General features: G+C 71.1%; 167 protein-coding genes and 3 tRNA genes. 64 read left to right on the forward strand and 106 right to left on the reverse strand.

The features are described 5' to 3' along the window. Nucleotides 1-124 precede the first annotated feature (124 nt). The 3 genes from JTN19_RS00835 to JTN19_RS00845 are packed head-to-tail and all read left to right on the forward strand — an operon-like array spanning nucleotide 125 to nucleotide 4,317. A complete protein-coding gene (locus JTN19_RS00835) occupies nucleotides 125-1,465 on the forward strand; it encodes an NAD(P)H-dependent oxidoreductase (RefSeq protein ID WP_206929116.1) in 1,341 nt (446 codons plus the stop codon). A 24-nt stretch (nucleotides 1,466-1,489) separates the two neighbouring features. After that, entirely contained in the window at nucleotides 1,490-3,472 is a 1,983-nt protein-coding gene (locus JTN19_RS00840) for a methyl-accepting chemotaxis protein (protein ID WP_206929118.1), read from the forward strand. Between the two features lie 59 nt (nucleotides 3,473-3,531). After that, nucleotides 3,532-4,317: an SDR family NAD(P)-dependent oxidoreductase gene (locus JTN19_RS00845; RefSeq protein WP_191084280.1), complete on the forward strand. Its 786-nt coding sequence runs from the start codon at nucleotides 3,532-3,534 to the stop codon at nucleotides 4,315-4,317. Nucleotides 4,318-4,399: 82 nt separating this feature from the next. On the opposite strand, the gene JTN19_RS00850 is transcribed toward JTN19_RS00845, so the two are convergent. From JTN19_RS00850 to JTN19_RS00895, 10 genes are all read right to left on the reverse strand, one after another. Next, nucleotides 4,400-5,992, reverse strand: coding sequence for an ABC transporter substrate-binding protein (locus JTN19_RS00850; protein WP_408901839.1), 1,593 nt, complete (start codon nucleotides 5,990-5,992; stop codon nucleotides 4,400-4,402). 369 nt (nucleotides 5,993-6,361) lie between these two features. Further along, nucleotides 6,362-7,228: a polyamine aminopropyltransferase gene (gene speE / locus JTN19_RS00855; RefSeq protein ID WP_206929123.1), complete on the reverse strand. Its 867-nt coding sequence runs from the start codon at nucleotides 7,226-7,228 to the stop codon at nucleotides 6,362-6,364. A 76-nt stretch (nucleotides 7,229-7,304) separates the two neighbouring features. Next, nucleotides 7,305-7,778, reverse strand: coding sequence for an adenosylmethionine decarboxylase (gene speD / locus JTN19_RS00860; RefSeq protein WP_184384730.1), 474 nt, complete (start codon nucleotides 7,776-7,778; stop codon nucleotides 7,305-7,307). Nucleotides 7,779-7,962: 184 nt separating this feature from the next. After that, nucleotides 7,963-11,073: a hypothetical protein gene (locus tag JTN19_RS00865; RefSeq protein WP_206929125.1), complete on the reverse strand. Its 3,111-nt coding sequence runs from the start codon at nucleotides 11,071-11,073 to the stop codon at nucleotides 7,963-7,965. Further along, nucleotides 11,073-11,660, reverse strand: coding sequence for a protein phosphatase CheZ (locus JTN19_RS00870; RefSeq protein ID WP_206929127.1), 588 nt, complete (start codon nucleotides 11,658-11,660; stop codon nucleotides 11,073-11,075). The genes JTN19_RS00865 and JTN19_RS00870 overlap by 1 nt, the downstream gene beginning before the upstream one ends. Continuing rightward, entirely contained in the window at nucleotides 11,653-12,039 is a 387-nt protein-coding gene (locus tag JTN19_RS00875; RefSeq protein WP_206929129.1) for a chemotaxis response regulator CheY, read from the reverse strand. Before JTN19_RS00875 ends, JTN19_RS00870 begins: the two co-directional genes overlap by 8 nt. A gap of 21 nt (nucleotides 12,040-12,060) precedes the next feature. Continuing rightward, nucleotides 12,061-12,669, reverse strand: coding sequence for a MotE family protein (locus JTN19_RS00880; protein WP_206929130.1), 609 nt, complete (start codon nucleotides 12,667-12,669; stop codon nucleotides 12,061-12,063). Further along, nucleotides 12,666-13,082, reverse strand: a complete 417-nt coding sequence (locus tag JTN19_RS00885) for a DUF6468 domain-containing protein (protein ID WP_206929132.1) — start codon at nucleotides 13,080-13,082, stop codon at nucleotides 12,666-12,668. The genes JTN19_RS00880 and JTN19_RS00885 overlap by 4 nt, the downstream gene beginning before the upstream one ends. Beyond that, nucleotides 13,079-14,149: a flagellar motor switch protein FliM gene (gene fliM / locus JTN19_RS00890; protein ID WP_206929134.1), complete on the reverse strand. Its 1,071-nt coding sequence runs from the start codon at nucleotides 14,147-14,149 to the stop codon at nucleotides 13,079-13,081. Before fliM ends, JTN19_RS00885 begins: the two co-directional genes overlap by 4 nt. Continuing rightward, nucleotides 14,146-14,682 (reverse strand): flagellar basal body-associated FliL family protein, encoded by a 537-nt coding sequence (locus tag JTN19_RS00895; RefSeq protein ID WP_206929136.1) that lies wholly within the window; start codon nucleotides 14,680-14,682, stop codon nucleotides 14,146-14,148. Before JTN19_RS00895 ends, fliM begins: the two co-directional genes overlap by 4 nt. Nucleotides 14,683-14,892: 210 nt before the next feature. Here JTN19_RS00895 and flgF point away from each other — a divergent pair, with 210 nt between their 5' ends. Genes flgF through flgH form a run of 4 tightly spaced genes read left to right on the forward strand, consistent with a single transcriptional unit; the run spans nucleotide 14,893 to nucleotide 18,135 of the window. Continuing rightward, nucleotides 14,893-15,636 carry a flagellar basal-body rod protein FlgF gene (flgF, locus tag JTN19_RS00900; RefSeq protein ID WP_206929138.1) on the forward strand — a complete coding sequence of 248 codons (744 nt, stop codon included), beginning with the start codon at nucleotides 14,893-14,895 and terminating at the stop codon, nucleotides 15,634-15,636. A gap of 11 nt (nucleotides 15,637-15,647) precedes the next feature. Further along, nucleotides 15,648-16,433: a flagellar basal-body rod protein FlgG gene (gene flgG, locus JTN19_RS00905; protein WP_184384748.1), complete on the forward strand. Its 786-nt coding sequence runs from the start codon at nucleotides 15,648-15,650 to the stop codon at nucleotides 16,431-16,433. After that, nucleotides 16,433-17,386, forward strand: a complete 954-nt coding sequence (gene flgA / locus JTN19_RS00910) for a flagellar basal body P-ring formation chaperone FlgA (protein ID WP_206929140.1) — start codon at nucleotides 16,433-16,435, stop codon at nucleotides 17,384-17,386. The genes flgG and flgA overlap by 1 nt, the downstream gene beginning before the upstream one ends. An 11-nt stretch (nucleotides 17,387-17,397) precedes the next feature. Beyond that, complete coding sequence (gene flgH, locus JTN19_RS00915; RefSeq protein WP_242530749.1) at nucleotides 17,398-18,135, forward strand: flagellar basal body L-ring protein FlgH; 738 nt, start codon at nucleotides 17,398-17,400, stop codon at nucleotides 18,133-18,135. A 157-nt stretch (nucleotides 18,136-18,292) separates the two neighbouring features. On the opposite strand, the gene JTN19_RS00920 is transcribed toward flgH, so the two are convergent. Beyond that, entirely contained in the window at nucleotides 18,293-18,892 is a 600-nt protein-coding gene (locus JTN19_RS00920) for a class I SAM-dependent methyltransferase (protein ID WP_206929144.1), read from the reverse strand. A 216-nt stretch (nucleotides 18,893-19,108) separates the two neighbouring features. On the opposite strand from JTN19_RS00920, the gene JTN19_RS00925 reads away from it, so the two are divergent. Further along, nucleotides 19,109-20,740 carry a GMC family oxidoreductase gene (locus JTN19_RS00925; protein ID WP_206929146.1) on the forward strand — a complete coding sequence of 544 codons (1,632 nt, stop codon included), beginning with the start codon at nucleotides 19,109-19,111 and terminating at the stop codon, nucleotides 20,738-20,740. A gap of 96 nt (nucleotides 20,741-20,836) precedes the next feature. On the opposite strand, the gene dksA is transcribed toward JTN19_RS00925, so the two are convergent. Together dksA and JTN19_RS00935 are read right to left on the reverse strand one after the other, a co-directional pair. Then, the gene (dksA, locus tag JTN19_RS00930; protein ID WP_206929154.1) at nucleotides 20,837-21,253 is read right to left on the reverse strand and encodes an RNA polymerase-binding protein DksA; all 417 of its coding nucleotides are present in this window, start codon (nucleotides 21,251-21,253) and stop codon (nucleotides 20,837-20,839) included. Nucleotides 21,254-21,402: 149 nt separating this feature from the next. Then, on the reverse strand, nucleotides 21,403-21,780 hold the full coding sequence (locus JTN19_RS00935) for a flagellar assembly protein FliX (RefSeq protein WP_206929155.1): 378 nt from the start codon (nucleotides 21,778-21,780) through the stop codon (nucleotides 21,403-21,405). Nucleotides 21,781-21,981: 201 nt separating this feature from the next. Between JTN19_RS00935 and JTN19_RS00940 the strand changes: the two genes are divergently transcribed. The 19 genes from JTN19_RS00940 to JTN19_RS01030 all read left to right on the forward strand — a co-directional run bounded on the left by JTN19_RS00940 (nucleotide 21,982) and on the right by JTN19_RS01030 (nucleotide 35,899). Further along, nucleotides 21,982-23,082: a flagellar basal body P-ring protein FlgI gene (locus JTN19_RS00940; protein ID WP_206929157.1), complete on the forward strand. Its 1,101-nt coding sequence runs from the start codon at nucleotides 21,982-21,984 to the stop codon at nucleotides 23,080-23,082. Continuing rightward, the gene (locus tag JTN19_RS00945; protein WP_206929159.1) at nucleotides 23,082-23,375 is read left to right on the forward strand and encodes a rod-binding protein; all 294 of its coding nucleotides are present in this window, start codon (nucleotides 23,082-23,084) and stop codon (nucleotides 23,373-23,375) included. The genes JTN19_RS00940 and JTN19_RS00945 overlap by 1 nt, the downstream gene beginning before the upstream one ends. After that, on the forward strand, nucleotides 23,372-23,773 hold the full coding sequence (locus tag JTN19_RS00950; protein ID WP_206929161.1) for a hypothetical protein: 402 nt from the start codon (nucleotides 23,372-23,374) through the stop codon (nucleotides 23,771-23,773). The genes JTN19_RS00945 and JTN19_RS00950 overlap by 4 nt, the downstream gene beginning before the upstream one ends. A 14-nt stretch (nucleotides 23,774-23,787) precedes the next feature. Further along, entirely contained in the window at nucleotides 23,788-24,552 is a 765-nt protein-coding gene (locus JTN19_RS00955; protein WP_206929163.1) for a RibD family protein, read from the forward strand. Continuing rightward, entirely contained in the window at nucleotides 24,549-25,517 is a 969-nt protein-coding gene (locus tag JTN19_RS00960; protein ID WP_206929165.1) for a zinc-dependent alcohol dehydrogenase, read from the forward strand. The genes JTN19_RS00955 and JTN19_RS00960 overlap by 4 nt, the downstream gene beginning before the upstream one ends. An 11-nt stretch (nucleotides 25,518-25,528) precedes the next feature. Then, the gene (locus JTN19_RS00965) at nucleotides 25,529-25,933 is read left to right on the forward strand and encodes a 6-pyruvoyl trahydropterin synthase family protein (protein ID WP_206929168.1); all 405 of its coding nucleotides are present in this window, start codon (nucleotides 25,529-25,531) and stop codon (nucleotides 25,931-25,933) included. A gap of 6 nt (nucleotides 25,934-25,939) precedes the next feature. Beyond that, nucleotides 25,940-26,971 (forward strand): glycosyltransferase family 4 protein, encoded by a 1,032-nt coding sequence (locus JTN19_RS00970; RefSeq protein ID WP_206929170.1) that lies wholly within the window; start codon nucleotides 25,940-25,942, stop codon nucleotides 26,969-26,971. Continuing rightward, on the forward strand, nucleotides 26,964-27,842 hold the full coding sequence (locus JTN19_RS00975; RefSeq protein ID WP_206929172.1) for a class I SAM-dependent methyltransferase: 879 nt from the start codon (nucleotides 26,964-26,966) through the stop codon (nucleotides 27,840-27,842). Before JTN19_RS00970 ends, JTN19_RS00975 begins: the two co-directional genes overlap by 8 nt. An 81-nt stretch (nucleotides 27,843-27,923) precedes the next feature. Further along, a complete protein-coding gene (locus tag JTN19_RS00980) occupies nucleotides 27,924-28,697 on the forward strand; it encodes a class II aldolase/adducin family protein (protein WP_206929182.1) in 774 nt (257 codons plus the stop codon). Nucleotides 28,698-28,788: 91 nt separating this feature from the next. Then, nucleotides 28,789-29,265 (forward strand): putative adhesin, encoded by a 477-nt coding sequence (locus JTN19_RS00985; protein ID WP_340643249.1) that lies wholly within the window; start codon nucleotides 28,789-28,791, stop codon nucleotides 29,263-29,265. A gap of 340 nt (nucleotides 29,266-29,605) precedes the next feature. Beyond that, entirely contained in the window at nucleotides 29,606-30,160 is a 555-nt protein-coding gene (gene dcd / locus JTN19_RS00990) for a dCTP deaminase (RefSeq protein WP_206929186.1), read from the forward strand. 12 nt (nucleotides 30,161-30,172) lie between these two features. Then, entirely contained in the window at nucleotides 30,173-31,435 is a 1,263-nt protein-coding gene (murA, locus tag JTN19_RS00995; protein ID WP_206929202.1) for a UDP-N-acetylglucosamine 1-carboxyvinyltransferase, read from the forward strand. Further along, nucleotides 31,435-32,127: an ATP phosphoribosyltransferase gene (gene hisG / locus JTN19_RS01000; RefSeq protein WP_206929224.1), complete on the forward strand. Its 693-nt coding sequence runs from the start codon at nucleotides 31,435-31,437 to the stop codon at nucleotides 32,125-32,127. The genes murA and hisG overlap by 1 nt, the downstream gene beginning before the upstream one ends. 52 nt (nucleotides 32,128-32,179) lie before the next feature. After that, a complete protein-coding gene (gene hisD / locus JTN19_RS01005; protein WP_206929226.1) occupies nucleotides 32,180-33,499 on the forward strand; it encodes a histidinol dehydrogenase in 1,320 nt (439 codons plus the stop codon). 96 nt (nucleotides 33,500-33,595) lie between these two features. Continuing rightward, nucleotides 33,596-33,814, forward strand: a complete 219-nt coding sequence (gene infA, locus JTN19_RS01010) for a translation initiation factor IF-1 (RefSeq protein ID WP_007003972.1) — start codon at nucleotides 33,596-33,598, stop codon at nucleotides 33,812-33,814. A 162-nt stretch (nucleotides 33,815-33,976) separates the two neighbouring features. Further along, complete coding sequence (locus tag JTN19_RS01015) at nucleotides 33,977-34,552, forward strand: Maf family protein (RefSeq protein ID WP_206929227.1); 576 nt, start codon at nucleotides 33,977-33,979, stop codon at nucleotides 34,550-34,552. Beyond that, entirely contained in the window at nucleotides 34,537-35,601 is a 1,065-nt protein-coding gene (locus JTN19_RS01020) for a ribonuclease E/G (RefSeq protein WP_206929228.1), read from the forward strand. The genes JTN19_RS01015 and JTN19_RS01020 overlap by 16 nt, the downstream gene beginning before the upstream one ends. Then, nucleotides 35,594-35,776 (forward strand): DNA gyrase inhibitor YacG, encoded by a 183-nt coding sequence (locus JTN19_RS01025; protein WP_206929237.1) that lies wholly within the window; start codon nucleotides 35,594-35,596, stop codon nucleotides 35,774-35,776. The genes JTN19_RS01020 and JTN19_RS01025 overlap by 8 nt, the downstream gene beginning before the upstream one ends. A gap of 47 nt (nucleotides 35,777-35,823) precedes the next feature. Next, a tRNA-Phe gene (locus tag JTN19_RS01030) sits at nucleotides 35,824-35,899 on the forward strand. A gap of 287 nt (nucleotides 35,900-36,186) precedes the next feature. On the opposite strand, the gene JTN19_RS01035 is transcribed toward JTN19_RS01030, so the two are convergent. The 5 genes from JTN19_RS01035 to JTN19_RS01055 all read right to left on the reverse strand — a co-directional run bounded on the left by JTN19_RS01035 (nucleotide 36,187) and on the right by JTN19_RS01055 (nucleotide 39,092). Further along, the gene (locus JTN19_RS01035; RefSeq protein WP_242530751.1) at nucleotides 36,187-36,657 is read right to left on the reverse strand and encodes an SRPBCC family protein; all 471 of its coding nucleotides are present in this window, start codon (nucleotides 36,655-36,657) and stop codon (nucleotides 36,187-36,189) included. Beyond that, complete coding sequence (locus JTN19_RS01040; RefSeq protein WP_206929239.1) at nucleotides 36,644-36,982, reverse strand: ArsR/SmtB family transcription factor; 339 nt, start codon at nucleotides 36,980-36,982, stop codon at nucleotides 36,644-36,646. The genes JTN19_RS01035 and JTN19_RS01040 overlap by 14 nt, the downstream gene beginning before the upstream one ends. A 254-nt stretch (nucleotides 36,983-37,236) precedes the next feature. Beyond that, nucleotides 37,237-37,665 (reverse strand): VOC family protein, encoded by a 429-nt coding sequence (locus JTN19_RS01045; RefSeq protein ID WP_206929249.1) that lies wholly within the window; start codon nucleotides 37,663-37,665, stop codon nucleotides 37,237-37,239. Nucleotides 37,666-37,733: 68 nt separating this feature from the next. Further along, nucleotides 37,734-38,588, reverse strand: a complete 855-nt coding sequence (locus JTN19_RS01050; protein ID WP_206929251.1) for a helix-turn-helix domain-containing protein — start codon at nucleotides 38,586-38,588, stop codon at nucleotides 37,734-37,736. Between the two features lie 60 nt (nucleotides 38,589-38,648). Next, nucleotides 38,649-39,092, reverse strand: coding sequence for a MarR family winged helix-turn-helix transcriptional regulator (locus JTN19_RS01055; RefSeq protein ID WP_206929254.1), 444 nt, complete (start codon nucleotides 39,090-39,092; stop codon nucleotides 38,649-38,651). Nucleotides 39,093-39,170: 78 nt separating this feature from the next. On the opposite strand from JTN19_RS01055, the gene JTN19_RS01060 reads away from it, so the two are divergent. From JTN19_RS01060 to JTN19_RS01080, 5 genes are all read left to right on the forward strand, one after another. Continuing rightward, nucleotides 39,171-39,587: a VOC family protein gene (locus tag JTN19_RS01060; RefSeq protein ID WP_206929256.1), complete on the forward strand. Its 417-nt coding sequence runs from the start codon at nucleotides 39,171-39,173 to the stop codon at nucleotides 39,585-39,587. Next, nucleotides 39,584-40,060 (forward strand): VOC family protein, encoded by a 477-nt coding sequence (locus JTN19_RS01065; protein WP_206929258.1) that lies wholly within the window; start codon nucleotides 39,584-39,586, stop codon nucleotides 40,058-40,060. Before JTN19_RS01060 ends, JTN19_RS01065 begins: the two co-directional genes overlap by 4 nt. A gap of 195 nt (nucleotides 40,061-40,255) precedes the next feature. Continuing rightward, nucleotides 40,256-40,648, forward strand: coding sequence for a DUF4260 domain-containing protein (locus JTN19_RS01070; RefSeq protein ID WP_206929260.1), 393 nt, complete (start codon nucleotides 40,256-40,258; stop codon nucleotides 40,646-40,648). Between the two features lie 374 nt (nucleotides 40,649-41,022). Further along, nucleotides 41,023-41,619, forward strand: coding sequence for a hydrolase (locus JTN19_RS01075; RefSeq protein WP_242530757.1), 597 nt, complete (start codon nucleotides 41,023-41,025; stop codon nucleotides 41,617-41,619). A gap of 96 nt (nucleotides 41,620-41,715) precedes the next feature. Continuing rightward, entirely contained in the window at nucleotides 41,716-42,453 is a 738-nt protein-coding gene (locus JTN19_RS01080; protein ID WP_206929264.1) for a nuclear transport factor 2 family protein, read from the forward strand. A gap of 89 nt (nucleotides 42,454-42,542) precedes the next feature. Here JTN19_RS01080 and JTN19_RS01085 read toward each other — a convergent pair whose 3' ends face one another. The 13 genes from JTN19_RS01085 to JTN19_RS01145 form a co-directional block, all read right to left on the reverse strand. Next, nucleotides 42,543-44,282, reverse strand: a complete 1,740-nt coding sequence (locus JTN19_RS01085; RefSeq protein ID WP_206929273.1) for a monovalent cation:proton antiporter-2 (CPA2) family protein — start codon at nucleotides 44,280-44,282, stop codon at nucleotides 42,543-42,545. Continuing rightward, nucleotides 44,275-45,816, reverse strand: coding sequence for a VOC family protein (locus JTN19_RS01090; RefSeq protein WP_206929283.1), 1,542 nt, complete (start codon nucleotides 45,814-45,816; stop codon nucleotides 44,275-44,277). The genes JTN19_RS01085 and JTN19_RS01090 overlap by 8 nt, the downstream gene beginning before the upstream one ends. Further along, nucleotides 45,813-46,433 carry a glutathione S-transferase family protein gene (locus JTN19_RS01095; protein ID WP_206929285.1) on the reverse strand — a complete coding sequence of 207 codons (621 nt, stop codon included), beginning with the start codon at nucleotides 46,431-46,433 and terminating at the stop codon, nucleotides 45,813-45,815. The genes JTN19_RS01090 and JTN19_RS01095 overlap by 4 nt, the downstream gene beginning before the upstream one ends. A 99-nt stretch (nucleotides 46,434-46,532) precedes the next feature. Further along, the gene (locus tag JTN19_RS01100) at nucleotides 46,533-47,495 is read right to left on the reverse strand and encodes a ring-cleaving dioxygenase (RefSeq protein ID WP_242530752.1); all 963 of its coding nucleotides are present in this window, start codon (nucleotides 47,493-47,495) and stop codon (nucleotides 46,533-46,535) included. Between the two features lie 19 nt (nucleotides 47,496-47,514). After that, entirely contained in the window at nucleotides 47,515-49,104 is a 1,590-nt protein-coding gene (locus tag JTN19_RS01105; protein WP_206929287.1) for an MFS transporter, read from the reverse strand. A 1-nt stretch (nucleotide 49,105) separates the two neighbouring features. Beyond that, nucleotides 49,106-50,989 carry an amidohydrolase family protein gene (locus JTN19_RS01110; protein WP_206929290.1) on the reverse strand — a complete coding sequence of 628 codons (1,884 nt, stop codon included), beginning with the start codon at nucleotides 50,987-50,989 and terminating at the stop codon, nucleotides 49,106-49,108. 161 nt (nucleotides 50,990-51,150) lie between these two features. Then, on the reverse strand, nucleotides 51,151-51,837 hold the full coding sequence (locus JTN19_RS01115) for a type 1 glutamine amidotransferase domain-containing protein (RefSeq protein ID WP_206929292.1): 687 nt from the start codon (nucleotides 51,835-51,837) through the stop codon (nucleotides 51,151-51,153). 54 nt (nucleotides 51,838-51,891) lie between these two features. Then, nucleotides 51,892-52,170, reverse strand: coding sequence for a XapX domain-containing protein (locus JTN19_RS01120; RefSeq protein ID WP_206929294.1), 279 nt, complete (start codon nucleotides 52,168-52,170; stop codon nucleotides 51,892-51,894). 176 nt (nucleotides 52,171-52,346) lie between these two features. Beyond that, nucleotides 52,347-53,189 (reverse strand): alpha/beta fold hydrolase, encoded by an 843-nt coding sequence (locus JTN19_RS01125; RefSeq protein ID WP_206929296.1) that lies wholly within the window; start codon nucleotides 53,187-53,189, stop codon nucleotides 52,347-52,349. A gap of 112 nt (nucleotides 53,190-53,301) precedes the next feature. After that, nucleotides 53,302-53,964 (reverse strand): hydrolase, encoded by a 663-nt coding sequence (locus JTN19_RS01130; RefSeq protein ID WP_242530753.1) that lies wholly within the window; start codon nucleotides 53,962-53,964, stop codon nucleotides 53,302-53,304. 183 nt (nucleotides 53,965-54,147) lie between these two features. After that, nucleotides 54,148-54,522 carry a response regulator transcription factor gene (locus JTN19_RS01135; protein ID WP_206929298.1) on the reverse strand — a complete coding sequence of 125 codons (375 nt, stop codon included), beginning with the start codon at nucleotides 54,520-54,522 and terminating at the stop codon, nucleotides 54,148-54,150. Nucleotides 54,523-54,681: 159 nt separating this feature from the next. Beyond that, complete coding sequence (locus JTN19_RS01140; RefSeq protein ID WP_206929307.1) at nucleotides 54,682-55,305, reverse strand: response regulator transcription factor; 624 nt, start codon at nucleotides 55,303-55,305, stop codon at nucleotides 54,682-54,684. Then, nucleotides 55,302-56,876 (reverse strand): ATP-binding protein, encoded by a 1,575-nt coding sequence (locus JTN19_RS01145; RefSeq protein ID WP_206929315.1) that lies wholly within the window; start codon nucleotides 56,874-56,876, stop codon nucleotides 55,302-55,304. The genes JTN19_RS01140 and JTN19_RS01145 overlap by 4 nt, the downstream gene beginning before the upstream one ends. A gap of 521 nt (nucleotides 56,877-57,397) precedes the next feature. Here JTN19_RS01145 and JTN19_RS01150 point away from each other — a divergent pair. After that, on the forward strand, nucleotides 57,398-57,988 hold the full coding sequence (locus JTN19_RS01150; RefSeq protein WP_206929317.1) for an NADPH-dependent FMN reductase: 591 nt from the start codon (nucleotides 57,398-57,400) through the stop codon (nucleotides 57,986-57,988). Between the two features lie 60 nt (nucleotides 57,989-58,048). Here the strand turns inward: JTN19_RS01150 and JTN19_RS01155 are convergent, their stop codons facing one another. Genes JTN19_RS01155 through JTN19_RS01165 form a run of 3 tightly spaced genes read right to left on the reverse strand, consistent with a single transcriptional unit; the run spans nucleotide 58,049 to nucleotide 60,817 of the window. Further along, nucleotides 58,049-58,771: a class I SAM-dependent methyltransferase gene (locus tag JTN19_RS01155; protein ID WP_206929319.1), complete on the reverse strand. Its 723-nt coding sequence runs from the start codon at nucleotides 58,769-58,771 to the stop codon at nucleotides 58,049-58,051. Next, entirely contained in the window at nucleotides 58,768-60,096 is a 1,329-nt protein-coding gene (locus tag JTN19_RS20475; protein ID WP_206929321.1) for an ATP-binding protein, read from the reverse strand. Before JTN19_RS20475 ends, JTN19_RS01155 begins: the two co-directional genes overlap by 4 nt. A 10-nt stretch (nucleotides 60,097-60,106) precedes the next feature. Continuing rightward, nucleotides 60,107-60,817: a response regulator gene (locus tag JTN19_RS01165; RefSeq protein ID WP_206929323.1), complete on the reverse strand. Its 711-nt coding sequence runs from the start codon at nucleotides 60,815-60,817 to the stop codon at nucleotides 60,107-60,109. Nucleotides 60,818-60,989: 172 nt separating this feature from the next. Between JTN19_RS01165 and JTN19_RS01170 the strand changes: the two genes are divergently transcribed. Beyond that, the gene (locus tag JTN19_RS01170) at nucleotides 60,990-61,616 is read left to right on the forward strand and encodes a class I SAM-dependent methyltransferase (protein ID WP_206929330.1); all 627 of its coding nucleotides are present in this window, start codon (nucleotides 60,990-60,992) and stop codon (nucleotides 61,614-61,616) included. Beyond that, nucleotides 61,613-62,218: a VTT domain-containing protein gene (locus JTN19_RS01175; protein WP_206929332.1), complete on the forward strand. Its 606-nt coding sequence runs from the start codon at nucleotides 61,613-61,615 to the stop codon at nucleotides 62,216-62,218. The genes JTN19_RS01170 and JTN19_RS01175 overlap by 4 nt, the downstream gene beginning before the upstream one ends. Before the next feature lie 54 nt (nucleotides 62,219-62,272). Here JTN19_RS01175 and JTN19_RS01180 read toward each other — a convergent pair whose 3' ends face one another. The 4 genes from JTN19_RS01180 to JTN19_RS01195 all read right to left on the reverse strand — a co-directional run bounded on the left by JTN19_RS01180 (nucleotide 62,273) and on the right by JTN19_RS01195 (nucleotide 66,922). Continuing rightward, a complete protein-coding gene (locus tag JTN19_RS01180) occupies nucleotides 62,273-63,250 on the reverse strand; it encodes an SDR family oxidoreductase (protein WP_206929334.1) in 978 nt (325 codons plus the stop codon). A 43-nt stretch (nucleotides 63,251-63,293) separates the two neighbouring features. Further along, a complete protein-coding gene (locus JTN19_RS01185) occupies nucleotides 63,294-65,624 on the reverse strand; it encodes a xanthine dehydrogenase family protein molybdopterin-binding subunit (RefSeq protein ID WP_206929336.1) in 2,331 nt (776 codons plus the stop codon). Between the two features lie 10 nt (nucleotides 65,625-65,634). Next, nucleotides 65,635-66,093, reverse strand: a complete 459-nt coding sequence (locus tag JTN19_RS01190; protein ID WP_206929337.1) for a (2Fe-2S)-binding protein — start codon at nucleotides 66,091-66,093, stop codon at nucleotides 65,635-65,637. 241 nt (nucleotides 66,094-66,334) lie between these two features. After that, the gene (locus JTN19_RS01195) at nucleotides 66,335-66,922 is read right to left on the reverse strand and encodes a TetR/AcrR family transcriptional regulator (RefSeq protein ID WP_206929339.1); all 588 of its coding nucleotides are present in this window, start codon (nucleotides 66,920-66,922) and stop codon (nucleotides 66,335-66,337) included. A gap of 112 nt (nucleotides 66,923-67,034) precedes the next feature. Here JTN19_RS01195 and JTN19_RS01200 point away from each other — a divergent pair, with 112 nt between their 5' ends. From JTN19_RS01200 to JTN19_RS01220, 5 genes are all read left to right on the forward strand, one after another. After that, the gene (locus JTN19_RS01200) at nucleotides 67,035-68,213 is read left to right on the forward strand and encodes an efflux RND transporter periplasmic adaptor subunit (RefSeq protein ID WP_242530754.1); all 1,179 of its coding nucleotides are present in this window, start codon (nucleotides 67,035-67,037) and stop codon (nucleotides 68,211-68,213) included. 75 nt (nucleotides 68,214-68,288) lie between these two features. Further along, nucleotides 68,289-71,468, forward strand: a complete 3,180-nt coding sequence (locus JTN19_RS01205; RefSeq protein ID WP_206929341.1) for an efflux RND transporter permease subunit — start codon at nucleotides 68,289-68,291, stop codon at nucleotides 71,466-71,468. Nucleotides 71,469-71,540: 72 nt separating this feature from the next. After that, entirely contained in the window at nucleotides 71,541-71,942 is a 402-nt protein-coding gene (locus JTN19_RS01210) for a RidA family protein (RefSeq protein WP_206929344.1), read from the forward strand. A gap of 97 nt (nucleotides 71,943-72,039) precedes the next feature. Further along, nucleotides 72,040-72,975 carry a pirin family protein gene (locus JTN19_RS01215; protein ID WP_206929346.1) on the forward strand — a complete coding sequence of 312 codons (936 nt, stop codon included), beginning with the start codon at nucleotides 72,040-72,042 and terminating at the stop codon, nucleotides 72,973-72,975. Nucleotides 72,976-73,027: 52 nt separating this feature from the next. Beyond that, entirely contained in the window at nucleotides 73,028-74,029 is a 1,002-nt protein-coding gene (locus JTN19_RS01220) for an LLM class flavin-dependent oxidoreductase (protein ID WP_206929348.1), read from the forward strand. A 6-nt stretch (nucleotides 74,030-74,035) separates the two neighbouring features. Here the strand turns inward: JTN19_RS01220 and JTN19_RS01225 are convergent, their stop codons facing one another. Beyond that, entirely contained in the window at nucleotides 74,036-74,659 is a 624-nt protein-coding gene (locus tag JTN19_RS01225; RefSeq protein WP_206929350.1) for a histidine phosphatase family protein, read from the reverse strand. A 182-nt stretch (nucleotides 74,660-74,841) separates the two neighbouring features. Here JTN19_RS01225 and JTN19_RS01230 point away from each other — a divergent pair, with 182 nt between their 5' ends. Then, on the forward strand, nucleotides 74,842-75,528 hold the full coding sequence (locus JTN19_RS01230; RefSeq protein ID WP_206929358.1) for a haloacid dehalogenase type II: 687 nt from the start codon (nucleotides 74,842-74,844) through the stop codon (nucleotides 75,526-75,528). Nucleotides 75,529-75,537: 9 nt separating this feature from the next. Here the strand turns inward: JTN19_RS01230 and JTN19_RS01235 are convergent. The 4 genes from JTN19_RS01235 to trxB form a co-directional block, all read right to left on the reverse strand. After that, a tRNA-Pro gene (locus JTN19_RS01235) sits at nucleotides 75,538-75,614 on the reverse strand. A gap of 33 nt (nucleotides 75,615-75,647) precedes the next feature. Next, entirely contained in the window at nucleotides 75,648-77,792 is a 2,145-nt protein-coding gene (locus JTN19_RS01240) for a putative bifunctional diguanylate cyclase/phosphodiesterase (RefSeq protein WP_206929360.1), read from the reverse strand. Between the two features lie 565 nt (nucleotides 77,793-78,357). Continuing rightward, complete coding sequence (locus tag JTN19_RS01245; RefSeq protein WP_206929362.1) at nucleotides 78,358-79,251, reverse strand: LysR family transcriptional regulator; 894 nt, start codon at nucleotides 79,249-79,251, stop codon at nucleotides 78,358-78,360. Continuing rightward, a complete protein-coding gene (gene trxB, locus JTN19_RS01250) occupies nucleotides 79,251-80,258 on the reverse strand; it encodes a thioredoxin-disulfide reductase (RefSeq protein ID WP_206929364.1) in 1,008 nt (335 codons plus the stop codon). The genes JTN19_RS01245 and trxB overlap by 1 nt, the downstream gene beginning before the upstream one ends. 72 nt (nucleotides 80,259-80,330) lie before the next feature. Between trxB and JTN19_RS01255 the strand changes: the two genes are divergently transcribed. Continuing rightward, nucleotides 80,331-80,840, forward strand: a complete 510-nt coding sequence (locus tag JTN19_RS01255; RefSeq protein ID WP_206929366.1) for an Lrp/AsnC family transcriptional regulator — start codon at nucleotides 80,331-80,333, stop codon at nucleotides 80,838-80,840. A 189-nt stretch (nucleotides 80,841-81,029) separates the two neighbouring features. After that, entirely contained in the window at nucleotides 81,030-82,112 is a 1,083-nt protein-coding gene (locus JTN19_RS01260) for an OmpA family protein (RefSeq protein WP_206929367.1), read from the forward strand. 581 nt (nucleotides 82,113-82,693) lie between these two features. Here JTN19_RS01260 and JTN19_RS01265 read toward each other — a convergent pair. The 10 genes from JTN19_RS01265 to carA form a co-directional block, all read right to left on the reverse strand. Beyond that, nucleotides 82,694-83,932, reverse strand: a complete 1,239-nt coding sequence (locus JTN19_RS01265; protein WP_206929369.1) for a threonine ammonia-lyase — start codon at nucleotides 83,930-83,932, stop codon at nucleotides 82,694-82,696. 11 nt (nucleotides 83,933-83,943) lie between these two features. Next, nucleotides 83,944-84,417, reverse strand: a complete 474-nt coding sequence (gene greA, locus JTN19_RS01270) for a transcription elongation factor GreA (protein ID WP_206929370.1) — start codon at nucleotides 84,415-84,417, stop codon at nucleotides 83,944-83,946. A gap of 105 nt (nucleotides 84,418-84,522) precedes the next feature. Next, on the reverse strand, nucleotides 84,523-87,780 hold the full coding sequence (gene carB, locus JTN19_RS01275) for a carbamoyl-phosphate synthase large subunit (protein WP_206929379.1): 3,258 nt from the start codon (nucleotides 87,778-87,780) through the stop codon (nucleotides 84,523-84,525). Nucleotides 87,781-87,782: 2 nt separating this feature from the next. After that, the gene (locus tag JTN19_RS01280) at nucleotides 87,783-88,043 is read right to left on the reverse strand and encodes a hypothetical protein (protein WP_206929381.1); all 261 of its coding nucleotides are present in this window, start codon (nucleotides 88,041-88,043) and stop codon (nucleotides 87,783-87,785) included. Next, the gene (locus JTN19_RS01285; protein WP_206929383.1) at nucleotides 88,040-88,309 is read right to left on the reverse strand and encodes a hypothetical protein; all 270 of its coding nucleotides are present in this window, start codon (nucleotides 88,307-88,309) and stop codon (nucleotides 88,040-88,042) included. The genes JTN19_RS01280 and JTN19_RS01285 overlap by 4 nt, the downstream gene beginning before the upstream one ends. Continuing rightward, a complete protein-coding gene (locus tag JTN19_RS01290; protein ID WP_206929385.1) occupies nucleotides 88,306-88,572 on the reverse strand; it encodes a hypothetical protein in 267 nt (88 codons plus the stop codon). Before JTN19_RS01290 ends, JTN19_RS01285 begins: the two co-directional genes overlap by 4 nt. Continuing rightward, nucleotides 88,572-89,210, reverse strand: coding sequence for a LysE family translocator (locus JTN19_RS01295; protein ID WP_206929387.1), 639 nt, complete (start codon nucleotides 89,208-89,210; stop codon nucleotides 88,572-88,574). Before JTN19_RS01295 ends, JTN19_RS01290 begins: the two co-directional genes overlap by 1 nt. Before the next feature lie 4 nt (nucleotides 89,211-89,214). After that, a complete protein-coding gene (locus JTN19_RS01300) occupies nucleotides 89,215-89,589 on the reverse strand; it encodes a hypothetical protein (protein ID WP_206929389.1) in 375 nt (124 codons plus the stop codon). A 2-nt stretch (nucleotides 89,590-89,591) separates the two neighbouring features. Continuing rightward, nucleotides 89,592-90,350, reverse strand: a complete 759-nt coding sequence (locus tag JTN19_RS01305; RefSeq protein ID WP_206929391.1) for an SDR family NAD(P)-dependent oxidoreductase — start codon at nucleotides 90,348-90,350, stop codon at nucleotides 89,592-89,594. A 22-nt stretch (nucleotides 90,351-90,372) separates the two neighbouring features. Continuing rightward, complete coding sequence (gene carA / locus JTN19_RS01310) at nucleotides 90,373-91,746, reverse strand: glutamine-hydrolyzing carbamoyl-phosphate synthase small subunit (protein ID WP_206929393.1); 1,374 nt, start codon at nucleotides 91,744-91,746, stop codon at nucleotides 90,373-90,375. 86 nt (nucleotides 91,747-91,832) lie between these two features. Between carA and JTN19_RS01315 the strand changes: the two genes are divergently transcribed. Beyond that, complete coding sequence (locus tag JTN19_RS01315; RefSeq protein ID WP_206929394.1) at nucleotides 91,833-92,285, forward strand: GatB/YqeY domain-containing protein; 453 nt, start codon at nucleotides 91,833-91,835, stop codon at nucleotides 92,283-92,285. Nucleotides 92,286-92,529: 244 nt separating this feature from the next. Here JTN19_RS01315 and JTN19_RS01320 read toward each other — a convergent pair whose 3' ends face one another. Beyond that, a complete protein-coding gene (locus JTN19_RS01320) occupies nucleotides 92,530-93,408 on the reverse strand; it encodes a methyltransferase domain-containing protein (RefSeq protein ID WP_206929396.1) in 879 nt (292 codons plus the stop codon). Nucleotides 93,409-93,475: 67 nt separating this feature from the next. Between JTN19_RS01320 and JTN19_RS01325 the strand changes: the two genes are divergently transcribed. From JTN19_RS01325 to JTN19_RS01335, 3 genes are read left to right on the forward strand one after another with little or no spacing between them, the layout of a single operon-like run. Continuing rightward, nucleotides 93,476-94,090 carry a cysteine dioxygenase family protein gene (locus tag JTN19_RS01325; RefSeq protein ID WP_206929398.1) on the forward strand — a complete coding sequence of 205 codons (615 nt, stop codon included), beginning with the start codon at nucleotides 93,476-93,478 and terminating at the stop codon, nucleotides 94,088-94,090. Beyond that, complete coding sequence (locus tag JTN19_RS01330) at nucleotides 94,090-95,625, forward strand: rhodanese-like domain-containing protein (RefSeq protein WP_206929399.1); 1,536 nt, start codon at nucleotides 94,090-94,092, stop codon at nucleotides 95,623-95,625. The genes JTN19_RS01325 and JTN19_RS01330 overlap by 1 nt, the downstream gene beginning before the upstream one ends. Further along, nucleotides 95,619-96,386: a ComF family protein gene (locus JTN19_RS01335; RefSeq protein ID WP_206929401.1), complete on the forward strand. Its 768-nt coding sequence runs from the start codon at nucleotides 95,619-95,621 to the stop codon at nucleotides 96,384-96,386. Before JTN19_RS01330 ends, JTN19_RS01335 begins: the two co-directional genes overlap by 7 nt. 39 nt (nucleotides 96,387-96,425) lie before the next feature. On the opposite strand, the gene JTN19_RS01340 is transcribed toward JTN19_RS01335, so the two are convergent. The 16 genes from JTN19_RS01340 to JTN19_RS01415 form a co-directional block, all read right to left on the reverse strand. Beyond that, the gene (locus JTN19_RS01340) at nucleotides 96,426-96,821 is read right to left on the reverse strand and encodes a carboxymuconolactone decarboxylase family protein (protein WP_206929402.1); all 396 of its coding nucleotides are present in this window, start codon (nucleotides 96,819-96,821) and stop codon (nucleotides 96,426-96,428) included. Between the two features lie 84 nt (nucleotides 96,822-96,905). Next, a complete protein-coding gene (locus tag JTN19_RS01345) occupies nucleotides 96,906-97,304 on the reverse strand; it encodes a carboxymuconolactone decarboxylase family protein (RefSeq protein ID WP_206929404.1) in 399 nt (132 codons plus the stop codon). Then, a complete protein-coding gene (locus tag JTN19_RS01350) occupies nucleotides 97,294-98,106 on the reverse strand; it encodes an RNA methyltransferase (protein ID WP_408901842.1) in 813 nt (270 codons plus the stop codon). The genes JTN19_RS01345 and JTN19_RS01350 overlap by 11 nt, the downstream gene beginning before the upstream one ends. Nucleotides 98,107-98,238: 132 nt before the next feature. Next, nucleotides 98,239-99,651, reverse strand: coding sequence for a cysteine--tRNA ligase (cysS, locus tag JTN19_RS01355; protein ID WP_206929406.1), 1,413 nt, complete (start codon nucleotides 99,649-99,651; stop codon nucleotides 98,239-98,241). A gap of 115 nt (nucleotides 99,652-99,766) precedes the next feature. Continuing rightward, nucleotides 99,767-101,101: a glutamate--tRNA ligase gene (gene gltX, locus JTN19_RS01360; RefSeq protein WP_206929408.1), complete on the reverse strand. Its 1,335-nt coding sequence runs from the start codon at nucleotides 101,099-101,101 to the stop codon at nucleotides 99,767-99,769. 7 nt (nucleotides 101,102-101,108) lie between these two features. After that, nucleotides 101,109-101,483, reverse strand: a complete 375-nt coding sequence (locus JTN19_RS01365) for a hypothetical protein (protein ID WP_206929410.1) — start codon at nucleotides 101,481-101,483, stop codon at nucleotides 101,109-101,111. Continuing rightward, nucleotides 101,480-103,144, reverse strand: coding sequence for an NAD+ synthase (locus JTN19_RS01370; RefSeq protein WP_206929412.1), 1,665 nt, complete (start codon nucleotides 103,142-103,144; stop codon nucleotides 101,480-101,482). The genes JTN19_RS01365 and JTN19_RS01370 overlap by 4 nt, the downstream gene beginning before the upstream one ends. Nucleotides 103,145-103,180: 36 nt before the next feature. Beyond that, entirely contained in the window at nucleotides 103,181-104,311 is a 1,131-nt protein-coding gene (locus JTN19_RS01375; RefSeq protein ID WP_206929414.1) for a beta/alpha barrel domain-containing protein, read from the reverse strand. Between the two features lie 5 nt (nucleotides 104,312-104,316). After that, nucleotides 104,317-105,699: a class II 3-deoxy-7-phosphoheptulonate synthase gene (locus JTN19_RS01380; protein ID WP_206929416.1), complete on the reverse strand. Its 1,383-nt coding sequence runs from the start codon at nucleotides 105,697-105,699 to the stop codon at nucleotides 104,317-104,319. Between the two features lie 68 nt (nucleotides 105,700-105,767). Continuing rightward, nucleotides 105,768-107,150 carry a glutathione-disulfide reductase gene (gene gorA, locus JTN19_RS01385; protein WP_206929425.1) on the reverse strand — a complete coding sequence of 461 codons (1,383 nt, stop codon included), beginning with the start codon at nucleotides 107,148-107,150 and terminating at the stop codon, nucleotides 105,768-105,770. 69 nt (nucleotides 107,151-107,219) lie between these two features. Further along, nucleotides 107,220-108,545, reverse strand: coding sequence for a TRAP transporter large permease (locus JTN19_RS01390; protein ID WP_206929427.1), 1,326 nt, complete (start codon nucleotides 108,543-108,545; stop codon nucleotides 107,220-107,222). 15 nt (nucleotides 108,546-108,560) lie between these two features. Next, entirely contained in the window at nucleotides 108,561-109,052 is a 492-nt protein-coding gene (locus JTN19_RS01395) for a TRAP transporter small permease subunit (RefSeq protein ID WP_206929429.1), read from the reverse strand. Continuing rightward, the gene (locus tag JTN19_RS01400; RefSeq protein ID WP_206929431.1) at nucleotides 109,049-110,134 is read right to left on the reverse strand and encodes a TRAP transporter substrate-binding protein; all 1,086 of its coding nucleotides are present in this window, start codon (nucleotides 110,132-110,134) and stop codon (nucleotides 109,049-109,051) included. Before JTN19_RS01400 ends, JTN19_RS01395 begins: the two co-directional genes overlap by 4 nt. 133 nt (nucleotides 110,135-110,267) lie before the next feature. Continuing rightward, nucleotides 110,268-112,091: a glutamine--fructose-6-phosphate transaminase (isomerizing) gene (gene glmS, locus JTN19_RS01405; RefSeq protein ID WP_206929433.1), complete on the reverse strand. Its 1,824-nt coding sequence runs from the start codon at nucleotides 112,089-112,091 to the stop codon at nucleotides 110,268-110,270. A 12-nt stretch (nucleotides 112,092-112,103) separates the two neighbouring features. Then, the gene (glmU, locus tag JTN19_RS01410) at nucleotides 112,104-113,408 is read right to left on the reverse strand and encodes a bifunctional UDP-N-acetylglucosamine diphosphorylase/glucosamine-1-phosphate N-acetyltransferase GlmU (RefSeq protein WP_206929442.1); all 1,305 of its coding nucleotides are present in this window, start codon (nucleotides 113,406-113,408) and stop codon (nucleotides 112,104-112,106) included. Between the two features lie 93 nt (nucleotides 113,409-113,501). Then, nucleotides 113,502-113,804 carry a TM2 domain-containing protein gene (locus tag JTN19_RS01415; RefSeq protein WP_206929444.1) on the reverse strand — a complete coding sequence of 101 codons (303 nt, stop codon included), beginning with the start codon at nucleotides 113,802-113,804 and terminating at the stop codon, nucleotides 113,502-113,504. 74 nt (nucleotides 113,805-113,878) lie between these two features. Here JTN19_RS01415 and JTN19_RS01420 point away from each other — a divergent pair, with 74 nt between their 5' ends. The 4 genes from JTN19_RS01420 to JTN19_RS01435 all read left to right on the forward strand — a co-directional run bounded on the left by JTN19_RS01420 (nucleotide 113,879) and on the right by JTN19_RS01435 (nucleotide 115,503). Beyond that, on the forward strand, nucleotides 113,879-114,511 hold the full coding sequence (locus JTN19_RS01420; RefSeq protein ID WP_184386648.1) for a glutathione S-transferase family protein: 633 nt from the start codon (nucleotides 113,879-113,881) through the stop codon (nucleotides 114,509-114,511). Nucleotides 114,512-114,616: 105 nt separating this feature from the next. Beyond that, a tRNA-Ser gene (locus JTN19_RS01425) sits at nucleotides 114,617-114,709 on the forward strand. Nucleotides 114,710-114,977: 268 nt separating this feature from the next. Beyond that, nucleotides 114,978-115,208 (forward strand): hypothetical protein, encoded by a 231-nt coding sequence (locus JTN19_RS01430; protein ID WP_206929446.1) that lies wholly within the window; start codon nucleotides 114,978-114,980, stop codon nucleotides 115,206-115,208. Between the two features lies 1 nt (nucleotide 115,209). Beyond that, the gene (locus JTN19_RS01435; RefSeq protein ID WP_206929448.1) at nucleotides 115,210-115,503 is read left to right on the forward strand and encodes a hypothetical protein; all 294 of its coding nucleotides are present in this window, start codon (nucleotides 115,210-115,212) and stop codon (nucleotides 115,501-115,503) included. Here JTN19_RS01435 and JTN19_RS01440 read toward each other — a convergent pair. From JTN19_RS01440 to JTN19_RS01515, 16 genes are all read right to left on the reverse strand, one after another. Continuing rightward, complete coding sequence (locus JTN19_RS01440; protein ID WP_206929451.1) at nucleotides 115,500-116,666, reverse strand: PDDEXK family nuclease; 1,167 nt, start codon at nucleotides 116,664-116,666, stop codon at nucleotides 115,500-115,502. The two genes, JTN19_RS01435 and JTN19_RS01440, sit on opposite strands and share 4 nt — an antisense overlap. A 2-nt stretch (nucleotides 116,667-116,668) precedes the next feature. Then, nucleotides 116,669-117,883 carry a DNA (cytosine-5-)-methyltransferase gene (locus tag JTN19_RS01445; RefSeq protein WP_206929453.1) on the reverse strand — a complete coding sequence of 405 codons (1,215 nt, stop codon included), beginning with the start codon at nucleotides 117,881-117,883 and terminating at the stop codon, nucleotides 116,669-116,671. 272 nt (nucleotides 117,884-118,155) lie between these two features. After that, complete coding sequence (locus JTN19_RS01450) at nucleotides 118,156-118,842, reverse strand: hypothetical protein (protein ID WP_206929455.1); 687 nt, start codon at nucleotides 118,840-118,842, stop codon at nucleotides 118,156-118,158. A 531-nt stretch (nucleotides 118,843-119,373) separates the two neighbouring features. After that, nucleotides 119,374-120,054 (reverse strand): hypothetical protein, encoded by a 681-nt coding sequence (locus tag JTN19_RS01455; protein WP_206929457.1) that lies wholly within the window; start codon nucleotides 120,052-120,054, stop codon nucleotides 119,374-119,376. Further along, complete coding sequence (locus JTN19_RS01460) at nucleotides 120,051-120,707, reverse strand: hypothetical protein (protein WP_206929460.1); 657 nt, start codon at nucleotides 120,705-120,707, stop codon at nucleotides 120,051-120,053. Before JTN19_RS01460 ends, JTN19_RS01455 begins: the two co-directional genes overlap by 4 nt. Beyond that, nucleotides 120,704-121,132 carry a hypothetical protein gene (locus JTN19_RS01465; RefSeq protein WP_206929462.1) on the reverse strand — a complete coding sequence of 143 codons (429 nt, stop codon included), beginning with the start codon at nucleotides 121,130-121,132 and terminating at the stop codon, nucleotides 120,704-120,706. Before JTN19_RS01465 ends, JTN19_RS01460 begins: the two co-directional genes overlap by 4 nt. Nucleotides 121,133-121,537: 405 nt before the next feature. Continuing rightward, a complete protein-coding gene (locus tag JTN19_RS01470; protein WP_206929465.1) occupies nucleotides 121,538-123,877 on the reverse strand; it encodes a phage/plasmid primase, P4 family in 2,340 nt (779 codons plus the stop codon). A 127-nt stretch (nucleotides 123,878-124,004) separates the two neighbouring features. After that, nucleotides 124,005-124,226 (reverse strand): helix-turn-helix domain-containing protein, encoded by a 222-nt coding sequence (locus JTN19_RS01475; RefSeq protein WP_206929467.1) that lies wholly within the window; start codon nucleotides 124,224-124,226, stop codon nucleotides 124,005-124,007. A gap of 95 nt (nucleotides 124,227-124,321) precedes the next feature. Beyond that, nucleotides 124,322-124,924, reverse strand: a complete 603-nt coding sequence (locus tag JTN19_RS01480; RefSeq protein WP_206929469.1) for a hypothetical protein — start codon at nucleotides 124,922-124,924, stop codon at nucleotides 124,322-124,324. Continuing rightward, nucleotides 124,921-126,339 carry a tyrosine-type recombinase/integrase gene (locus JTN19_RS01485; protein ID WP_206929480.1) on the reverse strand — a complete coding sequence of 473 codons (1,419 nt, stop codon included), beginning with the start codon at nucleotides 126,337-126,339 and terminating at the stop codon, nucleotides 124,921-124,923. Before JTN19_RS01485 ends, JTN19_RS01480 begins: the two co-directional genes overlap by 4 nt. A gap of 406 nt (nucleotides 126,340-126,745) precedes the next feature. Next, the gene (locus tag JTN19_RS01490; protein WP_206929489.1) at nucleotides 126,746-129,109 is read right to left on the reverse strand and encodes an ATP-binding protein; all 2,364 of its coding nucleotides are present in this window, start codon (nucleotides 129,107-129,109) and stop codon (nucleotides 126,746-126,748) included. Between the two features lie 359 nt (nucleotides 129,110-129,468). Next, nucleotides 129,469-130,677 (reverse strand): ABC transporter substrate-binding protein, encoded by a 1,209-nt coding sequence (locus tag JTN19_RS01495; RefSeq protein ID WP_206929491.1) that lies wholly within the window; start codon nucleotides 130,675-130,677, stop codon nucleotides 129,469-129,471. 29 nt (nucleotides 130,678-130,706) lie between these two features. Beyond that, nucleotides 130,707-131,723 (reverse strand): branched-chain amino acid ABC transporter permease, encoded by a 1,017-nt coding sequence (locus JTN19_RS01500; protein WP_206929493.1) that lies wholly within the window; start codon nucleotides 131,721-131,723, stop codon nucleotides 130,707-130,709. A 3-nt stretch (nucleotides 131,724-131,726) separates the two neighbouring features. Next, nucleotides 131,727-132,599 carry a branched-chain amino acid ABC transporter permease gene (locus JTN19_RS01505; protein ID WP_206929495.1) on the reverse strand — a complete coding sequence of 291 codons (873 nt, stop codon included), beginning with the start codon at nucleotides 132,597-132,599 and terminating at the stop codon, nucleotides 131,727-131,729. Between the two features lie 3 nt (nucleotides 132,600-132,602). Further along, on the reverse strand, nucleotides 132,603-133,307 hold the full coding sequence (locus tag JTN19_RS01510) for an ABC transporter ATP-binding protein (RefSeq protein WP_206929497.1): 705 nt from the start codon (nucleotides 133,305-133,307) through the stop codon (nucleotides 132,603-132,605). Then, nucleotides 133,297-134,082 carry an ABC transporter ATP-binding protein gene (locus JTN19_RS01515; protein ID WP_340643251.1) on the reverse strand — a complete coding sequence of 262 codons (786 nt, stop codon included), beginning with the start codon at nucleotides 134,080-134,082 and terminating at the stop codon, nucleotides 133,297-133,299. The genes JTN19_RS01510 and JTN19_RS01515 overlap by 11 nt, the downstream gene beginning before the upstream one ends. Nucleotides 134,083-134,352: 270 nt before the next feature. Between JTN19_RS01515 and JTN19_RS01520 the strand changes: the two genes are divergently transcribed. Next, complete coding sequence (locus tag JTN19_RS01520; RefSeq protein ID WP_206929499.1) at nucleotides 134,353-135,987, forward strand: flavin-containing monooxygenase; 1,635 nt, start codon at nucleotides 134,353-134,355, stop codon at nucleotides 135,985-135,987. A 3-nt stretch (nucleotides 135,988-135,990) separates the two neighbouring features. On the opposite strand, the gene JTN19_RS01525 is transcribed toward JTN19_RS01520, so the two are convergent. The 6 genes from JTN19_RS01525 to JTN19_RS01550 form a co-directional block, all read right to left on the reverse strand. Beyond that, nucleotides 135,991-136,740 carry an SDR family NAD(P)-dependent oxidoreductase gene (locus JTN19_RS01525; RefSeq protein ID WP_206929501.1) on the reverse strand — a complete coding sequence of 250 codons (750 nt, stop codon included), beginning with the start codon at nucleotides 136,738-136,740 and terminating at the stop codon, nucleotides 135,991-135,993. A gap of 71 nt (nucleotides 136,741-136,811) precedes the next feature. Next, complete coding sequence (locus JTN19_RS01530) at nucleotides 136,812-137,780, reverse strand: Bug family tripartite tricarboxylate transporter substrate binding protein (RefSeq protein ID WP_206929503.1); 969 nt, start codon at nucleotides 137,778-137,780, stop codon at nucleotides 136,812-136,814. A 22-nt stretch (nucleotides 137,781-137,802) separates the two neighbouring features. Beyond that, nucleotides 137,803-138,759, reverse strand: coding sequence for a Bug family tripartite tricarboxylate transporter substrate binding protein (locus JTN19_RS01535; protein WP_206929505.1), 957 nt, complete (start codon nucleotides 138,757-138,759; stop codon nucleotides 137,803-137,805). A 29-nt stretch (nucleotides 138,760-138,788) separates the two neighbouring features. Further along, complete coding sequence (locus tag JTN19_RS01540; protein WP_206929506.1) at nucleotides 138,789-140,390, reverse strand: acyl-CoA carboxylase subunit beta; 1,602 nt, start codon at nucleotides 140,388-140,390, stop codon at nucleotides 138,789-138,791. 17 nt (nucleotides 140,391-140,407) lie between these two features. Beyond that, complete coding sequence (locus JTN19_RS01545; RefSeq protein WP_340643252.1) at nucleotides 140,408-141,787, reverse strand: acetyl-CoA carboxylase biotin carboxylase subunit; 1,380 nt, start codon at nucleotides 141,785-141,787, stop codon at nucleotides 140,408-140,410. A 1-nt stretch (nucleotide 141,788) separates the two neighbouring features. Then, entirely contained in the window at nucleotides 141,789-142,010 is a 222-nt protein-coding gene (locus JTN19_RS01550) for a biotin/lipoyl-binding carrier protein (protein WP_206929511.1), read from the reverse strand. An 89-nt stretch (nucleotides 142,011-142,099) separates the two neighbouring features. Between JTN19_RS01550 and JTN19_RS01555 the strand changes: the two genes are divergently transcribed. Together JTN19_RS01555 and JTN19_RS01560 are read left to right on the forward strand one after the other, a co-directional pair. Then, entirely contained in the window at nucleotides 142,100-142,792 is a 693-nt protein-coding gene (locus tag JTN19_RS01555) for a GntR family transcriptional regulator (RefSeq protein ID WP_206929513.1), read from the forward strand. 78 nt (nucleotides 142,793-142,870) lie between these two features. Continuing rightward, complete coding sequence (locus tag JTN19_RS01560) at nucleotides 142,871-145,252, forward strand: CaiB/BaiF CoA-transferase family protein (protein ID WP_206929515.1); 2,382 nt, start codon at nucleotides 142,871-142,873, stop codon at nucleotides 145,250-145,252. Nucleotides 145,253-145,259: 7 nt separating this feature from the next. On the opposite strand, the gene JTN19_RS01565 is transcribed toward JTN19_RS01560, so the two are convergent. Further along, nucleotides 145,260-146,246 (reverse strand): glycosyltransferase, encoded by a 987-nt coding sequence (locus JTN19_RS01565; protein WP_206929517.1) that lies wholly within the window; start codon nucleotides 146,244-146,246, stop codon nucleotides 145,260-145,262. A gap of 318 nt (nucleotides 146,247-146,564) precedes the next feature. Here JTN19_RS01565 and JTN19_RS01570 point away from each other — a divergent pair, with 318 nt between their 5' ends. Next, nucleotides 146,565-151,124: a glycoside hydrolase family 99-like domain-containing protein gene (locus tag JTN19_RS01570; RefSeq protein WP_340643253.1), complete on the forward strand. Its 4,560-nt coding sequence runs from the start codon at nucleotides 146,565-146,567 to the stop codon at nucleotides 151,122-151,124. 3 nt (nucleotides 151,125-151,127) lie between these two features. Here JTN19_RS01570 and mnhG read toward each other — a convergent pair whose 3' ends face one another. From mnhG to JTN19_RS01605, 7 genes are read right to left on the reverse strand one after another with little or no spacing between them, the layout of a single operon-like run. Beyond that, nucleotides 151,128-151,484, reverse strand: a complete 357-nt coding sequence (gene mnhG / locus JTN19_RS01575; RefSeq protein ID WP_206929526.1) for a monovalent cation/H(+) antiporter subunit G — start codon at nucleotides 151,482-151,484, stop codon at nucleotides 151,128-151,130. Then, complete coding sequence (locus JTN19_RS01580; RefSeq protein WP_206929528.1) at nucleotides 151,481-151,762, reverse strand: K+/H+ antiporter subunit F; 282 nt, start codon at nucleotides 151,760-151,762, stop codon at nucleotides 151,481-151,483. Before JTN19_RS01580 ends, mnhG begins: the two co-directional genes overlap by 4 nt. After that, complete coding sequence (locus tag JTN19_RS01585; RefSeq protein WP_206929530.1) at nucleotides 151,759-152,247, reverse strand: Na+/H+ antiporter subunit E; 489 nt, start codon at nucleotides 152,245-152,247, stop codon at nucleotides 151,759-151,761. The genes JTN19_RS01580 and JTN19_RS01585 overlap by 4 nt, the downstream gene beginning before the upstream one ends. Continuing rightward, on the reverse strand, nucleotides 152,244-153,821 hold the full coding sequence (locus JTN19_RS01590) for a monovalent cation/H+ antiporter subunit D (protein WP_206929532.1): 1,578 nt from the start codon (nucleotides 153,819-153,821) through the stop codon (nucleotides 152,244-152,246). Before JTN19_RS01590 ends, JTN19_RS01585 begins: the two co-directional genes overlap by 4 nt. Further along, nucleotides 153,818-154,162, reverse strand: a complete 345-nt coding sequence (locus JTN19_RS01595) for a Na+/H+ antiporter subunit C (RefSeq protein WP_191084196.1) — start codon at nucleotides 154,160-154,162, stop codon at nucleotides 153,818-153,820. The genes JTN19_RS01590 and JTN19_RS01595 overlap by 4 nt, the downstream gene beginning before the upstream one ends. Next, complete coding sequence (locus JTN19_RS01600) at nucleotides 154,162-157,080, reverse strand: monovalent cation/H+ antiporter subunit A (protein ID WP_206929534.1); 2,919 nt, start codon at nucleotides 157,078-157,080, stop codon at nucleotides 154,162-154,164. Before JTN19_RS01600 ends, JTN19_RS01595 begins: the two co-directional genes overlap by 1 nt. Nucleotides 157,081-157,086: 6 nt before the next feature. After that, nucleotides 157,087-157,560 carry a PTS sugar transporter subunit IIA gene (locus JTN19_RS01605; RefSeq protein WP_206929536.1) on the reverse strand — a complete coding sequence of 158 codons (474 nt, stop codon included), beginning with the start codon at nucleotides 157,558-157,560 and terminating at the stop codon, nucleotides 157,087-157,089. A gap of 90 nt (nucleotides 157,561-157,650) precedes the next feature. On the opposite strand from JTN19_RS01605, the gene JTN19_RS01610 reads away from it, so the two are divergent. The 3 genes from JTN19_RS01610 to JTN19_RS01620 are packed head-to-tail and all read left to right on the forward strand — an operon-like array spanning nucleotide 157,651 to nucleotide 160,464. Further along, complete coding sequence (locus JTN19_RS01610) at nucleotides 157,651-158,772, forward strand: NAD(P)/FAD-dependent oxidoreductase (protein ID WP_206929538.1); 1,122 nt, start codon at nucleotides 157,651-157,653, stop codon at nucleotides 158,770-158,772. Next, the gene (locus JTN19_RS01615) at nucleotides 158,753-159,046 is read left to right on the forward strand and encodes a (2Fe-2S)-binding protein (RefSeq protein ID WP_206929540.1); all 294 of its coding nucleotides are present in this window, start codon (nucleotides 158,753-158,755) and stop codon (nucleotides 159,044-159,046) included. Before JTN19_RS01610 ends, JTN19_RS01615 begins: the two co-directional genes overlap by 20 nt. Then, the gene (locus tag JTN19_RS01620) at nucleotides 159,043-160,464 is read left to right on the forward strand and encodes an FAD/NAD(P)-dependent oxidoreductase (RefSeq protein WP_206929543.1); all 1,422 of its coding nucleotides are present in this window, start codon (nucleotides 159,043-159,045) and stop codon (nucleotides 160,462-160,464) included. The genes JTN19_RS01615 and JTN19_RS01620 overlap by 4 nt, the downstream gene beginning before the upstream one ends. Nucleotides 160,465-160,523: 59 nt before the next feature. Here the strand turns inward: JTN19_RS01620 and JTN19_RS01625 are convergent, their stop codons facing one another. The 6 genes from JTN19_RS01625 to JTN19_RS01650 all read right to left on the reverse strand — a co-directional run bounded on the left by JTN19_RS01625 (nucleotide 160,524) and on the right by JTN19_RS01650 (nucleotide 166,204). Beyond that, on the reverse strand, nucleotides 160,524-161,171 hold the full coding sequence (locus JTN19_RS01625) for a hypothetical protein (protein WP_206929545.1): 648 nt from the start codon (nucleotides 161,169-161,171) through the stop codon (nucleotides 160,524-160,526). Nucleotides 161,172-161,316: 145 nt separating this feature from the next. Continuing rightward, nucleotides 161,317-161,538, reverse strand: a complete 222-nt coding sequence (locus JTN19_RS01630; protein WP_206929547.1) for a DUF2934 domain-containing protein — start codon at nucleotides 161,536-161,538, stop codon at nucleotides 161,317-161,319. 57 nt (nucleotides 161,539-161,595) lie between these two features. Next, nucleotides 161,596-161,784 carry a DUF3008 family protein gene (locus JTN19_RS01635; protein ID WP_206929549.1) on the reverse strand — a complete coding sequence of 63 codons (189 nt, stop codon included), beginning with the start codon at nucleotides 161,782-161,784 and terminating at the stop codon, nucleotides 161,596-161,598. A gap of 44 nt (nucleotides 161,785-161,828) precedes the next feature. Next, nucleotides 161,829-163,145, reverse strand: a complete 1,317-nt coding sequence (locus tag JTN19_RS01640; RefSeq protein ID WP_206929558.1) for an NtaA/DmoA family FMN-dependent monooxygenase — start codon at nucleotides 163,143-163,145, stop codon at nucleotides 161,829-161,831. 13 nt (nucleotides 163,146-163,158) lie between these two features. Then, nucleotides 163,159-164,463: an NtaA/DmoA family FMN-dependent monooxygenase gene (locus JTN19_RS01645; RefSeq protein WP_206929567.1), complete on the reverse strand. Its 1,305-nt coding sequence runs from the start codon at nucleotides 164,461-164,463 to the stop codon at nucleotides 163,159-163,161. A gap of 121 nt (nucleotides 164,464-164,584) precedes the next feature. After that, nucleotides 164,585-166,204 (reverse strand): amidohydrolase, encoded by a 1,620-nt coding sequence (locus JTN19_RS01650; RefSeq protein WP_242530755.1) that lies wholly within the window; start codon nucleotides 166,202-166,204, stop codon nucleotides 164,585-164,587. 198 nt (nucleotides 166,205-166,402) lie between these two features. Here JTN19_RS01650 and JTN19_RS01655 point away from each other — a divergent pair, with 198 nt between their 5' ends. From JTN19_RS01655 to JTN19_RS01680, 6 genes are read left to right on the forward strand one after another with little or no spacing between them, the layout of a single operon-like run. Next, nucleotides 166,403-167,509, forward strand: coding sequence for an extracellular solute-binding protein (locus JTN19_RS01655; protein ID WP_206929570.1), 1,107 nt, complete (start codon nucleotides 166,403-166,405; stop codon nucleotides 167,507-167,509). 15 nt (nucleotides 167,510-167,524) lie between these two features. Beyond that, nucleotides 167,525-168,463 (forward strand): 2-hydroxyacid dehydrogenase, encoded by a 939-nt coding sequence (locus tag JTN19_RS01660; protein ID WP_340643254.1) that lies wholly within the window; start codon nucleotides 167,525-167,527, stop codon nucleotides 168,461-168,463. Further along, nucleotides 168,463-169,233: a class II aldolase/adducin family protein gene (locus tag JTN19_RS01665; RefSeq protein ID WP_206929571.1), complete on the forward strand. Its 771-nt coding sequence runs from the start codon at nucleotides 168,463-168,465 to the stop codon at nucleotides 169,231-169,233. Before JTN19_RS01660 ends, JTN19_RS01665 begins: the two co-directional genes overlap by 1 nt. Further along, nucleotides 169,230-170,324: an ATP-binding cassette domain-containing protein gene (locus tag JTN19_RS01670; protein ID WP_206929573.1), complete on the forward strand. Its 1,095-nt coding sequence runs from the start codon at nucleotides 169,230-169,232 to the stop codon at nucleotides 170,322-170,324. The genes JTN19_RS01665 and JTN19_RS01670 overlap by 4 nt, the downstream gene beginning before the upstream one ends. Continuing rightward, the gene (locus JTN19_RS01675; protein ID WP_206929575.1) at nucleotides 170,321-171,169 is read left to right on the forward strand and encodes an ABC transporter permease; all 849 of its coding nucleotides are present in this window, start codon (nucleotides 170,321-170,323) and stop codon (nucleotides 171,167-171,169) included. Before JTN19_RS01670 ends, JTN19_RS01675 begins: the two co-directional genes overlap by 4 nt. A 3-nt stretch (nucleotides 171,170-171,172) precedes the next feature. Then, the gene (locus JTN19_RS01680; RefSeq protein ID WP_206929577.1) at nucleotides 171,173-171,958 is read left to right on the forward strand and encodes an ABC transporter permease; all 786 of its coding nucleotides are present in this window, start codon (nucleotides 171,173-171,175) and stop codon (nucleotides 171,956-171,958) included. Nucleotides 171,959-171,995: the final 37 nt, after the last annotated feature.

Below are 171,995 nucleotides of genomic sequence, written 5' to 3' on the forward strand. Positions count from 1 at the left end.
AAAGCTGACGCCTCTTCGCCGCGCACCAGCGCAGGAAGGCGTGGGTATGTTGCCCTCATATTTCCCTGCCGAAAAGCAAGAACCCATGGCTGGCCACCCGGCCCCCAGGCGCTACCCTCCCCCCATGAACCTCTCCCGCCTCCTCGCCGCCCGTGCCGCGGCGCAAAAGCCCATCACCGTCGGCGTCATCGGCGCCGGCAAGTTCGGCGCCATGTTCCTCGCCATGGCGGCGCAGTCGCCGGGCATCCATGTGGCCGTCATCGCCGATCTCTCGCCCGCCCGCGCGCGGGAGAACCTGGCCCGCATCGGCTGGAGCGCCGAGCAATCCGCCGCCCCCAACCTCGATGACGCGCTGCGCACCCGCGCCACCCACCTCACCGAGAACGCCGCCCTGGTGAACGATCCGCGCATCGAGGTGGTGGTGGAGAGCACCGGCAACCCCGCCGCCGGCATCGCGCACGCGCTGGCCGCCATCGCCGCCCGCCAGCACATCGTCATGGTGAATGTCGAGGCCGATGTGCTGGCCGGCCCCTTGCTCGCGCGCAAGGCGGCGGCCGCCGGCTGCGTCTATTCCATGGCCTATGGCGACCAGCCCGCCCTGGTCTGCGAGATGGTGGACACGCTGCGCGCCATGGGCATGCCCGTCATCGCCGCCGGCAAGGGCACCAAGTACCTGCCCGCCTTCCACGAATCCACGCCCGAGACCGTCTGGGGCTATTACGGCCTGACGCCGGAACAGGCGGCCGCGGGGGGGATGAACCCGCAGATGTTCAACTCCTTCCTGGACGGCACCAAGAGCGGCATCGAGATGGCGGCCATCGCCAATGCCACCGGCCTGACCCCGCCGGAGGATGGCCTGGCCTTCCCGCCCGTGGGCGTGCAGGACCTGCCGCATGTGTTCCGCCCGCGCGGGGTGGGCGGGCACTTGGCCCGAAAGGGCGTGGTGGAGGTGATCTCCAGCCTGGAGCGCGACGCGCGGCCGGTGGTGGGGGATTTGCGCTGGGGCGTCTATGCGGTGTTCGAGGGCGAGACGGACTATATCCGCCGCTGCTTCTCCGAATATGGCGTGCACACCGACAGCACGGGCCACTACGCGGCGCTGTGGCGGCCCTACCACCTGATCGGCCTGGAACTGGGCGTGAGCGTCGCCTCCGCCGCCCTGCGGCGCGAACCCACCGGCTGCGGCGATGCCTGGCGCGGCGATGTGGCCGCCACCGCCAAGCGCGACCTGCGCGCGGGCGAAATCCTGGATGGCGAGGGCGGGTCCATGGCCTGGGGCAAATGCGTCCCCGCCGCGCGCAGCCTGGCCGAGGGGCTGCTGCCCATCGGCCTCGCCCATGGGGTGAAGCTGCTGCGCGACGTGCCGTGCGGGGCCATGCTGCGGCAGGCCGACGTGGCGCTGGAGGATGGCGCGCTGGCGGTGCGGGTTCGGCGGGAAATGGAAACGACCTTCACGGATTCTTGAGGCACTTCCGGTTGAGTGGGGGGCATGCGACGCCTCACCGCCCCCCTCGCCCGCCTCAGCCTCGCCGCCCGTGTCACGGTCGTGGGGCTCCTTGCCATCACCGTCTCCGTCCTGGCCGTCGAAGGCTGGTCGGCGTGGCGCCACCACCGCGCGGACCACGCCGCGCTGGACGCGCAGCTCGAGCGGGACCTGGTCCTGCTGGACAGCCTCACCGCCCGGGTGGCCGGCGGCGGCGCCTGGCGGCTGACCGAGGCGGGGCGGCTCGCCAGGGGCGATGTCGTGTTGGAAGGCGCCAATGACCTGGTGGACATGGTGCGCGCCGCGACCGGCGCGCGCACCGCGATCTTCCGCGGCGACGAGGTGGTGGCGGGCACGGGCCGGCCCGATGGCTCGCGCCTCACGGGCCAGCGCACGGCCACCGGCCCGCACCGCGACACCGCCCTGGGCGAGGGGCGCGTCTATCGCGGCCCCACGCGGATCGAGGGTGCGCCGCATATCGCGATCTACAGCCCCATCCGTGACGCGGGCGGCAAGGTGATCGGGATGCTCTTCGTGGGCCAATCCCGCGCCACGATGGACGCGGCGCTGATGGACAGGCTGTGGCACGCGCTGGTGGCCAAGCTGCTGCTGGTGGCCCTGGCGGGCGGGCTGCTCTGGGTGGGGCTGCGCCGGTCGCTGCGCCCGCTGGAGGAGCTGCGGCAATGGGTCGCGGCCGGGGTGGCGGAACAGCCCGTGCCGCATCTCGCCCGGCGGGATGAGCTGGGCTCCCTGGCCCGCGCCCTGGAGGAGAACCGCACCGCCGCGCAGGAGAAGGCCCGGCTGGAAGCCGCCCTGCGCGCGGCCGAGGAAGGGCGTAAGCGCCGCAGCGCCGCCATGGAGCGCAGCGCGGAGGAGTTCGGCAGCAATGTCGGCTCGGTCATGGCGGGCTTCGAGGATTCCGCCAGCACCATGCTGACCGCCACGACGCGGCTGTCGGACGCGATGGGCCGCACCTCCGCCCAGGTGACCGAGACGGCGGGGCATTCGGCCGAAAGCAACGCGAACCTGCAGGCCGTGGCCTCCGCCGTGGAGGAGCTGGCCGCGAGCGTGAGCGAGATCAGCAACCAGGTCAGCCGCGCCGCCGTCGTCGCGGCCGAGGCGGTGACCGAGGCGCAGCGCGGCGATACGCGCATAGAGGCCCTGACCAGGAGCGCGGACCGCATCGGCGACATCCTGAACGTGATCTCCGACGTGGCCTCGCGCACCAACCTGCTGGCGCTCAACGCGACCATCGAGGCGGCGCGGGCGGGCGAGGCGGGCAAGGGCTTCGCGGTGGTGGCGTCGGAGGTAAAGAACCTCGCCACCCAGACCGCCGGCGCCACCCAGGACGTGGCGGCGCAGATCGCGGCCATCCGCCAGGCGACGGCCGAGGCCGCGCAGGGCATGCGCGCCATCTCCGCCGCCATCGGCCGGATGGACGAGGTGGCGGGCGGCATCGCGGCCGCCGTCGAGGAACAGGGGGCCGCCACGCGCGAGATCACGGGTCGGCTGCAACTGGTGGCGCGCGGCAATGCCCAGGTGGCCGACACCATGGCCGAGGTGGCGCGCATGGCCGAGGCCGCGGCCGACGCCACGCTGGAGGTGGAGAGCAGCGCCGCCACCGTGCAGGGCGAGGCCGGGGTGCTGCGCGCCGAGGTGGATGGCTTCCTCGCCACCCTGCACGAGCAGATGGAGGAACGCCGCCGCTTCGACCGCCTGGCGGTGGAGGGCCGCGACGCCACGCTGGTGGTGGAGGGTGCGACGGAGCGGCTGCGCCTGCTCGACATCTCGCTGGGCGGGGCGGCTCTGCGCCGGGGTGAACCCCTGCCCCCGGACGCGGCGCTGTCCATCGCCCTGCCTGGCGCCGGCGGGCCTGTCACGGGGCGCGTGGTGCGCTGGGAGGAGGGCGTGCTGGCCATCAGCTTCGACCAGCCCATCGGCACCGCGGTGATGGAGGCCGTGACGCGCGAACTGGGCATCGCGGCCTGAGGCGTTCCCAAACGCGCCGCTTTCTGTAGGCTTCCCCCAACCCATTGAGGAGGAAGCCGATGCCCACATTGTTCGACCTGACCGGAAAGGTCGCCATCGTCACCGGCGGCAGCCGCGGCATCGGGCGCGCCATCTGCGAGCGCCTGGCGGAACATGGCGCCAAGGTCGTCGTCTCCTCGCGCAAGCTCGATGCCTGCCAGGAGGTGGTGGACGCCATCACGGCCAAGGGCGGCACGGCCATGGCGGTGGCCTGCAACATCGGCCGCAAGGAGGAATTGCAGAAGCTGGTGGACGCCACGCGCGCGGCCTATGGCCCGGTGGATGTGCTGGTCTGCAACGCCGCGGTGAACCCCTATTTCGGCCCGTCCCAGGACATTCCGGACGAGGCCTATGACCGCATCATGAACTCCAATGTCCGCTCCAACCTCTGGCTCTGCCAGATGGCGATTCCGGAGATGGCGGCGCGGGGTTCGGGCTCGGTCATCATCGTCTCCTCCATCGGCGGGTTCCGGGGGTCGCCGCGGCTGGGCATCTACGGCGTCAGCAAGGCGGCCGACATGCAGCTGGCCCGCGCGCTGGCCACCGAGTGGGGGCCTTCAGGCGTGCGTGTGAACGCCATCGCGCCCGGCCTGGTCCGCACCGATTTCGCCCGCGCGCTGTGGGAGGACCCGGTAAACCTGAAGAAGCGCACGCGCGACACGCCCCTGCTGCGCATCGGCGAGCCGGACGAGATCGCCGGCGCCGCGGTGTTCCTGGCCTCCCCCGCCTCGGGCTTCATGACGGGGCAGAGCATGGTGATCGATGGCGGCGTGCTGGCCGGCCCGCCGCTGGTGAGCGAGGACTGAGGGCGCGGGGGGCGCCCTGGCGCCCCCTTTCGCCGCGCGGCCGATTCACGCCCCCGGCTGCGCCGGGGACGATCGGACGCGGCTACCCCTTCTTCACATTCCAGAACAGCGGCATGCCGCTCAGCATGTCGGTCACGTTGCGGCGGTGCGCCGTGGCCAGGAAGTACTGGCCGAGCGGGATCATCGGCACATCCTGCATGGCCTGCGCCTGGATGCGCCGGCCGATGGCCTGCTGCGCGGCCAGGTCGGGCGCCGTGAACCATTCCTGCCGCAGCGCCTCCAGCGCCGGGCTGTCGGGCCAGCCGATCCAGCCATTGGTGCCATTGCCGCGCAGGCCGAGATGCCCGGCGGGCGAAGCGAAGTCCAACCCCCCGCCAAAGGTGAAAAAGGCGCTCCAGCCCCCGCGCTCCACCGGCTCGCGGCTGGTGCGGCGTTGCAGCACCGTGCCCCAGTCCAGCGCCTGGTAATCGAGGTTCAGGCCGATGCGGCGGAAGACGTCGGCGCCCACCTCGCTCATCGCGCGCAGGAAGGGCAGGTCGCTGGGGACGATCAGGGCCACGCGCTCATTGTTGTAGCCCGCGGCGGCCAGCGCGCGGCGCACCGCGTCGAGATCACGCGGGCCGGTCAGCGGCGCCAGCCCCTCATTGGAGGCCAGCGGCGTGCCGGGCGTGAAGACGCCCACATCGCCGCGCCAGAGGTCGGGGTTGTTGCCCACGATGGCCTGCATGAAGTCCGACTGGTTGATGGCGCCCAGCACCGCCCGCCGCACGGCCGGGTTGTTGAAGGGCGGCTGGAGGTGGTTGAAGCGCAGGAAGCCGATGAAGCCCGTGGTCTCCAGCGTCTTCACCTCCACCTGGCGGTGGCGGCGCAGCACGGGCAGCAGGTCGGTTACCGCCTGTTCCCACCAATCCACCTCGCCCGCCTGGAGTGCGGCGGCCGCCGTCGCGCCATCGGGCATCACCACCCATTCCACGCGGTCCAGATGCGCCACCTTGGGGCCGGCGGTGAAGGAGGGGGTGCCGCCCTCGCGCGGCACATAGCCGTCGAACTTCGCATAGACGGTGCGCGCGCCCGCCACCCGCTCATTCGCCACGAAGCGGTAGGGGCCGGAGCCCACCATCTCGCTCACCTGCGTCGCCGCATCGGTGCGGGCCAGCCGCTCGGGCATGATGAAGGGGACGGTGACCGTGGTCTTGCCGAGGGCCGCCGGCAGCAGCGGGAAAGGCGCCTTCAGGCGGAAGCGCAGGCGCCGGTCGTCCAGCGCCGCGAGTTCATCCGTCACGGCGAAGAGCGCCTGGCCGAAGGGGTCGCGCGCGCCCCAGCGGCGCAGGCTCGCCACCGCGTCGGCCGCGCGCACCGGTTCGCCATCATGGAAGCGCAGGCCCGGGCGGAGGGTGATGGTCCAGCTGCGGCCGTCATCCTCGACCACATGGCCCTCGGCCATCTGCGGCTGGGCGCGGAATTCGGCGTCGGTGGCGTAGAGCGTGTCAAAGACCAGATAGGCGTGGTTGCGGCTGACGAAGGCGGTGGACCAGAGCGGGTCCAGCACCGTCACGTCGGATTGCGGCACGAAGCGCATCACGCGCGCGGCCTGGGCGGTGGCGGGCGCGGCGAGCGCCCCGGCGAGGGGCGTGGCAAGAAGCGCGCGGCGCGGCAGGCGGGGCATCCGGATCATCCCAAGGTTGGCGGGACGCATCCTGGGGGTGCGGCGCGGCGCGGCGCAACAGCTTTGACAGGGGGGGAAACCGGCCGCTGTCGGCGGCGACGTGAGCGGGCCCATGGACCCCCTTGCGGGGGGTCGGTCCAGGCGAGGAACCGTCCGCACGCCCGCTGTTGGGCGGGACGCCCTCCGCCACGGCCCGCGAGCCGGAACGGAGGTGGCGGGACCGGCGCCCCCCTATTCGAGGAAGGGCACCGGACAAGGCTCTCGCCGCGAAACACGCGCGCGGCACCGGCAGCGGCCGGAAAGACGGCGGAGATAGGGTGCCCATCCCCGCTTTTGAAGTGCGATGCGCGCGGGTGGCCCCGCGCGCACCGCATGGCGTCAGCGCGCCAGGTTTTCCGCGATATAGGGCGGCAGGGCGAAGGCGCCGGCGTGGATCTCGGGCGTCCAGTAGCGCGTCTGGCCCAGGATGCCCGCGGCCTCGGCGCGCGCGCGGAGGGTGGCCACGTCCACTTCGCGCAGGCTGGCGTCCTTGGCCGCCCAGCCCAGCGTCATGAAGCCGCCCACATAGGTCGGCACCGCGGCCACATAGGCCCAGGTGTCGGGGAAGGATTTGGCGCGGCGGAGGTTCGTCTCGCGCAGTTCGTCGGCCTGCATGAAGGGCACGCCGCACTGGTTCACGATCAGCCCGCGGTCGCTCAGCAGGCGGGCGGCGTTGGCGTAGAACTCGTCGGTGAAGAGCACCTCGCCCACGCCGATGGGGTCCGTGCTGTCCACGATCACCACGTCGAAGCTGCCGGAAGCCGCCTGGCGGACGTAGTCAATGCCGTCGCCCACGATGACCTCGGCGCGGGGGTCGTTCCACGCATCACCCGCGATGCCGGGCATGAATTCCTTGGCAAGGCGGATCACCTCGCCGTCGATCTCGACCATCACGGCGCGCTCGACGTTGCGGTGCTGCAGCACGCGCCGCAGCACGCCGCCATCGCCCGCGCCGATGATGAGCACGCGCTTCGCCGCGCCATGCGCCAGCAGGGGCACATGGGTCAGCATTTCCTGATAGACGAACTCATCGCGCTCGGTGATCTGCACCACCCCGTCCAGCAGCATGACGCGGCCATGGCTGGTGCTCTCGAACACCATGATGTCCTGGAAATCGCTCTGCACGCGGGCGAGCTCGCGCTTCACCAGGAAGCGCTGGCCCCAATCGGGGTAGAGGGTCTCGTTCACCCAGGAATCGGTCGCCATCGTCATCGTCTCCTGCACGTAAGAAGGGCCGGGTGTCGCCACCCGGCCCCGATCAGTCACCACATGCGGCCGGCGTTCAGCCGATCAGGCCGCGCTTGTGCTCGGCGAGCTGCACGCGCTCGGCCAGGAAGCCGCGCTTCAGGAACGGGATCGCCTTGTAGGGGTCGCAATCGCCGCACACGAAGATGTCCAGCGCCGCGTAGTCGCGCTCCGGCCAGGTGTGGATGGACACATGGCTCTCGGCCAGCACCAGCACGCCCGACACCCCGCCATTGGGCGAGAAGTGGTGGAAATGCCCGTGCAGGATGGTGGCCCCCGTGGCGATCGCGGCCTCGCGCAGCACGGCGTCGATGTGGCCGGGGTCGTCGAGGTTGGTCGCGCCCCACAGATCAATGATCAGGTGCGTGCCGGCGTAGCGCACGCCGTTGCGCTCAACGAAGTAATCCTTCGCCTCGCTGACCGAGCCGTGACCGGCGTCACCGTGAGAGACAGTCTGGGCGTTGCTCGGGAGCGTGTCCGAGTTCATCCCCAGTCGGACGAGAGAGTCCATGGCGGTTCCCTTTCCTACCAGCAGATGACCAGGTGTATCGGCTGTGCGGCCACCGTGGCCGTCGGTTCGATCATGGTCAGTGGGGGCGCGTTCTGGGGCATGGGGGCCCGGGGGTCAAATGAAATCGGGACCTTGCGCCGTGATCCCTGTGCAAGGCGGCACGCCCTCAGCGCAAGGCTCCTTTTCAACCGCGTCCCTCGGGCAGGCTGCGGAAGAGATCGAGTTCGCGGGCAAGACGCGGCAGGTCCGCGAGGCCCCGCACGGGGTCGCTCGTCAGCGCGTCGAAACCGGCCTTGAACGGCGCTTCCGTCATGCGCGCGGCATAGCGGGCGCGCAGCGCGGGCAGCTGGTCCTCCTCGCCGGCCAGGATGCGGAGGGCCGCAAGCCGCAGCACCTCGCGCTGCGCCTCGGCGGGCAGCGGCGCCGTATCGTCGGTGCGGTCCAGGTGGCGGGCCAGGGCGATGGCTGCCCCCGCATGGTCGCGCGCGGCGGCGAGAATGCCCGAGAGCGGCAAGTCGCCCTCGGCGCCCAGCGCGGTGAGCGATTCGATGGCACGCTCCGTCTGGCCGCGCAGCGCCTCGGCGCGGGCGGCGAGGATGGCGCGGCGGCGGGCCAGGGCGACGGGCAGGTTGCGCGCGGAGGTGGCGGTGAGCGCCTCCAGCGCCGCATCGGCATCACGCGCATCGAGGCGCAGCTCCGCCAGGCGCGCGCCCAGCGCCGCCCGCCCCTCGCCCGCCGGCGTGCGTTCCAGCGCGCGGGTCAGCAGCGCCGCGGCGCGGTCGTTCAGGTCCAGCGCGGCGAGGCGCCCGGCCAGCCCCTCCAGCACCGCGGCCGCCGCATCGCCGGTGGGCATGAGGTCCGGCTGGGCGTCATGCATCGCGACGGCGGAGAGCGGCGCGTCCGTCTCCAGCGCCTGGAGGAAGGCCTGTTGCAGGCGCGGACGGATCGCGGCCGCCTGCTCGGGGAAGAGCGAGGCCGTCTCGCGCAGCAGGGCCATGGCGGCGCGCGCATCGCCCGCCTCGCGCCGGAGGTCGGCGATGCGCAGCCGCGTCACCACCTCCTGCGCGTCGCCGCGCCAGGCGAAGAGCGTCTGTTCCAGCCCCCGCGCCGCCTCGGCCGGCGTGACGCGGCCGAGTTCCAGGCGCCGTTCCAGCGCGTGGCGCAGCGCGCGGGCGCGCATCAGCCGGTCGCGCGAACGGGCGGCGGCGTCGAAGAGTTCGAGCGCCTCCTCCGTGCGGCCCCGCGCGTTCTCGGTGAGCGCGCGGGCCAAGGCGAGGCTCGGGTCGGGGCCCGCCTGTTCCAGCACACGGGCCGCGGCGGCACCCTCGCCGCCGGCGGCCAGCGTTTCGGCCAGCACGGGCAGCAGCCGGCGGCGCAGCCCCTCGGGATAGGACATCAGCAGCGGCGCGGTGGCGGCGAGTGCCGCCGCGGCGGTGCGCGTCTCGCCACGGGCGGCGTCGCGCAGGGCGCGCCACAGCATCACCTCGTCGCTGGGCGGGACCTCGGCCTCCAATGCGCCGGCGGGCGGGGCGCGGCCGGCCAGCAGCGCGGCGGCGCCGGAGAGGAAGCGGTGGCGGGGGTCGCGCGCGGCGGCGGGCGTCTCCTCGGCCGCCATGCGGAGCATGGCCTGCGCCTCCTGCGGCAGGCCGAGCGAGAGCAGCGTCTCGGCCACCGCGAAGCGCAGCGGCGCGCGCTGCAAGGGGGCGGCGCTGGCCACGGCCGCCTGCTGCGCGCGCAGCCTTTCCATCAGCGCGGGCACGGGCGCGGCGGGAAAGTCGAAGCTGCGGGTCATGGCGCCCGCGCCCTCCGTGAGCGGGCTGACCTCGGGCGCCGGCGCGGCACCGGTCAGCACGAAGCGCCCCGCGCCCGCGCGCAGGGCGATGCGGTCGGAACGCGCGAGGATGGCCGCGCCGTGGAAGGTCTCGGGCAGCTCCATCTCGGGCAGGCGGCGCGTGACGGGCTGGCGCGCGAGCGGTTCGCGCAGGGTGCCCACCAGCAGGGGCAGGCCCGTCTCGGCATCGGTCAGCGCGACCACCTGCGCGGCGCCGGGCGCGGCGAGGAGCAGGGATTCCGCCTCCGGCACCGCGCGCAGATGCGCCACATCGGGCCCGCCCGGCGCGCGGGGGCCGGGGATGAGCAGCCAGTCGGCGCCATCGCGCTCCACCACCAGGCGCTGGTCGGGGGCGAGCGGGAAGGTCAGCACACTGGCGCCGGGCAGGCGCTGCACCTGCGCGGCGGCGAAGGCGCGATCGGCCCGGACGGCGCCGAGTTCGAGGGGCCGTTCGGAGGCCAGCACCACCAGCGCCACATCCCCCCGGCGCAGCGCGGCCAGGCCGAGGCCCGCGGCCTGGGGCAGGCGCAGGGCGCTGGGCTGGTTGGCGCGCAGCACGGCGCGCGCGCGGATGGGCGGCGGGCCGGCCAGGCTGTTCAGCGGCGGGTTGGCGGTGGGCGCGGGCTCGGCCACCGGCGGGACCAGGGGCGTGGGGCGCGGGGCCGGAGCGGCGGGCACGGCTGCGGCCGGGCTTGCGGGCGCGGGCGCGACGGGGGCCGCGGGCGCGGGGCGCGTCGGCGCGGGCGGCGGCGCGGCCGCCACCGGCGCGGACGGCTCGACGGCGGGCGGCGGAGGCTGAACGAAGGCGCCGCTGGGAATGGTGGAGGTGGGCTCGGCCGGAGCGGCTGCGACAGGGGCGGCCGGAGCGACTGCGACAGGGGTGGCGGGCGCGGCTGCGACAGGGGCGGCGGGCGCGGCCGCGACAGGGGCGGCGGGCGCGGGCACGGCAGTGGGCGCGGGCGCAGGCGCGTCGGGGCCCGGCGCGGCGGCGTTCGGCACGAGCCGGGGCGCTGGCGGCGCCGTGGCGACGGGCGTGGCCGCTCTCGGCGCGGCGGGACGCGGGGCGGCGGACGGGACCGCGGCGGGCGTCGGCGCGGCCTCGGGCGCAACCGCGTCCATCACATCCACCGCCACCTTGGGGCCGTTGCGGAAATGCCGCACGCGGCTGCCCTCGGCGACCAGCAGCTCGATGCCGCCTTCGACGCGGTTCGCGGCGGTGATGTTGCGTGGCAGGCGGCCGCGCCCGGGCAGGACCACGGCATCGGGGTTGGGAAAACGCAGCAGCACGCGGCCCGGCGTGGTTTCGACCGTGTAGGCGGGTGGCGCCGTCCAGTCGAAGACGATGCGCCCGAAGCCGGGATGGTTCCCGGTGCGGACGCCCACACGCTCCTGCGCCGCCGCCAGCGGGGCGAACCCCACCAGCAGCAGCGCCAGCAGCGCGACAAGCCGGGCCATGCGGCGCATCAGTCGAAGCTCGCCAACAGGCGGTCAATGTCGGCCTGGCTGCTGGCGGCGGTGGGCAGCTGCGGGCCATTGGCCAGCGCGCGGCCCTCGGTCTCGGGCGTGATGGCCACCTCGGGCTCCGGCGCGGGCTGGCTTTCGGTCGTGCCGAAGCGGCGCGTCACATCGGAGACGCGCTGCTCGATCACCTTCAGCGCGCTCACCACCTTGGTGATGCGCTGGCCGGTGATGTCCTGGAAGCTGCACGCCTCGTAGATGCGCGTGACGGCGACACCCAGCGCATCGGCGTGCTCGGCCGGCAGCTTGGTCTGCAGCTTCTCCAGCCCCTCGCACACGTCCAGGATCTCGTTGGTGGCGGTGGCGGTGTGTTCCACCACCGCGTCCAGCTCATCCGTCGCGGTCGGGATGTGGCGGTCGTTGATGTCGTCCACCCGCAGCGCCGCGATCTCGGACTTGGCGCGCGCGACCTCGCGGCCCAGCGCCTCCAGCTCCCCCAGCAGGGAGATCTCGGTCGTCGTCAGGTCGCCGGAGAGGCTGCCCAGCACCTCCCGCACGGCACGCTCGATCTGTTCGGGGTTTTGATCAGGCATGGACCAGCACCTTCTCGATCTTCTCCTTCAGCGTCTCGGCATTGAAGGGCTTGACGATGTAGTTGGAGACGCCGGCCTGCTTGGCGGCGACCACGTTCTCGGTCTTGCTCTCGGCCGTGATCATGATGAAGGGGAGGTTCTTCAGCCGGCTGTCGGCGCGCACCTCCTTCAGCAGGTCCAGGCCCGTCATCGGCTCCATGTTCCAGTCGCTGATGACCAGGCCGAAATTGCCGGCGCGCAGCTTGGCCAGCGCCTCGGCGCCGTCCGTCGCCTCCTCCACATTGTCGAATTCGAGCTGCTTGAGCAGGTTGCGGATGATGCGCAGCATGGTCTTGTAGTCATCCACGATGAGCACGTTCATGTTCTTGTCGATGGCCATCGGCGGGGTCTTCTCCGGGGTTCAGGGTGACGGGGCGAGGCGGGCGCGCAGCCGCGCCAGCTCGGTGGTGGCCTGCCGCGCGCGGTCAGGCTGCATGGCGGCAAGGATGGGGGCTGCGCGGGCTTCGCGCATGCGGGCGAGGACGGGCAGCAGCACCTCCATGTCCAGGTCGTTGAAGATCGCGGAGGCGTCGCGCGGGCGCATCGCCTCATAGAGGCGCACCAATTGGCGCAGACGCTGTTCGGTGCGTTCGTCCTGGGCGGCGGTCTCGCTTTCCAGGCGCTGCTGGAGCGTGCCGAGCTGCTCGATGCGCTGCGCGAGGCGCCGCTCGGCGGCGGCCAGCAGCATCTCGCGCTGCGCGGCCTCGGCCTCCCGCGCCTCGATCGCCAGGCGGCGTTCGCGCAGGGATTCGAGCAGGGCGCGCTCGGCGGCCTGGATTTCGTCGGGCGGGGCTTCCGCCGCGGGGGCTTCGGCCGCCGGCGCCTCGGGCGCGGGGGCGGCCGGCGCCGCGGGGGCCTGGGCGGCGGCGGGCGTGCCGAAACCCTCGTGCAGCATCAGGCCGCGCGTCAGCAGCAGCCCCGCCATGGCGAGGATGGCCAGCGGCAGCAGTCGGGGGCGCCAAAGCCTCATGCCACGCGCCCCAGGGCACGGAGCAATTCCCGTTCGGCCTCGCTGCGGGGCGCGGGCGTGCCGGGCGCGGCGGGGGTTGCGGCCAGCGGGCGGCCGGCCTGCACCGCGGCCTCCAGCCGGTCGGCGATGGTCTCGGCGCGTTCCAGCAGATAGCGCAGGTCATCCTGCGCGAGGCCCGCCGCCTTCAGCCTTTCGCCGAATTGGCGGTCGGCCTGCTCGGTCGCGGCGCGCAGCCGGGTCAGCACGGCATCGGCCTCGCGCGTCGCGTCGGCCAGCCCGTCGGCGCCGCTGGCCAGCGCCTCGCGGTCCGCGCGGAGCGCGCGCAGCATGCGGTCCAGCCGCCAGGCCATGGGTAGGGTCAGCGCCAGCAGCAGGATCACCGCGATGTCGAGGAGGAAGGCAAGCTGACTCATGTGCCGAGCACCTCCGAGGGGGCGCGCAGCACCTGCGAAATCCGCACCGCCCGCCGCGTCTCGCGCCGGCCGTATTCCGCCTCGAACAGGGCGACGGGGCCGCATTGCAGCTTCACCGGCGCCTGTGGCTGGGCGTTGAGGGTGATGCGGTCCCCGGGCTTGAGCGCGATGATGGCGGAGAGCGGCATCACCTGCTGGTCCAGCACCACGTCCAGCGAGACGGCGGTGTCGCGCAATTCACGCGCCAGGTGGGTTTCCCAGATGCTGTCGCGGCCGAACTTCTCGCCCATGAATTGCTGCAGCAGCAGCTCACGCACCGGCTCCAGCGTGGCATAGGGCAGCAGCAGGTCCAGCGCCCCGCCGCGATCCTCCATGTCAATGCGCAGCTTGGTCAGCACGCAGGCATTGGACAGGCGCGAGATGGTGGCGAAGCGCGGGTTCACCTCCAGCCGCTCGAAGCGGAATTCCACCTCGGTCAGCGGGCCGAAGGCGTCGCACAGATCCTTCAGCACCACGCAGATCAGCCGTTCGACCAGGGTGCGCTCGATGGTGGTGTAGGGGCGGCCTTCCACGCGCATGGCGGCCGTGCCGCGCCGCCCGCCCAGCAGCACGTCCACCACCGAGTAGATCATGGCGCTGTCCACCACGATCAGCCCGTAATTGTCCCATTCCTCGACCTTGAACACCGCGATCATCGCCGGCAGCGGCACGCTGTTCAGGTAGTCGCCGAAACGCTGGCTCGCGATGCTGTCAATGCTCACCTCGACGTTGTCGGAGGTGAAGTTGCGCAAGGACGTGGAGAGGATGCGCACGAGACGGTCGAAGATGATCTCGAGCATGGGCAGGCGCTCATACGAGACCAGCCCGGAATGGATCATCCGCTCGATGCCGGACTTGCCGACCTCGCCCTCGCCCGCCTGTTCGAAGCCCAGAAGGCTGTCGATCTCGGCCTGGTTCAGGACGCGCGTGGCGTCGGGCGTGGGGGCGGGCGCGGGCGTGCCGCTGTCCTCCTCCGCGTCCAGCGCCGCACCCCAGGCCGCGGCGAGATCGTCTTCCTCCGTGCTCATTGCACGAGGATCTCGGTGAAGAGCACGTCGGTCACGCGCACGGGGGTGGCGGCGATGTTGGCGCGCGCGATCAGTTCCTCGCGCAGGCGGTGGGTGCCCGCGCTGCCGCGCAGCTCCTCCGGGCGCACCTCGCGCAGGTAGGTGGTGAAGAGGTCCAGCAGGCGGGGCATGGCGGCTTGCAAGGCGGCGGCATCGGCCTGGCCCCGCACCTCGATCTGGCTGCGGAGCCGGATGAAGACGGGCCGGCGGTTGCCGACATTGAGGTTGGCGACGATGTCCGGCATGGCCACGAAGACGGCGGGTTCGGGTGGGCGGGGGCCGGTGTCCACCTCCTCGGCGGCGACCTCCTCGACGGGCGGGGCCGCATTCATGCCGAGCAGCCCGGGCAGCACGCCCGAGAACCACAGCCCCGCGCCCGCGCCCAGCAGCAGAAGCGGCAGGGCGAGCAGGACGAGTTTCTTCTTCGAGCGGCGCGGGGCATCACCCTCGCCCCCCGCCTCGCCAACCGTCTCGGCCTTCGCTGCCGCGGCCATCGGGCCCACCCTTGTTGCGTGAGGCGGCAGGATGGGGGGAAGGGCGTTAAGGAAGCGTTGCGCGGCGCACCGCCCTCTTCATGCCGCCACCCGGCAGGGCTTGCCGCCGCCATGCGGCAAAGCCTGCCCCGGACCCTGGCCGCGGGCTGGCACGCGGCTTGCCCCCAGGGCGGCACCTGGCCCCATCGGCCGGGGCCCGAGGACCGCGCCATGGACAGCCCGAGCTACATCATCCTCTCCCGCCTCACCTCGCAACTCCGCGCGAGCCAGGTGACGGCGCACAACCTCGCCAATGCCGACACGCCGGGCTTTCGCGCCGCGCGGCCCATCTTCGCCGAGCACCTGGCCCGGCAGGGCCGGGTGGAGGGCCCGCGCGAGGGGCGCGAGGTGGCCTATGCCTGGGACCGCGCGACCTGGCGCGACAACCAGGCCGGCGCCATCACCCGCACCGGCAATTCACTTGATGTCGCCATCCAGGGCGAGGGATTCTTCACCGTGGAGACCTCGCGCGGCGAGCGCTTCACCCGCGCCGGCCGCTTCGCCATGGGCGCCAATGGGCAGCTGGTGGACCATCACGGCCATGCCGTGCTGAACGCGAATGGCCAGCCGATTGCCATCGCGCCGAACGACACGCAGATCGAGATCTCGGGCGATGGCACCATCCGCAGCGAGAACGGCGTGCTGGGCCGCATCCGCCTGGTGCGCTTCGACAATGAGCAGGGTTTGCAGGCCGAAGGCGACCGCCTCTTCGCCGCCGCGGGCCAGGAGCCGCAGGAGGTGCCCCAGCCCCGCATGGTCCAGGGGGCGGTGGAGGGCAGCAACGTCGTCTCCGTGCTGGAAATGACGCGGATGATGGCCGAGCTGCGCGAATTCCAGATGGCCACGCAATTCCTCGAACGCGAATCCGACCGCCAGCAGAGCGCGATTGACCGCCTGCTCCGCCGCCGCGCCTAAGGAGAACTTCCATGCGCTCATTGCACATCGCCGCGACCGGAATGCTGGCCCAGCAGACCAATGTGGAGGTCATCTCCAACAACCTCGCGAACATGAACACCACCGGCTACAAGCGCCGGCGGGCCGAGTTCCAGGACCTGATCTACCAGAACCTGCGCCGCGTGGGCTCGCAGAGCTCGGATGCCGGCACGGTGCTGCCCTCGGGCGCGCAGGTGGGCCTCGGTGTGCGCACCGCGGCCATCTACCGCATCAGCGAGCAGGGGAACCTGCAGCAGACCGAGAACCGCTTCGACCTGGCCATCCGCGGCAATGGCTACTTCCAGGTGCAGCTTCCCACCGGCGAGGTGGCCTATACCCGTGACGGCACCTTCAGCCTGAGCCCCGAGGGCGTGATCGTCACCGCCGAGGGCTTCGTGGTGAACCCCGGCATCAACGTCCCCGCCGCCGCGCGCGACGTCACCATCAACGCCTCGGGCGAGGTGCTGGTCTCGCTCGACGGGCAGGTCGCGCCGCAGAATGTGGGGCAGATCCAGACGGCCATCTTCGCCAATGAGGGCGGGTTGGTCGCCATGGGCGACAACCTCTTCCTCGCCACCCCCGCCTCGGGCGAGGCCCAGGCCGCCGCCCCCGGCCAGCCAGGCCATGGCTCCCTGATGCAGGGCTTCATCGAGACCTCCAACGTGAACACGGTGCAGGAGATCACGTCGCTCATCACCGCCCAGCGGGCCTATGAGATGAACAGCCGCATCATCACCGCCTCCGACGAGATGCTCTCCACGCTGACGAGGCTGCGCTGATGTCGCGCCGGGCCTTCCTCGCGGCGCTTCTCGCCGCCCCGGCCGTGGCGCGCGCCGAGGCGCCGCCCGCTTTGCTGCGCCCGCATGTGCTGCTGGAGGGGGACACGCTGCGCGTCTCCGACCTCTTCGACCAGGCCGGGCCGCGCGGCGCCACGCCGCTCGCCGCCGCCCCCCTGCCCGGAAGGCGCATGGTGCTGGAGGCGCAGAATCTGTGGAACATCGCCCGCGCCCATGGCGTGCCCTGGCGGCCGCTGACGGGGCAGGAGCGCGCGGTGATCGAACGCCCCGGCCGCCCCGTCCCCCGCGCCGAGATCGAGGCGCTGCTGCGCGCCGAACTGGTCCGCCACGGCATGGAAGAGGAGATGGAGATGGACCTGCCCGGCCTGATCCCGCCTATGATCCCGGGTGCGGCCTTCTACGAAATGGCGCTGGAGGGGGTGGTGCTGGAACAGCCGTCCTTGCGCTTCGCCGCCACCCTGCTGGTGCTGGCCGATGGCATGCCCGCCCAGCGCATGCGCCTGGTGGGCCGCGCGGCCCCCACGACGCCCGTGGTCGTGGCCACCCGGCGCCTCGCCCTGAACGAGATCATCGCGCCCGAGGATGCGCGCCTCATCCGCCTGCGCGCCGAGCGTGTGCGGCCAGGCCAGGCGCAGCAGCTCGAACAGGTCGTGGGGCAGGAGCTGCGCCGCCCCATGGCGGTGGAACAGAGCTTCGCGCTGGTGGATCTGGGCCCGCCCTCCGTCGTGCAGCGCAACGCCCTCGTCACCCTTCTGCTGGAGGCGCCGGGCCTGCAACTCGCTGTGCAGGGCCGCGCCATGCGCGCCGCCGCCCGTGGCGAGGCCGTGACGGTGATGAACCTCACCAGCCGCAACGTGGTGGAGGGCATCGCCATCGCCCCCGGCCGCGTGCGCGTCGCCATGGGCAGCGTGCCCGTTTCCACTGCCGCCCGATGAGGAAGCCCGCCATGAAGCGCGCCGCCCCTGCCCTTCTTGCCCTCCTGATGCTGGCCGGCTGCGGCCAGGCCGAGCGCCTCTCGCGCGTCGGCCGCGCGCCGGACTTCACACCGGTGACGGACCCCACTTCCGACCCACGCTGGCGCCCCGTCTCCATGCCCATGCCCGCGCCGCAGGAGGCGCCGGCCATGGCCAATTCGCTCTGGCGCCCGGGCAGCCGCACCTTCCTGCGCGACCAGCGCGCGGCGCAGGTGGGGGATCTCATCACCATCCTCGTCTCCATCCAGGACCAGGCGCAGCTGCAGAACCGCACCCAGGCGACGCGCGGCGGCACGCAGGAAATGGGCATGCCCGCCCTCTTCGGCCTGGAGAGCGCGGTGCCGCGCGTGCTGCCCAACACGGTGGACCCCGCGCGCCTCGTCGGCACCAACAGCACCGGCACCGCCGATGGCACGGGCAGCGTGCGCCGCACCGAGCAGATCACGCTGCGGCTGGCGGGCGTGATTACCCAGTCCCTGCCCAACGGCAACATGGTGGTGATGGGCCGGCAGGAGGTGCGGGTGAACAATGAGATGCGCGAGCTGACGGTGCAGGGCATCGTCCGCCCGCAGGATATCGGCAGCGACAACACGGTGCGGCATGACCGGCTGGCGGAGGCGCGCATCGCCTATGGGGGGCGGGGTTCGCTCAGCGACATCCAGCAGCCCAGGCTGGGGCAGCAGCTGCTCGACATCCTGCTGCCGTTCTGAGTTCCCCACGAAATCGCTTCGCGCTTTCGCGGGGGCCCCAGACGACACCCCACGAAATCGCTTCGCGCTTTCGCGGGGGCCCCGTCTTGGCGCACATCCTTCGCGGACTGCCCAGTTGCCGCGGCGAAGCCGCGGCGCCGACCGGGGGCCACGCCTCCTATTCGGGGCGCACCACATGGCGCGCCAGGTCGAAGGCGATGGCGGCCGCATCCACCGCCTCCGGCACCGAGAACACCGCGCACCGGCCCATGGTCGAGGCAGGCGCCAAATGCCGCTCCACGACATGATAGTCGTGGGGACGATCCATGTAGTCGTCGAAGAGGATCAGCGTGCCCGGCACCGCCTTCAGCAGGCAGGCCAGGAAGCAGGCCACCCGGAAACGGCCGTCAATCAGGATCAGGTCCGGCGCGTGCGCGCGCCGCTCGATCTCGTGCCAGATCTGCAGCGGGTAGCCCGGCCATTGGCGGCACGCCTGGGTGTTGGCCGGACGCCCCCATTCGGCGGTCTCGCCCAAATGGGCCAGCATCAGCCAGAAGCCTGTGCCCGGCCGGCGCACCTGCGCGGCGGCACGCTGGACGCGCTCCGCGAAGGGCCGGTCGGATTCGACGGAATAGACCCGAGGCACGCCAAGCCGCAGCGCCAGCAGCGTGCTGCCCCCCGTGCCATATTCGAGATAGCAGCTGGCGGCCTTCATCCGCCCCTCCAGGAAGGCGCGCGCCTCGGGCGGCATCTGCGGTTCGTCCGGCACGTCGTGCATGGGGGCGGTCCTCCTGGGCCATGGCGTCGCGGCCGGGTGCGCGGCACCCCGGTCCGGCCGCGAGGGGCGCGGCAGCCGGGCCGAGCAAGCCCCGGGCCAGGCGCCCCCCGCACAGGGCGAAGCCAAGCCCGCCACGAATCCGACGCAGCGCCGCCTTCCCCCGCCCGCCCCGGCGGGATTAGGCTCATGCCCGCGAAGCAATCCCGGGGAAGCGCCATGGATGACGAATTCGACTATGTGATCGTGGGCTGTGGCGCCGCGGGCTCGCTCCTCGCCGCGCGGCTTTCCGAGGACAGCGCCGTGCGCGTCTGCGTGCTGGAAGCGGGGCCCAAGGACCGCAACCCCTTCATCCATATCCCCGCCGGCTTCATCAAGACGCTGAAGGACCCTTCCGTCACTTGGCAGTTCCGCACGGCGCCGACCGAGCGCACGGGCGGGCGGCCCATCGCCACGGTGCAGGGGCGGACGCTCGGCGGCTCCTCCTCCGTGAACGGGATGATCTACAATCGCGGCCAGCCCGGCGACCTCGATTCCTGGGCGCAGCGCGGCAATCGCGGCTGGGGCTATGCCGACAGCCTGCCCTATTACCGCCGCACCGAACGCCGCCTCGGTTATGGCGAGGCGGACAAGCGCGGGCGCGAACAGGGCATCCCCGTCACCGACATGGACTGGATCAACCCGCTCAGCGAGGCCTTCATCAAGGCCTGCGAGGGGGCGGGCATTCCGCGCAACCCCGACTACAATTCCGGTGACCAGGCGGGGGTGGGCTATTTCCAGCGGGCCATCCTGAACGGCAAGCGCGTCTCGGCCTACCGCGCCTTCCTGCACGGGGCGCTGGCGCGGCCCAACCTGGACCTGCGGACCGAGGCGCGGGCCAATGCCATCCTGATGGAGGGCAAGCGCGCCGTCGGTGTCAGCTACCAGCGCAAGCAGGGCGGGCCTTCGACCACGGTGCGCGCGCGGCGCGAGGTGATCCTCTGCGGCGGCACGGTCAACACCGCGCGGCTGCTGCAGGTCAGCGGCATCGGCCCCGCGCCGCTGCTGCAATCATTGGGCGTGGAGGTGCGGCACGAACTCCGCGGCGTGGGCGAGAATTTCCGCGACCACTATGCGTCCCGCGTGGTCTGGCGCGCCAAGCCGGGCGTCACCACGCTGAACGAACTCGCGCGCGGCCTGCGCCTGGGTGGGCAGGTGGCGCGCTGGGGCATGGGGCAGCCCAGCATCCTCGCGACCGCGCCCAGCCATGTCTATGTCTTCTGGAAGAGCTTCGAGGGGCTGGACCAGCCGGACCTGCAATGCGTCTTCACCCCCGGCAGCTACAAGGAGGGCCAGGTCTATGTGCTGGACGACTACCCCGGCGTGACCGCCGGCGCCTGGCAGCACCGGCCGGAGAGCACCGGCTGGGTGCGCGCGAAAAGCCGCGACGTGTTCGAGGACCCCGAGATCCAGCCCAACTACCTGAAGGACGAGAATGACCGCCGGGTGCATCTGGGCGGCATCCGCCTCATCCGCCGCCTGCTGAACCGGCCGGAGATGGCGCCCTTCCTGGAGACGGAGACCCTGCCCGGCCTCGACGCGCAGTCGGATGACGAGCTGCTGGACTTCGCCTACCGCAATGGCAGCACGACCTACCACCTCATCGGCACGGCGCGGATGGGCCCGGCCACCGACCCGACGGCGGTGGTGGATGACCGACTGCGCGTGCACGGGATGGAGGGGCTCAGGGTGGTGGACGCCTCGATCATGCCCAGCATGACCAGCGCGAACACCTATGCGACCACGCTGATGATCGCGGAGAAGGCCAGCGACTTTATCCGCGGGCGGGCGCTGGAGAGCGAGGCGGCCTAGCGTCTGATCCGCGGAGGCGGAGCCGAGGCGGTGAATCAGCCGCGCGTAAAGCGTCCGACCCGCCTCATCCCACCTGTCCGGACGTGACCGCGACGTTCAGTCGTCGCGGTGGACCTTCTCCATCCGCTCATGCCGCTCCTGCGCTTCGATGGAGAGGGTGGCGATGGGGCGGGCTTCGAGGCGGCGCAGCCCGATGGGCTCGTCGGTTTCCTCGCAATAGCCGTAGGTGCCGTTGGCGATGCGCTCCAGCGCCTGATCTATCTTGGAGATCAGCTTGCGGGCGCGGTCGCGGGTGCGAAGTTCCAGGGCGCGGTCGGTCTCGACACTGGCCCGGTCGGTCAAATCGGCCTCGGCGATGCCGCCGGCGGAGAGGGAATTCAGCGTGACCCCCGCCTCACGCAGCAACTCGTGGCGCCATCTGAGCAACTTCTGTCGGAAATACTCCTGCTGGAGGGCGTTCATGAATTCTTCGTCCTCTGAAGGACGATAGTCGGGCGGCAGCGTCACGACCATTCTTCTTGCCTCCCCTACACGGTGCGGCAAGCCCGGCGCCTGCCGCCCTCCCAGGGCGGGCGGACCATAGGCGGGAGCATTCGTCACAACAAGGGGTCAATCGCGACAAGTGCATGACCCTGTTCGGCTTCGACCGGACAAATCCGGTGTCAGCGGCCCAGCCGGGCCAATGTGACGCGCGCGCGCAGGGCGATTCCCTCCACCAATTCGCGCAGGGCGGGGTCGTGGCCGGCCTCGCCCTCGGCCAGGGCGGCCATGCGCCGCAGGGCCGATTCGGGCAGCCGGCCGGCGAGCAGCCCGGCCTGCAGCCCCGCCAGTTCCTGCAACAGGGCCTGGCCGCGGCGGGCGGCGGTGGCGTCCCGCTCCTCGGGCGTCAGGGCGGGGGGCGCGACGCCCACGCCCAGCCCCACCATGGGGGCGATGGCGGCCGCATGGGTGGGCGCCTCGCTCTCGGCCAGGCGAAAGCCGGCCGGCCCGCGCGCGGCGCGCCGCGCCGTCACCCCATAGCCCCGGATCGGCTCGACCATGCTGGCCCTCTCCTTTCGCCCGCTGCTGCCGCCCCCCGGCAAGGTTTCACGCGCCCCGGCAGGCTTTGCCGGCCGAGAAGGGCCCCAGGGCTGGCATGCCGGTTGCGAAGCGCCTGGGGCCCCACACCGGGGCGCCTGGAAGGTGGAGGTATTGTGTTGCCAGCGGATGAACGCGCCGCCCGCAAGGGAGCATGGTCGGCCATGCGGCGGATGGGGGGGCTGCTCGCGCTGCTCCTGCTGCTGCCGGGCCTGGCGCTGGCCCAGCCCGTCCGCATCAAGGACATCGCGGACATCGAGGGCGTGCGCGACAACCAGCTGGTGGGCTATGGCCTGGTGGTGGGCCTGCCCGGCACCGGCGACAGGCTCCGCACCGCCATCTTCACCCGGCAATCCCTGGTGGGGATGCTGGAACGGCTGGGCGTGAACACCCGCGACAATGAGGCGCGCCTCGACACGCGCAACATCGCGGCCGTGATGGTGACGGCCAACCTGCCCGCCTTCGCCCAGCCGGGTTCGCGGATTGACGTCGCCATCTCCTCGCTGGGCGACGCGCAGAACCTCACGGGCGGCATGCTCGTGGTCACCCCCCTGCTGGGCGCGGATGGCGAGGTCTATGCGGTGGCGCAGGGCGCCGTGGCGACGGGCGCCATCGCGGCGCGGGGTGCCGGCGGCAGCGTGCAGCGCGGCGTGCCGACCTCGGCGCGGATTTCGGCGGGCGCGATCGTGGAGCGCGCGGTGCCCTTCACCCTGGCCAACCGGCCCACCCTGCGGCTGGCGCTGCGCAACCCCGACTTCACCACGGCGCGGCGCATCGCGGCCGCCATCAACCGCGCCCAAGGCCAGGGCGTGGCGCGGGCCACCGACCCGCGCACCGTGCTGCTGAACATTAATGGCCGCGACCCGGTGGCCTTCATCACCGACATCGAGCAGCTGCGGATCACGCCCGACCAGGTGGCCCGCGTCGTCATCGAGGAGGCGTCGGGCACCATCGTCATGGGCGCCAATGTGCGCGTCTCCACGGTGGCGATCGCGCAGGGCAACCTCACCATCCGCATCACGGAGACGCCGCAGGTGGTGCAGCCCAACCCGCTGGCGGGCGGCGAGACGGCGGTGGTGCCGCGCACCCAGATCGAGGTGGATGACCAGCGCGAACGCCGCGTGGGCGTGCTGGATGGCGGCGTCACGCTGGAGGAGCTGGTGCGCGGGCTGAACAGCCTGGGCGTCGGGCCCCGCGACCTGATCACCATCCTGCAGACCATCCGCGCGGCGGGTGCGCTGCAGGCGGAATTGGAGGTGCGCTGATGATCACGCCCATTCCCGCCGGAGCCGCCGCCCAGGTGCCCCCACGCATGCGGCAGGCCGCCCAGGCCTTCGAGGCGCAGGTGCTGGCCCAGCTGCTGCAACCCGCCTTCGCCGCCGCCAGCAACCCGCGCTCCGCCTTCGGCGGCGGGTCGGCCGAGGCGCAGTGGCGGCCCATGCTCGTCGAGGCCTTCGCCACCTCCGCCGCGCGCGGCGGGCGGGGCATCGGGCTCGCCGACATGGTCCTCGCCCACATGATCCGCACCCAAGCCCAATCACAGGAGAACCGCCCATGATGGATGCCGTCATCGCCGCCGGGGAGCGCCTCGCCGAGGCCCTTCGCGCCGAGAACGAGGCGCTGGCCGCGCTCGACCTCACCCGCGCCGCCGCCATGGCCACGCGCAAGGTGCAGGCCACCGATGCCTTCGCCGCCGCCACCGCCGCCGCGACGCGCGTGGGCGCCCGCGCCGAGGGCACGCTGCGCCAGGCGGCGGAGCGGCTGGCGACCGACCTCGGCTCGCTCGGCCAGCAGAACCGGAAGTTGCTGGAGGAGGCGATCGCGCTGCAATCCCGCGTGATCGAGACCATCGCCCATGCCTCGCGCCCCGCTTCCCACGCGCCGGGCTATGGCCGCCAGGGCCGCCACCGGCCAGGTGCCCAGGCCGCGGCCCTTGCGGTGGTGACGCGGGCCTGACAGAACCGGGCCGCATGGATGGCCCGGGGCATGAAGCAGAATGGCAGGCGCTGCTGGCCGGTGAACCCGGCCGCGCGGGCGCCATGGCGGGGCTGTTCGGGCCCCTCTTCCGCCCGACCGCACCCGATGGCTGCGTCGTGGTGGGGCGGCTCGCGCAGACGCTCGACGGGCGCATCGCCACCCGCAGCGGCCACAGCCAATGGATCGGCGGCGAGGGCGATCTGCGCCACACCCACCGGCTGCGCGCCCTGTGCCACGCCGTGCTGGTGGGCGCGGCCACGGTGCGCGAGGATGACCCGCGCCTGACCACGCGGCGGGTGGAAGGCCCCTCGCCCGTGCGGGTGGTGCTGGATGCATCCCGCCGGCTATCCACTGATTACGGCGTGTTCCGCGAAGGCCCGCCCACCCTGCTGGTCGCGGCCGAGGACGGGCCGGCGACCCACGGCACGGCCGAGGTGCTGCGCGTGGCGCGCGGCGCGGATGGCGGCCTCGATCTGCCCGCCTTGCTGCGGGCGCTGGCCGCGCGGGGGCTGACGCGCATCTTCGTGGAGGGCGGCGGGCAGACCGTCTCGCGCTTCCTGGCGGCGGGGTGCCTGGACCGGCTGCATGTGACGGTGGCGCCCATGATCCTGGGCTCCGGCCGCCCGGCCTTCGCCCTGCCGGAGGTGAACCGCATCGAACAGGGGATGCGCTTCGGCTGGACGGTGCATGACATCGCGCCCGACGTGCTGTTCGACATCGCGCTGGATCGGCGCGCACCCCCCTGGCAGGCGCCATGAGCCAGGCGCTGTGGCATGTGGCGCCGGGCCGGGCCGAGCTGCGCCCCGCCCCCTGCCCCGAGCCCGGGCCGGACGAAAACCTGGTCCGCGCCCTCGCCTCGGGCCTTTCGCGCGGGACCGAGCGCCTGGTGCATTTCGGCCGCGTCCCGCCCGAGGCCGCCACCCAGATGCGCGGCCCCATGCAGGAGGGCGATTTCCCCTTCCCGGTAAAATACGGCTACTGCCTGGTGGGCGAGGTCGAGGCCGGGCCGCACGCGGGACAGCGCGTCTTCTGCCTGCACCCGCACCAGTCGCGCCTCGTCATTCCCGCCGGCCTCTGCGCGCCGCTGCCGGAGGCACTGCCAACCCGCCGCGCCGTGCTGGGCGCCAACATGGAAACCGCGCTGAACGCCATCTGGGACGCGGCCCCGCTGCCAGGGGAACGCGTCATGGTGATCGGCGCGGGGGTGGTGGGGCTGCTCATCGCCTCGCTGCTGGCGCGCATCCCTGGCGTGGACGTGACGGTGGTGGACCGTGACCCGGCGCGCGCCGCCCTGGCCGAGAGCCTGGGCGCCCGCTTCGCCCTGCCCGAGGACGCACCGGCCGAGCAGGAACTGATCTTCCACGCGACGGCCAGCGAGGCGGGCCTCTGCCTCGCGCTCAACCGCGCGGGCTTCGAGGCGCGCATCATCGAGGCCTCCTGGTTCGGCGCCGCCACGCCGGCCCTGCCGCTGGGCGCGGATTTCCACCACAAGCGGCTGCGGCTGGTCTCCACCCAGGTCGGCCATGTCAGCCCCGCCATGCGCGGCCGGCGCAGCCATGGGCAGCGCATGGCGCTGGCGCTGGACCTGCTGGCGGCGGATGCGCGGCTGGACGCGCTGCTCGGCCCCGAGACACCCTTCGCCGAATTGCCCGCCCGCATCACCGCCTTGCTTGACCCCACACCGGGCGCGCCACAGCCGCTCTGCCCCCTCGTCATCTACTGAAAGGCCTGCCGATGTTCAGCCTGACCGTCGTGGACCACATCATGATCGCGCACAGCTTCCGCGGCGCGGAGTTCGGCCCCGCGCAACGCCTGCACGGCGCCACCTTCGTGGTGGAGGCGGAATTCCGCGCGCCGAAGCTCGACCACCTGCACCTGCTGATCGACATCGGCCTGGCGAAAGATGAGCTGCGAAAGATCCTCTCCGCGCTGGACTACCGCAACCTCGATGAGGAGCAGGTCTTCGCCGGCAAGAACACCACCACGGAATATCTCTGCCTGCACATCCACGGGCTGCTGGCGGCCGCCTGCCGCGACGGGCGGATGGGGCCGGGCGGGGATGGGGTCACGGGCATCAAGGTGCTGCTGCGCGAGAGCCACATCGCCTGGGCCGCCTTCGAGGGTCCGGTGGAAGGCTGACCCCCCATGGACATCGCGCTGATCGTCCCCGCCCCCTTCGACACCATCTCGGGCGGCTATCTCTATGACCGCCGCATGGTGGCGGGGCTGCGCGCGCGGGGCCATGCCGTGCGGGTGGTCGAACTGGCCGGCACGCACCCGATGGCCGATGCCGCCGCGCGGGACGCCGCCGGCGTGGCGCTAGCCGGGCTGCGCGCGGGCGAGGTCGCGCTGGTGGACGGCCTCGGCCTGCCCGCCTTCGCGCCGCACCGCGAGGCGCTGGCGGCGCGCGGCGCGGTGGGGCTGATCCATCACCCCGTCAGCCTGGAGCAGGGGCTGGACCGCGCGGCGCTGGAACCCCTCGAACGCGACCTCTTCGCCGCCTGCGCGCGGCTGGTCGTGACCTCGCCCATGACGGCCACCACCCTCGGGCAATTCGGCGCCGACCCCGCGCGCGTTTCGGTGGTGGAGCCGGGGACGGACCCGGCGCTGCGCAGCAAGGGTTCGGGCGGGCCGGGCTGCCGGATTCTCGCGGTCGGCTCCATCATTCCGCGCAAGGGGCATGACGTGCTGCTGCGCGCGCTGGAGCGGCTGACGGACCTCGACTGGACCCTTCGCATCGTGGGCGCGGCCCATGACCCCGTGCATCTGCACAGCCTGCAGGCGCTGGTGGAGGAGCTGGGCCTCGGCGCGCGGGTGGCATTCCTGGGCGGGCTCGACACCGCCAGCCTGGAGGCGGAATACGCCGCCGCCGACTTCTTCGCGCTCGCCACCCATTACGAGGGCTATGGCATGGTGGTGGCCGAGGCCCAGGCGCGCGGCCTGCCCATGGCGCTCTGCACCGGGGGCGCGGTGGCGGACCTGGTCGCCCCCGGCTCGGCCATCCTGGCGCCGCCGGGGGATTTCAACTCCCTCTCGCGGGGCATGCGCCGGCCCATCCTGGACACCACGCTGCGGGCACAGATGGCGGACGCCGCCTGGCGCGCCGGGCAGGCCCTGCCGCGTTGGGAGGACCAGGCGGCCCGCCTCGCCGCCATTCTGGAGAACGCCCATGGCTGAGAGCTTCGACGGCGACTGGCTCTCCCTGCGCGAGGGCTTCGACGCCGAATCGCGCAGCATGGAACTGGCGGAAGCCCTGCTGGAGCACCTGGACGAGGTGGCCCGCCCGCGCTTCCTCGACCTCGGCGCCGGCACCGGCAGCCTGACGCGCTGGCTGGGCCATGTGCCGCAGCGCCCCCATGCCTGGGTGCTGGCGGATGCCGATGCGGAACTCATGTCCCGCGCCTTCGACACCATGATGGAGGCCGCCCATGAATGGGGCTGGCGCGCCACCTGGCCGCAGAAGAAGGCGCTGCTGCTGCATTCGCCCCAGGGCGCCTGGCGGATCGAGGGCATCCTGACGGACCTCGCCCGCGCGCCGGAGGGGCTGCCGCTGGACCGCGTGGACGCCGTGACCTGTTCCGCCCTGTGCGACCTGGTGTCGGAGCGCTGGGTGGAGGCGCTGGCCGCCGCCCTGGCCCGCCACCGCCTGCCCTTCTACGCCGCGCTGAACGTCTCGGGGCGGGAGAGATTCATGCCCCCCCATCCGGATGATGCCTGGGTGGCGCGCGGCTTCGGCCGCGACCAGCGGCGGGTGAAGGGCTTCGGCGGGCCGGCGCTGGGGGTGGAGGCGCCGGCCGCCCTCGCCCGCGCCTTCGCGCGCCACGGCTATGAGGTGCTGACGGCGCCGACCGACTGGCGCATTCCGCGCCAGGCCGGGGCCATGGCGCGCGAATTGGCGCTGGGCCATGCCGAGGCCGCCATGCGCCACGAAACCCGCGAGGCCGCGCGCATCGAGGCCTGGGCCGAAACCCGCGCCACCCAGGCCGAGGCGGGGCGGCTTTCCGTGCGGGTGCCGCACCGCGACGTGCTGTGCCTCCCGCCCGCCTGAAGCCTGACCCCGTCTGATGCCTTGCATCCGCCGGTCCGACATGGGTTGATGGGCCCGCCCCCACCGGACCGGAGACCCCCCATGTCGAGCGTCAAGGACCCCGCGGCCGAGGTCCATGTCGAGCAGCGCCGCCAGGCCCGCATCGACATGGCCGCCGCCCATCGCCTGGCCGTGCTGCATGACTTCCACGAGGCCATCGACAACCACTTCACCCTGATGGTGCCGGGCCGGCCGGGTCGGTTCTACCTCAACGCCTATGGGCTGCACTGGTCGGAGGTGACGGCCAGCAACCTGATCGAGGTGGCGTTCGACGGCACGGTGCTGGAAGGCACGGGGCCGGCCGACCGCAGCGCCATCTGCATCCATGCGCCCATCCATGAAGCCACGGGCGCGGCCTGCGTGCTGCACACCCACATGCCCTATTGCACCGCCATCTCGCAGCTGGAGGACATGACCATCGAGATGACGGGGCAGAGCGCCCTGCAGTTCCACAACCGCATCGCCTATGACTATGACTACAACGGCTTCGCCCATGAGCATGAGGAAGGGGCGCGCATGGCCGCCCTCATGGACGGCAAGCCCATCCTGATGCTGGCCAACCACGGCGTGGTGGTGACGGGAAATTCCGTCGCCCAGGCCTATCACCGCCTCTATTACCTGGAACGCGCCTGCCGGACGCAGCTGTTCTCCATGTGGACCGGCCACCGCCGCCGCTTCGTCAAGGAGGAGGTGCTGGAGAAGATGCGCGCCCAGGCCGCCTGGAAGGACCCGACGATGGCGATGAGCGGCCCCGAATACCACTTCGCGGCGCTGAAGCGGCTGCTGGACCGCAGCGACCCGAGCTACGCGGATTGATGAGAGGCACAGGACAGGAGAGGTTGCGCGTTGCAAGCGCCGCCACCACTCCCAACTTCCCGTAGGCGACCGCACAGGGGCACATGAAGCCATGCCGCAGCCAAATTGGATCATTTCGTGTCACGGTTACTCGGACGTGAAGTCAGGCTCCAGGTTCGCCATCACGAAGCGGCAGAGCTACGAGAATTTCAGCATCCCGCGCGGCGTGGAACTGGTCACCTATACCGAGCAGGGGGTGAACCTGAGCATGGCCCAAGGCTGGGACCTGTGGAACAAGCTGACGGGCAACCAGGAGGGCGCGGCCTACGCCCAGCGGCACAAGGGCAAGACATGGCCGACATCCGTCATCGACTACGGGCTGAGCGGACCGCACGACGCCGCGGATTTCGCGGACTGGATCAGCCCCGCGGGGCATAACGCGTGCGGGCTGTTCGAAGTGGGGAACCCTGTCTCCTTCCACCCCTTTCCCATCGCGACGCAGGTGACGACCCTGAAAGCCGTCGTGATGGCGGCGAAGAAGCAGAACGTTGCGCGTGTGTACTATCTGGCCTGCCAGGAACTCGGTTAGGCCCCTTGCGCAATCCGCCCATGCCAGCTTGCCACATGCCGTGCCCGGCGGGATGGTCGGCGGGGAGGGAGGCGTGTTCCCGGTGACCCACGCCACGCCCGGCGCCATCCCGCGCTGCCGCGCCGCCGCCGCCCCATGACCGACGACAAGGAGGCCCGGCTGGCCGCCGCCCTGCGGGCCAACCTGCGCCGGCGGAAGGCGCAAGCCCGGGCGCGCGAGGCGCTGGCGCATACGCCCCCCGCACCCCCGGCGGATGGACGCGACCCGCCCGAAGCGGGTAATCCACCGCCTCCGGGGAGTGACGCGCCGCCCCGGGAGTAACCTTCGGGGATCCCCAGCCATGTCCATCATGCCCGACCACTGGATCCGCCGCATGGCGGCCGAACACGGCATGATCGAGCCCTTCGTCGAGGCGCAGAAGCGCGAGGGCGTGATCAGCTACGGGCTTTCCTCCTTCGGCTATGACGCGCGGGCGGCCGATGAGTTCAAGGTGTTCACCAATGTGGACAATGCGGTGGTGGACCCGAAATCCTTCAACGAGACGGGCTTCGTCACCCGCACCGGGCCGGTCTGCATCATCCCGCCCAATTCCTTCGTGCTGACGCATACTGTGGAATACTTCCGCATCCCGCGCGACGTGCTGGTGATCTGCCTCGGCAAATCCACCTATGCGCGCTGCGGGCTGATCGTGAACGTGACGCCGCTGGAACCCGAATGGGAAGGCCAGGTGACCATCGAGATCAGCAACACCACGCCCCTGCCGGCCAAGGTCTATGCCCATGAGGGCATCTGCCAGTTTCTCTTCCTGAAGGGCGAGAGCGCGCCCGAGGTCAGCTATGCCGACCGCAAGGGCAAATACATGGGGCAGCGCGGCGTCGCGCTTCCGCGGTTGTAAGGGGCGCTGACCATGGACCGCATTCGCATCCGCGGGGGCCGGGCGCTCAACGGCGCCGTCCCCATTTCCGGCGCCAAGAACGCCACCCTGCCGCTGATGGCCGCCGCCCTGCTGGCCGATGGGCCGCTGACGCTGACCAACGCGCCGGACCTGGCCGACATCGCCACCATGCGCGCCCTGCTGGTGCAGCACGGGCTGACGGTGGAGCATGACAAGGCGGCGCGCACGCTGACCCTGTCGGGTTCGGCAAGCAACCTCGAAGCGCCTTACGACATCGTGCGGAAGATGCGCGCCTCGGTGCTGGTGCTGGGGCCGCTGGTGGCGCGGCATGGGCGCGCGCGTGTCTCGTTGCCCGGGGGCTGCGCCATCGGCACGCGGCCCGTGGACCTGCACATCAAGGGCCTGCAGGAGATGGGCGCCGAGATCGAGATCACGGCCGGCTACATTGAGGCCAAGGCCCCGCCAGGCGGCTTGCGCGGCGCGCGCATCCTCTTCCCGCAGGTGAGCGTGGGGGCGACCGAGAACCTGCTCATGGCCGCCTGCCTCGCCCAGGGCGAGACGGAGCTGGTGAACGCGGCGCGCGAGCCCGAGATCACGGACCTCGCCATGTGCCTCATGCGGATGGGCGCGCGGATCGAGGGCATCGGCACCGACCGGCTGCGGGTGGAAGGGGGTGCGACGCTGCTCCCCGCCACGCACCCCATCGTGCCCGACCGCATCGAGGCCGGCACCTATGCCTGCGCCGCTGCCATCACTGGCGGCACGCTGCACCTGGAGGGCGCGCGCCTCGAACATCTGGGCTCCGTGGCGCGCGTGCTGCGCGAGGCGGGCGTGGACGTGGCCGAGACGCATACGGGCCTGACCGTCTCCCGCATGAACGGGCTGCGCGGGGCGGATGTGATGACCGAGCCCTTCCCCGGCTTCGCCACCGACATGCAGGCGCAGTTCATGGCGCTGATGTGCGTGGCCGAGGGGGCCTCCATGATCACGGAGACCATCTTCGAGAACCGCTTCATGCATGTGCCGGAACTCACGCGCATGGGCGCGCGCATCAACTTCCATGGCAGCAGCGCCATCGTGCGCGGGGTGCCGAAGCTCTCCGGCGCGCCGGTGATGGCGACCGACCTGCGCGCCTCGGTCAGCCTCGTGCTGGCGGGCCTGGCCGCCGAGGGCGAGACCATCGTCAACCGCGTCTATCACCTCGACCGCGGCTATGAGCGGGTGGAAGCCAAGCTCGCCGCCGTGGGTGCCGAGATCGAAAGGCTGCCCAATTGATGGACATGCCCATGACCACGAACTTCGCCGACAGCGCCACGGGCCTGGTGCTGGCGCTGCCCAAGGGGCGCATCCTGAAGGAACTGGCGCCCTTCCTGGCGCGGGCCGGCATCATCCCCGCGCCCGACTTCACGGACGAGGACAGCCGGCGCCTGCGCTTCCCCACGAACGACGCCGCGCTCGACGTGGTGCGGGTGCGGCCCTTCGACGTCGCCACCTTCGTCGCGCATGGCGCGGCCCAGATCGGCGTCTGCGGCGCCGATGTGCTGATGGAATACGACACGGACCAGATCTACGCGCCGCTCGACCTCGGCATCGGGCGCTGCCGCGTCTCGGTAGCGGAACAGGTGGTCACGGCGGGGCGCGAGGATTGGCGCGCCTGGTCGCGCATCGCGGTGGCGACGAAGTACCCGAACATCGCCCGCCGCCACTTCGCCGCGCGCGGCATCCAGGCCGAGGTGGTGCATCTGAACGGGGCGATGGAACTCGCACCTTCGCTGGGGCTTTCGCGCGTGATCGTGGACCTGGTGCAGACGGGCTCCACGCTGAAGGCCAATGGGCTGGTGGAGACGGAGGTGATCGCGCATGTCACCTCGCGCCTCATCGTCAACCGCACCGCGCTGAAGACGCGGCCGGAAGAGATCACCGCCTTCGTGGACCGTTTCCGGGCCGCCATGGACCAGAGCGCATGATGGCCACCGATTCACGCCTCCCGGCCGAGACCCTCCGGCGATCGGAGGCGGCATGAAGCGCCTCTCCACCACGGAAGCCGGCTTCGAGGCCGCCTTCACCGCCATCCTGGAAGATGGCCGGGACACCACCACGCGGGTGGATGCGGCGGTCTCCACCATCATCGCCGCCGTGCGCGAAGAGGGCGATGCGGCGCTGCTGCGCTACACCGCGCGCTGGGATGGCTGGGCGCCTGCAACGGCCGAAGACCTGCGCGTGAGCGCGGCCGAGGTGGAAGCAGCCCTCGCCTCCATCCCGCCCGACCTGCTGGCCGCGCTGGACCTGGCCGCCGCGCGCATCGAGGCCTTCCACCGCGCGCAGCTTCCCACGGACCTCGACCTGCCGGGCGCCGATGGCGTGGCGGTCGGCATGCGCTGGGGCGCGCTGGACGCCGTGGGGCTCTATGTGCCGGGGGGGAAGGCGGCCTACCCCTCCTCGGTGCTGATGAACGCGCTGCCGGCGCGCGTCGCGGGTGTCGCGCGCATCGCCATCGCCGTGCCGGCGACCGAGGGCGCCATCAACCCGCTGGTGCTGGCCGCCGCCCATCGCGCGGGTGTTTCGGAAATCTGGCGGGTGGGCGGGGCGCAGGCGGTGGCGGCGCTGGCCTGGGGCACGCAGAGCATCGCGCCCGTGGACCGCATCGTGGGGCCAGGCAATGCCTATGTGGCCGAGGCGAAGCGCCAGGTCTTCGGCCGGGTGGGCATCGATTCCATCGCCGGCCCCTCCGAGGTGGTCATCCTCGCCGATGGCGACAACAACCCGGACCATGTGGCGCTCGACCTGCTGGCCCAGGCCGAGCATGACGAGGCGGCGCAATCCATCCTCATCACCGACAGCGCGGCCCTGGCCGATGCGGTGGCCGCTTCCGTGGCGCGCGAACTCCGGACCCTGCCGCGCGCGGGCATCGCGGGCGAATCCTGGCGCGACCACGGCGCCGTGATCCTGGTGCGCGACATGGAGGAGGCGGCGGCCCTGACCAACCGCCTGGCCCCCGAACATTTGCAGATCATGGTGGCCAACCCCCGCGCGCTGTTCGGAAAGATCCGCCACGCGGGCGCGGCCTTCCTGGGCCGTCACACGCCCGAGGCCATCGGCGACTATGTGGCGGGCCCCAACCATGTGCTGCCCACCGGGCGCACGAGCCGCTTCGCCTCGGGGCTTTCCGTCTTCGACTTCCTGAAGCGCACCACCTGGGTGGAGTGCAGCGAGGCGGGGCTGGCCGCCATCGGGCCGGCCGCGGTGGCGCTGGCCCAGGCCGAGGGGCTGGGCGCGCATGGCCTCAGCGTCTCGACCCGGCTGGGTGGCAACGCGCCCCGAATGGTGGCCAAAACTTGACCATCGCTCGTTCCGGGCGCATCTAGGCCCCGCCGGCGCCGGGGGCTGACCGCGGCGCGATCATCCGCGCCCACCCCGAGATGCCCAAGGAAGCGTATGTCGAAAGAGGATATGATCGAGTTCAGCGGCCAGGTCGTTGAACTTCTCCCCAACGCCATGTTCCGCGTGAAGCTGGACAATGAGCACATGGTCCTGGCCCACACCTCGGGGAAGATGCGGAAGAACCGCATCCGGGTGCTGGCGGGCGACCGTGTGAATGTCGAGATGACGCCCTATGACCTGACGAAGGGAAGAATCACTTTCAGGTTCAAGTGAGCGAAAGCTCACTTGAACCTGAAAGTTTTTTTGTGCCCTCAAATGCCGGGCGCGCGCTCCGCGCGCTTGGCTTCGCGCCCTTACGGGCGCGCCGGCCGCCTTGCGGCCGGAGCGTGGGCATGGCGCGCGTGATGCCGGTTGTAGCGCTGGCTGGATGTGCTGATGCCTGACACCCCCCTCCTCCTCGCCTCCGCCAGCCCCCGCCGCCTGGAGCTGCTGGCGCGCATCGGCGTGGTGCCGGACCGCGTGGCCCCGGCCGATGTGGACGAGACGCCGCTGAAGGCCGAGCTGCCCCGCCTGCTCGCCCGCCGCCTGGCCGAAATGAAGGCCCGCGCCGTGGAGGCCCCCGGCGCCATGATCCTCGCCGCCGACACGGTGGTGGGCGTGGGCCGCCGCATCCTGGGCAAGCCCGCCGATGCCGAGGAAGCCCGGCGCTTCCTCACCCTCCTCTCCGGGCGGCGGCACCAGGTGCACACGGGGGTCGCGCTGCGCCTGCCCGATGGCGCGCTGCGGCAGCGCCTGGTCAGCACCACCCTCGCCTTCCAGCGCCTGACCGACCAGCAGATCAACGCCTATGTCGAGACCAGCGAATGGCAGGGCAAGGCCGGCGGCTATGCGATCCAGGGCCGGGCCGAGATGTTCGTGCGCTTCCTCTCGGGCAGCCATTCCAACGTGGTGGGTCTGCCCCTGTTCGAGACCGCCCAGCTCCTGCGCGGCTGCGGATGGCTGCGCCCCTGATCGAAATTCGCGTCAGCCGCGCGCCCGGCGAACGCCGGGTGGCGCTGCTGCGGGACGGCCGGCTGGAGGGCTTCCGCCTGGAACGCCCGGCCCGCCCCGATGGCGTGGGCGATGTGGTGCGCGGGCGCGTCGTGGCGGTGATGCCCGCGCTTTCCGGCGCCTTCGTGGAGTTGCCGGGCGGCGACACGGGCTTCCTGCCGGCCAATGAGACCGAGGGGCGCCGCCTGCCGCCCGAGGGCACGCGCCTCGCGCTTCGCATCCTCCGCGCCGCCCAGGGCGGCAAGGGGGCGCGCGTCTCGGCCCGCGTGCCGGACCTGCCCGGCGAGGGCGTCCTGGCGCGCGGCCCCGACCAGGCGCTGCGCTGGGCCGCGCAATTCCCGGAAGCCCGCGTGCTGGCGGACAGCCCCGCCGAGCTGGCCCGGCTGCGCCCGCTGCTGGGCGCGCGTGCCGCCCTCGCGCCCCCCTTCGACGATGCGCTGGAAGCGGAGATCGAGGCGCTGCACGGCCCGGAGGTGGTGCTGGACGGCGGCGGGCGGCTCATCATCTCGCCCCTGCCGGCGCTGACGGCGGTGGATGTGGATTCGGGTGGCGCGGACCCCGCCGCGGTGAATGCCCGGGCCATCCCGGAATTCGCCCGGCAGATGCGGCTGCGCGACCTGGCGGGGCCCATCCTGCTCGACGTGGCGGGGCTGACGGCACGGCAGCGGGCGGGGCTGGAGCCAGCCCTGCGCGCGGCGCTGGGGGCTGACCCGCTGGTGCAATACCTGGGCCTCGGGCCGCTCGGCCTGTTCGAGATGCGGCGGACACGAATCCACCCGCCCTTGCACGAGGTGCTGGCCGACCGTGCGCTCGCCCACGGCCTCGCCCTGCTGCGCCAGGCGGCGCGGGAGGCCGCCGCCGCCCCCGCGCGGCGGATGGCGCTGCACGCCCCCGCCCCGGTGCTGGCCGCCCTGCGCGCCCTGCCGGGCGCGTTGGAGGAATATGCCGAAGCCGCCCGCCATGCGCTGACGCTGCGCGAGGCCGCCACAGCCGAGGTGACCGATGCCTGACCCCCGCCCCTGCCCCATCTGCCGCCGCCCCATCCCGGCTCCGCGCGAGGCCGGGCAACGGCGCGCCAGCTTCTGCTCGGAACGGTGCCGCCAGGTGGATCTGGGGCGGTGGTTCACCGGCGGCTACGCCATTCCCGCCATCGAGGCCGATGAGGACGAAAACCCGCGCGGGTGAGGGTGGACAGCCCCTCGGCACTTGGCTATCACCCCGCGACCAACGGCGCCCAGGTAGCTCAGTTGGTAGAGCATGCGACTGAAAATCGCAGTGTCGCTGGTTCGATTCCGGCCCTGGGCACCATTTCCTTCCGCGCGATGCCGCCCGCCAACCCATCGCGCCGGTTCGGCTGCGCCCCGCTCAGCCGCACCACTTCCTTCCGCGCGATGCCGCCCGCCAACCCATCGCGCCGGTTCGGCTGCGCTCCGCCCAGCCGCACCACTTCCTTCCGCGCGATGCCGCCCGCCAACCCATCGCGCCGGTGCGGCCGCGCTCCGCTCAGCCGAACCGTTTTCCTCCGCCACGCTTTCCTTCGCGGCCATGGCTGGGCTGGGCAGTCAGTCCGCCCTGCCTGATCGCCCTGGCCAGCGTCAGAGCGCCCCGGCCAAGGCTTCGAGCTGGTCGAGGCAGGTGCCCCAGCCGTCGAAGAAGCCCATCTCCTCATGCTTCCGGCGGTCCGCGCTGGATTTGTGACGCACCAGCGCCTGGTACCGCGTGCCGCCCCTCACCGCCTCCATGGTGATATCGGCGGTGATGAAGGTCTCGGCATTCGGCCGGAAGTCGGGGCCGAGGGCATCGGTCCAGACGAGGCGCCGCTGGGGCTCCGCCAGGAGGACGCAGCCAGGCGTCTCGTCCATCTCCGCGCCTTCCGGCGAGGCCATCACGACCGAGAAGATTCCGCCGGCGCGCGGCTCTATCGAAACGCGCGCCACCGTCCAGGGCTTGGGCGCGAACCATTGCTTCAGCAAATGGGGCTCCGTCCACGCCCGCCAGAGCTGGGCGGGGCTGGCGGCGACCACTCGCTCGAGCACGAGGTCAAGTTCGGGGTCAGGCATCATCATTCTGTCCTTTGTCATTCAGGGTGGCGAGAAAGGCATCGAGGCGGTCGAGACGCGCCTCCCAGAGCAGCCGCTGCTGGCCCAGCCAGCCTTCGGCGGCCCTCGCCGCTTCCGGCTTGAGGCGACATGTGCGGATGCGCCCGGCCTTCGCGGATTCGATCCAGCCGCCCGCCTCCAGCACCTTGAGGTGCTTGAGGAAACTCGGCAGCGCCATGCCGTGCGGCGCGGCCAGTTCGGAGACGGGCGCCGGACCCGCCGCCAGGCGCGCGATCACCGCGCGGCGCGTGGGATCGGCGAGCCCGTGGAAAATCGAATCAAGGTTATCCATTCGGCTATCTATTGCCGCCGCATCCCCCGCGTCAAGATAGCTAGCTGAATGGAAAACTATCCGCGGGGGCGCGAGCCAGGAGCGCCGGCGTCGCCGCCCGCGGGAGGGCTTTCGTCACTGGCGTCGAGCGACGTGGCGAGACGCGGGGGAGAAGATCATCCCCCTCGCCGCCATCGGGGCGGCGGACGCGCCGCATTCGTGGAACCCGCCGCCTCCTGGGGCCGATCACCCCCTCCGCCCGAGGGCGGCTCGGCTCACGCCTCGCCGTCGCCGCGCGGGGTCGGCCAATAGGTGCCGAAGGACCAGAGATTGCCCTCCGGGTCGCGGCAGGCGAATTCGCGGCTGCCATAGTTCGTGTCGCGCAGGGGCGTTTCGATGGTCGCGCCCGCCGCCCGCAGCCTGGCATGCAGCGCATCCGGGTCGGCGATGGCGACGTAGAGCGCATCGGTGCGCCGGCCGGACCGCTCGCCGACCAGCCGGCCATAGGCATCGTCGCGGTCCTGCCCCAGCATGAGGATGGACGCGCCGAGGGCGAGCTCGGCATGCGCGACGATCCCGTTGTCGCGGTGCACGGCGTGCTCGGTGAAGCCGATGTGCTGCTTCAGCCAGGCGATCATGGCCTCGGCGTCCCCGCAACGCAGGGTGGGGAAGATGCAGGGCGGTTCATGGCTGCGCGACGGCATGGGTGGTTCCTTTCCAGGGGTGTCGCGCGCAGCATCGCCACCGCCGGGCCGGCCGGCTTGAAGATTTGTCAGCCGAAGGCGAGATCGGCGGGCCGCGCGAGGCGCGGGTCGCGCAGGGCGACGCGCCGCGCCCAGGCACCTGGCGCCTCGCCGGCCAGCTCGACGAAATCCCGGATCAGGTGGGCCTGGTCGGCATAGGCGCAGGCCACGGCGATCTCGGCCCAGCTTCCGCACCGCGCCGCGCCGCCCTCCCCCTGGGCCAGGGCACAGGCGTGCTGGAAGCGCATCATGCGCGCCACCCGCTTGGGCCCCAGCCCGATCTCGGCGCGGAACCGGCCGGCGAAATGGGTGCGGCTCCAGCCGATCTCCGCGGCCAGCGCGCCGATGCCGAGGCTGCCGGCGCTTTCGGCCAGGCGACGATAGGCGAAGGCGATCCCGGGCGAAGGGGCGAAGGCGTCGCGCGCGGCGACGAAGCCCTCCACCAGGTCGAACCTGTCGCGCCAGGACGGCGTCGCGCGAAGGCGCTCCAGCAGGCGCCGCCCCGGCGCGCCGAACACGTCGCCGAGATCCACCATGCGCTGGGACAGCTGGGGGATCGCGCCGCCGAGGCAGCGATAGGCGCCGAGCGGCGTGAAATCCACCTGCACGCATTCGGCCCCGCCGTCCGAGCGGATGTCCACCGGGCCCGCATAGAGGCCCGCCACGAAGCTGCCCATGCCATCCCCTTCGCCGGCTTCCCGGCCGAGGGCGATGCGGAAGGGCGTGCCCAGGCTGAAGATGAGCGGCACGACGAGCCCCGCCGTCTCGCGCTGCCGGTGGCTGGCCGGGCGCGTCTCCCGGTAGCCGGTGATGGCGGCGAGGAGATGGCGGGTCCGCCCGGAGGGCCTGTGGCGGATCAGCGCGAAGGCGTCGGGCGTCTCCATGGAGGTCATCCTGGCCCCCGGGTGAGCCGGGATGCAATCACGAAGCGGCCGGGCGGGCCGTCACAGCCGGGCCAGCCCCTGCCGCAGCGCCTCCGCCGCGGGCTGGCCGAGCGCCTCGTCCAGCGCGGCGTGGGCGGCGCCCCAGGCCGGGATCGCCCTTTGCAGCAGCGCCACCCCTTCGGCCGTGATCCGCACGCGGCGTGAGCGCCGGTCCTGGGCGTCCGGGACCAACTGGAGCAGGCCGCGGCGTTCGAGCGGCTTCACCGCGGCCGTGAGCGTCGAGGGGTCCATGGCCAGGAAGGGCGCGAGCCGCCCGATCGGCGGCGGCTCCGGGCGGTTCAGCGCCACCAGCAGCGAAAATTGTCCGTTGGTCAGCCCGAACGGCCGGAGCGCCGCGTCGAACCGCCGGGCCAGGGCCCGCGCGGCGCGCTGCGTGGCCAGGCAGAGGCAGGTGTCGCGGATGTGATGGACGGTCGCGGGGGGGAGCATCTCGGTGTTTGCCATGGGCGCATTGTTTTGATATCAAAGTTTATCGCGGAAGGCCAGAGCGCCCCCAGCCGCCACCAGACACCGGAGGAACCCATGACCGACGCCCCCGTCCGCCCCGATGCCAGGCTCATGCAAGGCGTCATCCCCTATCTCGCCATGGCCGGCCGCGCGGCGGAGGCGTGCGAGTTCTACGCCCGCGCCTTCGCGGCCGACCGCATCGAGCGCTTGCCGATGCCCGATGGGGCGCCGGGCCTGATGCACGCCCAGCTCGTCATCAATGGCGGGACGCTGATGATGACCGACCATGGCGGCGGCACCGCGCCCTCCTACGGCTTCGGCCACCTGCAGCTCGTCGTGGCCGATGGCCGTGCCTGGTGGGACCGGGCGGTGGCGGCGGGCTGCGCCGTCCTCGCCCCCTATGAGCAGCAGTTCTGGGGCGATGACTGGGGGCTGCTGGAAGACCCCTTCGGGATCAAGTGGGCGGTCCTCGAGACGGGTTCGCCGGCATGACGGCCAAGAACACCATCTGCCTCTGGTTCAACGGCGATGCCGAGGAGGCCGCCCGCTTCTACGCCGCCACCTTCCCCGACAGCGCGGTCGGCGCGGTGTTTCGCGCGCCGGCCGACTTCCCGTCCGGCAAGGCGGGTGACGCGCTGGTGGTGGCGTTCACGGTCTGCGGCGTTGCCTGCATCGGGCTGAATGGCGGGCCCGCCTTCCGGCACAGCGAGGCCTTCTCCTTCCAGATCGCGACCGACGACCAAGCGGAGACCGACCGGTACTGGGACGCCATCGTCGGGAATGGCGGCCAGGAGAGCGACTGCGGCTGGTGCAAAGACCGCTGGGGGCTCTCCTGGCAGATCACCCCGCGCGTGCTGACCGAGGCGCTCGCCGCCGGCGGCGCCGAGGCGGGCCGCGCCTTCGCCGCCATGATGACCATGCGGAAGATAGACGTGGCCAGGATCGAAGCGGCGCGGCGGGGCTGAAGGAAGGGGCGCCGCGATCGGTGTCCGGCATCGGCCGGAGGCCGCCACGCCGGAGTGGACCGGCAGCGCGCTCCGGGGGAAACTGGTGGGCGATACCGCGCCCCTCGCCTTCGGCCGGGCCTGCCTGCGCCAACCGTCCAGCGGTGGCGGAAGCAGCCCGCGGGGCATGATCCCTCGAAGTTCCACAGGTGCACGATGATCCCGGCAATCAACTGGCAACGGGCCGAGGGCGGCCTTGTCCTGCTCTGTGGCTTGGCGATCCATCTGCACCAGGCCGAGGCTTTGCCGTGGTGGGCGGCCCTGCTCATCTTCTTCGCACCGGATCTGAGCATCGTTGGATACGCCTGGGGGGCCAGGGTCGGTGCCTTTCTCTACAACGCCGTCCACATCTATGCGTTCGGCGCGGCCTTCCTCGCCCTCGGGCTGGTCGCCGCGACGCCGATACTGGTGACCGTGGGGGCGCTGTGCATGGCGCATGCGGGCTTCGACCGGCTGCTCGGCTACGGCCTCAAGTCACCGGAAGGCTTTTCGTTCACGCATCTCGGTCGGATCGGGAAGGCGGGACAGCGGAGGCCACCCCAGGCTTAGGCCGGGTCGTCGCCGTGCTGGAGGATGCCGCCGGGCTCGCGACGTCCTCCCGTGCCGGGCGGGGCGCTGGGCCGGCATGTGGGCCCCCAGGGTCGGGCGGCCACGAGGGGGGAGGCCGTGATGTCAACCGGCGCTTCACCGCGCGACGCGACAGGGTGTCGGGCGTGCCCGCGCTAGCCGCATGTCCAACGCGCACCATACCATCAGACAATTGTTCCGCCCCGCACCGCTTCTTCACTGTCCGGCCCATGCGGAAGGGACCCTGGCGAAGGCGCCTGCGTCCCGCTTCGCGAATGTTGGCAACAAAGGACAGTGTCATGGCATTTCGCAACGGCCTTGCTTCGCTTCTTCGCCCGGAAGATTCCGTTCTGGTGATGATCGACCACCAGCCCTACCAGCTGTCGAACCTGGGCAGCCACGACAAGCACATGGTCGTGAACAACGCGGCGGGCCTGACGAAGGCGGCGAAGGTCTTCGGCGTCCCCACCATCCTGACCAGCGTGGTCGAGGACCGCGGCGGCCGCATCTTCCCCCAGATCACCGACGTCTTTCCCGAACAGAAGGTCATTGACCGGACCTTCATCAACACCTGGCAGGACCCGGCGGTGGTGGATGTGGTCAAGGCGACCGGGCGCAAGCAGCTGGTCATCGCCGGGCTCTGGACCGAGATCTGCGTGGCGATGCCGGCCATCCAGGCCGCGGGCGAGGGCTGGGACGTGACGGTGATCACCGACGCCTCCGGCGGCATCACCAAGGAGGGGCATGAGGTGGCCATCCAGCGGATGATCGGCGCGGGCATCAACATGATGACCTGGGTGGCGCTCGCCTCGGAATGGCAGCGCGACTGGGCGCGGGCCGAGACCGCCACGGCGCTGAACGATGTCGTCCTCCAGCACCTGGCCGGCAGCGGCATCGCCTATCTGTGGGAGCAGCAGCTGCTCAACACGCCGGTGCCGAGCGCGGCCGGCTGATCCGCACGGGGATGACGGGCCGCTCCACGCCTCGTCATCCCCATCCGGCGGCGCCCCGCCGCGCGGCACCCCACTCCAGAACCCAGAAGGTGCGCGATGTCCCTGGATCAATTCCCTGTCGGGCTGGAGATGGACGTCTCCTACCCGGAATTCGCCGTCAGCCTGGCGCTGCTCTCGGCCACGCGGCTGCGGTTTGAGATCAAGGAAGGGCCCTTCGCCCGGACGGAAACGGTTGAGATTCAGGTCATCCCGCTCGGCAATGGCATCTTCGCCGTCAGCTGGCGGGAGAAGGACGGTGCGACGGTCACGAATGTCCAGGACCATGATCGTGGCCTGGTCCATTCCTTCGCGACCCTGCCCGATGGATCATTCCTGCGGATGAGCGGAAGCTTCGTGGTCACGCGGCCCGCGGATCGCGTTTCGGATGATCGTCCGCGGCGCAACAAGGCGCTGGTGCTGGACGCGATGACCTCCCTGTTCCAGCGGCATGACGCATCGGCCGTCGAGCGCCTCTACGCCGCGGACTATATCCAGCACAATCCGGGCATTCCGCAGGGCCGCGACGCCTTGCGGGCGCTCGTCGCCGGCCTGTCCGAGGATGTCCACTACGAGCCTGGCCTGATGTTGGCCGAAGGCGATCTCGTCGCCATCCACGGCCGCATTCGCGGCTGGGCGGAGGCGCCGCAGATCGTGGTGGACATCTTCCGGGTCCAGGATGGCCGGCTGGCCGAGCATTGGGACGTGCTGCAGGACGAGGTGCCGGCGGCGGAGGCCCATGGCGGCATCACGATGTTCGATCCCGGGGAGCACCATCCGCGCAAGGCGGGCTCGTAGACCTCAGGCGAAAACCTGTTCGTCCTCTTGCCCGTCCTCGCTCCAACCTCCCGTGGGCTGGAGCTCCGACAAACCGGGGGCGGTTCCGTTCAGCTCGGCGATGCGGGGCGGATATGCAGCGTTTCCCGTCCCGACATGTCACCCCCCTGCGCCTGCGCGGCCAGGCGCGCCTGGTCCCGCCGCCGTATGTCATCGACGGCTTCCTCGACGTCGAGGTGGCCGAAACCCAGTGCGCGCAAGCTTTCCGCGCCCATCCGATAGGCGGATTCCACGGTCTCCCGTATCTGGTAATCGACGCCCGCCTGGATCAGAACCCGGGCGTTGCCCCGATCACGGCTGCGAACAAGCAGTTTCGCCTGCGGGAACTCGTGCTGCGCCAGCTCCACGATCCGCAGGGCCGCCTTCGGATCGTCCACGCAGATCATGATCGCGTCGGCCTCGCCCGCGCCTGAGTGGCGCAAGGTGTCGAGCCGCGAGCCGTCGCCGAAGAAGACCTTGAACCCATACTGGTCCGCCTCGCGGATGCGATCGGGGTTGGTGTCGATGACGGCGAGTTCGATCCCCCTGGACAGCGGCGCCTGCGACGCCATCTGGCTGAACGGCCCGAAGCCGATGAGCAGGATGCGCCCCTTCAGGTCGCGGGCGGGATCGATCCCGTCCATCGAGGTTTCGGTGCGCAGCAGCCGATCGGTCGCCAGCATCAGCAGCGGGGTCAGGCCCATGGACAGGATCACGACGGTGGCGAACAGGGCGTTCTCGCGCGCATCGATCACCCCGCCCGAAGCCGCCGCCGCATAGAGGACGAACGCGAACTCTCCGCCCTGCAGGAACATGGTCGTGCGGCGCAGCGCGGCCTGGTTGGCGCTGCGGAACAGCCGGGCGACCGCGTAGATGACGCCGCCCTTCGCCGCCATGAACACGACCAGAATGGACAGCAGGAGCGGCCACTCGGCCGCGACGATGGAGAGATCGAGCGACATGCCCACGGCGAGGAAGAACAGGCCCATCAGCAGGCCGCGGAACGGTTCGATGTCGCTTTCGATCTGGTGGCGATAACTCGAACCGGACAGCATCACGCCGGCCACGAAGGCGCCCATCGCCATGGACAGGCCCGCGGCTTCCATGAGAAGGGCCGAACCCAGAACCACGAGCAGCGCCCCGGCGGTGAGAACCTCGCGCGTGCGGGACCGCGCCAGCAGCGAGAAGAACGGGTTCAGCCCCCAGCGCCCCACGGCCAGCAGCGCCAGCAGCGCGGCGAGCGCCACGAGGATGCCGATCCATCCCGACTGCCCCTGAGCCAGCGGGGACATGAAGGCGACGACCGCCAGGAGCGGCACGATCATCAGATCCTCGAAGAGGAGGATCGCGACCGACTTTTGCCCCTCGGCGGTCGACATCTCACCTCGGTCCTGCAGCACCGACATGATGACGGCCGTCGATGACAGGACGAAGCCGGCGCCGGCGATGAAGGCGACCGTGGCGGGCAGGTTGAAGAGCATCAGGCCCGCCAGGGTGAGCACGGCGGAGGCGGTGAAGACCTGGACGAGGGCCAGTCCGAAGATCTGGCCTCGCATCGCCCATAGCTTGAGCGGGCGAAGTTCCAGTCCGATCACGAACAGGAACATCACCACGCCGAGTTCGGAGAAATGCAGGATGGACTGCGCGCCGGTGATCAGCCCCAGCACCGAGGGGCCGACCAGCAACCCGGCGGCGAAGTAGCCCAGCACCGAACCAAGGCCCAGGCGCTGGAACAGCGGAACGGCGATGACGGCCGCCCCCATGAGAACGACCGCAGGACCGATCATGTGTCCCAGGCTGGCATCAGCCATTGGGTTCTGCCTCCGAAAGGCTCCGCCGGAGCCATCGTGCCGCCTCCTCGACATCGGCGGCGGTCGGTTCATGGCCGGCCGGAAGCATCACGGCGTCCACCGTGGCGCCACGCGCGGCCAGGTCGCCCGCGAGCGTGGGCGTGGCCGGGACGAAGGGGTCGTCGCGCCCATCCAGCATGAGCAACCGCACCCCTGAGAGGTCCGCGGCCGGGGGCGCTTCCAGGGGCTGGATGGCACGCATCAGGACCGCGCGGCGCAGGATGGCGGGATGAAGCTGCATCACGGCGGCCAGGAAATTGGCGCCGTTGGAATAGCCGACGAAGACGAGCCGGTCCGGGTCGAGCCCGTAGCCGGTCACGGCGCCCTCCATGAAGGCGGCGAAGGCTTCGGCCTCGGCGCGGATGTCGGCCTGGTCGAAGCGCGCGGCGTCGAACCGGCGGAACCAGCGATGGCTGCCCTCCTCGGTCGCGCGGCCGCGCACGCCCAGCAGCGTCGCATGCGGCGCCGCGCGGCGCGCCAAAGGCATCATGTCCGTTTCATTGCCGCCGGTGCCATGCAGCAGGACCAGGGTCGTGCCGTCCGGGTCCGGCGGCCGGTTGAAGCGGTGAATGAAAGGAAGATCGCGGACGGGCCACCGCTCCTCGCCGGGCAGGGCGAACTGGGGGAGCATGGCCTTCAGATCCTCGGCGCGGGCCGCTTCGCCCGGCGGCAGGAAGAGCGTCCGGCCCAGCGCGTCAGGCTCTTCGTCCACGGTCATGCCGGGCCCATCGGTCGCATGCTCGATGAGGATGCCGGCCGGGTCGCGCACATAGAGGGACAGGAAATACTTGCGGTCATGCACCTCGGTCGGCCCGTGCGCCTGGAGCGAGCGCCGCATGGACCGGAGCTCCCCGGCATCGGCCGCCCGGAACGCCACGTGGTCCGGCACTCCGGCGCCGGCAACGGAGGGCACGAATCCCGACACTTCCCGGACATCCACGGCATCCGTGTCGGAGACCATGCGCTGCGTCCGCCCTTCGCGCGGCCCGGCGGTGTAGCCGAACCGTGCCACGAACCCCGCGGTGGCGTCCGCCTTGTCCGTCAGCAGGGTGACGCCCCGCAACCGGGTGGGGGCGTCCGGAAGCGGCGCGGGCGTCGGCAGGTCGGCGCCGACGAGCTTCACGATCAGGCCGTCGGGATCCTTCAGCCGTAGAACGGGCTCGCCGAATTCGCGGGACGGCCCCTCCACCGGAATGCCGGCGGCGAGGGCCCTGGTCAGCCAGTCCCCAAGCGCCCCCGGCGGGATGGCGAGTGCCACTTCCGACACCTGCCCGATGCCGGTGCGCCCGCGGCCGGCGGCCTCCCACACCAGGAAGGTCAGCAGCGATCCGGGACTGCCCAGGGCGTCCCCGTAGACCAGGTGCAGCTGCTCGGCATCGGCGTAGCCGCCTGTCCGCTTCACGAGGCGGAGGCCCAGGAAGCCCGCGTAGAAATCCACATTCGCCTGCACGCCGGCGGTGATTCCCGTGACGTGATGAATGCCGCTGGCCGTCACTTGCCCGCCTCGCGGGCAAGCACCGCCCGCACGGCGGGGTCGTCCGCCAGCCGGTCATGCAGCGCCTGCACGTGCGGGTATGGCGCCAGCCCTCCGGGCAGCATCTTCCGGGCCCAGCGGATCATCGGGAAGGCGTAGGCGTCGATCACCGAGAGGCCCCCGTCGAGGATATGCTCGCGCCCGTCGAGGTGTCGGTTCAACAGGTCGAAGGGCTTCGCGACCAGCTTGTGCCCCGCCTCGACGACGGCGCGCCGGGCCGCCTCGCTCTCATTCGTCGTGTAGCGGAAGGGCATGAAGACCGGCCAGAAGGCCGCGTGAACATCCGAGGTGAGGAAAGCCGACCAGCGATGCGCCTCGGCCCTGGCGCGCGGCGTGTCGCCCCCGGACAGCCTGGCCTCCGGGTGCTTGTTCGCCAGGTAATCGAGGATCGCGGCGCACTGCGTCAGCAGCCAGCCGTCATCCTCGCGAAGCGTCGGCACCGCGCCGGCCGGATTGACGGCGAGCAGTTCCTCAGACCCATGCCGGACCCTGACGGCCTCATAGGGCGCGCCGATCCATTCGAGGACGATGTGCGGCGCCAGGGAGCAGGCGCCGGGGGCGTAGTAGAGCGTGGGCATGGTGTCGTGTTCCCATCATATCCAGGGTAGAGACTGATCAGCGGAACCCGCCCCTCCGGCTTCGCGCGCCTTGCCGGCGGGCCGGCCTCGTGGAGCGCCTCAGAGCGGCTTCAGGCCGCGCTCGATCGCGGCGCGCCGCGGTTCCAGGAAGGGCGGGAGGGAGAGGCGTTCGCCCAGCGCCTCCAGCGGTTCGTCGGTGGCGAAGCCCGGGCCGTCGGTGGCGATCTCGTAGAGGATGCCGTTGGGTTCGCGCGTGTAGAGGCTGCGGAAGTAGAAGCGGTCCACCGGCCCGCTCGAGGGGATGCGCAGCCGTTGCAGACGCTCGACCCAGCCATCGTATTCCTCGTCGCGCACGCGGAAGGCGACGTGATGGACGCCCCCTGCCCCAGGTGCCGCCTGGGGCAGGCCCGGCTCCACCCGCACATGCAGTTCCGCCGCCGGGCCGCCCTCGCCCATCTCATAGACATGGACCGGGACGGCGGGCGCATCCGCCGCCGCGTAGCGCCGCGCCGGGCGCATGGCCATGACATGGGTGAGGAAGGCATCGGAGGGGGCGAGGTCGGGCACGCTGAGGGTGATCGGCCCGAGGCCACGGACCTGGTGCGCCTGGGGCACGGGGCTGCGCGCCCAGGGGTGGAAGGGGCCGGCGCCGCCATCGTCGAGCAGCGTCAGCCGCTGGCCCTCGGGGTCCTCGAATTCGAGCTGGAGCCGGCCGTCCACCTCGCGCAGCGGCTGCTGCGTGACGTCGTGCTCGGCGAGGCGCGCGGCCCAGTATTCCAGCGCGGGCCGCCCAGCCACGCGCAGCGCCGTCCGCACGATGGCGTGGGTGCCGCGACGCTCCCGCCCCACCGGCCAGTCGAAGAAGGTGAGGTCGGTGCCGGGGCTGGCCGCGCCATCCGCGTAGAACAGGTGGTAGGCGCTGGTGTCGTCCTGGTTCACGGTCTTCTTCACCAGCCGCATGCCGAGCACGCGGGTGTAGAAGTCGTGGTTGCCGCGCGCATCGGCGGACACGGCGGTGAGGTGGTGGATTCCGTGAAGCTGCATCGTGGTTTCCTTCGTCATGTTCGTCACCCTCGCGCAGCTATAGCGCGATCAGGTGCGTGACGCGGGGCGGTTCCGTGCCCTCATGCAGCGCCGTCACCGTCGCCTGCAGCGCCTGGTCGGCGACGGTGACCCGGTGATGCTGGCGCAGATGCTCCGCCCAGCTCGCGACGACGAACCATTCCACGACGCGATCGGGTGCCTCGGTATCGGCGAAGACCGCCCAGGCCAGCGCGCCATCCCGCCGGCGCGTGGCGCCCAGCGGCGCGATCGCGGCCCGGAAGGCGGCCTGGCGCTCCGGCGCCACCTGATAGACGATCTGCACGGCGACCGGGCCTCGCTCCGGCGCCATGGGCATCAGGGCCTCCGGCGCCGCCCAGTGGTGGGACGGATCGAGGCTCTCGGTTCCTGCGGGCAGCGGCAGGCGCCGCATGGCGAACGCCGCCGCGGTGCCAAGGGCCGCGGCCAGCAGCAGGGCCGTGGGGACGCTGGTGAAGCTCGCCACCTGCCCCCAGGCGAGGCTGCCGAGCGTCATCCCGCCGGCGAAGACCGTGAGATACAGCGCAAGCCCGCGCGCGCGCACCCAGTTGGGCAGGACGGCCTGGGCCGTGGTGTTGACGGTGGTCAGCACCGCGATCCAGGCGGCGCCGGCCAGCAGACACAGCAGCACGGCGGCGGCTTCGGAGGGAATCACCGCGAGACCCGCCTGGGCCGCGGCGCTGCCCAGCGCGCCGGCCAGCAGCAGGCCTTCCGCACCGCCCAGGCGCTGTCGCAGCCAGGGCAGCGCCAGCGCGCCGCCCACGGCGCCGGCGCCGATCGCGGCCAGCATCACGCCATAGAGCGCGGGCCCGCCGCCCAGCACATGGCGCGCCAGCAGCGGCAGCAGCGCCCAATGCGCGGCGCCGAAGAGGAAGAACACGGCCGAGCGCAGCAGCACGCGGCGCAGCGGCGCGGAGTTCGCCGCGTAGCGCAGCCCCGCGCGCATGGCGCCCGGCAGCGTCTCGCGCGGACCCTCGACCACCGGCGCCTGCCGACGCCACCAGAGCAGTGCCGCGATGACGATGACGTAGCTCAGCGCATCCACCGCATAGGTCGCGGCCACGCCGAGCGTCGCGAGGATCAGCCCGCCCAGGACCGGACCGATGGCGCGGCTGACATTGATGCCCATGGAGTTCAGCGCCACCGCCGCGCCGAGATCGGCGCGCGGCACCATCTCGGGCACCGAGGATTGCCAGGCCGGCGCCGCCAGCGCCGCGCCGACCCCGCCCATGAGCACGAGCATGATCAGCAGCCACGGCGTCATGACGCCGAGCAGCGTGAAGACGGCCAGGGCCAGCGACACGAAACCAAGCAGCATCTGCACCCCGATCAGCAGCCGCCGCCGATCCAGCAGGTCCGCCAGGGCGCCGGCCGGCAGGGCCAGCAGGAAGACCGGCAGCGTGCCCGCGGCCTGCACCAGCGCCACCATCACCGGCGAGGGCGCCAGCGAGGTCATCAGCCAGCCCGAGGCGACATCGCGCATCCAGGTGCCGACATTGCCGATGACCGTGGCGGTCCACAGCACGGCGAAGACGCGGTGGCGCAGCGGCGCCAGCGCGCTCCCGGACGGGTTGGGGAGGCGTGCGCTCATCTCACACCGCCCAGCAGGCGCAGCCCAGCGCCCCCCAGAACCCCTGCTGGTCGCGCACCGGGGCCTCCAGCCGTGCCCAGGCATGGGCGTGGCCGTGGACACCGCAGGCGCTGCCGCAGCCGCAGGCCGCATCGGCGTTGACGCGCTCGGCCACGAAGCTCCGCCGCATGCCCTCGGCGCGGCGCTGATAGCCGCCGAAGGTGCGAACGGGCGACCAGTCGGGCAGCACGGGCGGCGGGGGCGGCGCCAGCGGCGCGAAGCCGCCGGCGCCATACACCACCTTGCCGCCGAGGATCGTCAGCACCGCCTCGAGGTGGGTGATCTCGTCCTCGGGCACGCTGAAATAGTCATCCGAGAGCACGGCGAGGTCGGCCAGTTGCCCGGGCGCGATCCGGCCCTTCTTGCCGTCCTCGGTCGAGAACCAGGTGTTGGCCTCGGTCCAGAGGCGCAGCGCCTCCTCCCGGTCCAGCCGGTTGGCGGGCGGGCGCGTCCGCAGCCCGCCCACCGTGCGGCCGGTGACCAGCCAGGCGAGGCTCACCCACGGGTTGTAGGTGGCGACGCGCGTGGCATCCGTCCCCGCCCCGACCGGCACGCCGGCGGCCATCATGCGCCGGATCGGCGGCGCGCGCTCGGCCGCTTCGGTGCCATAGCGGGCGGCGAAGTCCTCGCCCTGAAAGGCCAGGCGGTGCTGCACGGCGATGCCGCCGCCGAGTGCCGCCACGCGGTCTATGTTGCGGTCGCTGATCGTCTCCGCGTGGTCGAAGATCCAGTGCAGGCCACCGATGGGCTGGTCGCGGTTGACCTTCTCGAACACGTCGAGCGCGCGGGTGATCGTCTCGTCATAGGTGGCGTGCAGGCGCCAGGGCCAGCGGTTCTCCACCAGCTTGCGCACCACGGCTTCGAGCTGGCCTTCCATGCTCTCCGGCAGGTCGGGGCGGGGCTGGCGGAAATCCTCGAAGTCGGCGGCGGAGAAGACTAGCATCTCACCGGCGCCATTGTGGCGGAGGCTGTCGTCGCCCTGGCCCGGGCTGACCATCCGGCCCCAACGGGAGAAATCCTCCAGCTCCTCGCCGGCCTTCTGGGTGAAGAGGTTGTAGGCGATGCGCAGCGTCAGCTCGCCATCGGCGTGCAGCGCGCGGATGATGGCGTAGTCGTCCGGATAGTTCTGGAAGCCGCCGCCGGCATCGATGACGCTGGTGACGCCGAGGCGGTTCAACTCCCGCATGAAGTGGCGCGTCGAGTTGCGCTGCGCGTCGGGATCGAGCTTCGGGCCGCGGGCCAGCGTCGCGTAGAGGATCATCGCGTTGGGCTTGGCGAGCAGCAGGCCGGTCGGATTGCCGGCCGCGTCGCGCTGGATTTCCCCGCCGGGTGGGTTCGGCGTGTCCTTCGTGTAGCCGACCGCGCGCAGGGCGGCCTGGTTGAGCAGGGCGCGGTCATAGAGGTGCAGGATGAACACGGGCGTGTCGGGCGCCGCGGCGTTCAGCTCGTCGAGCGTGGGCAGGCGTTTCTCGGCGAACTGGTGCTCGGTGAAGCCGCCCACGACGCGCACCCAATGCGGCGGCGGCGTCGCCTGCGCCTGGCGGCGCAGCATCGCCATGCCGTCGGACAGCGAGGGCACGCCGTCCCATCGCAGTTCCAGGTTGTAGTTGAGGCCGCCGCGGATCAGGTGCGTGTGGCTGTCAATCAGGCCAGGAATGACCCGCCGCCCGCCGAGGTCCACCCGCCGCGTGCGCGGCCCGGCCAGCGCCATCGCCTCGGCCTCGTCGCCCGCGAGAAGGATCTTCCCTTCGCCGATCGCGACGGCCTGGGCCTGCGGGTTCGAGGGGTCGAGCGTCGTGATCCGGCCGTTGAACAGGACAAGATCGGGTTCGGAAGTCTCCGGCACGGTCTAAGCCTCCAGGGGATGGCGGAATGATCCGGTCGCGACGGCCGCGCCGGGGCCGGTGATGAGGTGGCGGCGGAGGAACACGGCGCATCTCGCTCGCACCCGCGCATCGGAGATTCCGCGCGCCACCTCGGCACCGGTCCCCAAGGCGCGGCCGTCCATCATGCCTTCGTCTTGAGCGCCTCGAGAGCCAGCCGGGCGGCGCCGGCCGAGGAGGCCGGGTTCTGGCCGGTGATCAGCAGGCCGTCCTGCACGACATGCGGGGCCCAATCCGGGCCGCTGGAATAGAGGCCGCCCTTCGCCTTCAGATCATCTTCGAGAAGGAACGGCACTACCCTGGTCAGGCCGACGGCTTCTTCCTCGGCATTGGTGAAGCCGGCCACCTTCCTGCCTTCGATCAGCAGGCGGCCCTCCGGGGTCTTCACATGGCGCAGCGCCGCCGGCGCGTGGCAGACCAGCGCGACCGGCTTCTTCGCCGCCAGGAAGCCCTCGATCAAGGCGGCCGAAACCGGGCTTTCGGCCAAGTCCCACATCGGGCCATGGCCACCCGGATAGAAGACCGTGTCGAAGCCCCCCTGGTCCACCTCCGCCAGCTTCACGGTGTTCGCCAGCGCCTTGCCTGCCTCCGGATCCGCCTCGAAGCGGCGAGTGTCCTCGGTCTGGAAGCCGGGCTCGTTGCTCTTCGGGTCGAGCGGCGGCTGGCCGCCCTTGGGCGACGCCAGCACGATCTCGAAGCCGGCATCCTTGAAGACGTAGTAGGGGGCCGCGAGCTCCTCGAGCCAGAAGCCCGTCTTGCGGCCCGTGTCGCCGAGTTCGTCATGCGACGTCAGAACCATCAGGACCTTCATGGTCACTCTCCTTCGGTGGAAGTCCGGCGGGGGGTGCGCGACCGCCTGCTCCGATCAATCCAGGGGCGCGTGCCGCGGGGGCACGTCCGGCCGCGCATGGCGTCCCGGGAGCTGCCCGAGCACGTGGTGCGAGCACTCGGCCAGGCCGATGGCGGCACGCAGCGACTCGCCCTTCATCAGGTTGCGCGCGACCGGGACGATCTGCTCGCCGATCAGGATGCCCAGCAGGCCGACCAGGGCCACCACGGGCGGCGCCGGTGAGCGCACGTTGAGCAGGCTGTAGACCACGCCGACGAGCAGCCCGGCGGCGAGTGAGGCGATATGGAGTGTCATGCACGCGCTCCTCGAACATCAGGGGATCCGCGGAACGCGGCCGAGGATCTTGTCGTCCTCGACATGGCGATGGCCGGCGGCGGCCTCGGAGAGGCGGAACCGCCTCTCGATCGGGAGGTGGAGACGCTTCGGCGCCGCGGATGGGTACGGCGCCGATGATCCCGCTCCCTGTCGGGTCAGGCCGCATCGCGCACGAAGGCGAGCAGGTCGCGGTTCAGCACCTCGGCGTTCACCGTCAGCATCCCGTGCGAGAAGCCCGGATAGGCCTTCAGCGTGCCGTTCTTCAGCAGCTTGACCGCGATCCGGGCCGAGCTGTCGATCGGCACGATCTGGTCGTCCTCGCCGTGCATCACCAGCGTCGGCACGGTGATGGCCTTCAAATCCGCGGTCTGGTCCGTCTCCGAGAAGGCCTTGATGCCCTCGTAATGGGCCTTGGCGCTGCCCATCATGCCCTGGCGCCACCAGTTCTGGATCATGCCCTCATGCACCGTGGCGCCGGGGCGATTGAAGCCGAAGAACGGCCCCGCGGGCACGTCCCGGAAGAACTGCGCGCGATTGGCCGCCAGCCCGTTGCGGAGGCCGTCGAACACCTCCATCGGCAGCCCGCCGGGATAGGCATCGGTCTTGAGCATGATCGGCGGGATGGCCGCCACCAGCACGGCCTTGGCGACGCGCCCGGCCGGCTCGCCATGCTTCGCCACATAGCGCGCGACCTCGCCGCCGCCGGTGGAGTGGCCGACATGCACCGCGTTGCGCAGGTCGAGATGCTCCGCCACGGCGAAGGCATCCGCCGCGTAGTGGTCCATGTCGTGGCCGTCGGAGACCTGCGCCGAGCGGCCATGGCCGCGCCGGTCATGCGCGACGACGCGATAGCCATTGTGCAGGAAGAACAGCAGCTGCGCGTCCCAGTCGTCGGACGACAGCGGCCAGCCGTGATGGAACATGATGGGCTGCGCGTCGCGCGGGCCCCAGTCCTTGTAGAAGATCTCGACGCCGTCGCGGGTGGTCACGGTGGGCATGGTGGGGGCTCCTTGGGGGTTGGTGCGGCTGAAGGCCGCGGCGGGCGCGGCCTTCTGGGCGGCGCACACCGGGTCTATCAGGGCCGGTCCTCGGTCGGCGTCGCGCCGGGCCTCAATGCCCCTCGGACGCGTTGAACATCGTCTTGGCGTAGGTGATGCCGAGGCCGTAGGCCCCGCCGAGCTCGCGCGCGATGCCCGTCGTCATGTCGTAGGTTTCGCCGCGCGCCCAGTCGCGCTGCAGCTCCAGCAGGTATTGCAGGGACGTCATGGGCTGCGCGCCCGCCTGCACCATGCGGTCCATGGCGCGGTCATGCGCCTCGTCGGAGACGTCGCCGCAGGCATCGGCGATGACGAGCACCTCGAAGCCTTGGTCGAGCGCGGAGAGCGCCGGGCCCACGATGCACACCGAGGTCCACAGCCCCGCGAGCACGACGCGCGCCTTGCCCAGCCGGTTGACCTCCGCGATCACCGCCTCGTCCTCCCAGGTGTTCATGCTGGTGCGGTCCAGCAGCGCCTGGCCTGGGAAGGCCGCGGTGATCTCGTCGAACATCGGGCCGGAGAAGCTGGCCGCCGCGACGGTGGTCAGGATCGTGGACACCCCGAAGCCCTTGGCGGCGCGGCTGATGAGCGCCGCGTTGCCGCGCAGCGTCATGGCGTCAATGGACTTCGTGGCGAAGGCCATCTGCGATTGGAAGTCGATCATGATCAGCGTGTGGTCGCGCGGCGTCAGCAGCAGCTTTCCAGGGGTCGCGCTGGCCTTGGGCATCGCCTGCATAGAATCGCTCCATCGTCGGAAGGGCGGGCGGCCGGATTGCGGGTGCACCCGGCCGGGACGCCTCTGATGGGCGGAGATTGGAAAAGCCGGCCGGGTGGAAACAATTGTCTGATGGTATGGGCCGCATTGAACCTGTGGCTACCGGGGGCAAGGCGCCTTCCCGCGGAACGAGCCCAGGCGCGGTCAGGCCCGATGCGCCATCGCTGAACGGATGCACGCGAGCAGCGCGTCAGGCCGCACCGGCTTGGGCAGGTAGCAACGGACCCCCGCCTCGAGCGCGCTGGTGCGGGACGCCTCGGTGGCGTGCGCGGTCATGATGATGGTCGGCACCGGCGTGCCGCCGCCGCGCAGATGCCGATAGAGGTCCAGCCCCGTCATGCCAGGCATCCGCATGTCCACGATCAGGCAGGCGGTCCGGGCCAGGCTGCCGGATCGCAGGAAGGCCGAGGCGCTGTGGAACTCCGCCACCCTGTAGCCGAACGACCGGACCAGTGCGGCAACCGCCTCGCAGGCCGCCTCGTCGTCGTCCACGATCGCCACGAGAGGTGTGCTGTCCATCCTGTCCTTTGCCGATGGCGCCGATCTTTGATCCCTTCGCGCATCGGCGCCTGGCCCGGCATGCGACGGGGCGCGGGCGTCGCTGCCCCGCGGGACGATCCCGCCGGCACATCCTCGGGCGGCGGATCGGGTCGCGGCAACTATACCAAGGTATGCGGCCTAGCCGCCCCGGCCATCTGCGGACAACCGGTCGGCCATGCGGACCAGCTCCGGCAGTGACCTCGCCTGCATCTTGGCCATGACCTGGGCGCGGTGGACCTTCACCGTCACCTCCGCAAGCTCCAGCTCCGCGGCGATCTGCTTGTTCAGCTGCCCGGCGGCGACGAGCGCCATGACCTCGCGCTCCCTGGCCGTCAGCGAGTCGAAGCGGGCCTGCAGGGCGGCAAGCGCGGTGGCGGCGGCGCGGCGGCCCGTGTCGAGCTCCAGGGCGCGATGGACGGCGTCGAGCAGATCCTGGTCCCGGAACGGCTTGGTGAGGAACTCGATCGCCCCGGCCTTCATCGCGGCCACCGACATGGGCACGTCGCCATGCCCCGTGATGAAGACGATCGGCAGCAGGATCCCGTCCGCCGCGAGCTGCCGTTGCAGATCAAGCCCGCTTTGCCCCGGCAGCCGCACGTCGAGCACGAGGCATCCCGCCAGCTCTGCCATGCGCTGCCGGTGCTCGAGCAGGTCGCGTGTGCACTCGAACGCCTCCACCACATGGCCCACCGACCGCAGCAGGCTTTGCAGCGCCTCGCGCACCGCCTGGTCGTCATCCACGATGAAGACGACGGATGTCATCGGGCCCGCTCCTCGGCGAAGGGGGCGGGGCGCGCGGCGCAGGGCAGCGCGAAGTGGAAGATCGCGCCCGCCGGGGCGTTGTCGGAGGCCCAGAGCCGGCCGCCATGCGCCTCAAGGATCAGGCGGGAGACGGTCAGCCCCACGCCCAGGCCGTTGGGCTTCGTCGTGAAGAAGGGCTGGAAGAGACGGTCGGCATGCGCTGGCGGCAGGCCGATGCCAGAGTCTGCCACCGAGACGACCACCTCACCGGCCGACATGGCGGTGGAAGTGACGCGAAGGACCCGCTCGCCATCCGTCACCGTCCTCATGGCGTCAATGGCATTGGTGACGAGGTTCGCGATGATCTGCTCGATCTGCACCCGGTTCCCCGACACCAACGGCAGGTCCGGGTCCAGCTCGGTCTGCATGACGACATGGGCCGCCCGGCATTCGTCCCTGTAGCAGTCCAGCACGTCGCGGATGAGCTGGTTGATGTTGAGCTGCCCGCGGTCTTCGTCGCGCTTGCTGAACGTGGTGCGGATGCCCTCGACCACCTTCCCGGCACGGTGGCCGTCCCTCGCGATGCGCGTGAGCGCGGCGCGCGCCTCCTCCACATCGGGTCGCTCCCGCGCCAGCCAGCGCAGGCCGGCATCGGCGTTGGTGACCATGCTGGCCAGCGGCTGGTTGATCTCGTGCGCGACGGCGGCGGAGAAGGCCTGCAGCGTCACCATCCTGTCCTCGTGCGCACGGCGTTCGGCCGCGGCGGACCGGGCGAGCCTGGCCGAAAGGGAGGCGGCCTCGGCCAGCAGCACGATCAGGACCACGCTCGCGGCGGCGAGGCTGTAGAGCCGGCCCGCCCACCAGCCGACGCTGAACTGCAGGCCGGCACTGACGAATGACAGCAAGACGAGATCGATCGTCAGCGCGCAGATGACCACCAGCAGGCAGAGGTCCAGGACCGATCGTCCGAACAGCCCGAGCAGCACGATCAGCACCGCGTACAGGGCCAGGGCGACGATCGGCACGTACATCCAGACATGGGTGATCCGCCGGCCTTCATCCACGAAGACCGGCAGCAGGTCCTGGTTCCCGAGGATGGTCCAGGTGACGCCGGCGACCACGACCGCGACCGCCGCGACGGAGCCCACGATCATGGCTGGAACCATCCTGCCCGCAGGCACCTCCCCGCTCCGCCGCAGCATGGCGTATGCCAGAAGGAAAAGCGGGCAGCCGATGCGTCGCATCGCCGCGATGGAAGCCGTCGTCTGCTGCCCTGCCTCGGCAAGGCCCAGCGAAGCGACCACGGTGGGAAAGGAGAGCGCCCAGGGAACGGCCATGAAGCCCGAGTAGAGGTAGGCGATGGCGAGCACCAGGATCGCCGGGGACCGCTGGACGGCGAACAGCGACAGGAGGAGCGCCGCGGTGATCATCTCGGTGGTGAAGACCGCGGCGGTATAGGCCAGCACCATGGGCTCGCTGCCTTCGAGCCTGTTCCGCGCGAAGGGCGCCACCAGCAGCATTGCGCCCAGGAGAACGGCGACCACACCGAGGGCGAAGAGCTTCTGCTCCCTGTTCGGTGGGGAATTGGACACCAGCAACGCCTGCTCGTTCCGCCCCCCTGGGCTGGCTGCTTCCACCTGTGTCCCCGGCCTTATGATCCCGATCCCGCTGTTTGCCAGCGAGGCGGCGCAATACGCGCCTCCTATACACCACGGTCATGTTCGCCGACCAACCGATCCATGGCGCGCGCCGCTGGCCGTGAACCGCAAGTAGATGTCTCTCCCCCTGGTTAGCCATCATGGGTGCGCAGGCGGAGGGCGCCGTTGCCACAGCTGTCCCGATCGCCCTCATCGCCATGGTGTCGCGGGGGAGCGGACGCTCAACCTCCCGCACCTTGATTCTCCGCCGCGGGATCATCCATCCACAAAGCGGCACCCGGTCGTCGCGCGGACCGCGCGCCGCGATCTTTTTCTTCGCGGGGGTCCGGCCGGAAGGCTATCGTGCGGCACGACGCGGCCCCGTGGTCGCGGTCAAGGCGCCTGGCGGGCGCGCGGTCGCGAGGACGCGCGGATCGGCCGCCGGGGAGAGCCACCCACCGGAAGGCGGAGACATCATGGCCCTGAAGCTGCTCGTCCTCTACGGCTCCTATCGCTCGGACCGGGCCGGCATCCGGCTCGCCCGATTCCTGGTCGAGGCGTTCACGGCGCAAGGGGCCGAGGCCGAGCTGGTGGATGCCAAGGCGCTCGGCCTGCCCATGCTGGACCGGATGTACAAGGAGCATCCGGCCGGAGAGGCACCCGAGGTGCTGGAGACCCTGGCCAGGAAGATCCGGGGGGCCGATGGCTTCGTGCTGGTCGCCGGCGAGTACAACTGGGGCGTCCAGCCGGGGCTCAAGAACCTCACGGACCATTTCCTCGAGGAATGGTTCTGGCGGCCCGCGGCCATCGCCAGCTACTCGGCCGGCCGGCTGGGCGGCGCGCGGGCCAACCTGGCCTGGCACGGGACGCTCTCCGAGATGGGCATGGTCGTCATCTCGAGCACCTTGACGGTCGGCGCCATCACCGCGTCGCTCGACGAGGAAGGCAGACCCACCGGCGAGGGCGGCGCGGCGCTGGCACGGGCATTTCCGCGCTTCGCCGATGACCTGGCCTGGTGGGCCGAGGCGGCGCGCCGTCAGCGCGAACACCGGGCGCCGCCCTACTGACGGGGCCGGGGCCTCGGCGCCGCGTCCGTCGCCGGGGGCGATGCCCCGCCCCCGCGGATCCTACCCTTGCCCGCCCTGGAGCACGGAGGCGCGGAAGAAGGCGAAGCGCCGCTCCTCCGCCAGGCGCAGGGCGGGGCACCAGCGCAGGGCGGCATGGATGCGGCGCGAAAGCCTGGTGTCGGCGTCCCAGCCCGAGAAATCATGGTTGGCGACCAGCAGCAGGCCACCCGGCATCAGCAGCCGCGCGAGCCGCGCCACCAGCGCCTTGAGGCCCGCATCGGTCAGTTCGGCGGGCGGCAGGTAGTAGATCACGTCGGCCGCCAGGACGAGGTCGAACCCCCCGTCGAAGGCGGCCGGCAGGCGCGTGGCATCGCCCTCCTCGAAGCGCAGATGCGGCAGGGATGCGCCGAGCCGTTCCCGCGCACGCCCGAGCGCGGTGGCCGAGACATCCATCCCCAGCATGTCCCGGCAGCGGGGCGCCACGCGCTCGGCCAGCAGGCCCAGGCCGCACCCCAGGTCGAGCGCCCGCGCGAAGTTGCGGCCAGGCGGCAGCAGGGAGAGGATGCGTTCATACTTGCGCCGCTGGTACAGGTAGCGGCTGTCGGCGGAGGCCCAGGGGTCGTTGCCCGGCGCCTCGGCATAGAGGCGTTCGAAAGCCTCCGCGCCGCGCATCCCGCCCAGGCGCGCGTCGCTGCGCGCGCTGCGGCGGAACAGGTTGATGTCGCGCAGGCGCAGCGGCATTCCGTGCGGCGCCACGCGGGCGCCGGTCCGTGGCTCGATCATGCCGGCAGCACCACCGTGGCGCGCAGCCCGCGCGCGGCGAGGTTCTCGAGGCTCGCCGACCCGCCATGGGAAATGGCGATGGAGCGCACCAGCGCCAGGCCGAGGCCGATGCCGCCCGTGGCCCGGTTGCGGGATTTCTCCGCGCGGTAGAAGGGTTCGAAGACGCGCTCCAGCTCCTCGGGCGGCAGGCCGGGACCGTCATCCTCGATCTGCACGATGGCGGAGCCCGGCTCCCGCGACAGGCGGATCCGCGCCGCGCCGCCATAGACCACGGCGTTGTGGATCAGGTTGGTGAAGAGGCTTCGCAGCGCCACGTCATCGCCGTTCAGGATGACGTCGGGCCCCTCCTCCAGGCTGACGGTCGCACGGGTCGTGAGCGCCAGGTCGTCGGCGATGCTCGACAGCAGGGAGCGCAGCTCCTGCGGCTGCCGCTCGCGCTGCGCGTGCGTCGCATGGACGAAGGACAGCACGGCGCCCAGCATGTCCTGCATCTCCGCGATGTCGGCCGCCGCCTTCTCGCGCAGCGCGGCGGGCGCGTGTTCCAGCCGGAAGGCGAGGCGCGTGAGCGGGATGCGCAGGTCATGCGCGATCGCGCTCATCATGTTCAGCCGGTCGTCCACGTAGCGGCCCAGGCGCCGCTTCATCTCGTTGAAGGCCACGGCCGCGCCGCGCAGCTCGCGCGGGCCGTCGGGTTCCAGGTCCGCCGCGCGCGGGTTGCGGCCCAGCCGCTCGGCGGCCTCGGCGAAGCGCCGCACCGGCCGCGCCGACCAGCGCGCGACGAGGTAGGCGCAGGGCACGGCAAAGAGCACCGTGCCCACGAGCCAGATCCCCGCCATGGTCAGCCAGCCGCGGAAATAGGAGCCTGCCGGGTTCACGACGCGCCAGCTCCCGTCGGGCAGCAGGCGCGCCAGCGTGATGCCGCCGGCGAAGTCCAGCGCGGCACGCTCGACGTCGCCCTGGTGATGGCCGCCGTCCGCAAGCTCGCGCAGGGCATAGCTCGTGCCCTTCATCGCCTGCAGGACGGACACGAACTGGACCCGCAGCTGCTCCGCCGGCAGCGCCAGCCGCTCGGCCATCACGTCGCGCATCTGCAGCAGCATCGGGTCCTGGGGCGGGATTTCCAGGGCGGAAATTTCCCGCGTCTCCACGCCGCGCATCCCGCCCCCGTTCATCAGCGCGCGCTGCATGGTGTCGAAGCCCACCGGGCCGAGCGGCAGTGGCGGGCAGACCAGGAAGACCACGAGGTTCAGCAGCTGCACCAGCAGCACGCCGGTGATCAGGATGGCCGCGCTGCGGGCCACCAGCGGAAGGGCGCGGAGCTTCACGGGTCGTGTCCTACAGGCGCTTGGTGGGGGGGACGAACATGTAGCCCTCGCTGCGGATGGTGCGGATCAGTTCATCGCCCCCCGCGCGCAGCTTGCGCCGCAGGCGGCTGACCTGCACGTCCACCGCCCGGTCGAAGGCCTCGCTGTTGGGGCCGCGCGCCGCGTCCAGCAGCTGGTCGCGCGTCAGCACGCGGCGCGGCCGCTCGACGAAGGCCTTCAGCATGAACAGCTCGCCATCGGTCAGGTGGACCAGCACGCCGGCCTGGTCGCGCAGCTCATGCGCGGTGAAGTCCACGGTCCAGCCGAGGAAGCGGACGCGATAGGGCTGGAAGTGCTGGCCCGCGACGTGCTTCCCGCGCCGCAGGGTGGCCTGCACCACCGCCAGCAGCTCGGCCGGGTTGCTGGGCTTGCCGAGGTAGTAGTCCGCGCCGGCATTCAGCCCCGCGATGCGGTCCGGCGGCGTGTCGAGCGCCGAGAGCATCACGACCGGGGGATGCGCGCCGGAGGCGAGCCGCTGGCAGGCGGTCAGCCCGTTCTCGCCCGGCATCAGCACGTCCAGCAGGATGAGGTCCACGCTTTCCGAGGCCAGCAGCCGCCCCATGCCACGCGCATCGGCGGCATCGAGGGTACGGTAGCCATGGCCGCGCAGGCTTTCGGAGATCACCTCGCGGATGCCGGCATCGTCATCCACGATCAGCACCGTGTGCCTTCCGTCGTCCATCGCGCCATCCTCTGTGCTGCCCCGGCTTGCTCGCGCCCGAATGTTTCCGCCGAATGTCCGGGCCGGGCACGCGCCACCTGTATAGCCGGGCCGGCGCCCGGCCGGAGAAATACGGCAGACATCAAGCGTCACGAAGCTTCGCCCCGCTCACAACAGAATGCGAGGGTGCCCGATGCTGGCCGAGACCACCGCCCGACTGCCGGAAGAGATGACTTCCGACGCCCATGACAACCGCCTCTTCTTCCGCTCCTGGATGCAGGACCCCCTGCGCGCCGGCGCCTTCAAGCCGAGCGGCACCGACCTGGCCCGCGCCATGGCCGCGCAGGTGGACCCCTCCATGCCGGGGCCCATCGTGGAGCTCGGCCCCGGCACCGGCGCCATCACCCGCGCCCTGGTGGAGCGGGGCGTGGACCCCGCGCGGCTGATCCTGGTCGAGGCCGACCCCAATTTCTACGCCCTGCTGCGGCGGCGCTGGCCCATGGCGCGGGTGCTGCAGACGGATGCCTGGGCGGTGCCCGCCCTGCTGCGGCGCCTCGACGAACCCGCGGCGGCGATCGTGGCGGGCCTTCCGCTGCTCGTCCGGCCGCGCCATGAGCGGTTGCGGCTGGTGGCGAACGCCCTGCGCGCGGCCGCACCCGGCGCGCCCTTCGTGCAGTTCACCTACTTCATCCGCTCCCCCGTGCCGGCGCCGCGCCCCGGGCTGCGCGCGCATGGCTCGGACATGATCTGGTGGAACCTCTGGCCCGCCCGCGTCTGGACCTACCGCCTGCCCCGCCGCCAGCCGGAGCCGATGTGGTGAGCCTGTGGGATTCGCTCCTGCGCGCCACGACGCTGGAGACGGTCTTCCTCGCCGCCCTGGTCGAGAAGTTCCTCCCGGTGCTGCCCTCCTACGTCCTCTACCCCGCCATCGGCATCGGGGCGGAGGATGGGTGGGACCTCGCCCTGCGCTGCGCGGTGGGGGTCGCGGGCTCGCTGGGCGGCGCGCTGGGCTGGTACGGCCTCGGCGCCTGGCTGGGCGAGGGGCGGACGCAGGCGCTCGTCGCGCGCCACGGCCGCTGGCTGTTCCTCTCCACCGCGCTCTACACCCGGCTCGCGGAGGGCTATCGCCGCCACCCGGCGGGGGCGACCATCCTGGGCCAGTTCGTGCCCACGGTGCGGATCTTCCAGGCCCTCCCGGCGGGGGTCCTGCGCCTGCCGCTTCCGGGCTTCCTGGCGGCGACGGCGCTGGGCTCGGCCGGCTGGATCTTCCTGCTGGCCGGCGCGGGCCACCTGCTGCACCGCCAGGGCTGGGCGGCCGCCGAGGCCGGGCTGGCCGTGCTGGCCGGGCTGGTGGCGCTGGAACTGGGGGCGGTGCTGGTGCTGCGCCTCCTCCGGCGCCCCGCCGCGGCCACGGCGGTGTGACGTCCGGGCCGGAGGGTCGCACCCGCTTACCGGGCGCGGCCATCCGGCGCGGCCTCAGGCCTGGCGTCGTCGCGGCGCCAGGCCGGGATAGCGTGCCACCGGGGCCGTGAGGCTTTCCCCCGGGGACACGCCGGTCAGGGCGGACGACACTTCCCAGAGGCGGCTGGCGGCCTCCGCATCCAGGGCCGCCGGGGGGGCCATCGCCCTGGCGGGATGGCCGCGCGTTTCGCTCAGCCGGTCGGGCCCATAGTAGCCACCCTTCAAGGCATCGGGCGAAGTCGCCGCGAAGAGGCTGGGCCACGCGCCCTGGGCGGCGGGCTGGAACAGGAACCACAGCCAGGACCGAGTGAGCCCCGCGAGGCTGCGCCGGCCGGGCCCCTTGTGCAGCAGCTGCGTGCGCGCGATGCCCGGATGCGCGGCCAGGCTGGCGACGCCCCAGCCATGCCGGTCGCTGCGGCGCTGCAATTCGAAGGCGAACATCAGGCAGGCGAGCTTGGACCGCGCATAGGCGGGCATGGGCCTGTAGGCGTGCTCCGCCTGGAGGTCCTCGAAGTCCATCGCCCCCTGCCGCGCGGCGATGCTGGACAGCGCGACGACGCGCGGGTCGCGGCCACGGGCCAGCAGCGGCATCAGGTGCGCGGTCAGCGCGAAATGGCCGAGGTGATTGACGCCGAGCTGCAGCTCGAAGCCATCCCGCGTCGTCTCGCGCCGGGGCGGCGTCATCACGCCCGCATTGTTGATGAGCAGGTCGATGCTCTCGCGGCGTGCCGCCATGCGGGCGCCAAAGGCGGCGATGGAGGCGAGGCTCGCCAGATCCAGCGCCTCGAAGGCCACGGCCGCGTCGGGCACCGCGTGACGGATGCGGCCCACGGCCTCGGCGCCGTTCGCCGGGTTGCGGCCGGCGATGATGACGTCGCCGCCCGCGCGCGCCAGGGCGAGGGCGCATTCGAAGCCCAAGCCGCCCGTGCCGGTCACGATGAGGGTTCGTCCATGCTGGGAGGGGATGTCCCGGCTGGTCCACTTGCTGGTCATGAGGGTCTCCATGAATTCGGGAAGGCGCGGGCCTTGGTGCGGGTCAGCCGCGCGCCTGGGTGGCGGGCGGCAGGAAGGTGCGGAGACGGCCGTCACGGTCCGGCTCCAGCACGGCGAAGGGCATGGCGCGCAGGCGCCGCCCGGTCGCCGCATGGATGGCATTCGCCACCGCGGCGGCGACGGGGACGATCCCAGGCTCGCCCGCGCCGCCGGGCGGCAGCTCGCTGCGAAGGATCTCGACCACCACCTCGGGCGCATCGGCCAGCCGCTGCATGGGGAAGTCGTGGAAGTTCGTCTCCCGCACCTCGCCCGCGTCCAGCGTGATGCGGCTCATCAGCGCCGTGGTGACGCCGAACTGGATGCCGCCTTCCATCTGCGCGGCGACGCTGTCCGGATTGACCACGATGCCGGCGTCCAGGGCGCAGAAGACGCGGTCCACGGTCAGCTCGCCATCGGGCGCCACCGTCACCTCGGCCACCTGCGCCACGACGCTTTCGTAGCATTCCTCGATGGCGATGCCGCGCCCGCGCCCGGGCGCCATGGGCGCACCCCAGCCGGCCATCGCCGCCACGCGGTCCAGCACGGCCAGGTGGCGCGGGCTGTCGCGCAGCAGCCTGCGCCGATAGGCGAGCGCGTCTTCCCCGACCGTGGCCGCGCATTCGTCGAGGAAGGATTCGGTGAAGAAGGTGCCGAAGGAGAAGCCGTTCGATCGCCAGGCGCCGATGGGCAGATGGCTCGGCACATGGCGGCTGCGGACGCGGCGGCTGGCGAAGCGGTAGTGACGCTTGTCCAGCCCCTCCACCGAGAAGCGGTCGCCATGCGGGCTCGCCCCCAGGCCATAGGGCAGGTTGCGGCGGGACGCCGAGTGCATCATCGCCTGCGCGGCCACCATCGCGTCATAGGCGATGGGCAGCCCATCCGACCCCAGCGCCGCGCGCAGCCTTGCCGCGGCTTGGCTGCGGAAGATGCCGCGCGCGATGTCCTCCTGCCGGGACCACAGCAGCTTGACGGGGCGGCCTGGATGGCGGGCGGCCAGGAAGGCCGCCTGCACCACCACATCCACCTCGCTGCGGCGCCCGAAGGCGCCTCCATTCATGGTGACGTGGCAGGTCACGGATGTCGGCTCCACGCCGGCCAGGCGCGCGCCCCGGCCGACGCCCCAGCGCATGGTCAGCGGGGACTGGGTGGGGCACCAGGCCTCGGCCGTGCCATCGGCGTGGATCAGCACCGTGGCGTTCATCGGCTCCATGCAGGCATGGGCGAGGAAGGGCGCGGCGTAGTCGGCGGTGACGATCCGCGCCGCGGGCGCGGCGAAGGCGGCGTCCACATCGCCCTCGCGCAGATGCAGGTGGGGGTCGCGGGCATCGAGCGCCTGCCGGCAGTCGCGGGCCAGCTTGGCGGTGGTGACTTGGTCGGCCTCCGTCCGGCTCCAGGCGATCTCGGCCCGCCAGGCGGCCGCCTCGGCCTGCCACCAGGATTGCGCGACCACCGCCACGCTGCGCCCGTCAATGACGGCCACGTCCACCACGCCGGGCAGCGCCCTGATCGTGGCCTCATTGGCCAGCCGCGCCACGCTCGCGCCGGAGACGGGCGCTTGGCGGATGGCGGCGTGCAGCATGTCCGGCAGGACGACGTCCATGCCGAAGACGGGCGCGCCCCGCACCTTCGCGGGCAGGTCCACCCGCTTCTGCGGCGTGCCGATCAGCCGCCAGGCGGAGGCGGGCTTCAGCGGCGGGTCGCGCGGCGGCGGCACCAGCGCGGCGTCGCGCACCAGCTCGCCATAGGCGATGCCGCGGCCCGAGGGCGCGTGCGTCACATATCCATCGGCGGTGGTGAGTTCCCCCACCGGCACGCCCAGCCTGGCCGCGCCCGCCGCCACCAGCATGTGGCGCGCGGCGGCGCCGGCGACCCGCATCGGCACCCACAGCCCGATGATGGAGCGGGAGCCCGCGGTGTTCATCATCGGCAGCGCGCCCAGCACGCGCTTCGCGGCCCAGAGCACGGGGCCGGTCGGGTCCTCCGGCCGGATGTTGAGCGGGGCGAAATTCGCGTAGACGGGCAGCTGCTCGACGGGATGCTCGACGCGGATGCGCGCGTCGAAGGGGATGTCCAGCTCCTCCGCCACCAGCATGGCGAGGCCGGTGTGGATGCCCTGGCCCATCTCGGTGCGCGGCGCCTGGATCACCACGCCGCCGTCGCGATGGATGGCGAGGAAGGCGTTGAACGCCACGCGCTCTCCGTCCACGACGGCGCCGGGCCCGTCCATGTCCACGGAGGCGAGGTAGCCGGTGCCGGCGACGGCGGCGACGAGCGCGGTGCCGCCCAGCGCGCCGCCCGTGAGAAGAAGGGCGCGGCGGGAGAGGAGGCGGGGCATGGCCTTCTCCTCAACCCTGCGCCGCGGCGGCGCGATGGATGGCGCGGCGGATGCGCGGATAGGTGCCGCAGCGGCAGATGTTGGTGATGACCGCGTTGATCTCGGCATCGGACGGGTTGGGGTTGCGGTCGAGCAGCGCCGTGACGGCCACGAGGAAGCCCGGCTGGCAGAAGCCGCATTGCGGCACCTGCTCGTCAATCCAGGCCTGCTGCACGGGGGAGAGGGTGCCGTCGGGCTCGGCAAGGCCCTCGACCGTGACGATCCTGGCACCCGCGACGGCGCCCACGGGCGTCACGCAGGAGGGCGTGGACTCGCCATCCACGAGAACGCGGCACGCGCCGCATTGCGCGATGCCGCAGCCATACTTGGCGCCGAGCAGGCCCAGATCCTCGCGCAGCACCCAGAGCAGCGGCTTGTCGTCGCTGCCGCTGAAGGTGACGACGCGGTTGTTGACGGTGAAGGACACCATGCCGGGCGCCCGGACTAGGCCGCCGCGCGGGCGCGGTGGCGTTGCGAGGGGTGTATCATCGGGGGGTCTCCGTTGCTTCGGTTCGCCCCAGATGCAGCGCGATCAATTCTCCCATGTGTCCGGCGGCCGCGGCGCCAGAGCTTCGTCACGCGGGAACGCTCGGCCTTCGCGGCGGAGGGAAGGCGGCGTTCGCCTGGCGTGGTCCATGCGCGCGCCGCGCCGTGGCGCGCGCGGCCTTGCCTCAGGGCCTGGCCAGCGCGTCCCGGATCAGCGCGGCGCCGCAATGGCGCAGCGAGGCCGCCGCGCGCGGTTCGCCCAGATAGCTGCGCGCGGCGATGGCGCCCTCGACCAGCACCGAGACATGGTCCGCCAGGGCGGCCGGGTCCTTCGCCCCCGCCTCCTCGGCCAGGGCCTGGATCTTCGCATGGCCCTCGCGCTTGAAGCGGGCGACGACCTGGTAGGTCGGGTGCTCCGGGTCCCGGAACTCCGCCTGCGCCAGCAGCATGGGGCAGCCGCAGACGCCGGGCGTCTCCACCTCGACCGCCATCGCCTCGATATAGGCCAGCAGCCGCCCCGCGGCGTCCGGCGCCTGCGCGACGGATTCCTCCACCCAGGCCTGATGCTCGGCCGCGTCCTCGGCCAGGATGGCCGCGACCAGCGCATCCTTGCTGGGATAGGTGCGGTAGAGGCTCATCTTCGTGGCACCGGCCACGCGGCACACCTCCTCGACGCCGGTGGCACGGATGCCCTGGCGTTCAAACAAGACCCTGGCCGCGTCCTGGATGCGGTCTGCGGCGGAAGGCTTGGCGGCGGCGGTGGCGCCGGTCATGGCGGAACACTCCTTGCTGAAACTTCATGTGGCGACGCACAAAGGTCACTTGCTGATACTGACCGGTAACTCTATCTGATACGAACCGGTCGGTATCATCAGGAGATAGGCCATGACCCCCCCTTCGCGCAAGGCCTCCCCGCCACAGGACAACCTCTGGATGTCGTGGCTGGCGCGCTTCAACGGCGCCGCGGTCGGTGCCGCCATGATGGCGGCGACGCCCGTGGCCCTGGCCCAGCCCGCTTCACCCAGCGTCACCGTCGCGGCGCCGCTTTCGCGCCACGTCACCGAATGGCAGGAACACACGGCGCGCATCGAACCCTCCGCCCGCGTGGAGATCAGGCCTCGCGTGTCCGGCCAGGTGGCCGAGGTGCACTTCACCGATGGCGCCATCGTCCGCGCCGGCGACCTGTTGTTCACGCTGGACCAGCGCCCCTTCCGCATCGCCCTCGACAACGCGCGGGCCGAGGTGGCCTGCAACGAGGCGCGGCTGCTGCTCGCGCGGCAGCAGGTGGCGCGATATGAGCCCCTGGCCGCGAGCCGCATCGCCCCCCAGGCGGAAATCGACTCCCGCCGCGCCGCGCTGCGGGAGGCCCAGGCGGGGCTGGCCGCCGCCCAGGCCGCGGAGCAGCAGGCGGCGCTCGACCTCGAGTTCACCGAGATCCGCGCCCCCCGCCCCGGCCGCGTCAGCGACCGCCGCGTGGACGCGGGCAACCTCGTGCAGCAGGGCACGACCGCGATGACGACGCTGCTGGCCCTCGACCCCGTCTATGTCACCTTCGACGCGAGCGAGGCCGAATACCTCCGCCAGGCGCGCTCCGCCCAGGCCGGCCTGCGCGGCGCGAGCCTGCCCATCCAGCTGCGCCTGCTGGACGAGGCGGAGTTCAGCCGCGAGGGCCGCGTGGACTTCGTGGACAGCGCCTTCGACCCGCGCAGCGGCACCATCCGCGTCCGCGCGGTGATGCCCAACCCGGACCTCTTCCTCACCCCCGGCGGCTTCGCGCGTGTCCGTCTCTCGACGGGCGACGAACCGGCGCTGCTGGTGCCCGATGCCTCCGTGATGGCGGACCAGACGGGGCGGCTCGTGCTGACCGTGGCGCCCGACGGCACCGTGACGCCGCGACAGGTGCGCCTCGGCCCGCTCAGCGACGGGCTGCGGGTGGTCCGCAGCGGGCTCGGCCCCGAGGACCGCGTCATCATCGGCGGGCTGCATCGCGCGCGGCCGGGCATGCGGGTGACGGCGGAGCCGGGGCATATCGGCCCCGGCCCCTTCGCCGCCGCCACGCGCTAGCGCCCGGCCACCCCGCCCCTTCCCTGACCCGTTTCCCGCGGCCGCGCACGGCGGCCGTCCCCAAAGGCACGCCCCATGCGCTTCGCCCGCTTCTTCATTGACCGCCCGGTCTTCGCGGCCGTCATCTCCATCGCCATCACGCTGATCGGCGCCATCGCGGCCTTCCGCCTGCCGGTCTCCGAATATCCGGAGATCGCGCCGCCCAGCGTCACCATCACCGCGATGTATCCCGGCGCCACGGCGGAGACGATCGCCGAGACGGTGGCCGGACCCATCGAGCAGGAGGTGAACGGCGTGGATGGGCTGCTCTACATCTCCTCGCAGGCGACGGGCGACGGGCGGCTCACCGTCACCGTCGTCTTCCGCCAGGGGGTGGATGGCGACCAGGCGCAGGTGCTGGTGCAGAACCGCGTGGCCGTGGCCGAGCCGCGCCTGCCCGAGGAGGTGCGGCGCCTGGGCATCACCGTGCGCAAGGCCAGCCCGGACTTCCTGATGGTGATCCATGTCACCTCGCCCGATGGCAGCCGCGACCATGAATACGTGTCGAACTACGCCACGCTGAACATCCGCGACCGGCTGGCCCGCATCGAGGGCGTGGGCGACACGCAGATGTTCGGCGCGCGCGACTACGCCATGCGCGTCTGGCTCGACCCCGACCGCATCGCGGCGCGCGGGCTGACGGCGGGCGAGGTGGTGCAGGCGCTGCGCGCCACCAACGCGCAGGTCGCGGCCGGCGCGCTGGGCCAGGCGCCGCGCGCCGGGACGGCGGGCGCCTTCGAGTTCGCCGTGCTGACCCAGGGCCGCCTGGCCACCCCCGAGGAATTCGGCGAACAGGTCATCGCCACCGGCGAGAATGGCGCGCCGCTGCGCCTGCGCGACGTGGCGCGCGTCGAGATCGGCGCGGCCGACTACACGGTGAATGCGCTGCTGGACAACCGCCTGGCCACCGCCATCGCGCTGTTCCAGCGCCCGGGCAGCAATGCGCTGGACACCGCGGCCGCCGTGCGCGCCACCATGGAGGAGGCGGCGCGGAGCTTCCCCGCGGGCATCGGCTACAGCATCGTCTACGACCCCACGCGCTTCATCGCGCAGAGCATGCAGGCGGTGCTGGTCACCTTCGCGGAGGCGGTGCTGCTGGTGGTGCTGGTGGTGATCCTGTTCCTGCAGAATTGGCGCGCGGCGGTGATCCCGCTGCTGGCCATCCCGGTCTCCATCATCGGCACCTTCGCGGTGCTGCTGGCCATGGGCTTCACGCTGAACACGCTGACCATGTTCGGCCTGATCCTCGCCATCGGCATCGTGGTGGATGACGCGATCGTGGTGGTCGAGAATGTCGAGCGCCACATGGCCGGCGGGCTTTCACCGCTGGACGCCGCCCGCCGCACCATGGACGAGGTGGGCTTCGCGCTCATCGCCATCGCGCTGGTGCTGACGGCGGTGTTCGTGCCCACGGCCTTCATCCCGGGCATCGCCGGCGCCTTCTACCAGCAATTCGCCGTGACCATCGCGGTGGCGACGCTGTTCTCGGCCGTCGTCTCGCTCACGCTCTCGCCGGCGCTGGCGGCCATCCTGCTCAAGCCGCATGGGCAGCATGACCGGCCCCGCGCCTGGTGGATGCGGCCCTTCGGCGCCTTCGCGCGCGGCTTCAACTGGCTGTTCGACCGCATGTCCATCGGCTACGGCGGGCTGACGCGGCGGCTGGTGCGGATCCCGGTGCTGCTGATGCTCATCTATGGCGGGCTGCTGGCGGCGACGGGCTGGACGGTGACGACGACGCCCACCGGCCTGATCCCGCCGCTGGACCGGGGCTATGTCATCGCCGCCTTCCAGCTGCCGCCCGGCGCCAACCTGGAGCGCACCGACGCGGTGATCCGCCGCGCATCGGACGCCATCACGGCCACGCCCGGGGTGGAGAGCGCGGTGGCCTTCGCGGGCTTCGACGGCGCCACCTTCACCAACGCGCCCAATGCCGGCGTGATCTTCGCCACGCTTGCCCCCTTCGAGGCGCGCGCGGCGCAGGGCCTGACCGCGGGCGGCATCCTGGCCGACCTTCAGGGCCGGCTGATGGGCGACCCGGACGCGCTGGTCTTCGTGCTGGCGCCCCCCTCGGTGCCCGGCATCGGCACCGGCGGCGGCTTCAAGCTGATGATCCAGGACCGCGCGGGCCGTGGCCCGCAGGCCATGGAGGCCGCCATGCACGCCGTGATGGGCGCGGCCAACCAGACGCCGGGCATCGCCTTCGCCTTCAGCCTGTTCAACACCGCCACGCCGCAGGTCCGCACCCACATAGACCGCACGCGCGCCGAAATGCTGGGCGTGCCGGTCAGCCGCGTGCATGAGGCGATGAGCGTCTATCTCGGCTCGGCCTTCGTGAATGACTTCAACCTGCTGGGGCGCACCTGGCGCGTCACCGCCCAGGCCGACGCGCCCTACCGCACGGGCGCCGAGGACATCGCGCGGCTGCGCACCCGCAGCGACAATGGCACCATGGTGCCGCTGGGCAGCCTCGCCACCTTCCAGGAGACGTCGGGCCCCTACCGCATGCCGCGCTACAACCTCTACCCCGCGGTGGAATTGCAGGGCGCGGCGCTGCCGGGCGTCTCGACCGGCCAGGCCATCGCGTTGATGGAGCGCGTGCTGGCGGAACACCTGCCGGAGGGCTTCACCTATGAGTGGACCGAGATCGCGCTGCAGGAAAAGCTGGTGGGCAACACCGCGCCCATCGCCTTCGGTCTCGCCGTGGTCTTCGTCTTCCTCGTGCTGGCCGCCATGTATGAAAGCTGGCTGCTCCCGCTCGCCATCGTCCTGATCGCGCCGATGTCGGTGCTGGCCGCCCTGATGGGCGTGCGCTATGCGGGCCTCGACAACAACGTGCTGGTGCAGGTGGGCCTGGTGGTGCTCGTGGGGCTCGCCGCCAAGAACGCCATCCTGATCGTCGAGTTCGCGCGCCAGGCGGAGCAGGAGGGGGCCAGCCGCTGGGATGCCGCGGTGGCCGCCGCCCGCACGCGGCTGCGGCCCATCCTGATGACGAGCCTCGCCTTCATCCTGGGCGTGCTGCCGCTGACCATCGCCACCGGCGCCGGCGCCGAGATGCGGCAAAGCCTGGGTGTCGCGGTGTTCTATGGCATGCTGGGCGTGACCTTGTTCGGCCTGCTGTTCACGCCCGTCTTCTACGTCGTCGCGCGGGCCCTCGCGCGGCGGCGTGGCGCGGAGGCCCCCGCCCCTTCCGAGGCGATGAGCCATCACCGCGTGTGAGGCCACGACCGGCGGCGGCCACCACGCGCCGCCGCCGGCACACCCTGACCACCACCCGGAAGGAACCACGACATGACCCGACGCCAAGCCTTCTTCCCCTCGGCCGATCGCAAGGCCCTCTATGACAAGCACCGCTATTCCGCCGCCATCCGCTCCGGGGACCTGCTGTTCGTCTCCGGCCAGGTCGGCAGCCGCGAGGATGGCAGCGCCGAGCCCGATTTCGAACGCCAGGTGGAACGCGCCTTCGACAATCTGAAGGCCACGCTCGCGGCCGCGGGGTGCGGGCTGGATGACGTGCTGGACGTCACCACATTCCACACCGACCCGCCGGCGCAGTTCGAGACGGTGCTGAAGGTGAAGGACCGTCACTTCCCGGAAGCGCCCTTCCCCAGCTGGACCGCCGTGGGCGTCACCTGGCTCGCGGGGTTCGACTTCGAGATCAAGGTGATCGCGCGCGTGCCGGGCGGCGTCTAGCCAGCGCCAGGCCAGCCTGGAAAGACACCCCTGTTCTGGGGGAAGATGCGGCGGACGCCAGGCCACGTCAGGCAACCCGCCGAGGAGGATGACGCGCATGAGTTGGAACCCAGCCCTCGAGCCAGGCTGCCCCGATGACGTCGGGGTGGACGCGATCGAGACCCTGATCGTCCCCCGTGCCCGCGACCTTGGCGGATTCGAGGTGCGGCGCGCCCTGCCCGCGCCCAAGCGGCAGATGGTCGGCCCCTTCATCTTCTTCGACCAGGCGGGACCGGCCGAGCTGCTGACGGGACAGGGGGTGGATGTGCGGCCGCACCCGCATATCGGCCTCGGCACCGTGACCTACCTGTTCAAGGGCGACTTCCATCACCGCGACAGCACCGGCGCCGACCAGGTGATCCGCCCCGGGGCGCTGAACTGGATGGTCGCCGGGCGCGGGGTCACGCATTCGGAACGCACCTCCGCCGCCGCGCGGCAGGGCCCGAACAGCCTCTTCGGCATCCAGACCTGGCTCGCCTTGCCGGAGAGCCACGAGGATGTGGCGCCCAGCTTCGAGCATCACGGCCAGGAGACGCTGCCCGTCATCGAGGACCGTGGCGTCTCCGTCCGGCTCATCCTGGGCCAGGCCTATGGCCAGTCGGCGCCCGCCACGATGCTGTCCGAGACCTTCTACGCCGATGTGAAGCTCGAACCCGGCGCCCGGCTGCCCATGCCCGACAACCACGAGGACCGCGGCATCTACATCGTGGACGGCGCCATCTCCGTGGCCGGGCAGGTGTTCGAGGCGGGACGGATGATGGTCTTCCGCCCCGGCGACCGCATCACCGTCGCGGCCGGGGCGCAGGGCGCGCGTATCATGATCCTGGGCGGCGCGACGTTGAACGGCCCGCGCTACATCTGGTGGAACTTCGTCGCCTCCTCGCGCGAGCGCATCGAGCGCGCGAAGGAGGAATGGCGCGCGGCGAACTGGGGCCAGGGCCGCTTCGACCTGCCCGCGGATGACCGCGACGAACACATTCCCCTGCCGGGCTGACCGCGGGCCGCCAAGGGTTTCCGCGCGCACCCGCCATGCCCATATGCAGGGCATGATCCCGTTATCCGTCCTCGACCTCGCCCCCGTGCCCGAGGGCAGCGACCCCGGCCAGGCGCTGCACAACGCGCTCGACCTCGCCCGGCACGCGGAGGCGGCCGGCTACCACCGCTACTGGATGGCCGAGCACCACAACATGCCCGGCATCGCGAGCGCCGCCACGTCCGTGGCCCTCGCCCATGTCGCGGCGGGGACACGGCGCATCCGCATCGGCGCGGGCGGCATCATGCTGCCCAACCATGCGCCCCTGCTCATCGCCGAGCAGTTCGGCACGCTGGCCGCGCTGCATCCCGGCCGGGTGGATCTGGGCCTGGGCCGCGCGCCCGGCACCGACCAGGTGGCCGCGCGCGCCATGCGCCGCAACCTCACGGCCGATGTGGACCAGTTCCCGCAGGATGTGATGGAGCTGCTGGCCTATTTCCGCCCCGCCGCCCCAGGCCAGGTGCTGCAGGCGGTGCCCGGCGCGGGCGAGGAGGTCGCGGTCTGGATCCTGGGGTCCAGCACCTTCGGCGCGCAACTCGCCGCGCATCTGGGGCTGCCCTATGCCTTCGCCTCGCACTTCGCGCCGGGGCAGATGATGGACGCCATCGCGATCTACCGCGAGCGCTTCCGCCCTTCGGAATACCTCGCCGCGCCGCGCGTGATGCTGGGCCTGAATGTCTTCGCGGCCGAGACGGACGCGGAGGCGCGGCTGTTGTTCTCCTCCCTTCAGCAGGCCTTCGTGAACCTCCGCAGCGGCCGGCCGGGCAAGCTGCCGCGGCCGGTGGAGGGATTCGAGGCGAGCCTCGACTTGCGGGCGCGCACCATGTTGGACCACGCCCTCTCCTGCTCGGTCGTGGGCGGGCCGGAGACGGTGCGCCGCGGCATCGCGGAGTTCGTGGCGCGCACCGGCGCGGATGAGCTGATGGTCACCGCGCAGATCCATGACCATGCGGCCCGCCTGCGCTCCTTCGAGATGCTGGCCGGGGTTCATGCCTCGATGGACGCCGTGGCATAGCGAAGTTCAGCGCAGCCCCGCCCAATCGCCGGGCCGGATCTGGCCCAGCAGGGTGAAGCCCCCTGGCCCGCCCGGGCGCACCACCCAGGCGACGCCCATCGGCTCGGGGTAGATGCCCGTCGCGGCCTCGAAGGGGTCGTCATGGCCGACCAGCACGGTGTTGCGCCCGGCGGGCGGCGCGGCCGAGAGCAGCGGGCGCAGCCGGTCGCGCATGGCGGCGGTCTGGGCCGCGCTGTACTCCTCGGCCGGTTCGAAGTTCAGCGCGGCATCCTGGCGGTGGCGGCCGAAGGCCAGGTCGGCGGTCTGCCAGGCGCGGCAATACTGGCTGCTCACCACCTCCCCCACCGGGATGGCCAGGCGCTGGGAGGCGGCGCCCAGGGCGCGGGCCTGTTGCCAGCCCTCCTCGCCCAGCACGCGCTGGGTGCTGCATTGGCCCATGACGGCGCTGACCTGGTCGGCGCCCTCGCGCTCGGTCGGGGCGTGGCGGATGTAGATGACGTGGCCGCCGCGGCGCAGCGCCTCCAGCAGGCGCGCGGGCGGAAGGGGGTTCGCGATGTCGGTGGGCGGGTCGGCGGCCAGGGCGGCGTGGGGAAGCAGGCCGGTCAGGGCCAGGAGGGCGCGGCGTTGCATGGCGGGGTCTCCGGGTGCGGAAAGGGCACCGGGGGCAGCCTAACGCTATTGCGAGTCATTCGCAATTATCACGGCCCGTGCTTTCCGCTTCCCCGCCGCCGCCACGCGGCGCAAGCTGCGCCGCCCGCGCCGGAGACCGCCATGACCGCCCGCCAGCCCCGCCCTGCCCTCGGCGCACGGCCATGAGCACCACCGCGCTGGAGGATGTGCGGGCCTGCGTCTTCGACGCCTATGGCACGCTGTTCGACTTCGCCTCGGCCGCCGCCGCCTGCGCCGACACGCTCGGCCCGCGCGGCCCGGCCCTGACCGCGCTGTGGCGCGACAAGCAGCTGCAATATTCCTGGCTGCGCGGCATGCAGGGCCTCTACGCCCCCTTCTGGCAGGTGACGGGCGAGGCGCTGGACCACGCGCTGGATGCGATGGACCTGGCCGAAACCCCCGGGCTGCGGGACCGGCTGATGGGCCTCTACCTGAAGCTCGCCCCCTTCCCGGAAGTGCCGGCCCTGCTCACCACGCTGCGCGGGCGCGGGCAGCGCATGGCCATCCTCTCGAACGGCTCGCCGGACATGCTGGGGGCGGTGGTGGAGAATGCGGGGCTGGCGGCGATGTTCGACGCCGTGCTGTCGGTGGACGCGGTGCGGACCTACAAGACCGATCCGCGCGTCTACCGGCTGGCGGAGGAGCGCCTCGGCCTGCCGGCGGCGCGAATCGCCTTCCTCTCCTCCAATGCCTGGGACGCGCATGCGGCCGCCGCCTTCGGCATGCAGGTGGTGTGGTGCAACCGCCAGGGCCAGCGGCCGGAGCGGCTGCCGGGCGTGATCGCGCGCGAAATCCGGGATCTGTCGGGGTTGCCGGCGCTGTTGGGGTGAGGGGCGGCGTGGTCGGAGCGGCGGGATTCGAACCCACGACCCCCAGTCCCCCAGACTGATGCGCTACCAGGCTGCGCTACGCTCCGACGGCGCTTCCCTTATCACCCGTGGCGGGGATGTCAAAGAGGGGCGGGGTGGTCCAGCGCATGGTCCTGGCGCATGCCCGCCTCGCTCGCGCGCGCGGCCAGCAGCTTGAGCGCGCCCGGCGGCATGGGCGCGCCGGTCAGGTAGCCCTGCACCAGGTCGCAGCCCAGGCGGCGCAATTCCGCCAGCTGCGCCGGCGCCTCGACGCCCTCGGCCACCACCTCCAGCCCCAGGCCGTGGCCGAGGTTGATGACGCTCGACACCACCGCGGCCGCCTCGGCCTCCTGGCCCAGGTCGCGGATGAAGCTGCGGTCAATCTTGAGGCGGTCGAAGCGGAACAGGCGCAGATAGGCCAGCGCCGAGAAGCCCGTGCCGAAATCATCCAGCGCCAGCGCGAAGCCCGCGGCGCGCAACGCGTCCAGCCGGTGCTTCACCGCCACCGTGTCCTCGACCAGCACGCCCTCGGTCACCTCGAACTCGATGCGCGCGGGCGGGACGCCGGCCTCGGCCAGCACGGACAGCGCCTGGTCCAGGAAGCCGTCGCGCCGCAGCTGCATGACCGAGAGATTCACCGACAGGCGCGGAATCGCGGGGTCGCGCAGCAGGGAAACCGCCTGGCGCAGCACCAGCAGCGCCACGTCGGAGATCACGCCCATCTCCTCGGCCAGCGGGATGAACTCGGCGGGCGAGATGGCGCCCAGCCGCGGGTCGTCCCAGCGCACCAGGGCCTCCGCGCCCCGCAGCGCGCCCGTGCGTGCGTCGAATTGCGGCTGGTAATGGACGTGCAGCAGCCCTTCGCGCAGGGCGCGCAGCAGGGCGGATTCGAGCGCCAGCCGGTGCTCGTGCTGGCGGTCGAGGCGCGGCTCGAACATCAGGGCGCGGCCGCGGCCCTCGCGCTTGGCGGCCTGGGTGGCGGCATCGGCGTGGCGCAGCAGCGCGTCCAGCGTGGTGCCATGGGCGGGGGACAGCACCATGCCGGCCGAGACGTCGAGCCGGATCTCGCCCCCCTCCAGCAGCACCGCCTGGCGGATGGCGCGGCGCAGCCGCGCGAAGAGGCGCAGCGCCGGCCCGCGGGCCTGGGCCGGCAGCTCCGAGGGCGCGGGCACCAGCAGGACGAACTGGTCGCCCTCCAGCCGGAACAGCCGCGCATCCTCCTGGGTGTCGCGCAGCCATTCGCCGAGGCGCTGGGCGGTGCCGGCGAGAAGACGGTCCCCGGCGGCATGGCCCAAGCCCATGTTCACGCGCTTGAAGCGGTCGAAATCCAGCACCATCAGCAGCATGGGCTGCGCGGCGAGCAGGGCGGGCGCCTGGGCCAGCAGGGCGCGGCGGTTGGGCAGGCCGGTCAGCGCGTCGGTGTGGGCGGCGATGGCCGCGTCGCGCTCCCGCTCGGCGAGCGCCCGGACGGTGCGGCGCAGCCGCCAGGCGGACCAGAAGGCCATGAGTCCCACCAGCACCACCCCGGCCCAGACGAAGGGCAGCACGTCCTGGCGCAGGGCGGCGCCGGGGCGCTGCGCGTCCCAGGCGAGGCGCAGCACCGGGGCGCCGGTGGCGTCGGGCAGGGTGAGGGTGGCGAGGCCTTCCTCGGCCAGCACGGGGGCCACGCGCAGCCCGGCCAGCATCTGCGCGCTGGAGACGCCGCGCAGGAAGCCCGGACTGTCCAGCCAGCGCAGCATGACCACGATGGGCGGCGGCGGCGGCGGCAGGTTCGCGACCTGGGTGGCGGGGATGATGGTGGCGAGCGCCACCTGCGCCGGCCGGCCCGAAAGCCGCGTGGTCAGCAACAGCCGCAACCCCTGCCCCTGCGTGGTGCCGAGCGTGGTGGCCTGGGGCCGATGGGCGTTGCGTTGCCCGCGCAGCGCCGCGATGGCCGGCGCCAGCTGCGCCAGCAGCGGCGCGGCCTGGGCGGGCGGCAGCACCTCCCGCCCCGCCAGCGCCAGTTCCAGGAAGCCGTCGGGCCGGACCAGCAGCGCCACATCCTGCTGCAGCAAGGCCATGTGCCGCGCCAGCTCGCGCTGGGCCCAGCGCGGATCTGGCTCGGCATGGAGGTTGAGGGCGGCCTCGTCCGAGACGGCGAAGGGTTCCAGCATGCGGAGCGTGTCCTGCCCCTGCTGCTGGATGGCCTGGGCGAGGCGCCGCCCCTCCTCCTCACGCGCCAGGGAATCGGCCTGCCAGCCGGCCATCGTCAATGCCCCGAGGCCAAGCAGTGCGGCGGCCAGCGCGGCCAATAGGGGCCTGAGCAGAAGGTCGGCCCAGGATGCCGGCACGACGGGGACCGGGAACGGCAGTGGGGGCCTCCTGGCCGCTTTTGCGGCCGATGCTGACGTGTTCCAACATACCGGGCACCAAGGATTGCGCGCAATCACCGCGGCGCCACCGAATGTTCCCCGACCGCAAAAACAACTTGGAATTCCGCAACCTATGCGGGCATGGCGCGGCGCAAAAAAAGCCCGCCACCCCGGGGGGCGGCGGGCCAGTTGATACAGGGAGGCTTCACGTCTGGGAGACGAAGGATCGAAAACGACCCTATCGGCGTCAATCAACCGATACCGGCAATGTAATCACTCCCGGGTCATGCGGATGCGTCAAATCTTCGGGCCAGTCATGCGCCTGACGAAGGGATTTGCCGCAGAAAAGTCACGCGAGGCACACAAAGACATGCAACTCTGACGGGTAGTGTGCGGTGCCCCCGCGTGTTGTCGTGCGCGATGGGCCCTCGGCCTTGGGCCCCCTCAGCCTTGTGCCCCCTCAGCCTTGTGCCTGGGTGAGTTCCGTCACGAGGAAATCCCGGAACACGGAAACCCGCTTCGACGCCCGCATCTCCTCCGGATAGACGAAATAGGCGTTGATCTTGGGCGCCTTCAGCTCGGGCAGCACGGCCACCAGCCCGTCCAGCTCCGGCCCCATGTAGTCGGGCATGGCGGCGATGCCGAGGCCCGACTGCACGGCGCGCAACATGCCATTGAGGCTGTTCACCTCCACCGAGCCACGCCGCCCCTGCCCCGTCTTGCGGCCGATCTCGGCCAGCCAGTTGATCTCCTCGACCGGCGGACGGTAGTCGCCCCAGACGATGAGGCGGTGCGCGTCGAGATCCTCGGGGCGCTGGGGCATGCCCATGCGCTTCAGGTAGTCGGGGCTGCCCACCACCTTCCAGCCGAAGGTGGCCAGGTGCCGCTGGATCAGGTCGGGCTGGCGGGGGGCGTGCATGCGGATGGCCACATCCGCCTCGCGCATGGCCAGATCGAGGTCGGCATCATCCAGCACCACCGAGACGTTGATCTCGGGATAGGCCTCCAGGAAGCGGTGCAGCCGGGGGGCGAGCCAGGAACCGCCGAAGCCCGTGGTGGTCGTGATCTTGAGGCGGCCGGCGGGCCGTTCCCGCCCCTCGGTCAGCAGCGCCTCGGTCATGGCGAGCTTGGCGAAGACCTCGCGCACGGTGCGGTTCAGCGTCTCGCCCGCCTCGGTCAGGATCAGCCCCCGCGCGTGGCGGTGGAAGAGCGGCACCGAGAGTGCCTCCTCCAGCGCCTGGATCTGCCGCGAAACGGCCGATTGGCTCAGCGCCAGGGTCTCGCCCGCATGGGTGAAGGAGCCGGCTTCGGCCACCGCGTGGAAGACGCGCAGCTTGTCCCAGTCGAGCGGCATCACGCGGCCGCCTTCTCGGCCGCGGTCTCGATGCCGGCCAGGAACTTCTCCGCGTCCAGCGCGGCCATGCAGCCGGTGCCGGCGGCCGTCACCGCCTGGCGATAGACCTTGTCCGCCACGTCGCCGGCCGCGAAGACGCCGGGGATGCTGGTGCGGGTGCCGCCGGGCGTCACCGTCAGGTAGCCGCCCTCGTCCATGTCGAGCTGGCCGCGGAACAGGGCGGTGGCGGGGTCATGGCCGATGGCCACGAAGACCCCGTCCACGGCCAGTTCCCGCCGCTCGCCCGTCTTGGCGTGGCGCAGGGCCAGCGCGCGGGCCACGGGGCGGGCGGCCTCCGTGCCCAGGATCTCTTCCGTCACCATGTCCCAGAGCACGGTCACGTTCTCCTTCGCGAAGAGGCGCTGTTGCAGGATGCGCTCGGCCCGCAGCGAATCGCGGCGGTGTACCAGCGTCACATGGCGCGCCAGGTTCGACAGATAGAGCGCCTCCTCCACCGCGGAATTGCCGCCGCCCACCACGGCCACCTCCTTGCCGCGGAAGAAGAAGCCGTCGCACGTGGCGCAGGCCGAGACGCCGAAGCCCGACAGCGCGGCCTCGCCCGGGATGCCGAGCCAGCGCGCCTGGGCGCCGGTCGCGATGATGAGCGAATCGGCCAGGACCACGTCGCCCCCATCCAGCTCGCAGCGGAAGGGGCGCTGGGCCAGGTCCACGCGGGTGACGAGGTCATATTGGATCTCGGTGCCCACATGCTCCGCCTGGGCGCGCATCTGCTCCATCAGCCAGGGGCCCTGGATGGCCTCGGCGAAGCCCGGATAATTCTCGACATCGGTGGTGATGGTGAGCTGGCCGCCCGGCTGCAGCCCGGCCACCAGCATCGGCTTGAGGCCCGCGCGGGCGGCGTAGATGGCGGCGGTGTAACCGGCGGGCCCTGCGCCGATGATCAGGAGGCGGCGAGAATGAGTTGCGGGCACCTTGGGGCTCCGGCTGCTGGCGTGTCCAAAACGCATATCTGCCCATCTTGGCGCGCGCCACAAGCGGGACGCTTGCAACCGCGCACATCCGCAAGGATATTGCGCGCCATGTCGCCCCAAAGCAACGAAACTCCGACCTCCGCCGCGCTGGACGCGATGGATCTCCGCATCCTGGCCGAGCTTCAGGCGGATGGGCGAATCACCAATGTGGAGCTGGCGCAGCGGGTGGGGCTGTCCGCGCCGCCCTGCCTGCGCCGCGTGCGCCGGCTGGAGGAGGCCGGCGTGCTGCGCGGCTATCACGCCGAGCTGGACCCGCAGGCGCTGGGCTTCGAGGTGACCTTCTTCGCCATCGTGGGACTCGAAAGCCAGAAGCAGGCCGTGCTGGACGCCTTCGAGGCCGAGGTCACCGCCTGGCCCGAGGTGCGCGAATGCCACATGATCCGCGGCGGCGGCGACTTCCTGCTGCGCCTGGTGGCGCGCGACACCGCCCATGAGAATGAGCTGACCGGGCGGCTGACCGGGGCGCAGACCGTGCTGCGGGTGCAGACCCTGCAGACCATCCGCACCGCCAAGAACGCGCCGGGCGTGCCGCTCTCTCCCGTGGCCGAAAAGGGGTGAGCCGAACGCTGATTTTCGCAAAGGTTGCACGGCCTGCGCGAAATTCATCGGCTGTGGCCCGGGAATGACATTGTGTGCTTGCGGCAACACATCGCGGGAAACCTCCCCGAAAGCGGGGCGGGAGGCTTGGAATGCCATACGTATTTGTCGCATAGGAAACTTGACATTCGAAGAACGGAGAGCGGGTAGATGAAGAATACGATCCTCGGTGCCGCGACCTTTGGCGCGATGGCCCTGGCCGTGACCGGCGCCTCCGCGCAGACGCAGCCGGCCACGGGCTTCTATGTGGGCCTGGGCGCGGGCGCCAATTTCCATTCGCATGAAAACGGCAACTTCGGCCCCGTCGGCGGCCGCATCAACTTCAGCACCGGTCACATCATCGTGCTGAACGCCGGCTATGCCTTCGGCAACGGCATCCGCGCCGAGGTCGAGGCGTCCTACCGCCACAACGGCGTGCACAACATCACCGCCGGCGGCGTGCGGGCGAACCGTTCGCAGGGCTGGCTCGCCCAGTACGGCGTGATGGGCAACGCCTATTACGACATCCCGGTGGGGCTGAGCTTCGGCGGCTTCTCGATCAACCCCTATGTCGGCGCCGGCCTCGGCTACATGTGGAGCGACTACGACGACGTGCGTGGCGACTTCGCCGGCTCCTCCGTCGCGGTCATCAAGGGCTCGGGCCGCCTGGCCTTCCAGGGCATCGCGGGCATCGCGGTCGGGCTGGACGCGGTCGTTCCCGGCCTGTCGCTGACCACCGAGTACCGCTACCTGAACACGCGCGAGCGCGACGCCCGTTCGGCCCGCTTCACCGCGGTCGAGACGCGCGGCAGCTTCCGCGGCGAGAACCACAACCACGCCGTGCTGATGGGCCTGCGCTATGCCTTCGGCACGCCGGCGCCCGCGCCGGTCGTGGCCCCGGCGCCCGCCCCGGCCCCTGCCCCGGCCCGCACTTTCCTGGTGTTCTTCGACTGGGATCGCGCTGACCTGACCGACCGCGCCCGCCAGATCATCGCGGAGGCCGCCACCAACGCCCGCACCGTCGCCTCGACCCGCATCGAGGTCTCGGGCCACGCGGACCGCACCGGTGCCGCCGCCTACAACCAACGTCTGTCGGTGCGTCGCGCCGAGGCGGTGGCCGCCGAGCTGGTGCGCCGTGGCATCAACCGGAACGAGATCACGATCCAGGGCTTCGGCTTCGATCGTCCGCTCGTCCCGACCGCCCAGGGCGTGCGCGAGCCTCAGAACCGCCGCGTGGAAATCGTCCTGCGCTGACGCGGCGTCCGATCGGCTTCGATGGTTTCACCGAAGCCTTGAATCGGCCGCACAGACAGGGCCTTCAAGGCTGGACTTGGGAAGGGGCGCCGAAAGGCGCCCCTTTTCGTTTGGCGTGCGAGGACATGGTTGCAGGCCCGCCGAACACCACCAAAGGTTGACAGCCCCCATCATTCTCCGAAAACTGGGAACTGTTACATTCAGGGAGAGAAGCGTTGCGACGTCGCGTCATCCTGCCCTTGGCAGCCTTTACCCTGCTCGCCGCCTGCACCGGCGGCGGTGGCGGCGGAAGATCGCGCCCCGTCACGCGCGCCCCCACGCGCGGGCAGGATGATGCCTGGTGGGCGCGGCAACGGGCCCGCACGGAATGCCTGCAACGGCAGAGGCGCTCGATCAACGCACAGACGCGCGGGCAGCAAAGCTGGCGCTACACGGGAAGCTGCTGAGGCGGCTCAGCCTCGGCGCCAACTCTTCCCGCGTGCGGCGACCCGGCCTTCAGCCGCGCCGCCAACGCGTCTCGCGTGCGGCGACCCGGCCTTCAGCCGCGCCGCCAACGCGTCTCGCGTGCGGCGACCCGGCCTTCAGCCGCGCCGCACGACGTAGCCCCCCGCCTCACTGGCGGCGATGATGGCATCGCCCTGGGCGGCGTCGCGCACCTCCACCATCAGGTGAAGCTCCGTGCTCTGCACGGTGGGGGCGCCGAAAAGCTGCTGGTGCTTCACCTCGATGACGTTGCCGCCCACGTCGGAAATGCGCTTCGAGATGTCGGCCAGCACGCCCGGTCGGTCCGGAATGTCGAAATGCAGGCGCAGGATGCGCCCGTCCCGCAGCAATTGCCGCAACAGCACGTTGGAGAGCGCGCGTGCGTCAATATTGCCGCCGCAGACGGTGGTGCCCACCACCCTTCCCTTGAAGCGGTCCGGATGGGTCAGCACGGCGGCCAGGCCCACGGCGCCGGCGCCCTCGGCCACCACCTTGGCGCCCTCGGCCAACAGGGCGACCGCCTGTTCCACCGCGCGCTCGGGCACCAGCAGCACCTCCACGCCCAGGTTGCGCAGGATGGCCACGGCCTTCTCGCCCACATCGCGCACCGCGATGCCTTCCGCGATGGTGGGGCCGCCGACCGAGACGGGCTGGCCCGCCAGGCGCTGCGCCATGGCGGGGTAGCCTTCGACCTCGACGCCGAAGACCGGCATGCCGGGGCGCAGCTCCGCCAAGGCGGTGGCGACGCCGGAACACAGGCCGCCCCCGCCGACCGGGATGGCCAGCACCTCGATCTGCGGCGCATCTTCCAGCATTTCCAGCGCCATGGTCCCCTGCCCCGCGATCACGGCCGGGTCGTCATAGGGGTGGATGAAGGTCAGCCCCTCGCGCAGCGCCAGCTCATGGGCGTGGGAGGCGGCCTCGGCCAGGCTCTCGCCGAACAGCACCACGCGCGCGCCCCAGAACTCCGTGCGGACCACCTTGGTGGCCGGGGTGAAGCGCGGCATGACGATGGTGGCCGCCACACCTGCCAGCTGGGCGTGCCGCGCCACCGCCTGGGCGTGGTTGCCGGCCGACATGGCGATGACGCCCGCCGCCTTCTCCCGCGCCGTCAGCAGCGCGAGGCGGTTGGCCGCGCCCCTTTCCTTGAAGGCGCCGGTGGCCTGGAGGTTGTCCAGCTTGAGCATCACCCGCGTGCCGGCGGCGCGGCTGACGGCCGGGTTCTCCAGCGTGGGCGTGCGGATGACGGCGCCCTTGATGCGCTCGGCGGCCGCGCGGATGTCGGCGAGGGTGACGGCGGGCTTGGTGCCCAGCGCCACCGCGGCGTCTGCGGACATGTGGCGCGCCTTCAGCTGTAGGCGACGGCCGTGATCTCCACGGCCCGCGCGCCCCCGGGGGCCGGGACCTCGACGCTGTCGCCCACCGTCTTGCCCATCAGCGCCTTGGCGAGCGGGGAGGAGAGCGAGATGGAGCCCGTCTTCATGTCCGCCTCATACTGGCCGACGATGCGATAGGTGGTCTCCTTCTCCGTCTCCTCGTCCACGATGGTGACGCGGGCGCCGAAGCGCACCTGGTTGCCGGTGAGCTTGGAGACGTCAATGACCTCGACGGAGGGGATGATGGATTCGAGTTCGCCGATGCGGCCCTCGATGAAGGACTGGCGTTCCCGCGCGGCGTGATACTCGGCATTCTCCGACAGGTCGCCATGCGCCCGCGCCTCCGCGATCGCGCGGATGATCGCCGGGCGCTCCTCGGATTTCAGATGCCGCAGTTCCTCTTCCAGCTTGGCCAGCCCCTCGGCGGTCATCGGGAACTTCTGCACGGGCAGTCTTCCTTCAAAGATGCCCTTCTCGCCGGCAAAACCCGTTGCACATCGCCGGCGACGAAGGGGGGAGGGGTGGGTGCCTGATCGCCCCCACCCGTGAGGTCAGAATGACGTGGTAGAGTAGGATTGGAGGGGCGCCACATCAAGACTCTGCGTGCGCAGCGCCGTGATCGCCCCCACCGCCGCGCGGGCACCCGCCATGGTTGTGTAGTGCGGCACCCCCTGGGTCAAGGCTGAGCGGCGGATGTCGAAGCTGTCCGACACGCTGCGCCCGCCGCCCGAGGTGTTGATGACCAGCTGGATCTCGCCGGACTTGATGGCATCCACGCAATGCGGCCGGCCCTCCAGCACCTTGTTCACCAGCGCGACCTCAAGCCCCGCCTCGCGCAGGCGGGACGCCGTGCCGCGGGTGGCCATGATGCGGAAGCCGAGGTCCGACAGGCGCCGCGCCAGGCCCACGGCGGCGGCCTTGTCGCCCTCGCGCACGCTGATGAAGGCGGTGCCGGATTCGGGCAGCTTCACCCCCGCCCCCATCTGCGACTTGAGGAAGGCGCGCTCGAAGCTGGTGTCGAGGCCCATGACCTCGCCGGTGGACTTCATCTCGGGGCCGAGCAGCACGTCCACGCCGGGGAAGCGGTTGAAGGGGAAGACCGCCTCCTTCACCGCGACATGGCCGGACACCGCGTCGTCATCCAGCTTGAACTCCGCGAGCTTCGCGCCGGCCATGACGCGCGCGCCGATCTTGGCGACGGCCACGCCCGTGGCCTTGGCCACGAAGGGCACGGTGCGGCTGGCGCGGGGGTTCACCTCCAGCACGTAGATTTCGCCATCCTTCACCGCGTATTGCACGTTCATCAGGCCACGCACCTTGAGCGCGCGGGCCATGGCCTCCGTCTCGGCCTTGAGTTCCGTCACGATGGAGGGCGGGAGCGAATAGGGCGGAAGCGAGCAGGCGCTGTCACCCGAATGGATGCCGGCCTCCTCGATATGCTCCATGACGCCCGCCACATAGACCTGGCCATCGGCGTCGGCGATGCAGTCCACATCCACCTCGATCGCGTCCTGGAGATACTGGTCGATCAGGATGGGGTTCTCACCGGAGACGCGCACCGCCTCCACGCCGAAGCGGCGCAGTTGCTCGGCATTGTGGGCGATCTCCATGGCCCGCCCGCCCAGCACGTAGCTCGGGCGGACCACCACCGGGTAGCCGATGCGCGCGGCCTCGGCCTCCGCCTCGTCCAGCGTGCGGGCGGTGCCGTTCTGCGGCTGCTTGAGGCCCAGGCCGCGCAGCAGAAGCTGGAAGCGTTCGCGGTCCTCGGCGATGTCAATCGCCTCGGCGCTGGTGCCCAGGATGGGAATGCCGGCCTTGTCGAGCGCCTGGGAGAGCTTCAGCGGCGTCTGCCCGCCGTACTGCACGATGCAGCCCATCACCTCGCCGCTCTCCTGCTCGCGGCGGATCAGGGCGATCACGTCCTCGGGCGTCAGCGGTTCGAAGTAGAGGCGGTCGGAGGTGTCGTAGTCGGTGCTGACCGTCTCGGGGTTGCAGTTGACCATGATGGTCTCGAAGCCTGCCCCGCCATGCTTGGCGGACAGCGCATAGCAGGCATGGACGCAGCAATAGTCGAACTCGATGCCCTGGCCGATGCGGTTGGGCCCGCCGCCCAGGATGACCACCTTCTTCGCGTTCGTGGGGCGGGATTCGCAGACGGGGTCGCCATAGCCGCCCTCATAGGTCGAATACATGTAGGGCGTGTCGGAGGCGAATTCCGCCGCGCAGGTGTCGATGCGCTTGTAGACGGGGCGCACGCCCAAGCCTTCGCGCGCCGCGGCCACCGCCTCCTCCTTCTGGCCCGTGATGCGGGCGAGCTGCTTGTCGGAGAAGCCCAGCGCCTTCACCGCGCGCAGCGCCTGGGCGGTGCGGGGCAGGCCGTTTTCGCGGACCACCTTCTCGGCGTCCACGATGCGCGCGATCTCGCGGATGAACCACGGGTCGAACTTGCAGGCGGCGTGGATGGCATCCACCGACATGCCGGCCCGCAGCGCCTGGGCCACGGTCAGGATGCGGTCGGGGCGGGGCGAGGCGAGGCTGGCGTGGAAGGCCTCGAAGCTGCCATCGCCCGGGGGGGCTTCCTCGTCGAGGCCCGAAAGCCCCGTCTCCAGGCTCCGCAGCCCCTTCTGCAGGGCTTCCGCGAAGGAACGCCCGATGGCCATGGCCTCGCCCACGCTCTTCATGGAGGTGGTGAGTGTGGCCGGCGTGCCGGGGAATTTTTCAAACGTGAAGCGCGGGATCTTCACCACCACATAGTCGATCGTCGGCTCGAAGCTGGCCGGCGTCACCATGGTGATGTCGTTCTTCAGCTCGTCCAGCGTGTAGCCGACGGCGAGCTTGGCCGCGATCTTGGCGATGGGAAAACCCGTGGCCTTGGACGCCAGCGCGGAGGAACGCGACACGCGCGGGTTCATCTCGATGATGACCATGCGGCCATCGGCCGGGTTGATGCCGAACTGCACGTTCGACCCGCCCGTGTCGACGCCGATCTCGCGCAGGCAGGCGATGGAGGCGTCGCGCATGCGCTGGTATTCGCGGTCGGTCAGCGTCAGGGCGGGGGCGATGGTCACGCTGTCGCCGGTGTGCACGCCCATCGGGTCCAGATTCTCGATGGAGCAGATGATGATGCAGTTGTCCGCGCGGTCGCGGACCACCTCCATCTCGAACTCCTTCCAGCCGAGCACGCTTTCCTCGACCAGCACTTCGTTGGTCATGGAGGCGTCGAGGCCGGCGGCGATGATCTGCTCGAACTCCTCGCGGTTGTAGGCGATGCCGCCGCCCGTGCCGCCCAGCGTGAAGGAAGGCCGGATCACGCAGGGCAGGCCCACCTGTTCGAGGGCCGCGCGGGCTTCGTCCATGCTGTGCGCGATGGCGCTGCGGGGGCTCTCGATGCCGATCTTGCTCATGGCATCGCGGAACTTCTGGCGGTCCTCGGCCTTGTCGATGACCTCGGCCTTGGCGCCGATCAGCTCGCAGCCGTATTTCGTGAGAACGCCCGCCGCGTCCAGCTTCAGCGCGGTGTTGAGCGCGGTCTGGCCGCCCATGGTGGGCAGCAGCGCGTCGGGGCGTTCCTTGGCGATGATCTTCTCGACCACCTCGGGCGTGATGGGCTCGATATAGGTCGCGTCCGCCAGGCCGGGGTCGGTCATGATGGTGGCGGGGTTGGAGTTCACCAGGATGACGCGATAGCCCTCGGCGCGCAGCGCCTTGCAGGCCTGGGCGCCCGAATAGTCGAACTCGCAGGCCTGGCCGATGACGATCGGCCCGGCGCCGATGATGAGGATGGATTGGATGTCGGTGCGCTTGGGCATGGTCAGCCGCCTGTGTTGCGCCGCGCCAGGAAGACCAGCAGCGCGGGGGTGAGGATGTGGCCCGGGATCACGAACACCCACCAGGTGACGTGCCAGGGCGCGGGGATGAGAAGGGTCAGCAGCAGGTGGGCGGCGAGCGAGGCCGCGGCCGCCGCCAGGATGCCCGGCGTGCCGGGCCAGCGCCGCTGCGTGACGCGCGAGAGCATGGTCACGACCAGCCCCGTGTAGAGCAGCCCCTGCAGGATGATGAGAATCTGGGTCACGCTTGCCCCCCCTTTTCCTGTTTCCAGGCCGACCACAGCAGGGCCGGCAGCAGCAGCAGATGCGGCACGCCCCAGAGGGCGAAGGCGGTGGGCACGTGCTCGGGCTCCAGCATCAGCAGGGTGACGCTGTGGACGATGCAGGACAGGGCGAAGGCGCCGATGGCCGCGCGCAGCGGGCGCATCAGCTTCTTCAGCGAATGCGCCATCCAGAACAGCACCAGGCCCGAATAGCCCAGCGCCATGAGGCCGAGGAGGAAGCCGGTCATCGCGCCACCCTGCCCTTCCACCACAGCACCAGCGCCGCGATGCCGTGCGACACGCCGACCAGGATCACCACGGGCCACGGGTTGCCCGGCGGCGCGAAGCCGATGGCGTGCAGCAGCAGGCCCAGCATGAGCATGGAGGTGCCGAAGGCCACGCTGCGCCGGCGGATGAAGCCGCCGAGCGCGATGACCGTGACCAGCGCCACCAGCGTCGTGCCCGCCAGCAGCGCGCCGAGCGCGAAGAGGGTGAGAAGGGTATCAGCCATCAGCCGCTCCGCCCATCGGTCAGTGCCAGCTTCACCGCGATCAGCGCCAGCGCGCCGCCCAGCAGCCAGCGCTGCACCGCCATCCAGCCCGGGTTGCTGCCCAGGAAGCGCGCGGTGGCCGCCGCACCCCGCACCAGCACCGCGTCGAAGGCGGTGCAAAGGCCAATCTGCACCGCGCCCAATATCGCCGCCTGCACGAAGACATTGCCCCGCGCGGGGTCGAGGAAGGGCGGCAGCACCGCCACATAGAACAGCGCCACCTTGGGGTTCAGCGCGGCGGTGGCGAAGCCCACGGCGAACAACCGCCCATCCGGCTCGGCCGGCAGGGCGCGGGGCGCGAAGAGCGGCTCGCCCCCCGGCCGCACGCATTGCCAGGCCAGCCACATGAGATAGGCCGCGCCGCCAAGCCGCAGCGCATCCCAGGCATAGGGGATGGCGAGCAACGCCGCGGTGATGCCCGCCGCCGCGCAGAGCATGATGGCGAGCGACCCCGCCTGGCAGCCGATCAGCGAAACCATTCCCGCCCGCGTCCCCTGCGCGAGCGAGCGCGACACCAGGTAGAGCATGTTCGGGCCCGGCGTGATGGCGAGCCCCAGCGAAAGGGCGGCGAAGACCAGCAGCGTGTCCAGCGAAGGCATGCGCTCAGCCCTCCAGCAGCCGGCGCAGCATCGGCTCCACATCGCGCTTGCCCTGACCCATGGCGCGTTCGATCTCGTCCACGGCGCGCAGCGCGGGGGTGAGGCCGTGTTCGCCCAGCTCGATCAGCCCGGCGGTGCTGAGGCGTTCCAGCGCCGTCTCCAGCACGTTGCGGCCGAATTGCAGGTTCTGCTCGCGCCGGGGGTAAGGGGAGAGACGGCTGCGGAGCTTGTCCAGCGCCGCGCCATCAATGGGCGAGACATCCTCGCGCCACAGCTTGTAGCTGGCCAGCAGCAGGAACTGCTCGGTGGCGCGCAGCGAGAGCACGCGCGGATGCGCGGCCGACAGCTCCTCGAAGCGCATCCAGGCGGGCAGTTCCATGGTCAGCCCTGAATCGAGTAGCCGCCATCCACCGCGATGGATGTGCCCGTGATGTAGGCGGCGGCGTCGGAGGCGTAGAAGGCCGCAATCCCCTCGAAATCCTCGGGCGTGCCCCAGCGGCCGGCGGGGGCGCGGGCGCGCACATTCTCGTCCAGGCCCGGAATGTCGCGGCGGGCGCCGCGCGTCAGGTCGGTGTCGATCCAGCCCGGCAGCACGCAGTTCACCGTGATGCCGTCCTTGGCCCAGGCCGTGGCGAGGGACTTGGTCAACTGCACCACCGCCCCCTTGGAGGAGGCATAGGCCGCGTGCAGCGGCATGCCGAAGATGGAGAGCATGGAGCCGTTGTTGATCACGCGCCCCACGCCCCCGGCCTTGAGGTAGGGGTGCGCCGCCTGGGCCGCGAACATCGCGCTCGTCAGGTTGGTGTTCAGCACCGTGTGCCAGTCCTGCAGCATCACCTGCTCGGGCGGGCGGCGGATATTGGTGCCGGCATTGTTCACCAGGATGTCGAGGCGCCCCAGCACCTCCACGCAGCGGGCCACCATGGCCTTCAGCGAGTCCGGGTCGGTGACGTCCACCTCCACGCTGGCGGCGGTGGCGCCGAGTTCCTCCAGCGCCGTGACGGCCGCCGCGTTCTTGGCCGGGTCGCGCCCGGCCACCATCACGGCGGCGCCATTGCGTGCCAGCCCCCGCGCGAAGCCGAGCCCGATGCCGCCATTGCCCCCGGTGACGAGGGCCACGCGCCCTGACAGGTCGAACATCGCAAACCCCTCCCTTTGTGGTTCAGGCCGCCTTGGCCTCCGCCATCATCGCCACGAAGCGGTGGAAGAGGTAGTGGCTGTCGCTGGGGCCGGGGCTGGCCTCGGGGTGGTATTGCACGCTGAAGGCCGGGCGGTCGGTGGCCGCGATGCCCTCATTGCTGCCGTCGAAGAGGCTGATGTGGGTCACCTTGGCCGTGGAAGGCAGGGTGGAGGCATCCACCGCGAAGCCATGGTTCTGGCTGGTGATTTCCACCTTGCCGGTGGCGAGGTCCTGCACGGGCTGGTTGGCGCCCCGATGCCCGCGGTCCAGCTTGTAGGTGCGCGCGCCCAGCGCCAGCGCCAGCAATTGATGGCCCAGGCAGATGCCGAAGGTGGGAATGCGCGCATCCAGCACCGCCTGGATGGCGGGCACGGCATAGGCGCCGGTCGCCGCCGGGTCGCCGGGGCCGTTGGAGAGAAACACGCCGTCGGGCTTTTCGCGGAGAATATCCTCGGCGGTGGCGGTGGCGGGCAGCACGGTCACGGCACAGCCGGCATCGGCCAGGCAGCGCAGGATGTTGCGCTTGGCGCCATAATCCAGCGCCACCACGCGGAAGCGCGGGGCCTCCTGCTTGCCGAAGCCCGTGCCCCAGGACCAGCGTGTCTCCTCCCAGGCATAGGATTGGCGGGCGGTGACGTCCTTCGCCAGGTCCATCCCCTCCAGGCCGGGCCAGGACTTCGCCTGCGCGACCAGGGCCGGGATGTCGAAGCGGCCATCGGCCGGGAAGGCCAGCACGCCATTGGGCGCGCCGCCATCGCGGATGCGGATGGTCAGCGCCCGCGTGTCCACGCCCGCGATGCCGGGAATGTTGTGGCGCTTCAGCCAATCCTGCAGGTGCGCCGTGGCGCGGTAGTTGGCGGGTTCGGTCACGTCCTGCTTCACCACCAGGCCGCGGCAGACGGGGTTGGCCGCCTCCATGTCCTCGGGGTTGGTGCCGACATTGCCGATATGCGGGAAGGTGAAGGCGATGATCTGCGCGGCGTAGGAGGGGTCCGTCAGCGTCTCCTGGTAGCCCGTCATGCCGGTGTTGAAGCAGATCTCGGCCACCGCGGTGCCATGCGCGCCGAAGCCGCGGCCCCAGAAGACGCTCCCATCATCCAGCACCAGGGCGGCGGTGGCACCTTCGGGGGCGGTCTCGGTCATCGGCGTTTCCTTTTGTGGGCGCGGCGTGGAGGAGGGTGCCCCGGGCAGGGCGTCCAGCGGAAGGCCGGTGGCCTGCATCACGGCGGCCCAATGACGGGCGGGGATGGCGCGGGCCTGGCGCCATTTCCGGATAGCCTCGGTTCCCACCTGACAGGTGGCGGCGGCCGCTTCGGCCCCGCCCATGAGGGCGAGGATGTCTTCCACACTGCGCATGGGCTAGACTATGTGGGAAATCACTTCCCACTTCAAGGCGAGATCACACGCCCTGGGAAAAACCCTCCACGCATAGGAAGCCCGCCATGAGCCTGCGCGACCGATTCACCGCCGAACTCAAGACCTCCATGCTCGCCAAGGACGCGCCGCGCACCGCCGCCCTGCGCATGATCACGGCCAAGCTCAAGGACACCGACATCGCCGCCCGCCCCGGTCCGCCGGTGGATGACGCCGCCATCATCGCCATGCTGCGCGGCATGGCGAAGTCGCGGCGCGAATCCGTGGAGCTCTACCGCCAGGGCAACCGGCCGGAACTGGCCGAGAAGGAAGAGGCCGAGATCGCCGTCATCGAATCCTTCCTCCCCCAGCAGATGGACGAGGCCGCCATGGCCGCCGCCGTCCAGCAGGCCGTGGCGGAGGCCGGCGCCACCTCCATCAAGGACATGGGCAAGGTCATGGCCGCCCTGAAAGCCAAGCACGCCGCCAGCCTGGACATGGCCAAGGCCGGCCCGCTGGTGAAGGCGGCTCTAGGCGGGTAAGGGCGCGCCTGGGCCCGCTGGCAGGGGCTGCCGCCCCCGCCAGACCACCCCCGCCAGGGGCCGTGGGCCCCTGACCCCATATGTGATGGCCATTTGCAGGGAGGGGCGTCACAGGCGCGCCTGTGGTCACGAACGCACCATGCCCCTCCCTGCAAATGGCCATGAGACGGGTTCCGAGGGCCAAGGCCCTCGGCGGGAGGGGCCCGGGGAGGGCAGCGCCCTCCCCGGCGGCACCGGGCGCCCCCTACCCCGCCCGGTCGCCCGCCTTGTGTTCCGTGGTGCCCAGGGCGTCGGCCAGGCGGGTGGTGGCGCTGCCGGGGCGGGCGGGCTTTTGCTGGCTGTCATGGGGCGCCCAGCCGGTCATCACCAGCAGGGGCGCATCGTGGCGCAGCGGCAGCCCGGCGAAGGCCCGGGGGAACAGGGCGCGCGGGGGCGTGCGCGGGTCACGGGCGCGGATGGCGTTGGTTTCGCCCGCGGCCCGCAGGTCGGCCACCAGGGCCATGGGGTGGCGCCATTCCAGCGACAACCGGTCCTGGTCCGCCACCGGCAGGGCGAAGCCCGCGCGTTGCAGCAGGGAAGCGAGGTCCCGCAGTTCCGGGAAGGGCGAGACGCGGGGCGAGATGCCGCCGCGGGTTTCGCTCTCGGCGGCGGCCAGGGCTTCGCGCAGCGGTTGCAGCGTGCCGAGGCCGGGCAGGCTGGCCAGGAACAGCCCATCCGGCGCCAGCGCCTGGCGCAGCTGGACCAGCGCGCCGGGCAGGTCATTCACCATGTGCAGGCTGAGGCTGGCCACGATCAGGTCGAAGCTGTGCGGTGCGAAGGGGAGCCATTCCTCATCGGCGGCGAGCGGCATGCCGCCCGCGCGCGCGGCCATGGGGGCGGCGAGGTCCATGGACACGATGAAGGGGATGCCGCGCGCGGCGAGGCGCGGGGCGACGGCGCCGCGCCCGCCGAGATCCAGCGCCCGGGTGAAGCGGCGCGTGGTGTCGTCCAGCCGGTCGAGCAGGATTTCGGCGGCGGCGTCCAGGATGGGCGCCACCTCGTGCACGCGCGGGGCCGCGCGGGCGCGGCGGCGGGCGAGCAGGGTGCGGTCGAAGATCTCGGGTGCGGCTTCCACCGAGTTCATGTGCGGCCCGTGGCGCCCCGGCGCAAGCGGGGGTAGCATCGGGGCCGCATCGAGGAGGAACCGAGCCATGAACACCATGGATGTGAAGGCGGCCCGCACCGCCGCCGTCGCCGCCGCCGTCGGCCGCGTGCGCGAGATCGAGAGCCGCATGGGTGTGACGCGCGAGGCGCTGGAGGCCATCAAGGCCGAGCTGCTGCAACTGGCGGCCCAGGAGCACCTCTTCCCCTCCAGCGAATTCCCGCCCCCGCCCAATGGCGAGAAGGGCAGCAACCGCTATCTGCTGCGCGAGGAGGACAACAACCGCTTCGCCCTCTATCTGAACGCGCTGAACCCCGGCAATTCCACCAAGCCGCATGACCACACCACCTGGGCCGTGGTCGTCGCCGTGGACGGGCAGGAGCTGAACAAGGTCTATGACCGGGTGGATGACGGGTCCGACCCCGCGCGCTGCGAGATGCGCGTGCGCGAGGAGATCATGGTGGAGCCCGGCCGCGGCATCGCGCTGATGCCGGAGGACATCCACTCCATCCACACCACCGGCGAGCGCCCGACGCGCCACCTGCACATGTATGGGCTGGCGCTGGAGAAGCTGGATGGCCGCCGCGCCTTCGACGACAAGACCGGCGAGGTCAGCTTCTACAACAAGAGCTTCATGAAGCCGACCGCCGGCACCGACCGCTGATGCGCCTGGTGGATGCGGCCACGCTGAAGGCGTGGATCGGCGCGGGGCGCGAACTGGCCATCCTCGACGCGCGCGAGGAGGGCGAGTTCGGCCACGGGCACCTGTTCTGGGCTGTCCCCTGCCCGCTCTCCAAGCGGGAACTGCGGGCGCGGGCGCTGCTGCCGCGGCTGGATGCGACGGTGGTCTGCGTGGATGGCGGCGAGGGTTACGCGGAGAAGCTCGCGGCCTTCCTGGAGGGAATCGGCGCAACCGATGTCCATGTGCTGCAAGGCGGCACCCCGGCCTGGGAGGCGGCGGGCTTCGTGGTCTTCACGGGCGTGCATGTGCCCTCCAAGGCCTTCGGCGAATGGGTGGAGCACCACTACGGCACCGAGAGCCTGGACGCGGCGGAGCTGGACGCGCTGGTGAAGGCGGGGACGGACCTCGTCATCCTCGACAGCCGGCCGATGGATGAGTTCCACCGCATGTCCATCCCCGGCGGGGTGAACGTGCCGGGGGGTGAGCTGGCCTATCGCATCGCCGACCTGGTGCCCAACCCCGAGACGACCATCGTCGTGAATTGCGCGGGGCGCACCCGCAGCATCATGGGCGCGGAGAGCCTGCGGCAGGCGGGCGTGCGCAACAAGGTCGTGGCGCTGCGCAACGGCACCATGGGGTGGGAGCTGGCCGGGTTGCAGGTGGCGCGCGGGCAGAGCGCGAGCTATCCGCCCGGCACGCCCGCCTCCGCCGGCCTGGCGCTGGAACGCGCCACGGCCTTCGCGTCCCGCACTGGCGTGCGTGAATGCAGCCGCGCCGAGGCCGAGGCGATGCGCGCCGACCCCTCCCGCACCACCTATACGCTGGATGTCCGCGCGCTGGACGAATACGCGGCCGGGCACATTCCGGGCTTCCGCCACGCGCCCGGCGGGCAGCTGGTGCAGGCCACCGACCAATGGATCGCGGTGCGCGGCGCGCGCGTGATCCTGGCCGACAATGACACGGTGCGCGCGCGGATGAGCGCCTCCTGGCTGCGGCTGATGGGGGGGTGGGAGGTGTTCGTCGTCACCGACCCGCTCTCGGGCCAGCTGGAGACGGGGCCCTGGGTGCCGTCGCTGACGCACACGCCCTCGGCGCCCGTCGTGACGCCGGAGGCGCTGGCCAAGGAGACGGGCGTCACGGTGGTGGATCTCGCGCGGTCCATTGATTTCCGGGCCGGGCATATCCCGGGCAGCGTCTGGGCGGTGCGCGGGCGGCTGCCGGAGATTACGGGGCCGGTCGTCATCACGGCGCCGGACCCGCTGCTGGCGCATCTGGCCGCGGCGGAGACCCTGGGCGCGCGGGTGCTGGAAGGCGGGGTCGCCGCCTGGCGCGCCGCCGGCCTGCCCATCGCCACCGACCGGCAGAACCCCCCAGACGAGGCTTGCGTGGACTGGTATCTGCGCCCCTATGACCGCAACAGCGGCATCGAGGAGGCCATGCACGCCTATCTCTCCTGGGAGATTGACCTGGTGCATGAGGTGGCGCGGGACGGTGACGCGCCCTTCGGGGCTTGGTAGCGGGGGCGTTAAGGCGTCTGGGCCTCGGCGCGCTGGACGCGCTGCTGCCCCCCCATTGCCTGACCTGCGACGCCCCGGTGGACGCGCAGGGCGGGCTCTGCGCCACCTGCTTCGGCAAGCTGGCCTTCGTCTCGGCGCCCTATTGCGCGCGCTGCGGGGTGCCCTTCCCCCATGCGGGCATGGGCACGCCCATGGCCGATGGCGCCTGGTGCGACGCCTGCGTGGAAGCGCCCCCCGCCTTCACCGCTGCCCGCGCGGCGCTGCGCTATGACGCGGGCGCCAAGGCGCTGATCCTGCCCTTCAAGCACCGTGACGCGGTGGAGATGGCCCGCCCCCTCGCCCGCCACATGGCCCGCGCGGGACGCGAATTGCTGGCCGAGGCCGACATGCTGCTGCCCGTGCCGCTGCACCGCTGGCGGCTGTTTGCGCGCCGGCACAACCAGGCGGCGCTGCTGGCGGCGGCGCTGTCGCGCCTGTCGGGCGTGCCGCACCGGCCCCTGCTGCTGCGACGGCTGCGGCGGACGCGGCCCCTGGGCGAGATGGGCGCGCGCGACCGCGCGATGGAGCTGGAAGGCGCCTTCGGCCTGGCACCGGGTGCGGCGCGGTTGCTGGCCGGGCGGCGGGTGGTGCTGGTGGATGACGTGCTGACCAGCGGCGCCACGGCCGATGCCTGCGCCCGCGCCCTGCTGGCGGGCGGCGCGGCGCGCGTGGATGTGCTGGCGGCGGCCAGGGTGCCGGACCCGCGGATGGAGGGCGCCTGATCGGCGCCGACGGCGCGAAGCAGCCGCACCGATCCAGGCTTACAGTTTGCCCTGTTCCTTCAGCACCTGCTCCGCCATCCGCAGCGCATCAATGGCGGCCGGGAAGCCGCAATAGGCGACGGCGTGGGTGAAGACCTCGCTGATCTCCTCCGCCGTGCAGCCATTGTTCAGCGCGGCCACCAGATGGATGCGGAGTTCGTGCGGGTGGTTCAGCGCGCAGAGCATGCCCAGCGTGATCAGGCTGCGCTGCTTGCGGTCCAGATGCGGGCGCGTCCAGAGGGTGGCGTAGGCCATTTCCTCGGACAGGGCGCGGACGGCCTGGTTGAAGGGGGTGGTGCTGGCGTCGCGGGCGTCGGTGTAGGCGGCGCCCAGGATTTCGCGCATCTCCTGCCGCCCGCGGGCGCGCAGGGCGTCGTGGGCTTCCTGTTCGTTCATCTTCGTTCCTCCCGGCTTTGGCCGCGCCAGGTCATTTCGCCACGGCTGGGCGGACGACGCAAACGCCCAAGGGGGAACGTCGCGCTACAGCTTCCCCTCTTCCTTCAGCACCGTCTCCGCCATCCGCAACGCGTCAATGGCGGAGGGAAAGCCGCAATAGGCGACGGCGTGGGTGAAGACCTCGCGGATTTCCTCCGCCGTGCAGCCATTGTTCAGCGCGGCGACGAGATGGATGCGCAACTCCTCCGGATGGTTCAGCGCGCAGAGCATGGCCAGCGTGATGAGGCTGCGCTGCCTGCGGTCCAGATGCGGGCGCGTCCAGAGGCTGGCATAGGCCATCTCCTCCACCAGCGCGGCGACCGGCGCGGTGAAGGGCGTGGTCGCGGCGTCATGCGCCTCGGTGAAGGGGGTGCCCAGGATTTCGCGCATCTCCTGCCGGCCGCGGGCGCGCAACGTGGCGTGGGCCTCGTCTTCAGTCATCATCGGGGGTCCTTGGGGCGTCGGGTTCGGGGCGGCCATGGCGCATGCGGCCGCGCGAGAGCTCGGCCACCACGCCGTGCAGCGTGCGCAGCTCCTGCTCCGTCACTTCGCCACGGGTGAACCAATGGCGCAAATTCCGCACCATGCCGGGGCGCTTCGCCTCGTTGCGGAGAAAGCCGCAGGCGTCCAGCTCCGCGATCAGGTGGCCCATGAAGTTTTCGAGGGAGTCGCGCGTGGCGACGCCGGTCTTGTGGGTCTGCAGCCGCACGGGCAGGGTTTCGTCGGCCGCCACCCACCATTCATAGGCCAGCACCATGACGGCCTGGGCCAGGTTCAATGACGGGAATTCCGGGTTCAGCGGGTAGCGCACCAGCGTGTCGGCACGGGCCAGGTCCTCGGCCTCCAGCCCCGCGCGCTCGGGGCCGAAGAGGATGGCGGTGCGGAGGTTGCGGGCGCGCAGGCTGCGCAGTTCGGTGGCGGCGGCGCGGGCGGTCATGACGGGCATGATGACGTGGCGCGGGCGCGGGCAGGTCGCGAAGACGCGGTGGCAATCGGCGATGGCGTCGTCCACCGTGGGGTGCACGGTGGCGGCGTCCAGGATCCGGTCGGCGCCCGAGGCGGCGGCCCAGGCGCGTTCCTTGGGCCAGCCCTCGCGCGGCGCCACGAGGCGCAGGTGGAACAGCCCGCCATTGGCCATGGCGCGGGCGGTGGTGCCGATGTTCTCGGGCAGTTGCGGGCGGACGAGGACGATGATGGGCGTCTCGCCCTCCGGTACCACGAGGGGGGCGGCGCCTTCCTCGCGCATCAGGCCCGCGTCCGATCGGCCTTGGCGCAGCCAAGGGCGTGAATCGGCCGCGCGGATAGCGTCCGATCGGCCTTGGCGCAGCCAAGGACGTGAATCGGCCGCGAAAGGGGCGGAGTGGCGCCGGTCACGGCGTCACGCCCGCCGCCAGGTCGTGCCGCCGGCGCCATCCTCCAGGATGATGCCCTGGGCCTTGAGGTCGTCGCGGATACGGTCGGCCTCGGCCCAGTTCTTCGCGGCGCGGGCGGCGAGGCGGGCGGCGATGGCGGCTTCGACCTCGGCATCGCCGCCGCCCTGGCGCCAGAGGGCGGCATCGTGCAGGGGCAGGCCCAGGATTTGCGCGGCTTCGAGAATGGCGGCGCGCGCCTCGCCCGGTGCCGGGTCCCAGGCGCTGGGCGTGCGGGCATGCACGGCGGCGGGGGAGCCGCCGACGGAGGCGACGTTCTCCAGCGTGCGGAGGTCGCGCAGGCGGGCCAGCGACAGCGGCGTGTTCAAATCGTCATGCAGGGGTTCCAGCACCCAGTCCACCATGGCGGCGGGTGCTTCGGCCTCGGGCGCGGGGCGGGCCAGCATGGCGTAGAAGTCGTCCAGTTCCGCCTTGCACTCGTCCAGCGCGGCCAGGGTGAAATCCAGCGCGGAGCGGTAATGCGTGCGCAGCAGCAACAGGCGAAAGGCCTCGCCCGCCCAGGACCCGCGCGCTAGCACGTCCTGCACGGTCATGAAGTTGCCGAGGCTCTTCGACATCTTCTCGCCATCCACCAGCAACATGCCGTTGTGCAGCCAGGTGTGGGCCATGAAGGGGGTGCCGAAGGCGGCGCGGGATTGGGCCACCTCGTTCTCATGGTGGGGGAAGAGCAGGTCATGCCCGCCGCCATGGATGTCGAAGGTCTCGCCCAGATGCCGCCAGGACATGGCGGAGCATTCGATATGCCAGCCCGGACGCCCGCGGCCCCAGGGGCTGTCCCAGCCGGGGGTGTCGGCGTCGGAGGGCTTCCACAGCACGAAATCGCCGGGGTCGCGCTTGTAGGGGGCCACGTCCACGCGGGCGCCGGCCAGCAGCTCATCCTGGTTGCGGCCGGAGAGCTTCCCGTAATCCGCGAAGCTGCCCACGCTGAACAGCACATGGCCTTCCGCCGCATAGGCGTGGCCGCGGGCGATCAGCTTTTCCGTAAGCTGGATCATCTCCGCGATGTGGCCGGTGGCCGTCGGCTCCACATCGGGGGGCAGGCAGTTCAGGGCGGCCATGTCGCGGTGGAAATCGGCCGTGGTGCGGCTGGTGATGGCGCTGATGGGCTGGCCGGTCTCGCGCGCGCGGGCGTTGATCTTGTCGTCCACGTCCGTGATGTTCCGCGCATAGGTCACGCGCGGATAGAGGCGCCGCAGCAGGCGGGCCAGCACGTCGAAGACCACCACGGGGCGGGCGTTGCCCAGATGCGCCAGGTCATAGACGGTGGGGCCGCAGACATAGAGGCGCACATGGCCGGCATCGAGCGGCGTGAACGCCTCCTCGCGCCGGGTCAGGCTGTTGTGGAAGCGAAGCTGGGGCATCTGGGAAATCCGTGAGGGCATGGGCTGGCGGGCGCGCGGCAGGTGGCGCGATGTCGTCAGCGACAGGTCTTGCTCTGGCCCATGCGGGGGTTATGCGCCCGCTTGGGCCCTTGTTTCAAGGCTGGAGCGAGGCCGCCAGCCGCGCCTCGGTCCGCGCGCGGCCGATCAGCGGCAGAAGCTGCTTCATGTCGGGGCCCTGGTCCTCGCCCGTCAAGGCGCGGCGCAGCGGCAGGAACAGCCCCTTCCCCTTGCGGCCGCTGATGGCCTTGAGCGCGTTGGTCCAGGCGGTCCAGGTCGCGTCGTCCCAGGGTTCGGCGGGCAGGTTCTCGCTTGCATGGGCCAGGTATTCGGCCTCATCGGGCTGCGAGATGGGGGCGATGTGGCCCTGCACCACCTCCCACCAGTGCTTGGCCTCGGGCAGCGTGTCGAGATTGCCGCGCACCGCGTCCCAGAAGGCCTCGGTGGCGCCCTCGGGCAGGCGGGGGGCGATCTCCGCGAAGGGCAGCGCGTGCAGCAGCTTGCGGTTCAGCCCCATCATCTGCCGCGGGTCGAAGCGCGGCGAGGAATGGGAGACGGCGCCAAGGTCGAAGCCGTTCAGCAGGTCACGCGGCGCCCCCGGCACGGGGTCGTGCGAGGTGCCCAGCCCCGCCAGGTAGCCCGTGATGGAGGCCGCCTCGATCCCGTCGCGGCGCAGCTGCCGCAGCGAGAGGGACCCGATGCGCTTGGACAGCGGCCCGCCATCGGCATCCGTCAGCAGCGGCAGGTGCGCGAAGGCCAGCTTGCGCGGATCACCGCCCAGCGCCGCGAAGAGGTCGAGCTGGATGCCCGTGTTGGTCACATGGTCCTCGCCCCGGATCACATGGGTGATGCCCATGTCCAAGTCGTCCACCACGGAGGTGAAGGTGTAGAGGGGCGAGCCATCGGCGCGCACCAGCACCGGGTCGCTGATGGCGGTGAGCTTCACCGCGCGGCGGCCCAGCACATGGTCCTGCCATTCGACCGTGGTGTTGGACAGCTTGAAGCGCCAATAGGGCACTTTGCCATTGGCCATGGCGCGGGAAAGCTGCTCCGGCGTCATCTTGAGGGCCGCGCGGTCATAGAGGGGCGGGCGGCCGGCGCGGCGCTGCTGCTCGCGCTTATAGGCGAGTTCCTCCTCGCTCTCGAGGCAGGGGTAGAGGCGGCCCGAGGCCTTCAGCGCCTCGGCGGCGGCGGCGTAGCGGTCCAGCCGGTCGGACTGCCGGACCAGCTCATCCCAGTCGAGGCCGAGCCAGCGGAGGTCCTCCTCGATCGCCTCGGCATAGTCCTGGCGGGAGCGCTGGGTGTCGGTGTCGTCCAGCCGCAGCAGCAGGTGGCCGCCGGATTTGCGGGCGAAGAGCCAGTTGGCGAGCGCGATGCGGGCATTGCCCACATGCAGATGCCCCGTGGGAGAGGGGGCGAAGCGGAGTTTCATCTGGGGCCTATTCCTCGCCGTCGTCTTCGGCGGCGTCGCCGCGCGGGTCGAGCATGCGCCAGTTGCGCTCCTCCCGGTCGCGGCAGGGGGTGGCGGTGAAATGGGCGAGTTCGGTGGCGCTTTTCCAGGCGCCGTCCTCCACGCCGCCCACCTCGGCATCCTCACCGAAGGCGAACCAGGCGTCGCGCACCTGCTCGGGCGTCATGCCGCGGGCGCGGCAGATTTCGACACTGTCGCGCACACGCCGGCGGGCGAAGGCATTGGCGTGGGCGAGCGAGGTAAAGCCGCGCACCACCTCCACCGGCTCCGTGCCATTGGCGCCGGAGAGGTCCAGGATGCGGACCTCCAGCCCCTCCGGCGGGGCGAGCAATTCCTCGCTCATGCGATCAGCCCCGTGAAGCCGTTGGTGATGGGGTAGCGGCGGTCGCGGCCGAAGGCGCGGCGGCCGATCTTCACGCCGGGGGGCGCCTGGCGGCGCTTGTATTCCGCGCGGTCCAGCATGCGCCAGACGCGCAAGACCAGGGCGCGGTCGAAGCCCTTGGCCACCATCTCATCCACGCCGCGCTCCTCCTCGACGAGGCCCATGAGGAGGGCGTCCAGCACGTCATAGGGCGGCAGGGTGTCCTGGTCCTTCTGGTCGGGCTTGAGCTCGGCGCTGGGGGGCTTGGTGATCACGCGGTCGGGCATCACGGGGCCGTGGGGGCCCAGCGCGTCGTGCGGGACATTCGCGTTGCGCCAGCGGCAGACGGCGAAGACGTCGGTCTTGTAGACATCCTTCAGCACGGAATAGCCGCCGCACATGTCGCCATAGATGGTGGCGTAGCCCGTGCTCATCTCGCTCTTGTTGCCGGTGGTCAGCAGCATGTCGCCGAACTTGTTGGACATGGCCATCAGCGTCACGCCACGGATGCGGGACTGGATGTTCTCCTCCGTGATGTCCGGCGGGCGGTTGCCGAAGGCCGGCGCCAGCATGGCGGCGAAGGCCTCCATGGCGGGGCCGATATTCACGCTCTCATAGCGGATGCCCAGCAGGCGGGCGCATTCCGCCGCATCCTCTAGGCTTTCCGCGCTGGTGTAGGGCGAGGGCAGCATGACCGCCCGCACCCGGTCCGGTCCCAGCGCATCGGCGGCCACGGCGGCGGAGAGGGCGCTGTCAATGCCGCCCGACAGCCCCAGCACGATGCCGGGAAAGCCGTTCTTCTCCACATAGTCGCGCAGGCCGAGCGTCATGGCCGCGTAGATCTGCGCCTCATGGCCCAGCGGCTTGGCCAGCGGCTGGGCTTCGCAGCGCCACCCCTCCCCTTCCCGCACCCAGTCGGTGACGACCATGGTCTCGGTGAAGGAGGGCAGGCGCACGGCCAGGCTGCGGTCGGCGTTCAGCACGAAGCTGGCGCCGTCGAAGACCAGCTCATCCTGCCCGCAATTCTGGTTGAGGAAGATGAAGGGCAACCCCGTCTCCACCACCCGCGACACCGCGAGGTCAATGCGCGCCTCGCTCTTGTCCACCTCGAAGGGGGAGCCGTTGATGGCGAGCAGCAGTTCCGCGCCGGATTCCACCAGGGTTTCCGAGACGGCGGGGAACCACCAATCCTCGCAGATCATCAGCCCAATGCGGGTGCCGCGGAACACCACGGGGCCGGGGGCCGGGCCCGCGTCGAAGACGCGCTTGTCGTCGAAGACGCCGTAATTGGGCAGTTCGTGCTTGGCGCGGCGGGCCACGACCTTGCCGCCATCCAGCAGGTAGGCGGCGTTGTAGAGTTTTCCCGAATCCCTCCAGGGGCCGCCCACGATCAGGCCGGGCCCGCCATCGGCGGTGTCCGCCGCCAAGGCTTCGATCTCGGCCAAGCACATGTCGTAGAAGGCGGGCTTCAGCACCAAATCCTCGGGCGGATAGCCCGCGATGCTGAATTCGGGCGTCACCAGCAGGTCCGCGCCCTGGGCGGCCGCCTCGGCGCGGAGCCGGCGGATCTTGGCGGCGTTGGTCCGCAGCGCGCCCTCATGGGGGTTCATCTGCGCGAGGGCGATGCGGAGGCGCTGGGTCATGGCGTGGAAGTAGGCAGGGTGCGGGGCGCGGTCAATTCAACTCCCACGCCTTTGCCCGTTCTTCCGCAGCAGGAATTCGCGGCCCACCTTCACCCGCGCCACCCCGTCATAGTCCACGATGTCGGCGGTGGCGTAGGTCTCGCTCCAGAGGTCAGGGATGAAGCTGCCGGTGCCGACCAGGTCGAGCGGCGCCCGCGCCTCGGCCATCACGCGGCACTTGCCCACCCCGAAGCCCGAGGAGCCCACGATGCGGACCTTGGGATAGCCCGCCGCGTCCAGCGCCTCGCGCACGCGCCAGATGGCGGCGGCGGAGACGCCGGTGCCGACCAGGTGGCGCAGCTCGGTTTCACTGCGATAGCGGCGGATGGCCGCCGGCGCGTGGCGTTCCAGCACCGCATAGCTCTCGGCCGGATCGAGCCCCTCCAGGAACCGCCCGCCATGGGTGTCCAGCCGCACGGCCATCCGGCCCGCCGCCGCCAGTTCGGGGAAGCGGGCGCAGACGGCCAGGCTGTCCGTCACCTCCTGGCCGAAATAATCCACCAGGACCGTCAGATCGTCCTCGGGGTAGGTGGCGTGGAACATCTCGGCGGCGCGCAGCGTGGAGCCCGCATAGCCGATCAGCGCATGCGGCATGGTGCCGCGCCCGGCCTTGGCGCCGAACCAATGCGCCGTCGCGTCATTGGCATTGCCGATGAAGCCGCGCGCGCCCTCGCGCCGGGCGGCCGCGCTGCCCACGCTGGCGGCATAGGCCATCATCTCCTGCATCTCCTGGCCGGCGCAGTGGCGCGCCTCCATGGCCAGGAAGGCGGTGCCGGGCAGTTCGAGGCACATCTGGTAGGCGTTGTGCGCGGCCACGCAGGCCGGGCCCAGCTTCTGGAGATAGAGCGTTTCCAGATCGGCCAGTGCGGCGAAGGAACCGGTGAGGTAGAGCAACGGATCACCCGCCCCCACCCAGGAGCCCTCGGGGTATTTCACCTCGATCTCGATGGGCGTGCCACGCCGCGCCGAGACGGCCTCCAGGAACTCCACCGCCAGCCGGGGGGCCGAAACCACCGGCCGGCGCAGGAACACCGCGTAGGTGACGCGCGCATCGCCGAATTTCTCGACGATGCGGCGGGTGCGGTTGAAATAGCTGTCGGTCCGCCCCGCGATCTCGTCATCCCGCATGGGCGCTACTGCGCGGCCCGGGCGGGGATGCGCTCGGGGCGGGCGCGGTGGGCCTTCAATTCCTCGGCGATGAGGAAGGCCAGTTCCAGCGACTGCTCGGCGTTCAGGCGCGGGTCGCAGAAGGTGGCGTAGTTGGCCGAGAGGTCGGCGGCCGTCAGCTTCTGGGCACCGCCCACGCATTCCGTCACGTCGCGGCCGGTCATTTCCACATGCACGCCGCCGGCATGGGCGCCCTCGGCCGCCATCACGTCGAAGAAGCGGCGCACCTCGTCCAGGATGGCGTCGAAGCTGCGGGTCTTGTAGCCGTTCTGGGTGGTGGTGTTGCCGTGCATGGGGTCGCACAGCCAGGCCACCTGGCGCCCGGCCTCGCGCACCGCGCGCACCAGCGGCGCCAGCTTCGTCTCGACCTTCTCCGCCCCCATCCGGGAGATGAGCGTGAGGCGCCCGGCCTCATTGCGCGGGTTCAGGATTTCCGTGAGCCGCACCAGCTCGCCCGCATCCATCGTGGGGCCCACCTTCATGCCGATGGGGTTGGCCACGCCGCGCAGGAATTCCACATGCGCGCCGTCCGGCTGGCGCGTGCGGTCGCCGATCCAGAGGAAATGCGCGCTGCACGCATAGGTGCGGTGGTGGGTGCTGCTCTGGCGGGTCAGCGCCTCCTCATAGGGAAGCAGCAGGCTTTCATGGCTGGTGTAGAAGGCCGTCTCGCGGATCTGGGGCGCGTTGTCGCTGTTCATGCCGCAGGCGGCCATGAAGCGCAGCGTCTCATCAATCCGGTTGGACAGGCCCTCATACTGGTCGGCGAGCGGCGAGCGCGCCACGAAGTCGAGGTTCCAGCGATGGACCTGGTGCAGGTCGGCGAAGCCGCCGGTGGCGAAGGCGCGCAGCAGGTTCAGCGTGCCGGCCGATTGCAGATAGGCGAATTCCATCCGCGCGGGGTCGGGCACCCGGGCCTCGGGCGTGAAGGCCGCGCCATTGATGATGTCGCCGCGGTAGGAGGGCAGCGTCACGCCGTCCTGGGTTTCGACATCGCTGCTGCGGGGCTTGGCGAACTGCCCCGCCATGCGGCCGAGCTTCACCACCGGCATGCCGGCGCCGAAGGTCAGCACGACCGCCATCTGCAACAGCACCTTGAAGCTGTCGCGGATGGCATCGGCATGGAAGTCGGCGAAGCTTTCGGCGCAGTCACCCCCCTGGAGGACGAAGGCCTGGCCTTGGGCAGCTTCGGCGAGCGCGGCCTTCAATCGCTCGCACTCGCCCGCAAAAACCAGCGGCGGAAAGGTCTTGACCTTGGCTTCCATGGCGGCGAGGGCCGCCGTGTCGGGATAGTCCGGCACTTGCCGGATAGGCATCTGCCGCCAGGAATCGGGGCGCCATTCACGCGCCATGGCCGTCACTCCAGTGAAGAAAGGTCCATGACACTAGGACAGGCCCGGGCGCGTGGCTACCTCTGGGCCTATTCCGCCGCGTCAGCGGTGACCCCCGCGACACGCGTGCGTGTGCGCAGCGTCACGAGTTCCTCGGCCGCCGTGGGGTGGATGCCGATGGTCCGGTCGAAATCCGCCTTGGTGGCGCCCATCCGGACGGCGATGCCGATGCCCTGCATGATCTCGGCCGCATCCTCGCCCACCATGTGCGCGCCCAGGATGCGCTGGCTTTGCTGGCAGACCACCAGCTTCATCATCACCCGCATGCCCTCGCGCTTCGTGATGGTGTGGCGCATGGGGGTGAAGCGGGTGAGGTAGATGTCCACGGGGCCCCGCCGCGCCGCCTCCTCCTCGCTCATCCCCACCGTGCCCACGGGGGGCGAGGTGAAGATGGCCGTCGGCACGTTCTCATAGCTGGCCCGGCGGGGGTTGCCGCCGTAAAGGCTGTCGGCCAGCGCGTGCCCAACGGCCGTCGCCATGGGGGTGAGGTTCAGCCGGTCCGTCACGTCGCCGATGGCGTGGATGTGGGGAATGTTGGTCGCGTGGTCCTCATCCACCGGGATGGCGCCGCCCTCGGCCACATTCACCCCGGCCCGCTCCAGCCCCAGCCCCTCGGTGTTGGGGGCGCGGCCGGTGCAGAAGAAGACCGCATCCACCTCGCGCATGCCGTTGTTGGAGAGGCCGAGCAGGATGCGCCCCTCCGGCAGGCGCTGCAGGCGGGTGGCGTTCACGCCCCCCTCCATGCGGATGCCCTGGGCCGTCATGGCCTCCGTCAGGCAGAGACGCACGTCATTGTCGAAGCCGCGCAGCACCTGGGGGGAGCGGTGGAAGACCTCCACCTCCGCCCCCAGCCCGTGCAGCAGGCAGGCGAATTCGAGCGCGATGTAGCCCGCGCCCAGGATGGCGACCTTCTTCGGCAAGGCCGGCAGGGTGAACAGGTCGTCGCTGATGAGGCCCAGTTCCGCGCCCGGAATGTCGAGCCGCGTGGCCCGCCCGCCGGTCGCGATCACGATGCGTTCGGCGGTGACGCGCTGGTCGCCGACGCGCAGCGTGTGCGCGTCCTCGAAGGTCGCGCGGGCGTCGAAGCTGGTGACGCCCGCCCCCTGCAGCAGGCGGCCATAGATGCCGGAAAGCCGCGTGACCTCCGCATCGCGCGCGGCGGCGAGCTTCGCCCAGTCATGCGCGCCCTTCGTGATGTCCCAGCCGAAGGCCGCGGCGTCCTCGGCCCAGCGGCCATATTCGGCGGCCTGGACCATCAGCTTCTTGGGCACGCAGCCGACATTGACGCAGGTGCCGCCCCAGAAGCGTTCCTCGGCCACGGCCACGCGGGCGCCATGGCCCGCCGCGATGCGCGCCAGCCGCACCCCGCCCGAGCCGCCGCCGATGACGAAGAGGTCGAAATCATAGGGCATGGGCGGGGTTCCTGGGCCGTTGCGTCACCCCGCCCATGTAGGCGCTCCCTTCCCGCAATGAAACCGGGGCTACCAGCCGATGGCGCGCGGCAGCCAGGTGGCCAGTGCGGGAAAGGCGAACACCGCCCCCACCGCCAGGATCTGCAAGGCCACGAAGGGGATGACGCCGCGGTAGATCTCGCCCGTGGTGATTTCGGGCGGGGCCGCGCCGCGCAGGAAGAACAGCGCCCAGCCGAAGGGCGGCGTCAGGAAGGAGGTCTGGAGCATCACGGCGATCAGCGCCGCCAGCCACACCGGGTCCACGCCGGAACTCGCGAAGATGGGCAGGAAGAGGGGGACCGCGATGTAGCTGATCTCGATCCATTCCAGGAAGAAGCCCAGCACGAAGATCAGCAGCAGCATGAACAGGATGTCGGTGTTCACGCCCCCGGGGAGGAAGGCGAAGAGGTCCTCCACCAGCTGTTCGCCCCGCAGGCCGCGGAAGGCCAGGGCGAAGACCTGCGCGCAGATGAGGACGAACATCATCATGGCCGTGATGCGCGCGGCGGCGGCGGCACTCTCCCACAGCAGGGTCGCGTTGAAGCGCCGGCCCAGCGCCGTCACCACCACCGCGCCCAAGGCGCCCATCGCCGCCGCTTCCGTGGGGGCCGCGATGCCGCCGATGATGGAGCCCAGCACGGCGATGATGAGGCCCACCGGCGGCAGCACCACCCGCAGCAGCCGCAGGATGAGCTGGCGCGTGTCGATCAGCGCGCGTTCCTCGGCCGGCACGGGCGGCGCCATGTCGGGCCGCACCATGCCGAGGATGATGACATAGGCCGCGAACATGCCGGCCAGCAGCAGGCCCGGGAACACCGCGGCGGCGAAGAGCGTGCCGACCGAGAGGTTCATGATGTCCGCCATCAGGATCAGGATGAGCGAGGGCGGGATGATCTGCCCGAGCGTGCCGGAGGCGCAGATGACGCCGCAGGCCAGGCCCCGGTCATAGCCGCGGCTCATCATGGCCGGCAGTGCCAGCAACGCGAGTGTGACGACCGTGGCGCCCACGATGCCCGTGGTCGCCCCCATCAGCACGCCCACAAAGACGACGCCGAGCGCCAACCCCCCCCGCAGATTGCCCGCGAGGCGGCCCACCACGGCCATGAGGTCCTCCGCCAGGCGGGACTTTTCCAGCATCACCCCCATGAAGACGAAGAGGGGAATGGCCAGCAGGGTGTAGTTCGTCACCACGCCGAAGATGCGCGCCGGCAGCAGGTTGAACAGCATGGGCCCGAAGCCCAGCCAGCCAAAGACGAAGCCCGAGATGGCGAGCGTCAGCGCCACCGGCACGCCAACCAGCAGCAGCGCGAAGAACGCAAGCAGCATGGCGATTGCGTAGATTTCCTGGATCGGCATGAAGGGGGTCCGGTGTCAGCGCCGCAATTGCGGCGCGAGGCGGAGGAGAAGGGCGGTGAACTGCAGCGCCAGCAGCGCGAAGCCCAAGGGAATGAACCCCTTCAGGATGTAGCGCGCATCAATGCCGCCCGGATTGGCCGAGCCCTCATTCTGCGCCCAGGACTGCATGACATAGCGCCAGGACAGCCAGATGACGGCCACGCACACCAGCAGCCCGGCGAGGCAGGAGAGGAACTCCACCCGCCGCTGCCACACCTCGCTCATGCGGGCATAGAGCACGTCCACCCGCACATGCTCGCCATGCTTGAGCGCCCAGGCGGCCCCCAGCAGCGCGATGGGTGACATCAGGTGCCATTCCAGCTCCTGTGCCCAGACGCTGCCGGTGGCGAAGCCGTAGCGCAGCAGCACATTGCCCGCCATGACCAGCACCAGCCCGATGAGGGCCACGGCGGAGAGGCGGCCGAGCCATTCGACCGCCCCCTCCAGCGTGTCGGCGAGGCGCGTCACGCTTCGCGGATCTTGTTGTGGTAGGGCACCTCGGAATAGCGCGACCAGGCGTCGAAGCGCGCCTTGTAGGCCATGTAGCTCTCATGCACGCGGCGGGTGACGGCGTCGCGCGCGATGGCGGCTTCTAGCACCTTCGCATTCTCCTCGCGCAGGCGGGCCACCACGGCGTCCGGCAGTTCCTTGGCCTCCACGCCGTGGTTGCGGATCAGGTCCTCCATCGCGTCGGCGTTGTTCTTCTGGCACCAGGCCTCGGAGATCACGTTGCAGGCGGCGACCGCGTTCTCGACGATGGCCTTGAGGTCATTGGGCAGGCGGGCCCAGGCGGCCTTGTTGATGGTGAGCTCCGACGCCGTCGCCGTCTCGTGCCAGCCCGTCGTGTAGTAGTGCTTGGCGACGCGGTGCAGGCCGAGCTGCCGGTCGAGATAGGGGCCCACGAATTCGGCGGCATCAATCACGCCGCGTTCCAGCGCGGGGAACAGCTCGCCCGGCGGCAGCAGGCGCACATCCACGCCCAGCGCCTGGTAGACGCGGCCCGCGAGGCCTGGGATGCGCATCTTGAGGCCGCGAAGGTCCTCGACCGTGTTGATGGGGCGGCGGAACCAGCCCGTCATCTGCACGCCCGTGTTGCCGCAGAGGAAGGGGACGAGGTTGAAGCGGTCATAGACCTCGCGCCAGAGGTCGAGGCCGCCGCCATCATACATCCAGCCGTTCAGCCCCTGGAAATTCAGGCCGAAGGGGACGGCGGTGAAGTACTGCGCGGCGAAGGTCTTGCCGGTCCAGAAATAGGCGTTGGCGTAGTTCATCTCGACGATGCCGGCGCTGACGGCGTCGAAGCCCTCGGCGGCGGGGATCAGTTCGCCCGCGCCGAAGAACTGGATGCGGATGCGGTTGTTGGACATGCGCTGGATGCGATCGATCAGGTCGCGCGCGGAGCCCGGGCCGGTGGAGTAGAAGGCCGCCTGGGGGCCGTAGAAGCTGGTCATGCGCCAGTTGAAGGTGGTCTGCGCGGTGACGACGGCGGGGGTGGCGAGGCTGCCCGCGATGCCGCCCGCGGCGGCGCCCAGCATCATGCGACGGTTCATGTGGTCTCTCCGGCCGGGACAGGATGTCCGTTCCGGGAAACCAATTGTTCAGGAGCGCGCCGCCGCCAAGGGCAATTTCCGGGCAATGCAGGGGGTTTCGCGCAGCCTCCTGCCCCATTCCTCGGCGTTCTGCCTATTCCACCGTCACGCTCTTGGCCAGGTTGCGGGGCTGGTCCACATCCGTGCCCTTCAGCACCGCCACGTGATAGGCCAGCAGCTGCACCGGGATGGCGTGCAGGATGGGCTGGCTGAAGGGGTCGGCGTCGGGCAGCACCACCACGCGCTCGGCGAAGCGGCGCAGCGCCGGGGCGCCGGCGGCATCGGTGAAGGCCATGATGCGCCCGCCGCGCGCCGCCGCCTCCTGCAGGTTGGACGCCGTCTTCTCATAGAGCGGGCCAGAGGGGCAGAGCGCGATGACCGGCACCGTGTTGTCGATCAGCGCGATGGGGCCGTGCTTCATCTCGCCCGCGGCATAGCCCTCGGCGTGGATGTAGCTGATCTCCTTCAGCTTCAAGGCACCTTCCAGCGCGATGGGATAGAGCGCGCCGCGGCCGATGAAGAGCACGTCGCGCGCCCCGGCCACCTCGGCGGCGAGCGCCCGGATCTCGGCATCCTGCGCCAGCACCGCCGCCGCGTGCTCGGGCACCTGCAGCAGGGCGGTGGAGAGGCGCGCGGCCTCCTCCGGCGAGAGGGTGCCGCGCGCGCGACCGAAGCCGATGGCGAGGCAGGCCAGCACCGAAAGTTGCGCCGTGATGGCCTTGGTGGAGGCGACCGAGATTTCGGGCCCCGCCACCGTCAGCACGGTCGCGTCGCTCTCGCGCGCCATGCTGCTCTCGGGCACGTTCACGATGGACAGGATCTTCTGGCCCCGCGCGCGCAGCATCTTCATGGCGGCCAGGTTGTCGGCCGTCTCGCCGCTCTGGCTGATGAGGAGTGCGGCACCGCCTTCCGGCAGCGGCGGGTCGCGGTAGCGCAGCTCGCTCGCCACATCGGCGTCCACCGGCAGGCGCGCCAGCTGCTCGATCCAGTAGCGGCCGACGAGGCCGGCCAGGAAGGCGCTGCCGCAGGCGGTGATGGTGAGGCGCGGCACCTCGCGGATGTCGAAGGGCAGGTTGGGCAGGTTCACGCCGAGCGTGGCGGGGTCGAGGTATTGCCGCAGCGTGTCGCCCAGCACCGCCGGGTGCTCATGGAGTTCCTTCTCCATGAAGTGGCGGTAGTTGCCCTTGCCCATGGCCGCGCCCGAGACGGCGCTGAGGCGGATGGCGCGTTCGGTGGGCGCGCCCTCGGCGTCGTAGAATTGCGCGCCGGTGGGCGTCAGCACCGCGTGGTCGCCTTCGTCCAGATAGGCGATGCGGCGAGTGAGCGGGGCCAGGGCAAGAGCATCGGAACCCACGAACATCTCGCCCTCGCCATAGCCCACGGCGAGCGGCGCGCCGTGGCGGCCCACCACCAGCATCTCGGGGTGGCCGGCGAACATGATGGCGACCGCGAAGGCGCCGTGCACGCGCGAGAGGGCGGCGGAAGCGGCCTCGCGCGGGGGCAGGCCCTGCACCAGGTGCCAGTCCACCAGCTTGCAGAAGGTCTCGGTGTCGGTCTCCGTCTCGAAGACGTAGCCCTTGCTCTCAAGCTCCGCGCGGAGTTCGGCGTAGTTCTCGAAGATGCCGTTGTGGACCACGGCCACGCGCAGCGTCGCATGGGGGTGCGCGTTGCGCTCCACCGGCGCGCCATGCGTCGCCCAGCGCGTGTGGCCGATGCCGGTGGTGCCTTCCAGCGGGGTGGCCTCCAGCACGGTGCCGAGGTTGTGCAGCTTGCCCTCGGCGCGGCGGCGCTCGATGCGGCCCTCGGTCAGGGTGGCGATGCCCGCGCTGTCATAGCCGCGGTATTCGAGGCGCCGCAGCGCGTCCAGCAGGCGGGGCGCGGCGGCCTCGCGGCCGACTACTCCGACAATTCCGCACATGGGATGGGCTCCTCAGCTCTTGCGGCGCGGCTTGACGCCGCGGCCGGGCTTGTTGGCCTGGCGGCCGCGCGCGATGGCCAGCGCATCCTCCGGCACATCCTCGGTGATGACGCTGCCGGCGGCGGTGATGGCGCGCGCGCCCACGCGCACCGGGGCGACGAGGGCGGTGTCGCTGCCGATGAAGGCACCCTCCCCGATCTCGGTGCGGTGCTTGTTCACGCCGTCATAATTGCAGGTGATGGTGCCCGCGCCGATATTGGCGCCCGCCCCCACCGTCACGTCGCCCAGATAGGTCAGGTGGTTGGCCTTGGCGCCGGGGCCGAGGGTGGCCGCCTTCAGCTCCACGAAATTGCCGACATGGGCGCCCTGCCCCACATCGGCGCCCGGCCGCAGCCGCGCATAGGGGCCGATGATGGCATTCGCGCGCACCACGCAGCCCTCGAGGTGCGAGAAGGCGCGGATGCGCGCGCCCTCCTCCACCATGACGCCGGGCGCGAAGACCACATGCGGCTCCACCACCACGTCGGGGGCGAGGCGGGTGTCCCAGGCCAGCGTCACGGAGCCGGGGTCGGTGAGGGTGGCGCCGCCCAGCATGGCGGCCTCGCGCAGGCGCGACTGGATCTCGGCCTCGGCGGCGGCGAGTTCGACGCGGGTGTTGATGCCGCGCAGTTCGGCCTCCGGCGCCTCGACGGCGGTGGTGCGAAGGCCTTCGGCGCGGGCGGCGGCGACCACGTCCGTCAGGTAGTATTCGCCCTGGCGGTTGTCGTTGCGCAGCGCGGAGAGCCAGCGGAACAGATGCGGCGCGGCGGCGCAGACCACGCCGGCATTGCAGAGAGGAATGGCGCGCTCCTCCTCCGTGGCGTCGGCGTGTTCGACGATGCGCGCCACCTGCCCGGCCCCGTCCAGCACCACGCGGCCATAGCGGCCGGGCTCGGCCGGGCGCATGGCCAGCAGCGCGAGGTCCGCCGCGTCGCGCGCCGCGACCAGTCGTTCCAGGGTGGCGGTGGTGATGAGCGGGTTGTCGCCATAGAGCACCGCGACGTCGCCGCCGAAGCCCTCCAGCAGGGGGGCGGCGATGCGGGCGGCGTGGCCGGTCCCCAGGCGTTCCTGCTGCACCACCGTGGCATGCGGGGCGACGGCCGCGGCCAGTTCCTCCATGCCCGGCCCCACCACCACGACGATGCGCTGGAACACCGGCGCGCAGGCGGCCAGCAGGTGCTGCACCATGGGCCGGCCGGCCAGGTGGTGCATCACCTTGGGCTGGCTCGACCGCATCCGGGTGCCCTGCCCCGCCGCGAGGATGATGGCTGCGCGCATTCGCTGGCCCCTGAACTGCAATGGGCTTGGGGTCTAGCCGGGCGGCGCGCGGCGCGGCAAGGGCGCGCCGCCCACGCTTTCTTGCGCTTCGTGTCAGCGCGAGAGGCGGCGGATCAGGTCTTCATTGCTGCGGCTGACCAGCCCCGGCATCAGCAGCGCGTCCAGCGCCCACCACACCAGGATGAAGCCGAGCCCGATATAGCCGATGAAGATCAGCGACAGGACCCAGGACATCACGAAGACGCCCAGCATGACGAGGCCCGAGACCCAGCGGCCCAGATACATGCGGTGGACGCCGCCATAGCCCAGGAAGAACCAGATGAGGTAGGCCACCAACAGCGACTTGGCGTTGGCGTGGTAGCGCATGGCGGCGTAATCGTCGTGGCGGCTGGGCATGGGTGGGCGAACCTTTGTGTTGACGTGGCGCTTGCGCCATATGGAACCTTGTCCCTTCCGGAACGAGGCCCCGCATGACGATCGAACTGCACACCTGGAACACCCCCAATGGCCGCAAGATCAGCGTGGCCCTCGAGGAGATGGGGTTGGACTACAGCGTGCACCCTGTGAACATCTCAAAGGGCGAACAGTTTAACCCCGAGTTCCTGAAATTCGCGCCCAACAACCGAATTCCCGCCATCCGCGACCCCAATGGCCCCGATGGCAAGCCGGCCACGGTGTTCGAGAGCGGCGCCATCCTGTGGTACCTGGCGGAGAAGACCGGCAAGTTCTGGCCGAAGGACCTCGCCGCGCGCGTGCCGGTAATGGAGTGGCTGATGTGGCAGATGGGCGGCTTCGGCCCCATGCCCGGCCAGGTGCACCACTTCCTGATGCAGCCCGAGGGCCCGGCGCGGGACTACGGCTTCACCCGCTACCACACCGAGACCAAGCGCCTCTATGGCGTGCTGGACCGGCGCCTGGCGGGGCGGGATTTCGTGGCGACGGAGGGCGAGCCCTCGATCGCCGACTTCGCCATCATCGGCTGGGCCTGGCGGCATGAGCGGCACCAGGTGCCCTTCGACGACCTGCCCAACGTGGCCGCCTGGTATGAGCGGATGATGGCCCGCCCGGCGACGGCGCGGGGCTTCGAGGTGTCGCTCGGCTGAAGGGCTGGCCGGGGGGGTCATGCCCCCCGGTTGCGGCATTTGACGGGGGCGGGTTGGGGCTGTATCACCCGCAACTGCATACGCCGTGTGACGTTCCACTCCTGCGGAGGGGTGGCCGAGTGGCCGAAGGCGGCGGTTTGCTAAACCGTTAAGCGGAGATAATCCGCTTCGTGGGTTCGAATCCCATCCCCTCCGCCACCTACCCCTTCTAAGCAGCTGATTCGATTGGGTTTTTGGCGAGAGTGGCGGTGATCGTCCCCACAATCCTCCCCACAGTTCTGCCGGCGTGTGGGGAACGGCCGCTGAAGATCGCTCGGCGGGCGTGGCACGGCGGACACACGGCACGGGGGCGGGCTGCCTGGACGGGCGCCCTTGGGACCCTGTCTTACCGCCACGTCCAAGCCGTGTGGCGAAGCCCTGCAATCTCCCCTCGCACCCGGATTCCGGCCTGGCTAGAATCCACCCCATGATCGCCACGCCCGACCCGATGAACTGGCAACATCGCCTCTACCAGCCCGCCGTGATCGGCGGATGGTCGGTAGAGGTGTGGAACCCGATGGCTCGCGCCTGGGATCGCAACCCCACGGCGCCCCATTGGCCGGCTGACTACGAAGCCGCGGCCCGCGAGTGGGTGGAACTGGCGAACGAAGACCAGCGCGAGCGCAACGCCGCCGTGGCCGCCGCGCTGGCCGCCTGACATGGAACGCGCCGCGCTCGAAACCCGATGGATCGTGCTCGGCACGGACGGCCGCCACGTCACGATGGGGCGGCACACGGACCCCACGCCCGAAGAGGTCGAAGCGGCCGAACGCGGCCTTGCGGCGCAGGGCTTGGCGGGATGGCTGGCGGTGATGAAGGGCGGCTACTACGTCCGCCGCAAGCCGTCCCTCATGATGGTCCGGCCGCTGGCGAACCCGGCCCGTCCGTTCGAGGAAGCCGCCGCCGAGTTCGAGGCGAAGCGCAAGGCGACGCTCGCCAGCGTCGCCAGCTAGGCCGCTGGCGTCCCCGGCGCCGGATCGGCGGTGAGGGTCGCCCCAAGCTCCGGCCACAGGGCGCTGATCCGGCTGCGCGCCAGCGTCAGCATGCCGGCTTCGCTCCCGATGCTCGCCAGTGAGTTCGCAGGCGCGACAGACAGGGCATAGTGCCCCATGGCGGGCGCGTCCGTGGCAATGATGTTCTTCGCCACAAGCGGGCTTGGCGTCGTCGCATCGTCGGCGTCCAGGCCGAAGACGTAAATCCAGGCGGGCACGTGCGCTGGCCGCGTGGTCCCCGGCGCGAACAGGTCGTCCGTGCCGTCGCCGTGCGCGGTCAAGGTCGGGTTGCCGAGATGCGGACCCCACGAGTTCCACACGCTCACGGGGATCGCCAGCACGCATCCCGCGCACCGCGGATGCTGCCCAAGCTGAAACTTGAACATCATCTGGTAAAAGGTGCGCTTGAACACGTTGGCGATGTTCGGCCCTTCCACGTGCTCAGACAGCCATTGCTGGTTTGCATGAAGCTGGTTCGGGAAGTCGGTCGGGAAGAGGCGCAGCCCGTCGCGTAGGTTCTGCACGGCATGCTTGTAGGAGCCGTGGAAGTCCATCGTCTGCACCTCGATCACGCCGAAGCGGTCAAGGTTCGGATGGCCGTCGCGCAGCACGATTTCAAACACCGTCACGTCAAAGCTGAACTCGGGGCTGGCATCCGTGCCGGGGATGCTCAGTTCGCCGCCGAGTGTCCTGTTGAAGTAGATGAAGACGCGCTCGCCTGCCGCCAGCCGCGTTGCCACGTCCGTTCGCGTCGCAGCTTCCGACAGGCGCAGGCCCGGGATGATGAAGGCCGGCGCACCAGCGGCGAAGCCGAACAGCCGCCCCACGAACGCATTGAGCATCGCAGGGCCGAGCACGCGCGTAGGACAGACAAGCCAATCCTGACGCGGTGCGCGCGGACCCGGCTTCGTGCTGATCGTGCACACGCCCTTGGCGTTGTCCGCCTTCGTGCACTCAGTCACCGTGCCCTTCGCCGCCGTGAGGAACGGGCAGCGTCGGTTGTGCTGGTCGTCAAGCGCCTGCGGCGAGGTGCGAACCTCGGGATAGACGCGATGCCCGAACCATTCCGAGACGTGATTGGAAGGCGGACGCGGCGCCCTTGGCCGTGCGGGAGCGCGCGCCACCGTCAGGCCGCGAAGGACAGGGCAAGCGGAAGCTGCTCAAGCCGGTAGCGGCTCTTCGGCGCGGCGAACTTCGGCGCCTTCTTCGCCTTGAGCACCTTGAGGATTTCCGCGCCGATGGCACGCGCCAGCAGTGGCGGCACCGCATTGCCTACTTGGTCGTAAAGCTCACTGTTCGAACCGCGGAACACGAACCAGTCGGGGAAGGACTGGATGCGCGCCGCCTCGCGGATGGAGATGGTGCGCGTCTGTTCCGGGTGGATGTATTCGCCCGACTTCGGATCGCGGAAGCGCGTGATGATCGAGCGCGCTACGCCCTCCCACGTCATGCGGCGATACCGCCGCGTGTGATCCTTGCGAAGCGCACGCTGCATGCCGGCGGGAAGCAGATGGTGCGGCAGGGCGCGCCAGTCCTGCCCCGGCTTGAGCGCGAGAATACGGCGGATGTTCTGCTCAGACAGCTTCGGCGCGTAGTGGTTTTCCACCCGGTCGCCGTTCGCCGCGCGCATCGCCGCCTGATACTCGGTCTGCGGCCCGCGCGTGTAGTGGTGCGACGTGCCGCCGGCCGCGACTTCCGGCAGGTCGCCGATTGCGTCAAAGATGCTCAGGAAGCCTTCGGCGTGCGCCGCATGCAGCGTGCGGTTCGGCACCAGGTCGCCGATGCCGGCCGTCCCGTGCGTCGGCTCAGGGAAGCCGCCACGCTTCCCAAGATCGCGGCGCCACGCGATGAACGCCAAGCGCCAGCGCAGTTGCGGCACGCCGTATTGAGCGGCGACAAGCTCGGCGCAGTCGGCGTCGTAACCCATCTCATCGAAGCGGCGCGAGATGGCGGACAGGATGCGCCCGCCGTCCAGCGTGGCGAGGCCGGGCACGTTCTCTATCAGGATCACCTTCGGGCGGATCGCAGCCGCCAAGTCCAGGAACGTGCCGAAGAGGCCGTTGCGAGGATCGTCCGGCGCCCGCTGCCCGAGAATGCTGAAACCCTGACACGGCGGGCCGCCGGCGAGCATGTCGAGTTCGCCCGGCCGCACGCCCGCCATGTCCAACAGGGCATCCGCCGACAGGTCGCGGATGTCGCCTTGGTAGAAGGGCACGCGCGGGAAGTTGACGCGGTGCGTCGCCGCGCAGGCCGGGTCCATGTCGGAGCCGAGCCGCACATCCCACCCCGCATTGGCCAGCCCGAGAGACAGCCCACCCGCGCCGCAGAACAGGTCAACCACGGTCGGGCGGCCCCGCCTGCCGGCGAAGGACTCTGGCCTTTCAATGGCGTAGAAGCTGCGAATCGGGACGGTCCTCTTCCTGGCACGTGTTCGGAATCACATCATCCTGTGCAACGCAAGGATCGCAAGCAGGATCGCCGGCCGGGCGGCGGGCCGCGCCTCCATGTGGCCGATGAACAAGTTAACCGCCCGTTGCCGCTATGGCCAAGCAGGGCGGGCCGCCGCGTGCCGGTCGGGCTACTTGGCCAGGGCGAGCGATGCCCGACGCGCCGTCAGTCTGGCGCCTTGGTCGGCTTGGATGAGTTGCCGCGTTGAATGAGCGCCACGGCGCGCGCCTTACCGGATCGCCAGCCTACTGCGATGGGCAGCAAGGCCGCGTCGGCGCGCAAATGCGGCGTGAGTATCGCTTCAAGGTCGCGCTGCGCCGCCCCCACTTTCTCCGCAATCAGATCGGGCCGAGACGATCCGGCCCATATCGTGTTTCGCCATTCACGCCGCATCGCCCGGTCCTCTGGCGATGTGACTTCGCTCTCTGGCGTCGTCGCGCCCATGTGCGCCGCAACCGTCACCTCATGCACGGCCTCGCGCAATTGGTCGAAGGCGCGCCCCGCGGCGTCGCCGAAGTGATACCGGCATAGGAGGTGCAGGCGGCGCAAGGCGGTGAACTTGTCCTGCTGTTCGCGATACCGGCGGAAGACCACCAGGAAGTCTTCGCCCGGCATGGGCTTCTGCGGGTCTTTGTCGCGCTCCTTGCGAAGCGCCTCCAACTCGTTCGACCATCGCATGGGCGCGCGCACATTGGCCAATGCGTCAACCGCCTGCGCGAACGCGAGCAAGGCTTCCTCCGCGAGTTCGGTGCGTCGCTTGGCGCGCAACTGATACCGCCACGCCCAAAAGCCCAGGGTCCACGTGAGCAGCGCCAACACGAAGGGCGTCAGGGTCGTGAACCAGGTAGGCATGTCCGCTCCGATACGTCCGCGGAAGGTGTAGCACGCGCGCGGATTGCCAGTCAGGCACGATGGCCGCGGGTTCTGGCGAGGTGCGCGCCTCGCACGGATCGGCGCCGCGGCGACGTGCCGGGGTGTCAGGCGGGGTATCAAACGCCTTCGCGTAGGGCGCAAAAATTTTTGCGGCTTGGACGTGGTGCCACGTGGCCATGATACAGGTCGCCACCTAGGGCAATTTGCGCGCGTGGGGTGGGTTGCAGCGTGGTGGGGGGTGTCGGCGGCCCCACCCCCCGCCCTGACGCCCGATCCGCAAAGCGAAGGGGGTGGGGGTGGAACCGCCCGGTGCCAGGTCGCCGCCCCGCAACGCCGCGCCGCCCCGGCACCGCTTCGAGGCGGACGGGCCGGCTTGGCGTGGGCAGCCTTCAAGGTTTCCAGCGTGCCGGAGTGGCGTGGAAGGTGCGGCCGGGTCCGCACTACCCGGCGGCGCCTCGCCCGCCTGTAGCGCCACCGTGGCGGCCCGGCGCGTGGCAGGCCGGGACGGCGCTACCGCCCGCGCCGCCGCGCCGCCTTCTCGACTGCCGCGATGAAGCGTGGCGAGTTGTCCAGGCCGAGCTTCTTCACCTCTGCCGCCACGGCGGGGTGCTTCCTCGCCACGTCACGCATGAGGGTTCGCGCACGGTTGAGCCGGGTGTCATAGTCGGCGCCCCAGGCGGCGCGTAGATCGTGCTCGGCGGCTTCGTAAGTCTGCGGCTCGTAGTCAGGCCGCGCCGCCTCAACGGCGATGCCCCACAACTCCGAAGTCTCGGCCGCCGACGCGCCGGACGCCAGGAACGCCGAGCGCACGACTTCACGCGCAGCCTTGCCTTCCTCGCCGGGATCGAAGCCGGCCGCCTCTGCGTCGCCTTCGGGCAGCGGCGTTGCAGCTACCACGTCCGCGAAGCTCTTCATCGGCTCGGCGTAGATCGCAGCGGCAGGCGACGCGGGCGGCTCGGCCGCCTTCATCTCGGGCCGTGCCGCGGTGCCAGGCGAAGCCGTCGCGGCTGCGTCAGGGGGCGCGGCGCCCGGTGCCTGCCACGTGCCCTTGCCGGGCTGCGCGGCTGGTGCCGGTGCGGCTGGCGCGGGCTTCTGCGCCGTGCTGGCAGGCGTCGCGGCGGGCGCGTCAGGCTTCGCGGCCGAAGGGTAGAGGATCGCAGCGGGCGAAGGCGTCTCGGGCGCGTCGGTCACGACAGCATCTCGGCGAGTTCGCGCGCGTCGCGCTCGGCGTCCGTCTCGGGCTGCGGTTCCGGCTCGGGCGGCGGCTCGGCATCCGCTCCGGCGCCAGCCGTGATGATGCCGAGCGCGGCGAGGAAGTGATCGGGGCAGCCCGAGCACACGGCGTTCACGCGCAGCCGCGCAAGCCCAAGACTGTCTTCCACGTGCGCGAGAAGCTGAGGCAGGAAGTCCGTGACTGTCGCCGGCAGGCCGATGGCCGGGCTGTCCGCCCATCGCGCAGCATCGGCCTTGAGTTCGCGGGCTGCGGCCTCAACCGCGCGAGCGCGCACTTCCGCGTCCCGGATCGCCCGCGCCAGCGCCGCGCGCCTGCCGTCATCGCGCTTCTTGGCGAGAAGGCCGCGTGCCAGTGTCATCCCGTGCGCGAGCACGTCGCTTGACGTGGCAAGCAGGTCGCACATGGCAGCGGCGAGTGCCGCCTCTCTGGCCTTCACGTGCGCGGACTTGGACCCCTTGGGACGCCCCGGCTTCCGCTTCTCTGGCAGCGCCACAATGACGGGCGGCGCATCGGGCGGCGCGTCCGGCGCGCGCACCACGGCGACGGGCTGCGGTGCCGATGCGCCGGGCATCGTCACATGCGCGAGGGGCGGGAGCTTGGCCGCGCTCATTGTGCCGCGCCCCGCGTCCACACACGGCCGCCGCGTCTTGGGGGCATGAACCCGAGACGGGCGAGCGCGCGCGCCACGCATCGTTGCCGCTGGCCTGGCAGGGAGATGCCCACGGCGCTCGCCACCTCTTCCGCCGTGACGGCGGTGCGCGTGGCGAGGAAGGCCGCAATCCGGTCCATGCGCCGTGCCACGGCAGGGTGCCAGCGCGACGCCTGCGAACGCCGCTCGGCGGGCACGTCGCCGGGCCGCGTCCAGAGTTCGCAGCCGCGCCCGGCGCTGCGCCAGCCTGCCGCCCGCAGGGCCGCCTTGACCGCGGCCTCTTGCCCCGGTGCGAGCCGCAGCCCCGGAACCCGAGACAGCACCTCGCGCGCGGTCACGGCGGACCCGGCGGGCAGGCTGGCGAGGAAAGCGGCGACGGCTGCCACGCGCGCCTGGACGTGGCGGGACCGCCCGCGCTGGCCGCGCTCGGGGAGCAACAGGCTACGGCGACGCGGGAGGGCGGGGCCGAGGAGCAGGGACGGTCGCGCGCCCGTGGGCAGGGCAGCCGCCGGTTGAGGGTCAAGAACTGGCATGACGTGAGGATTGATTCAGAAAGAAACTGGATGTCAAGCAATAAAGCGTGGACAGGCATCCAACATTCATTGAACTCAGATCGTGCAATACACTACAAGACCGACGCTTCATCTCGCCAGAGTGCGTATTCGTTCGCGCGCGTTCAATATGTTTGTTGAGACTTGGACAGCATTGCACCGACGCTTCCGACGCAAACTGTATTATCGGCGTGACGCGCGCGTAGTCGTCTATAATGAGAGTTGTGTCGGAAGCGTCGGTCATGCCCCGCCCTCCCCGCCGACACGCATCTCGGGGGCCGGCCCCCGAGATGCGGGCTGTCGGATTTCGAGGCCGTGGAAACCGCGATCCGATGCGCCGCCCCATCGTCCGGGCCGGAAGCCGCGCCCCTGCAACGCCTGCGCGAAGCTGCGCCGTGTGCCCTGCGCCTCGCCGGCTGCCCGCGCCCATTCGCACCAGCTACGGAAGAGCGTTGCGGACAGGGCGAAGCGGTCCTTCGCCACGTCGCAACAGGCTTCCAGCCATTGGCCGAGCGCGTCTTCATCCGAGAGATACGCGGCCGTCGCGTCCAGGACCGCGGCAGGCGGCGCAAGCCCGATCCTCTGCCATTCGAGGCAGCCGCGCAGCGCCCATGCCAGGATGCCGCCCCACTCCCCGCGCAGCTTGTCGGCGAGCGCGTGGTCGCGCTCTTCCTTGGGGATCGTCACGGCGAACGGGATCATGTGCAGCCGCCGCCGCATCGCTTCGTCAACGGCGCGCAGGCCGGGCTTATGGTTGCCCGCGATGAAAAGCTTGAACTGCGGAACGTAGGTGAAGTGATCTTGCCTCATAAAATTCGCTGTCACCGGATCGCCGCCCGTCAATGCCTTGATGCGGCTTTCCGCCCATGCGCGTTCGGCTTCCGTCTCCTGCGACGTGACCATGCGCGCGCCGCGCAGCCGTGCCAGTTCCGTGAGGTGGCGCTCGGCCTTCGAAGCGGTGAACGTCTCCATGCCCGCCGTCATCGCGTAGTCGCCGAGCACCGCCGCCAGCGTGTTGAGGAACACGCCCTTGCCGTTACCGCCGGTCCCATAGATGAAAAAGAGGGCATGCTCCCGCGTGCTACCCGTGAGCGCGTAGCCTGCGATCCGTGCGAGGAAGCCCTGTAGCTCGGCGTCGCCGCCCGTGATCCTGTCCAGGAAGCGCAACCAGGTCGGGCACTCGCCGCCAGGCGCAGCGGCCGTCATCTTCGTCAGGCAGGCCGCGGGATCGTGCTGCGCCGTCTCGCCGGTGCACAGGTCCACGATGCCGGCAGGCGTGTTGAGCAACCAGGCGTCGGCGTCCCATTGTTCGACGGTCGCCGCGTGTGCCCTGTCGGCACGTGCCAGGCGTTCGACTGCCGACACGGTGCTCGCCCTCGCAAGCGCGTCCCGGTCGCCGCTGTCCGTGCATCGCGCAGCTTCGTCGCGGCAGATGGCGCGCGCGATATCGAAGGCGTGCAGGGTGTCTTCCTGCTTCCACCTCGCGCCGTCCCATCGGAACCACCTGGACCACGCGGCGACGTAGCGCATGCGGTCGCCTTCCTGCGCCGTGAAACGCTGCGCCAATGCCTCTTCGGTGACAGCGGGCGCGCGCACCTCAGGGGGCGGCGGCGCGACGGGAGGCGGCGGCGGAGCTTCCACCGTGACGCCAGCGAACGCGACAGCAGGATGCCGCGCGCCGGGCGCGTTCTGTCCGTGACGATAGGCATTCGTCACCACGGCCGCCCCGTCGCCCGGTTCCATCGGCGGGGAGCACCCGAAGGCCCACGGCGCCAACTCTTCCTGCGCCCTGCCTTCCGACACGCCGAAGTCGCGCACCGCGCAGGCGAGTTTGTAGAGCGCATTGCTTCGTCCCGGCTCCGATGCCGGCGGCGTCGCCGCGATCCTGTCGCGCGCCATCTGCAACGCGGCCGGCGTGTCGAGTTCCACCATCGGCACGCCTGCATCCGCGGGGCGCTCGCGCGCCACGGGCGGCGAAGCCTTCGCGGGATCGGCGCCTATCAGCGGCGCCACGTCTTCGGCGAGGAAGGCGGTAAGCTGATCTTCCGTGATCGCAGGCAGCGCGTGCACGGGCACCAGGTCCGGCCCGAGCGGTTCCCATTCGAGCACCGCGCCGGAGTGATGCACGCCGAAGGCGACGAATTGCTGTCCCTTGCCAAGCACCTCAACCGCGCCGCGCGCGCCTTGCAGGCTGCGCTTGCCGGGCATCGGCCCTGAGACAGCGGCGGCGCGATAGAGAAGTAGCACGCGCGCCGAGTTCGAACGGGTCCGCGTGAGCGGCACGCCGAGCCGGCGCTCGGCTGCATCGCGGATCGCGGCGACGATGCGGGCATGCTCGCAATCCACGTCCACGGCGCGCAGCCTGTCGCACAGGATACCCGTATTGAGGGCGTCGGCGCTCGGCGCCAGCGTCGCGGCCTCGGACGGATCGCGGCGCGCCCGTTCCTGCCAGGCGTGCCCTACTGGCCGCTTCCCAGGCGACGGGCCGGGATCGTCGGCGTTGCACACGGCGACGGGCCGGAACCCCTGCCGCCAGAGTTCGGCGCGCAGCGCATGCACGGCCTGAATGTCGAGTGTCACGGGCGAGGCCCCTCCATGCAGGGCCAGCCGCGCGTTGAAGCGGGGGCGAGGGCGCGCTATCTCTCGTTCCGGAAGAGACTACTGCCTTACCTCGCCGGTCCCGTTCGCAGCGGGCCGGCGTTTCTTTTCAGGCAGCGTCGGCGGCAGGCGGCGTGAGAAGCGCCTCAACGCTCGCCGCGGTGATGACGGTTCGGCCCGCCACCTTCACGGCAATGAGATTGCCTTCCTTGACCAGCTTCCATCCCGTGGTGTTGCCGATGCCGAGCATCGCGCAGACCTCGCGCATGGAGTAGCCGCGTCGCGGCAGGGTGCTCGCGTGCTTGAGCGTGGCGTGTTGTGCAGGGCGCATGTGCCGCCTCCATAAACAGGGCCGCACCTACGCGGCCGATGGCGGCAATCTGCGGCGGCCGGCGGCGCCGCGCGAGATGTGCAAAGTGTGCAGGATCAACTCTCCCGCACAGTTCCCGGCCGCACAGTTTCGCGCTTCGGTCGTCTAGGCGCCCGCTTCGCGCCGCCGGTCGGGATCGCGTTCCACGCCTCTCGCGCGGCTTCTTCCGAGCACCGAAGTTCGGCGCGACATTCGGCGCGGATGTCCTTCGCCGCGATCCGTTCGCCTGACTGCTCGGCACGTTGCAGGCGTTGACGGAACCACGCGATACGAAGCTCAAGGGCCACGTGCTTCGTCTGCCGAACCGGCTGCGGTTCGGCAGCCCACGTGTTGCGCACCTTGTCCGCGTCCAGGCGCACGTCACGAAGCCAAGGGAGGTGCGTCGGCACATTCGCAGCGCGGTGAAGGTGCTCGGCGTCAACGGCAGTCCATTTCGTCTTCGGCAGCACATCGCCCGCCGCGTCCGTGGCGACGATCCTTCCCGCGCGCAGCGCGGCTAGTAGCTCGCCGGTCGCGCCCTCATGCTTCATCTCGGGGGCGCCGCCGTGCGAGGTGTAGAGGGCGCGTGCGCCACGCTCCGTGTCGGATAGCGCCGCCCATTCGGCGTCGCGCGTGGCGATCCACGCGACGGCCTGCGAAGGGATGTATGTGTCCGTCATGCCGTCCGCCGTTCGGCGAGCTTCGCCACCTCGCCGGGGCCGCGCATAACGTGTTGCCCCCACGCCTCCATGAGCGCGGCGCGCTGCGCGAGGAAGTCGGTTCGCAGATAGGCCGCCACCACGGCATTGCGGATCGTGTGCGCGAGCGCGGCCTCAACCACCTCTGCCGGTTCCGACCGCGTGGCCGCTGCCCACACCCGGAAGGAACTGCGCATGCCGTGCACGGTGACAGGTTCATCCGTGTTGGGATCGCGCCAGCGCGGCGCTTCGCCTTCCTTCAAGCCGTCCAGGCTCATGCCGCGGACCAGCATGGACATGGCCATGTCAGTGAGCGGCGAGCGTCCGCGCGCACCGGGGAAGACCAGCGCCTTCGCATCGTCGCCGAAGGCGCTCATCTCTTGCAGGACTGCCAGCGCAGGAGCCGACAGGAAGACCCGGTGCGGCTTCTTGGCCTTCATGCGCTCGGCAGGAACGTGCCACACCATTGCATCGCGCCCGAGTTCATCGAGGTGCACCTTCCGCACCTCGCCCCATCGCATGCCGCGCACCTCGCCCGAACGCGCGCCCGTCAGGATCGCGAAGAGGATTGCGCGCGCGCTCACGCCTTCCTTCTGCCGCAGGGCATGGACGAAGGCCGGCATCTGCTGCCACGGCAGGGAAGGGAAGTGTCCAGCGGGCTGCCCCTTGCGCGGCGACGCCATGCCGAGCGCCTTGAGGTGCTTCCATGCGGCCGGATTGTCGCCCCGCCGAAGCCCCTTCGCCCGTGCTGCATCCAAGATGTTTTCCAGGCGCCCGCGCAGGCGCGAAGCCGTCTCGGGGATGGTGTGCCAGATGGGGTTGAGGATCGCCTGAATGTCGGCGTCCGTGATGTCCGCCACGTCCTTCGCGCCGATCTTTGGATAGGCGTAGGCGGAGAGCGTGGCACCCCATTGCAGCCCGTGCTTGCTGTCGGCGCCGTTCTTCCATCCGGCCGCCTTCGTCGCGATGAACGCTTCGGCGACGGCGCGGAAGCTCCGATCCCGAGCAGAGGGGGCCGCCGGGTCCGCGGCTGGCGCGGCGCTGGCCTGCTGCTTCGCTGCCCGCTCGGCCTTCCGCGCCGCAACAGGATCGGGGGCCGCTTTGTCCGCCAGTCTGGCGCGTTCCGCCATGGCGAGGGCGCGCGCCTGTAGGAGAGACAGCACGCGCGGCCCGTCGCTCCCGTTCTGCCCATTGGCTGCGCCACCCGCGGGCTTGATCCGGTTCTTCCCGTCCCTATCCGCAATCCCGAGCACCATGTCGCGGCGCTTGCCGTCGCGCATGTAGCGCAGGGTCCAATACGCCCGCCCGCTTTCCTTCACGTCCAGGATGAGGCCGCCGCCGTCACTGTGCCTGCCCGGCTTCGCCGCCTTCACTCCGGTAGCCGTCAGATTGCCCATGGAATCTCTCCGTCGAACCCGATTGTCCCCACAAACGTCCCCACACTCAGGGTTGGCTTGTGGCGAACGATGGCGGAGAGTCTCGAACGGATCGGTAGCTAAAGGCAAGGAAAAGCTTGTGCTTGGCGACAGGTTACGTGTGGGGACGAACGTGACTTATGACCCCATCCCCTCCGCCAGTTCCCCCTCCCTGAACCCATAAGCACTTCATGCGTGCCCAGGACGCGGTGCAGCACAGCATACAGGACCCAGGGGTCCAGCCGCGCAGTGCGCGACAAACTCCCGCGCGGAGGCGCTCCCGGCAGCACCAAGCTCCACAGTGATCCGTTGGCATGGATCACGCTCCGGCCTTTGCCGAGAGGGCGCGCCATCGCCCCGGCCATTCCCCCTTCGCGGATCGCGCTCTCTAATCGCGAAGGGCGCGCGGAGGCCCCTCCTCAGGCTCCGAAGCCGCGGGCCGCAACCGCCGCAGCATGGCAAAGAGTGCCTCGCGGTCCACCGGCTTCGCGATATGCGCGTCCATGCCGGCGGCGCGGCATTCCTCGATTTCCTCGGACATGGCCGAGGCTGTCACGGCGATCACCGGCGTCCTGTTCAAGGGCGGTGGCAGGGCGCGGATGCGGCGCGTGGCCTCCAGCCCGTCCATCCCGGGCATCCGCACATCCATCAGCACCGCGTCGAACTGGCCGGTCTGCACCTGCGCCAAAGCCTCCGCGCCATTCGTGGCAAGGCTCACCTGATGCCCCGCCGCGCACAGCAGCGCGCGCATGAGGATGCGGTTGGGCGCGATGTCATCGGCCACCAGCAGGCGCAGCGGCGGCAAGGCGGGGGCCCCGCCCGGTGCGCCGGCAACGTCCACGGGCAGGCGCGCCGGCCGCAGCGGCAATTCGAGCCAGAAGGTGGCGCCCTGCCCGGGCAGGCTGTCCACGCCGACGCGCCCCCGCATCAGTTCCGCGAGGCGCGCCGTGATGGCGAGGCCGAGACCCGTGCCGGAGCTTTCCGAATCGCCCGACCGGCCGAGCTGGGTGAAGTCCTGGAACAGCAGGTCACGCATTTCCTCGGGCACGCCCGGCCCAGTGTCCCGCACCTCGATGCGGACCATGCCCCCGGCTTCCGCCGCGGCGCGCATGGTGACGTGCCCGCCAGGCGGCGTGAACTTCACGGCGTTGGACAAAAGGTTCAGCAGCATCTGCCGCAGCCGCGTCGCGTCCGCCTCGACGGCCGTGGGCAGGCCCGGCGCGGTGTCCAGCCGCAGCGCGATGCCCTTGCGGTTGGCCTCCGGCCCCAGCAGGCCCATGCAGCCCTCCAGCAGGGGGCCGAGCGCGATGGGTGCCAGTTCCAGCTGCAGCTTGCCGGCATTGATCTTGGCGAGGTCCAGCAGCCGGTTCACCAGGTCGCGCAGATGCGTCCCGGCTTCGTGCAGCAGGCGAAGCTGCTCATGCTGCTCGGGCCTGGGCGCGTTGCCGGAGAGCAGCAGTTCCGCGAAGCCCAGGATGGCGTTCAACGGCGTCCGCAACTCGTGCGACATGCGGGCGAGGAACATGCTCTTCGCCTCGGCCGCCGCCTCCACCTCCGCCATGGCGTGCTTCAGCGGCGTGATGTCGGTGCGCAGGCTCACGATGTGGCCCGCACGCGTGCGCCGTTCCATCGCCTGGGCCCAGCGCCCGCCGGGCAGCGGGACCTCGCGGCTCGGGCTGTCGGGCCCGGCCGAGCGGATGCGCTGCAACAGGTCCGTGATCCAGCGTTCCGATTCCGGCGTATTCGGATCCATCCCGTGGGCATAGGAGCCGCTGGCCACCCCGGCCCTGATCAGCCCCTCGACCGTGGTGCCCGCCCGCAGCGCGGGCGCGAGGTGCGGGAACATGGCGAGGTAGGCGTCGTTCCACAGGAAGATGCGCTCCTGCGGGTCGCACACATAGAGGGCGGAGGGAAGCGAGTTGATGATCTCGCGCAGCAAGGTCTCCGCCGCGCCACGACGAGCGATCTCGGCCTGCGCCTCCTCCTCGGCGCGGCGGCGCGCCGTGATGTCGGTCTCGACCGCGATGAAGCCGCCCAGCGTGCCGTCCGCGGCCCGGATCGGGCTCGCCTCGATCTCGATCCAGAACGGGCTGCCATCCTTGCGGTGGTTCACGATCGAGACGTGGAAGCCCTCGCCCGCGCGCACGGCCTCGCGCATCACCGCCGCCGTGGCCGGATCGGTGCCCGGCCCGCGGAGCACGGAGCCGGGGCTGCGGCCCTGCAGGTCGGCCAGGCGGTAGCCCGTGGCGCGCACGAAGGCCTCGTTCACCCACTCGGTGTGCCCCGCCGCATCCGTGATGATGACGGGCGTCGTCATCTGCTGCACCACCAGCGCGAGGCGCGCATGTTCGGCGCGGCGCGCCGCGAGGTCCGTGATGTCCTCGATGATGCCGAAGAGCAGACGCCGGCCGGACGTGTCGCGCGCCGCGCGGCCCCGCAGGCGGACCGTGCGCGCGCGCCCGCGCGCCGTGACGAAGGGCAGGTCCAGATCCCAGGGCGAGCCATCCTGGAAGGACCGTTCCAGCGCCTCGCGCAGCACGCCCCGCGCGGATTCCGGATAGAAGCGCAACCCCGCATCGAGCATGGGGACGTAGCCTTCGTCCACCTCATGCAGTTCGCGCGTCCGCCGCGACCAGTGGAGGAGGCCATTCTCCAGGTTCGCGCGCCAGGCACCGATGCCGGCGAGGTCGAGCAGCTCGCTGTCGCCGAGGCCCGCCTCGGCCCATTCCGCGGGGGTGAAGGGGGTCGTCACCAGGCCGCTCCGTTCAGCTGGTTGTCGGCATGGCGGCGGGACATCTCTTGCAAGCTCGGCCCTGGGGCGACGATGGCGGTTCCGGGAAATCGTCGCAACACGTCCTCTCCGGGTGATGGACAGCCGCGTGGGTCCGCCCTGGCGCCTTCCGGACAGCGGCCGCGCAGGCGACGACGTCCTCTCGCGCAGCTGCCGAGGCGACGAGGGCCGCCTCAACCGCCGATTGGCCCATCTTATCCGGAAATCGCGTCGCCCGTCTACTTGGCCGCCGGTGGTGCGCCCCGGCGGAGCAGGACAAATCCCGAGGGCGGCGATGCCGCCGCCCCGTCATGGCGAAGGTGGGTGAAGCCGCGAGCGCCTCAGCTTCCCGCGCCCTCGATCACCTGGCCGAAGCGCTCCCAGCTGGCGCCATTCCAGCGCTGCAGCTGCATCTGGCGGATCACATTGTAGTTGTCGGGCTGGCTCTGCACCATGACACCCGGCAGCAGCGTCGCGAGCTGCATGGGGCGGATGTTGCGGGCCTGGTTCATCACGTTCTCGCGGCTGAAGTCGTTGCCGCATTGGCGCAGCACCTGGATCATGGTCGCGCCCACGCCATAGCCGTAGGTGTAGTTGTTGTCGCCCAGATCGCCGTCGGGGATGTAGCGCTGCATGAATTGGCGCCACTCGTTCATGCCCGGGTCGTTGGCCCAGGCGGAGTCGGACTGGTCCTTGCGGTAGTCCGAGGTGATGAGGCCAACCCCCTTCTCCACCCCGGCCGGCTGCATCACCACGCCCACCGAGACCGAGACATTGGTCATGAACATCATCGGCCGCCAGCCGATGTCGTGCACGCGCCGGATGGCCTGGGCGGCGAAGCGCGGGATGACGCCGCAGATCAGCACATCGGCGCCCGTGGCCTGGAGCTGGACGATCTGGCTGTCGATGGTGGGGTCCGTCGCCTCATTCGTGGCGGTGACGACCATGGAGCGGAAGCGGTCGCCCAGAACGTCCTGCACGCCGTGCAGGTAGTCCCGGCCGAAATCATCATTCTGGTAGAGCAGCGCGATCTTCGCGTTGGGTCGCTGTTCCAGCACATGCTTGGTGTAGATCTGCGCCTCGACGCGATAGCTGGGCTGCCAGCCCATGGTGTAGGGGAATTCACGCGGGTTGGCCCATTTGTCGGCGCCGGTGGCCAGGAACAGATGCGGCACGCGGCGCTGGTTCACATAGCGGTGCACGGCGTTGTTGGTGGGCGTGCCGAGCTGGTTGAACAGGAAGGCCACGCGGTCACGCTCGACCAGGCGGCGGGTCTGTTCCAGGGTGCGCGGCGGCTGGTAGCCGTCATCATAGACGGTGAAGCGCACCCGGCGGCCGCCCACGCCGCCCTCGTCGTTCAGGCGGCGGAACATGCCCTCGAGGCAGCGCGAGATGACCGAATAGGAGGAGGCCGGGCCCGACAGCGCATTGGTGCTGCCGATATGGATCTCGGTCGCCGTGACGCCGGGCGATTCCTGGGCGGCGGCGATCCGCGGGGCAGCCAGCGCGCCGGCACTGCCGGCGAGGAGAAGGCGGCGGGTGGTCGTCATGGATGTGTTCCTCTCGTCTCTTGTTGTTTTCAGTGGGAACGGCCGCCCAGCCGGGCGAGGACGCGGCGCACCAGCCCCGCGACGCCCTCCGGCAGGGCGAACAGAAACACGATGAGAATGATGCCGTAGATAACGCCGGGTGCAGCGCGGCTGATGCTCTCCGCGATGTTGGGGACGAACAGCACGAAGAGCCCGCCGAAGACGGAGCCCAGGATGGACGCCACACCCCCCACCACCATGCCCACGAAGAGCGAGATGGACAGCAGGAAGGTGAAGCTGTCCGGGGCCACGAACTCCACGGCGGCCGCGGAGAGCGCGCCCGCCACGCCCGTGATCATGGCGCTCACCGCGAAGGCGCGGGTCTTCAGCGCCGCGATGTCCATGCCCATGGCCTCGGCCGCCGTCGGGTGGTCCCGCGTGGCCATGAGCGCGCGGCCGATACGCCCGCGGATGAGGTTCCAGGCCAGCAGATAGCAGAGGGCCGCCACCACCAGCGCCACCAGGTACATGAACTGGTCGGGCGTGATGGCCACTCGCGCGGTGAGCCAGGCGGGCGGCTCGGGCTTCATCAGGAAGAGGCCCTGCACGCCGCCGGTCCAGTCCTCCAGCGCGCGGTGCTTGAGAAGCTGCGGCACGGCCACCGCCAGCGAGAAGGTGACGAGCGCGAGATACAGCCCGCCCAGCCGCAGCGCCGGCAGCCCCACCGCATAGCCCACCATGCCGCAGACGGCCGCCGCGAAGGGCAGCGTGGCGTAGAAGGACCAGTCGGCCTGCGCCATCAGGATGGCCGTGACATAGGCGCCGATGGCGAAGAAGGCGCCATGCCCAAGCGAGATCTGCCCGTTGTAACCAGTGACGATGTTCAACCCGAGCACGGCCAGCGACATGATCACGGCCATCGTCAGCTGGAACAGATGGAAGCTCTCCAGCAGCCAGAGCGGCGCCAGCGCCACGGCCAGCCCCAGCACCAGCCAGACACCGCGCCTTGCGGTGCTGACGCGGGGCGCCGCGGCGGCAAGGGGCGGGGCATCCTGGATCGCGCTCATCTCTCAGACCCTCGAGAAGACGACGCGGCCGAACAGCCCGGAGGGCTTCAGCACCAGCACGCCGATGATGATGACGAGGGCCACGGAAAGCTTCAGCTCCGTCCCCACGATGTAGGCGCCGGCCAGGTTCTCCAGCACGCCCACCAGGAAGCCGCCCACCACGGCCCCGGGCGGGTTGTCGATGCCGCCCAGCAGCGCGCCGGCGAAGGCATAGAGCAGGATGCCCAGCATCATGTTCGGGTCGAGGAAGACGATGGGCGCCACCATCATTCCCGCCACCGAGCCGATGGCCGCCGCCAGCCCCCAGCCCAGCGCCAGCATCACGTCCACACGGATGCCCACCAGGCGTGCGGAACGCGGGTTGTAGGCGGCCGCGCGCATGGCGAGGCCCAGCGAGGTCTTGGTGAAGAAGAGATAGACCAGCACCAGCACCGCCAGCGTCACGCCCACGCTGCCCAGCTGGTGCGCGGAGAGCAGCCCGCCGAACATCGGCCCCCCGCCCTCGAAGGGCGAGGGAAACACCTTCGTCGTGTAGCCGAAGACCCAGCCCGTCAGGTTCCCGATGATGAGCAGCATGCCGATATAGACGCCCACATGCGTCAGGATGGGCGCGTGCTGCACCGGCCGCATGATGAGGCGTTCCACCAGCGCCCCCATCACGAAGGAGACGGCGAGCGTGGCGCCGAAGGCCACCCAGTAGGGAAAGCCCGCCTGGATGAAGGTGAGCGCGATGAAGGTGGAGAGCGTCGCCATCTCGCCCTGGGCGAAATTCACATGGTGCGTCGCCTGGTAGATCATGACGATGGCGAGTGCGACGGAGGCATAGATGCCGCCCGTCGCGATGCCGGCGGCAAGCTGCAGGAGGAAGGCATCCATGGGTCAGTATCCCAGGTAGGAACGGCGGATGGCCTCGTCCTGCCGGATCTCGGCGGCGGGGCCGGACATGACGATGCGCCCCGTCTCCAGCAGATAGGCGCGGTCCGCGAGTTCGAGGGCCAGGTTCGCGTTCTGCTCCACCAGCAGGATGCCCACGCCGCTCTCGGCGCGGATGCGGCGGAGGATGGCGAAGATGTCCTGCACGATGAGCGGCGCGAGCCCGAAGCTGGGTTCGTCGAGCAACAGGAGTTTCGGCCGAAGCAGCAGGGCGCGGGCGATGGCGAGCATCTGCTGCTCCCCGCCCGACAGCGTGCCGGCCTGCTGCTTCCAGCGCTGCTTCAGGCGGGGAAACCACTCCCACATGCGCTCGAAGTCGCGCTGCACCTCATTGTCGCGGCGCACATAGGCGCCCAGGCGAAAATTCTCCTCGACCGTCAGCTCCATGAAGGTGCCGCGGCCATCGGGCACATGGGCCACACCGCGCCGCGCGATGTCCTCGGTGGCGAGGCCGGTGATGCGCTGGCCGGCCAGGTTCACCTCGCCCTCCATGCGGACCATGCCGCAAACGGCGCGCAGCGTGGTGGTCTTGCCCGCGCCATTGGCGCCGAGCAGGGTGGTGACACCCCCCTCCTCCACCGCGAAATCGAGGCCGTGCAGCACATGGGTGGGGCCATAGCCCGCGCGCAGCCCGCTGACTTCAAGCAGCATGCGCGGCCTCCGCATGGCCATCGCCGAGATAGGCGCGGATCACCTCGGGGCTGGAGCGCACCTCATCGGGCGTGCCGTCCGCGATCTTCTTGCCGAAGTCGAGCGCCACGACCTTGTCGGAGACGCGCATGACGAGGCTCATGTGATGCTCGACCAGCAGGATGGCCAGGTCGAAGCTGCGGCGAACATGCTGGAACAGCTCCGCCAGCTCATCCACCTCGCCATGGTTCAGCCCGCCGGCGGGTTCGTCGAGCAGGAGCAGCTTGGGCTGGCTGATGAGGGCGCGGGCCATCTCCACGCGCTTCTGCGTGCCGAAGGGCAGGTCCACCACGGGCTTGTCCGCCACGGCGTCGAGCTGCAGCAGGTGGATAAGTTCGCGCGCGCGCCGGTCGGCCGCCGCTTCCTCCGCCCGTGCGCGCGGCAGGCGCAGCGCATTGGCCAGGAAGCCCGCGCTTCCGGCCGAATGCGCGCCGGCCAGGATGTTCTCCCGCACCGTCATGGACTTGAACAGCGCCAGGTTCTGGAAGGTGCGCCCCAGCCCCAGCGGCGCCATGCGATGGCGCGGCATGCCCGTGGTGACGGTGCCCGCGAAGCGCACCTGGCCCTCCTGCGGGCGGTAGATGCCGCTGATCACGTTGAACAGCGTGGTCTTGCCCGCGCCATTGGGGCCGATGAGGCCGCAGATCTGCCGCTCCGCCACATCGAAGGAAACTCCGCCCACGGCGGTGACGCCGCCGAAGCGCACCATGATGTCCCGGACCTCAAGCAGCGCCACGCGCCACACCCTTCAGGCGCGCAGGCATTTGCCGCGCGGCCTCCCCCCTGGACCCCATCTTTCCTCCACGACCCGGCGCTTCTGGTGCCCCGATGCCGCGACCATTAGCGGCGAGGTTCGCGGTGCAAAGCAAGCATGAATTTCAGGGTGGTCGCGCGGTGCCGCGGGCGTGTCAAAATCGACCCTCTATCCCGCAGTAAAAGACTGTCCCACAGGCGCATTGAAGTGGCGGCGCGAAGCCCGATAGGCTCCCGCAAGAGGGAGAGAACCATGTCCAAAGTGACCCCGCCTTCGCGCCTTGACGTGCTCGTCGTGGGCGCCGGCTTCGGCGGCATGTACATGCTGCACCGGCTGCGCGGCCTCGGCCTCGCCGCGCATGTGGTCGAGGCCGGCGCGGGCGTGGGCGGCACCTGGTACTGGAACCGCTATCCCGGCGCGCGCTGCGACGTCGAGAGCATGCAATATTCCTACTCCTTCCACGACGAGTTGCAGCAGGGCTGGCGCTGGTCCGAACGCTTCGCCGCCCAGCCCGAAATCCTGCGCTATGCGAACCATGTGGCCGACGCGCTGGATTTGCGGCGGGACATCAGCTTCGAGACGCGCGTCACCGGCGCGCGCTGGGACGAGGCGGCGGGCGGATGGCGTGTGGCCACCGACCGCGCGCCGGAGATCACGGCGCGGCACCTGGTGCTGGCGACGGGCTGCCTTTCCTCCGCGCGCCTGCCAGACATCCCGGGCATCGAGCGCTTCGCCGGCCGCGTGCTGCACACCGGGCAATGGCCGCATGAGGGCGTGGACTTCACCGGGCAGCGCGTGGGCGTGATCGGCACCGGGTCCTCGGCCATCCAGGCCATTCCCGTGATCGCTGAGCAGGCGGCGCGGCTGACGGTGTTCCAGCGCACGCCCAATTTCTCCATCCCCTCGCGCAACGCGCCGATGGACGCGCCCTACGAACAATCCTGGAAGCAGGACTACGCGGCCCGGCGCGCGGCGGCGCGGAAGATGCGCACGGGCATCCTCTACGAACTCAACCCGAAATCCGCGCTGGAGGTGACGGAGGAGGAGCGCGAGGCGGAATACGAACGCCGCTGGCAGGCGGGCGGCACCGCCTTCATGGCGTCCTTCAGCGACCTGCTGCTGAACAAGGAGGCCAACGACACCGCCGCCGAATTCGTCCGCCGCAAGATCCGCGCGATGGTGCATGACCCCGCGGTGGCCGAGGCGCTGGCGCCCACCAACCACCCCATCGGCACCAAGCGCATCTGCGTGGACACGCGCTACTACGAGACCTTCAACCGCGCGAATGTGAAGCTCGTGAACCTGCGCCAGGACCCGCTCGAGGAGGTGACGGAAACCGGCATCCGCACGCGATCCGGCACGCATGAGCTGGACGCCCTGGTCTGCGCCACGGGCTTCGACGCGATGACGGGCACCATCCTGGCCATGGACCTGCGCGGCGTGGGCGGGCTGTCCTTGCGGCAGCTCTGGGCCGATGGGCCGCGCGCGCATCTGGGGCTGATGGCGGCGGGCTTCCCCAACATGTTCCTGATCACGGGGCCGGGCAGCCCGTCCGTGCTGTCCAACATGATCGTCTCCATCGAGCAGCATGTGGACTGGGTGACGGAGCTGCTGGCGCGGATGCAGGCGCGGGGCCTCACCCGCGTGGAACCCACCGCCGAGGCGCAGGATGCCTGGGTGGCGCATGTGAACGAGGTGGCGCACCGCACGCTCTATCCCCAGGCGAATTCATGGTACATGGGCGCCAATATCCCGGGCAAGCCGCAGCTCTTCATGCCCTATGTGGGCGGGGTGGGCACCTATCGCGAACGCTGCGACGCGATTGCCGCCGAGGGCTATCCGGGCTTCACGCTGACGGCGGGCGCGCGGGCGGTGGCGGCGGAGTAAAGCTCAGTTGGCCGTGTGGCCCCCATCGGCGGCCAGCGCCTCGCCGGTCACGAAGCCCGCGCGGTCGGACAGCAGCCACACCACGGCCTCCGCGATCTCCTCCACCGTGCCGATGCGGCGCAGCGGCACGCGCGCCAGGATCGCATCCCGCCGCCGCTCGATGCTGCGGCTGGCGAGCGGCGTCTCCACATAGCCGGGGCAGATGGCGTTCACCCGCACCCCCTGCCCCGCATGATCCAGCGCGGCGCTGCGCGTCAGCCCGATCACGCCATGCTTGGCGGCCACATAGGCGCCGGCCTTCGGCAGCGCGATGCGCCCGGCGATGGAGGCGGTGTTCACGATGGAACCACCCCCGCCCGCCGCCATGGCCGGGACCTGGTGGCGCAGGCAGAGGAACACGCCGGTCAGGTTCACGCCCAGAACGCGCGACCATTCCTCGGAGGTGATCTCCGCGAGCGGCTGCGCCTCGGCGGGCGCCACGCCCGCATTGTTGAAGGCGCAGTCGAGGCGCCCCCAGGCGTCGCGCGCCGCCTGGACCATGGCGGCGACCTCGGCCTCCATCGTCACGTCGCAGGGCTGGCCGCGCGCTTCGCCGCCGGCCTGGCGGATGGTCTCGGCCACGCGGTCGGCACCCGCGCCATCGCGGTCGGCGACCAGCACGCGCGCCCCCTCCTCCGCCATCCGCAGCGCCGTCGCGCGCCCGATGCCCGACGCCCCGCCCGTGACCAGCGCCACCTTGCCCTGCAGCAGCATTCCCCGCGCCCCTCCTTGCCTGGCCATCAGTGCAGCATGGCGGCGGGGCGCGGGGGAAGGCGTGACGGCCGCTATTCCACCCGGATGCCGGCGGCGCGGATCACCTCGCCCCAGTCGGCACGGTCGCGCGCGATGGTCCGCGCGAAGGTCGCGGGGTCCTCGAAATTCGGTGCCAGGCCGCTGTCGAGCAGGCGTTGCCGCAGCAGCGGCACCTCCAGACCGGCGCGGACCGCCGCGGCCCAGCGGGCGATCGCCTCCTCGGGCATGCCGCGGGGGCCGCAGATGCCGAACCAGCCGATCACCTCCAGGCCGGGCACGATGTCCGGCAGGCGCGGCGCGTCGGGGAAGTCGGGCCAGCCCTGGCGGTCGCCCATGGTCAGCAGGCGCAGTTGCCCGCCCTTGATCTGGCCCATGACGTCGCCGAGGTTGGTGATCAGCAGGTCCGCCCGGCCCGCGATCACGTCCACCGCCGCCAGCGCGGCACCCCGATAGGGCACGTGCAGCAGGTCAATGCCCGCCATGCGCTTCAGCCGCTCGCCCGAAAGGTGCTGCGCGGCGCCATAGCCCGCGCTGGCATAGGTCAGCGCGCCAGGCCGGGCGCGGGCGGCCGCGATCAGTTCCTCCAGCGTGCGATAGGGGCTGTTGGCGCCTGTGACGACCACATAGGAGGAGCGCGCCACATTCGCGATCGGCACGAGATCCGTCCCCACGTCAATCGGCAGGTTCATGCCCGGCAATTCGGGGCTGATGGTCATGGGCCCCATCGGGCAGAGCAGCACGGTGCCGCCATCGGCGCGGCTGCGGACCACGTATTCGGCCGCGATGAAGCCGCTGCCGCCTGTGCGGATGTCCACCACCGCGCGGTGGCCGAGCTCGGCGGCCGCACCCTCCGCCACCACGCGGGCCGTGATGTCGGTGGTGCCGCCGGCCGCGAAGCCCACCACGACGCGGGTGGGGCGGTCGAAGGGCGCCTGGGCCTGCGCGAGCCCCGCCCCTGCCAGCAGGGCGGCGACGCCGCCCAGGATGAGTCGTCGGATCATGGTCGTTGTCCTCCCATTCGGTTCATTCGACGCGGATGCCGCCGGCGCGGATCGTCTCGCCCCAGGCCGCGCGGTCGGCCGCGATGGTGCGGGCGAAGGTGGCGGGGTCCTCGAAGCGGGGCGTCAGGCCGTATTCCAGCAGGCGCTGGCGCAGGGCAGGCGCCTCGAAGCCCGCGCGCAACGCCTCGACCCAGCGGGCCAGCACCGGCTCGGGCAGGCCGCGCGGGGCGCAGAGTCCGAACCAGCCGCTGACCGCGTAGCCCGGCAGCGTCTCGGAGATCTGCGCGACGCCCGGGAAGCGGGGCGAGCCGATGCCGTCCGCGAAGGCCAGCAGCCGCAGCCCCTCGCCCAGCTGCGCGGCCACGTCGCCCAGGTTGGTGATGATGGTGGTCGCGCGCCCCGCCGCCACATCCACCACGCCCGGCGCCGCGCCGCGATACGGCACATGGGTGAGGTCGAGCCGCCCCGTCTGCGCGAAGCGCGCCCCCGAGAGGTGCGAGACGGAGCCGATGCCCGCGCTGGCATAGGTGATGCTGCCGGGACGGGCGCGGGCGGCGGCCACCACATCGGCCACGCTGCGGTATTCGGACCGCGCCGATACCACCATCACCTGGGTGGAATGCACCAGGTTCGCGATGGGCACGAGGTCACGCGCCGGGTCCATGGGCATCTGCGCGCCGGGCAGTTCCGGCGTGATGGTCAGCAGCCCGGTCGAGCACTGCACCACCGTGTGCCCGTCGGGCGCGCTGCGGGCGGCCTCCGCGGCGGCGATGAAGCCATTGGCGCCGGTGCGGATGTCCACCACCGGGCGCTGGCCGAAGGGGCCGCTCACGGCCTCGGCCGTCAGGCGGTTCACGATGTCGCTCGTGCCGCCGGCCGCGAAGCCGCCCAGGATGCGGATGGGGCGATCGGGAAAGGCCTGCGCGCCGGTCGCGGCGAGCATCCCCGCCGCGATGGCGATGAAGGTGATTTTTTTCATGTCGTTGTCCTCCCCTTGGCTGCGCCTCGTCAGGGACGCATCTGCAATCTCGACGGTGTGGGCTGGCGCAGCGGGTCGGCCATGCGGGCGAAGTCGCACAGCAGGGGCCGCGTCTCGCGCGGGTCTATGATCTCCTCGACCCAAAAGGTCTCGGCCGTGCGGAAGGGCGAGCGGAGGAGGTTCAGCCGGTCCTCGATCTCCGCGAGCTTGGCGGCCGGGTCTTCTGCGGCGTCGAGGTCGGCGCGGTAGGCGGCCTCGATGCCCCCCTCCAGCGGCAAGGAGCCCCAGCGCGCCGACAGCCAGGCATAGCGCAGCGACAGCCGCCCCGCCGGCTGATGCGCCGCCCCCGCCACCCCGAAGGCGTTGCGGATGACGATGGTGCACCAGGGGATCGTGGCCTGGTTCATCGCGGCCATGGCGCGCACGCCGTGGCGGATGGTGGCGCTGCGCTCCGCCTCCAGCCCCACCATGAAGCCCGGGCAGTCCATCAGGTAGACCACGGGCAGGTGGAAGGTCTCGGCCAGGTCAATGAAGCGCACCACCTTCTGGCAGGTGTCCGCGGTCCAGGAGCCGCCGTAGAAGAACGGGTCGCTCGCCATCACCGCGACCGCCCGCCCGTCCAGCCGCGCGAGGCCCGTGATGAGCGAACGGCCGAACATCTTGCCCATCTCGAAGAAGGAGCCCTTGTCCACCACGCACTCGATGATGGGGCGCATCTGGTAGACGCGCCGCCGCTCGCGCGGGATGGCGTTCATCAGCGCCTCGTCGCGCCGGCCGGGGTCGTCCTCGCAGGGGAGGATGGGCGAGACCTCGTGCACCGAGGAGGGCAGGTAGGAGAGGAAGCGGCGGGCGCAGGCGAAGGCCTCCTCCTCCGTGTCCACGGCGTGGTCCACGGCGCCCGCCTTGCACTGCGTCTCCCAGCCGCCCAGCTCCTCCTTGGTGACGGGGGCGCCGAGGCGGGAGACGACGGGCGGGCCGGCCACGAACATGGCCGAGCTCTTGGTCATCACCGAGTAATGGGTGGAGGCGAGGCGCGCCGCCCCCAGCCCCGCCACCGAACCCAAACCCAACCCCACCACCGGCACGGCCGAGAGGTTCAGCGTGGTGTAGAGGAACAGCCCCGTGCCGCCGACGCCGCCGGGCAGGTTGGCGCGCCCCGTGGTCTCGATCGTCTTGACCGAGCCGCCGCCGCCCGAGCCTTCGATGACGCGCACGATGGGCATGCGGAACTCATGCGCCATGCGCTCGGCCATCAGCGGCTTTTCGCGGATGGTGGCGTCGGCGCTGCCGCCGCGCACGGTGAAGTCGTCGCCCACCAGCACCACGCGCCGCCCGTCCATCGTCGCGCGGCCCCACACGCAGTTGGAGGGCGTCAGCTCCAGCAGGCGGCCCTGCGCGTCGTATTCCGCCTTGCCCGCGATGGCGCCGACCTCGTGGAAGGAGCCGGGGTCGGCCAGCTTCTCGATGCGCTCGCGCACGGTCAGCCGCCCGGCGTCGTGCTGGCGCCGCACCTTGTCGGCGCCGCCCATGCGTTTCGCGTGGGATTCGCGCAGGCGCAGCTCGTCCAGCTCGGGCTGCCAGAGGCCGGGCTTGGGCGTGGCGGGGGTCTCGGGCGGGGGCGATGCGGACATATGCGGTCTTCCCAGGGTCAGGCGGGGCTGGGCACGGCCAGGCCGCGCTGCCGGAAGGTTTCGAGGAAATGCGTGTCCACGCCGCCCTCCCGCATCTCCGGGCTTCGCAGCAGCCCGGCCAGGAAACCAGAGTTCAGGCGGATGCCCTCGGCGCGGCAGGCATCCAGCGCCTGGGCCAGCCGTGCCAGCGCCGCGGCGCGGCTGGGCGCGTGGACAATGAGCTTCGCGATCATCGGGTCATAGAAGGGCGTCAGCGTGTCGCCGGCGCGCACGCCCGCATCCACCCGCAGCCCCTCGCCCGGTGCCGGCAGGTCCAGCGCCGCGATGTGACCTGGCGAGGGCAGGAAGTTGCGCGCCGGGTCCTCGGCGCAAAGCCGCGCCTCGATGGCGTGGCCGGTGAGGCGCACCTCCTCCTGGCGCAGCGGCAGCGCCTCGCCGGCCGCGATGCGGAGCTGCCATTCCACGAGGTCCAGCCCCGTGATCATTTCCGTGACCGGGTGCTCCACCTGCAGCCGCGTGTTCATCTCGATGAACCAGATGCTGTCCGGCCCGAGCGGGCGCGAACCATCGGCCACGAACTCCACGGTGCCCGCGCCGACATAGCCCACCTCGCGCGCCAGGGCGGTGGCGCGCCGGCCCAGCTCCGCGCGGAGTGCGGCGTCCATGCCGGGGGCGGGCGCCTCCTCCACCAGCTTCTGGTTGCGGCGCTGGGGCGAGCAGTCGCGCTCGCCCAGATGGATTACATTGCCGTGCTGGTCGGCGAAGACCTGCATCTCGATGTGGCGCGCCTGGGGGATGGATTTCTCAAGCAGGACCGTGCTGTCGCCGAAGGCGGCGGCCTCGCGCCGGGCGGCGGCGAGTGCGGCGGGGAAGCCCGCCGCGTCCTCCGCGCGCCGCATCCCGCGCCCGCCGCCGCCCGCCACCGCCTTGATCATGACGGGGTAGCCGATGCGCGCGGCCGCCTGTTCGAGCTGGTCGTCAGTGGCCTCGCCCTCATGGCCGGGCAGCAGGGGAACGCCCGCGCGGCGGGCCACCGCCTTGGCCGCGGCCTTGCCGCCCATGGCGCGGATGGCCGAGGCGGGCGGGCCGATGAAGACGAGGCCCGCGGCCGTGCAGGCCTCGGCGAAATCGGCGTTCTCGCTCAGGAAGCCGTAGCCCGGATGGACGGCCCGCGCCCCCGCGCGTTTCGCGGCGTCCAGGATGGCCGGGATGTTCAGGTAGCTCTCGGCCGGCCGGGGCGGGCCGATGCGCTCCGCCCGGTCGGCGGCGGCGACGTGCATCGCATCGGCATCCGCGTCCGAGAAGACCGCGACCGTGGGCACGCCCAGCCGGCGACAGGTGGACGCGATGCGGCAGGCGATCTCCCCGCGATTGGCGATGAGGACGGGGCCGATCACCTCAGGCCTCCAGCTTGGCGACGGCCTGGCCCTCCGTGATCTGGTCGCCCTCGGCCACGAGGATGGCGGTGACCGTGCCATCGGACGGCGCCAGGACCGGGATCTCCATCTTCATGGATTCCAGGATGACGATCGTGTCGCCCGCGCTGACGCTTGTGCCGGGGCCGGCCTCGATCTTCCAAACCGCGCTGGTCAGTTCGGCGACGACGGTGATTTCAGCCATGACTTTCCTCCGGGCACCCTATTTTGTTATCACAAGTCCAGGCCCCGCCGCGCGTCAAGGGCGCAGGGGCGGTGAATCGGCATGAAAGGATGGCCATGGTGGATCTGGAGGCCCAGGCGCCGACCGCGGAAAGTGTCGCGGGTCGCGCGCACCAATGGCTGCGGCGGGAATTGATGCGAAGCCGCTTCCGCCCCGGCGAGAAGCTGAAGCTGCGCCAGCTCGCCGAGGAACTGGGCGTGAGCCTGACGCCCGTGCGCGAGGCCATCGCGCGCCTGGTCAGCGAGAATGCGCTGGAACAGCTGGACCACCGCTCCGCCCGCGTGCCTCCCTTCTCGGAGGAGCGGGTGCGCGAGGTGTGCGAGCTGCGGATGGAGCTGGAGGGCAAGGCCGCCGAACGCGCGGCCGAGCGTGCGACGCCGGCCGATGTGGCCCGCCTGGCCGCCATCCAGGCCCGCATGACCGAGGCGCGGCTGGCCGGCCGCGGCCTCGAGATGACGCAGGAGAATGAACGCTTCCACATGACCGTCTGCGCCCTGGCCGGCATGCCGGTGCTGCTGCAGATCGTGGAGAACCTCTGGCTGCGCTGCGGGCCGCTCAACTTCGCATTGCAGTCCATGCGCTTCCTGCACCGGCCCGAGGAACACCCGCACAATGACGTGATCCGTGGCCTGGCGGCGGGGGATGGGGCGCTGGCGCGGCTCGCCATCCAGCGGGACATCGCGGTCTATTCGGACGCCATCCGCCGCCGGCTGCCCGCCGTGAACGTCTCCGCCTCGGGTTGACAGGTCGGCGCTTCCGAAATTCCTTGATCACAAATTTGCGCCGCCCTGCCCCCGCGGCATGGCCAGGAGGAACGCGCCATGACGCCAGCCCCACACCCGCCCCTGCCGCTTCAGCATCTGCGCGTCCTGGAGGCGGGCGGCGGCGTCGCCCTGGCCTATGCCGGCAAGCTCTTCGCCGATTTCGGCGCGACCGTGGTGAAGCTGGAACCCCCTGGCGGCGACCCGCTGCGCGCCATGCCCCCTTGCGTCGAGACCGGGCAGGGGCCGCAATCCGCCCTCTTCGCCTGGCTCAACACCAACAAGCGCAGCGTGACCCGCCCGCCCGAGGCGGCGGAATTCGATCTGCTGCTGGACTCCCGCCCCGCCACCCAGCGCGGGGCCGAGGCGCCCATCACCCTTCTGCTCTCCTGGTTCGGCGAAAGCGGTCCCTATGCCGGCTTCGCCGCCACCGACGTGACGTGCCGGGCGCTCGCGGGCGTGCTGGCCGGCACCGGCCCGGCCGAGGGGCCGCCCGCCATGCTGGGCGGCATCGCGGGCGAGGTCTTCGCGGGCATCGCCACCTTCAACGCGGCGGCCGCGGCGCTCTTCGCGGGCCAGCCGCGGCGGCTGGAGGTCAGCATCCATGAGGCCAATGTGGCCATCGCCGAATACCAGGCCACGCAGGGCCTGACCCACCCGGAGGTGGACCGCCGCCACGGCGTGAACCGCTTCGCGCCCACCAGCCCTCTGGGCGTCTATCCGTGCCGCGAGGGCTGGCTTGGCATCACCATCGTGACCCCCGCGCAGTTCCGCGCCTTCTGCGAGATGATCGGCGCGCCGGAACTGGGCCGCGACCCGCGCTTCATCATCGGCCTCGACCGCCTGCGCCATGCGGATGAGCTGGAGGCGCTCTTCGCCCCCCGCCTGCGCGAGCGCACGGCCGATGAGTGGTTCGAGGAGGCGCTGGCGCGCCGGCTGCCCTTCGCCATCGTGCCCGGCATCGCGGAGCTTCTCCGCATGCCGGTCCACCGCGCGCGTGACGCCTTCGCCACCGTGCGTCTGGGCGAGGCCGCCTTCGAGGGGCCGACGCTGCCCCAGCGCCTGACGCGCACCCCGCCGCTCACGGAAGGCCGCGCGCCGCTGCCGGGCGAGCATGACGGGTTGCCCCTGCCCCCGCGCGCCGCGCCGGTCGCGACCCCGGCCGTCACCGGCAACGCTGGCCTGCCGCTGGCGGGGCTGCGCATCCTGGACCTCAGCATGGGCTGGGCCGGGCCGCTCTGCACGCGCCAGGCGGCCGATCTGGGCGCCGAGGTGGTGAAGGTCGAGGCGGTGCAATACCCCGACTGGTGGCGCGGCGTGGACCCGCGCGACGCCTTCTTCGCCGCCCGCGACTACGAAAAGGACCTGCGCTTCTGCGTGCTGAACCGCAACAAGCGGGGCATCACGCTGGACCTCGCCTCGGCCGAGGGGGCAGCGCTGCTGAAGCGCCTGGTGCGCGGGGTGGATGCGGTGGTGGAGAACTATGCGCGCGAGGTGCTGCCCAAGCTCGGCCTCGACTATCCGGTGCTGGCGCGGGAGCGGCCGGACCTGGTCATGGTCTCCATGCCGGCCTTTGGCGGCAGCGGGCCCTGGCGCGATGCGCGCGCCTATGGCTCCACGCTGGAACATGCCTCGGGCCTGCCCAGCGTCTCGGGCGAGGCGCATTGGCCACCCACCACCAACCAGCTGGCCTATGGCGACCCGGTGGGCGGGGTGAACGCGGCGGCGGCGCTGCTGGTGGCGCTGCTGCACCGCCAGCGCACGGGCGAGGGCCAGCATGTGGACCTGGCGCAGGTGGAGTGCATGTTCCCCCTCGTCGCACCCTGGATCGTGGCGCAATCCGCCACCGGCGCGGCCGGTCCGCGGCTGGGCAACCGCCACCCGGTCTTCGTGCCGCATGGCGCCTTTCCCTGCACGCGCGAGGGCTGGATCGCGGTGGCGGTGACCGATGACGCGGCCTGGCGGGGGCTGTGCCGCGCCATGGGCCGCGCGGACCTGGCCGCCGACGCGACGCTCGCCACCGCCGAGGGGCGCCGCGCGCGCGAGGCGGAGCTGGAAGCCGCGCTGGCCGCCTGGACCGCCGCGCGCGAGGCGGACGCCGCCATGGCGGCGCTCCAGGCCGAGGGCGTGGCGTCGGGCGTGGTGCGCTGGCCCACCGCCCTCTATGACGACCCGCATCTCCGCGCGCGCGGCTTCTGGCAGGCGGCGGACCGGGCCTGGCTCGGGCCGCACCGCCAGCCCTCGGCCCCCTTCCGCGAGGCCGGCGCCGCGCCGCTCTCCGTGCGCCACCCCGCGCCGACGCTGGGGGAGCACAATGGGGCGGTGCTGGGGGAAATGCTGGGCCTCGGCACAGGGGAACTCGCGCGGCTGGAGGCATCGCGGGTGATCGGCACGGAGGCCATCCCGACCTCGGCCCGGCGGCCGCGCGCGGGCGCGGCGTGATCCCGTCTCAGCCGGCGCGCGCCGCTTCGGCGGGGCCGGCCAGGTGCCAGCACACCACCCAGGCATAGAGGCCCGCGCGCTTCAGCGCGCCCTGGCGGTAGAGGCCGCAGCGCCGCAGGGCGGCCAGCTTGCCGAGGAAGCCGGCACGCGGCAGCGCCGACAGGTCATGCAGCAGGCTCCGCGCCTCGGGCGTAAGGTCTGGGTGGCGCAGGAGGGCCTCCACATGCGCCAGGAAGCGCCGGGTGAAGATGGCGGGCCCCCGGCGCGCCGCCCGCAGCGCCCGGGACATGCCGCCGGCCGCGGCGCCCACGGCATTGGCGCGGTGCTGCCGGTACAGGATCACGGGATGGTGGTCCACGATGACGCGGCCGCCCACCGCCGTGGTGACGAGGTAGGCCCACCAGTCGTGCAGGGTGATGGCGGGCGGGGGCGTCGCCAGCATCGCCTGACGCGCCGCCTCGTTGAGGACGACCGTGCAACCGGTCGCGATGTTCTGCACCAGCGCGTTGCGGAGCGAGGCCGGGCGCGGGAAGGCGGGTGAGAGGCCCCGCTCCACCAGCCCGCCATCCACCAGGCGCTGCCGGGCGCAGTAGAGCGCGGGCCGATCCTCCGCCTCCCCCGCCAAGGCCTGGCTGGCACGGAGGAGCTTGTCCGGAAGCCAGACATCGTCCTGGTCGCAGAAGGCGTAGCGCCGCCCAGGCGGCGCTTGGGCCAGCAGCGCGAGGAAGTTGCCGAGCGCCCCGAGCCGCGCCGGCCCATCGGGCAGGCGTACCACCTGGCCGGGGCGGCAGCTTGCCGCGAAGCCGTCCAGGATGGAGGACGTGCGGTCGGTGGAGAGGTCGTCGCGAACGACGAGCACCCAGTCCTCGTCGCGCTGTTCGCGCAGGCTGCGCAGCTGTTCCGCCAGGTAGGCTTCGCCATTGAAGGTGGCGAGCAGCACGACCGTGCCGGGCAGCTGGACGGGTGCCGCCGCCCCATCGCCGCCCTTCGCCATCGCTGCCGATCTGTCCACTCGCACCAGGCCCCTGCGCCGCGAAACCCTTCCCGTAACAGACGCGGCAGGGATCCGGTAGCGTGGCGCGGCAGCCGGCAGGCTGGAAAGGGGTTATGGAAAGGAGTAGTATCGAACCTTTGTTGCCGGGCCAGAGCCTTTCGAGGAACAATGACTTCTTCAGACAGTATCACGCCGACTTCGAACACAATATCGGCGTATGATGGACTTTCCGAAATTGATCGGATCGCCCCAGGCTCGGCCTCCGCAATCTTCCGGCAGCCCGCGCGGCAGGGCGCGATCAGCGCGTGGTGGGGCCATGTGCCCTTCGCGCAATGGCTGATGCATGTGGCGCGGCCCCGCCGTGTGGTGGAGCTCGGCACGCACAATGGCGTGTCCTACGCCGCCTTCTGTTCCTCGGTGCAGGTGGAACAGCTCGACTGCCGCTGCACCGCCGTGGACACCTGGGAGGGCGACCACCAGGCCGGCCGCTATGACAGCCGCGTCTTCGATGAGCTGCGTGCCTGGCACGACCCTGCCTATTCCGGCTTCTCGACCTTGATGCGCTGCACCTTCGACGAGGCCGCGCCCAGGGTCGAGGATGGCAGCGTGGACCTGCTCCACATCGATGGCCTGCACACCTATGAGGCGGTGCGCCACGACCTGGAGACCTGGCTGCCCAAGATGTCGCGGCGCGGCATCGTGCTGCTGCACGACACGGAGGTGCGACACGGCGATTTCGGCGTCTGGCGCCTGTGGGAGGAAGTGAAGGACCGCTACCCCTCCTTCGGTTTCCGCCACAGCCACGGGCTTGGCGTGCTCGCCGTCGGCGCCGAGGCCGCGCCCGCGATCCTGGCCCTGTGCGCGACGCGCGAGCCCGAGCGGATCGCGCGGGTGGAGGCGTTGTTCGCCATGATCGGCCGCCGCTGGTCGGCCGAGGGCGAACTGGTCTTCGAGTGGGCAAGGTCCGCGGAGCTGCGCGAGGCGGCCCGGCAGGCCGAGACCCGCGAGGCCGCGGCGGTGGCCGGGATGGATGCCACGATGGGCAGCACCACCTGGCGCGCCACCCGGCCGCTGCGCGCCGTCTTGGCCCGCGCGCCGTGGCTCCGCGCGGCGATCCGGTCGCCGCTGCGCTCCGCCGCGCGGCTGGCCCGCCACGCCCGGCGGCTGGCGCAGCAGCGGAGGATCGGCGCGCGCCTCGTGCAAAGCGGCCTGTTCGACCCGGCGTACTACCTGGCCGCCAACCCCGATGTGGAGGCGGCCGGCATCGACCCGCTCTCCCACTTCCTCTCCACCGGCTGGCGTGAGCGCCGGGACCCCTCGCCGGGCTTTTCCGTGCGAGGCTACCTCGCGCGGTACGAGGATGTGCGGGAGTCGGGCATGAACCCGCTGCTGCACTACCTGCTGCACGGGCGCCGCGAAGGCCGCCTCGCGGTGAGTGGCAGCGGTGAGCTCGTGCATTTCCCGCGGCGCCAGACCAAGGCCGGCAAGGTCCTGGATCTTCTCGGCGCCATGGCCAGGGATCCGGGCCTCATGGTCAGCATCGCGCGCAAGAGCCGACAGATCGGCCTGCGCCGCGCCGCGGCCCTGGCCTGGGCGGCGGCCGTGCCGCCGGACCCCGTGCCGCCCGACGCCACACGCGCGCCGGAGGGCCCCGAGGATGAGCTGATCGAAGCCTTCGGGATCGTGCCCTACTGCATCAACCCGCATCTGCAGCAGGATCCGGCGGTGCCGCCGCTGCGCCTGGCCGTGCACCTGCACCTCTACTACGAGGAGATGACCGAGCGGTGCATCGGCTACCTCCGCAACATCCCCGCCCGTTTCGACCTCTTCGTCTCCGTGCCCGAGGGGCGGGACACCGGGGCGCTGTCGCAACGGCTGGCCGAGGCGCTGCCGGAAGCGGGCGAGGTGGTGGTGGAAGCGGTGCCCAACCGCGGCCGTGACATCGCGCCCCTCATCGTGCAGTTCGGCCCGCGCCTGCTGCGCTACGACGCGGTGGCGCATTTCCACACCAAGAAGAGCCCGCACCGGACATCCTACGCGACCTGGTTCGAGCGGATCATGGACACGCTCTGCGGCTCGCGCAGCGGGGTCACGCAGATCCTCGACCTGCTCGCGCGGGATGCCAAGACGGTCTACCCGGCCGGCAACAAGACCCCCGTGGCCGACAACGGCTGGAGCGGGAACCAGGCCATGGCGGCGGAGCTTCTCGCGGCGCAGGGGCTGGAGGGCATCGAGGACCTGCCGCGGGTCGAGTTCCCGCAGGGCTCCATGTTCTGGGCCCGTGCCGCGAGCCTGTCGCGGCTGCTCAGCCTGAAGCTGCGCTTCGAGGATTTCCCGGAGGAACCGATCCCGCCCGACGGCACGCTGGCGCATGCGTTGGAACGCCTCATCCTGGTGCTGGGGCGGTCGGAGCCCGGGCGCAACTATCGCCTCGAAGCCCCTGGGCTGAGCCGCGAGGGCGGCCCGCTGTTCGAGGCGCAGCACGATTTCTCGGGCGAGATCGTGCACGACACGGTCAAGGTGCTGGCCTACTATCTGCCGCAATTCCACCCGACGCCCGAGAACAGCGCCTGGCACGGCGAGGGCTTCACCGAGTGGTACAAGGTCCGTGGCGCCTATCCACTGTTCCAGGGACATTACCAGCAACACGTCCCGCACCCCGACCTCGGCTACTACCACCTCGATTCCCCGGCGCAGCTCCAGCGCCAGGCCGAGATGATGCGCAAGGCCGGCGTGCACGGGATGATCTTCTACCACTATTGGTTCTCGGGCCGGCTGATCCTGGAGAAGCCGGCGGAGATGCTGCTCGGCGCGCCCGAGGTGGCGATGCCGTTCTGCTTCTGCTGGGCGAACGAGAACTGGACGCGCCGCTGGGATGGCAACGAGCAGGAGATCCTGCTGGGCCAGAACTACTCGCCGGAGGATGCCGCGGCCTTCATCCGCCACCTCATCCCCTTCTTCCGGGACGGGCGCTACATCAAGGTGGACGGCCGGCCGCTGCTGTTCGTCTACCGCCCCTCCTCCATCCCGGCCGGGCAGGATTATGTCGGCATCTGGCGGCGCGAATGCGAGGCGGCGGGCCTGCGCGCGCCCTATGTCGTCGCGGTGCTGACCCGTGGCGCCGCCTCGCCCGCGGATCACGGGATGGATGCGGGCGCCGAGCGGGTGCTGCATGACTGGCTGGGCGCCGCCGCGCGCGACATCCGCGGCGCGCTGCGCCCCTACTGGCCGGTGAATGGCAGCGTCCTGGACTACAGGGACGTCGCAAACCACTACATGCGCCAGACCCTGCCACGGGACGTGCCGCTGTTCCGCTCGCTGGTGCCGGCCTGGGACAACACGGCGCGCTATGGCTCCGAGGCGTTCATGCTGCATCACTTCAGCACGGAGGTGATGCAGCGCTGGATGGAACACCTGGTCGGCGACGCGGAACGCCATCTGCCCGTGGACCGGCGCTTCGTCATCGTGAACGCCTGGAACGAATGGGCCGAGGGCGCACATCTCGAACCCGACATGCGCTTCGGCTACGGATACCTGAACGCCATCGGGCGGGCGCTCAGCGGCAGGGCCTTCGGCGCGCTGGACGACATCGCGGTGCCGGCGGGGCTCGTCATCGCGCTGGCCTTCGGCGAGGCCGCGGCGGCACGGCTGGAGCACGATGCGGAGGCGCGCCGGAAGTTCGTCCGTTGCCTTGGCAATTCCGAAGGGTTGGACGGCGCCCGGCTGCTCGTGGCCGATGAGGGGCTGGCGGAGGCCTTGCGCGCGGAGGGCCTCACCTGTGAGGACCCGGCGCAGGCCGAGGCCGCCTTCACGCTCCACTTCGCGGACCTCTTCCTCTTCCCCGACCACAGCATCGAGCGCCTGCTGCAGATGGCGCTGCGCTTCCCCGGCCACAGCATCTGCGCGAGCCCTGTCAACGACCCCGGCTTCCTGCATGACCCCGCCGCGCCGGCGGGGCAGATCCCCTTCCCCTATGACGGCCGCACGGGCATGGAGCTGGAACCGGCGGCGCCGGTGCTGGGCTACAAGGTCTGCGCGCAGGCGCCCTGCTTCCGCATGGGCGAGCGCCATGACGGCGCGGGTGACCGCGTCTCGACCGTGATCCGCTACCACGGGCGGGGCGACCGCCGGCTTCTCGCGAATGCGCTGCTGAGCCTGCTGGCGCAGGCGGGTTGCCGCGTGCGGCCCTGCATCGGTGTCCAGGACATGCCGGAGGCCGAGAGGGACGCCTTCCTGCGCGAGTTGGACAGGCTGCCCTGGGCGGAGGCGTGCCGCCCCCTGGTGCGCTTCTTCCACGGCACCCCCGAGCAGCCCGACCGGCGTTCCGAAATGCTGAACGAGATGCTGCGCGCGGCCGGGCCGGACTATGTCGGCTTCCTGGACTATGACGACGTCCTGTTCCCGCATGCCTACGCGACGCTGCTGGCCCGTCTGCGGCTGACGGGCAAGAACGCCACCTTTGGCCGCGTCTATTCCACCGCCGTGGACGGCGCGAGCGGCCATATCCTTCGGCGCGAGCGCGTCTACGACCATGGCCGCACCTATGCGGACTTCCTCGCCACGAACCACGCGCCGGTGCACAGCTTCCTTCTCGACATGCGCCAGATTGATGCCACGGCGATCGCGTATTTCCCCGAGATGAAGTTCATGGAGGACTACTACCTGACCTTGCAGGTCTTTTCGGCCGATGGGGCCGACTGGGAGTCGCTCGCGCAGGACAATTTCGTCGGCGACTACATCTATATGCAGGGCCAGGATACGAACACGCTCGCGGTCTCGGACGCCGCGAAGCGACGCGAGCAGCTCATGAGCCCCGAGTTCAGCCTGTCGCTGGTGCGGATCACCGAGCTGCGCGAAAGGCTGGCGAAGCGGCGCTGAGGCCTACCCCTCCCCCGTCGTGCTGCGCGGCACCTCCGCGCTGCCCTCGCGCCGGTCGCGGTAGAGGGCGGCGCGGGCCAGCAGCATCAGCGTCACCGGCGTGGTCAGCACCATGAAGACCGCGATCAGCACCTCATGCAGCACGGGGCGCGACTGCAGCACGGTGAAGAACAGCATCGAGGCCAGCAGGATGCTGCCGATGCCAAGCGTGGTGCCGAGCGTGGGCGCATGGATGCGCTCATAGAAGTTCCGCAGCCTGAGCAGGCCGATGGCACCCACCAGCCCCAGCCCCGCCCCCAGCAGCAGCAGCAGCGAGACGAGGATGGCGGCCCAGGCGGGCAGGCTTTCGGCATGGGTCATTCGATCACCTCGCCGCGCATGAGGAACTTCGACAGGGCGGCGGTGGCCACGAAGCCCAGCAGGGCGATGACCAGCGCCGCCTCGAAATACACCACGCTGCCGGTGCGGATGCCGAAGACCAGCAGCAGCATGGCGGCCAGCACGTAGAAGGTGTCCAGCGCCAGCACGCGGTCCTGCGCGCGGGGCCCGACGGCCACGCGCCAGACCGCGCAGCCCATGGCCAGCGCCAGCATCACCTGCGCGAGGAACACCGACCAGGAGAGGATCATCGCCGTCATTCGAAGATCTCCATCAGCCGGGCCTCGTAGCGGTCCTTGATGATGCGCACCCATTCCGCCTCGTCGATGAGGTCGAGGACGTGCAGCAGCATGATGCCGCGGGCGGAATCATACTCGGCCCAGACGGTGCCGGGCGTGGCGGTCAGGATGCAGGCCAGCGCGGCCAGGCCCGCGGGGCTGCGCATGTCGAGCGGGATGCGCACGAAGCCCGAGCTGCGGCCCCGCGTGCGCGGCGCCAGGATGAGGCGCGCGACCGCGTTGTTGGAGCGGAAGACCTCCACCAGCACCACCCAGGCCAGGCGGAGCGCGGCCAGCGGCCGGCGCAGCCGGGTGCGGGGCGGGTCCAGCACGGCCAGGAGCCAGCCGCCCACCAGCGCCAGGGCGGCGCCCAGCAGCAGCGCGCCCGGCCCCATGCTGCCCACCAGCAGCAGCCACAGCAGCAGAAGCGCGGCCGAGACCCAGGGGAAGGGCAGCACGCGCCTCATGGCCGCATCACGCCGCCGACATAGCCCGCGGGCGCGTGCAGCCCCGCCGCCGTGTCGTGCATGTAGCGCATCACCGGCCCGGCCATGAGGGTGAGGCCGAGGCACAGCGCGAGCAGCCCGGCCACGGGCAGGATCTCGGCCATGGCGACACGCGGCGGCGGGCCCGGCGCGGCCCAGAAGGCGTCCATGCCCACCCGCGTCATGGCGATGAGGCAGGCGAGGCCCGAGAGGATCAGCGCGGCCAGCACGGCCCAGGTGGTGGCGGGGAGGCCGTCTGCCCCCGTGCCGATCAGCGGTGCCAGGATGGCGAATTTGGCGAGGAAGCCCGAGAGCGGCGGCAGCCCCGCCAGCAGCAGCGCGCAGGCCATGAAGCCCAGCCCCAGAAGCGCCATGATGGCGGGGATGGCGACGCCGATCTCCTCGTCATCGTCGAGGTATTCCTCCTCCGCGCCCTCGCCGAAGGCCTCGCGCGTCACGGCCAGCACGTCCGCGCCCACCTCGCGCCCGCGCTCGATCAGTTCGATCAGCAGGAAAAGCGCCGCGATCGCGAGCACGGAACTGGTCATGTAGAACAGCGCGCCGCCCGTCACCGCCACTTGCCCCGCGCCCAGCGCCGCCAGCAGCGTGCCGGAGGAGACGATGACGCAGGCACCGGCCAGCCGCGCCATGTTCTGCGTGGCCAGCACGGCGAGCGAGCCGAAGGCGATGGTGGCAAGCCCACCCAGCATCAGCCAGGTGCCGCCGAAGCCCGAAGACGCCCCGGCCTCGTCCCCGAACAGCAGCAGCCACAGCCGCAGCACGGCATAGATGCCCACCTTGCTCAGTAGGGAGAGGATGGCGGCCGCCGGCGCGCTGGCCGCGCCATAGGTGCCGGGCAGCCAGAACCCCACCGGCCACATGGCGGCCTTGATGAGGAAGGCGACGCCCAGGATGGCGCAGCCCGTCTCCAGCAAAGCGCGGTCCTCGGCCGCGATGTCGTGCATGCGGGCCGCGAGGTCCGCCATATTGAGCGTGCCCGCCACGCCATAGATGACGCTGACCCCCACCAGGAAAACCAGCGAGGCCGCGAGGTTGATCGCGATGTAGTGCAGCCCCGCCCGCACCCGCGCCGTGCCCGAGCCGTGCAGCGCGAGCCCGTAGGAGGCCGCCAGCATCACCTCGAAGAAGACGAAGAGGTTGAACAGGTCGCCCGCCAGGAAGGCGCCGTTGAGCCCCATGAGCTGGAACTGGAACAGCGGATGGAAATGCGCCCCCGCCCGGTCCCACCGGGCCAGCGCGAAGACATGGGCGGCCAGGCCCAGCACGGAAGCCAGCACCAGCATCAGCGCGGAGAGCCGGTCCAGCACCAGCACGATGCCGAAGCTGGAAGGCCAGTTGCCGAGGCGATAGAGCTGCACCTCGGCCGCCGACGCGCCGTCGGCGCGCAGCAACAACATGGCGGCCACCACCACCAGCGCGGCGGTGGCGGCGAGGCCCAGCGCCGTCTGCAGCACGCGCCGCCGCTCGCCCAGCAGCATCATCAGCGCGCCGGCGAAGAGCGGGATGATGATCGGCGCGATGACGAGATGTGTCATCGGTCCTGCTCCCGCCCATCCACATGGTCGGTGCCGGTCAGGCCGCGCGCGGCCAGCAGCACCACGAGGAACAGCGCCGTGGTGGCGAAGCTGATGACGATGGCCGTCAGCACCAGCGCCTGGGGCAGCGGGTCGGCATGGGTCGTGAGGTCGCCGACCCCGCCCGGCTCCAGCACCGGCGCCGCGCCCGTCCGCAGCCCGCCCGTGGAGAAGATGAAGAGATTCACCGCGTAGGAGAGCAGCGACAGCCCCATGATGACCTGGAAGGTGCGCGGCCGCAGCAGCAGCCACACGCCCGAGCCGGTCAGCACCCCGATGCCGATGGCGACGACCAGCTCCATCAATCCTCTCCCGGCACCAGGGCGCGGGGGGCCGTTTCGGCCCGGCGCTCCGCGCGGTGGCCGCGGACGGACTGGTGCGCCAGCGCGATCAGCATCAGCACCGTGGCCCCCACCACCAGGGCGAAGACGCCGATGTCGAAGAGGAGCGCGCTCGCCGTCGGCACGCGGCCTATCCAGGGCAGGTCGGCATAGGCGAAGTAGGTGGTCAGGAAGGGCATGCCGAAGAACAGCGAGGCCAGCCCCACGCCGCCCGCCAGCAGCAGCCCCGTCCCCATCCAGCGCAGCGGCAGCACGCGCAGCTTCTCCTCGGTCCAGGCCGCGCCGCCGATCATGTATTGCAGGATGATGGCGATGGAGGCCACCAGCCCCGCCGCGAAGCCGCCGCCGGGCTGGTCATGCCCGCGCAGCAGCAGGTGAACAGCCAGGATGCAGATGACGGGAAACAGCAGCCGCGTCAGCACCGAGGGCACCAGCAGCCAGTCCGCCACCGTGTCGCCGTCGCGCCGGTCGGGCCGCTCGGCGTCGCGGGCGGACTGGTCGCGCTGCTGCTCGGGCACCTCCACGCTCTCGGGCGCGGGGCGGAAGCGGCGCAGCAGGGCGAAGACCGTGAGCGCGACGGCGCCGAGCACGAAGATCTCGCCCAGCGTGTCGAAGGCGCGGAAATCCACCAGAATGACGTTCACCACATTGGTGCCGCCGCCCTCGGTATAGGCGCGGGCCAGGAAATGCTGGGCCAGCAGGTCGGGGGGCGTGCGCGTCATCACCGCGAAGGCGAGTGCCGCCATGCCCAAGCCCGCCGCGATGGCGATGGCGAGGTCGCGCAGGCGGCGGCTGATGGTGACCACCTCCACGCCCGTGGCCCCCGGCTTGTCCATGCGCTTCGGCAGCCAGCGCAGGCCCAGCACCAGCAGCACGGTCGTCACCACCTCCACCAGAAGCTGGGTCAGGGCGAGGTCGGGGGCGGAGAACCACACGAAGGTGATGCAGACCACGAGCCCCGCGCCGCCCAGCAGCATGATGGCCGCGAAGCGGTGGAACTTGGCCTGCCAGGCCGCGCCCAGCGCGCAGGCGGCCCCCACCACCCAGACGAGGGCGATGACCGGGTCCACCCCCTGCGGCACCAGGTTGCCCGGCCCCACGCCGCGATGCCAGGCCGCGAAGCCCCCCGCTGCCAGTGCCAGCAACAGCACCATGCGAAGCTGCTGCTGCAGCCGCCGCGTGCCGAGCACCCCCTCCAGCCGCCGCGCGAGGCGCCAGGAGAGGAAGACCAGCGCGCGTTCGAAGATGCGCCGGCCTTCCAGGCGGCGGATCAGCGGCGGGCCCTCGATGCCGCTGCGCAGGTGCTTCTGCAGGGCCATATAAAGCACCACGCCGCCGCCGAGGGCGATCATGCTCATCACCAGCGGCAGGTTCACGCCGTGCCAGACGGCGAGGCTGTAGTAAGGCGTCGCCTCGCCGAGCACGGAACGCGCGGCGAGGTCGAGGAAGGGCCCCACCGTCGCGGCCGGCAGCACGCCCACGAAGATGCAGCCCAGCACCAGGATCTCGACGGGGAAGCGCATCCAGGCCGGCGGTTCGTGCGGCTGGCGCGGCAGGTCCTGGGGGTCGGGGCCGAAGAAGGTGCCGTGGATGAAGCGCAGCGAGTAGGTCACGCTGAAGGCCGAGGCGAGCATCGCCACCAGCGGCAGCACGAGCAGCCCATCGGCCGAGAGCGCCTCCTCGAAGAACATCTCCTTCGAGATGAAACCGTTCAGCAGCGGCACGCCCGCCATGGCCGCCGCCGCCACGAGCGCGAGGCGCCCTGTGAAGGGCATGGTGCGGTTCAGCCCCGACAAGCGGCGGATGTCGCGCGTGCCGGACTCGTGGTCAATGATGCCCGCCGCCATGAAGAGCGAGGCCTTGAAGGTGGCGTGGTTCAGGATGTGGAAGATGGCCGCCACCAGCGCCAGATGGCTGTTCAGCCCGAGCAGCAGCGTGATCAGCCCGAGGTGGCTGATGGTGGAATAGGCCAGCAGCCCCTTCAGGTCATGCTGGAAGATGGCGACATAGGCGCCGACCAGCAGGGTGATCAGCCCCGCCGTGCCCACGATCCAGAACCAGGCATCGGTGCCGGCCATGACGGGCCAGAGCCGCACCATGAGGAACAGCCCCACCTTCACCAGCGTCGCCGAATGCAGATAGGCCGAGACGGGGGTGGGGGCCGCCATGGCGTGCGGCAGCCAGAAATGGAAGGGGAATTGAGCGCTCTTGGTCAGCGCGCCCAGCAGCACCAGCACCAGGGCCGGCAGATAGAGCGGGTGGTTCCGGATGGCATCGCCCGAGGCCAACACCACGTCGAGGTCATGGCTGCCGACGATGTGGCCGATCAGCAGCAGGCCCGCGAAGAGGCAGAGCCCGCCCGTGGCCGTCACCGTCAGCGCGATGCGCGCCCCGTCCCGCGCGGCCTGGGTGTGATGCCAATAGCCGATCAGCAGGAAGGAGAAGAGGGAGGTCATCTCCCAGAAGAAGGCGAGCTGGATGAGATTGCCCGACAGCACCAGCCCGCACATCGCGCCCATGAAGGCCAGCAGGAAGGCGAAGAAGCGCGGCACCGGGTCTTCGGTGGACATGTAGTAGCGCGCATAGACCACGACCAGCGCGCCGATGCCCGTGACCATCCCGGCGAACAGCCAGGCCAGCCCGTCCATCCGCAGCACGAAGTTCAGCCCGAGCTGCGGCACCCAGGCGAATTCCGCCCGCAACACGCCGCCCTGGGAGATGGTGGGATAGGCGGTCCAGACCAGCGCCAGCCCCGCCAGCGCCACGCCGCCCGCCAGGTAGGCGGCGGCATTGCGCGCATGGGTCGCGAGAAGCGAAGCGGCCAGCGCGCCCAGGAAGGGCAGCGCGACGAGGCTGAGGAGGAGGAGGCTGTCCGACACCCTCCCTCAGCCATCCTGGCCGGGGCTGGGGGTGAGCAGGGAAGCGACCTCCTCCGGCGTGGCGGCGGCGCGCAGGCGGCGCAGGGTCTGCGGTTCGCGCAGCGCGCGGCAGGTCTCGGCGAGCGAGGGCAGGAAGCCCTCCGGCTCCGCCGCGGGCCAGAGGACTAGGATGACGAGGTCCACCGGCTCCTCGTCCCGCGCCTCATAGTCCACGGGGCGGGCCAGGCGGGCGAAGAGCATGGTGGGGGGGATTTCGCCCTCCATCCGCGCATGGGGCAGGGCGACGCCGCGACCGAGTGCCGTGGAGCCCAGCGCCTCGCGCGCCTGCACGGCGTCCAGCACCTCGCGCTCGGGCAGGTTCAGGCGGCGGGCGGCCTCGGCGGCGAGGGATTGCAGCACGGCGCGCTTGCTGCCGCCGGCGAAGCCCAGCAGCACGTCGGTGGGCGCGATGCGGATGGCATTCTGATCGGGAGCCGGCATGCCTTGGAGATAGCCAACCCCTCCCCCCGCCGCAATGCCGGGCCGGCATCCGGGGTTTGCACCGGAACGCGGCGCGGCCATGCTGCCGGCATGACAAGGGCATTCGACATCGCGGTGGTCGGCGGCGGAATCGTGGGCCTGGCCGTGGCGCGGGGGCTGGCGGGCCGGGGCCTCGGCGTCGCCATACTGGATGAGGGCGACGTGGCGCGGCGTGCCAGCCGCGGCAACTTCGCCCTGGTCTGGGTGCAGTCCAAGGGGCTCGGCATGGCGCGCTATGGCGCCTGGACCACGGGCAGTGCCGCGCTCTGGCCCGGCTTCGCGGCGGCGCTGCGCGCGGAGACGGGGCAGGACGTGTCGCTGGCCCAGCCCGGGGGCTATTCGCTCTGCCTGTCGGAGGAGGAGCTGGACCGCCGCCGCGCCGCCATGATGCGCATGCACAACCAGCCCGGCTGGGAGCCCATCCCCTGGGAGGTGCAGGACCATGACCGCATCGCCCGCGCGATGCCGGGGCTGGGGCGCGACGTGGTGGGCGGCGTCTTCTGCCCGTTGGATGGGCATGTGAACTCGCTGCGGCTGTTCCGGGCGCTGCACGCCAGCGCGCTCGCGCGCGGCGCCACCTACCTGCCGGACCATCCGGTGCGGGACATCGCGCCGCTTCCGGGGGGCGGCTTTCGCATCACGACGGCGCAGGGCGAGATCGAGGCCGGGCGCATCGTGCTGGCGGCGGGGCTGGGCAATGCGGCGCTGGCGCCCATGGTGGGGCTTACCGCCCCGGTGCGGCCGCAGCGCGGCCAGGTGCTCGTGACCGAGCGCACCGCCCCCTTCCTGCCCCACCCCGTCGCCACCCTGCGGCAGACCGATGAGGGCAGCGTCATGATCGGCGACAGCAAGGAGGAGAACCCGGTGGATGAGGCCGTGGGGCCGGGCGTGCTGGCCGCCATGGCCCGGCGCGCGGCGCGCATGTTCCCGGTGCTGGGGGGCCTGAACATCGTCCGCAGCTGGGGCGCGCTGCGCGTCATGTCGCGGGATGGCTTCCCGGTCTATGACGAGAGCGAGACGGCGCCCGGCGCCTTCCTCGTCACCTGCCACAGCGGCGTGACCCTGGCGGCCGCGCATTCCGAGGTGCTGGCGCCCATGATCGCGGGCGGGGGGCTGGAGGACTCGGTCGCCGCCTTCAGCGCGCGGAGGTTCGATGTTCCGTCGGCTGCATGAGGGCGCCACCCCCCTGCCCTTCACCTTCGAGGGCGAGGCGGTGGAAGGGCGCGAGGGCGACAGCGTGGCCGCCGCCCTGCTGGCGCTGGGCCACGACGCGACGCGCGAGACGGGCGTCTCCGGCGCGCCCCGCGGGCCCTATTGCATGATGGGCGTCTGCTTCGACTGCCTGGTGATGATTGATGGCGTGGGCAACCGCCAGGCCTGCCTGGTGCCCCTGCGCGCGGGGATGGAGGTGCGCCGCCAGCGCGGCAGGCGGAAGGCGGGCGCATGAAGCGCCTGTCCGACGTCGCGTCGCTGCGCGAGGGCTATGACCTCGCCATCATCGGCGCGGGCCCGGCCGGGATGGCCGCGGCGGCGACGGCCGGAGGGCGCGGCCTCTCAGTGCTGCTGCTGGACGAGAACCCGGGGCTGGGCGGGCAGGTGCACCGGGGCGTGGAGGCCTCACCACTTGCCGCCGTGCCGGCGCTGGCCAATGTGCCGGGCGCCGGGCGCGCCCTGGCCCAGGCCGCCGCCCGCGCCGAGGTGGAATTCCTGCCCGGCGCCACCGTCTGGCACCTGGACGCGGCTCGGCGCATCGGTGTCTCGGCGGGCGGGGCGGCGCGCATGGTGGTGGCGCGGCGCGTCATCATCGCCACGGGCGCGCTGGAGCGGCCCATGCCCATCCCCGGCTGGACCCTGCCCGGCGTGATGAGCGTGGGGGCCGCGCAGACGCTGCTGAAGGCGCAGGGGCTGGTGCCGGAGGGGCGCGTGGTGATGGCGGGCAGCGGGCCGCTGCTGTGGCTCTACGCCGCGCAGCTTGTGGCGGCGGGCCACCCGCCCGCGCTGCTGCTGGACACGACGCCGCGGGCGAACTGGCGGGCGGCGCTGCCGCATCTCTGGGATTTCCTGCGCTCCCCTTACGCCGCCAAGGGCGCGGGGCTGCTGGCGCGGGTGCGGCGGGGGGTGCGGGTGGTGTCGGGCGTGGCGTCGCTTGCCATCCGCGCGGCGCCGGGCGGGCTGGAGGTGGCCTGGCCCGGCGGGACGGCGCGGGCGGACCGCGTGCTGCTGCACCAGGGCGTGGTGCCGCAGACGAACCTGGCCCAGGCCGCGGGCTGCGAACTGGCTTGGGACAAGGCCCAGGCCTGCTTCGTGCCGCGCACCGACGGCTGGGGCGAGACGAACCTCCCGGGCATCGCCATCGCGGGGGACACGGCCGGCATCGCGGGCGCGGAGGCGGCGGAGGCCTCGGGGCATGTCGCCGCGCTGGCGGCGCTGCACGCGCTGGGCGCGCTGGACGGCGCGGCGCGCGATGCCGCCGCCGCGCCGCACCAGGCCGCCCGCGCGCGCTGGCGGCGCGGACGCGCCTTCCTCGATGCGCTGTATCTGCCCGCGCCCGGCTTCCGTGTGGCGCCGGACGAGGCGATCGCCTGCCGCTGCGAGGAGGTGACGGGGGCGGCGCTGCGCGAGGCCGTGCGCCTCGGCGCCACGGGCCCGAACCAGGCCAAGGCCTTCCTGCGCTGCGGCATGGGTCCCTGCCAGGGGCGCATGTGCATGCTGACGGTGGTGGAGACCATCGTGGCCGCGCGGGGCGTGGCGCCTGGCACGATCAAGCCGCTGCGCATCCGCCCGCCGGTGAAGCCCGTGACCTTGGCCGAGATCGCGGCCATGGACAGCACGGAGGCCGAGCGCGCGGCGGTGGAGGGGCGTTAGCCTCAGATCGGCTTCGGTGGAAGCACCCAAGCCGCGAAGCCGCCGCTCGGCGGACGGACTCAGCGCGGCCGGCAGGTCGTCAGGCTGGCGGCGGCGAAGCCGGGCACGCCGCTGGGGCCCACCACCAGGCGCAACTCGGTGTTGCCCAGCATGAGGCTCGCCTCCGCGGGCAGGCCGGTCATGGTGGCGCTGCCGCCCTCCACGCCCAGCCCCGCGAAGGTGACGGTGGTGGCGGCGTTGAGGTCCGTGGCGGTGGCGGGGGCGACGGCGCGCACGGTGATCATGCCCTCCGCGAAGCTGGTGCTGTCATCCTCCGCGCCGCGCGGCCCGATGCCGATGCGGAAGCGGCGCGACACCACCGGCCCGTCGCAGCGGGACGCCGGTTCCGCGCGCGCGATGACGTCCGACATGCGCGCGGGCGTGAGACCCGCGTCCAGCCGCTCGCGCAGCCGTGCCACAAGCTGGGCCATGTCGCCCTGCGGCACCTCGCGGTCATAGCGCTGGCGCAGCGCGGCCAGCGCCGTGCGGGCGGTGTCGCGTTCGGCCTGGAGGTCGCGGTTGCGCTGCTCGAGGTCGCGTTGGGTCGCGAGGGAGCGTTGCAGGTTCGCCTCCAGCCGCTCCACCTCGAGCCGCGCGAGCTGGGAGCCGGCCTGGTGCGCCGCATAGCCGATCGCGACGAAGATGCCCGCCACGGTCAGCCATTTCACGAGGGGCCACCAGTTCTGCCGGCCCCTGCTGCCCCGTCTCCTGCGCACCGCCTACCTCATCCCGGCATGGCCCACCTTGGTGCGGCGGACCTGACGCTGGGGTTCTACAGGCAGCGGGGCTTGCGGGACAACCTCGCGCGGCGCCTCAGCCGCGTTCGGGGCCGGTGATCCCGGTATGGGCTGGCGGGTCGCTGGCCGGGAAGCTCTCCTCGCTGGCCTCGTCCACGGCCGTCTCGGCCTCCTGGATCTGGCGCAGCGCCTCCTCGCGGAAGGCGTCCGGTCCGCCGGCGGGCGAGCCGGCGGCGACCCACAGCGCATGGGCCTCGGCGTCGAGACGCTTTTCCTTCAGGGCGGTGCTTCCGGACATGTCTGCCTCCTTGCGGTATGGTGCCGCAGGAACGCAGACAGGCGCCTTGCGTTGCGCTCACCCCTTGTGGTCGCGCCGCGGCAGTTCGGAACGCTTGGCGTGGGCCATCCTCTTGAGCTCGGCCTCGTCCATGCTCTCGGCCATGGATTTCGACGCGCCCTTGAGGCGTGATTTCGGCATGTCGCCGCGCTTGGCGGCGAGCGCGGCGCCGGCGGCCTTCTGCTGCTGCTTGGACTTGGCGGGCATGGGTGGCCTCCTCGCCGGCATGAACCGGCGAGGAGGCGCGCGGTTCAGAATTCCCGCAGATTGTCCCGGAAATGCGCGTGGGCGTATTCGCGGCGCACCAGGCCGCGCGCCTGCAGCGCGGGCACCAGCCCATCCGCCACCTCGGCCACGGCGCGGCGGCTGACATCGTTCATGGAGAGCAGGAAGCCATCGCCGCCCGCCTCCTGCATGGCCTCTTCCATCTGCGACGCCACGGCATCGGGGGTGCCGACCAGGTCCACCGAGCCCGGGTTGCCGCGATAGGCCAGCATGGCCTCGCGCAGGCTGCGCTTGCCGGCGAAGCGCTTGAACTCGTCCAGCGATTGCTGGTGGCCGTTGGTGGTGAGCTCCATCTGGTCCACCGGCGTGTCGAGGTCCATCTGGCCGAAATCAATGTTCGTGATCTTGCCGAAGAAGGCCAGCATCTGCGGCACCTGGGCCTCGATGCGGGCACGGCGCTGGCGCAGGCGAAGCTGGGCTTCCTCCATCGTGTCGCCCAGCGTGGGCGTGACGAGGAACAGGATCTTCACATCGTCCGGGTTGCGGCCCTGGGCCACGGCGTGCGCGCGCACATCGTCGCGATAGACCTTCATGCCCGCCGCGCCCTTCACCTGCGCCACCACCGTGTCCGCATGGGTGGCCGCGAAGCGGCGGCCGCGCGGGCTGCCGCCCGCCTGCGCGATGACGGGCCGCCCCTGCGGGCAGGGGCCGGAATTGAGCGGCCCGCGCGTCTTGTACCACTGCCCGGCGAAGTTCGGCGCATGGACCTTGGTGTGGTCCACCAGCACGCCCGATTGCGTGTCGGCCAGGATTGCCCCCGGCTCCCAGCTGTCCCACAGCGCGTTCACGGCGGCCATGTATTCATCGGCCATGTCGTAGCGCAGATCGTGCGGCGGCATGCCGTCCATGCCGTAGTTCATCGCGGCGAAATCGCTGCTGCCAGTCACCATGTTCCAGCCGATGCGGCCCGAGGACACCTGGTCCAGCGAGGCCACCAGCCGCGCCAGCAGGTAGGGCGGATAGGCGAAGGTGGAGAGGGTGGGGACGATGCCGATATGCTTCGTGGCGGCGGCCATCAGGGTGGCGATCACGCTCGGGTCCTGGCGCGGCACGGAGAGGCCGTGGTGCAGGTAGATCTCGCGCGATCCCGCATAGCTCTCGCCGATATAGGAGCTGTCCTCGATCAGCACATAGTCGAAGCGGGCACGTTCCAGGGCGCGGGCCAGGTCGCAGAACAGCTCCGGCACCATCCAGTCGCGCCCGATGGCGCCGGTCCAGGGCTCGCCCCAGGCCTGGACGGAGGAGCCCTGGAGGAACCAGCCGAGGTGGAAGGGACGGGTCATCGCAAGCGGCCTTTCATGGGGAAGCGAGGTTCTGGCGCAGCGTGGCGCCGGCATAGTCGCGGCGGAACAGGCCGCGGCGCTGGAGTTCGGGCACGAGAAGGCGCGCGACCTCCTCGAACATCGCGGGGAAGACGGTGGGCCAGAAGATGAAGCCGTCGCAGGCCTCGGTGGTGAACCATTCCTCCAGCATGTCGGCCACGGTGGCGGCGGAACCGACCAGCAGGCCGCGGGGCTTCGCCGCCGCTTCCGCGAAGCCCAGACCTTCCGCGCGCGCCTGGGCCAGCACGCGGTCGGTGGAGCCGGCGATGCCCTGGTTGCCCTGGGCCTCGGCCACTTCCCGCGCCGTCTGGTGGCGCGTCAGGTCCACGCCGACCAGGGCGGAGTTCAGCATCATCTGCGCGTCGGGCGCGATGAGGGATTGCAGGTAGTCGTGCCTCTCGCGCGCGATGCTGTCCGTCTCGGCCAGGACCAGGGCGAAGCTGGGCAGGATCTTGCAATCCTCCGGGCGGCGGCCGGCGGCGACGAGGCGGGCATGCATGTCGGCGCGGAAGGCGATGGCGTCCTCGCGCAGATGGGGCGTCATGAAGATGATCTCGGCCCAGCGCGCGGCGAATTCACGGCCACGCTCCGAAGAGCCGGCCTGCATCAGCACCGGCCGCCCCTGCGGGCTGCGCGGGATGGAAAGCGGCCCGCGTGTGCGGACGAAGCGCCCCTCGTAGTTGGCGTAGCGAACGCGCGCGGGGTCCACGAAGACGCCGCCTGCGCGGTCCTTCACCAGCGCGCCCTCGTCCCAGCCATCCCAGAGCGCGCAGCAGGCCTCCAGCGCCTCATCGGCGCGATCGTAGCGTTCGTGCTTGGGCGGGATGCCGTCCATCCCGAAATTCCGCGCTTCCAGATCGGTCGCCGAGGTCACGACATTCCACGCCGCGCGCCCGCCACTCATGTGATCCAACGAGGCCAGGCTGCGCGCCAGCGCGTAGGGGTGCGCGAAGCTGGTGGAGAGGGTGGCGCCCAGCCCGAGATGCCGCGTGGCGCGCGCCATGATGGGCAGCACCATCATGGGGTCGAGGTAGCTGATCTGCCCGCCATGGCGCAGCGTGGCGTCGAAATTGCCGCCATGGATGTCCTGGAGGCCGAAGGTGTCGGCGTAGAAGCAGCCATCGAAGCGCGCGGCTTCCAGCACGCGCGCAATGTGCTCGTAGCGCGCAGGGTCGAAGATGTCGTCCAGCGCCGCGGCCGGGTGGCGCCAGGCGCCCGGGTGGTTCGCGGTGGGGCCCGTCTTGAGATAGGCCACGAGGTGCATCCGGCGCGCGGTCATGGCGCAACGCACCCCAATTCTGGCGGCGGGACGATGGGCAAGCGGCCTCCTGGTTCAGGCTGAAGGGCCGTGCGTTGTTCTGGCGTCGTTGGCGCGACTATGCGCCACGTGATGCCACGCGTCACCCCCCGTGCCGCACCACGCCGCCCACCACCGTGGCCGTCACGCGCGTGTCACGGATGGCGGTGGGGTCGCAGCCGAGGATGTCGGTGTCGAGCACGGCAAAATCGGCCAGCTTGCCGATCTCGAGACTGCCCTTGTCGCCCTCCTCCCGCTGCGCGAAGGCGCCAAGCGTGGTGTAGGCGGCCAGCGCCTCGCGTGGCGTGATGGCCTCGCTGGCGTCAAGGTCCGCGCCTGATTGCGTGCGGCGCGTGACCATCGCGCCCAGCGCGGTGAAGGGGTTCACGCGGCACACCGCGAAGTCCGAATGGCCAGGCGCCGGCACCCCCGCCGCGATCAGGCTGCGGTGGGGCCACATATGGCGCATGGCCGCCTGGCCGCGATTGGCCACATAGGCCTCGCCCAGCTCGTCCATGAAGCCCGTGGCGCTCGAATCGATGAAGCCGCCGCGCTTCAGCCGCGCCAGGATGGGGGGTGTCACGAAGCAGCAATGCTCCACGCGCATCCGGTGGTCCTGCACCGGGTGCGCGGCGAGTGCCGCCTCCATCACGTCCAGCGCGAAATCAATGCCGCGGTCACCCACGCCCTCGATCATCACCTGCAAGCCGGCCTTGTGGGCGGCGCTGACGCGCTCGGTCAGGTCCGCCTTGTCGTAGAGCAGCATGCCGGTGTTGGGCACGGGCTCGCCGGGCACGGGCGTGCCGAGATAGGGGTCCCAATAGGCGGCGGTGCGGCCGGAGGTGGAGCAATCCGGGCACCATTCCACGCCGATCAGCCGCAGCCATTCATCCCCGAAGCCCGAGCGGATGCCCGCCCCGATCAGATGCGGCACCAGCGGCACGTCCCGGCCGGAGGCCATGATGCCGAGGCGCATGCGGAACCTTCTCTTGCGCCGCATCGCCTGGAAGGCGCGGATGGCCTGGGTGGGCGTCAGCGCATTGCCCACCGAGGTGATGCCATGGGCCAGGCACTGGTCCTGCACCATCTCCATGCCATCCATGATGTCGGATTCGCTGTCGGTGGCGTGGATGGCGTCGAGGAAGATGTGCGCCGCCGTCTCCCGCACCAGCCCGGTCAGCGCGCCCGTCGCGGGGTCGCGGCCGAAGGCGCCGAAGGGTGGGTCGGCAACGTCGTCGGACAGCCCGCAGGCGGCGAAGGCGGCGCGGTTGGCGAGGCCCATATGCCCGTCCGTGCGCAGGATGAAGACCGGGCGGCCGGCGCCGGCGGCGTCCAGTTCCTCGCGCGTCGGGTAGCCGCCGCTGGCCCGCTCGTTCAGCCGGTAGAAGGCGCCCCAGCGGCCGGGCGGCAGCGAGGCGCAGACGCGGTGGATGGTGGCCAGAAGCGCCTCGCGATCGGCGACCCGGTCGGGCGAGACCAGCGTCCAGCCCTTGAGCCGCACCGCATAGGCGTCCGGGTGGCAATGGCTGTCCACGATGCCGGGGATGACGCGGGCGCCCGTGGCATCGAGCACCCGCGTGCTGGGCCCGATATGCTGGCGCATGGCGAAATCCTCGCCCATGGCGACGATGCGCCCGCCCATGGACGCCAGCCCGCCGGTGATGTCCCCCTGCCCCCCCATGGTCGCGATACGGGCGTTGAGCAGGACGAATTCGGCGTTCATTCGCATCTCCGGACAGGGTAGGGCAGCCTAGCCCCAAGGCGTCGCGCATCGCCATGATTGCGGCCGGCGCCGCGCCGTGGTCTGATCCGGCCCCGGGAGACTGACGCTGGCGCCACGGCAACCATCGAGTTGCGTCTGGGATGGCTGCGCCGTGCAATCATGCGGCCGCGCACCGACAGACACGGGCAGGAGAGACGGATGCAGAGCTTCCAGCAGGATTGCGTCGAGTTGGCGCTGGCGAAATTCCGGCGCGGGGAGATGGACCGCCGCACCCTGCTGGCGGGACTCACGGCCCTCGGCGTGGGGGCCGCCGTGGCCGGCAAGGCCGGTGCGCAGACGCCGCAGAACATCGTGATGGTGAACTGGGGCGGCATGGCCAACCAGGCCTTCGGCCGCTTCTATGGCGAGCCCTTCATGGCCGCCAACCCGGGCTTTCGCGTCGTGCAGGACAGCACGGGGCCGTCCGCCGGCCGCATCCGTTCCATGGTGGAGAGCGGGCGCGTCACCTGGGACCTTTGCGACAGTTCCGCCACCTCGGCCTTCCTGCTGGGCGGCATGAACCTGCTGACGCCGGTGGACTATAATGTGGTGAATCGGGACCATGTGCTGGGCCCGACCTTCGCGCTGGAGCACGGGGCCGCGCCCTACTCGTTCAGCAACGTGCTGGTCTATGACAGCCAGCGCTTCCCCACGCCGCCCACCGGCTGGGCGGATTTCTGGGACCTTCGCCGCTTCCCCGGCACGCGGCTGCTGCGGCGTGACGCGGCGGGCGCGCTGGACGCGGCGCAGATGTCGCTGGGGCGCCCCCTGCCGGAGCTTTATCCGCTGGACGTGCGGGCCTCGCTCGCTCGCGTGCGGGAAATCCGGCGCAACCTGGTCTTCTGGACCTCGGGCGCGGAGTCGGAGCAGTTCATCCGCACGGGCGAGGCGGTGATGGGCCAGATCTGGCACACCCGCGCCAAGGTGCTGGAGCAGGAGAGCAACGGGCGGTTCAAGTTCATCTGGAACCAGGGGATTCTCCAGCCCGGCATCTTCGTCAGCCCGCGCGGCAACCCGGCGGGGGCTGCGGCGCAGCGGCTGCTGGCCTCGATGCTGGCCAATGCCGAGCAGCAGGTGGAATTGCTGAAGTTCTTCGGCAATGGCCCGACCAACCCGGCAGCCGCGCCGCTGGTGCCGGAGGAATACAAGCGCTTCAACCCGACCGAGCCCGCCAACGCCGCCGTGCAGGTGGCGCAGAACGGGCGCTGGTGGGGTGAGAACTATGCCCGCGTGAACGCCGACTACATCGACATGGTGACTGGCTGACATAGGGTATTTCGCGTGATCCTGGTGGTGAAGTCGGGCGGCCCCGAGGCCGTCCTGGAATGGCGTCGCGGCTTCGGTGACCTGGTGCCGGGCCTGGAGGTCCGGGACTGGAATGACCCAGACGTGACGCCCGAGATGGTGGACTACGCGTTGGTCTGGGACCCCGAGCCAGGGCGCCTCGCCGCCATGCCCAGGCTGCGCGCCATCTTTGGCTCGGGCGCGGGCGTGGACCATATCGTGGCGGACCCGACGCTGCCGCCCGGCGTCCCCATCGTGCGCTGCGTGCCGGAGGAGGCCACGCAGCGCATGGGCGAATTCGTGGTGTGGGCCGTGCTGTCGCTGGCCAAGGAGGCGCGGCGCATGGCGCTGGCCCAGGCCGCGCGGGAATGGGCGGCGGTGGACCCGCCCTTCGCCGCCGCCGACCGCACCGTGGGCATCATGGGCCTCGGCGCCATGGGCCAGCGTTCGGCCGAGATGCTGCGCGCGCTGGGCATTCCGGTGCGCGGCTGGTCGCGCAGCCGCAAATCCATCCCCGGCGTCGAATGCTTCGCCGGTGCCGGGGAGCGCGACGCCTTCCTCTCCGGCTGCGACGTGCTGGTCTGCCTGCTGCCCGCCACCGCAGAAACCCAGGGCCTTCTCGCGGCGCCGCTGCTGGCGAAGCTGCCGCGCGGCGCGGGGCTGGTGCAGGTGGGGCGCGGGGCGCAGCAGGTGCTGCCCGACATCATCGCGGCCCTTGATTCCGGGCAGTTGTCCGGCGCGGTGCTGGACGTCTTCACGCCCGAGCCTTTGCCCGCGGACAGCCCGGCCTGGGCGCACCCTTCCATCATCGTCACGCCCCATGTGGCCAGCCTGCCCAGCCGCGCCGAGCGCGCGCGCTACGTGGCCCGCGCCATCGCCGCGCTGGAGCGTGGCGAGGCCATCCCCCATCTCTACGACCCCGCGCGAGGCTATTGATGTCCCTTCCCCCGCCGCCCGTCCGCCCCGACCCGAACCGCGTGCCGACCGAACAGGAGCTGCGCGAGGATCTGGCCGCGGCCTATCGCCTCATCGCGCATTTCGGCATGACGGACCTGGTGTTCACGCACCTGTCCGTGCGGCTGCCGGGGCCGGGGCATCGCTTCCTGGTGAACCCCTATGGGCTGCTGTTCGAGGAGATCACGGCCTCCTCCCTCGTCGCCGTGGATGCGGAGGGCGAGCCTTTGCAGGAGACCAGCTGGCCCGTGAACCCGGCGGGCTTCGTCATCCATTCGGCCGTGCACACGGGGCGCGAGGACGCGGCCTGCGTCATGCACACCCACACCATCGCCGGCATGGCCGTGGCGGCGCAGGAACAGGGGCTGCTGCCGCTGAACCAGATCAGCATCGAGTTCGCGGGGCGTGTCGCCATCCATGAATACGAGGGCATCGCGGCGGACGACAACCTGTCGGAACGGCAGCGCCTGGTGCGCGACCTGGGCAGCCATAACTGCATGATCCTGCGCAACCATGGCCTGCTGACGGTGGGCCGCACGGTCGCCGAAGCCTTCTACTACATGTACTACCTGGAGCAGTCCTGCCGCATCCAGCTTGCCGCGCAATCGGGCGGCAAGGCGGTGACCATGCCGCCGCCCGAGGTGGTGGAACGCACGCGCGACCAGTTCGGCAGCGGCCCCACCAAGGGCTGGCTGCCCTGGCAGGCGCTGCGCCGCAAGCTCGATCGCCAGCAGCCGGACTACAAGTCGTGAAGGGCCACGCCCTCTCGCTGCGGCGGCTGACCAAGCGCTATGGCGACTTCACGGCGGTGGAGGATGTCTCGCTGGAGGTGGAGCAGGGCCAGTTCCTGACGCTGCTGGGCCCGAGCGGCTCGGGCAAGACCACCATCCTGATGGCGGTGGCGGGCTTCGTGGAGCCGACCGACGGGCATGTGCTGCTGGACGGGCGCGACATCACGCCGCTGCCGCCCGAAAAGCGCGATTTCGGCATGGTCTTCCAGGGCTATGCGCTGTTCCCGCATATGAGCGTGGCCGACAACGTGGCCTTCCCGCTGCGCGTGCGCGGCCAGTCGCGCGCCGACAGGGACGCCAAGGTGCGCGCGGCGCTGGACCTGGTGCAGCTTTCGGCCTTCGCGGAGCGGCTGCCGAAGCAGCTTTCGGGCGGGCAGCAGCAGCGCGTGGCGCTGGCCCGCGCGCTGGTCTTCGACCCCAATCTGCTGCTGCTGGACGAACCCCTCTCCGCGCTCGACAAGAAGCTGCGCGCCGAACTCCAGGAGGAGCTGAAGGCGCTGCACCGGCGCATCGGCCGCACCTTCATCAACGTGACGCATGACCAGGAGGAGGCGCTGTCCCTGTCGGACCGCATCGCCATCCTGAACCATGGCAGGCTGGTGCAGTTCGGCGGCCCCGGCGAGTTGTATGAACGCCCGCGCACCCGCTTCGTGGCCGACTTCCTGGGCAAGTCGAACTTCCTGCACGGAATCGCGCGCGGGCCGGACGCGGCGGGGATGCTGCTGGAGACGCCGGGCCAGGGCATCCATGTGCGCTTCGTCGGGCCCGTCCACATGCCGCGCGATGGCGGGCCCGCCCTGCTCTCGCTGCGCCCCGAGAAGATCACGGTGCTGAACCCGGGCGAGACGGCCGAGAATGTGGTGGAGGGCACGGTGCGCGCCTTCGCCTATCTGGGGGCCGGCTTCTCGCTGGTGGTGCAGACCGCGCATCTGGGCGAAATCCGCGCCGTGCTGCCCGCCTGGCAATCCCCCGTGGCGCCAGCCGAAGGCTTGGCGGTCAGGCTCGGCTGGGCGGCCGACGCCGCCGTGCCGGTGGAGGAGGACGCGCCATGAACGCCTCCGGCCGCGCGAGCCTGGGCTGGTGGCTGCTGCTGCTGCCCGCCGTGGCGCTGGTGCTGTTCTTCTACGTGGCGCCCATCGTGCAAGTGCTCACCATCTCCTTCACCGAGCCGGAGCCGGGCTGGGGCAACTACGAACGGCTTCTGACGTCCGAAGGCATCCAGCGCGTCATCTTCACCACGCTGCGCATCTGCCTGCTGACCACCGCATTCGCGCTGCTGCTGGGCTATGCCATCGCCTATGCCATCACGCTGGCCTCACCGCGGGCGCGCAACTGGTGGATCCTGGCGGTGCTGGTGCCGCTGTGGATCTCGGTGCTGGTGCGGGCCTTCGCCTGGGTCACGCTGCTGCGCCGCCAGGGGCTGGTGAACAACACGCTGATGCAGGCGGGCGTGATCAGCGAACCGCTGCCGCTGGTGTGGAACGAATTCGGCATCCTGGTCGGCATGGTGCACTACATGGTGCCCTTCGCCGTGCTGCCCATGCTGGCCTCCATGCGTGAGATCGACATGCGGCTGCTGGCGGCCGCGCGGGGGCTCGGCGCCTCGCGCGGGCAGGTGTTCCGCCAGGTCTTCCTGCCGCTCTCCATGCCGGGGGTGATCGCGGCCGGCGTGCTGGTCTTTATCTTCTCGCTGGGCTTCTACATCACGCCCGCCATCCTGGGCGGCGGCCGCACGCTGATGGTGGCGGAGTGGATCGCGCTGCAGATCCTGGACCTGATCCGCTGGGGGCTGGGCACCATGATGGCGACGATGCTGGTGGTGGCCATCATGGTCACGCTGCTGGTCTTCTCGCGCATCGTGGATCTGCGCCGCATGTTCGGCGCGGGGGGGAGGTAGGCCATGCACGGCACCCATGGCGCGGGGCCCTTCGGGCGGGGGCTGGCCTGGATCACGGCGCTCTACCTCGTCCTGCCCATCCTGATCGTGCTGCCGGTGGCGCTGACGGACCAGCGCTTCCTCTCTCTGCCGCATGAGGGGCTGAGCCTGCAGCATTTCCGCACGGTGCTGACCTCGGAGGAATGGCTGGGCTCCATCTGGCAGTCCTTCACCATCGCGCTCGCCTCCACGGTGCTGTCGGTGGTGGCGGGGACGCTGTGCGCCATCGGCTGCTGGCGCATCTCGCGCCAGGCGACGGAGTTGGTGCGGCTGCTGATGCTGCTGCCGCTGATCATTCCCTCGATCGTCTATGCGATCGGGCTATATCGATATTTCGGGCCGCTCGACCTGCTAGACCGTTTCGTGGGCGTGGTCATCGCCCATGGGGTGACCGGCATCCCCTATGTGGTCATCACCGTCTCGACGGCGCTGGCGGCCTTCGACCCGCGGCTGGAGCAGGCGGCGCGGGGCATGGGGGCCTCGCTCATGCAGACGCTGCGCTGGGTGATCCTGCCGCGCATCATGCCGGGCATCGTCTCGGGGGCCATCTTCGCCTTCATCCATTCCTGGGATGAGCTGGTGATGGTGCTGTTCATCGCGAGCCGCGACGTCTTCACCCTGCCCCGCCGCATCTGGGACGGGATCAACGAGAACCTGGACCCCGCCATGGCGGCGGTGGCGGTGCTGCTGATCGTGTTCACCCTGCTGCTGCTGCTGGTGGACATGGCGCTGCGGCGGCGCGCGCAGTAGGCGGGGAGCGCGCGGCCGGTGCAGGCGCCTCGGCCTA

This window comes from Roseococcus thiosulfatophilus (assembly GCF_017311575.1).
Classification (GTDB): Bacteria; Pseudomonadota; Alphaproteobacteria; order Acetobacterales; family Acetobacteraceae; genus Roseococcus; species Roseococcus thiosulfatophilus.

What these genes read in the sequence shown, in the direction of transcription:
- JTN19_RS00835 (WP_206929116.1), top strand. Translation starts at nt 125, where the DNA reads ATGAACCTCTCCCGCCTCCTCGCCGCCCGTGCCGCGGCGCAAAAGCCC.
- JTN19_RS00840 (WP_206929118.1), top strand. Translation starts at nt 1,490, where the DNA reads ATGCGACGCCTCACCGCCCCCCTCGCCCGCCTCAGCCTCGCCGCCCGT.
- JTN19_RS00845 (WP_191084280.1), top strand. Translation starts at nt 3,532, where the DNA reads ATGCCCACATTGTTCGACCTGACCGGAAAGGTCGCCATCGTCACCGGC.
- JTN19_RS00850 (WP_408901839.1), bottom strand. Translation starts at nt 5,992, where the DNA reads ATGATCCGGATGCCCCGCCTGCCGCGCCGCGCGCTTCTTGCCACGCCC.
- speE (WP_206929123.1), bottom strand. Translation starts at nt 7,228, where the DNA reads ATGGCGACCGATTCCTGGGTGAACGAGACCCTCTACCCCGATTGGGGC.
- speD (WP_184384730.1), bottom strand. Translation starts at nt 7,778, where the DNA reads ATGGACTCTCTCGTCCGACTGGGGATGAACTCGGACACGCTCCCGAGC.
- JTN19_RS00865 (WP_206929125.1), bottom strand. Translation starts at nt 11,073, where the DNA reads ATGCGCCGCATGGCCCGGCTTGTCGCGCTGCTGGCGCTGCTGCTGGTG.
- JTN19_RS00870 (WP_206929127.1), bottom strand. Translation starts at nt 11,660, where the DNA reads ATGCCTGATCAAAACCCCGAACAGATCGAGCGTGCCGTGCGGGAGGTG.
- JTN19_RS00875 (WP_206929129.1), bottom strand. Translation starts at nt 12,039, where the DNA reads ATGGCCATCGACAAGAACATGAACGTGCTCATCGTGGATGACTACAAG.
- JTN19_RS00880 (WP_206929130.1), bottom strand. Translation starts at nt 12,669, where the DNA reads ATGAGGCTTTGGCGCCCCCGACTGCTGCCGCTGGCCATCCTCGCCATG.
- JTN19_RS00885 (WP_206929132.1), bottom strand. Translation starts at nt 13,082, where the DNA reads ATGAGTCAGCTTGCCTTCCTCCTCGACATCGCGGTGATCCTGCTGCTG.
- fliM (WP_206929134.1), bottom strand. Translation starts at nt 14,149, where the DNA reads ATGAGCACGGAGGAAGACGATCTCGCCGCGGCCTGGGGTGCGGCGCTG.
- JTN19_RS00895 (WP_206929136.1), bottom strand. Translation starts at nt 14,682, where the DNA reads ATGGCCGCGGCAGCGAAGGCCGAGACGGTTGGCGAGGCGGGGGGCGAG.
- flgF (WP_206929138.1), top strand. Translation starts at nt 14,893, where the DNA reads ATGGACAGCCCGAGCTACATCATCCTCTCCCGCCTCACCTCGCAACTC.
- flgG (WP_184384748.1), top strand. Translation starts at nt 15,648, where the DNA reads ATGCGCTCATTGCACATCGCCGCGACCGGAATGCTGGCCCAGCAGACC.
- flgA (WP_206929140.1), top strand. Translation starts at nt 16,433, where the DNA reads ATGTCGCGCCGGGCCTTCCTCGCGGCGCTTCTCGCCGCCCCGGCCGTG.
- flgH (WP_242530749.1), top strand. Translation starts at nt 17,398, where the DNA reads ATGAAGCGCGCCGCCCCTGCCCTTCTTGCCCTCCTGATGCTGGCCGGC.
- JTN19_RS00920 (WP_206929144.1), bottom strand. Translation starts at nt 18,892, where the DNA reads ATGCACGACGTGCCGGACGAACCGCAGATGCCGCCCGAGGCGCGCGCC.
- JTN19_RS00925 (WP_206929146.1), top strand. Translation starts at nt 19,109, where the DNA reads ATGGATGACGAATTCGACTATGTGATCGTGGGCTGTGGCGCCGCGGGC.
- dksA (WP_206929154.1), bottom strand. Translation starts at nt 21,253, where the DNA reads ATGGTCGTGACGCTGCCGCCCGACTATCGTCCTTCAGAGGACGAAGAA.
- JTN19_RS00935 (WP_206929155.1), bottom strand. Translation starts at nt 21,780, where the DNA reads ATGGTCGAGCCGATCCGGGGCTATGGGGTGACGGCGCGGCGCGCCGCG.
- JTN19_RS00940 (WP_206929157.1), top strand. Translation starts at nt 21,982, where the DNA reads ATGCGGCGGATGGGGGGGCTGCTCGCGCTGCTCCTGCTGCTGCCGGGC.
- JTN19_RS00945 (WP_206929159.1), top strand. Translation starts at nt 23,082, where the DNA reads ATGATCACGCCCATTCCCGCCGGAGCCGCCGCCCAGGTGCCCCCACGC.
- JTN19_RS00950 (WP_206929161.1), top strand. Translation starts at nt 23,372, where the DNA reads ATGATGGATGCCGTCATCGCCGCCGGGGAGCGCCTCGCCGAGGCCCTT.
- JTN19_RS00955 (WP_206929163.1), top strand. Translation starts at nt 23,788, where the DNA reads ATGGATGGCCCGGGGCATGAAGCAGAATGGCAGGCGCTGCTGGCCGGT.
- JTN19_RS00960 (WP_206929165.1), top strand. Translation starts at nt 24,549, where the DNA reads ATGAGCCAGGCGCTGTGGCATGTGGCGCCGGGCCGGGCCGAGCTGCGC.
- JTN19_RS00965 (WP_206929168.1), top strand. Translation starts at nt 25,529, where the DNA reads ATGTTCAGCCTGACCGTCGTGGACCACATCATGATCGCGCACAGCTTC.
- JTN19_RS00970 (WP_206929170.1), top strand. Translation starts at nt 25,940, where the DNA reads ATGGACATCGCGCTGATCGTCCCCGCCCCCTTCGACACCATCTCGGGC.
- JTN19_RS00975 (WP_206929172.1), top strand. Translation starts at nt 26,964, where the DNA reads ATGGCTGAGAGCTTCGACGGCGACTGGCTCTCCCTGCGCGAGGGCTTC.
- JTN19_RS00980 (WP_206929182.1), top strand. Translation starts at nt 27,924, where the DNA reads ATGTCGAGCGTCAAGGACCCCGCGGCCGAGGTCCATGTCGAGCAGCGC.
- JTN19_RS00985 (WP_340643249.1), top strand. Translation starts at nt 28,789, where the DNA reads ATGCCGCAGCCAAATTGGATCATTTCGTGTCACGGTTACTCGGACGTG.
- dcd (WP_206929186.1), top strand. Translation starts at nt 29,606, where the DNA reads ATGTCCATCATGCCCGACCACTGGATCCGCCGCATGGCGGCCGAACAC.
- murA (WP_206929202.1), top strand. Translation starts at nt 30,173, where the DNA reads ATGGACCGCATTCGCATCCGCGGGGGCCGGGCGCTCAACGGCGCCGTC.
- hisG (WP_206929224.1), top strand. Translation starts at nt 31,435, where the DNA reads ATGGACATGCCCATGACCACGAACTTCGCCGACAGCGCCACGGGCCTG.
- hisD (WP_206929226.1), top strand. Translation starts at nt 32,180, where the DNA reads ATGAAGCGCCTCTCCACCACGGAAGCCGGCTTCGAGGCCGCCTTCACC.
- infA (WP_007003972.1), top strand. Translation starts at nt 33,596, where the DNA reads ATGTCGAAAGAGGATATGATCGAGTTCAGCGGCCAGGTCGTTGAACTT.
- JTN19_RS01015 (WP_206929227.1), top strand. Translation starts at nt 33,977, where the DNA reads ATGCCTGACACCCCCCTCCTCCTCGCCTCCGCCAGCCCCCGCCGCCTG.
- JTN19_RS01020 (WP_206929228.1), top strand. Translation starts at nt 34,537, where the DNA reads ATGGCTGCGCCCCTGATCGAAATTCGCGTCAGCCGCGCGCCCGGCGAA.
- JTN19_RS01025 (WP_206929237.1), top strand. Translation starts at nt 35,594, where the DNA reads ATGCCTGACCCCCGCCCCTGCCCCATCTGCCGCCGCCCCATCCCGGCT.
- JTN19_RS01035 (WP_242530751.1), bottom strand. Translation starts at nt 36,657, where the DNA reads ATGATGATGCCTGACCCCGAACTTGACCTCGTGCTCGAGCGAGTGGTC.
- JTN19_RS01040 (WP_206929239.1), bottom strand. Translation starts at nt 36,982, where the DNA reads ATGGATAACCTTGATTCGATTTTCCACGGGCTCGCCGATCCCACGCGC.
- JTN19_RS01045 (WP_206929249.1), bottom strand. Translation starts at nt 37,665, where the DNA reads ATGCCGTCGCGCAGCCATGAACCGCCCTGCATCTTCCCCACCCTGCGT.
- JTN19_RS01050 (WP_206929251.1), bottom strand. Translation starts at nt 38,588, where the DNA reads ATGGAGACGCCCGACGCCTTCGCGCTGATCCGCCACAGGCCCTCCGGG.
- JTN19_RS01055 (WP_206929254.1), bottom strand. Translation starts at nt 39,092, where the DNA reads ATGGCAAACACCGAGATGCTCCCCCCCGCGACCGTCCATCACATCCGC.
- JTN19_RS01060 (WP_206929256.1), top strand. Translation starts at nt 39,171, where the DNA reads ATGACCGACGCCCCCGTCCGCCCCGATGCCAGGCTCATGCAAGGCGTC.
- JTN19_RS01065 (WP_206929258.1), top strand. Translation starts at nt 39,584, where the DNA reads ATGACGGCCAAGAACACCATCTGCCTCTGGTTCAACGGCGATGCCGAG.
- JTN19_RS01070 (WP_206929260.1), top strand. Translation starts at nt 40,256, where the DNA reads ATGATCCCGGCAATCAACTGGCAACGGGCCGAGGGCGGCCTTGTCCTG.
- JTN19_RS01075 (WP_242530757.1), top strand. Translation starts at nt 41,023, where the DNA reads ATGATCGACCACCAGCCCTACCAGCTGTCGAACCTGGGCAGCCACGAC.
- JTN19_RS01080 (WP_206929264.1), top strand. Translation starts at nt 41,716, where the DNA reads ATGTCCCTGGATCAATTCCCTGTCGGGCTGGAGATGGACGTCTCCTAC.
- JTN19_RS01085 (WP_206929273.1), bottom strand. Translation starts at nt 44,282, where the DNA reads ATGGCTGATGCCAGCCTGGGACACATGATCGGTCCTGCGGTCGTTCTC.
- JTN19_RS01095 (WP_206929285.1), bottom strand. Translation starts at nt 46,433, where the DNA reads ATGCCCACGCTCTACTACGCCCCCGGCGCCTGCTCCCTGGCGCCGCAC.
- JTN19_RS01100 (WP_242530752.1), bottom strand. Translation starts at nt 47,495, where the DNA reads ATGACGAAGGAAACCACGATGCAGCTTCACGGAATCCACCACCTCACC.
- JTN19_RS01105 (WP_206929287.1), bottom strand. Translation starts at nt 49,104, where the DNA reads ATGAGCGCACGCCTCCCCAACCCGTCCGGGAGCGCGCTGGCGCCGCTG.
- JTN19_RS01115 (WP_206929292.1), bottom strand. Translation starts at nt 51,837, where the DNA reads ATGAAGGTCCTGATGGTTCTGACGTCGCATGACGAACTCGGCGACACG.
- JTN19_RS01120 (WP_206929294.1), bottom strand. Translation starts at nt 52,170, where the DNA reads ATGACACTCCATATCGCCTCACTCGCCGCCGGGCTGCTCGTCGGCGTG.
- JTN19_RS01125 (WP_206929296.1), bottom strand. Translation starts at nt 53,189, where the DNA reads ATGCCCACCGTGACCACCCGCGACGGCGTCGAGATCTTCTACAAGGAC.
- JTN19_RS01130 (WP_242530753.1), bottom strand. Translation starts at nt 53,964, where the DNA reads ATGCAGGCGATGCCCAAGGCCAGCGCGACCCCTGGAAAGCTGCTGCTG.
- JTN19_RS01135 (WP_206929298.1), bottom strand. Translation starts at nt 54,522, where the DNA reads ATGGACAGCACACCTCTCGTGGCGATCGTGGACGACGACGAGGCGGCC.
- JTN19_RS01140 (WP_206929307.1), bottom strand. Translation starts at nt 55,305, where the DNA reads ATGACATCCGTCGTCTTCATCGTGGATGACGACCAGGCGGTGCGCGAG.
- JTN19_RS01150 (WP_206929317.1), top strand. Translation starts at nt 57,398, where the DNA reads ATGGCCCTGAAGCTGCTCGTCCTCTACGGCTCCTATCGCTCGGACCGG.
- JTN19_RS01155 (WP_206929319.1), bottom strand. Translation starts at nt 58,771, where the DNA reads ATGATCGAGCCACGGACCGGCGCCCGCGTGGCGCCGCACGGAATGCCG.
- JTN19_RS01165 (WP_206929323.1), bottom strand. Translation starts at nt 60,817, where the DNA reads ATGGACGACGGAAGGCACACGGTGCTGATCGTGGATGACGATGCCGGC.
- JTN19_RS01170 (WP_206929330.1), top strand. Translation starts at nt 60,990, where the DNA reads ATGCTGGCCGAGACCACCGCCCGACTGCCGGAAGAGATGACTTCCGAC.
- JTN19_RS01180 (WP_206929334.1), bottom strand. Translation starts at nt 63,250, where the DNA reads ATGACCAGCAAGTGGACCAGCCGGGACATCCCCTCCCAGCATGGACGA.
- JTN19_RS01185 (WP_206929336.1), bottom strand. Translation starts at nt 65,624, where the DNA reads ATGCCCCGCCTCCTCTCCCGCCGCGCCCTTCTTCTCACGGGCGGCGCG.
- JTN19_RS01190 (WP_206929337.1), bottom strand. Translation starts at nt 66,093, where the DNA reads ATGGTGTCCTTCACCGTCAACAACCGCGTCGTCACCTTCAGCGGCAGC.
- JTN19_RS01195 (WP_206929339.1), bottom strand. Translation starts at nt 66,922, where the DNA reads ATGACCGGCGCCACCGCCGCCGCCAAGCCTTCCGCCGCAGACCGCATC.
- JTN19_RS01200 (WP_242530754.1), top strand. Translation starts at nt 67,035, where the DNA reads ATGACCCCCCCTTCGCGCAAGGCCTCCCCGCCACAGGACAACCTCTGG.
- JTN19_RS01205 (WP_206929341.1), top strand. Translation starts at nt 68,289, where the DNA reads ATGCGCTTCGCCCGCTTCTTCATTGACCGCCCGGTCTTCGCGGCCGTC.
- JTN19_RS01210 (WP_206929344.1), top strand. Translation starts at nt 71,541, where the DNA reads ATGACCCGACGCCAAGCCTTCTTCCCCTCGGCCGATCGCAAGGCCCTC.
- JTN19_RS01215 (WP_206929346.1), top strand. Translation starts at nt 72,040, where the DNA reads ATGAGTTGGAACCCAGCCCTCGAGCCAGGCTGCCCCGATGACGTCGGG.
- JTN19_RS01220 (WP_206929348.1), top strand. Translation starts at nt 73,028, where the DNA reads ATGATCCCGTTATCCGTCCTCGACCTCGCCCCCGTGCCCGAGGGCAGC.
- JTN19_RS01225 (WP_206929350.1), bottom strand. Translation starts at nt 74,659, where the DNA reads ATGCAACGCCGCGCCCTCCTGGCCCTGACCGGCCTGCTTCCCCACGCC.
- JTN19_RS01230 (WP_206929358.1), top strand. Translation starts at nt 74,842, where the DNA reads ATGAGCACCACCGCGCTGGAGGATGTGCGGGCCTGCGTCTTCGACGCC.
- JTN19_RS01240 (WP_206929360.1), bottom strand. Translation starts at nt 77,792, where the DNA reads ATGGCCGGCTGGCAGGCCGATTCCCTGGCGCGTGAGGAGGAGGGGCGG.
- JTN19_RS01245 (WP_206929362.1), bottom strand. Translation starts at nt 79,251, where the DNA reads ATGCCGCTCGACTGGGACAAGCTGCGCGTCTTCCACGCGGTGGCCGAA.
- trxB (WP_206929364.1), bottom strand. Translation starts at nt 80,258, where the DNA reads ATGCGTTTTGGACACGCCAGCAGCCGGAGCCCCAAGGTGCCCGCAACT.
- JTN19_RS01255 (WP_206929366.1), top strand. Translation starts at nt 80,331, where the DNA reads ATGTCGCCCCAAAGCAACGAAACTCCGACCTCCGCCGCGCTGGACGCG.
- JTN19_RS01260 (WP_206929367.1), top strand. Translation starts at nt 81,030, where the DNA reads ATGAAGAATACGATCCTCGGTGCCGCGACCTTTGGCGCGATGGCCCTG.
- JTN19_RS01265 (WP_206929369.1), bottom strand. Translation starts at nt 83,932, where the DNA reads ATGTCCGCAGACGCCGCGGTGGCGCTGGGCACCAAGCCCGCCGTCACC.
- carB (WP_206929379.1), bottom strand. Translation starts at nt 87,780, where the DNA reads ATGCCCAAGCGCACCGACATCCAATCCATCCTCATCATCGGCGCCGGG.
- JTN19_RS01285 (WP_206929383.1), bottom strand. Translation starts at nt 88,309, where the DNA reads ATGACCGGCTTCCTCCTCGGCCTCATGGCGCTGGGCTATTCGGGCCTG.
- JTN19_RS01290 (WP_206929385.1), bottom strand. Translation starts at nt 88,572, where the DNA reads ATGGCTGATACCCTTCTCACCCTCTTCGCGCTCGGCGCGCTGCTGGCG.
- JTN19_RS01295 (WP_206929387.1), bottom strand. Translation starts at nt 89,210, where the DNA reads ATGCCTTCGCTGGACACGCTGCTGGTCTTCGCCGCCCTTTCGCTGGGG.
- JTN19_RS01300 (WP_206929389.1), bottom strand. Translation starts at nt 89,589, where the DNA reads ATGGAACTGCCCGCCTGGATGCGCTTCGAGGAGCTGTCGGCCGCGCAT.
- JTN19_RS01305 (WP_206929391.1), bottom strand. Translation starts at nt 90,350, where the DNA reads ATGTTCGACCTGTCAGGGCGCGTGGCCCTCGTCACCGGGGGCAATGGC.
- carA (WP_206929393.1), bottom strand. Translation starts at nt 91,746, where the DNA reads ATGCGCAGTGTGGAAGACATCCTCGCCCTCATGGGCGGGGCCGAAGCG.
- JTN19_RS01315 (WP_206929394.1), top strand. Translation starts at nt 91,833, where the DNA reads ATGAGCCTGCGCGACCGATTCACCGCCGAACTCAAGACCTCCATGCTC.
- JTN19_RS01320 (WP_206929396.1), bottom strand. Translation starts at nt 93,408, where the DNA reads ATGAACTCGGTGGAAGCCGCACCCGAGATCTTCGACCGCACCCTGCTC.
- JTN19_RS01325 (WP_206929398.1), top strand. Translation starts at nt 93,476, where the DNA reads ATGAACACCATGGATGTGAAGGCGGCCCGCACCGCCGCCGTCGCCGCC.
- JTN19_RS01330 (WP_206929399.1), top strand. Translation starts at nt 94,090, where the DNA reads ATGCGCCTGGTGGATGCGGCCACGCTGAAGGCGTGGATCGGCGCGGGG.
- JTN19_RS01340 (WP_206929402.1), bottom strand. Translation starts at nt 96,821, where the DNA reads ATGAACGAACAGGAAGCCCACGACGCCCTGCGCGCCCGCGGGCGGCAG.
- JTN19_RS01345 (WP_206929404.1), bottom strand. Translation starts at nt 97,304, where the DNA reads ATGATGACTGAAGACGAGGCCCACGCCACGTTGCGCGCCCGCGGCCGG.
- JTN19_RS01350 (WP_408901842.1), bottom strand. Translation starts at nt 98,106, where the DNA reads ATGCGCGAGGAAGGCGCCGCCCCCCTCGTGGTACCGGAGGGCGAGACG.
- cysS (WP_206929406.1), bottom strand. Translation starts at nt 99,651, where the DNA reads ATGCCCCAGCTTCGCTTCCACAACAGCCTGACCCGGCGCGAGGAGGCG.
- gltX (WP_206929408.1), bottom strand. Translation starts at nt 101,101, where the DNA reads ATGAAACTCCGCTTCGCCCCCTCTCCCACGGGGCATCTGCATGTGGGC.
- JTN19_RS01365 (WP_206929410.1), bottom strand. Translation starts at nt 101,483, where the DNA reads ATGAGCGAGGAATTGCTCGCCCCGCCGGAGGGGCTGGAGGTCCGCATC.
- JTN19_RS01370 (WP_206929412.1), bottom strand. Translation starts at nt 103,144, where the DNA reads ATGACCCAGCGCCTCCGCATCGCCCTCGCGCAGATGAACCCCCATGAG.
- JTN19_RS01375 (WP_206929414.1), bottom strand. Translation starts at nt 104,311, where the DNA reads ATGCGGGATGACGAGATCGCGGGGCGGACCGACAGCTATTTCAACCGC.
- JTN19_RS01380 (WP_206929416.1), bottom strand. Translation starts at nt 105,699, where the DNA reads ATGGCGCGTGAATGGCGCCCCGATTCCTGGCGGCAGATGCCTATCCGG.
- gorA (WP_206929425.1), bottom strand. Translation starts at nt 107,150, where the DNA reads ATGCCCTATGATTTCGACCTCTTCGTCATCGGCGGCGGCTCGGGCGGG.
- JTN19_RS01390 (WP_206929427.1), bottom strand. Translation starts at nt 108,545, where the DNA reads ATGCCGATCCAGGAAATCTACGCAATCGCCATGCTGCTTGCGTTCTTC.
- JTN19_RS01400 (WP_206929431.1), bottom strand. Translation starts at nt 110,134, where the DNA reads ATGAACCGTCGCATGATGCTGGGCGCCGCCGCGGGCGGCATCGCGGGC.
- glmS (WP_206929433.1), bottom strand. Translation starts at nt 112,091, where the DNA reads ATGTGCGGAATTGTCGGAGTAGTCGGCCGCGAGGCCGCCGCGCCCCGC.
- glmU (WP_206929442.1), bottom strand. Translation starts at nt 113,408, where the DNA reads ATGCGCGCAGCCATCATCCTCGCGGCGGGGCAGGGCACCCGGATGCGG.
- JTN19_RS01415 (WP_206929444.1), bottom strand. Translation starts at nt 113,804, where the DNA reads ATGCCCAGCCGCCACGACGATTACGCCGCCATGCGCTACCACGCCAAC.
- JTN19_RS01420 (WP_184386648.1), top strand. Translation starts at nt 113,879, where the DNA reads ATGACGATCGAACTGCACACCTGGAACACCCCCAATGGCCGCAAGATC.
- JTN19_RS01430 (WP_206929446.1), top strand. Translation starts at nt 114,978, where the DNA reads ATGATCGCCACGCCCGACCCGATGAACTGGCAACATCGCCTCTACCAG.
- JTN19_RS01435 (WP_206929448.1), top strand. Translation starts at nt 115,210, where the DNA reads ATGGAACGCGCCGCGCTCGAAACCCGATGGATCGTGCTCGGCACGGAC.
- JTN19_RS01450 (WP_206929455.1), bottom strand. Translation starts at nt 118,842, where the DNA reads ATGCCTACCTGGTTCACGACCCTGACGCCCTTCGTGTTGGCGCTGCTC.
- JTN19_RS01460 (WP_206929460.1), bottom strand. Translation starts at nt 120,707, where the DNA reads ATGAGCGCGGCCAAGCTCCCGCCCCTCGCGCATGTGACGATGCCCGGC.
- JTN19_RS01475 (WP_206929467.1), bottom strand. Translation starts at nt 124,226, where the DNA reads ATGCGCCCTGCACAACACGCCACGCTCAAGCACGCGAGCACCCTGCCG.
- JTN19_RS01480 (WP_206929469.1), bottom strand. Translation starts at nt 124,924, where the DNA reads ATGACGGACACATACATCCCTTCGCAGGCCGTCGCGTGGATCGCCACG.
- JTN19_RS01485 (WP_206929480.1), bottom strand. Translation starts at nt 126,339, where the DNA reads ATGGGCAATCTGACGGCTACCGGAGTGAAGGCGGCGAAGCCGGGCAGG.
- JTN19_RS01495 (WP_206929491.1), bottom strand. Translation starts at nt 130,677, where the DNA reads ATGACGACCACCCGCCGCCTTCTCCTCGCCGGCAGTGCCGGCGCGCTG.
- JTN19_RS01500 (WP_206929493.1), bottom strand. Translation starts at nt 131,723, where the DNA reads ATGAGCGCGATCCAGGATGCCCCGCCCCTTGCCGCCGCGGCGCCCCGC.
- JTN19_RS01505 (WP_206929495.1), bottom strand. Translation starts at nt 132,599, where the DNA reads ATGGATGCCTTCCTCCTGCAGCTTGCCGCCGGCATCGCGACGGGCGGC.
- JTN19_RS01510 (WP_206929497.1), bottom strand. Translation starts at nt 133,307, where the DNA reads ATGCTGCTTGAAGTCAGCGGGCTGCGCGCGGGCTATGGCCCCACCCAT.
- JTN19_RS01520 (WP_206929499.1), top strand. Translation starts at nt 134,353, where the DNA reads ATGTCCAAAGTGACCCCGCCTTCGCGCCTTGACGTGCTCGTCGTGGGC.
- JTN19_RS01525 (WP_206929501.1), bottom strand. Translation starts at nt 136,740, where the DNA reads ATGCTGCTGCAGGGCAAGGTGGCGCTGGTCACGGGCGGGGCGTCGGGC.
- JTN19_RS01530 (WP_206929503.1), bottom strand. Translation starts at nt 137,780, where the DNA reads ATGATCCGACGACTCATCCTGGGCGGCGTCGCCGCCCTGCTGGCAGGG.
- JTN19_RS01535 (WP_206929505.1), bottom strand. Translation starts at nt 138,759, where the DNA reads ATGAAAAAAATCACCTTCATCGCCATCGCGGCGGGGATGCTCGCCGCG.
- JTN19_RS01540 (WP_206929506.1), bottom strand. Translation starts at nt 140,390, where the DNA reads ATGTCCGCATCGCCCCCGCCCGAGACCCCCGCCACGCCCAAGCCCGGC.
- JTN19_RS01550 (WP_206929511.1), bottom strand. Translation starts at nt 142,010, where the DNA reads ATGGCTGAAATCACCGTCGTCGCCGAACTGACCAGCGCGGTTTGGAAG.
- JTN19_RS01555 (WP_206929513.1), top strand. Translation starts at nt 142,100, where the DNA reads ATGGCCATGGTGGATCTGGAGGCCCAGGCGCCGACCGCGGAAAGTGTC.
- JTN19_RS01560 (WP_206929515.1), top strand. Translation starts at nt 142,871, where the DNA reads ATGACGCCAGCCCCACACCCGCCCCTGCCGCTTCAGCATCTGCGCGTC.
- JTN19_RS01565 (WP_206929517.1), bottom strand. Translation starts at nt 146,246, where the DNA reads ATGGCGAAGGGCGGCGATGGGGCGGCGGCACCCGTCCAGCTGCCCGGC.
- mnhG (WP_206929526.1), bottom strand. Translation starts at nt 151,484, where the DNA reads ATGACCCATGCCGAAAGCCTGCCCGCCTGGGCCGCCATCCTCGTCTCG.
- JTN19_RS01580 (WP_206929528.1), bottom strand. Translation starts at nt 151,762, where the DNA reads ATGACGGCGATGATCCTCTCCTGGTCGGTGTTCCTCGCGCAGGTGATG.
- JTN19_RS01585 (WP_206929530.1), bottom strand. Translation starts at nt 152,247, where the DNA reads ATGAGGCGCGTGCTGCCCTTCCCCTGGGTCTCGGCCGCGCTTCTGCTG.
- JTN19_RS01590 (WP_206929532.1), bottom strand. Translation starts at nt 153,821, where the DNA reads ATGACACATCTCGTCATCGCGCCGATCATCATCCCGCTCTTCGCCGGC.
- JTN19_RS01595 (WP_191084196.1), bottom strand. Translation starts at nt 154,162, where the DNA reads ATGGAGCTGGTCGTCGCCATCGGCATCGGGGTGCTGACCGGCTCGGGC.
- JTN19_RS01605 (WP_206929536.1), bottom strand. Translation starts at nt 157,560, where the DNA reads ATGCCGGCTCCCGATCAGAATGCCATCCGCATCGCGCCCACCGACGTG.
- JTN19_RS01610 (WP_206929538.1), top strand. Translation starts at nt 157,651, where the DNA reads ATGACAAGGGCATTCGACATCGCGGTGGTCGGCGGCGGAATCGTGGGC.
- JTN19_RS01615 (WP_206929540.1), top strand. Translation starts at nt 158,753, where the DNA reads ATGTTCCGTCGGCTGCATGAGGGCGCCACCCCCCTGCCCTTCACCTTC.
- JTN19_RS01620 (WP_206929543.1), top strand. Translation starts at nt 159,043, where the DNA reads ATGAAGCGCCTGTCCGACGTCGCGTCGCTGCGCGAGGGCTATGACCTC.
- JTN19_RS01630 (WP_206929547.1), bottom strand. Translation starts at nt 161,538, where the DNA reads ATGTCCGGAAGCACCGCCCTGAAGGAAAAGCGTCTCGACGCCGAGGCC.
- JTN19_RS01635 (WP_206929549.1), bottom strand. Translation starts at nt 161,784, where the DNA reads ATGCCCGCCAAGTCCAAGCAGCAGCAGAAGGCCGCCGGCGCCGCGCTC.
- JTN19_RS01640 (WP_206929558.1), bottom strand. Translation starts at nt 163,145, where the DNA reads ATGACCCGTCCCTTCCACCTCGGCTGGTTCCTCCAGGGCTCCTCCGTC.
- JTN19_RS01645 (WP_206929567.1), bottom strand. Translation starts at nt 164,463, where the DNA reads ATGACCGCGCGCCGGATGCACCTCGTGGCCTATCTCAAGACGGGCCCC.
- JTN19_RS01650 (WP_242530755.1), bottom strand. Translation starts at nt 166,204, where the DNA reads ATGAACGCCGAATTCGTCCTGCTCAACGCCCGTATCGCGACCATGGGG.
- JTN19_RS01655 (WP_206929570.1), top strand. Translation starts at nt 166,403, where the DNA reads ATGCAGAGCTTCCAGCAGGATTGCGTCGAGTTGGCGCTGGCGAAATTC.
- JTN19_RS01665 (WP_206929571.1), top strand. Translation starts at nt 168,463, where the DNA reads ATGTCCCTTCCCCCGCCGCCCGTCCGCCCCGACCCGAACCGCGTGCCG.
- JTN19_RS01675 (WP_206929575.1), top strand. Translation starts at nt 170,321, where the DNA reads ATGAACGCCTCCGGCCGCGCGAGCCTGGGCTGGTGGCTGCTGCTGCTG.
- JTN19_RS01680 (WP_206929577.1), top strand. Translation starts at nt 171,173, where the DNA reads ATGCACGGCACCCATGGCGCGGGGCCCTTCGGGCGGGGGCTGGCCTGG.